Source organism: Variovorax sp. J31P179, assembly GCF_030316985.1.
Lineage (GTDB): Bacteria > Pseudomonadota > Gammaproteobacteria > Burkholderiales > Burkholderiaceae_C > Variovorax > Variovorax ginsengisoli_B.
Map to the genome: position 1 here is coordinate 390,810 of NZ_JASZYL010000004.1, position 198,650 is coordinate 589,459.

The window sequence follows — 198,650 nt, forward strand, 5'->3', positions numbered from 1 at the left end:
GACGCCAGCGCGCTGGCGCGCGACGAGATCGAACTGATGCTGCAGATCAACGGCAAGCTGCGCGGCTCGCTGCGCGTGCCGGCCGCGGCGACCAAGCCGGAGATCGAGAAGATCGCACTCGCCTGCGAGGATTTCATCCAGCACGCCGCGGGCGCGGCTGCCAAGCGCGTCATCGTGGTGCCGGGCCGGCTGGTGAACGTGGTCCTATGAGCGGCCCGTCGCTGCCGCGTCGCGGCTTTCTGGCCGCGGCGGCTTCTGTCGCGCTCGCGGGCTGCGGCTTCGAGTTGCGCAAGGCGCCGGAGTTCGCGTTCAAGAGCATCGCGGTGATGGGGACCTCCGCGTTCTCGAACTACCTGCGGCGGCAGCTGCGGGCCGCCGGCACCCTGGAGGTGTTGCCGGCCGACCAGGCAGACAAGGCCGAGGCGGTGCTGGAGATCCTGGGCGAGAGTCGCAACAACATCGTGCTCTCGACCACGCCCGACGGCCAGGTGCGCGAGCTGCAGCTGATCCTGACGCTGCGCTTCAGGGTGCGGGGCCAGGGCGGCAAGGAATTGCTCGGGCCGACCGAGATCCAGCAGTCGCGCGACATCACCTACAACGAGACGGCGGCGCTGGCCAAGGAAGGCGAGGCCGAACTGCTGTATCGCGACATGCAGAACGACATCGCCCAGCAAGTGCTGCGCCGGCTGGCCGCGATCAAGACCTCCTGATCCGCCGTGCAACTCGCGACTGCCCAGCTCTCGTCCCACCTCGCGAAGCGGGTGGCGCCGCTCTACGTCATCCACGGCGACGAGCCGCTGCTGGCGCAGGAGGCCGCCGATGCGATTCGCGCCGCCGCGCGCACCCAGGGCTACACCGAGCGCAGCGCCTACACCGTCGCCGGTGCCCATTTCGACTGGGGCGCGGTGCTGGCGGCGGGCGGTTCGCTGAGCCTCTTCGCGGACAAGCAGATCGTCGAGATCCGGATCCCGTCGGGCAAGCCCGGCAAGGACGGCAGCGCCGCGCTGCAGCAGATCGCCGAGGCCGCAGCCGGCAATGACAGCACCCTGACGCTGGTGCTGCTGCCCCGGCTCGACAAGGCGACCCGCAGCGGCGCCTGGTTCGCCGCGCTCGAGAACCATGGCGTCAGCCTGCAGGTCGACACCGTCGAGCGCGCCGCGCTGCCGCAGTGGATCGCCCAGCGGCTGGCGCTGCAGGGGCAGCGCGTCAAGGCCGGCGAGGAAGGCCAGCGCACCTTGCAGTTCTTCGCCGACCGGGTCGAGGGCAACCTGCTGGCCGCCCACCAGGAAATCCAGAAACTGGCGCTGCTGCACCCTGAAGGCGAACTCGGCTGGGAGCAGGTCGAGGCCGCGGTCAACAACGTCGCGCGCTACGACGTCTTCAAGCTGTCGGAAGCGGTGCTGGCCGGCAATCCGCAGCGCGTCGCGCGCATGCTCGACGGCCTGCAGGCCGAAGGCGAGGCCGAGGTGCTGGTGCACTACACGCTGGCCGAGGACATCCGGGCCCTGAAGCGGGTCAGGGACGCGATGGCGGCCGGCCGGCCGCTGCCGATGGCGCTGCGCGAGAACCGCATCTGGGGTCCGCGCGAGCGGGCCTTCGAGCGGGTGCTGCCGCGGCTCGACGACCGGGCGCTGGCGCGCATGCTGCGCGCCGCGCACGTGGTCGACGGCATCGTCAAGGGCCTCAAGCAGCCAGACTGGCCGGCCAATGGCTGGCAGGCGCTGCAGCGGCTGGCGCTGATGCTGTGCCGGGCCTGCGGGCCCGCGGCGTCGGCGCCCCGGGCCCGTTGACCGCGCGGGCGATGGGCGGATTGCGCACAGAAATGGTGCATAACTGTCCCTCGGCGCACGCCGCCTTTGGCCGTCGCGGCACAATCCGGGGATGAATACCTTGAATGTCTCCGAGTACGTCCAGACGCTCGGCTTGCAGGCCAAGCTCGCTTCGGCCCTGATGGCACGGGCGGATGCCGCCACCAAGAACAAGGCCCTGAAGGCGCTGGCGCGCCGCCTGCGCGCCGCGGTCGCCCCCTTGGCCGAAGCCAATGCCAAGGACCTGGCCCGGGCCGAAGGCGCCGGCCTGTCGGCGCCGATGGTCGATCGCCTCAAGCTGACGCCCAAGGCCATCGAGACCGTCGCCCAGGGCTGCGAGCAGCTGGCCGCGATGTCCGACGTGATTGGCGAGGTCATCGGCATGCGGCAGCAGCCCAGCGGCATCCGGGTCGGCCAGATGCGGGTGCCGATCGGGGTTTTCGGCATGATCTACGAGAGCCGGCCCAACGTGACCATCGAGGCGGCCAGCCTGGCGATCAAGAGCGGCAACGCGGCGATCCTGCGCGGCGGCTCGGAGGCGATCGAATCGAACAAGGCGCTGGCGCTGCTGGTGGCCGAGTCGCTCGAAGAGGCCGGCCTGCCGGTCGACGCCGTGCAACTGGTGGGCACCACCGACCGCGAGGCCGTGGGGCAGCTGATCGCGATGCCGCAATTCGTCGACGTCATCATCCCGCGCGGCGGCAAGGGCCTGATCGAGCGCATCAGCCGCGACGCCCGGGTGCCGGTGATCAAGCACCTCGACGGCAACTGCCATGTCTATGTCGACCACACGGCCGAGCTCGACATGGCCCTGAAGATCGTCGACAACGCGAAGACCCAGAAGTACAGCCCCTGCAACGCCGCCGAAGGCCTGCTGGTGGCCTCCTCGATCGCCGAGACCTTCCTGCCCGAGATCGGCGCCATCTTCGCCGCCAAGGGCGTCGAGATGCGCTGCGACCCGGTGGCGGCGCAGATCCTGCGCGCCGAGGGCGGGCACCTGCCGGCCGACAAGGTGCTCGACGCGGTCGAATCGGACTGGTCCGAGGAATACCTGGCCGCGGTCATCAGCATCAAGGTGGTCGAGGGCGTGGACGAGGCCATCGCGCACATCAACCACTACTCGAGCCACCACACGGACGCGATCGTCACCCGCGACCACATGAACGCCCAGCGCTTCCTGCGCGAGGTCGATTCGGCCAGCGTGATGGTGAATGCGAGCACCCGTTTCGCCGACGGCTTCGAGTTCGGCCTGGGCGCCGAGATCGGCATCAGCACCGACAAGTTCCACGCCCGCGGGCCGGTCGGGATCGAGGGCCTGACCTCGCTGAAGTACGTGGTTCTGGGTCAAGGAGAAGTCCGGAACTGAGCCCCCGCGTGTTCTCGGTCAGGGGCGGCTCGCTGCCGGGGCTCCGAGTTCTCTAGCCGAGTTTTCCTGTCTCGATGGCGTGCTTCAAATCCCGAATCGATGGCGACGGCTTTAATTCCCTCTTGCGCCGAAAGAGCTTGCGCAATACGAAGGCGAGGTGGCCCTCTTGCGCGAAGTGGGCAGAGAGATCGAATCCGGCAACGTCCACGTGGAACTGCTCGGAAAACCTTGCGAGAAGGTCATAGGCGTCGTCGCCGTAGCAATCCAAGTCTTCTTCGAGACGCCAGTTCGGCGAACCGTCGTTGAATTCTCTCTCCGGGAACCATTCCGCGAGGAAGAGGTAGAGGGTTTCGAAATCCGGAAGCTCGGATTCACCAAGATCCGCTTGCACCGGCACCTCCGAAATCTCCACCATCGGACATGCATCGAGACCCGTCATCGACACTCTTCACAAGCAGTGTTTCGATGACGTCGATGGCGATGATCGTGCCCCCCCACGGCAGGGAACGCTCGGCCGATGGCTCGCCCGAGGACTACTGTCTTGAGAATCCTTACAGGCATCCTCTGGGGAAATGCCCGTGACAGATACTGCGATGCGATCGATGTGCCCGGAGCCGAACCGGGCATCACGAATCGCTTCTTCACCACAGGCTGGCCCAGTGCCCACACGGCGCCACCCGAAAGTTGCGCGGCCAAGTGGCGCCAGCGGTCGTCAGCGACTCGTTCGGGTTTCAAGCTGACGGAATCGACGATGACGGCGCTCTGCTCCAGTCGCCGATTGAGACCCTCGAATTGGCGTTCGAGTCGGTTTTCGAGTTCGTTCTCTGGGTTGTCGCCGCCGCGCAGCCAAAAATTCGCATCGTTCTGGGCATCCCTGATGCACTTCAAAAGCTCGTGCTGAAAAGCCGAGTCGTTCATCGTGTTCCTCCTGAACTGTGTCGAAAAAAGGATAGCTGGCGAGGGGTGGCGCCGCCGCCCGAGGCTTCTGAACTTTGGTGCGATCTTTCCGTCGCGCACGAAGTCGCCGCGATGCCGGCGGTTTCGACGTCCTGGGTATTTCTGGCATGAGAATCCGCAGCAGGAAGCTTGTCATTGGGGCGTCCGCCCCAAAATCTACAATCCCGCTCTCACTCAGGCATAAATCCAACAAGGCCGCCGCATGGTCCCCCATCTCGTCACCGCCCTGACCGGCCCCATCAACGAACTCGAGCAGCGCGTGCTCGACTCGACGCCTGCCATCGAGCGCTGGTTCCGGCTCGAATGGATGGAGCACACGCCGCCGTTCTACAGCTCGGTCGACATCCGCAACGCCGGCTTCAAGCTGGCGCCGGTCGACACCAACCTCTATCCGGGCGGCTGGAACAACCTCACGCCCGAGATGCTGCCGCTGGCGGTGCAGGCGGCGCAGGCGGCGATCGAGAAGATCTGCCCCGAGGCGCGCAACCTGCTGGTGATTCCCGAGAACCATTCGCGCAACACCTTCTACCTGGCCAACGTGGCCCAGCTGGTGCGGATCTTCCACATGGCCGGCCTGAACGTGCGGGTCGGATCGATCGATCCGGCGATCAAGTCGCCGAAGAAGATCGAGCTGCCCAACGGCGACACGGTCTGCCTGGAGCCGGTGGCGCGCAGCAAGCGGCGCCTGGGGCTCAAGCACTTCGACCCCTGCACCATCCTGCTCAACACCGACCTGTCGGCCGGCACGCCGGGCATCCTCGAGGATCTGCACGAGCAGTACCTGCTTCCGCCGCTGCACGCCGGCTGGTCGGTGCGGCGCAAGAGCAACCACTTCCACAGCTACGAAGAGGTTTCCAAGCGCTTCGGCAAGCTGCTGGGCATCGACCCGTGGCTAATCAATCCGATGTACGCCAAGGCGGCCGAGGTCAGCTTCGCGACCGGCCAGGGCATCGACGTCCTGACCAGCCATGTCGACGCCCTGCTCACCAAGGTGCGCCGCAAGTACAAGGAATACGGCATCAACGAGAAGCCTTTCGTGGTGGTCAAGACCGACAATGGCAGCCCCGGCCTGGGCGTCATGACGGTGCGCGACGCCAAGGAGATCGAGGCCCTGGTCCGCCGGCCGCGGGCCAGCAAGGCCGGCGCCGCCAAGGAAGGGCAGGAGCCCTGCGACCTGATCGTCCAGGAGGGCGTGCTGACCAACGAACGGGTCCACAACGGCGTCGCCGAGCCGGTGGTCTACATGATGGACCGCTACGTGGTCGGCGGTTTCTACCGGGTGCACGCCGAGCGCGCGCCGGACGAGAACCTGAACCTGCCGGGCGCCAGCTTCGTGCCGCTGGCGTTCTCTGAAAGTGCGCACTTACCGCAGCCAGGCGCCAAGCCGGGCGCCAGCGCGCCCAACCGCTTCTACATGTACGGCGTGATCGGCCGGCTGGCCATGGTGGCCGCGAGCTACGAGCTGGAGGCGACCGATCCGGACGCCGAGGTCTATGAATGATTTGGCGATGCAACTTGCAGACCGTCGCCGCGGCGGCAAAATAGCCACCCCATAACAACGACGACGAGGGTGGGAGCCGATGCAGCGGCCGCAACGGGCCGCAACAGCGCCTCGTGGTGTGCTGCACGCCGCCGACCCTTTGCAGCCCTTCCGTGTCCGCCCCTAAATCCTCTTCCGCTGCGCTGATCCTCGCGGCCATCGGTGTCGTCTACGGCGACATCGGCACGAGCGTCCTGTATGCGGTCAAGGAGGTGTTCGGCCACGGCCACGTGCCTTTCACGATCGACAACGTCTACGGCATCCTGTCGATGTTCTTCTGGACGCTGACCGTGATCGTCTCGCTGAAGTACGTCGTGCTCGTGCTGCGGGCCGACAACGAAGGCGAGGGCGGCCTGGTCGCGATGCTGGCGCTGGCCTCCCAGGCGGTGGTCGACAAGCCCCGGCTGCGCCAGGTGCTGCTGGTGGTCGGCATCTTCGGCACCTCGCTGTTTTACGGCGACGGCGTGATCACGCCGGCGATCTCGGTGCTGTCCGCGGTCGAGGGTCTGGAGGTGGTGTCGCCGCAGTTCAGGCACTACGTGATCCCGATCACCCTGGTCGTGCTGTTCTGCCTGTTCGCGCTGCAGAAGCACGGCACGGCGGGCATCGGCCGCTTCTTCGGCCCGATCACGCTGGCCTGGTTCTTCGCCATCGCGGTGCTCGGCGTGACGCAGATCCTGACCCATCCCGAGATCCTCAAGGCGCTGAGCCCGTTCTACGCGCTGCGCTTCATGTGGGAGAACCCGGGCACCAGCTTCATCATCCTGGGAGCCACCGTGCTGTGCGTGACCGGTGCCGAGGCGCTCTATGCCGACCTCGGCCACTTCGGCAAGAAGCCGATCCGCATCGCCTGGTTCTCGGTCGTCATGCCGGCCCTGACGCTCAACTACTTCGGCCAGGGCGCGCTGCTGCTCGAGAACCCGCTGGCCGTGAAGAACCCGTTCTTCATGATGGCGCCCGAGTGGGCCCTGCTGCCGCTGGTGCTGCTGGCCACCGCCGCCACCGTGATTGCCTCGCAGGCCCTGATCACCGGCGCCTTCAGCGTCACGCGCCAGGTGATCCAGCTCGGCTTCCTGCCGCGCATGAACATCGAGCACACCAGCGTGCGCACCGCGGGCCAGATCTACATCCCGTTCGTCAACTGGGGCCTGTTCGTGGCGATCGTGCTGGCGGTCGTGATGTTCCGCTCGTCGAGCAACCTGGCGGCCGCCTACGGCATCGCGGTGACCACCGACATGCTGATCACCACGGTGCTGACCTTCTTCGTGATCCGCTATGCCTGGAAGTACCCGCTCATCCTGTGCATCGCGGCCACCGGCGCCTTCTTCGTGGTCGACTTCCTGTTCTTCGCCTCGAACCTGCTCAAGCTGTTCGACGGCGGCTGGTTCCCGCTGCTGATCGGCGGCTCGATCTTCATGCTGATGCTGACCTGGAAGGAAGGGCGCCGGCTGATGGGCGAGACCCAGCTGGCCGAGGCCATCGACCTGCGCGGCTTCCTCGATTCGGTCTTCGTGAGCCCGCCGGCGCGGGTCGACGGCACCGCGGTCTTCATGACGGCCGAGCCGGGCGTGGTGCCGAATGCGCTGCTGCACAACTTGAAGCACAACAAGGTGCTGCACGACCAGAACCTGTTCGTCACGGTGCGCAACCACGAGGTGCCCTGGATCCCGATGGACAAGCGCATCGAGATGGAAGCGCTGGGCCACCACTGCTGGCAGGTGGTGGTGCACTACGGCTTCAAGAACGAAATCGACCTGCCGCGCGCGCTCGAGAACGCGCGGCTGCGCGGCTGCCAGATCGAGCCGATGGCCACCAGCTACTTCCTGTCGCGCGACGTCGTGATTCCTACCCTCGGCAGCGGCATGGCGCCCTGGCGTGAAAAGCTGTTTGCGCAGATGCACCACAACGCGAGCGGGGCGGCGGACTTCCTGGGGCTGCCGAACAACGCGGTGGTGGAGCTCGGCTCCAAGATAGAAATCTAGGATTCTCTTCACGAATCGGCTGAAAGCCGATGAGGGCGTCTTTCGCGTGCTCTGACGCAGCGTAGGATGCCCCCGCTGTTCCATGGAGATTTCTTGAAAGACTGCTCTTTTCGACTCAATGGCCAACCAATGAGTCAGTTGGTCATGGGCGCATCCGCTTATCCTGCTTTTTCAGGGCGAAGCGGTTACGTCAACAAGCCCTCCTACATGTGCGTGCCTAATTTTGGGGCATTGCCCATCGGCAAATACTACATCGTTGACCGAGTGTCAGGCGGCCGGCTGGGTTGGCTTCGGGATTGGGTGAAGGGAGACTGGTTTGGCCTGTACGCGGCTGATGGAAGGATTGACGACGAGACCTTCTGCGATGGTGTGAAAAGAGGTGGATTTCGATTGCATCCGAAGGCAGGTAGAGGGATCAGTGAAGGATGCATCACGCTTGATCGTCCGACGGATTTCGATGTCGTGCGCGGCATCTTGATCGCTACGCCAAAGGCGTTCATTTCGGGCGTTGACATCTTGACCTACGGCGCGGTGAACGTTACGCGATGAATCGAGCCAAAAAAGCCGTGCTGCTGGGCCTTTGGCTGGTGGTGGCGACGCTGGCGTATGCCAAGGTTTGGTATTTGTATTCGGAATATTTCCCCGAATATCCGGAGTGGGTCGGGGTTTGCATTGCCCATTTGAAAGACTTGATCAACAGCGAAGATGACCCAGAATTGACGCACTCGCTGTATATTTTCATATTGTCCTTTATCAACGTGGCCGTGTTCACATGGCTCGCTTGTCTTCTGATGCGCTGGATCAGACATCGCTGACAAAGGGCGCGCAGGGGCTTCACCACGCGCCGGATTGATCCGACGCGGAAGCTTGTCCACCTGCCTGCTGGGCCTCGGATCGCGCCGAGAATCGCGCACTCGGGCCGTCACATAATTCCGGATGCGTTTCTTCAAGGATTTGAGCCTCTCGGCCTTCACCGCCGGCTTCGTCGCCGTGCTGGTGGGCTTCACGAGTTCGGTGGCGATCGTGTTCCAGGCCGCCCAGGCCTTCGGCGCGACGCCCGAGATGGTGTCCTCCTGGATGTGGGCGCTGGGCATCGGCATGGGCCTGGCCTCGGTGCTTCCCTCGCTGTGGTGGCGCCAGCCGGTGATGATCGCCTGGAGCACGCCCGGTGCCGCCGTGCTGGCGGTCGCCGGCGCCGGCTACGGCATGAACGAGGCGGTCGGCGCCTTCATCGTCTGCGCGCTGCTGATGACGCTGGCCGGCGCCACCGGCTGGTTCGAGCGCGTCATGAACAAGATCCCGATGGCACTGGCTTCGGCGCTGCTGGCCGGCGTGCTGGCGCGATTCGGCCTGCAGGCCTTTATTGCCGCCCAGACCGCGCTGCCGCTGGTGCTGCTGATGCTGGGCGCCTATCTGGTGGCCAAGCGGGTGCTGCCGCGCTATGCGGTGCCGCTGACCCTGGGCGTGGGCATCGCCTTTGCCGCGGCGCGCGGCGAACTGGCCTGGGGTGCGGTGCACTTCAGCCTGGCGCTGCCGGTGTTCACGATGCCGGTGTTCAGCTGGCAGGCGGTGGTCAGTCTCGCGCTGCCGCTGTTCGTCGTCACCATGGCTTCGCAGAATCTGCCCGGCGTGGCGGCGATCCGGGCCGCGGGCTACGACATGCCGGTGTCGAAGCTGATCACGATCAGCGGCCTGTTCACGCTGGTGCTGGCGCCTTTCGGTGCCTTCGCGCTGAACCTGAGCGCCATCACCGCCGCGATCTGCATGGGCCGCGAAGCACACGAAGACCCGGCACGGCGCTACACGGCGGCGGTCAGCTGCGGCGCAATCTACATCGTGATCGGCGTGTTCGGGGCTGCCGTCACGGGCCTGCTGACCGCCTTCCCGAAAGAACTCGTCGCCACCATCGCCGGCCTGGCGCTGCTCGGCACCATCGGCGGCGGCCTGGCCGCTGCGGTGCGCGACGAGACGCACCGCGAGGCGGCGCTGATCACCTTCCTGGTCACGCTCTCGGGCGTCACGCTGGCGGGCATCGGCTCGGCCTTCTGGGGCGTGGTGGCCGGTGCGCTGGCGCTGGGCATCCAGCAGCTCGGCCGCAAGAAGGCCGCGCCGGGCAAGGACATCGCGCCTGCGTGCAAGATCAAGCAGGAAGCCAAAGCCGCTATTGGAAAGAACAGCCCGTGAACATCCTCTTCGTCGCCGACCCGCTCGAGCATTTCAAGATCTACAAGGACACCACTTTTTCGATGATGCGCGAGGCCCAGCGCCGCGGCCATGGCATCTCGGCCTGCGAGCCGCGCGACCTGGGCTGGCAGACCGGGCAGCCGGTGACGGCCGGCGTGCGCGACATCACGCTCACCGGCAACGGCGACGACTGGTTCACCGAAACCCCGCGCCGCCAGGCTGCGCTGCACGGCTTCGATGCGGTCCTGATGCGCAAGGACCCGCCCTTCGACGCCGAGTACATCTACGCCACGCACCTGCTGGGCCAGGCCGAGCGCGAAGGCGCGAAGGTCGTCAACAAGCCGGCCGCGCTGCGCGAGCACCCCGAAAAACTCGCGGTGATGGAGTTCCAGCAATTCACCAGCCCGACCCTGGTCACGCGCGACCCGGCGGCCGTGCGGGCCTTCCACGCCGAGCACAAGGACATCATCCTGAAGCCGCTCGACGGCATGGGCGGCATGGGCATCTTCCGCGTCCGCGAAGACGGGCTCAATCTGGGCTCGATCACCGAGACCCTCAACAAGAACGGCGCCGAGACCCTCATGGTGCAGCGCTTCGTGCCCGAGATCGCGGCCGGCGACAAGCGCATCCTGATCATCGGCGGCGAGCCGGTGCCCTTCGTGCTGGCCCGCATCCCGCAGGGCACCGAGGTGCGCGGCAACCTTGCGGCCGGCGGCAAGGGCGTGGCGCAGCCGCTGACGCCGAAGAACCGCGAGATCGCGGAGGCCGTGGGCCGCGCGCTGGCGCCGCGTGGGCTGCTTTTGATCGGCCTCGACGTGATCGGCGACTCCGTGACCGAGATCAACGTCACCAGCCCGACCTGCTTCCAGGAGATCACCGAACAGACCGGCTTCGACGTGCCGGCGATGTTCGTCGATGCGCTGGAGGCCGAGGTCCGGCGATGAAGGTCGAGCGCTTTGCCGCCTTTTCGGATGGACAGGTCGGCGGCAATCCCGCCGGGGTGGTCCTGTGCGACGCGTTGCCTCTCGCCGATGTCATGCAGGCGGTGGCGGCCGAGGTCGGCTATTCGGAGACTGTCTTTGCTGCGCCCACCGAGGACGGCTGGCGAGTCCGGTATTTCGCGCCCGAATCCGAAGTCGCCTTTTGCGGGCACGCGACGATCGCGCTCGGTGCGGCCCTCGCGCAGCGCCTCGGGGACGGGGTTTTCAAGCTGCAGCTCAACGCCGCTGCGATCAGCGTCGAGGGGCACCGCGAGGGGGCGACGGTCGCCGCGGCGCTGCAGTCGCCGCCGACCGCCAGCAGGCCGGCGTCCGATGCGCTGGTCGACACGGCGCTCGCCCTGTTTTCGTACCGGCGCGACGACCTGGATCCGCGGATTCCTCCGGCGATCGCCAATGCCGGGCTGAACCATCTGGTGCTGGCGCTACGCAGCCGAGCACGACTGGCCGCCATGCGCTACGAGCTTGAGGCCGGCCGGACGTTGATGACGGCCGAGGGCATCGGCACGATCAGCCTGGTCCATGCGCAGACCCCTCGGTGCTTCCATGCCCGCAATCCCTTTGCCATTGGCGGTGTCTACGAGGACCCGGCCACCGGCGCGGCGGCCGCGGCCCTGGGCGGCTATTTGCGTGACCTGGGCTGGTCGCACGAAGGCGCCATCGAGATCATCCAGGGCGAGGACATGGGCATGCGCTCGCGTCTTCGCGTGGAAATTTCGCCGGCGGCCGGGGCGAGCGTCCGCGTGTCCGGCAGCGCCCGGGTCATCGTCGACCCCTCGCGCCCGAGCACCTAGAAGTCGACGCTGGCGTTCAGCACGAAGGTGCGCGGCGCTCCCACAACGAGGTAGTTCGAGCCCGGAAAGCCGCCGGCCGAGGCCCAGGACGACTTGTTGAACAGGTTGCCGGGAGGGCGGGCACGCTGGCGCGCGCGACGGGACGCAGGGAGAAAGGACGCCGGCATGGAACGGCCCTTTGAATGCAACCGAGAACCGTTATTTGTCTCCAAAATCCGCGGCAACGCTTTTTTGAGGTCTCAGCTGCAGCGTCGTCCGTCGACGAACACTGCCAGCTCCTGCGGCGCGAACGCCGTCCATTGCTCGTTGGTCGTGAGCGGCGCCGTCACCACCACGGCGACGCGGTCGTTCGGCGTGGTGTGCTGGGCGAAGTCGATGCTCAGGTCTTCGTCGGACAGCTCGGCCGTCAGGAACGGGTGCTGGCGCTCGACGTACCAGAGGTGCGTCGAGGCATGCGCCCACAGCGCCTGGCCGTTCGACAGCATGAAGTTGAAGGTGCCGTGGGCGGCCAGCCGCGGCGCGAGTTCGCGCAAGGTCAAGGTCAGCTCGTCGACGCTCGGCACGCCGGCATGCGACTTGGCCAGCTCCTGCATGATCCAGCAGAACGCGTGTTCACTGTCGGTGCTGCCGACGGGATGGAAGTTGCCGTGCAGACGGGGCCGGAAATCCTTCAGGTCGCCGTTGTGCGCGAACACCCAGTAGCGGCCCCACAGCTCGCGCACGAACGGGTGGCAGTTCTGCAGGTTGACCGCGCCCTGCGTCGCCTTGCGGATATGGGCGATGACGTTGCGGCTCTGGATCGGGTAGCGCCGGATCAGCTCGGCCACCGGCGACTCACAGGCCGGCTGATGGTCGACGAAATGCCGCAGCCCCCGGTCCTCGAAGAAGGCGATGCCCCAGCCGTCGGCGTGGTGATCCGTGCGGCCGCCGCGCTGGGCGAAGCCCGTGAAGCTGAAGGTCACGTCGGTCGGCGTGTTGCAGTTCATTCCGAGCAGCTGGCACATGGCGGCTATTAGAACTGAAGCGGGCTCATGGCTGTGCGGCGGGCGGTTTCACCCGCAGCTGCCAGGCCGCGACGATCGCCAGCGCGCACAGGCCCGCCAGCATCAGGAACACCTCGTCGAAGGCCGCCAGCCGCGCCGGGCTGGTCGCCACGTTGGCGAGCGAATCGCCATGGGCCGCCAGCCGCCACTCGAGCACGATCGCGCACAGGCTGACACCGGCGGCGCCGCCCAGCATGCGCAGGAAATTGATCGCGCTGGCGCCCTGCGGAATCAGCGGCTTGGCCAGCGGGCGCATCGAGCCCAGGTTGAGCGAGGGCAGGATGAAGCCGAGTCCGATGCGCCCGATGACCGCGAAGGCCACCAGCAGCCACAGCGCACTGTCGAGCTTCAGCACCACCATCAGCGCGAAGGAGGCGGCGAGCAGCAGCAGCCCGGTGCACACCAGCAGCCAGGTCGGATGCCGGTCGGCCAGCCGGCCGACGCCGGCGATGGTGATCGCCAGCACGATGCCGGCCGGCAGCAGGATGGTGCCGACGTGCGACGCCGACAGCTGCAGCCCGACCTGCATGTAGACCGGCAGCAGGTAGGTCGAGCCGAACAGCGCCGTGCCGTAGATGAAGGCGACCACGCTGCCCATCGCGAACTGGCGGTACTGGAACAGGGCCAGGTTCATCAACGGCGCGCCGCCGCTCGCGGCCAGGCGCTTCTGCCAGGCAACGAAAGCGCCGAAGGCGATGCCGGCGCCGGCCAGCAGCAAGGTCGCGTGCAGGGCCGACTCGCCGCGCAGCGCGACCAGGCCGTTCAGCAGGCAGAGGGTACCGACCGTGCCGAGCGCCAGGCCGCGCCAGTCGAGGCCTTCGCTGCGTGCCGCGACCACGCCGCCGGGCGCGGTGGTCGGCACGAACTTGTAGGCCAGCCAGATCGACGCCAGGCAGAAAGGCACCACCATGAAGAAGATCGAACGCCAGCCGAACAGGTCGACCAGCACCCCGCCGATGCTCGGTCCGATGGCCGGCGCCAGCACCACGCCCATGCCGAAGATGCCGCTGGCGCGGCCCTGCTCGTGGGGCTGGAAGGCGCGCAGGATGATGATCGCCGGGATCGGCTGCACCACCCCCGCCGCCAGCCCCTCGGCCACGCGTGCGGCCAGCACCAGCGTGAAATCGGTCGCCAGTCCGCCGGCCATCCCGCCAGCCAGCAGCAGCACCATGGTGCCGACGTAGGTGCGCCGGTAGCCGTAGCGCGAGAGCAGCCAGGGCGTGGTCAGCATCGACACCGTCATCGCCACCATGAAGCCCGAGCTGACCCACTGGGCCCGCTCCTGGCCGAGCGAGAAATGGTGGCTCATGCCGGGGATGGCGACGTTGACGATCGTCGACGACATGATCGAGGCCATCACGCCGACCATGACCGAGACGAGCAGGAGCCAGCGGTAGCGCTCGCCGTAGCGGCTGCTCAGGGACTGCGGGGGAGGATTGTTCATCAAGGAGGGAAATTGCCGCGCTCGGCCGTCCTACAAGGATATCGGCGTTTGCACCGCTCCGCGCCCCTATGCGCGCCGCCAAAATCATCCGCTGTTCCGCACGCGATCCAGACCGCCATGCAATCCCAGAACCAGAACAACAGCCCAGACGCCGTCGCCGATTCGCTCGAAGCCGACGGCAGCAGCGCCGACAGCGCCGACACCGGCGGCTCGCTGGCCTCCGAGCTGCAGGTGCCGACACTGAGCCGGGCCTACCAGTGCCAGTGCGGCCGCCCGGTGTTCCTGCGCAACAGCCAGTGCCTGGCCTGCCTGACGCCGCTCGGCTACGTGGTCGAGCGGCTCGGCGTGGTGCCGCTCGCGCCGGCCGGTTTCGAGGGCGCCGAAGCCGACACCTTCACGCTCTTCGGCGACGTCCACGGCAAGGCCTACCGGCGATGCGCCAACCTCATGACGCCGGCAGCCTGCAACTGGATGGTGCCGGCGCCGCGCGAGGGTGACGACCCGGCCTTCAACACCGAGGGCTTGGTGCCCGGCCTGTGCCTGTCGTGCAGCGTGACGCGGACCATTCCCGACCTTTCGGTGGAAAGCAACGGCGCGCTCTGGCTGAGCCTCGAACTGGCCAAACGCCGGCTGATCTCGCAGCTCCTCGCGCTCGGCCTGCCCGTGGTCACGCGCCTGAGCGACCCGGGGCACGGCCTGGCCTTCGACTTCCTGAGCCATGTGCCGGGCGGACCGCACGTCATGACCGGCCACGAGATGGGCGTCATCACGCTGAATGCCGAAGAGGCCGAGGACGCCGTGCGCGAGCGCATCCGGGCCGAGATGCGCGAGCCCTACCGGACCCTGCTGGGCCACTTCCGGCACGAGATCGGCCACTACTACTGGGACCTGCTGGTGGCGCCGACACCGTGGGTCGACGGCTTCCGCCAGCTCTTCGGGGACGAACGCGACGACTACGCCGCGGCCTTGCGCAACCACTACGACAACGGTCCGCCGCTCGACTGGGCCGATCGCTTCGTGACCAGCTACGCGAGCTCGCATCCCTGGGAGGACTGGGCCGAGACCTGGGCCCACTACCTGCACATGGCGGACACCGCCGACACCGCGTTGAGCTTCGGCGTCGATGCGCAGAACGTCGAACTGACCAGCGACTTGTTCGGGCCTTCGGACCTCTGGCAGCCCGAGCACCCCGAGGCCGGCCGCTTCCTTGATTTCCTCAATGGGTGGGTGCGGCTGACCAACGTGCTGAACGAGCTGTCGCGCAGCATGGGCCAGCCCGACTACTACCCCTTCGTGCTGCCGCGGGCGGCGGTCGGCAAGCTTCAGTTCATCCACCAGGTGATCACCGAGCAGCGCGAGCGCGGCGGGTTGCCGGCGATGGCGGTGAAGGAGGAGGCGCCGGCTGCGCCCGAGCCCGAGGTTGTCAAGGTCGATCAGTCTCCGGCTCCAGGCTAGGCGGATTGAGGCATCCCGCCGGGCGGCACGCGGGGTAGCATCCACAAATGAACGAAGTACAGGTGATCGAGCAGGACGGAAAGCCGGCCTTCTACGTTGTTCCTGCAGCTCTGTGGAAGAAGGTGCGCGGAGAAGTCGAAGATGCGGATGACGTGGCCGCCTACGACCGGGCCGTTGCAAACGATGACGGGGTGCGCTTTCCAGCAGCGGTTGCGCACGCGATGGCCGACGGTGTTCATCCCGTGCGGGCCTGGCGAGAACACCGCGCAATGACGCAGGATGCCTTGGCCGCCGCCGCTGGCGTCAGCAAGCTTTTCATCAGCCAGATCGAGGGCGGCAAGCGCGCGGGCTCCACGGCGACGCTGAAAAAGCTGGCGGCGGCCTTGGGGATTTCGCTGGATGCGCTTGGCTGATGGATGGGTGCTTCGCCGCCCTCAGGCTACGGCCATTCGCGGTTGCCTTGTCTGATCTCGAGGCGGAAAAGTCCGCCTCATGCTCCCCTGGTTCAGGATTGCGCACTGCGGCCCGAATAATCGTCGGCGCGATGCGCACCAGGGTCTGAGCGGCGCCTGGCTTCGGCTCGCACTTGTACACGGTCGATGCTCGCCATCCGGATATCGTGGGCATCTCTGCGGGCGCCATCGTCGAACCAATGCACTTGGTGTCGACGGGGCACTACTTCGTGGACGACAAGGCGTCGTGGCACGAGATCTCGGACGGGCTACCGCAGTTCGGCGGTCGGTCAGGGTTCGAGTCGGCCGGTGCTTCTTCCGGTGGCTGCTCCGAGACAATGCGCTCGAACTCTCCCTCTGCCATCGTCCAGGCGCAACTCGATGCCTACAACGCGAAAGACCTGGAGGCACTCCTGCGAACCTATGCAGTCGACGCGGAGCAATTCGCGTTGAACGGAGAGCGCTTGGCGCGTGGGCATTCCGAACTCCGAACGCGATTCGCTGTCAGGCTCGCAGAGGCGGATATTCACGCACGGCTGTTGTCGAGGATCGTCATGGGAAACGTCGTGACCGACCACGAACTCGTGACACGCAACTTTCCGGAAGGCCGAGGCAGCGTGGAGATGCTCTGCATCTACGAGGTGCTGGGTGGCCATATCCAGAAGGCGACTTTTGCCCTGGGAGAGAAGAGGCTCGATGCCGACACACGGACCAAGATTCAGAAAGGTAGCGCATGAACTTTGGTGTCTTGGTATTCGATGAGGTCGAAGAACTCGACTTCATCGGCCCATGGGAGATGCTGACCATGTGGGGCAAGGTGGCGGACGGGCCGGCACGATGCATCGTGGTGGCCGAGTCCTCGCGGCCGGTGACGTGCGCGAAGGGACTGATCGTCCATCCGCACCTCGCTTTTGCCGACTGTCCGCCGCTCGACTATCTGTTGGTCCCCGGAGGGCAAGGCACGCGAAGGGAGGTCGGGAACCAGGCGCTGCTCGACTTCGTTTCGCTGCAGGCAGGAAGCTGCAAGGCCGTGCTGTCCGTTTGCACCGGGGCTTTCGTGCTGCATGCGGCCGGGCTGCTGTCCGGGAAGAGGGCGACGACGCATTGGGCCTCGCTCGAGCGGCTGCGCGCCTTGGGCGACGTCGACGTGGTCGAGGAACGCTATGTGCAGGATGGCAAGGTGTGGTCGTCAGCAGGGGTTTCGGCCGGCATGGACCTGATGCTGGCCTTCATCGCCACCGTGGCCGGCGAGGACGCAGCAGGCAAGGTTCAGTTCTCGGCGGAGTACTACCCTTCCGGCGTCAGATACGGCGGCTACGAAGGCCATGCGCAGGCGCCGGCGTACCTCGCGCCGCCGCTGTAGCCGGTACCCCACGGGGCTCACTCCTGAAGCGCGTCCTGCGCGGCGCAGCGCGCGCAGATGCAGGCCATGCGCCGCTGCCCCTCCGGCACCCGCGCCAGCAGGTCCTCGCTGAAGTCGACCTCCATGCACCAGCAGGCCGGCTGCACCTGGCCGGTCTCGCGCTCGATCTCCAGTGCGCAACGATTGGACTCGCCGCACAGCGGACAGCGCGACGGATCGGGGCGCTGCACCGCGTTCATCCAGCGACCTCGAACGGCGGCAGCTTCTTCGGCACCGCGACGTTGTCCAGCGTCACGTAGACCGGCAGCCCGTCGCGATAAGCCGGATAGTCCTCGCCCTGGATCAGCGGCAGCAGGTAGCGCCGGCATTTCTCTGTGATGCCCCAGCCGTCGTCCGAGATGAAATCGCGCGGCATGAACTTCTCGGCATTGGCCACCGCATCGAGCGATGCCGTGCCGAGCCGGTAGTCGTAGGGGACGTCGGAAATCCGCTCGATGGTCGGCATCACCGCGTTGCGTCCCTCCAGCGCCAGCTCGACTGCGCGCTGGCCCAGTTCATAGGCCTGCTTGACGTCGGTGGCCGACGCGATGTGCCGCGCCGCCCGCTGCAGGTAGTCGGCGACCGCCCAGTGGAACTTGTGGCCCAGCGCCTCCTTGACCATCTGCGCCACAACCGGGGCGGCACCGCCGAGCTGCGCATGGCCGAAGGCATCCTTGGTGCCCTGCTCGGCGAGGAAGCTGCCGTCAGGATGGTGGCAGCCTTCGGACACCACCACCGTGCAGTAGCCGTGGTACTTGACCAACGCGTCGACCCGGGCCAGGAAGGCCGGCTGGTCGAAGGGAATCTCAGGGAACAGGATCACGACCGGGATGCCCTGGTCGGCCACCAGCCCGCCGGCCGCGGCGATCCAGCCGGCGTGGCGGCCCATCACCTCGATCACGAAGACCTTGGTGGAGGTCGCAGCCATCGAACGCACGTCCATCGAGGCTTCGAGCGTCGACACCGCCACGTACTTGGCGACCGAGCCGAAGCCCGGGCAGCAATCCGTCAGGGGCAGGTCGTTGTCGATGGTCTTGGGCACATGGATCGCCTGCAGCGGATAGCCCAGCGACTGCGACAGCTGGCTCAGCTTGAAGCAGGTGTCGGCCGAATCGCCGCCGCCGTTGTAGAAGAAATAGCCGATGCCGTGGGCCTTGAAGACCTCGACCAGGCGCTCGTACTCGCGCCGGTTCTTGTCGAGCGACTTGAGCTTGTAGCGGCAGGACCCGAAGGCGCCGCTGGGCGTGCTGCGCAGCGCCGAAATCGCCTCGGCCGACTCGCGGCCGGTGTCGATCAGGTCCTCGGTGAGCGCACCGAGGATGCCGTTGCGGCCGGCGTAGACGTTGCCGATGCGGTCGGGATGCCGGCGCGCCGTCTCGATCACGCCGCAGGCCGAGGCGTTGATCACGGAGGTGACGCCGCCGGACTGGGCGTAGAAGGCGTTGAGGAGGGGCATGGCGGCATTGTCCCGCAGCCCCTCGCCGGGCGCCAGTGGCGGTTCAGCGGCCCGGCAGGCCCATCGCGCGCGCGATCACTTCCTTCATGATCTCGTTGGTGCCGCCGTAGATGCGCTGCACCCGGGCATCGGCGTAGGCGCGCGTTACCGGGTACTCCCACATGAAGCCGTAGCCGCCGTGCAGCTGCACGCATTCGTCCATCACCTTGCACTGCAGGTCGCTGGTCCAGTACTTGGCCATGCTGGCGGTCGCGGTGTCGAGCTTCTCGGCCATGAGCAGCTCGATGCACTTGTCGACGAAGACCTGCGCCACCTGCACCTCGGTCTGCAGTGCGGCCAGCGTGTAGCGGGTGTTCTGGTAGGCGCCCACCGGCTGGCCGAACACCTTGCGCTCCTTCACGTAGGCCACGGTCTGGTCGATCGCCGCCTGCGACGCCGCCACCGCGCTGATCGCGATCTGCAGCCGTTCCCAGGGCAGCTGCTCCATGAGGCAGACGAAGCCGCGGTTCTCCTGCGCGGCGCCGCCCAGCAGCGCCTCGGCCGGCAGCCGCACGCCGTCGAAGAACAGCTCGGAGGTGTCCTGCGCCTTCAGGCCCAGCTTCTTGAGCCGCTTGCCCTTCTCGAAGCCCGGCATGCCGCGCTCGACCAGGAACAGGCTGGTGCCCTTGGCGCCGCCGGCCGGGTCGGTCTTGGCGACCACGATCACCAGGTCGGCATGCCAGCCGTTGGTGATGAAGGTCTTGCTGCCGTTGAGCAGGTAGCTGCCGTCGGGCTGCTTGAGCGCGGTGCTGCGCACCGCTTGCAGATCGCTGCCGGCGGCCGGCTCGCTCATCGCGATGGCGCCGATCATCTCGCCGCTGGCGAGCCGGGGCAGGTAGTGCGCCTTCTGCGCCTCGGTGCCGTAGCGCAGGATGTAGGGCGCCACGATCTCGCTGTGCAGGCCCCAGCCGATGCCGGTGAAGCCGCGGGCCCAGAGCTCCTCGAACTGGATGACGGAATAGAGCAGGTCGGCGCCCGAGCCGCCGTATTCCTCCGGCAGCGACATGCACAGGAAGCCGTTCTGGCCGGCCTTGTTCCAGACTTCGCGGGCCACGTACCCCTGCTCTTCCCAGGCTTCGTGGAAGGGCGCGATCTCCTTGTCCATGAAGCGTCGGAAGGCGTCGCGGAAGGCCTCGTGGTCGGGACCGAAAAGAGTGCGTTCGATCATGGCGTCGCGCGCGGTGGAAAGACCGGTGCACGCTTCTGCAGGAAGGCCATCACGCCTTCGGCGAAGCTCGGCCGCTCGATCAGCTCGCGCTGGCGCTCGCTCTCGTAGTGCAGCTGCTCGGCCAGCGTGTGGCGCTCCGAGCGCTCGATCGCGTGGCGCGCCTCGTGCACCGCATGGACCGGCAGCTGCGCCAGGCGCTGGGCGATCTTCAGCGCCTCGAGCAGCAGCGGGCCATCGTCGATCGCGGCCCAGATCAGTCCCCACTGCGCCGCCGTTTCGGCATTGAGCTTCTCGTCGAGCAGCGCCATGCCCATCGCCCGCGCCGGGCCGACCCGCCGCGGAACGAACCAGGTGCAGCCGAGGTCCGGCACGATGCCGAGCTTGGGCAGGAAGGGCAGGTAGAAGTAGGCGCTGCGTGCCGCCACCACGATGTCGCAGGCCAGCGCCAGGCCGACGCCGGCGCCGGCGGCCGGGCCGTTGACCGCGCAGACCACCGGCACCGGGAGCTCGCGGAGCTCCTGGATCAGGGGGTTGCTCATGGTCTGCATCCAGTCGGCGGTCTGGTCGCCCAGGGTCTGGCCGTCTTCCGGCGGCCGCATCGCGCTCAGGTCGGCGCCGACGCAGAAGGCCTTGCCGGCACCGGTCAGCAGGACGGCGCGCACCTGGCTGTCGCTGCGCACCCGCGCGAAGCATTCGCGCAGTGCCTGCTGCAGGTCCAGCGCGACCGGATTGAGCTTGGACGGCAGGTTGAGCGTGAGGGTCGCGATGCCTTCGTTGAGCTCGTAGAGAACCGGGCCCATGTCAGAGCCGCTCCACGATCGTGACGTTGGCCATGCCGCCGCCCTCGCACATGGTCTGCAGCCCGTAGCGCTTGCCGCGCTGGCCGAGTGCGTTCACGAGCGTGGTCATCAGCTTGGTGCCCGAGGCGCCGAGCGGATGGCCGAGCGCGATCGCGCCGCCGTTGACGTTGAGCCGGGCCGGGTCGGCGCCCAGCTTCTGCAGCCAGGCCAGCGGAACCGGTGCGAAAGCCTCGTTGACTTCGTAGAGGTCGATGTCGTCGATCTTCATGCCGGCCTTGGCGAGCGCACGCGCGGTGGCGGGGATCGGGGCCTCGAGCATGATCACCGGGTCGTGGCCCATCACGCTCATGTGGTGGATGCGCGCCAGCGGCTTCACGCCCAGTGCCTTCAGGCCGCGCTCGTTGACCACCAGCACGCCGCTGGCGCCGTCGCAGATCTGACTCGCGGTGGCCGCCGTGCAGCGCCCGCCCTCGGCAATGAGCTTGACCCCGGCGATGCCTTCCAGCGTGGCTTCGAAGCGAATCCCCTCGTCGACGGTGTGCATCTCGCCGCTGCCGGAACCATCGGCCAGCCGCACCTCGACCGGAACGATCTCGTCGGCGAACAGCTGCTCGCGCGTGGCAGCGATCGCGCGCTGGTGGCTCTCGAAGGCATAGCGGTCGAGCATGTCCTTGGTCAGGCCGTAGTTCTTCGCGATCATCTCGGCGCCGGTGAACTGGCTGAACTCGACGCCGGGGTAGCGCCGCTGCATCGCCGGGCTCATGTAGGTGCCGAGGCCGGCCTTGGCCGGCAGCGCATTGGGCGTGAACATCGGCACCCGCGTCATGCTCTCGACGCCGGCCGCGATCACCGCGTCCATGCTGCCCGACATCACGGCCTGGGCCGCGAAGTGCAGCGCCTGCTGCGACGAGCCGCACTGGCGGTCGACCGAGGTGCCGGGCACCGATTCGGGCAGCTTCGAGGCCAGTACCGCGTTGCGCGCGACGTTGGTGGCCTGCTCGCCCACCTGGCTCACGCAGCCGAGGATGACGTCCTCCACGGCGGCCGGGTCGATGCCGCTGCGCGCCACCAGCGCGTCGATGACCTGGGCCGCCAGGTCGACCGGGTGCCAGCCCGACAACCTGCCGCCGCGACGGCCGCCCGCGGTGCGCGCGGTGGCCACGATGTATGCCTCTGCCATGGTGTGTCCTTCCTCCGAGAGATGGGGGCCCGGAGCGGACGGCGTCGGGCCGTCGGTTCACGACGGCGACGGAATGCGCCTTTCCTGGCCCGGAGCGTCGATGGTTCAACGCCCGGGGCGCCGGGTCAAGCCGGGGTCATCCCGTGGGCCCACAGTCGCCAAGGCGACCGCTCGGCCGGCGCCGGCCGGGCGGCCACCGACAGCGCGGCGGCGCTGAAGCGCACGCAGGACGGTTCGAGCGCCGCCACCAGTGCGCGGCGGTGCGAGTCGCTGCGGAAGCGCTCGCCGGGTTCCAGCACGATGTCGCGCCGGTCGTGGTCGAGCGTGATCCAGACCGCGCCGCGGGTGCATTCGATGTCGACTTCGTGGGCGTCGGGCAGCGTGAAGACGGCCATCTTCGGCAGGCTGAGGCTCAGGCGTTGGGTGCGGGGGTCCATGAAGAGCTCCTTTGCATTCGCGATGGGAATGAATATAGTGAGCAGGCCCCGCCGTGTCATACGGTGATTCGGAACTCGTTGCATGCTTCCCGAGAATGCGAAAAGCGCCGTATCGTCGGCCGACCTGCCCCCGCTCGAACTGCTGCGCAGCTTCGAGGCCGCGGCCCGCTGCCTGAGCTTCACGCAGGCCGCGGCCGAGCTGTTCCTGACCCAGTCGGCGGTCAGCCGGCAGATCCAGCAGCTCGAGGCAGCGCTCGGCGTGCTGCTGTTCGAGCGCCGCCATCGGGCGCTGGCGCTGACCGAGGCCGGGGCCGTGCTGCAGCGCGCGGTGGTCGAGAGCCTGGAGCGGCTGCGCGATGCCACCGCCCGCGTTCGCAGCGTGCCGCTGCCACGGCATGTGGCGGTCACGACCACGCCGGGATTCGCCTCTTTCTGGCTGATCCCGCGGCTGGCGCGCTTCACGGCCGATCATCCCGAGGTCGACGTAAGGGTGTCGGCCACCCTCGACGTGCTCGACCTCGAGCGCAGCCGGGTCGACGTCGCGGTGCGCTTCGTTCCCATCGCGCGCGGCACCGGGCTGGCGCTGTTCGAGGAAACCGTCCTGCCGCTGTGCGCGCCGGAGATCGCGGCGCGGCTGCACGAACCGGCCGACCTGCTGGGCCAGACCCTGCTCACGATCGACGAGCCCGGCCACGCCAACACGCCCACCGTCGACTGGGAGCCCTGGCTGCAGGTCATGGGCCTGAACGACCTGCGCATGAAGAACACGCTGCGCTTCACGCTCTACACCGACGCGGTCGCCGCGGCGGTAGCGGGCCAGGGCGTGGTGATCGGCCGGCTGCCGCTGGTGGGCGCGCTGGTGCGCAGCGGCCAGCTGGTGTCTCCCTTCGGCGAAGGTGCGGCCTCGCGCCGTGGCTATTTCGTCGACAGCGCGCGTCGTGCGTCGGCCAACCCGGACGCCCAGGATTTCGTGCGCTGGCTGCGGGCCGAGGCCGACGCCGCCCAAGGGCCGCCCTGAGGGCCGCGGGACCTCGGGGTCGCGACACGATTACAGTAGGTGCCATTCCGGGGCTTCCGAGCCCCCTCGCTTCGCTGACCAAGATTCCGATGACCCCGACGACAGAGACCGTTTCCGCACCCGAGGCCGCCGAGGCCCCCGCCGCATCCGCCACACCGGCCGCGCCCGCCGCCCCCAGGGAAGGCCGCCGCGGACGGCGCAAGCCCCGGCCCGAGGGCAGGCCCGACGCCAGGCCCGACGCCACGCCGAAGGCCGGCCCCGAGGCCAAGGGCGGCCAGCGCGCGCCTCGCAAGGCCAACGCGGTGCTGGAGCGCCTGTTCGAGCTCTATCCGAAGATGTTCGGGGCCCGCTTCCGGCCGCTGAAGCTCGGCGTCTACCAGGAGCTGCTGGCCCTGCATCCCGACGTGTTCAAGAAGGAGGACCTCAAGATCGCGCTCGGCCTGCATGCACGCTCGACCCGCTACCTCGATGCGGTGGCCGCCGGCGAGCAGCGCCATGACCTGAACGGCGTGCCGGTCGAGCCCGTGGCCCCCGAGCACGTGCACCACGCCATCCTCGAAGTCTTCAAGCGCCGCCAGGCGCGCACCGCGGAAGACCTGCGGCCGAAGCTGCGCGCCCGCCTGGTCGAGGCCATCGAGGCCTCGGGCCTGTCGCGCGAGGACTACGTGCTGGCCGTGCGCACGCAGGACGAAGTCACCAACGCCGTGCTCGACGAGGCCTTCGTTGAAGTCGGTGCCCGCACCGCCAAGCGCGAGGCCTTGCTGCGTGCCTTCGAGGCCAGCGGCCGCACGGTGGCGGAGTTCGCGGAGATGTACGGCATGGACCCGGCCGAGGTGGGGCGGACCCTGGCGCGCGCCCGGCCGGCGCCTGGCGGCTGACGACGCCGGTCCGTCAGCCGAGCTTGACGGGCAAGGTCGGCCGAGTCCGCCGACGCGGCGTTGTGGAGGTGTCGCCCTTCAGCCACCCCCGTTGCAGGAGTTGTCCATGAAAGCTCGCGTCATCGCCTGGGCCCTGGCTTGCGCGGCCTTCGCCGCCTTGCCCGCGCAAGCGCAGCGCGCCTCGGAGGCCGACGCGCTCCATGTGCTGAATCGCCTCGGCTACGGCCCCGCGCCCGGCGACCTGGCGCATGTGCGGCAGGTCGGCATCGATCGCTACATCGACGAGCAGCTGCACCCCGAGCGCCTGCCGCTGCCGGCCGATCTCGCGCAGCAGCTCGCCGCCCTGCCGACGGCCGCGGCGTCGCAGCGGGAGCTGATCACGCGGTACCGCGAGGCGGCGCAGGCGGTCAAGTACGGCGGCGACGAGGCCCGGGCGGCACGCCGCGAGGCCCTCCGGCAGCTCGACATCGAATCGGGCCAGGCGCGTCTCTGGCGGGCCGCGCGCAGTCCGCGCCAGCTCGAGGAGCGGATGGTGGACTTCTGGTTCAACCACTTCAACGTCTTCGTCGGCAAGGGCCTGGACCGGGTGCTGGTCGGCAACTACGAGCGCGAGGCGATCCGGCCCTACGCGATGGGCCGCTTCCGCGACCTGCTGGGGGCCACGGCCCATCACCCGGCGATGCTGTTCTACCTGGACAACTGGCAGTCCGTGGCCGCGGGCTCGCAGCCGCCAGGCGGCGCCGGCCCGGCCGCCAGGGCCAGCGGCCTGAACGAGAACTACGCCCGCGAGCTGATGGAGCTGCACACGCTGGGCGTCGATGGCGGCTACACCCAGCAGGACGTGACCGAGCTGGCCCGCGTGCTGACCGGATGGACCTTCGCGCCGCGCCTGACCACCGGTGCCTCGGTCTTCGCGTTCGACGCGCGGCGGCACGACCGCGGCGACAAGCTCTGGCTCGGGCAGCGGATCGGCGACCAGGGGCAGGCCGAGGGCGAGCGGGCGCTGGACCTGCTGGCGATGCATCCGGCCACCGCGCGCCACGTCAGCTACCAGCTGGCGCAGTACTTCGTCGCCGACCAGCCGCCCGCAGCGCTGGTCGACCGCCTCGCCCGGCGCTACCTGGCGAGCGGCGGCGACATCCAGGCGCTGCTCGAGACCCTGTTCGCCAGCCCCGAGTTCCGCAGTCCCAAGGTGCAGGGACAGAAGTTCAAGACGCCCTACGACTACGTGGTCTCGACTGTCCGCGCCACCGACTGGCCTTCGACCGACGTCCGGCCCCTGCTCGGCACGCTGCGCCAACTCGGCATGCCGCTCTACGGCTGCCAGACGCCGGACGGCTACAAGAACACCCAGGACGCCTGGCTCAACCCGGACGCGATCACGCGCCGCATCGCCTTTGCGACCGCCCTGGCATCGGGCCGGCTGCCGGCCGCGCCCACGCAGCCGGTCGATGCCCAGGCGCTGCTGGCGACGCTGGGCGGCGGCATCTCGCCCAAGACCCGTGCCGCCCTGGCCGAGGCCGCGCCCGAGCTGCAGGCGCCGATGGCGCTCGGCAGCCCGGATTTCATGCACCGCTGACTTGCCGGGAGCCGCCATGCTGCGTCGCGATCTGCTGAAACTCGCCGTCCAGGGCGGCGCCGTCCTGCTCCCGATCGGCCCCTCTGCGTGGGCCGCGGTGGGCGAGAGCCTTACCGCCGCGCCGCCGCGGCTGGTGGTGATCTTCCTGCGCGGGGCCGTCGATGGCCTGAGCGTCGTCGTGCCCCATGCCGACGACGCCTATTACGCCGCCCGCCCGTCCATCGCCCTGGCGCGTCCGGGCGACGATGGCGGGGTGCTCGACCTCGACGGCCGCTTCGGCCTGCATCCCGCGCTGGCGCCCCTGATGCCGCTGTGGCGGGCCGGCCAGCTCGGCTTCGTGCAGGCCTGCGGCTCACCCGATGCGACGCGCTCGCATTTCGATGCCCAGGACTACATGGAATCCGGCACGCCGGGGCGCAAGTCGACCGCCGACGGCTGGCTCAACCGGCTGCTCGGCGCGCTGCCGCCCGACCCGGCGGGCGGCGCGAGCGCCACCCGGGCCGTCAGCATGGGCCCGGTGCTGCCGCGCATCTACGCGGGCCGCAACAGCGTCGCCAATGTCCCGCTGGGGGCCGCCGCCGGCAAGCCGACGCTGCTCGACCGGCCGCAGGTCGCCGAAGCCTTCGGCCGGCTCTACGGCGGCGACGATGCCTTGTCGCGGGCCTTCCAGGCGTCGCGCCAATCGCACCAGGAGGTGATGCGCTCGATGAACGGCGACAGCCTGGAGCGCGAGATGCAGGCCGCCAGCAACGGCGCTCCGTTGCCGAATGGCTTCCCCGACAACGCGGCCCGGCTCGCGACCCTGATGCGCAACGACCCGCGGGTGCAGCTGGCCTTCATGGACCTGGGCGGCTGGGACACACACGCCAACCAGGGCGCAGCCAGCGGCCAGCTCGCCAACCGGCTCGGGCCGCTGGGGCAGGGCCTGTCGGCCCTTGCGACGCGGCTGGGCCCGGTGTGGAACGACACGGTGGTGGTGGTGATGTCCGAGTTCGGCCGGACGGTGCGCCAGAACGGCAACGGCGGCACCGACCACGGCCATGGCAACGTGATGTGGCTGCTCGGCGGGCGGGTGGCCGGCGGCCGCGTGCACGGACGCTGGCCGGGCCTGGACGATGGCGCGCTGCACGAGGGCCGCGACCTGGCGGTGACCACCGATTTCCGCCAGGTGCTGGCGGAAATCGGCGAGCGGCACCTGCGCCTGCAGGACGCGCGGATGGCCGAGCTGTTTCCGGGTTTCGCCTTCAGGGCGCCGGGTGCGGCGCAGGGCCTGATGCGCGCCTGAACTCAGGCCGTGCCGGCCTTCACCTTGAGGCGCCAGGCGTGCAGCAGCGGCTCGGTGTAGCCGCTCGGCTGCTCGATGCCCTTGAACACCAGGTCCTGCGCCGCCTTGTACGCCGCCGAGGTCGAGAAGTGGCCGGCCATGTTCTTGTAGAGCGGGTCGCCGGCGTTCTGCTGGTCGACCACCGCGGCCATGCGCTCGAAGGTGGCGTTGACCTGCTCCTTCGTGACCACGCCGTGCAGCAGCCAGTTGGCGATGTGCTGGCTGGAGATGCGCAGGGTGGCGCGGTCTTCCATCAGGCCGATGTCGTGGATGTCCGGCACCTTGGAGCAACCCACGCCCTGGTCGATCCAGCGCACCACGTAGCCCAGGATGCCCTGCACGTTGTTGTCGAGCTCCTGCTGGCGCTCGGCGGCGGTCCAGTTCACCGATGGCACCACCGGCACCTTCAGCAGGTCGTTCAGGATGTTGTCGCGCTCGGCATTGGCGTCGATCTTCTCGAGTTCCTTCTGCACCTCGGCCACGCTGACCTGGTGGTAGTGCAGCGCATGCAGCGTGGCGGCGGTGGGCGAGGGCACCCAGGCGGTGTTGGCGCCGGCCTTGGGGTGGGCGATCTTCTGCTCGAGCATCGCGTGCATCAGGTCGGGCATGGCCCACATGCCCTTGCCGATCTGGGCCTTGCCGCGCAGGCCGCACGAGAGGCCCACCAGCACATTGTTCTTCTCGTAGGCCTGGATCCAGGGCGTGGACTTCATGTCGCCCTTGCGCAGCATCGGGCCGGCCTGCATGGCGGTGTGCATCTCGTCGCCGGTGCGGTCGAGGAAGCCGGTGTTGATGAAGGCCACGCGCGCGGCCGCTTCGGCGATGCAGGCCTTGAGGTTGATGCTGGTGCGGCGTTCCTCGTCCATGATGCCGAGCTTGACCGTGTTGGCCGGCAGGCCGAGCAGTTGCTCGACCGCGCCGAACAGCGCGCTCGCGAAGGCCACTTCGGCCGGGCCGTGCATCTTCGGCTTCACGATGTAGACGCTGCCGGTGCGCGAGTTGCCCTTGCGCTTCAGGTCGATGGTGGCGATGGTCGTGGTGATGACCGCGTCCATGATGCCTTCGGGGATCTCCTTGCCGCCGGCGTACAGGATGGCCGGATTGGTCATCAGGTGGCCGACGTTGCGCACGAACATCAGCGAGCGGCCGTGCAGCTTCACCGGCTGGCCGTCGGCGCCGGTGTATTCGCGGTCCGGGTTCAGGCCGCGGGTGAAGGTCTTGCCGCCCTTCGCGACTTCCTCGGTCAGGTCGCCCTTGAGGATGCCGAGCCAGTTCGAGTAGGCCAGCACCTTGTCGGCCGCATCGACCACCGCCACCGAGTCTTCCAGGTCGAGGATGGTCGACAGCGCGGCTTCGAGCACCACGTCGCTGACGCCGGCCGCGTCGCTCTTGCCGATCGCGGTCGAGCGGTCGATCTGGATGTCGAGGTGGATGCCGTTGTGCTTGAGCAGCACCGACTGCGGCGCCGCCGCCTCGCCGGTGTAGCCGATGAACTGCGACGGGTCCTTGAGGCCGGTGCTGCTGCTCTGCAGCGCGATCACCAGCTTGCCGTGCTCGACCTTGTAGCCGGTCGCCATCTTGTGCGAGCCGTTGTCCAGCGGCGCGGCCTGGTCGAGCACGTGGCGCGCGAACTCGATCACCTTGGCGCCGCGTGCCGGGTTGTAGCCCTTGCCCTTCTCGGCGCCGCCGGTCTCGGGAATCGCGTCGGTGCCGTAGAGCGCGTCGTACAGCGAGCCCCAGCGCGCGTTGGCCGCGTTCAGCGCATAGCGCGCATTGAGGATCGGCACCACCAGCTGCGGGCCGGCCTGGAGGGCCAGCTCGGCGTCGACGTTGGCGGTGGTGGTCTGCACGTCCTTGGGCTGCGGCAGCAGGTAGCCGATCGATTCGAGGAAGGCGCGGTAGGCCGGCATGTCGGCGATCGGGCCCGGGTGCGCCTTGTGCCAGGCATCCATCTCGGACTGCAGCCGGTCGCGTTCGGCCAGCAGGGCCAGGTTCTTGGGCGCGAACTCGCTCACGATGGCGTCGAAGCCCTTCCAGAAGACCTCGCTGGCGACGCCGGTCGCGGGCAGCACCTGCTGCTCGATGAACTGGTGCAGTTCGGTGGCGACCTGGAGGCCGTGGACGGTGGTGCGGGCGGTCATGGTTCTGTACTCCTTGAATAGATGCTTGCCAGCACTTTATTCGATACAAGTCTGGCGAGTAATAGCCGAAAACGGGTTTTATCCGTGACCAAAACGAAGGTAATCAACGACGAGGTCCGTGCACCGCAAGCGTACGCGCACCGCCGCGGGAAATCCGCGCTGCAAGCTTCAGACCTGACAGCCGAGCGGCATACAGTGCATGCGGGCGCGGCTTGACAGGAGGCGGAAATGCCGGCTTAATTCTGTTGTATAGAATATTGTTCTATTGGATAGAATTATCAATCCACCACCCCGAAGGAGATGCCCCCCGATGCCCGCCCCCGACGTGCTCATCAGCGAGGTTGGCCCTCGCGACGGCCTGCAATCGGTCAAGGCCACCATGCCGACCGAACACAAGCTGCGCTGGATCGACGCCCTCCACGCCGCCGGCCTGCGCGAGATCGAGGTGGCCTCTTTCGTGCCGGCCCGCCTGCTGCCGCAGATGGCCGACGCCGCCGAGGTGGTCAGGCATGCGATCACCCTGCCCGGCCTCACCGTGATGGCGCTGGTGCCCAATCGCCGCGGCGCCGAAGCCGCGCTCGCTGCCGGCGTCCACAAGCTCACCATGCCGGTGTCCGCCAGCGCTGCCCATTCGCTCGCCAACGTGCGCAAGACGCGCGAAGAGATGGTCGAGGAAGTCCGGGCCATCGCGGCGCTCCGGCGCGAGATGGCGCCGCAGGTCCGGCTCGAGGCCGGCATCTCGACCGCCTTCGGCTGCACCTTGCAGGGCGAGGTGCCCGAGGACGAGGTGATCCGGCTTGCGGTGCAATGCGTCGCCGCGGGCGCCGACGAATCGGGCCTGTCGGACACCGTCGGCTATGCCAATCCGGCGCAGGTGCGCCGCCTGTTCAGGCGCTTGCGCGCGGAACTCGGCGACCGGGCGGGCGCGGCCCACATGCACAACACGCGCGGACTCGGCCTGGCCAACTGCCTGGCCGCCTATGAAGAGGGCGTACGTACCTTCGATGCATCGCTCGGTGGCCTGGGCGGCTGTCCCTATGCGCCGGGAGCGTCGGGCAACGTGGTCACCGAAGACCTGGTCTTCATGTTCGAGGCCATGGGCGTCCGCACCGGCGTCGATCTCGCCAGACTCATCGCGGCCCGCGCGCCGCTCGCAGCCGGCCTGCCGGGCGAACCGGTCTACGGCATGACGCCCGAGGCCGGCCTGCCAAAGGGCTTCACGCAAGGAAAGCAGTCCCATGTCTGAGTCCAAGCCCCCCCTGCCGTATGCCGGCATCCGCGTCGTGGAGTTCACCCACATGGTGATGGGCCCCACCTGCGGCCTCTTGCTGGGCGACCTCGGGGCCGAGGTCATCAAGGTCGAGCCGATCGACGGCGACAACACCCGCCGCCTGCTCGGCTCGGGCGCGGGCTTCTTCCCGACCTTCAACCGCAACAAGAAGAGCATCGCGCTCGACCTCAAGAAACCCGAGGGCGTGGAGGCCGCGCTGCGCCTGATCGCCACCGCCGACATCGTGAGCGAGAACTTCAAGCCCGGCACGATGAAGAAGCTCGGCCTCGACTACGACAGCTTGAAGAAGCTGAACCCGAGGCTGATCTACGTCAGCCACAAGGGCTTCCTGCCCGGCCCCTACGACCACCGCACGGCGCTCGACGAAGTGGTGCAGATGATGGGTGGCCTGGCCTACATGACCGGCCGCGCCGGCGACCCGCTGCGCGCCGGCACCAGCGTCAACGACATCATGGGCGGCATGTTCGGCGCCATCGGCGCGATGGCCGCGCTGCGCCAGCGCGACCAGACCGGCCAAGGCTGCGAGGTGCAGTCGGCGCTGTTCGAGAACAACGTCTTCCTGGTTGCGCAGCACATGATGCAGTTCGCCGCCACCGGCCGCGCCGCCGACCCGATGCCCAGCCGCATCTCGGCCTGGGGCGTGTACGACGTCTTCACCGTCAAGGACGGCGAACAGATCTTCCTGGCGGCGGTCAGCGACAAGCAGTGGGGCATCTTCTGCAAGGCCTTCGGGCTCGAGGAACTGCTGGCGGATCCGCGCCTGGCGACCAACAACGACCGCGTGCTGGCGCGCGACTGGATGATGCCGATGCTGCGTTCGCACCTGGCCGGCCGCAGCGCGGCCGAGCTCAGCGCCGTGTTCGAGCAGAACGAACTGCCCTTCGCGCCCATCACCCGGCCGCAGGCGCTGTTCGACGATCCGCACCTCAATGCCACCGGCGGCCTGGCGCCGATCCGCATGAACGACGGCAGCCTGTCGAAGGTGCCGCTGATGCCGTTCACGCTCGGCGGCGAACGCCCGGGCGTACGGCTGCAGCCGCCGCTGCTCGGGGAGCACACGGACGCGCTGCTCGGCGAAGTCGGCTACAGCGAGGCGCAGATCGCGCAGCTCAAGGCGAAGGGCGCGATCGCCGGCGAATGAAGGCCATGCCCCGCGGGACCGCGCCCGCTCGTGATAATCGCCGGCGATGGACCGCCTGAAGCAACTCGAATCCTTCGTCGCGATCGCCGCCCGCGGCAGCCTCACGGCGGCGGCCAAGGCCGAGGGCGTGGCGCCGGCGATCGTCGGCCGGCGCATCGACGCGCTCGAGGAGCGGCTGGGCGTCAAGCTGCTGGTGCGCACCACGCGCCGGATCGCGCTCACCCACGAAGGCAGCGCCTTCCTGGAAGACTGCCAGCGGCTGCTGGTCGAACTGGCGAACGCCGAGGCCAGCGTCAGCGCCGGCGGCGTCAAGGCCAGCGGCCACCTGCGCGTCACCGCGCCGGCCGGTTTCGGCCGCCGCCACGTGGCACCGCTGGTGCCGCGCTTCCACGAACTGCACCCCGAGGTCACGATCTCGCTGAACCTCAGCGACCGGCTGGTCGACATGGCGGGCGAGAGCTTCGATTGCGCAGTGCGGGTCGGCGACCTGCCCGACTCGTCGCTGGTCAGCCTGCGGCTGGCCGACAACCGTCGGCGCTGCGTTGCTACGCCCGATTTCGTGCGCCGCCACGGGGCCCCGCGCCATCCGGGGGAGCTGGCGCGCTTCGCCTGCCTGAGCCTGTCGAGCGACGCCTCGCAAACCCGCGGCTGGGCCTTCCGGGTGCCGGCGGCCGGCGGCGAGCATGAAGTGATCTACCTGAAGCCGACCGGTCCGCTCGACTGCTCCGACGGCCAGGTGCTGCACGACTGGTGCCTGGCCGGCCACGGCATCGCCTGGCGCAGCACCTGGGAGGTCGAGGCCGAGATCGATGCCGGCCTGCTGGTGCCACTGCTCGACGAGTTCGCCGCGCCGCCCAACGGCATCTACGCCGTGTTCCCGCAGCGCAAGCACCTGCCGCTGCGGGTGCGGCTGTGGCTGGATTTCCTGAAGGCCCAGTACGCCCGGCCGGAGTTCTGGGGCGGCACAATCGCGGCGCCGTAGAACCACAAGAAGGAAACCCCCGATGACCCTCGAAGCCATCCTTGCCTATCTGCACCTGCTGGCCATCCTGACCATGGTGGTCTTCATCGCCAGCGAGGCCGCGCTGTGCCGCGTCGAGTGGCTCAACGCCGCGGTGGTCGAGCGCCTGGCCAAGGTCGACAGGGTCTACGGCACCGCCGCGGTGGCGGTGATCGCCACCGGCGTGGCGCGCACCTGGTGGGGCATGAAGGGCACGGCCTGGTACTGGACCAATCCGCTGCTGCACCTGAAGCTCACGCTGTTCGTCATCGTCGGCGTGATCTCGATCTTTCCGGCGATTCGCTACCTGCGCTGGCGCCAGGCGCTGCGCACCACCGGCGCACTGCCGGCCGAGGCCGAGATCCGCAAGACCCGCAAGCTGGTGATGATCCAGGCGCACATCATCGCGGTCATCCCGCTGGCGGCGGTGTTCCTGGCGCGCGGCTTCGGCAAGTAGCGCTGCGCATCAGGCCAGGGATACCGCGGAACCGGCTTTGCCGGGCCGCTGGTGTTGCCCCCGGTAGGGGGTGGGCGCCCTGACACGAAGTGCAGGGCAACCTGGGGGCGAGCTCAAGCTCCCGCTTCGCACTTCTTCATGAAGCTGGTCTTGGCGGCGCCGGCCAGCGGCTTGCCGTTCTTGTCGATCGCCTTGGCGGCGCAAGCCGGTGCGGCGGCGGCCGCGGTGTCCTTCTCGCACTTCTTGACGAAGCTGGTCTTGGCCGCGCCGCTCAGCTTCTTGTCCGCCGCCTGGGTGTCGCAGGGGGAAGCGTGCGCGATGCCGAACGACAGGGTGGCGCCCAGAGCCAGCAGGGAAAGGAGCTTTTTCATGATGTAGGAGTCCTTGGAAAGTCGGTTGACACGGTGTTCCCCCGCCCCGGGGCTGTTCATCCTAACGGCCGACGTTCACTGTTGGATGACGTTCGTTACGGGTACGCCTTTTGGCCCCGGTAAAATCCCGCGATGCTATTGGTCAAACAGGAGCTGCTCGCGGCGCTCGCGAACACGCTCGAATCCCTCTCGCCCGGCGCCGGCAGCAAAGCCGCGTTCGAGTCGCCCAAGGTGGCGGCCCATGGCGATTTCGCCAGCACCGCCGCCATGCAGTTGGCGAAGCCGCTGCAGCGCAAGCCGCGCGAGCTGGCCGAACAGCTGGCGGCCGCGCTGCAGGCCACGCCCGCCTTCGCCCAATGGGTCGAGGCGGTCGAGATCGCCGGCCCCGGCTTCCTCAACATCCGCCTCAAGACCGCGGCCCGCCAGCAGGTGGTGCGCGAGATCCTCCAGGCCGGCGCCGCCTTCGGCAGCCAGCCCGCGCGCGACGAGCGGGTGCTGGTCGAGTTCGTCTCGGCCAACCCGACCGGCCCGCTGCACGTCGGCCACGGCCGCCAGGCGGCGCTGGGCGACGCCATCTGCAACCTGCTCGCCACGCAGGGCGACAAGGTCTGGCGCGAGTTCTACTACAACGACGCCGGCGTGCAGATCCAGACCCTGGCCACCAGCACGCAGCTGCGCGCCAAGGGCTTCAAGCCGGGCGACCCCGAGTGGCCCGAGCAGGCCTACAACGGCGAGTACATCGCCGACATCGCGGCCGACTTCAAGGCCAGAAAGACCGTGCGCTCGGACGACCGCGAATACACCGCCAGCGGCGACGTCGAGGACATCGACTCGATCCGCCAGTTCGCGGTGGCCTACCTGCGCCACGAGCAGGACCTCGACCTGAAGGCCTTCCAGGTCCGGTTCGACAACTACTACCTGGAGTCCAGCCTCTACACCAGCGGCCGGGTCGCCGCCACGGTGCAGAAGCTGGTCGATGCCGGCAAGACCTACGAGCAGGACGGCGCGCTGTGGCTCAAGTCGACCGACTACGGCGACGACAAGGACCGGGTCATGCGCAAGGGCGATGGCAGCTACACCTATTTCGTGCCCGACGTCGCCTACCACATCGCCAAGTGGGAGCGCGGCTTCCACAAGGTGGTCAACATCCAGGGCACCGACCACCATGGCACGATCGCGCGGGTGCGTGCCGGCCTGCAGGCGGCCGGGGTCGGCATCCCGGCCGGCTATCCCGACTACGTGCTGCACACCATGGTGCGCGTGGTGCGCGGCGGCGAAGAGGTCAAGATCAGCAAGCGCGCCGGCAGCTACGTCACTTTGCGCGACCTGATCGAATGGACCAGCACCGATGCGGTGCGCTTCTTCCTGCTGAGCCGCAAGCCCGACACCGAATACACCTTCGACATCGACCTGGCGCTGGCGCAGAACAACGACAACCCGGTGTACTACGTCCAGTACGCCCACGCGCGCATCTGCTCGGTGCTGGCGGCCTGGGGCGGTGACCCGGCGAGCCTCGAAGGCGCCGACCTGTCGCCGCTCGAAAGCCCGGCGTCGCAGGCGCTGCTGCTGCAACTGGCCAAGTACCCCGCGATGCTGACCGCCGCGGCCAAGGATTTCGCGCCCCACGACGTCACTTTCTACCTGCGCGAACTGGCCGCCAGCTACCACAGCTACTACGACGCCGAGCGCATCCTGGTCGACGACGAGCCGGTCAAGCGGGCTCGGCTGGCGCTGGTCGCCGCGACCGCGCGGGTGCTGCACAATGGCCTCGCTGTTCTGGGCGTCAGTGCGCCGCAGAAGATGTGATTCCTCTCTCCACCATGAAACAAAGACAAAGCGGCAACATCGTCATCGGGTTGATCATCGGCCTGGTGCTCGGCCTGGGCATCGCGCTCGGCATCGCGGTCTACGTGACCAAGGTGCCGATCCCGTTCATGACCAAGACCCAGCGCGGTGGCGCCGAACAGGACGAAGCCGAGGCGCGCAAGAACCGCGACTGGGACCCCAATGCGCCCCTGGCGGGCAAGGCCGGCGCGCCGGGCCGTGGTCCGGCGACCGCGGCCCCGGTTCCGGCCACCGCTCCTGCAACGGCCGCGGCGCCGCCCACGGCCCCGGTGCCGGTGGTGGTGGCCCCCGGCAGCACCGCCACGCCGCGGCCGCCGCGGACCGCGCCGGCGCCGGCGGAAGCCAATGCGCTGCCGCCCTCGAACGACCCGATCGGCGATCTCGCCAAGGCGCGCAGCGGCTCGGGCAGCGGCGCGGCGGCGGCCGGCACCGGGACCGATCCCTTCATGTACTTCGTCCAGGCGGGTGCTTTCCGAACCCAGGAAGATGCCGACGCCCAGCGCGCCAAGCTCTCGCTGATGGGCGTCGAGGCGCGCGTGACCGAGCGCGAGCAGGCGGGCCGCACGGTCTACCGGGTGCGCGCGGGTCCGTTCAACAAGAAGGACGACGCCGACCAGCTCAAGGAGCGCCTGGACAGCGGAGGCCTCGAATCCGCCCTCGTCCGCGTCCAGCGCTAGAAAATGGCCCCCACGCTCCCCCACTTCGTGTGGGTCGCTGCCCCCCCGAAGGGGGCCGCAGGCCGCCTTGGGGCGGCCCGGCGCCGGCCTCTTCACCGATCTTTACTTCGTGCGCCCGGGGAACTCCACCCCGGTTCGCGGGCTCTTTCTGCCGACAGGAGAATTTCCAAATGCAACGTCGTGACTTTTCTTTGGCCGCTGCCTCGCTGGCCCTTCTTCCGCTGGCCAGCCCTTCGCATGCGCAGGGCCGTGCCTTCAAGGCCGGCACCGACTACATCGTGCTCGGCAAGCCGGCACCGGTCGATGCGCCGGCCGGCAAGGTCGAAGTGATCGAGTTCTTCTCGTTCAACTGCCCGCACTGCGCGGCCTTCGAGCCGAAGGTCGAGCCCTGGATCAAGCAGCTGCCGCCGCATGTCGCGTTCCGGCGGGTGCCGGTGCCCTTCGTCGGCAACGACACCGACGCCAAGGCGCGCTTCTACTATGCGCTGGAGGCCATGGGCAAGGCCGACGAATTCGTGCCCAAGGTCTTCCAGGCGATCCACCAGCAGCGCCTGAACCTGACCGGCGACGCCGCGATCCAGGCCTGGGTCGACAAGCAGCCGGGCCTCGATGCGAAGAAGTTCGCCGAGCTTTTCAAGTCCTTCTCGGTGGTCGGCAAGGCCAAGCGCGCCGCCCAGCTGACGACCGACTACCAGGTCGCCGGCGTGCCCGCCCTGGGCGTGGCCGGCCGCTGGTATGTCGACGGCGACACCGCCGGCTCGCTCGACCGCGCCTTGCAGACGGTCGATTTCCTGGTCACGGAAGCCCGCAAGGGCTGAGCGAAGGGCGGCGCCGCCGCCACATTTCCGTTCACGAAGCCCGCATCCGCGGGCTTTTTCGTCAAGGCCGCGCGAGGCGGCGTCCCGCGGACGCTTACAATCGCAGAGCAAGTTTCGTGCCTCTATGACATTTCCCTTACGCTCTTCCCCCCGCCGTCGTCCTGTGCGCGTGCTGATGCTCGCCCTGGCGCTGGCCGGTTTCGCATCGCTGGCCCCGGCCGAGCAGGCCGACCGGAGCAAGCCGATGAACATCGAGGCCGACAACATGCGCTACGACGACCTCAAGCAGACCAGCGTGTTCACCGGCAACGTGGTCGTCAACAAGGGCACGATCCAGATCCGCGGCACCCGGATCGACGTCCGCCAGGATCCCGAGGGCTACCAGTACGGCGTCGTCACGGCCGAACCGGGCAAGCTGGCCTACTTCAAGCAGAAGCGCAACAGCGGCACCGACGAGTGGATCGAGGGCGAGGGCGAGGTGATCGAATACGACAGCCGCGCCGACAACGTGAAGTTCATCCGCCGCGCGGTCATGCGCCGCCTGATCGGCGCCACCCCCAACGACGAGAGCAGCGGACCGCTGATCGTCTACGACCAGAGCAACGACACCTTCACGGTGAATGGTTCGTCGCTGCCGCCGAATGCCGGCGTCTCGACCCAGGCGAGCGGCCGGGTCAAGGCGATCCTCACGCCCAAGGCGGCCGCGGCACCCGCAACCCCCGGCGCCAAGCCGGCGGCGCCGGCCACCACGCCGGCGCCGGGCAACAGCCTGCGTTCCACCACCACGCTGGGCGGAGACTCCAAGCAGTGATCGAAACAGCCGGGATGAGTGTCAGCGACAGCCAGCCGGGCAGCCGGCTGGAAGCGCGCAGCCTGCAGAAGAGCTATGGCAGCCGCACGGTCGTCAAGGACGTGTCGCTGGCGGTGCAGAAGGGCGAAGTGGTCGGACTGCTGGGCCCCAACGGCGCCGGCAAGACCACCTCGTTCTACATGATCGTCGGGCTGGTGCGGGCCGATGCCGGCGAGATTTCGATCGATGGCGAGCCGATCGCCCACATGCCGATCCATCGCCGCGCCCGCATGGGCCTGAGCTACCTGCCCCAGGAGGCCTCGATCTTCCGCAAGCTGACGGTCGAGGAAAACGTCCGCGCGGTGCTCGAGCTGCAGGCCGAGCCCGACGAACGCGGCCGGATGGTGCCGCTCGACAAGGCCCGCATCGAGGAGCGCCTGGGCGAGCTGCTGGCCGACCTCCGGGTCGACCACCTGCGCGATTCGTCGGCGCTGTCGCTGTCCGGCGGCGAGCGCCGCCGGGTCGAGATCGCCCGCGCCCTCGCGACCCAGCCGCGCTTCATCCTGCTGGACGAACCCTTCGCCGGCATCGACCCGATCGCGGTGATCGAGATCCAGCGGATCATCAGTTTCCTGAAGGAGCGCGGCATCGGCGTGCTCATCACCGACCACAACGTGCGTGAAACGCTGGGCATCTGCGATCACGCGTTCATCATCAGCGACGGGCATGTGCTGGCACAAGGCACGCCTTCGGAGATCGTCGACAACGCCGAGGTACGACGCGTGTACCTGGGCGAGCACTTCCGGATGTAGGAGCCCAATCTCGATGAAGCAGGGGCTTTCGCTTCGCGTCTCTCAGCACCTGGCGCTCACGCCGCAGCTGCAGCAGTCGATCCGGCTGCTGCAGCTCTCCACGCTCGAGTTGAGCCAGGAGGTCGAGCAGATGCTCGACGACAACCCGTTCCTCGAACGCACGGCCGAGGAAGCCGCGCGCGAGGAATTCGGCCTCGAGAGCGCCGATACGCCGGTGCGCGACGAAGATCGCCAGGCCGAATTCAACGGCGATGGCGACGGCGACTTCACGCCCGGCCCCTCGGCGCCCGCCGCCGAGGTCGCGGTGTCCGCCGAGGTTGCCGAGCCCGCCACCCTGGACGCGGTCGACGGCGAGCCCGACTGGGAGGGTGACGGCACGGTCGACATGGCGCCCGACGACAGCGAGTGGGGCAGCGATGCGCCCGCGCGCACCAACAACCTGGGCGACGACGAGCGCACCGATGCCACCGAATTGGCGCGCAGCCAGGAGTCGCTGCAGTCCTTCCTGCACCGCCAGGCGCTGGGCCTGCGGCTCAGCGAGACCGACCGTGCGGCGCTGCGCTTCCTGATCGAATCGCTCAACGACGACGGCTACCTCGAGGATTCGCTGCCGGCGCTGGCCTCGGGCCTGGCCGGCGACGACAACGACCAGTTCGACGACCTGGTGCATCACTTCCAGGTCGCGCTCGGCCTGCTGCAGAGCCTGGAGCCGGCCGGTGTCGGCGCGCGCAATCTGGGCGAGTGCCTGACGATCCAGCTGCGCGCCCTGGCGCAGCCCGACGAGGACGCCGACGAGGCGCAGGTGCGCATGACCGCGATCGCGATCTGCAAGCAGCCGATGGAGCTGCTCGCGCGGCGCGACTTCAAGCGGCTGGCGACGCTCACGCGCAGCAACGAGGAAGAGGTCCGCGCGGCGCTGCAGCTGATCGCGCGGCTCGAGCCCAAGCCGGGCCGCCGCTTCGTCGACGTCGAGCGCAATGTGGTGATACCCGACGTGATCGTGACGCGCATCGGCAACGGCACCCACACCAGGTTCCGCGTCATGCTCAACCCCGAGGTCATGCCGCGGCTGCGGGTGCACGACATCTACGCCGGCGCGCTCAAGCAGCACAAGGGCGAAGGCAGCCAGGCGCTGTCGCAGCGGCTGCAGGAGGCGCGCTGGTTCATCAAGAACATCCAGCAGCGCTTCGACACCATCCTGCGGGTGTCGAACGCGATCGTCGAGCGGCAGAAGAGCTTCTTCGTGCACGGCGAGCTCGCGATGCGGCCGCTGGTGCTGCGCGAGATCGCCGACGAGCTCGGCCTGCACGAATCCACCATCAGCCGCGTGACCACCGCCAAGTACATGGCGACGCCCTACGGCACGGTCGAGCTCAAGTACTTCTTCGGCTCGGCGCTCGGCACCGAGACCGGGGGCAACGCCTCCAGCACCGCGGTACGGGCGCTGATCAAGCAGTTCGTGAGCGCCGAAGACCTGAAGAAGCCGCTGTCGGACAGCCAGATCTCAGAGATGCTCAAGGAGCAGGGGATCGAATGCGCGCGCCGCACGGTGGCGAAGTACCGCGAGGCCCTGCGCATCGCGCCGGCCAATCTGCGCAAGGCCCTCTAGGGATGCTTCACCGCCCGGGCCTGCTGGCGCGCTGGTGGCGGCTCGGCCTGGCGCTGGTGGCGACGATGCTGCTGGCCAGCGGCTGCGCGATGCTGCCGGCCGACTTCGAGCGCCAGCCCTCGAGCGCGATCGCGGCCTCCGCGGAGACCACGCTGGGCCGGATCGCCAAGGCCTCCTCGCCCGACCCGGACCTGAGCGGTTTCCGACTCATGCCCGGCGGCGATTTCGCCCTCGACACCCGCTTGCAGCTCGCGCGCCGCGCCGAGCGCACGCTCGACGTCCAGTACTACCAGATCGAGAACGACGAGACCGGCCGCTACTTCCTGCGCGCCCTGCGCGACGCGGCGCTGCGCGGCGTGCGCGTGCGGCTGCTGATGGACGACCTCTACACCTCCGGAGAGGACGAACTGCTGCTCGCGCTGGCCGCGACGCCGAACCTCGAGCTGCGGCTGTTCAACCCGTTTCCGGCCGGCCGCGGCAGCATGCTGCAGCGCTTCTCCAGCTCGCTGTTCGACTTCGATCGGGTGAACCGGCGGATGCACAACAAGCTCTTCATCGCCGACGGCGCGATGGCGGTGGCGGGCGGCCGCAACATCGGGAACCAGTACTTCACGCAGACCGCCGGCGCGAACTTCCTGGATATCGACACCTTCGTTGCCGGCGCCCTCGTGAAGCGCCTCGGCAGCCTGTTCGACCTGTTCTGGAACAGCCCCTACGTGCGGCCGATCGGGACCGTGATCGGCTCCCCGCTGCCGCCGGCGGAACTGCAGCAGCGCTTCGATCAGGCCACGGGCCCCGCCACGACGCCGGCGCCGCGCCCACCGGCACCCAACGACGTGCTGGGCTACGCGCCGCTCGGGCCGGAGCTGAAGGACGGCGCCCGGCTCGACCTGATCTGGACCTTGGCCGAGGCCTATGCCGACGCCCCCGACCGGGTCGTCGGCAAGACCGCGTCGTACGGCGGCGTGCCGCTGCTCGATGTCGACAGCGTGCGCTACAACGTGATCGAGCAGATGCGGCGCTCGCGCTCCGAAGTCACGCTGGTGTCGCCCTACCTGATCCCGGGCAAGGCCGGTCTCGAGGTCATGCGCGAGATCCGCGGGCGCGGGGTGCGCATCAGCGTCGTCACCAATTCGCTCGCCGCCACCGACGAGCCGGTGGTCCACACCGGCTACCGGCGCTACCGGCCCGACATGCTGCGGCTCGGCGTCGAGATCTACGAATTGAGTTCGGCGCGCACCAAGCGCAGCGTGCGGCTCGGGCTGTTCGGCTCGCAGGTCGGCCGGCTGCACGCGAAGGCGGCGATCTTCGATCGGCGCTCGCTGTTCCTGGGCTCGATGAACTTCGATCCGCGCTCGGACACCCACAACACCGAGATCGGGCTTTTCATCGCCAGCCCCGAGCTGGCGCAGCAGGTCCTGAAGCTGCTCGACGTGCTCAAGCAGCAGGGCGCCTACCGGGTGCGCTTCGCCGAGGGCGGCGAAAAGCTCGAATGGGTCACGTCGGAAGACGGGGCCGACCAGGTGCTGACGGTCGAGCCCGACTCGGACCTGTGGGACCGCCTGATGCTGGAGCTGCTCGCGCCGCTGGCGCCGGAGAGCCTGCTGTAGAAGGACGTCCGGCCGGCCGTCGAGCCCAGGTGGAGGCGATGCGGACTTGACTCACTTCGACGATTGTTTGCGCGGGTCGAACGTGGGGAAGCCTGGTTCTCGGGTCTGCGCCAAGCCCCAGTGGTAGCCGTTGATGTCCGCGATGAGGGCGAACCGATCCCCCCAGGCGGCGTCACGGGGCGGCTCGAGCACCGTTCCGCCAGCAGCTCTCGCACGTGCAGCCACCGCATCCACGTCGTCTACGTAGAGGTAGAAGTAGGATGTGTGCTGCCTGGGGTCGGCGAAAGAGATCGGCGCCAATGTCGGGCGGCCACCGACGTTCTCCGGCACGAACATGAGCGCCAGTTCGCCGTGATAGTCCATCTCGACGTGCACGGGAAGGCCATCCTTGAGGTTTTCGTAGCGCAGCTTGAAGCCGAAGGCCTGCGTGTAGAACTGCTTGCTGGCGGCGACGTTCTTGACTGTCAGGTGGGGCGTGATCAGCCGGGAAGACAGCCACGGCGAGCCCGTCGTACTCGCGTGTCGGGTCTGCGCATCGCTCGATGCAATGGCAACGCTTGCACCCGTCAGTGACGCAGCAAGCAAGAAGACGCTGAAGAAATTCACTTGATGATCTCCTGTGGAATAAAAGAACACATGCGGGATCTGCCTCGAGGCGATCCCACCGGACCCGCGGCTCAAAGCTTGGTTCGATCCGCCACGTACTCGCCAAGCCGGTCGATGTCGTTGACCACGATCGTGCGCCCCTCCAGGCTGAGCAGCCCGCGGTCGGCCAGTTCGCGGAAGTGGCGCGACAGGGTCTCCGGCGTGAGGTTGAGCTGCGCCGCGACCACGTTCTTGTGCATCGACAGCTCGATCTTGGCGGGCGTCATGCTGCCCGGTGGCAGCAGGCGCAGCAGGTAGGTCACCAGCCGCGCGGCAGGGGGCTGCAGCGAGAAGCACTCGATGTCGTCGACCACGTTGCGCATCCGCATCGACAGGCTGGCGAGCATGCGCATCGCGAAGCGGCTGTCGCTCTCGATCAACCGCACGATCGCATCGCGCGGAAGGTAGAGCAGCAGGCTGTCTTCGAGCGCCTGCGCAGTGAGGTAGTACGGGCGCTCCAGCAGCATCGTGATGTCTCCGAAGCTGCCGCCGGCAGTGACGATGTCCAAAGGCTTGTCGACGCCCTGCGAAGACACCAGGGACAGCTTGACCTTGCCCGACACCAGCATGTGGAAGCCCTCGCAGGGGTCGCCTCGCTTGAAGAGCACCTTCCGGCGTTCGGCGTGCACGGTTCGAACCGATGGCACGAGCGCATCGAGGTCCGCCTGCCTGACCTCCAGGAACAGAGGCAGGTTGCGGAGAATTTCAAGGTAGCGTTGTGTGGGGGCTGTCACTCGAGCGGGTTCCAGGGACCTGGCGATCATCAGCCGGATGCGCCCAGCACGACACCGGGCGGAAGGCTTCTCTTGCGTTCGCGCCACCAGAGGATGCCGCCACAGGCGAAGACGATCGCCTGCGTACCGATGAGCAGCGCGAAGCCGGCGAAGAATCCGGCGGCCGCGCCGCCCGATCCGTCGGTGTTGGCGGAAACCGAGCCGATCACGATGCCCATCAGCGCCGGCATGAAGCCGGCCACCAGGCTGCCCGTGCCATTGACGACGCCGAAGGCACTGGCAACGTGTTCCGGCCTGGAGAAGTACTGCACCGTGCTCGGAATGGCCGGGCTCAGCAGGCCCCAGCAGAAGCTGGCGGCGATCAGGCAGTAGGTGGCCGAATAGCCGTCTTCGACGTTGATGGCCAGCAGCACCGACAGCGCGACGCCGACGCTGGCGGCCATGAAGACCAGCGGCACCTGCGGGCGGTCGATGCGGTCGAGCAGGATGCCTCCGAGCAGGACCGCCAGCACCGTGGCGTACTGCGGCAGGGAGGCGAGCCAGCCCATTTCCGCGCGGCTGAAGCCGCGTGCCTGCTCCAGGTAGGCAGGCAGCCAGTTGCTGGCGCCCCACAGGTAGGCGAGCGCCGCCGAGGTGAGCACCGTGATCAGCAGCAGGTGGCGCGTCTGGAGGGCGCCCTTGATGATGCCCTGGATCTGGCCGAGGGCGGCGCCGACGGATTCCGGCCGGGCCTGGTTGCCGATGGTCTTGGGCATGTGGATGAAGGCGAAGACGAGCGGAATGCCCAGTGCGACGTTCATCAGGCCCAGCAGGTAGAACGAGGTCTGCCACTGGAAGTGCACCAGCATCAGGCTGATCAGCGGGAAGCCGACGGCCAGGCCGAGGCCGGTGCCCATGTTCACGAAGGCATTCGGCTTGCCGTTCTCGCGGTCTTCGAAATGCGCCTTGATGTAGGCGGAGGCGAGCGAGAAGAGCGGGCCTTCGGAGACGCCGAGCAGGACCCGCGACGCCAGCAGGCTGCCATAGCTGTCGAACGAGGGCGATATCGCCGTCACCCCGCCCCAGATCAGGAGTCCGCCGAGCAGGCTGTTGCGCACCCCGAAGAGCGCGGCGCAGAAGGGCGTGAAGATGAAGGCCGAGATGCCGTAGCCCAGCATGAAGGCGGTGGCCAGGAAGCCCTGTCTGCCCTTGTCGTCGAGCGTCAGCCCGATGTGCTCCAGGAAGTCGGCGTTGTTGAACAGGATGGCGATGTTGATGCGGTCGATGTAGGAGATGGCAACGACGACGAACAGCGTGGTGATGCCGTACCACCGCATGGAACTCTGTGATTTCATGTGTCTCCCCGCCTGAATGGTGGCAGTGGCCTCGGCGGCCTGCTGGATTTGTTCTTGACCCGGATCGGCCGCGTGGGCTCGAAACGAAGATTCGCCGGCGCTTCGGAGCAAGCCGGGCCGGCGAATCGGGACCGCGCTGGCGGGCTCGCCTACTTGGTCAGCCAGATGGCGTCTTCGACGCTCGAGAAGATGCCTTCGGGTGCCACCGGGATCTTGCCGCTGGAGGAGTCCTCGATGACGCGGCGCTTGATGTCCTCGAGTTCCTGGATGCTCTTGTGGTACGACACCATGACCATCTGGCCGATCGGGCCGCCGATGCGGACATGGACCTCGGCATTGGTGCCGTAGGCCTTGTTGACTGCGGCGGCGCGGCCCTTGACGAATTCGAAAGCCTCGGCCTGCTTGCCGGGCAGCGGAGTTCCGATGCGGGTGAATACAACGCTCATGATCAATCCCTTTTTATGGCTGTGTGACGATATCGGCGGGGCGGTGGATCCGTGACCGGATCGCGCCTCTGCCTCCCTGCAGCCGATCCGCTGAGGATCGACTACGGTGTAGCGTACGTTTGCCACTTCTCCGCGTGAACGGGTCGCCTTGATTCAAATCAAGCGATCCGGCGCCTGCGACTAGAGGAAAACCATGGGTGAATGCAACGCGAATGCAAACGTCGATCGCGCTGTCCGCCGACTCACTGAATATTGACCGCCTCGACCTGCACCAGCAGCCGGACCTTGTCCTCGAAGCCGAAGGCCAGGCCCCAGCTGATGCCCCACTGGCTGCGCTCGACGGTGGTCTCGAAGTCGCCGCCGCAGATCTGGCGATTGATCAGCGGGCTCAGGTAGCAGTTGAAGCGGTTGGCCTTGAGCAGCACCGGGCGGGTCTGGCCCATCAGGGTCAGCGTGCCGTTGACCTGCGTGACCTTGTCGCCGCTGAAGTCGATCTGGCCGGCGACGAAGCGGGCGATCGGAAACTCGGCGACGTTGAAGAAGTCCTTGCTCATCAGGTGCCGGTTGAGCAGGTCGACGCCGGTGTTGATGGAGCTGATGTCCATCGTGACGTCGACCTTGCCGGTGCTGCCCGACGGGTCGATCTTGATGCTGCCGTCCTTGGTGCTGAAGCGGCCGCGGTTGGTGGTGGTGCCGTAGTGGCCCATCTCGTAGTTGACGAAGGTGTGGGTCGGGTCGACCACGTAGGTGGCGCCCTTGACCGGGCCGCCTGCCGGCTTGGCGGCGGCTTCGGGGGCCTGCTGGGCGCCGGCCAGTGCCGCCGCGGTCGTCAGGGCGGCGAGAGTGAGCATTTTCTTCATGACGAGCTTTCGGATGGACGTGGCGAAGGTAGCGGGTTCACAGCGGACCGAGTCCGGCCAGCACCAGCTTGAAGCGGACCTGGACGTCGTCGGCCACCACCGACGTGTCGGTCCATTCGCCGTCGCCGATCTTGTAGGCGAGGCGCTGGATCGTAAGGCTTCCGCTCGCGGTCGACTGGCCGGCCGACTGCGTGATCTCGACCGGCACCAGCGCGTCCCGGGTGCTGCCCTTGATCGTCAGCTTGCCGGCGATCTCGAAACGGCCGCCGCCGAGCGCCTTGATCGTGCTGGAGCGGAACTCGGCCTTGGGGAAGTGCTGGCTGTCGAACCAGGCCGCCTTGGGCAGTTCGGCGTCGCTCTGCGGAATGCCCAGGCTGGCGCTGGCGACCTCGATCTGCAGTGCCACGCTGCCGCCTTCGGGCTTGCGCGGATCGAAGGCCACCTGGGCGTCGAATTTCTTGAACGAGCCTTCCACCGGCACGCCCATCTGCCGGCTCACGAAGACGATCTGGCTCTGGGCCGGCAGCAGCTTTGCCGGCGTGACCGGTTCGGCGCCGGCCGCAGCGGCGGCGAGCAGCGCGGCCGCGCACAGCAGGTGGCGGCCCGGGAATGAAAAGGTCATGGCAGGCGATTCCGGTGTGGGAAGGGCGACATGCGATCGAGCAGGCCATCGCGGTCGATGAAATGGTGCTTCAGGGCGGCGGCCGCATGGACCCCGGCCACCGCGGCCAGGCTGAAGGCGCCGAGGGCGTGCAGCGGCTTCAGCACCGCTTCGGCGAAATCCTTGTCGACCGGCACGAAGTCCGGCAGAGGCAGCACGCCGAGCCAGACGATCGGAACACCGAGCGCCGAGCTGTAGGCCCAGCCCAGCAGGGGCACGGCGAAGAACAGCAGGTAGAGCAGGGCGTGCAGCCCGCGGTGGGCGGCCAGCTGCCAGCCGGGCATGGCCGAGCGGATGGGCGCGGGCAGCGGCGGCGGCGGGTGCGACAGGCGCCACAGCAGCCGAACCGCCGACAGCGCCAGGATCGTGATGCCGGCCCACTTGTGCCAGTTGTAGAGCTTGAGGCGCAGCGGCGAGAAGGGCAGGCCGGTCATCGACAGGCCGACGCAGAAAGAGGTCAGGATCATCAGCGCCAGCAGCCAGTGGAGGGCGATCGCCACCGGCCCGTAGCGGGGGGCGTCGCGGGACTTGGCCGGGGAGGACTGCAGCGCGGGGGACATGGCGGCAGCATAGGCGCTTCAGCGCTGCAAGCGCCGCAGCAATGCTTGCAGCGTGGCGGGCTGCACGGGCTTTCGCAGCGCCTGCCAGCCGCGCTCGTGCGCCAGCTGGCGGGTCGCGTCGTCGATGTCGGCCGAGACCAGCGCGATCGGCAGCGATGGGCGGCGGCGCTGGAGCTCGGTCGCCAGCGCGATGCCGTCAAGCTGGCCGGGCAGCCGGATGTCGCACAGCGCGATGTCGAAAGGCGCCAGGTCGGGCAGCGCGAGCGCCTCGGCCGCGCTGCCGCAGAGCTGCGGCCGGGCGCCCCACAGGCGCAGCAGCGCCGCGATGCCGTCCGCCACCACGGCGTTGTCCTCGACCACCAGCACGACCAGGCCGGGACGCGGCGGCTGCGGCGCCTGCGCGGCCTCGGCGTCCGCCACCGGTGTCGGCGCCAGCGGCACCCCCGGCGGGGCCGCGGGCAGCGCGAAGGCGAACACCGAGCCGCGCCCCGGCGCCGAGCGCAGCGACATCTCGACGCCCAGCCTCAGCGCCAGCCGCCGGACGATCGCCAGGCCCAGGCCATGGCCGCGCTGCAGGTTGCGCTCGACGTTGCCCACCTGTTCGAAGTCGCCGAAGACGCGATCCTGGGCCTCCGGCGCGATGCCGATGCCGGCATCCCGGACCTCGATCCGCCAGCTCTCGCCGCGCTGGCGGCAGGCCAGCAGGACCCGCCCCCGGGGCGTGAACTTGAGCGCGTTGTCGACCAGGTTGCCGAGGATCCGGCGCAGAGCGACCAGGTCGGTCCAGACCACGGCCGTGGCCGGGCAGCGCACCCGCACGCGGCCGCTGCCGGCCTGCCGCGCGAACTCGTTCAAGAGCGGCGCCAGCGCGACCGCCACCGGCGCTATCGGGTCGGCGGCGGCCTCGATGCGGCCGATTTCGAGCAGCTGGTTGGTGAGCCCTTCGAGCGCCTGCTGGGCCCGCGACAGGGCGGCGACGGTGTTCATCACGCGGGCCATGTCCTCGCCCGCATGCAGCTGCTGGCGCAGCACCTCGGCTTGCAGGCCCATCGCCATCACCGGCTGGCGCAGGTCGTGGTTGGCGGCCGAGAAGAAGCGCAGCCGCTCGGCCTCGGCCTGCTGCGCTTCCCGCAGCCCGGCCAGCGCCTGCTGGCGCAGCGCGCTTTCGTTGTGGCGCAGGCCGATGTTCTCCTCGAGCTGGCGGGAGCGTTCCGACACCAGTTTCCAGACCATCGCCAGCAGGCCGATGCCGAGCAGCGACAGCACCTTCATGACCGGCGCACCCAGCGCCAGCCCCATGCCGATGACCGGTGCCAGCAGCAGCGCGATCGCGAGCTGCATCGCTGGCGTGTGGTAGGAGACCGAGAAGGCCGAGGACAGCGTCATCGCCATCACCACCAGGCCGATCATCAGCTGCGAGGTCGGATCCTGCGGGTTGAAGAGCAGGATCCCGGCCAGCCCGTGGGCGCCCTCGTGCAGCGCGATGCGCAGCGTGTGCTGGCGCAGCGCCGGCTGCAGGTTGTCGGCGGTCAGCGGCACCGGGAGCCGTTGCGGGAAGAAGCCGCGCCAGGCGGTGGTGGCCGCGATCAGCGCGAGCCAGGCGGCCGCGTGCGGCACCGAGTATTGCCAGGCGAACAGGGCCGCCACGCCGCAGTCGAGCAGGAACTGCACCCACAGCACCGGCCCGCTCGGTTGGGCGCTGAGCCGCAGCACCTCGCAGCGGATGGCGAATCGGTCCGCGCCGGCGGCCTCGGGGTGTGCGGGGGTGGGCGAGAAGCTCATCGGCCGGTCGACTATAGAACAGCCGACGGCTGGCCGGGCCCTGTCGAGGCGACAATCGCGGCGTGAACGATCTCTCGCTTTTTCTCCCTTGCGCCGCCGGCGTCGAGGATTTCCTGGCGCAGGAAGTGCATGCGCTGACCGGGCGCATGGGGCAGGACCTGCTCACCCTGCGCGGCGGCGTGCGGGTGCGCGCCGACTGGCGTGACGCGCTCAATCTCAATCTGCACAGCCGGCTGGCCCAGCGGGTGCTCATCGAACTCGCGCATGCGCCCTACCGCAGCGAGAACGACCTCTACGCGATCGCCAGCGGCGTCGCCTGGGAGATCTGGTTCACGCCGAAGCAGACTTTCAAGATCGAGACCACGGCCCAGCACAGCCCGCTGCAGAGCCTGAACTTCGCCACCCTGCGCATCAAGGACGCGATCGCCGACCGCTTCCGCGCCAAGGCCGGCGGGGTGCGCCCGAGCATCGAGACCCAGTGGCCCGACTGCCGCGTCTTCGCCCACCTCACGACCGACACCTGCACGCTCTACATCGACACCTCGGGCGAGCCGCTGTTCAAGCGCGGCTGGCGCCAGGACAAGGGCGATGCGCCGCTCAAGGAGACCCTGGCGGCGGCGATGCTGGCGGCCAGCGGCTGGTGGAACCCGGAAACCGGCGCGGTGGCCGCGCAGCCGCTCTACGACCCCTGCTGCGGCAGCGGCACGATCGCGATCGAGGCGGCGCAGATCGCCTCGGGCATCGCCGCCGGCTCGCTGCGGCGCTTCGGCTTCGAGAAGCTGCTGCCCTTCCAGCCCCATGTCTGGTCGGCCCTGAAGGCCGCGTCGGTGCCGGCGTCGCCGCCGCAGCCGCCGGCGATCTTCGGCTCCGACGTCTCGCACCGCATGGTCGACTTCGCCGAGCGCAACGCCGAGCGCGCCGGCGTGGCATCGGCGATCCAGTTCCGCGGCGGCGATGCCCTGCAGCGCATGCCGCCGGCCGAATCGGGCGTGATCGTGCTCAACCCGCCCTATGGCGAGCGGATCGAAGTCGGCGGCGTGGCCCGCGGCCGCGAGGATGCGCAGACCGAGGACGGCGGCGAGTTCTTCGTCCAGCTCGCGAGCCACTGGAAAAAGAACTACGCCGGCTGGACCGCCTGGGTGCTGACGCCCGAGCTGCAGCTGCCCAAGCGCATGCGCCTGAAGGAGTCGCGCCGGGTGCCGATGTGGAACGGGCCGATCGAGTGCCGGCTGTTCCGGTTCGACATGGTGGCGGGCTCCGCACGCGGCAAGGCCGCTTGAGACAGAATGCGGCCCACCCCGGGCCGCCGGCGCCCGACACAGGAACCTTCATGACCGATTTGTCCGCCTTCCCGATCACCAGGAAATGGCCCGCCACCCACCCCGACCGCCTGCAGCTCTATTCGCTGCCGACGCCCAACGGCGTCAAGGTGTCGATCATGCTCGAGGAGACCGGGCTCGCCTACGAGCCGCACCTGGTCAGCTTCGAGACCAACGACCAGATGTCGCCGGCCTTCCTCTCGATCAACCCGAACAACAAGATCCCGGCCATCCTCGATCCGAACGGTCCGGGCGGAGAGCCGCTGGCGCTGTTCGAATCGGGCGCGATCCTGGTCTACCTGGCTGACAAGACCGGCCAGCTGATCCCGCAGGATGCGGCCGGACGCTACCAGACCCTGCAGTGGCTGATGTTCCAGATGGGCGGCATCGGCCCGATGTTCGGCCAGCTCGGTTTCTTCAACAAGTTCGCCGGCAAGGCCTACGAGGACAAGCGACCGCGCGACCGCTACGTGGCCGAGTCGCGGCGCCTGCTCGGCGTGCTGGAGCAGCGCCTCGCCGGCCGCGCCTGGCTGATGGGCGATGCCTACACGATCGCCGACATCGCAACCTTCCCGTGGGTGCGCAACCTGATCGGCTTCTATGAGGCCGGCGATCTGGTCGGCTTTGCCGATTTCCCGAACGTGGGCCGCGTGCTGGAGGCCTTCCTGAAGCGCCCCGCGGTGGTGGCCGGGCTCAATATCCCCAAGCGCGGCTGAGCCTCCGGTGCGGGTCGTCATCGACACCAACATCGCGCTCGACCTGCTGGTGTTCGAAGACCCGGCCCAGGCGCCGCTGGTGGAAGCGCTGGCGGCCGGCGCGCTCGAATGGATCGCGACCGCCGCGATGCGCGACGAACTGGCGCGGGTGCTCGGCTATCCGCTGATCGCCCGCCGGCTGCAGGCCAGCGGGCGGCAGGCCGACGCGGTGCTGGCGGCCTTCGATGCCCGCACGCGCCGGATCGAGGGCGCGCCGCCGCGCGCACCCTGCGTGTGCAGCGATCCCGACGACCAGGTCTTCATCGATCTCGCCGTGGCGCATGGCGCGCGGCTGCTGAGCAAGGACCGCGCGGTGCTGTCGATGCGCAAGCGGCTGGCGGCCCGCGGCGTCGCGGTGTCGCCTGCGTTCTAGCTCCCGTACCAGCGCGCCAGCAGGCGCGCCACGGCCCGCACCCGCTGCGTGTCGCGGCCCCAGCGCCGGCCCGCGGGCAGGTGCCGCAGCCAGCGCATGCGCCCCGCCGCGATCGCCAGCCGGTCGCGCACGTCCTCGCTGGCCTGGTCCAGCACCTCGTGCCATTGCGCGGCGGCCGCATGCGGCGAGGCGGCGTCGACCAGCATCGCGGTGGAGTGCAGGTAGCTGAGCCAGTCGCGCGCCTGGCATTCGGCCAGCGGCAGCGTCTCGCCGGGATCGTCCTCGAAATCGATGTAGCCGATGGTGCCGTCGGGGCACTGCACGAGGTTGCGGTCGAAGGCCTGGCTCAGGTAGGTCTGGCGCGCATGCACGAGCGCGATCGCGGCCAGGCCTTCGCGCCAGGTCGCCAGCAGCGCCGCCGGCCCGGCGGCCGCCGCCTGGTCGAGCCGCTCCTGCAGCACCACAGGCGGGCGCCCGCTTTGCCCGAGGTCGGAGATCAGCAGCCCGTCGGCCTGCTGCGCCAGCACCGCCGGCACCCGCAGCCCGGCGGCGCCGAGCTCGCGCAGCCGCTCGGCCTCGATCGCGATCGCCGCCTCGCCGCCCGGATTCGGCACCGGCTTGAGCACGTCGAGCCGCAGCGCACCGGCGATCGCCGCCAGCAGGTGGTAGCGCAGCTTGCCGTGGCGCGGTCCGGCCTTCTTGAGCCAGACGCGCTCGCTGCCGAAACGGTGGCTGGCCACGGCTTTCTCCTGCTGCGGCAAGGTGAGGCGCAGGAATTCGGCGTAGTCCTCGGGCAGCGGCGGTGCGCCGGCTTCGAGCGGCGCCGGCGCGGAGGCCATGCTCTTGCGCATCTGTACGCGCGTGGATGCGCCTCGTCGGACGGGATTCATAGGGCCAGGGGCTGGAAGCTCTGGGCGCTGGCCAGCGGCCAGTAGGTGCGGAACACGTTGTGCTGGCCGTCGAGCGGCCCGAGCAGCGCGCCGGGCCGCACCTGCATCACCAGGTTGCTGAGCAGCCGCACCTCGGTGTCGGAGATGCGCCGCACGATGTGGTGGGCCGTGATCTGCTGCGGGTGGTCGAGGCCGGCGGCCTGCACCAGCTCCTGCAGCGCATGCAGCGTGCTGCGGTGGAAGTTGCGCACCCGGTCGGCCTTGGTCGGCACCACCAGCGCCTGCTGGCGCACCGGGTCCTGGGTGGTCACGCCGGTCGGGCAGAAGCCGGTGTGGCAGGCCTGGGCCTGGATGCAGCCCAGCGACATCATGAAGCCGCGCGCCGCGTTGCACCAGTCGGCGCCCAGCGCCATCATGCGTGCCAGGTCGAAGGCGGTGATCACCTTGCCGGCGCAGCCGATCTTGATGCGCTCGCGCAGGCCCACGCCGACCAGCGTGTTGTGCACCAGCAGCAGGCCCTCCTGCAGCGGCGCGCCGACGTGGTCGCTGAACTCGACCGGCGCCGCGCCGGTGCCGCCCTCGGCGCCGTCGACCACGATGAAGTCGGGCGTCAGGCCGGTCTGCTGCATCGCCTTGACGATCGCGAACCATTCCCAGGGGTGGCCGAGGCAGAACTTGAAGCCGGTGGGCTTGCCACCCGACAGCACGCGCAGCCGGGCGATGAAATGCATCATCTCGACCGGCGTCGAGAAGGCGCTGTGGGAGGACGGCGAGATGCAGTCCACGCCCACCGGCACGCCGCGCGCGGCCGCGATCTCTGCCGTGACTTTCGGCGCCGGCAGCACGCCGCCGTGGCCGGGCTTGGCGCCCTGGCTCAGCTTGATCTCGATCAACTTCACCTGCGGGTCGCGCGCGTTGGCGATGAAACGCTCCTCGCTGAAGGAGCCGTCGTCGTTGCGGCAGCCGAAGTAGCCCGAGCCGATCTCCCAGATCAGGTCGCCGCCGTGCACGCGGTGGTGCGAGGAGATCGAGCCCTCGCCGGTGTCGTGCGCGAAGCCGCCGAGGCGGGCGCCCTGGTTCAAGGCCAGGATCGCGTTGGCCGAGAGCGCGCCGAAGCTCATCGCCGAGATGTTGAACACGCTCGCGCTGTAGGGCTGGGTGCAGGTCTCGCCCGCGGGCGAGGCCGGGTTGGGTGTGCCGCCGATGACGATGCGGAAGTCGTGGTCGACCAGCTGGGTCGGCTGCATCGAGTGGTTGATCCACTCGTAGCCCGAGACCGTGACGTCGAGCTGGGTGCCGAAGGGCCGGTTGTCGGGTTCGCCCTTGCTGCGCTGGTAGACCAGCGAGCGCTGGGCGCGCGAGAACGGCGCCGCCTCGGCATCGCTTTCGATGAAGTACTGCCGCATTTCAGGGCGGATGTATTCCAGCAGGAAGCGCAGGTGGCCGATGACGGGATAGTTGCGCAGGATCGCGTGGCGGGACTGGCGCAGGTCGTGCACGCCGGTGCCGGTGAGCAGGCCGAAGACGGCCAGCGCCACCCAGGCAGCCCAGAGCTGCGGGGCCATCAGCACGGCCGCCAGGCTGGCGACCGCGCCGGCCGCGGACAGCGCGAACGCGGTGTAGCGCGCCGGGAACGGCGAAATCATCGGTGTCGAAATAGTGGGTCTCCGCAAGCCTTGCTGCATCATAGAGGGCTGCATTTGTAACGCCATGACAACCCAGCCCGACACCCCGACCCCCGCCACGCCCGATGCCCCCCCGCTCGGCCCCGACGATTTCGACGCCCAGGACCAGGTCCTCGACGCCCTGCGCGAGCAGGACGACGAGACGCCGCAGTGGGAGTTCTGCGAGGGCTTCATGGCCGCGCTGGTCTGCACCCGGCGCCCGATCGAGCCGGCCGAATACTGGCCGGTGCTGCTCGGCGAGGGCTTCGTGCCGGCGCAGCACATGGAATTCGTCTGGCGCTGGAAGCGGCGCTGGCGCGAGATCGAGACCGGCCTCGACGCCGACGTGGAGTCGCTCGACGACGAACGCACCTGGCAGCCGGAGGTGCTCGACACCCGCGGCGCGATCGCCGCCCTGCCGGAAGAGGAGCGCGCCGAGATGGCCGGCGAGGCGATCCCGTCCTTCGCCCAGGTCTGGGCGCTGGGCTTCATGTACGCGGTCGAGAACTGGCCCGACGACTGGGCGCCGCCGCGCGACAAGGAGGCGGCCGGGATGCTCGACGAGGCGCTCGACGCCATCGTCACGCTGACCGAGGACGACACCGGCAAGCCGGCGCTCTCGATGTACGCCGAGGACGGCCCGCCCAGCGTCAGCCAGCAGCGCGTGGACGACTTCGGCGCTGCGATCTGGGCCGTGTACGACCTGCGCCAGCTGTGGCGCAGCATGGGGCCGCGCGTCGAGACGATCCGCAAGGAGGCGACGCCGGGTCGCAACGACCCCTGCCCCTGCGGCAGCGGAAAAAAATATAAGAAGTGCCACGGTGCCGGCTGAGACGGCCGCCGCAGGACTGGCGCCGCCGGCGTTGACGCTGCGCGCCGCCTGGGCCATGGTGCTGGCCCTGTGCACCGCCTTTGCGCTGAGCCAGGCCTACCGCACCGTCGGCGCGATCATGGCCAGCCAGCTGCAGGCCGAGTTCAGGCTGTCGGCCCAGGCGCTCGGCATCTTCTCGGCCGCCTTCCATTTCTCCTTCGGCGCGATGCAGCTGTTCATGGGCATCGGCATCGACCTGCACGGCGTGCGCCGCACCGTGCTGACCGCCTTTCCGCTCGCGATCGTGGGCGCCCTGCTGTCTGCGGTCTCGAAGGACTACGCGCTGCTGGTGGCCGGCCAGGTGCTGATCGGCGTCGGCTGCGCGCCGGCCTTCCTGGTCTGCACGGTGTTCATCGCGCGCCATTTCCCGGCCGCGCGCTTCGCTTCGGTGTCGGGCCTGGTGCTGGGCATCGGCGGCGTCGGCATGCTGATCACCGGCACGCCGCTCGCGTGGCTGGTGCAGGAGCACTCCTGGCGCATGGGCTTCGTCGTGCTCGCCGCGGTCTCGGTGCTGGCCTGGCTGGCGATCTGGCACTGGGTGCGCGAACCGGCGCGCCCGGGCGGCCAGCCGCGGGAGTCGGCGCTCGCGGCGCTGCGCCAGTTCGGTGCGCTGTTCGCGCTGCCGCACACGCTCGGCATCCTCGTGCTGGGGGCCGTGACCTACGCGGCCTTCATCTCGCTGCGCGGCCTCTGGCTCGGTCCGCTGCTGATCGAGCGCCACGGCTACACGCTGGTGCAGAGCGGCAACGTCGCGCTGATCGTCTCGGTCATCTCGCTGGTCGGCCCGCCGCTGTTCGGCCGGCTCGACCGCGAGGGCCCGGTGCGGCGGCGCCGCATCATTGGCTGCAGCCTGGCCTATGCGGCGTTGTTCGCCGCGATCGGTTTCTTCACCGAAGCCTGGGTCGACGTCGGCGGCACGATCGCGATCGGGCTGCTTTCGGGCTTCATCGTCTGGCAGTACGCCGACGTGCGGGCCGCGTACCCGGCGGCGATCACCGGCCGCGCGATGGCGGTCTTCACGATGGCGATGTTCCTCGGCGTGGCGCTGATGCAGTGGATCACGGGCGTCGCGGCATCGATCGCGGTGGCGCACGGCATGGAACCCTTCACCGCGGTGCTGGCGACCATCGCCGCCCTGTTGCTGGCCGCGACCCTCGGCTTTGCGATGCTGCCGGCACCCGCGCCGCGGCCGGGCCGGGTGTCTTCGTAGCGGTGTCATCGATTGGAGGCAGGGATGAAGATTGCAGTCATGGGCGCCGGCGCGGTCGGCTGCTATTACGGCGCGATGCTCGCGCGGCAGGGCCACGAAGTCGTGCTGATCGGGCGTGCGCTGCATGTCGACGCCGTGCGGGCCCTGGGGCTGCGACTCGAGACCGCGGACTTCGACCAACGCATCAAGCTGGCGGCCAGCACCGAGGCCAGCGCCGCGAAGGGCGCGGAACTGGTGCTGTTCTGCGTCAAGTCGACCGACACCGAGGCCGCCGGTGCACTGCTCGCGCCGTGGCTCGAGCCGCAGGCGCTGGTGCTGTGCCTGCAGAACGGGGTCGACAACGCCGACCGCCTGCGCGGCGTGCTGCCGCAGGAGGTGGCCGCGGCGGTGGTCTACGTCGCCACCGAGATGGCCGGGCCGGGCCACGTGAAGCACCACGGGCGCGGCGAACTCGTGATCGAGCCGTCGTCCGGCAGCGGCGCGCTGGTGCAGGCGCTGGCCGAGGCCGGGGTCCCGGTCGAGATCTCTGACAACGTGCGCGGCGCGCTGTGGGCCAAGCTGATCCTCAATTGCGCCTACAACGCCCTGTCGGCCATCACTCAGCTGCCCTACGGCAGGATCGTCGCCGGGGTCGGCGTGGCCGAGGTGCTGCGCGACATCGTGGCCGAGTGCGTCGCGGTCGCCCAGGCCGACGGCGTGCGGCTGCCGGCCGGCCTGGACCTCGCGGTGCGCCGCATCGCCGAGACCATGCCGACGCAGTATTCGTCCACGGCGCAGGACCTGGCGCGCGGCCGGGCGAGCGAGATCGACCACCTGAACGGCTACATCCTCCAGCGCGGCGCGCTGCTGGGCGTGGCGACGCCGGTCAACCGCGTGCTGCACACGCTGGTCAGGCTGCTGGAGCGAAAGAACGACGAGGCAAAATTCAAGACATGACCGAAAACACGCCCCTTCCCCCGCTGCCCGACCACCTGTCGATCGATCCGAGCAGCCCGCACCACGTCGCCGCCGTCTTCGAGCGCGACATCGGCATCCGCTTCAACGGCAAGGACCGTTCCGACGTCGAGGAGTACTGCATCAGCGAAGGCTGGATCAAGGTGCCCGCGGGCCGTACGCTGGACCGCAAGGGCAAGCCGCTGCTGATCAAGCTCAAGGGCAAGGTCGAGGTGTTCTATCAAGACTGAGCTCTGCGCCCTGGCCGTGGCGGCGGTGCTCGCCGCCGGCTGTGCGTCGCGCCCGGTGCCGCGCGTGACCCGGCTCGGCGATGGCGTCTTCAAGTCGCCCACCGCGCAGGATGCCGAGGCCTATTGCCGCAACTTCGGCGCCCCGACCCGCTTCCTGGACGGCGCGGCAGCGCGCGTTCAGGCGGCCGAGGTCAGCTACCGCTGCGACTGACGCCCGGCCTCAGATCTTGAAGGCCCGCTGCACGTCGGGGCGCACCAGGTCCGCGTAGTCGCGGTGCTTGCGGATGTAGCCGGCGATGAACTGGCAGACCGGGATCACGTGCTTGCCGTCGGCCCGGGCCTGGTCGAGCACGTGCCTGGCGAGCGCCGAGCCGACGCCCTTGCCTTCGAAGGCCTCCAGCACTTCCGTGTGGGTGAACATGATGGCTTCGCTCAGCAGGTTGTATTCGCAGTAGCCGGCGAGTTCGCCGCCGATGCGGGCTTCGTAACGGTGCTCGGCGGGGTGGTCGGCGATCGTGATGTCGGTCATGGACGGGTCCGTGGTGGGGTCAGGGGTTGCGGGCCAGGAAGGCCTGGAGGTTCGCCGCCGCGGTGGCGCGCACCTTCTTCTTCAGCATCGGCGACCAGCCCAGCAGCAGGCCGGGTGCGCCCAGCGCCTGCCGCGACCAGCGCCAGAAGTCGAAGCGGTCGCGCTGGGTGGCGATCAGGCCCTCGGGCGTGAAGGTGAAGCGCGAGTCGATCGCGTTGTCGACGATGCGGCCCGTAGCGCTGAAGAGATAGTGCGCGTCCCAGTGCGCCTTGCCGCCGGCGGCATCGGCCTCGACGTCTCGGTAGTTGAGCTTCCAGACCGAGGCGCCCTTGGCCTGGGTGCCGCTGCAGAGCATCTTCCACATGCCGCCGACTTCGCGCGCGCCGCGCAGCGAGAAGGCCTCGTCGTCGAAGCGCGCGTCCGGCGCGTAGCAGGCCGCCATGGTGTCGGCGTCGAGCCGGGCGAAGGCGTCGTAGAAGCGGCGAAGGGTCTGTTCGGTGGGCGACATGCGGCATCGTATCAAGGGGGCGCCCGCAGCAGCTCGACCAGCGTCTGCAGCGCGTAGTGCACCGTGGCCGCGCGCACCGCCGCACGGTCGCCATCGAAGCGGCGGCGCTCGGTGCGCGTGCGGCCATCGACCGACCAGCCGAACCAGACGGTGCCGACCGGCTTGTCGGCCGAGCCGCCGCTGGGTCCGGCGACGCCGGTGACGGCGACCGAGACCTGGGCCCGCGAGCGGGCGACCGCGCCTTCGGCCATCGCCCGGGCCACCGGCTCGCTGACCGCGCCATGGGCCTCGATCAGCGCGGCGTCGACGCCCAGCAGCTCGTTCTTGGCTTCGTTCGAATAGGTCACGAAGCCGCGCTCGAACCAGACGCTGGAGCCGGCGAGGTCGGTGCAGGCGCCGGCGATCAGGCCACCGGTGCAGCTTTCGGCCGTGGCCATCATCCAGCCCTTCTGCGGCAGCAAATCGGCGAGCTGGAGCACCAGGGCGGAAACGTCGAGATCGGACAAGGGGGTCGGGTGGTCGTTCATCGGATTCACCATGCGCGCAAGGCGGCGATCACCAGCAGCGTGCAGAAGGCCGCCACCAGGTCGTCGAACAGGATGCCGAAGCCCGCGGCGCCCCAGCCGGTCGTGCCCGTGCCATCGGCCGACGCCCGCGGCTTGAAGAGCCGGTCGGCCCAGCCCACCGGGCCCGGCTTCACGGCATCGAAGAAGCGGAACAGCCCGAAGGCGATGAGCTGGGCCAGCAGCCCGCCGGGCAGCACCAGCCAGAGGATGATCCAGAAGGCGACCACCTCGTCCCAGACGATGCAGCCGGGGTCGGCGATGTTCATGTGGCGGGCGGTCACGGTGCAGGCCCACCAGCCGATCGGCAGCGACGCCAGGATCACCCAGCCGATGGCGGCGCTCGACAGCCAGCGCTCCATCACGAGGAACGCGACCCAGGCCCAGAGCGTGCCGACGGTGCCGGGCGCCCGGTGCGGCAGCCCGGAGCCGAAGCCCAGGGCGATCAGGTGCGCCGGATGCGCGAACAGGAAGCGCAAAGTCGGGCGGAACGGGGGCGCGGCGGCAGGGGAATCGGAAGCGGTTGGCATCAACCCGCAGTGTCGCCCATCTTTGGCTGCGCACCGGTGACCGGCGTGATCCGGTAGACGCAGCGGCGCGCGCCGGCGATCAGGTGCTCCTCGCGGCGCAGCTGGCCCTGGGGCCCGGCCACTTCTCGGAACAGCGCCAGCTCGGAGCGGCAGAAGCCCTGGCAGGCCTCGGCGGCGACGCAGATCGGGCAATGGTCCTCGATCAGCAGCCAGTCGTCGCCATCGGCCTCTAGCCGCGCCATGTAGCCTTCCTGGTCGCGCAGCGCGGCCAGCCGCCGCAGCCTCGGCGCCAGCTCGGGCAGGTCCCGGCAGGCTTCCAGGTAGCTGGCGCGGGAAGCCTCTTCGCGGCGGGCGATGAGTTGCTCCAGCCCGGCTTCGCCGAACACCTCGCGCACCGTGTCGACCAGCTGGCGCGTGAGTTCGGCGTGCCGGTCCGGAAAGCGGGCGTGGCCGCGGGCGCTCAGCGACCAGGCCTGGCCCGGGCGTCCGACGCCTGAGGGCGCTTCGGCGACGCCACGCACCAGGCCGGCCTCCGCCAGCTTGTGCACCTGCTGCCGCACCGCCTCGGTGGTGGTCTGCAGCGCGGCCGCCAGCGCGGCCGTCGACATCGGGCCGCGGCTTTTGAGCAGCAGCAGGATGCGATCGGCGGTGGTGGCGCTCGGCGTCATGTTATCCAAGAGTTTACTTGCTTAATTGAGGTGTGCTGCTAATATGAAAGTCATTACTTTGATAATTGCCGCCAGGGAGCCGATTGCATGTCCTCGTCGTTCACCGCCGCCCTCCCGCCCCCGACCGCCTCGTGGGCCGAGCTTTTCTCGGGCCGCAACGCGTGGCGCGCGGTCGCCGTCACCGGCGGCGTCGCGCTGCATGCTGTCAACGTCCACATCGTGACCACCGTCCTGCCCTCGGTGGTGCGGGAGATCGGCGGGGTCGAATGGTATGCCTGGAACACCACGCTGTTCGTGGCGGCGTCGATCCTCGGGGCCACGCTCTCGGTGCGACTGCTGCAGCAGTTCGGGCCGCGTCGCAGCTACCTCGCGGCCCTGGCCGTATTCGTGCTGGGCAGCATCGGCTGCGCCACGGCCCCGGACATGGCCTGGATGCTGGCCGGACGCACGGTGCAGGGGCTTGGCGGCGGCGTACTGGCGGCCTTGGGCTATGCCTTGATCCGCCTGATGTTCGAGGCCCGGCTGTGGCCGCGCGCCGTGGCGCTGGTGTCGGGCATGTGGGGCGTCGCGACCCTGTGCGGGCCGGCGGTCGGCGGCATCTTCGCCGAACTGGGGCATTGGCGCTGGGCCTTCTGGGCCCTGCTGCCGGTGGCGCTGGGGCAGGCACTGATCGCCGGCCTGCAGCTGCCGGCGCGCAGCCCGGGCGAGACGGGCGCGCCACGCGTCGCCCTGCCGATCGGCCAGATCCTGCTGCTGATCGCTTCGGCCTTGAGCGTGGCGACCGCCAGCCTGTTCGACACGCTGTACGCGCAGGTGGGCATGGTGATCTTCGGGTTGGCGCTGGGCCTGGCCCTGGTGCGGATCGACCGGCGAGCGAAGGTCCGCCTGCTGCCGACCGGCGCCTGTGCCCCCTTCACCGCCTTCGGTGCGATCTACGCCAGCGTGGCGCTGCTCCTGATCGGCACCGACACCGAGATCTTCGTGCCGTATTTCCTGCAGACGCTGCACGGCCATTCGCCGCTCGCCGCCGGCTACCTGACGGCCGCGATGGCCGGCGGCTGGAGCGCGGCCTCGCTGCTGTCCGCCGGCCGCAGCGGCCCGCGGGCCGACAGCATGCTGCGCTTCGGCCCGCTGGTCAGCATGGCCGGCCTGATCGGACTGCTGCTGCTGGTGCCGGTGGCGCGATGGGCGCCGGCGACCCAGACCCTGGGCATGGCGCTCGCGCTGGGCGCCACCGGCTTCGGCGTCGGCATGGGGTGGCCGCATCTGCTGACGCGGGTGTTGACGCTGGCGCCGCGCGGCGAAGAGAACCTGGCCTCGGCGTCGATCACCACCGTGCAGCTCTACGGCATGGCGATCGGTGCCGCGGTGGCCGGGCTGGTGGCGAACGCAGCGGGGCTGACCACGCCCGGCGGCAGTGCGGGCGCGCAATCGGCCGCCGGCTGGCTGTTCGGGAGTTTTGCGCTGGCGCCCGCGCTCGCGGCCCTGCTGGCCTGGCGCTTCGTCGCCGGGCCGACCGTCAGGCCGGCTGGAAGTGCTGGCTGATGCGGCGCGCCACGGCCAGCGGGGTGTTGCGCAGCGCGTCGACGGCGCAGGCGCCCAGGAACAGGCCGTCGAACTTGAGTTCCACCTGCTGGAAGTAGCGGCCCAGCGATTCGCCGGCGTCGCGCAGGCAGTGCTCCAGCGCGGCGAAGCTGCGGCTCTCTTCCTGAACCGCGCCGCCCTGGGCGCTGATGCGGTGGCGGAAGGCATCCGGTCCGATGCGTTGGATGTCGATCAGGGGCTTCATTCGGCGTGGCGGCAGGCGGGGGTTCGTCAACGGAGAGAGCTTCGGCACATCGATGGTCGCTCCTGGGGCGCCGCTGGTAAATAGTCCATTTGGACCGGTCCGACTTCGCGCAGAATCGGCGCCTCATGCTCCCGGCCCGCATCCTCCTCATCGACGACCACGCCCTGTTCCGCTGCGGCCTTCGCATGGTGCTCGCCTCCGGCATTCCCGAGCTCGAAGTCGCCGAGGCGAGCTCGCTCGAAGAGGGGCTGCGCGCCGGCATGGACGACCCGGCCCTGGTGCTGCTCGACATCCAGCTGCACGGGCTCAATGGCCTGGAGGGCATCGCGCTGGTGAAGCGCAAGTGGCCCGAGGCGGTGGTGGTCATCCTGTCGTCCGACGCCGGCCCGCACAACGTGCGCATGGCGCTGGAGCGCGGCGCCGCCGCCTTCGTCTCCAAGGCCGACACCGCCGACAACATCCTGGCCGTGATCGAGCAGCTGCGCCGCGGCGAGCCTGCCGGCGCCGCCGCACAAGCGACGGCCGGCGAGGGCGGCGGGTCGCCCCAGTTGCTGACGCCGCGGCAGTTCGAGGTGCTGGACCTGCTGTGCCAGGGCCTGCCGAACAAGGTCATCGGCCGCCGCCTCGGGCTGTCGGAGAACACGGTGCGCGGCCACGTGCAGGCGGTGCTGGCGGCGCTGCAGGTGTCGAGCCGCTCCGAGGCCGGCTTCGCGGCGCGCCGCCGGGGATTGGTCGGCTGATGACGGGGTTCCTGCGCCTGGCCGACGGGCGCACGCTGGTCGAGCAGCTGCGGCTGCAGCTCGGCAACATCGGCAGTTCGGTGGGCCCGACGATCGGGGTCGCGCTGCTGCTGGTCTGGGTGCTGGCCAACGACACCAATGCGCTGGCGCTGCGGCTGTGGGCCGGCGTCGTGATCCTGATCAAGCTGTATTGCGCCCGCGATGCCCGCCGCACGCTGGCCCGCGAGATCTCGTTCGAGCGCGCGCCCCGGCTGGTCTGGCGGCAGATGGTGCTCAACGGCATCGACGCCGCCGCCTGGGGCGCCCTGGGCTGGGTCACGCTGGGCAGCACCTCGACGGCCGGCAGCATCCTGGTCATCGCGGTGCTGGCGGGCGTGGCCGGCAGCTCGATGTCTTCGCTCTCGCCGGTGCTGCCGGTGTTCGTGGTCTTCGGCACGATCGAGCTGGCCGTGCTGGCGGCCAAGCTGGTGCTGCTGGGCGACCCGGCCTTCAATGCGCTCGGGGCGGCCGGGGTGCTGTACGTGGCGACCCTGCTCGGCCAGGCGCGCAACGGCGCCCGGGCGGCGCGGGCGGCGATCGACCTGCGCTTCGAGAACCTCGAGCTGATCGAGCGGCTGCGGATCGAGACCGGCCATGCGCAGGCGGCCCAGCTCAAGGCCGACGAGGCCAACCTGGCGAAGTCCAAGTTCCTGGCCGCCGCCAGCCACGACCTGCGCCAGCCGATCCACGCCCAGGGGCTGTTCCTCGAGGTGCTGGCGCGCAGCAAGCTGTCGGCCGCGCAGTACGACGCGCTGGCCAACGCCCGGGCCACCTGGCACGCCTCGGCCGAGATGCTCGACACCCTGCTCGACTTCTCGCGCATCGAGGCCGGGGTGGTCGAGCCGCAGATGCAGGACTTCCAGCTGCAGCCGCTGCTCAACCGCATCGAGAACGAACTGGCGCCGCAGGCCGACGCCAAGGGCATCGTCTACCGTTCGCGCGAGACCCATGCGGCGGTGCGCTCCGATCCGGCGCTGGTGGCGCTGATCCTGCGCAACCTGGTGTCGAACGCGATCCGCTACACCGACAGCGGCGGTGTGCTGGTGGCCTGCCGCTCGCGCCGCCGCGAGCTGCTGCTCGAAGTCTGGGACACCGGCATCGGCATCGCGCCGACCCAGCAGAGCGAGATCTTCCGCGAGTTCCATCAGCTCGGAAACGCCGAGCGCGATCGGCGCAAGGGCCTGGGGCTGGGCTTGGCGATCGCCCAGGGCCTGGCACGCGCGCTCGGCCACTCGCTGTCGCTGGTGTCGGTGCCGTTGCGCGGCAGCGTGTTCAGGCTGGCACTGCCGATGGCGCAGGCGGGCGTGACCAGCGGCGGCCTGGAGGCGGCGGCCGGGCATGCGCGCGTGTTCGACGTGCGGGTGCTGGTGATCGACGACGACGAAGCGGTGCGCGCCGGCATGAAGCAGCTGCTGACCGCCTGGGGCTGCGAATGCGACGTAGCCGATTCGATCGAGGACGCCCAGGCGCTCGCCCGGACTCATCCGCCGGGACTGGTCATCAGCGACTACCGGCTGCGCGAGCTGCGCACCGGCGCCGAGGCCATCGCGGCGCTGCGCGCCGAGTTCGGCGAGCAGCTGCCGGCGCTGCTGATCACCGGCGACACGGCGCCGCAGCGCCTGCGCGAAGCCCGTGCCAGCGGCGTGCCGCTGCTGCACAAGCCGGTGTCGCCGAACGAGCTGTACCGGGGCCTGACCTGCGTGCTGAACGATCTCGAGATCGATTCCGCGTTCGCGGTTTTGGAGGCAGTGCCGGTGCAGGCCCGGCGCCGCGCCTGACCGTGCTTCAGGCGAAGTGGTCGAACGACGCGAAGCGTTGCGTCACGGCTGCGCCTTGCGCATCGACCAGCCGCAGGCCCGCTTCGGCCTCGATGGCGCCGATGCGTGCGACCGGCGTCGCGCTGGCGCGGCCCGCCTGCTCGACCGCGGCGCGCGCCGCCGGCGGCGCGGTGAACGCGAGCTCGTAGTCGTCGCCGCCGGCCAGTGCGCAGGCGCGCCGCAGGTCGACATCCAGGCCTGCCGAATCGACGGTCGCCAGCAGCTTCGCGGCGGCATCGGCGTCGAGCCGCGCACCGACGCCGCTGGCCTTCAGAATGTGCCCGAGGTCGCCGGCCAGGCCGTCGCTGATGTCGACCGCCGCGGTGGCGATGCCGCGCAGCGCCATGCCGAGCGCGACCCGCGGCGTCGGCTGCTCCATGCGGCCGCGCGCCAACGCGAACGATTCTGCCGGCAGCGCCAGGGTGCCGCGGAAGACTTCGAGCGCCAGGCGCGCATCGCCCAGCGTGCCGCTGACCCAGACATCGTCGCCGGCGTGCGCGCCCGAGCGCAGCAGCGCCGCGCCGGCCGGCACTTCGCCGAACACCGTGATGCAGAGGTTGAGCGGGCCGCGCGTGGTGTCGCCGCCGACCAGCTCGCAGCCGTGCGCATCGGCCAGCGCGAACAGGCCGCGCGAGAAGCCCTCCAGCCAGGCCGCGTCGACCGCCGGCAGCGAGAGCGCCAGCGTGAAGGCCAGCGGCCTGGCGCCGCAGGCCGCCAGGTCGCTGAGGTTGACCGCCAGCGCCTTGTGGCCGAGACGCGCCGGGTCGACCGTCGGCAGGAAGTGCCGCCCCTCGACCAGCATGTCGGTGGACACCGCGAGCTGCATGCCCGCGGCCGGCGCCAGCAGGGCGCAGTCGTCGCCCACGCCCAGCGGCGAGCGCCGCGCGGGGCGCGTGAAGTAGCGCGCGATGAGATCGAATTCGCCGGTGCCGCTCATGCCGTGCTCACACCGTCGCGCTGCGGAAGCGCAGCGCGGCCTGCCGCACCACCTCGGCCAGCAGGCGTTCCTTGCCCTGCTTCTCGCGCAGCCAGCGGGCGTCGTTGCGGTTGGCCTCGACGCTGGTGCGCAGCTCGCCCAGCGCCTGCGTGGCGTTGAGGGCTTCGCTGTGCCATTCGAGCTGCGTCATGGTCATGAGGATATGGTCGCGCAGCGGCATGTGCTCGCCGCTGGCCGGGTCGACATACAGCGCATCGAGGCCGAAGCGGCAGGCCTGGAAGCGGTTGTAGGTGTAGACCAGGTAGTCGTCCTCGGTCGGCGTGAAGGGCTGCTCCTGCAGGAACCAGGCGGCCAGCGACTGCACGTAGCCCGCCAGCGCGGCGGCCCGCTCCACCGTGAGCGGGGTGTCGAAGACGCGGATCTCGATGGTGCCGAACTCGGGCTTGGGCCGGATGTCCCAGTAGAAGTCCTTCATGCTGCGGACCACGCCGGTGCGGGTCATGCGCTTGAAGTAGTTCTCGAATTCGCGCCACGACAGGGTGAAGGGCGCGCGGCCCGACAGCGGGAACGCGAACACGGAATTGAGCCGGGCCGAATCGAACTGCGTGTCCTGCCCCTGGACGAAGGGCGACGACGCCGACAGCGCGATGAAGTGCGGGATGTAGCGCGACATGCGGTGCAGCATCAGCAGCGCCGCGTCGGCATCGGGGCAGCCGATGTGCACGTGCTGGCCGAAGATCGTGAACTGCTTCGACAGGTAGCCGTACAGCTCGGACAGCTCGCGGAAGCGCGGCTTGTCGTAGATGCGCCGCTCGTGCCACTGCTGGAAGGCATGGGTGCCGCCGCCGACCACCGCGATGTTGAGCTTGTCGGCGTTGCGCACCAGCGCGTCGCGGATCGGCGTCAGCTGGGCGATCACGTCCTGCGCCGAATGGCAGACGTCGGTCGAGATCTCGATCATGCTCGAGGTCATCTCGGGCACCACGCTGCCCGGCAGCGGCGTCTGCGCCATCAGCCGCAGCATGTCCTCGGCATAGGGCGCGAGGTCGTAGTCGTGGGTGTTGACCAGCTGCAGCTCGAGCTCGACGCCGAGCGACAGCGCCACCGACTTGTTGAAGGGCTCGAGCGGCACCACCCGGCTGGCGGGCGTGTTGGCCGGCGAGCCGGTGGCGGGATCGATCGTGCGATGACTCATCTTTGCGTGTCCTCCACGGTGCCGAAGGCTTCGGGGGTCCACGGCGTGGAACTCTCGCCGGCGGCGTGGATGGCGACCGTCGCGAGCACCGCGCCGAGCACCTCCATCAGCAGGATCGCAGGCAATGCGACCTGGGTGATCATCGCGCCCAGCAGCGGCGAGGCGGTGACGAAGGCCGAGGTGATCAGCAGCGCGATCGAGGACAGCGGCGACATCGCGCAGCCGACCCAGAAAGCCTGCTTCCAGCTCGCGCCGCTGCCCGGGTTGGCGATCGCGACGCCGGCGATCTTGGCGACCGCGCGCACGCCGATCACGCTCAGCACCACGCTGGCCACCGGCAGGCTCCAGTCGGCCTGGGCGGCGACGATCGAGACCAGCACGAACATCAGCATCGTGAGCAGCGAGGCCGCGGTGCCGAGCTGCCGCGGCCAGGCCCAGGGCTTGGGGTTCAGCGCCTTCAGCAGCACGCCGCCGATCAGGGCCGCCAGCGGCGCCGAACCGCCGAAGTGCGCCGCCAGCGCGGCCCCGGCGGCGATGATCGCCAGCAGCAGGATCGAGGTGTTCTCGCTGGTCGGGCTCATGACGCGCAGCGCCGAGCGCAGCGACAGCGCCATCAGCGCGCCGACCACGAAGGACAGGCCGAGCACCACGCCGACCGGGTTGAGCTTCTCGAGCAGTCCGGTGGGCGCGTGCTCGATCAGCCCGGCCTGCGCATAGCCGAGCGCCAGCGCGTAGAAGGTGTTGAGGGTGGCGAGCGTCATCGCGCGCTCGGTCACGGGGCCCGAGGCCCGGGTATCGATCACGACCCGGCTCAGCACCGCCGGCGAGGCGACGATCGCCATCAGCGCGATCGGATTGGCCACCGGGTCGGGGATGCCGAGCCAGTGCAGGGTCCAGAAGACGCCGAAGTAGGTCAAGGTCGACTCGAGCAGGCTCTGCACCAGCACCATCGGGTTGTGACGGAACCAGCGCAGCGGCAGGCGGCCGCCGGCCTCGAACAGCACGATCGCCACGCCGAGCTCGAGCAGGAACAGGCTGATGCCCTGCAGCGGCCAGATCGCGCCCTCGAAGCCGGCGAAGCCGACCACGGTGCCGACGATCGAATAGCCGACCACCTTGGGCAGGCCCATGTAGCGTTGCACCAGGTGGCCGGCCGCGGCCGCGGTGGCCAGCAGCAACGACCACAGCACGGTCGGCAGGCCGGCCGAGGGCCGCACCCACTCCGACCAGAAACCCAGCAGATCATTGGGCAGGAAAGACGTCATCGGTTCAGCTTGAGGGGGGCATCGCCCCCCGCGGAAGATCCAGAGCGCGCAAGGCGTTCATGGCGCGAAAGAGAAAAGCGTGCTCAGTGCAGCACGCGCGAAGTGGGCATGTCGCCCGCGTCGGCTTCCAGCACCAGCGTGGGGATCGGAACGTCGAAGCGTTCGCCGCGCTCGGTGACGAAGAAGAAGCTGCCGTGCATGGTACCGCTGGGGGCCTGCAGCCGGCAGCCGCTGGTGTAGCGGAACGATTCCCCTGGCGCCAGCAGGGGCTGCTGGCCGATGACGCCGAGGCCGTCGACCTCCTGCGTGTGGCCGGAGGCGTCGGCGAAGATCCAGTGGCGCGCGATCAGCTGCGCCGCCACCGGGCCGTTGTTGGTGACCGTCACGGCGTAGGCGAAGGTGTGGACCCGGTCCTCGGGCGAGGACTGGTCTGGCAGGTAGCGTGGCTCGACCTGGACACTGATCGGTAGCGTGGACATCGCAGGGATAGTAACGGAAGGCTCCTGTGGCGCTGCAAGCCGCCGCCCCTGCTGCGACAATCCGGACCCATGAGCAGCCCCTTCAGAATCGCCCCATCCATCCTCTCGGCCGACTTCGCCCGCCTTGGCGACGAGGTGCGCGACGTCATCGCCGCTGGCGCCGACTGGATCCATTTCGACGTGATGGACAACCACTATGTGCCGAACCTGACCTTCGGGCCGATGGTCTGCCAGGCGCTCAAGCCGCATGCGAAGACGCCCGACGGCCAGCCGGTGCCGATCGACGTCCACCTGATGATCCAGCCGGTGGACGCCCTGGCCGCGGCCTTCGCGCAGGCCGGCGCCGACTACATCAGCTTCCATCCCGACGCCTCGCCGCACGTGCACCGCAGCATCCAGGCGATCAAGGCGGCGGGCTGCAAGGCCGGTCTGGTGTTCAACCCGGGCCTGGGCCTGGAAGCGCTCGACTGGGTGATCGACGACATCGACCTGATCCTGATCATGAGCGTGAACCCCGGCTTCGGCGGCCAGAGCTTCATCGATTCCGCCCTGCGGAAGATCGAGCACGCGCGCAAGCGCATCGACGCGACCGGTCGCGACATCCGGCTCGAAGTCGATGGCGGCATCAAGGCCGACAACATCGCGCAGGTGGCGAGCGCGGGCGCCGACACTTTCGTGGCGGGCAGCGCGATCTTCAATGCCAAGGACTATGCGGGCGTGGTGCGGGCGATGCGCGATCAACTCGCCACCGCCGTCAAGGCTTGAGCTTGTCGTTGTAGACCCGGTCGGTCACCGGGCCCTTGTCGGTGTCGACCAGGCCGCGCTCGAGGTCCTCGTGCGCCTGGCGGCCGACGCGCGGCGGGGCGCCGTCGGCGCTTTTCTGGCTGTCGGACGACTGGTCGTGCTCGTGCGGCAGGCGCGGCGCCGATTCGCCCTCCTGCTCGACCTGGGTATTGCCTCCTCCCGCATCCTTCGAACCCTGGGCATCGGTCTTCGCGGGATTGTTCTTCGTGGCCATCGCTTGCTCCTGTGGTGCCTTCGTTTGTCTCACGGTACCGGGGAGAACGCGGTAGGACCGGCTTTCGCGGGCCTGTAGGATGGACAGCGAAATGACCGCCTCCACCGACCTCCTTCGCATCCATGGCTACGCCAGCCTGCAGCCGGGGCCGCGGCTGATCGTCCTCGGCGGGGTGCACGGCGACGAGACCTGCGGCACCGCCGGCATCGAGCGCGTCGTGGCCGCGCTGGATGACGGTTCGCTCCAGCTTCTGCGCGGCCAGCTGACCCTGGTGCCGGTCGCCAATCCGCTGGCGCGGCGGCTGCTCCGGCGCGAGGGCGAGCGCAATCTCAACCGGCTGTTCCGCCCGACCGCGCCAGGCGCCGAGCCGGCCGACTACGAGGCCCGCATCACCGACCTGCTGTGCCCGCTGCTCGATCGCCACGAAGTGCTGCTCGACCTGCATTCGTTCCAGAGCGAGGGCGAGGCCTTCGCAATGATCGGGCCGCGCGACAACCAAGGGCCGCTCGAGCCGTTCGCGCGCGCCTTCGAGGAAGGGCAGCTGGCGCTGCACCTCGGCACGCCCCGGGTGGTCGAGGGCTGGCTCGACATCTATGCGGCCGGGCTGGCGCAGCGCGGGCAGGCCGCCGACGAGGCGGCGCTGGCCTTCGGCTGGGGCACCAACGAATACATGCGCAGCCGCGGCGGCTACGGCGTGACGCTCGAATGCGGCCAGCACCAGGACCCGGCGGCGCCCGACGTGGCCCGGCGGGCGATCCTTTCGACCTTGCGGCTGCTGGGCATGATCGAGCCCGACCCGGCGGCGGCGCCTCCGCGGGCGCCTTCGCTGCTGCGGCTGGTCAGCGTGGTCGACCGGCTGCACGCCGAAGACCAGTTCGTCCGCGAGTGGGCCACCTTCGACCCCGTGGCGCGGGGCGAGCCGATCGGCGTGCGCGAGGACGGCAGCATGCTGCACGCCGAACGCGACGGGTTCATCGTGTTCCCGAATGCCGAGGCCTTGCCGGGGACCGAGTGGTTCTATTTCGCGGTCGAGAGCGACCGCGACCTGACCCGGCCCGCGCCAGCCCTCAGCCGCGCTTCGTCGCGATGAGCGGCTTGACGTCCGGCGCCGCCACGCGCGGCCGCTCGGGCTCGACCGCGGTCAGGGCCGCCACTTCCTGCATGCTGGCCAGGCTGCGCAAGGTCAGCGCCTGGTAGGTGCGGGTGCCTTCGAGCTTCCAGGCCACTTCCTGGTCGCTGAGGGCGCGCATCACCTTGGCCGGCATGCCGGCGGCCAGCGAGCGCGGCGGGATCTTGCGGCCGGCCGGCACGAAGGCGCAGGCGGCGACGATCGAGGCCTCGCCGATCTCCGCCTCGTCCATCACCACCGCGTTCATGCCCACCAGCGCATCGCGCCGCACGATGCAGCTGTGCAGCACCGCGCCGTGGCCGATGTGGCCGTTTTCCTCGACCACCGTGTCGTGCGCCGGGAAGCCGTGGACCACGCAGGTGTCCTGCACGTTCGAGCCGCGCTCCAGGACGATGCGGCCGAAATCGCCGCGCAGCACGGCGCAGGGCCCGACATAGCAGTCGGGGCCGACGATCACGTCGCCGATCAGGACCGCGGTGGGGTGCACGTAGGCGCTCGGGTCGATGACCGGCACCACGCCTTCGATGGAATAACAAGGCATCGCGAATCTCCGTTGTTTGAATGAGGGACAGGCCCTAAGGGTTATCCCTTGGCACTTTTGACTTGCGTCAATCTTTTTCCGATCCTATGATTAACCGACCGGTCGGTCAACGATACTTTTGAGACCGGTCAAGACCCCCAGCCCCACGCCAAGAACCCAGACAGGAGACACAGCTTGTCCGACTCCCTCGTCCTCGCGACCCAGCAGGGTCCGGTCCTGACGCTGACCTTGAACCGGCCCGCCGCCCTCAACAGCTTCACCGAAGGCATGCACCAGGCACTGCGCGCGGGGCTCGACGCCGCTGCCGCCAACCCCGAAGTGCGCTGCGTGGTGCTGACCGGCGCCGGCCGCGGCTTCTGTGCCGGCCAGGACCTGGCCGACCCGATGGTCGCGCCCGCAGCGCCGGGCGAGCCGCCCAAGGACCTCGCGGTGGCGATCAACACGCTCTACAAGCCGCTGGTGCAGCGCCTCAAATCGATGCCGGTGCCGGTGATCGCCGCGGTCAACGGCGTGGCGGCAGGCGCGGGCGCCAACCTGGCGCTGAACTGCGACTTCGTGCTGGCCGGGCAGTCGGCCAGCTTCATCCAGGCTTTCGCCAAGATCGGGCTGGTGCCCGACACCGGCGGCACTTGGCTGCTGCCGCGCATCGTCGGCCGCGCCCGTGCGCTGGGCCTGGCGATGCTGGGCGACAAGCTGCCCGCGGCCGAGGCCGAGCGCATCGGCCTGATCTGGAAATGCGTCGACGACGCAGCCCTGGCCGACGAATGCGCCAAGCTCGCCCAGCGGCTGGCCGCGATGCCCGCGAAGGCGCTGGCCGCGACCCGCGCCGCGATCGACGGCGCGCAGGCGCTCACGCTCGACCAGGCGCTCGACATGGAAGCCGCGCTGCAGTCGCAGCTTGGCAGCGCCCACGACTACCTCGAGGGCGTGGCCGCCTTCGGCGCCAAGCGCGCCCCCGTCTTCACCGACCGATGAACGCAAGCCCCACAGACATGCCCGACACCTCCGACCGCACCCCCCAGCAGACCGCCGAACGGGTCCGCGAGCGCATGTACGCCAACGATCCCGCCGTGCGCGGCCTGGGCATCGACGTGACCGAGGTCGCGCCGGGCCAGGCCACGGTCACGATGACGGTGCAGGGCCACATGCTCAACGGCCACGCCACCTGCCACGGCGGCTTCCTGGCGGCGCTGGCCGACACCGCCTTTGCCTACGCCTGCAACTCGTACAACGAACTGACGGTGGCTTCGGGCTTCTCGATCGACCTGGTGGCGCCGGCGCGCGAGGGCGACGTGCTCACGGCCCGCAGCTTCGAGCTGTCGAAGGCCGGCCGCACCGGCGTCTACGACAGCGAGATCACCAACCAGCACGGCGAGCGCATCGCGATGTTCCGCGGCCGCTCCTACACCATCAAGGGCAAGCCGGCGGTCGCTGACTGACACGCCGCCGACCGAACCGCCAGAGGAGACACCACATGCCCGTCAAGCAACCCCAGCCCGGCGACCTCGACGCCATCGAGACCGCCAGCCGCGACGAGATCCAGGCGCTGCAGCTCCAGCGCCTGCGCTGGACCCTGCAGCACGCCTACGACAACGTGCCGCACTACCGCCAGGCCTTCGATGCCAAGGGCGTTCATCCGTCCGACCTGAAGCAGCTGAGCGACCTCGCGAAGTTTCCGTTCACGGCCAAGAAGGACCTGCGCGACAACTACCCCTTCGGCATGTTCGCGGTGCCGCGCGAGCAGGTGGCGCGCATCCATGCCTCGTCGGGCACCACCGGCAAGCCGACCGTGGTCGGCTACACGCAGGGCGACATCGACCGCTGGGCCGACCTGGTGGCGCGCTCGATCCGCGCCGCGGGCGGGCGCCGTGGCGACATCATCCACGTGGCCTATGGCTACGGACTGTTCACCGGCGGCCTCGGGGCCCACTACGGCGCCGAGCGCGCGGGCTGCACCGTGATCCCGATGTCGGGCGGCCAGACCGAGAAGCAGGTGCAGCTGATCCGCGATTTCCGGCCCGACCTGATCATGGTCACGCCGAGCTACATGCAGGTGATCATCGAGGAGTTCGTGCGCCAGGGGCTGGACCCGCGCGAGAGTTCGCTCAAGGTCGGCATCTTCGGTGCCGAGCCCTGGACCGAGGCCATGCGGCGCGAGATCGAAGGCAAGGCCGGCATCGATGCGGTCGACATCTACGGCCTGTCGGAGGTCATGGGCCCGGGTGTCGCCAGCGAATGCATCGAGAGCAAGGACGGTCCGGTGGTCTGGGAAGACCACTTCTACCCCGAGATCGTCGACCCCGAGACCGGCGAAGTGCTGCCCGACGGCTCGGAGGGCGAGCTGGTCTTCACCTCGCTCACCAAGGAGGCGCTGCCGATCATCCGCTACCGCACGCGCGACCTCACGCGCCTGCTGGCGCCGACCTCGCGCAGCTTCCGCCGCATGGGCAAGATCGTCGGCCGCTCCGACGACATGCTGATCATCCGCGGCGTCAACGTGTTCCCGACCCAGATCGAGGAGATCGTGCTGCAGCACGCCAAGCTCTCGGGCCAGTACCAGATCAACGTGGCGCGCGACGGCCTGCTCGACACGGTCGTGGTGCAGTGCGAGCTGCAGCCGCAGGCCGCGGCGGGCACCGATGCCGCCGAGCTGCGCGAGATCACGCAATGGCTGCAGCAGCGCATCAAGACCCTGGTGGGCATCTCGACCACGGTCAACGTGCTCACCCCCGACACCATCGAACGCACGCTGACCGGCAAGGCCCGGCGCGTCGTCGACCAGCGACCGAAATAAGGCCCCGCGCCTGAAAGGATCACCATGTACACCCAAGCGATGGATACGATGGGCAAGGAGCCCGGCGACGCCAAGAAGCCGATCCGCTCCGCCGAAGAGATGCAGCTCGAGCAGCGCTTCGACGCCCGCATCGACGAAGGCGGCTTCATCGAAGCCAAGGACTGGATGCCCGAGCACTACCGCAAGACGCTGGTGCGGCAGATCAGCCAGCACGCGCACTCCGAGATCGTCGGCATGCTGCCCGAAGGCAACTGGATCACGCGCGCGCCGACCCTCAAGCGCAAGGCGATCCTGCTGGCCAAGGTGCAGGACGAGGCCGGCCACGGGCTCTACCTCTACTCGGCCGCCGAGACCCTGGGCACCTCGCGCGACCAGATGGTCGACGCGCTGCACAGCGGCCGCGCCAAGTACAGCTCGATCTTCAACTACCCGACCCTGACCTGGGCCGACATGGGCACCATCGGCTGGCTGGTCGACGGCGCCGCGATCATGAACCAGGTGCCGATCTGCCGCTGCTCCTACGCGCCCTATGCGCGCGCCATGATCCGCATCTGCCGCGAGGAGAGCTTCCACCAGCGCCAGGGCTTCGAGGCGCTGCTGACGATGATGCAGAACGGCACCGAGGCGCAGAAGGCGATGGTGCAGGACGCGGTCGACCGCTGGTGGTGGCCGTCGATCATGATGTTCGGCCCGCCGGACGACCAGTCGCCCAACTCGGCGCAGTCGATGCGCTGGGGCATCAAGCGCTTCACCAACGACGACCTGCGTGCCAAGTTCATCGACGCCGCGGTCGAGCAGGCCAAGGTGCTCGGCGTGACCCTGCCCGACCCCGACCTGAAGTGGAACGAGGAGCGCCAGCACCACGACCATGGCCCGATCGACTGGAGCGAGTTCTGGCGCGTGATCGGCGGCGACGGCCCCTGCAACCGCGAGCGCCTGGGCGCCCGGGTCAAGGCCTGGGAAGACGGCGCCTGGGTGCGCGAGGCCGCGCTCGCCCATGCCGCCAAGCGCGCCGAACCCACCTCACTGGCGGCCTGAGCGCCCCATCTGCAAGGAAAAGACGACATGACGAACCCCACCCCCGCCTCCGCCGCCGAATGGCCCCTCTGGGAGGTCTTCGTGCGCAGCCGCTCGGGCCTCGACCACAAGCATTGCGGCAGCCTGCACGCGGCCGACCCCAAGATGGCGATCCAGATGGCGCGCGATGTCTACACCCGCCGCCAGGAAGGCACCAGCGTCTGGGTGGTGCGCTCCGACCAGATCGTCGCCAGCGACCCGGCCGACAAGGACATGTACTTCGACCCGATGGAAGACAAGGTCTACCGCCACCCGACCTTCTACAAGCTGCCGGGTTCCGTGGACCACATGTGAGCGCCTGACCATGCAAGCTTCCATCGCCATCGAATCCACGCCCGCCGTGCAGTACCTGCTGCGCCTCGGCGACACCTGCCTGATCCTCGGCCAGCGGATCGCCGAATGGTCCGGCCACGCGCCGATCCTCGAGGAGGACATCGCCCTGTCGAACATGGCGCTCGACCTGATCGGCCAGGCCCGCGCCGTGCTGACGCACGCCGGCCGCATCGAGGGCCTCGGCCATGACGAGGACCAGCTGGCCTTCCTGCGCGACGAGAAGGACTACCGAAACCTGACGCTGGTCGAGCTGCCGCGAGGCGACTTCGCCTTCACGGTGCTGCGCAATGCCATGGTCGCGACGCTGATGAAGCTGCTGTGGGAGCGCCTGCGCGACTCTTCCGATGCCGAGCTCGCCGGCATCGCCGGCAAGGCGGTCAAGGAGGCGCGCTACCACCAGCAGCATGCGGCCGACTGGGTGGTGCGCCTGGGCGACGGCACCGAGGAATCGCGCCGGCGCATCGAAGCGGCGCTGGCCGACCTGTGGCGCTACACGCCCGAGATGTTCGAGTCCGACGCGGTCGACGAGGACGCGGCCGCCGCCGGCCTGGGGCCGCGCTGGTCCGAGCTGGAGGCGCCCTGGCGTGCGGAGATGCGCACGATCCTCGGCGAAGCCGCGCTGGTCGAGCCCAAGGAAGCAGCCTTCCGCAGCACCGGCAAGAAGGGCGTCCACACCGAGCACATGGGCTACATCCTGGCCGAGATGCAGCACCTGCAACGCAGCTTCCCCGGAGGCGTGTGGTGACTGCGCCCGCCGCGGCCGACACGCGCTGCGCCCAGGCCTGGGACGTGCTCGGCACCGTGCTCGACCCCGAGGTGCCGGCGCTGTCGGTGCGCGACCTCGGCATCGTGCGCGACGTGATCGAGCACGACGACCGGCTCGAGGTCGTGCTGACGCCGACCTACTCGGGCTGCCCGGCGACCGAGGTGATCGAGCACGACGTGCTGGCCGCCATCGACCAGGCCGGCCTCGGCCCGGCCTATGTCACCTTGCAGCGCGCACCGGCCTGGACCACCGACTGGATCAGCGCCGACGGCCGCCGCAAGCTGTCCGAGTACGGCATCGCACCGCCCGGACCGGCCTCGGCCGACGGCACGGTGCCGATCCGCTTCTTCGGCCGCCGGGTCGATGCGGTGGCCTGCCCGCGCTGCGGCAGCAGCAACACCGAGCGGCTGTCGGCCTTCGGCTCCACCGCCTGCAAGGCGATGTACCGCTGCGTGAGCTGCCGCGAACCTTTCGAACATTTCAAACCGATCTGACGGGCCTCCCATGAGCGTCATCTTCCATCCGCTTCGCGTGCGCGCCGTCGAGCCCGACACCGACGAAGCCGTCATCGTCTCCTTCGACGTGCCGACCGACTTGCGCGAGGCCTTCGGCTTCACCCAGGGCCAGTACCTCACCTTGCGCAAGGACATTGAGGGCCAGGACCTGCGCCGGTCCTACTCGATCTGCGCCGGCGTCGACGACGGCGAACTGCGCGTCGGCGTGCGCAAGGTCAAGGGCGGCACCTTCTCGAACTGGATCAACGAGAAGCTGCAGCCCGGCGACACCATCAGCGTGATGGCGCCGCAGGGCCGCTTCTTCGTGCCGATCGAGCCGCAGTCGAAGCGCCAGCACGTGGGCATCGTCGGCGGCAGCGGCATCACGCCGATCCTGTCGATCATGAAGACGGTGCTGGCGCGCGAGCCGCAGTCGCGCTTCACCCTCATCTACGGCAACCGCAAGCTGCAGTCCACGATGTTCAAGGAAGAACTCGAGGACCTGAAGAACCGCTACATGTCGCGCCTGGTGCTGCACCACGTGTTCTCGGGCGAGCCGACCGACGCGCCGCTCAACATGGGCCGCATGGACCGCGCCAAGCTCGGCGAATTCCTGTCGAGCGTGGTGCCGGCGGGCAGCATCGACCATGCCTACATCTGCGGCCCGTTCCAGATGAACGACGAGGCCGAGGCCGCGCTGCTCGCGGCCGGCGTGCCCGAGGAGCGCATCCACATCGAGCGCTTCGGGGTTGCCGCGCCCGAAGGCGCACCGGTCGGCGCAGTGATCCACGAGGCGAAACCGGGCGACGCCGAAGTGGCGAAGATCGTCATCGTGCGCGACGGCCTGCAGCGCGAGATCGAATTCCGCAAGGACCAGCCGAGTATCCTCGACTGCGCCTCGGCGGCCGGCATGGAAGTGCCTTTCTCGTGCACCTCGGGCGTCTGCGGCACCTGCCGCGCCAAGGTGATCGAAGGCAAGGTCCGCATGGAGCGAAACTTCGCCCTCGACAAGAATGAAGTGGCGGCCGGCTTCGTGCTGACCTGCCAGGCCCACCCGCTGACCGAGCGCGTGGTGCTGTCATTTGACGAACGCTGAACCAACACCCCCGAAGGAAGCCATGGCCCGAGGACGAGCTGCCGGATACGACGACCAACGCGACATGATCCTGGAGCATGCCGCGCTGCTGTTCGCCAACCGCGGCTATTCGGCGACCTCGATGAACCAGGTGGCGGAGGCCTGCGGCTTCTCGAAGGCGCTGCTCTATCACTACTACCGCGACAAATACAGCCTGCTCGTGAGCATCGCCGAGAACCACGTCTCGCGCCTCGAGGACCTGGTGAGCGACGTCGAGCGGCAGGGCCTGGCGCCGGCCGCGCGGCTGCGCGAACTGATCCGCCGCTTCGTCGAGGAATACGCCGGCGCCAAGCACGCGCATCGGGTGCTGACCGAGGACGTCAAGTTCCTCGAGGAAGACGACCGCGAGCGCGTGCTCGGCACGCAGCGCACCGTGGTGGCGGGCTTCGCGCGCGTGGTCGCCGAACTGCGGCCCGACCTGCAGCAGGCCGCGCTGGCCAAGCCGCTGACCATGCTGCTGTTCGGCATGATCAACTGGATGTTCATCTGGATGCGCCCCGGCGGCGAGCTCGACTACGACGCGATGGCGCCGGTGGTGGCCGACCTTTTTCTCGGCGGCCTGCCCGCCGTGCAAACGCCTGTTCGCGTGACGGCCATCGACGACTGACGCCCACGCTTCCCGCTTATCCTCAACCCCCTCGAAAAACCGGAGACAACCCGAATGAAACTACTCAAACCGATCGCCCTTGCCGCGATGCTGCTGGCCTCGGCGCTGGCCCAGGCCGACATCAATGTCGGCGTCACCGTGTCGGCCACCGGCCCGGCCGCCTCCCTCGGCATCCCCGAGAAGAACACGATCGCGCTGATGCCCAAGACCATCGGCGGCCAGAAGATCAACTACATCGTGCTCGACGACGCCAGCGACACCACGGCCGCGGTCAACAACACGCGCAAGCTGATCTCCGAGAACAAGGTCGACATCATCCTGGGCTCGACCACCACGCCGAACTCGCTGGCGATGATCGACGTCGCGGCCGAGAGCCAGACGCCGGTGATCTCGATGGCCGCCTCGGCCCGCATCATCGAGCCGATGGATGCCAAGAAGCGCTGGGTCTTCAAGACGCCGCAGAACGACATCATGATGTCGCTCGCGATCGCCGAGCACATGGCCGCCAACGGCGTGAAGACGGTCGGCTTCGTCGGCTTCTCCGACGCCTACGGCGAAGGCTGGTACCAGGAATTCGCCAAGGCCGCCGAGCTCAAGAAGCTGCAGATCGTCGCCAACGAGCGCTATTCGCGCACCGACACCTCGGTCACCGGTCAGACGCTCAAGCTGATGTCGGCCAAGCCCGATGCGGTGCTGGTCGCGGGCTCCGGCACGCCGGCCGCGCTGCCGCAGAAGAGCCTCAAGGAACGCGGCTACGCCGGCAAGATCTACCAGACCCACGGCGTGGCCAACGCCGACTTCCTGCGTGTCGGCGGCAAGGACGTCGAAGGCACGCTGCTGCCGGCCGGCCCCGTGCTGGTGGCCGAGCAGCTGCCCGCGGGCAACCCGGTGAAGAAGTCGGCGCTGGCCTATGTCGCCGCCTACGAAGCCGCCAACGGCAAGGGCTCGGTGTCGACCTTCGGCGCCCACGCCTGGGACACCGGCCTGCTGATGGCCGCCGCGGTGCCGGTGGCGCTCAAGAAGGCGCAGCCGGGCACGCCCGAGTTCCGCGCGGCGCTGCGCGATGCGCTCGAGCAGGTCAAGGAGCTGCCGGGTGCGCACGGCGTGTTCAACATGACGCCGAACGATCACCTGGGCCTCGACCAGCGCGCACGCGTCATGGTCAAGGTCGAGAACGGCACCTGGAAATACATCCCTCCCGCGAATTGACGCTCGCCCCCAGGTTGGCTCACTTCGTGTAGCCGCCCACCCCCTGCCGGGGGCAACACCAGCGGCCCGGCAAAGCCGGTTCCGCGGTGTTCCACCAACGGGCCTCGCTTCGCTGGCCTCGAGGTTGCCAGCTGAGAAACGGCATCTCGACACTGGAAAGACTTGAATGGACTTGCAGATTGCCCTGTTGCTGGGGCAGGACGGCATCGTCAACGGCGCGGTCTACGGACTGATGGCCTTGGCCCTGGTGCTGGTGTTTTCAGTCACGCGGGTGATCTTCATCCCGCAGGGCGAACTGGTCGCGTTCGGCGCGCTGTCGATGGCGGCGCTGACCGCCGGGCGCGTGCCGGCCACGCTGTGGCTGCTGGTCGCGCTGGCCGCGATGACGCTGGTGGTCGAGGCCTGGCGCTGGAAGCGCGGGGCGACGGTCGACTGGAAGTCGACGCTGGTCTGGACGGTGCTGTTTCCCGTGCTCGCGGCCGGCCTGGTGCTGGGCCTGCGCCCCTCGTCGCTGGCGCTGCAGGCGGTGACCACGCTGTTCCTCATCACGCCGCTGGGGCCGCTGCTCTACCGGCTGGCCTACCGTCCGCTGGCCCACGCGACGGTGCTGATCCTGCTGATCGTCTCGGTGGCGCTGCATGGCGTGCTGGTCGGCCTCGGCCTGCTGTTCTTCGGCGCCGAGGGTTCGCGCACCCCGGCGTTCTCGGAAGCGCGCTTCGATATCGGCGGCGTGCCGATCAGCGGCCAGTCGCTGGTGGTGGTCGGCGTCGCCTTCGTGCTGGTGGTGCTGATGTTCCTGTTCTTCGAGCGTTCGATCGTCGGCAAGGCGCTGCGTGCCACCGCGATGAACCGGGTCGGCGCACGCCTGATGGGCATTCCGACCGACCTCTCGGGCGACCTGAGCTTCGCGCTCTCGGCGCTGATCGGCGCGGTCTCGGGCCTGCTGATCGCGCCGCTGACCACGGTCTACTACGACACCGGCTTCCTGATCGGCCTCAAGGGTTTCGTGGCCGCCATCGTCGGTGGCCTCGGCAGCTACCCGATCGCGCTGCTGGGTGCGCTGCTGGTCGGGCAGCTCGAAGCCTTCTCCTCTTTCTGGGCCAGCGCCTTCAAGGAAGTGCTGGTGTTCACCTTGATCATCCCTGTGCTCTGGTGGCGATCGCTGCGCAGCCGCCATGTGGAGGACGAGGAATGACCCGTCGCCACCTCACCCTCCTCTGCATCGCCGCGCTGGCGCTCAGCTGGCCCTGGCTGCCCGAGTTCACGGTCACGCTGTTCAGCTACATCGCGCTCTATTCGCTGGTCGCGGCCGGCCTCGTGATGCTCACCGGCGTCGGCGGCATGACCTCCTTCGGCCAGGCCGCCTTCGTCGCGGTCGGGGCCTATGCCACCGCCTGGGTCTGCACCTCGCCGACCGCCGCCGCCGCGCTCGGCGGCATCTTGCCGGCGCCACTGCTGCCATGGGTCGGACTGCTGTTCGGCCTGCTGCTGACCTTCCTGGTCGCCTGGGGGCTCGGCGCGATCACGCTCAAGCTCTCGGGCCACTACCTGCCGCTGTGCACCATCGCCTGGGGCCTGAGCCTCTACTTCCTGTTCGGCAACCTCGAGTTCCTCGGCGGCCAGACCGGCATCACGGGCGTCCCGGCACTGACCGTCTTCGGCGTCTCGCTGGCGTCGCCGCGGGCGCTCGGCCCGCTGATCTGGGCGGTGCTGCTGCTGGCGCTGTGGGCGCTGCACAACCTGCTCGACTCGCGCGAGGGCCGCGCCGTGCGGGCGCTCAAGTCGGGCCGCGTGATGGCCGAGTCGATGGGTGTCGACACGGCGCGCTACCGGGTCAAGGTGTTCGTGCTCGCTGCACTGCTGGCGGCCCTGTCGGGCTGGCTCTACGCGCACCTGCAACGCTTCGTGAACCCGACGCCGTTCAACATCAACATCGGCATCGAATACCTGTTCATGGCGGTGGTCGGCGGCTCGGGCCACCTGTGGGGCGCAGTGCTGGGCGCGACCTTGATCACGCTGGTCAAGGAGCAGCTGCAGGACATCCTGCCGAAGCTGCTGGGCGCCAGCGGCAACTTCGAGGTGATCGTCTTCGGCCTCTTGATGCTGTTCGTCTTGCAGCGTTTCGCCGACGGTCTCTGGCCGACGCTGGCGCGCGTGAGCGGCCGCTTCCTGAAGCCGGAGCCGGTGAAGCCGGCGAAGGCGATCGCGGCGCTGGACGCCCGCACGCTGCCGGCCGCCGGCGAACTGCTGCTCGAGGCCGACCGCGTGACCAAGCGCTTCGGCGGCCTGGTCGCCAACAACGCGGTCGCGATGACGCTCAAGGCCGGCGAGGTGCATGCGCTGATCGGCCCCAATGGCGCCGGCAAGAGCACCTTCTTCAACATGATCTCGGGTGTCGACGACCCGACCGAAGGCGAAGTGCGCCTGCTCGGCGCGGCCATGACCGGCAAGCCCTCGCGCGACTTCGCGGCGCGCGGCCTGGGCCGGACCTTCCAGCACGTGCGGCTGCTCGGCAACCGCAGCGTGCTCGAGAACGTCGCGCTCGGCGCCCACCGGCGCGGCCATCGCGGCTGGATCGCCTCGATGCTGCGCCTCGACCGCGCCGAAGAGGCCGCGCTGCTGGCCGAAGCCCGCCGCCAGATCGAACGCTGCGGACTCGGCGCCCATGCCGACGCGCCGGCCGCCTCGCTGGCGCTGGGCCAGCAGCGGGTGGTCGAGATCGCGCGCGCGCTCGCCGGCCAGCCGGCCGCGCTGCTGCTCGACGAGCCGGCCGCGGGCCTGCGCCACCTCGAGAAGCAGGCGCTGGCCGAACTGCTGTCGCAACTGCGCGCGGAAGGCCTCGGCATCCTGGTGGTCGAGCACGACATGGAGTTCGTCATGAACCTGGCCGACCGCATCACGGTGCTCGAGTTCGGTGCCGTCATCGCCGAGGGCACGCCGGCCCAGGTGCAATCCAATCCCCGTGTGCTGGACGCCTATCTGGGCGGCAGCGACGAAGAAACGATGGCGGTGACTGCATGACAGCGCTTTTTGAACTCCGGGACTTCAGCGTCGCCTACGGCGCGGTGGAGGCCGTGCACCAGGTCGCGCTGCAGGTGAACGAAGGCGAGATCGTCACCGTCATCGGACCCAACGGCGCCGGCAAGACCACGCTGCTGTGCGCCGCGATGGGCCTGCTGCCATCCAGCGGCAGCCTGAGCCTGGCGGGCGAGCGCATCGCGCGGCCGAGCGTCGAGGCGATGGTCGCGCGCGGCGTGGCGCTGGTGCCCGAGCGGCGTGAGCTGTTCGGAGAGATGCCGGTCGAGGACAACCTGCTGCTCGGCGGCTTCTACCGCTGGCGCACCGGCAAGCGCGACCAGAAGGAGCGCATGGAGGAGGTCTTCGCGATCTTCCCGCGCCTCAAGGAACGACGCGCCCAGCTCGCCAGCACGCTGTCGGGCGGCGAGCGCCAGATGCTCGCCATCGGCCGGGCGCTGATGGCGCGGCCGCGCCTGCTGATGCTCGACGAGCCCTCGCTGGGACTGGCGCCGCTGATCGTGCGCGAGGTGCTGCACGTGGTGTCGTCGCTGCGCGCGCATGGCGTCTCGGTGCTGCTGGTCGAGCAGAACGCGCGCGCCGCGCTGCAGGTCGCCGACCGCGGCTATGTGCTGGAGACCGGCGCCGTGGCGCTGACCGGCCCGGCGCAGGACCTGCTCCACGACCGGCGAATCATCGACACCTACCTCGGCCTCGGCAACAAGAGCGCCGTGACATGACCCCCACGCTCCCGGCGCCGGCCTCGTCTCTTCCTTCCTGGAGAACCCTATGACCCAAATCCTTCAAAGCTTCATTGGCGGCCGCTGGCTCGGCACGCAGGCAGCGCAAGCGCTGCGCAGCGCGGTCAACGGCCGGCCGGTCGCCAGCACGCATGCCGAGGCCATCGACTTCGGCGAGGCGCTCCAGCATGCCCGCACGGTCGGCCTCGCCAACCTGCTGGCGATGGACTTCCAGCAGCGGGCCCAGCGCCTGCGCGCGCTCGCCAAGTACCTGGCCGAGCACAAGGAAGAGCTCTACGCGGTCTCGGCCCACACCGGTGCCACCCGCGCCGACAGCTGGGTCGACATCGAGGGCGGCGCCGGCACGCTGGCCGCCTATGCCGGCATCGGCGGCAACGAGCTGCCCTCGGGCAACCTGGTGCACGAAGGCCCGGCGATGCCCCTGGGCAAGAAGGGCGGCTTCGCGGGCACTCACATCCTGGTGCCGCGGCGCGGCGTGGCGGTCCACATCAACGCCTTCAACTTCCCGGTCTGGGGCCTGCTCGAGAAATGGGCGCCGAGCTTCCTGGCGGGCATGCCCTGCATCGGCAAGCCGGCCACTTCGACCAGCTACCTCACCGAAGCGCTGGTGCGCCTGATGCACCGCTCGGGCCTCTTGCCCGAAGGCAGCCTGCAGCTGGTGATCGGCAGCACCGGCGACCTGCTCGACCGGCTCGACGGCATGGACGTCGTGACCTTCACCGGCTCGGCCGACACCGCGGCCAAGCTGCGCGTGCATCCGAACATCGTGCGCCAGTCGATCCCGTTCAATGCCGAGGCCGACTCGCTCAACTGCGCGATCCTTGCACCGGACGTGACGCCCGACGACGAGGAGTTCGACCTCTTCGTCAAGGAAGTGGCGCGCGAGATGACGGTCAAGTCGGGCCAGAAGTGCACCGCGATCCGCCGTGCCATCGTGCCGCGCCAGCACATCGACGCGGTGGCCGAGAAGCTGCGCGCGCGGCTGGCCAAGACCGTGGTCGGCGACCCGGCGCGCGAGGACGTGCGCATGGGCGCCCTGGCCTCGCATGCGCAGCAGGCCGACGTCGCCGAGCGCGTGCGCCTGCTGATGCAGGGCGCCGAACTGGTCTACGGCGAGCGCGACGGCTTCGCGCCGCAGGGCGAGGGCGTGGCCGAAGGCGCGTTCTTCTCGCCCACGCTGCTGCTGGCCCGCGACCCGATGGGCAACGATGCGGTGCACGACATCGAGGCTTTCGGCCCGGTCAGCACGCTGATGGCCTACGACGGCCTCGACGAAGCACTGGCGCTGGCCGCGCGCGGCCGCGGCAGCCTGGTCGGCACCTTGGTCACCAAGGACCCGGCGACCGCGGCCAAGGCGATCCCGATCGCCGCCGCCCACCATGGCCGCATGCTGGTGCTCGACCGCGAGGCCGCGGCCGAATCGACCGGCCATGGCTCGCCGCTGCCCTTCCTGAAGCACGGCGGCCCGGGCCGCGCCGGCGGCGGCGAGGAGCTCGGCGGCCTGCGCGCCGTCAAGCACTACCTGCAGCGCGCCGCGCTGCAGGGCTCGCCGAGCATGATCGCCGCCGTGACCGGCGAATACATGCGCGGCGCGAAGCTCAACGAATCCGAACTGCATCCGTTCCGCAAGCACTTCGAGGACCTGGCCATCGGCGACTCGCTGCTGACCCACCGCCGCACCGTCGGCGAGGCCGACATCGTGGCCTTCGGCGGCATCTCGGGCGACTACTTCTACATGCACTTCGACGAGATCGCGGCCAAGGAAAGCCCGTTCGGCAAGCGCATCGCGCATGGCTACTTCGTGCTGTCGGCGGCGGCCGGGCTGTTCGTCTCGCCGGCGCCCGGCCCGGTGCTGGCGAACTACGGCCTCGACACGCTGCGCTTCGTCAAGCCGGTGGGCATCGGCGACACCATCCGCGCGCGCCTCACCTGCAAGCGCAAGATCGATCGGCAGAAGAAGGACGCCAACGGCGTCGGCCAAGGCGTCGTCGCCTGGGATGTCGAGGTGACCAACCAGGATGGCGACCTGGTCGCGAGCTACGACATCCTGACGCTGGTGGCCAAGCGGGGCTGAGGCCCGGGCTCCGACTCGGGGCGCGTTCCTACAGGCGGGTTCTCCAGTGCACACTAACGTGCCAGACTGGAGAACCCCCATGCCTGCAGCCACTCGTGCGAGCGATGCCCTGGCGCCCTACCACGGCAAGCGCGATTTCAAGAAGACGCCCGAACCGCGCACCGGCGGCAAGTCGGCGCGGGGCATGCTCTCCTTCGTCGTTCAGAAGCACCATGCAAGCCATCTGCACTACGACTTCCGCCTCGAACTCGACGGCACGCTGAAGAGCTGGGCGGTGCCCAAGGGGCCTTGCCTCGATCCGACGGTCAAGCGCATGGCGGTGCAGGTCGAGGACCACCCGATTTCCTACGCGAGCTTCGAAGGCACGATCCCGCCCAAGCAGTACGGCGCCGGCAGCGTGATCGTCTGGGACCGCGGCCAGTGGGCGGCCGAGGGCGATGCGCGCGCGGCGCTGGCCGAAGGCAAGCTCAAGTTCGAACTGCGCGGCGACAAGCTGCGCGGCCACTGGACCCTGGTGCGGATGCGCGGCGAGGGCGAGAAGCAGGTGCCCTGGCTGCTCATCAAGGAGCGCGATGGCGAGGCGCGCCCGCTGGCCGACTACGACGTTGTCGAGGCCGAGCCCGACAGCGTGCTGAGCGGCCGCGGCGTGGACGACCCGGTGCGGCGCGAGGCGCCGGCCGCGAAGAAGGGCGTCGCAAAGAAGAGCGCCGCGAAGAGCGAGGGCCGCAAGGCGGCCCTGCCCGAAGCGCTGGCCCCGCAGCTCGCGACTCTCGCCTCGGCGCCACCCGCCACGCCCGGCGACTGGCTCTACGAGCTCAAGTTCGATGGCTATCGCCTGCTGGCCCGCATCGACGGCGACAAGGTCCGGTGCTTCACGCGCAACGGCCACGACTGGACCTCGAAGCTGCCCACGCTCGCCAAGTCGCTGGCCAGGCTGAAGACGACTTCGGCCTGGCTCGACGGCGAGATCGTGGTCGCCGGCGAGCATGGCGCTCCCGACTTCCAGGCGCTGCAGAACGCCTTCGACAGCGGCGCCACGTCGGACATCGTCTACTGGCTGTTCGACGCCCCCTTCCTCGACGGCGTCGACCTGCGCGCGGTGCCGCTCGAAGAGCGCCGCGCCCGGCTGGCGCGACTGCTCGGCAGCCGGCCGCCGGCGCAGCTGCGTCTCAGCGAGGTCTTCGACGCCGCGCCGCGCGACCTGCTCGCCTCGTCGGCGCAGCTGGGCTTCGAAGGCATCGTCGGCAAGCGCAAGGGATCGATCTATGTCTCGCGCCGCTCGCCCGACTGGATCAAGCTCAAGAACCAGCGCCGCCAGGAGTTCGTGATCGGCGGCTACACGGCGCCCAAGGGATCGCGTTCGGGCTTCGGCGCGCTGCTGCTCGGCGTGCGCGACGATGCCGGCACGCTGGTCTACTGCGGCAACGTCGGCACCGGCTTCGACGAGAGCCGGCTGGCAGACATCAAGGCGCGGCTCGACCGCCAGGCCAGCGACACCTGCCCGTTCGGCGAGAAGCCCGCCGGAGTGAGGGCGCAGTGGGTGAAGCCGGTGCTGGTGTGCGAGGTGTCCTTCGGCGAGTGGACCCGCGAGGGCCGGATCCGCCACCCGGTGTTCCAGGGGCTGCGCAGCGACAAGCCGGCGGCGCAGATCCGGCGCGAGCGCGCCGAGCCGCCCGAGGCCGCCCCCGCGGGCGCCGACGGCCACGAAAGAGGAGCGAAGGAGTCCATGGCGATGCGCATCACCCACGCCGAGCGCGTGATCGACACCGAGAGCGGCACCACCAAGGGCGAGCTGGTGGCGTTCTACGAGCAGGTGGCCGAACTCATGCTGCCGCACCTGAAGGGGCGGCCGGTGTCGCTGGTGCGGGCGCCCGAGGGGATCGGCGGCGAGCTGTTCTTCCAGAAGCATGCGCAGCACAGCGAGCTGCCGGGCGTGAAGTTGCTCGACCCGTCGCTCGACCGCGATCACGATCCGCTGCTGCAGATCGACACCGCGCGCGGGCTGCTGTCGGCGGCGCAGATGAACGTGATCGAGTTCCATACCTGGAACGCGACGTCGAAGGCGATCGACACGCCCGACCGCATGACCTTCGACCTCGATCCGGGCGAGGGCGTTCCGTGGGCGCGCATGCAGGAGGCGGCGATGCTGGTGCAGACGCTGCTGGCCGAGCTCGGCCTGCCGGCCTTTCTCAAGACCAGCGGCGGCAAGGGGCTGCACGTGCTGGTGCCGGTCAAGCGGCAGCACGGCTGGGATGCGGTCAAGGGCTTCTCGCAGGCCGTCGTGCAGCACCTGGCGACCACCATCCCGGAGCGCTTCGTCGCCAAGAGCGGGCCGCGCAATCGCGTCGGCAAGATCTTCGTCGACTACCTGCGCAACGGTTTCGGCGCGACCACCGCCAGCGCCTGGTCGGCGCGCTCGCGTCCGGGGCTCGGCGTGTCGGTGCCGCTGGCATGGGACGAACTGCCCGATCTGCGCAGCGCATCGCAATGGACGGTGCGCAACATCGCCGAACGGCTGGCGGTCGGCAATGGTCCCTGGGACGGCATGGAGAAGAGCCGCAAGGCGCTGGGGCCGGCGATGAAGAAGCTGGGCTACGTGCCGGCCTGATGCGAGCTCTTCGACCGCCTTGCGCAATCGGCGCGGGGATGCAATATTGCGCGGCATGAACAAGGTGATCCCGACCCTGCTCCTGGCCATGGCCGGGTTCCTGACCGCGGGGCCCGCCTCGGCCCAGTGGCACAACAGCCCGCAGTTCGACCGCGACCTCAGGGCGTGCGACCGGCGGGGCGTGAACTTCGAGCGCTGCATGTGGGAGCGTGGCTGGCAGCGCGGCGGCGGCCAGCGCTGGAATCACAACCAGAACTGGCACCGGCCACCGCACCAGCAGAACTGGCACCGGCCGCCCCCGAATCAATGGCACCAGCCGCCGCCGCCACGGCGCAACCAGCCCCGGCTGAGCGACATGCAGCAGCGCGCCCTGGACAACTGCCGCCTGCTGCAGCCATCCGAGCAGCCCCGCTGCCGCGCCACCGTGATGTCGACGGTGCGCTGACGGCCCACGACTTCGCGGGATGGACCCGGCCCCCTTCGTCTACTTTGCCTACGGCTCCAACATGAGCGGGGAGCGCCTCCGCGCCGCGGACCGGGCGCCGTCCGCCGAGCGGAAGGGCTCGGGCAGCGTGGCGGGCTATCGCCTGGTTTTCGACAAGGTCGGCAGGGATGGCTCGGGCAAGGCCGACTGCGAGCGCACCGATGCGCCGCTCGACGCGGTCCATGGCGCCTTGTTCCAGATCGCCGGTCGCGACCGCCAGGCGCTCGACAAGGCGGAAGGCCTCGGAAACGGCTACGACGCCGTCCAGATCAGCGTCCGGACGGATTCGGGGGAGGTCCTGGCGCTGACCTACCTGGCGACCCGAAAGAATTCGGCGCTGAGGCCCTACACCTGGTACCTGCGGCACGTGCTTGCCGGGGCCAGGCAAAGCGGGCTTCCCGCGCGCTACATCGAGGCCATCGAGCGAGTCCAGGCGGTGAGGGACACGGACGCCGAACGGGAGGCAAGGGAACTCGCCATCCATGGGTGATGCGGCATACTGCCAACCCCCCCAACTCGCCACAAGCCTACTGAATGGACAAGGAAGTCGACCCCCAGGTACTCGCTGTCATCGATGAGAAGCGACTGTCAGGACCACGGCTCACCCCGGTCGAGATCGTCGCCAAGATGGGCGTGTTCGATGCCCGCGACAAGCCCTACGAGTACGCCTGGATGGCGACCGGCGACAACGTCATCGCCACCATCTGGGCCGAATATGTCAGCGTCGGCGCCGGTGGACGCTGGTTCTACCTCGAGTCGCTGGACACCCAGCACCGCGCGAGCGGCGGCGCGCGCACGGCCAACCAGGTCCAGCGCGCCAAGGACCGGCTGGCCTTGCTCAAGCGAACCCTCGACGCCGGCCAGGGCTTCAGGGCGGTCGTGCAGACCAACCGGGTGCCGATCGCCGAACTCGAGACCAACAAGAGCGCCAAGGTGTCGACCCGGGTGCGCGACGACGACGAATGGCACGTCGCCTCCTGGGAGCCCGACCAGCTGCTGGCGGTGCTGGTCCGCGGCCCGCGCGGCTGGCTGCCCACCGAGGCCGAAGTGCAGGCCGCCAAGGCGCGTGGCGGTGTTCCGGCTCCGGCCGAGGCGGCCCCTGCGGCGGCGCAGGCCGCTTCGCCGGAGCAGCTCCAGGCCGCCGCGCTCGACTACGTGAAGCGTCACTTCGGCGGCTACGGCTACAAGGCCGAGGACGTCAGCGCCCAGCAGATCGGCTTCGACCTCGAGGTGTCGAACGCCAAGGGCGTGACCTTGCTGAAGGTCGCGGTGAAAGGCACCGCCTCGGGCCTGCCGGGTTTCAAGCTCACCGGCGAAGAGCGCACGGCCTCGGCGCGCGATCCCCTCTGGCGCCTGCTGGTGGTCACGGACGCCGGCGGCCCGGCGGCGCAGCACAAGATCTACAAGCCTTCCGAGATGAGCCAGGCACCCGGCTTCGACCCGCTGGGCTGAGGCCCCTCAGCGGTTCTCGCGCAGCTGCTCCGCCTGCTGCGCGAGCCGCGCGGCCTCGACGATCTGCGCGATCGACAGCCCGCCCGTGGGCTCGATGTCGCCGGTGAGGAGGCTCTCGAGCGCTGCCTGCCCCGCCGGCCCGGCCAGCCACGCGAATGCGGACGTGATCGATCCGCCGCCGAACTTGGCTTGCAACGCCTTCGACGCCGCCCGACCGACCTGGGCGAAGGCCTGCTGGTCCGGTGCGGCCGAGGCGGCACGCACGATCATGCAGAACGCATCGAGCTTCTCGGCTTCGGTGCGCAGGCGTCGGGCCTTGGCCTCGCTGTGGGCGGCGGGCCCCAGCAGCGCCGCCTCGAAGGCATCGTCGAACAGCTGGATGTCGCTGCCTTCGACCGCGTCGGCATCCGCTCGCGCCAGCACGGCGACGGCGCGGCCGCGCGCCGCGGACGCGCGCTCGGCCGCCGCCTGCGCGGCAGGCGCCTCGGTCGCGGGCCACGCCAGCAGGGGGGATCGCGCACTGCCCTGCCGGGCCCATCGGCCCGCGGCATTCAGCACGCGCGCAGGGCCGCCCGACGACGCAGGGTCCGCAAGGCTGAGGAACAGGTACTGTGGGGGCGGCATCTTGGCGGTGATTTCGAACGACGCGCCGATTGTCGCCCCAGGCTGCCGCGTCGCCGCGAAGCCTTCGGCTTGCAGGATTCTGGAGGATGTTTGCACGATGGTCCGGCAGACGCGCCCGGGCCGAGACAAGCGGGCGCGAGATGCCTAAGCTTCGCTCCATGTTCACTTCCACCCCTCGATCGCTGCATGGCGAGCGCCCCGTCGAGCAACTTCAGACCACCGTGATGCGGGCCGAACTCGCCGCGCTGATCGACCGGATGACCGTCGTCGACGGCGCCCATCAGACCGCCATACCGCGCCTCCTGCTGGCCCGGGCTTCGCAGATGCAGCATCCGGTGCATGCGATCCACGAGCCGGCGTTCTGCGTGCTGGCGCAGGGCAGCAAGCGGGTCCTGCTCGGCGAAGACGTCTACATCTACGACAGCAGCCAGTACCTGGTCGTGGCGCAGAACCTGCCGGTGTCGGGCCAGGTGGTCGACGCCTCGCCGGAGGCGCCGTACCTCGGCCTGCGGCTGAGTTTCGACGTCAAGGACATCGCGGCGCTCGGCCTGGACCTGCAGCTCGACGCCGCGCTCCCGAACCGGCGCTCGCCGCGCGGCATCTTCACGGGCGACCTGTCGACCACCCTGCTGGACCCGCTGCTGCGCCTGACCCGGCTGCTGGACACGCCCGAGGACGTGCCGGCGCTGGCGCCGCTGATCACGCGCGAGATCCTGTACCGGCTCCTGAAGGCGCCCGACGGCTGGCGGCTGGCCCAGATGGCGATGGTCGACAGCCACAGCCAGCGCATCGCCCAGGCCATCAGCGTGCTCTCGCAGCGCTTCCAGCAGGCGCTGCGGGTCGAGGACCTGGCGGACGAGGTCCACATGAGCGTGTCGTCGCTGCACCAGCACTTCAAGGCGGTCACGGCGATGAGTCCGCTGCAGTTCCAGAAGCAGCTGCGGCTGCAGGAGTCGCGGCGCATCATGATCAGCGAGAACGTCGACGCCGCCACGGCGGGGCATCGGGTCGGCTACGAGAGCCAGTCGCAGTTCAATCGCGAATACAGCCGCTTCTTCGGCTCGCCCCCCGCGCGCGACGTGAAGCGCCTGCGCGAGCTCCAGCTGGGCCGGGGAGGCCAGACATGAAGATCCATCTGAAGCTGAATGGCCAGGTGATCCCGGCCACCCTGGCGGACAACCGGGCGGCGCAGGAGTTCGTCGCCATGCTGCCGCTGACGCTCACGCTGCACGACCTGTTCAGGCGCGAGAAATTCGGCCCGCTGCCCTCGGCCGTCTCGGCGAGCGGCACGCGGACCCAGGCCTACGAGGTCGGCGACATGATCTGCTGGGCGCCCGGCCCCGACCTGGCGATCCTCTATCGCCAGGACGGGCAGGCCATCAGCGGCGGCTTCCACGTCCTCGGCCGGATCGATGCCGGGGTCGAGGCCTTCGCTGCGCCGGGTCCGATCGAGGTGACGATCGAAGTGCCGGCGGGCGAAGTCGACGAGGCTGCGCTCGCCGTCGGTGCCCGTGGCCTGCGCTCGCGGGGCGGGCCTTGCGTCATCGGCGGGCGTTGTTCTTGACGAGGAAGAAGGTCAGGGCGCCGATCACCAGGGCCATGCCGGCGCCGAACGCGGCGATGGCGCTGGTGCCGTCCCAGGCCACGACCTCGCGCAGGAACAGCACGGCGAGCACCGCGATGACCACGCTGACCAGGTTGCCCTTGAGGTCCTCGAGGTTGTGGACCTCGAGCCACTTGGGCAGCGGCAGCTTGTCGTCGATGAACAGCGAATAGAGGCCGATGCTGATGATGTAGACCGCGATGGCGATCAGGAAGACGTCGACCGCCTCGACGATGCCGACTGCGAAGATCTTGACCGCCTTGGCCGAGACGGTGCCGTCGCGGATGGTGTCGATGAAGCTCGCGTACAGCGCCATGGCCTCGTACAGGATCAGCGCCATCGACCCCAGGAAGGTGCCGATCACGGGGACGATCATGATGTAGCGGCTCGAAGCCAGGATTGTTCGCAGCATCCGGCACCTTCCTCTGCAGTGGGGTTCGCCGGATCTTAGCCTTGGGCAGAATGCGGCAACGGATCACCAGAAAGAGGCTCCATGACGCCCGACGCCCCCCTCCTCGTCAGCCAGGTCATCGTGCGTGCCTGCCTGTTCCTCGTGGCCGCCATCGCCCTGTTCGGCGGCACCGTGCAGATGGTGCTCGGCCAACCGGACACCAGTCCGCGCCTGGACAACGTTCACCGCTTCATGGCGGGCGTCTATTTCTCGATGGGGCTGATCTGCCTTTGGGCCGGCGTCACGGTCCGCCAGCAGGGCTTCCTGGTCTACCTGATCGCCCTGGGCGTGCTGCTCGCGGGCCTGGGCCGACTGTTGTCGATCTCGAAGGTGGGCCTGCCCGAGCCGCGCCGGGTCTGGCTCGCGTACCTGGTTCCCGAACTGGTGATTCCGTTTGTGATGGCCGGGGCGCACTTCAGTGCGAGTTAGGCAATCACCTCGTCGGTCGTGACCTCGAAGCGCTGCAGCGTGTTGACGCCGAACACCATCGTGATCGGCACGTCGGCCGCGTCGCGGCCCCGCGCGATCACCACCCTTCCGATGCGCGGCGTGTTGTGCCGGGCATCGAAGGTGTGCCAGCGGTCGCCCAGGTAGACCTCGAACCAGGCACTGAAGTCCATCGGATACGGCACCGGTGGAATGCCGATGTCACCCAGGTAGCCCGTGACGTAGCGCGCCGGGATGTTCATGCAGCGGCACAGCGTGATCGCCAGGTGCGTGAAGTCGCGGCAGACGCCGACACGCTCCCGGAAGCCCTCCAGCGCGGTGCGCGTGGCGCGGGCGCATTGGTAGTCGAATCGCAGGTGCCTGTGCACGAAGTCGCAGATCGCCTGCACCCGCTGCCAGCCCTGCGGCACGCCGCCGAACTGGGCCCAGGCGAACTGCAGCAGTTCGCTGTCGACCTCGCAATAGCGGCTCGGCAGCAGGAACTGCAGCGTCTCCAGCGGCAGGTCGGCGGGCGCATGTTCGATCGCGCCGAGGCACACCGGGTCCGGCCAGCCGGTGTCGAACACCACCGCTTCGTTGCGCAGTCGCACGCGGCTCACGCCGGCGGGCACCGCCACGCGGGCGCAGTGGTTGTTGAAGCTGTCGGTGTAGTGGTCGGTGCGCAGCGGCGGGCTGATCGTGAGCTGCTCGCTGCCTTGGAGGTCGGCTGCGCGCGAAGGATGGAGCTGCAGCATGTAGATGAGGGCCGTCGGCGCCGTGACCCCGAGCTCGATGTCGAATCCGATTCTGATGAGCATGGTGCGCGGACCTTTGGTGGAGAAAAACTGGTAAAGCAGGTTTGATGCCGGCCGGGACGTACTTCATCGTAAGGAAGTGCACCGCGGCGTCGCGTGGGCAGGGCCGCCCGAAACCGCGTAGGCCATCGCGAGGGATCGTCGGTGCGGTCCTACCGTGATCGCCTCGCAGCGCCGACAGCCGGGAGCGCGCGCCCACTACGTGCTGCGCGCCGGCCCGACTTTAAGCTGAGGCATCACCCGCAGTATGGACCGCGGCCCGGTCGCCGGCCCTCGTTCTGCGAAAACCCGAGGACACCCCGATGACGCAACAGAACAAGGCGGCCGCCGGCCGTCGCCCGAAGCCGGGCGACGGCAGCCAGGCCAAGCAGGACCAACTGGCTGCCTTCACCAGCGACAACGTCGCCCGGCTGACCACCAACCAGGGCCTGCAGGTGCCGGACAACCACAACTCGCTGAAGGCGGGGCCGCGCGGGCCGACCCTGCTCGAGGACTTCATCCTGCGGGAAAAGATCACGCACTTCGACCACGAGCGCATTCCCGAGCGTGCGGTGCATGCCCGGGGGTCCGCAGCGCACGGCTATTTCGAGGTCTACAAGTCGATGTCGCAATTCACGGCGGCCGAGTTCCTGCAGGATCCGGCGGTGAAGACGCCCGTTTTCGTGCGCTTTTCGACCGTGGCGGGATCGAAAGGCTCGGCCGACACGGTGCGCGACGTGCGCGGCTTCGCGGTCAAGTTCTACACCCAGCAAGGCAACTACGACCTGGTGGGCAACAACATCCCGGTGTTCTTCATCCAGGACGCGATGAAGTTCCCCGACCTGGTCCACGCCGTCAAGCCGGAGCCGCACCATGGCATGCCGCAGGCGGCGAGCGCGCACGACACCTTCTGGGACTTCGCCTCGCTGATGCCCGAGACCACCCACATGCTGATGTGGGCCATGTCGGACCGCGCCATTCCGCGCAGCCTGCGCATGATGGAGGGCTTCGGCGTCCATACCTTCCGCTTCGTCAACGCACGCGGCGAGAGCCACTTCGTCAAGTTCCACTGGAAACCCAAGCTGGGCATCCACGGCCTCGCCTGGGACGAGGCGCAGAAGATCGCCGGCAAGGACGCCGATTTCCATCGGCGCGACCTGTGGGAGGCGATCGAGGCCGGCGATTTCCCGGAATGGGAACTCGGCGTGCAGATGATCCCGCAGGACAAGGAACATGCCTTCGGCTTCGACCTGCTCGATCCGACCAAGCTGATTCCGGAGGAGATGGTGCCGGTGCAGCGCATCGGCCGCATGGTGCTGAACCGCAACCCGGACAACTTCTTCGCCGAGACCGAGCAGGTCGCGTTCCATCCGGGCCACGTGGTGCCGGGCATCGATTTCTCGAACGACCCGCTGCTCCAGGGGCGCTTGTTTTCCTACACCGACACGCAGATCTCGCGCCTGGGCGGCGCCAACTTCCACGAGTTGCCGATCAACAAGGGCGTCTGCCCCTTCCACAACTTCCAGCGCGACGGCATGCACCGGCAGACCATCGCGCGCGGCCAGGTGGCGTATGAGCCGAATTCGCTGGGCGACGGCAAGGAGTTCCGGGTCGATGGCGCCAGCGCCGGCTTCCAGTCCTTCCCGGAGGAACTGGAGCCGCCCAAGCTGCGCCGGCGCAGTCCGTCCTTCGACGATCACTTCACGCAGGCCCGGCTCTTCTTCAACAGCCAGAGTGCGCCCGAGAAGGAGCACATCATCGCGGCCTTCCGCTTCGAGTTGTCCAAGGTCGAGGTGCCGGCCGTGCGCCAGCGCATGGTCGACAACCTGGCGCACGTGGACGAGAAGCTGGCGCGGCGCGTGGCAGAGGTGCTGGGCATCAACGCGCCCGACGCCAAGGCCGCGGCCGGGCGCGCGGGCTTCCGGGCCCACCGCTTCACGATGCCGATCGACGAATCGCGGGCGCTCAGCATGGCAGACACCGGCAACGGCTCGATCAAGACCCGCAAGGTCGCCATCCTGGTCGCCGACGGGGTCGACTCGGCGTCGCTGAAGGCGATCCGCGAGGGCATCGAGCAGGCCGGCGCGCAGTGCAAGCTGGTCGGACCGCGGCTCGGCACGGTCGCCAGCGCCTCGAAGCGCCAGCTGGATGTCGATGCGACCTTCGTCAACATGCCATCGGTGATGTTCGACGCCGTGCTGGTGCCGGCCGGGGCCGAGGGCGCCCGAACGCTGGCAGCCAACGGCGACGCGGTGCACTTCGTGCTCGAGGCCTACAAGCACTGCAAGGCGATCTGCACCGTGGGCGAGGGGGTCGAACTGCTGGCCACGCTGGGCATCGGCGCCGACCCGAAGGCGGCGCCGTCGGGCGTGGTCGTGGCGGCGACCCCGGTCACCAACCTGGGCGATGCCAGCGCCGCGCAGCAGGTGGCGCAGGACTTCGTCGCCGCGATCGCGAAGCACCGGCACTGGGACCGGGCCAACGTCGACGCGGTGCCGGCCTGAACCTTATTTGTGGCCGTCGGCCGGCTGCAGCAGCTTGCCCTTGAGCGTGACCGCCTTGCCGACCGGCGGCGCGGTGGCGGTCTCGACGGTGCGCAGCGATCCGTCCTGCATCCGCACTCCGACCTCGTAGACGGTGGCGGTGTGGTAGCGCTTCTCGACCTCGTTGCCCGCGAAGCCGCCGCCCACCGCGCCGATCACCGTCGCGGCGGTGCGGCCGTTGCCATTGCCGATCTGGTGGCCCAGGACGCCGCCCAGCACACCGCCGGCGACTGCGCCGACGCCCGTGGCCGGAACCTGGCGCTGCACGGGGCGGACCGACTCGACGTGGCCGCAGGTGGCGCAGACCGGCACCGGGCGCGGCGCCGGGGGGGCTGCTGCCGGCGCGGCAGGTGGCGGCAGCACGTCGGGCGCGCGAACGGGGGCGGGCGCCTGCGCCACGACCGGCGGTGGCGGCGCGGCCGGCACCAGTCCGGGCTTGCCGTCATCGGGCGCGGGCGCCAGCATCGGCGGCGCCGCGGCCACCGGTGAAGTCGGCGCCGAGTCCGCGTTGCGGGCCTGCTGGTACAGCAGGACGCCACCCAGCGCCGCGACCGCCACGGCGAGGGCGCCGATGGTGGCCCACATCGCCTTGAGCGAGCGGCCCGGGGGAGAGTGGAGGGGTGTGGGGTCCATGGCGGTTCCTTTCCAGCGCCGCGCGACTCAGTCGGTCCATCCCAGAAGCCGTCGGGGCGTTTCCCAGAACAGCTTCCGGCGCTCGCCGGCATCCGGGAAGAGCTGCTCCATCAGTTTCAGCTGTAGGCCATAGTCGATTCGTTCGGTCGCCCTCAGGTAGGGCCAGTCGGAGCCCCACAGGCAGCGCTCGAGCGTGAACGCCTCGGCCAGGGCCCGCACGAAGGGCCAGACATCCTGGTGCGGATGCGGCTGGCCCGAGAACTTCGCGAAGCCGGACAGCTTGACGCAGGCCTTGCCCGATCGTCCCAGGCCGAGCAGCGCCTGGAAGCCGGGCTGCCGCAGGCCTGCCGCGATATCGGGCTTGCCGCAATGGTCGATCAGGATCGGCACGCCGGCGTCCGCCAGCAGCGGCAGCAGGGCGGGCAGCTGGTCCCGCTCGACCTGCACCTGCAGCAGCAGGCCGAGCTCGCGCAGCTTGCCGATCAGCGCGCCGGCACCGAGGTAGTAATCGACGCCGAGGAAGGAGGGGTTGAAGGCCACGCCCACGATGCCCTGCGCCTTCAGCTCGGCCAGTGCGTCGAGCGCGATCCCGTTGTCGACCACCGCAATCCCCTTCATGCGGCCCTGGCTGCGCGCGATGGCGTCGAGCAGGCAGGCGTTGTTGCCGGTGCCGTAGCCGGAGTTGGGGCCGACGACCAGGGCCCGCTGCACGCCATGGGCCGCCATCACGGCCAGGAAGAGATCGGCCGAGCCCGTCTCCTGGCCCGCCGGCGCGTAGTGCGTGTCGCTCGCATAGGGGAAGCGCCTGGGGTCGAGGATGTGGTTGTGGCAGTCGATCTTGGGTTCGTCGAAGATGTCCATGGGGCAAGGGTAGCGCGGCGCTGCCGCATCGCAAGGCGCGGCGGCCCAGTTCGCGGCCTTATCCGACAGGGCTCGGCCGCCGGGTCTGGCACGCTTCTCGGGTTTTGCTTCGTCCATCTCCGACTCCATGAAAACTCCCTCCGCGATCGACCCCGAGGAATTCCAGCGCCTGCTCAGCCGCAACCTGAAGCTGCCGCTGATCGGCGGCGTGGTCGGGGCCGTGGTCTTCGTCGGGCTGATCCTCTACCTGCTGTCGGTGATCGGCTGGGTCGAGCACACCGACCGCGTCACCGGCAGCGCGACCGAGCTGCAGCGCCGCAGCATCGACATGGAGACCGGCATGCGGGGCTTCCTGATCACCGGCGACGAGAGTTTCCTGGAGCCCTACGACAGCGCCCTGGCGCGCGTGAAAGACGACTTCGGCGCCTTGAAGGCCCTGGTGTCCGACAACCCCGCGCAGGCGGCGCGGGTCGACCGCATCGCTGCGCTGCAGGCCTCGTGGAACGACTTCGCCCGCGAGACCATCGCCCTGCGGCGCAACGGCGGCGACTACCAGCAGGCGGTGAGCCTGGGCCGCGGCAAGCGCCTGACCGACGACATGCGCGCCGAGTTCGCGGCCTTCGTCGACACCGAGCGCAACCTGCGCTTTCAGCGCAACAACGAGGTCACGAGCACCAGCATCGCGATCGTCGCGCTGTTCGTGCTGTTCACCCTGGCCTCCACCGGGCTGCTGGCCTATTTCGGCCGGCGCCAGCTGCTGCGCCTGTCGGACAGCTACGACGCGGCGCTGGGCGAGCAGGCCGCGCATGCCGAGACGCTGCGGCAGCAGGCCTGGCTGCGCAGCGCCCAGACCGAGCTGGGTGCCGAACTGGTGGGCGAGCCCGGCGCCCAGGAGATGGGGCGCAAGGTGCTGGCCTTCTTCTCGCGCCATGTCGGCAGCCTGGTCGGCGCGATGTACCTGCGCGAGCGCCATGGCGCGCTGCACCGGATCGCGAGCTATGGCTTCTCGACCGCGGCCGAGGCCTCGCCACAGGTGTTCGCTCCCAACGAGGGCCTGGTCGGGCAGGCGGCGTCGGAGCGGCGATTGCTGCGGGTCGAGCCGGTGCAGGCCGACTACCTGAAGGTCAATTCGGGGCTTGGCGAGATGGCGCCGGCGGCCGCGGTGCTGCTGCCGGTCCAGAACGACGGCGTCGTCAACGGCGTGATCGAGCTCGGCCTGCCGCGCCCGCCGAACGAGCGCGACCTGCAGCTGCTCGACCTGGTGGCCGCCACCATCGGCAGCGCGGTCGGCGCGGTGCGCTATCGCCAGCAACTGCAGGACGCGCTGGCCGAGACCCAGCAGCTCAACGAGGAACTCCAGGTCCAGCAGGAAGAGCTGCGCACCGCCAACGAGGAGCTCGAGGAGCAGTCGCGCGCATTGCGGGCCTCGCAGGCCACGCTGGAGAACCAGCAGGCCGAACTTGAACAGACCAACAGCCAGCTCTCGGAGCGCACGGAGGCGCTGGACCAGCGCAATGCCGCGCTGCGCCGGGTCCAGCGCGACCTCGAGGAGCGGGCCGACGAACTGCAGCGCGCGAGCCGCTACAAGTCCGAGTTCCTGGCCAACATGTCGCACGAGCTGCGCACGCCGCTCAACAGCGCGCTGATCCTGGCCAAGCTGCTGGGTGACAACCCGCGGGGCAACCTCGACGCCGAGCAGGTGAAGTTCGCCGAATCGATCTACGCCTCGGGCAACGACCTGCTGGTGCTGATCAACGACATCCTCGACATCGCCAAGGTCGAGGCCGGCAAGCTCGACGTGGTGGCCGAGCATGTGCCGCTCGCCAGGCTCGGCGAGAGCCTGCGCATGAACTTCGCCCCGCTGGCGGGGCAGAAGCAGCTCGGCTTCCGGCTCGACATCCGTCCCGACGCGCCGGCTTCGCTGGTCACCGACCGGCAGCGGGTCGAGCAGATCCTCAAGAACCTGCTGTCGAACGCGCTCAAGTTCACCGACCGTGGCGAGGTCGCAATGACCGTGTCGGGCACGGCCGATGGGGGAGCCGCCTTCGCGGTGTCCGATTCGGGCATCGGCATCCCGGCCGACCAGCAGGAGGTGATCTTCGAAGCCTTCCGCCAGGCCGACGGCACCACCAGCCGGCGCTACGGCGGCACCGGCCTGGGCCTGTCGATCTCGCGCGACCTGACCCGCCTGCTCGGCGGCACGCTGAACGTGCACAGCGTGCCCGGCGCCGGCAGCACCTTCACGCTGCAATTGCCGGCGCGGTCGCCGCAGGCCGAAGCGACGGCGGCGCCCAAGGCGCCCCCTGCGCCGGCCCGCGCCGATCTGCCGCCGGCGCCGCCGGCCCCTGCGGCCCCGGTCGCGGCGGCGATCCCCGCGCCCCAGTTCGCCGACGATCGCGCCCTGCCGCGCGACCAGGCCCGGCGGGTGCTCGTGATCGAGGACGAACCGCAGTTCGCCCACATCCTCTACGACCTCGCGCACGAGCTCGGCTACCGCTGCCTGATCGCCCATGGCGCGGCCGACGGCTTCAGCCTGGCGACCCAGTTCCTGCCCGACGCGATCCTGCTCGACATGGGGCTGCCCGACAGCCCCGGCCTCGGCGTGCTGCAGCGCCTCAAGGACGATCCGCTGACCCGCCACATCCCGGTCCACGTGGTGTCGGCCCAGGACAGCGCCGAGGCGGCGCTGCACATGGGCGCGATCGGCTATGCGCTGAAGCCGACCACGCGCGACCAGCTGAAGGCCGTGTTCCGCAAGTTCGAGGACAAGTTGACGCAGAAGGTCAAGGCGGTGCTGCTGGTCGAGGACGACGCGCTGCAGCGCGACAGCGTGGTGAAGCTGATCGCCGATGACGACGTCGTGATCACCGCGGTGGCGTCGGGCGGGGAGGCGCTGGCGCTGCTGCGCAGCCGCGTCTTCGACTGCATGATCACCGACCTGCGGCTGCCCGACATGCAGGGCAGCGAGCTGCTCAAGCGGATGGCGACCGAGGAGATCGTGTCGTTCCCGCCGGTGATCGTTTACACCGGGCGCAACCTGACCCGCGACGAGGAAGCCGAGCTGCTGCGCTATTCGCGCTCGATCATCATCAAGGGCGCGCGCTCGCCCGAGCGCCTGCTCGACGAGGTCACGCTGTTCCTGCACAAGGTCGAGGCCGACCTGTCGAGCGAACGCCAGAGCATGCTGAAGACCTCGCGCGGCCGCGACCGGGTGTTCGAGGGCCGCCGCATCCTGCTGGTGGACGACGACGTACGCAACATCTTCGCCCTCACCAGCGCTCTGGAGCAGCGCGGCGCCACGGTCGAGATCGGCCGCAACGGCCGCGAGGCGCTCGAAAAGCTCGACCAGGTCGAGGACATCGACCTGGTGCTGATGGACGTCATGATGCCGGAGATGGACGGCCTCGAGGCCACGCGCCGGCTGCGCCAGGACCCGCGTTTCGAGAAACTGCCGGTGATCGCGGTCACCGCCAAGGCCATGAAGGACGACCAGGAGCAGTGCCTGGCGGCCGGCGCCAACGACTACCTGGCGAAGCCGGTCGACCTCGACCGGCTGTTCTCGCTGCTGCGCGTGTGGATGCCGAAGATGGAGCGGCTGTGAAGACGGACCCGGTGCAACGCGCGCTGCATCCGCCGAGCGCCACGGAGATCGAGCTGCGCCTGCTGATGGAGGCGATCTACCTCAAGTACAGCTACGACTTCCGCGACTACACCGGCGCCTCGCAAAAGCGGCGCGTGCTGTATGCGCTGGGCCAGCTCGGCCTGCCGAACATCTCGGCGCTGCAGGAGCGCGTGCTGCGGGACCCGACGCTGTTCGCGCAGCTGCTGCAATACCTCACGATCCCGGTCAGCGAGATGTTCCGCGACCCGGCCTACTTCCTGGCGCTCAGGCGCCAGGTGGTGCCGGTGCTCCACACCTATCCGTCGCTGACGGTCTGGGTGGCGGGCTGCAGCACCGGCGAGGAGGTGTTCTCGCTGGCCATCCTGCTGCGCGAGGAAGGCCTGCTCGAGCGCACCCGCATCTATGCGACCGACATCAATCCGGCTTCGCTCGAGAAGGCCCGCCAGGGCATCTTTCCGCTCGAGTCGGTGCGCAACTACACCGCCAACTACCAGCGCGCCGGCGGCCAGCGCGCCTTCTCGGACTACTACACCGCGGCCTACGACGCCGCCCGCTTCGATCCCTCGCTGTGCGCCGACGTGACCTTCGCCGACCACAGCCTGGCGACCGACAGCGTGTTCGCCGAGACCCACCTGGTGTCCTGCCGCAACGTGCTGATCTACTTCAACCGGGCCCTGCAGGACCGCGCGCTGGGCTTGTTCCACGAGTCGCTGTGCCACCGCGGCTTTCTCGGCCTCGGCGCCAAGGAGAGCATCGACTTCTCCGGCTATGCCGAGCGCTTCGGGGTGCTGGCGCGCGCCGAGCGCATCTACCGGAAGGCCTCATGAGCCCCCGCCCGGCCGCTCCGAAGGGGGCTCGCACCGCAGTGCGAAGCACGGAGGTTGCCGCATGACCGCCAGTCCGCTGCCGCCGCGTCGGATCGAGGCCGTGGTCGTCGGTGCCTCGGCCGGTGGCGTCGACGCGCTGATCGCGCTGCTCGGCGACCTGCCGGCCAGCTGGCGGCTGCCGACCGCGGTCGTGATCCACTTGCCCGAAGCCCATGAAAGCAGGCTGGCCGAGATCTTCCGCCACCGGCTGCCGTTCCCGGTCCTGGAGGCCGAGGACAAGGCGCCGGTGGCGCAGGGCACGCTGTACTTCGCGCCGCCCGGCTATCACCTGTCGATCGAGCGCGACCGCTGCTTCTCGCTGAGCTGCGAGCCGCCTGTGCTGTTCTCGCGGCCGGCCATCGACGTGCTGATGGCTTCGGCGGCCGATGCCTATGGCCCGGCGCTGGCCGGCGTGCTGCTCACCGGAGCCAACGAAGACGGCGCCGAGGGCCTGCTGCGCATCCACCAGGCCGGCGGACTGACGGTGGTCCAGGACCCGGCCGAGGCCCTGGTGCCGACCATGCCGCGCGCGGCCATCGCCGCCCACGCGCCCGATTTCGTGCTACCCCTGCGCGAGATCCGCGCGCTTCTGCTGGAACTGGATGCTGCCCATGCCCATTGATGTCGAAAGCAAGCTGCTGATTGTCGACGACCTGCCGGAAAACCTGCTGGCGCTCGAGGCGCTGATCCGCGGCCCGGGGCGGCCGGTGTACCAGGCGTCGTCGGCCGAGCAGGCGCTGGCGCTGCTGCTGGAGCACGAGTTCGCGCTCGCCATCCTCGACGTCCAGATGCCGGGCATGAACGGCTTCGAACTGGCCGAGATGATGCGCGGCACCGAGCGCACGCGCCACATCCCGATCATCTTCGTGAGCGCCGCCGGGCGCGAGATGAACTACGCCTTCAAGGGCTACGAGAGCGGCGCGGTCGACTTCCTGCAGAAACCGCTCGATGCCCAGACGGTGAGCAGCAAGGTCAGCGTCTTCGTCGACCTGTACCGGCATCGCAAGGCGCTCAAGCACGAGATCGACGCACTGGCCGTGTCGCACCGCCGGCAGGAGGCGCTGGTGCAGCAGCTGCAGTGCACCCAGCGCGAGCTGGAGCGCGCGGTGCGCATGCGCGACGACTTCATGTCGATGGTCTCTCACGAGCTGCGCACGCCGCTCAACACGCTCTACCTCGAGACCCAGGTGCGCAAGCTGCACCTGTCGAAGAACAACATGGCGCCCTTCGCGCCTGACCGCCTGCCGGCGATGATCGAGCGCGACCAGCGCCAGATCCAGAACATGGTTCGGCTGATCGACGACATGCTCGACGTCACCCGCATGCGCAGCGGCGCCCTGTCGATCCAGCCCCGGCCGGTGGACCTCGCGCAGCTGGCGCGCGGCGTGGTCGAGAGCCTGGCACAGCAGGCCGAGGCGGTGGGCCCACCGATCCGCCTCGAAGCGCCGGCCGGCGTGCCGGGCGTGTGGGACGAGTTCCGCATCGAGCAGGTGCTGACCAACCTGATCACCAACGCCCTGCGCTACGGTGCCGGCAAGCAGGTCGAGGTCAGCGTGCGCCAGGAGGGGGGCCGCGCGCGGATGAGCGTCAGCGACCAGGGCCCGGGCATCGCGGCCGAGGACCATGCGCGGATCTTCGAGCAGTTCGAGCGCACCGACGACAGCCGCCGGCAGGCCCCGGGCCTGGGGCTGGGCCTCTATATCGCGCGCCAGATCGTGCGCTCGCACGGCGGCGAGATCGAACTGGCGAGTGCGCCGGGGCAGGGCGCCACCTTCAGCGTGATTCTGCCGCTGAGCGCCGACACGCCGGCGGCCTGAACGGTGCGGGGCGGCGTCCTACACCGCCATTGCGCTTGCCAGCCCGATACTCTGGAACTTTGCTTTGGTGGAGATTTGCAAGTGAACGTCCTGATCGTCGACGACAACCACGCCGCGGCGGACCTGCTGCAGGAGCTGCTGGTGCTGCAGGACCACACGGCATGCTGCACCTACACCGGCCAGCAGGCGCTCGATGTGGCCGCCCAGCAGCGCTTCGACGCCGCGCTGGTCGACCTCACCCTTCCCGATTTTCCCGGCACCGAGGTGGCGCGCCAGTTGCGCGCCAGCGCCCGCGGCGAGCCGCCGCTCCTGGTCGCGATCTCGGGCTACGCCGCCGACGAGGCCGGCGACGCCGCGGGGCTGTTCGACCACCACCTGCAGAAGCCGATCGATTTCGACGTCCTCGATCGCATCCTGGCGCGGCCGCTGGCGGGATGACGGCTCGATGAAGTCTTCGCCCGGAGCGCGCAGCTGGATGGCGGCAGGGGTGCGCCACGAGCTGCTGACCCGCGCCTTGCCGGCGCTGCGCCACGAGATGGCGGCCCCGGTGTCGGTGATCCGGATGGGCGTGCTGCTGCTCAAGCGCCAGCTCGCCAACGTGGCCGAGGTCGCCCCCGATGCCGCCGCCATGGCCGAGCGCGTGGCGCTGATCGAGGACCAGGTGGCGGCGCTGGCCAGCGGCGTGCGCTCGCTGCGCGACTGGGAGCTGGCCACCCATGACGACGGCATCACGCGCAGCGCACTGGTGGCCCAGTGCACGACCTTGATGCGGGTGGCGTTCGAGCTCAACGGCATCGGGCTGAGGCTCGGCGAGGGGCTCGCGCCGGTCGAAGGCGAGCCGCGCTTTCCGGCCGCCGCGGCGCTGCGCTACATGGCGCTGGGCGCCCTCGGCCACCTGCACGACAGCGTGCCCAACCTGGGCGAGATCCGGGTCGAGGCCGTGGGCGGCGACGGGCTGCGCTTCGTGGCCAGCCATGGCGCCGCGGCGCCGGTCGAGCCCATCGCCGGCGCCCACCGGGCGCCGCGCGCGCTCGCGATCGACGCCATCGCGCTGCAGGCACTGGCCGACGGGCTGGGCTGTGCGGTGACGGTGGAGGGCGAGAGCGTGCGTTTCGGGCTCGGAACCGCGATGGACCCGGTCTTGACGGCGCCGGGCCGCGCGCCGGGCTGACGCGCTCAGCGAAGCCGCGAGCCCGTCGGACCGGCCTCGGCGCCGGTGGTCATCGGGTTCATTCGCTCTTCGCACTCGGACATCATTCGGACGCTGCGCTTGACGCGGGCGGTCATCTTGTCGTTGAGGTGGTTCCAGCCACGGTACATCGGCACCACGACCAGCCAGCCGATGCCGATCACGCCGCCCAGCGCGCCCATGTACTCCCAGTGCATCGGTTCCATGTGTCCCAACTCATCCTTTCCGCAGCCTGCGGACCGGGGTAAAGATACAAATGGTATCAATGGCGTGCATTAAACATGGCGAATCGTCGTGCTGGCGCATGCGCTATTCGGGCGCTATGTCACAGCCAACCAACAAGTTGATTCGACAAGGAATGCTTTCGAATTCAAGTCAGGCCATGACAGTGCTGCGCCGGGTCGACAGCAGCGCCCGCAGCTTGGCCGGCGCCACCGGCTTGGTGAGCAGCAGCACGCCGCCCTGCCGCAAACGCTGCAGCGCCTCGGGCCCGGTGGCGCCCGACACCAGCACCGGCAGCGCGTCCGGCTGCAGCCGGTGCGCCGCCGCGAGCACTTCCATGCCGTCCTCGTCGTGGGCCAGTTGCAGGTCGCACAGCACGACGTCGAAGTGCGCGCCGCCGGTGCCGAGCTGCGCCAGGGCCTCGGCCTGGTTGGAGGCGCAATCCACCTGGCAGCCCCATTGCGCGAGCAAGGTCCGGCTGCCCTCGAGGATCGCCGGATCGTCGTCCACCACCAGGCAGTGGAGGCCCGCCAGCGGCGCCGACGCCGGTGCTTCGGGCGCCACCGGCACCACCTCGCGCGGGCTCGCCAGCGGCAATTCGATCGCGAAGGTGCTGCCGGCCTGGAGCGCCGAGCGCACCGAGATGCGGGCGCCGAGCAGGGCCGCGATGCGCGAGCAGATCGCGAGGCCGAGGCCGAAGCCCTGGCGCCGGTCGCGCTCGGTGTTCGCGACCTGGTAGAACTCCTCGAAGATGCGGGTTTGGTGGATCGGCGCGATGCCGACTCCGTTGTCGCGCACCTCGATGCGCACCGCGTCGCCGCGCCGGCGCGCGGTCACCAGCACCGTGCCGTCGGGTGGCGTATGGTGCACCGCGTTGCTCACAAGGTTGCCGACAATCCGCAGCAGCAGCGCGGCATCGCTGCGCACCGCCAGGCCGCGATCGCGCCACAGCAACTGCACCCGGGCGGCGGCCGCGGGCGCGGCGTGCCGGGCCTCGAGCTGGTCGAACAGCGTGGCCAGCGAGACGCCGCTGATCGCCGGCGTCAGCACCTGGGCGTCGAGCCGCGAGATCTCCAGCAGGTCGTCGAGCAGCACGCCCATGAACTCGGTCGCTTCCTGCAGCCGCAGCACAGCCGGCCGCTGGAGCGTCGAGGCGGTCGGCAACAGGCCGTCGATGAACAGGCCCATGGCGTGCAGCGGCTGGCGCAGGTCGTGGCTGGCGGCCGCCAGGAACCGGGCCCGGGACAGTGCCGCCTGCTCGGCCTCGGCCATCCGCTGCAGTGCGACCGCGGTCGCTTCGCGCACCCGCTCCTCGCTCGCCTGGCGGTTGCGCTGCAGCCGCTCGGCCAGGCGATTGATGTCGTGCGCCAGGTTGGCGAACTCGTGCCGGGCGCGACGGTCGCGGGCGCCGGCTTCGCGCTCTCCCTCGTCCTCGGCCACCACGTTGCAGCGGGCGTCGAAGCGGCCCGATTCCAGCGCCGCCACGGTGCGCGAGATCCGCCGCAGCGGCTGGGCGACCGCGCGCGCCGTATGGCGCACCCAGGCCCAGGCGGCCAGCAGCGCGATGATCGCGACGCCGATGCCGGCCATCAGCGAGCGGGTGCGTTCGCGATCGTAGGCGGTGGTGTCGCGGAAGGTCTGGACCAGGCCGATCGGTGTCTCGCCGGAGGCGGTCGACCCGGCCGGCGCGAAGGCGTTGGCGCGCGAGGCCTCGCGCAGCGTGACCGGCGCGGTGAACATGCGCAGCTGGGCCAGCGGCGCGGTCTTCGGCCCGGCCGTGACGTAGATGCCGGCGCTGTTGCTGATCTCGACCCGCGTCACCTGGCCGCCGCGCAGGGCGGCGTTGGCGACGTTCTGCAGCGCCGGCAGGTCGCCGGCATATAAGCTCAAGTCGGACATCGCCGCCACCTGGCGCGCCACCGCCTCGCCCTCGGCATCGAAGGCCGCTTCGAGCGTCGCCAGCCGGCCCTGGGTGAACCATGCGGTCAGCGCCAGCGCCACCGCCACGCACGGCACCACGCCCAGGCGGAACAGGTCGCGCTGCAGGCTGGCGCCGACCACCAGCGCCCGACGCTCCGCAACCGGCGGGTCGCTGGCCCGCACGATCGGCGCGGGGGCGGCGAGGCGGTGGCTCGGGGCGGTCATCGGAGGGCGCTCACCCGCGCGGTCAGTTCGCGTTCGTCGGGCAGGCGCAGGCCGAGGCCGCGCGCCACGGTGGTGTTCACGCGGACCGTGGCCGGCGCGGCGACCTCGACCCGCACGCCGGGGGCCGTGCCGGACGCCTCCAGCTTGCGACCTAGCGATTGCGCCTGCCGGGCCAGCTGTGCCGGCGTCGCCACCATGGCGGCGAGGCCACCCGAGCGCACCAGGCCATCGCTGGTACCGAACACCGGCAGGCCGGCACTGGCGCCGGCGCGCAGCACCGCCAGCGTGGCGGCCTGGCTGTCACCGATCTTGTCGGGCAGCACCAGCAGTGCGTCGCTGCGCGACACCAGCAGGCGCAGCACCACCGCCAGCGACTTGGCGTCCGGCGCGTACTCGACCTGCAGGTCCCAGCCCTGGCCGGCGCGCAGCAATTCGCTCACGATCGGCTCCGACTCGGCGGTGGCGACCACGCCCACCCGGCGCTTCGCCGGCAGCAGTGCATCGATCAGCGCCAGCTGGTCGGCCATCGCGGGTTCGCGCAGCAGCACGCCGATCTGGCGCTCCGGCCGCCGCAGGGCGGGCGTGGCCTTGAGGCTTTCGTAGTCGAGCCGGCTGAGCATCGCGAGCACCAGCGGATCCTGGCCGGGCCGCTCGATCGCCGAGCGCGCCGCGCTCATGCCGACCGCCATCGTGATGCCGGGCGCGTGCTCGTCGAGGCTGCTTTCGCCGGCCGCCAGGTGGATCAGGTCGAACCGGCTGTCGGCCTCCTGGGCGTCGCGCAGCTGGCGCACGAATTCGGCATGGGCGGCGGTCTCGTCGGCCATCAGCACCGTCAGCCCGGCCGCCTGCGCGCCGCCGCACAGCCAGGCTGCACAGAACACGGCGACAAGGGCGCGCTGCGCTCGAAGCAGCGTAGGGAAACGGCAGGCAAACATCGGGACTGCTTCCGCAGGGGTGAGAGGTCCAATGAATGTACGGAGCCGGCTGTTTCGGCGCGATAAGGCAGAGGGCTTATGTCGCCCCGCGGCCTGCCGCATTGTGGGAAACGCAGGTGAAAATCCGCAGCCTGTCGGTCTATGCCGGACGACGTACGGGCGCGTCCGACGGCGGGCGCCTACAGTGCCGCGGCGGCGCTGCGCACCGCGGCCAGCTGGATGTTGATGGCCTGGCGCAGCACCCGTGGCGAGACCGGCTTGTAGAGCACCGCGACGCCGGCGCTGGCGACTTCGCGCAAACGGTCGGGCTTGGTCTCGCCGGTCACCAGCAGCCGCGCGGTCGATGGCCCGATGCCGCGCGGGTGGCGTTCCAGCGCCGCGATCACGTCGAGCCCGTTGTCCCCGCCCTGCAGCAGCAGGTCGCTCACGACGATGTCGGGCGGCCGGTCCCAGGCGTCGGCCAGTGCCAGGGCTTCGGAACGGCTCTGCGCCGCCAGCACCCGCGCGCCCCAGTTCGCCAGCACGACCTGCAGGCCCTCAAGGATGGTGCGCTCGTCGTCGATCACCAGCACCACCATGTCGGCCAGGCCGGCATCGTCATCGGCCGGCGGGCCGAACGGCTGCGCGGGCGGCGCCGGCAGGCTGGGCGCGGGTGCCGTGGCGCGCACCGGCACCCGCACGCAGGTGCCCTTGTTGGGCCGGGAAATGAGTTCGACCCGGGTGTTGAGCAGGGCCGCGAGCCGCTGCACCGTGGCCAGGCCCAGCCCCATCCCGCGCGATTCCCTGCCGCCCTGCCGGCCCTGCGGGTCGACCTGGTAGAACTCCTCGAAGACCCGCGGCTGGTGATGGGCCGCGATGCCGATGCCGGTGTCCCAGACGTCGATGCGGATCGCCTTGCCGCGCCGCCGGGCGCCGACCAGGATTCCGCCCTCGGTGGTGTGGCGCAGCGAGTTCGAGACCAGGTTGTTGAGGATCCGCGACAGCATGACGTAGTCGCAGCGCACCCAGGCCTCGGTCTTGCGCACCACCAGCCGCAGGTTCTTCTGCTCGGCCACCGCCCGGAAGTTGCGGCTGATTTCGTCGAACAGGGTGTCGAGTGCGAAGTCGGTCCACTGCGGCTGCAGCACGCCGGCGTCGAGCTGCGAGAGGTTCAGCAGTTCGGAGAACAGCCGGTCCAGCGACTCGACGCACTCCCGGATGTGGCCGATGCGCTGCAGCCGCACCGGATCGGTCTCGCCCTTGGCGAGGCCGTCCGAAAACAAGGTCAGCGCATGCAGCGGTTGCCGCAGGTCGTGGCTGGCGGCGGCCAGCAAACGGGTCTTGGCCTGGCTCGCGACCTCCAGCTGCTGGTTCTTGCTGGCCAGCTCGGCGGTGGCGTTGACGATGCGGCTCTCCAGCTGGTTGCGGCTGTCCAGCAGCGCCCGGGCCGCCAGGTTGAAGCCGTGCTGCAGCCGCCGCACCTCGGCCGAACCCTCGATCTCGACCTGCGCGTCCTCGCCGGCGCCGAGCCGGTCGACCGCCTCGCCGAGCGCCTGGATCGGCGCGCTGATGCGCCGCGCCGCCCACCAGCCGGCCAGCCCGACCCCGGCCAGGCTGGCGCCCAGGACGATCACGACATTGAGCCAGACCGCCTGCTTGGCGCTCGCGACCGCTTCCAGGCTCATCTCCACCATCACCTTGCCGTTGTGCCTGCCGTCATCGCCGGTGATCGGGGCGACCACCTGCACCCCCTCCCCGCGCTGCCGGTCCATGGTTTCGGCATTGGCGACGATCTCGCCTTCTTCCGACCAGATCTGCACCTGCTGCACGTGCGGCTGGAAGCTGCCGGACAACGCGGTGCGCTGCAGCGCCCGGCGGTCCATGTGCTGCATCTGCGACTGGGCCACGGTCGCGACCTGCAGCGCCACCGTCTGGGCGTTCGCGCGCATCAGCGCGGTCAGGTTCTCCAGGTGCTGGCGCGTCAGCACCGCGATCGCGCCCAGGGTCGCCACGGTGGCCGGCAACAGCGCCAGCAGGACCAGCTGCTGCGCCAGTGTCAGACCGGCCAGCAGGCGCAGGGCGCGGAAGGACCAGCTCATCGAGGAGCTGGAACGGCTGCGGCTGTCAGCCACTGAGCGGCACCCCGTTGCGCATGGATCAATGAAAATGACACGTTTACTGCTTAAGTTGGTTTCTAATTGTGTTGTAGTCAGCACTCGCTTGACCAGCCCATTCGGCTCGTCGGGCCGATGCGGTCCAGAAAAAGATGCAGGCTCCCGTCCTCTGCGCTTCCCCTGTTGTCGCGGTTTCCCGGCCGGATCGGTTCCGGGCCGGTGCGGCGCGCGTGGCGGCCTGGATGCTGCGCGCCGGACTCGCGCTGGCCCTGGGCTGGCAGCTCGGGGCGGCGGCGCAGGCGGCCGGCGGGGCCGAGGCCGGCGCCGGCACCCCCGTGCGCTTCGGCATCCTGCCGCTGGGCGGGGCCTTCGAGTCGCGCAACGACTGGGAACCGCTGCTGGCGGACCTGCAGCGCGCCATCGGTCGGCCGGTCACCATGCTGTCGGTCACCTCGTACGAGGCCCTGGAGCAGGCGATCCAGCGCGACCAGGTCGACATGGCTTTCCTGTCAGGCAAGATGGCGCTCGACGCCGTGACCTTGCGGCGCATGAAGGTGGTGGCGCAGGTGACGCGCCATGACGGCCTGCCGGGCTATCGCGCGCTGCTGCTGACGCGCAAGTCGGGCCCCCGCACCACCCTCAAGGAGCTGCTGGCCGAGCCCGAAGGCTGGCGCCTGGCGCGCGGCGAGAGCCGGTCGGTGTCGGGCTTCATCGTGCCGCAGCTGCAGCTTTTCCTGCCCAACCACATCGCGATGGAGACCCGCTTCCGCAGCGAGGTGGTGGGCACCCACCAGGTGACCGCGCTGGCGGTGGCCAACGGCGAGGCCGACGTCGCCACCAACAACACGGCCGACTTCGAACGCTTCCGGCTGCAGTTCCCGGCCGAAGCCGATCGGCTGCAGGTGATCTGGGAGTCGGAACTGATTCCGCATGCGCAGATCGTGATCCGGCGCGGCTACGGGCCCGAGTTCGAGAAGAAGGTGCAGCTCTTCCTGGTCGAGTACGCGCGGGGCAAGGGCCCGCGCGGCGACAGCGAGCGCGCGGTGCTGAAGTCGCTGCACGACCTGGCCGGCTTCGTGGCGGCCGACAACAGCTCGCTGCTGCCGGCCGCCAAGCTGGCCTACCAGCTGGCGCGGCAAAGCACCATGACCTCGCAGTGGGTCAACGAGGCGGCGCGCCAGGCGCGGCTGCAGCGCATCGAAGCCACCTATGCCGAGCAGGTGGCGGCGTTGCGTTCGGGGGCACCGTGACGGCATGCTGAGACGAGGCGCCCTGGCGATCGCGGGCGTGGCGCTGGCCGCTGCGCTCGGCTGGCACGCCGCTGCCGCGGCGCAGGCCGCGCCGGCCGAGTTGCGCTTCGGCGTGCTGCCGGTCGGCGGCGTGGTCGAGTCGCGCGAAAGCTGGACCCCGCTGCTGGCCGAGCTCAGCCGTGCGCTGGGCCGGCCCGTGACGGTGCACTCGGCCACCACCTACGAGGCGCTCGGCGAGGCCATCCGGCAGCGCCAGGTCGACTTGAGCCTGCTGTCGGCGCAGCTCGCGCTCGATGCCGTGACCCAGCGCCGCATGGTGGTGCTGGCCCAGGTCGAGCGGCATGGCGGCACGCCGGACCACCGCGCCGTGCTGCTGGTGCGCAAGGGCGGGCCGCCCGACCCGCTCGCCGACCTGCTGGCCCGGCCCGAGCAATGGCGCCTGGCGCGCGGCGACAGCCGGTCGGTGTCGGGCTTCATCCTGCCGCAGGTCCAGCTCTTCCTGCCGAACCGGATCGCGATGGAGACCCGCTTCAAGAGCGAGATCGTCGGCACCCACCAGACCACGGCGTTGGCAGTGGCCAACGGCGACGCCGACGTGGCGACCAACAACACCACCGATTTCGAGCGCTTCCGCGCGCAGTTCCCGGCCGAGGCCGGGCGCCTGCAGGTGATCTGGCAGTCGGAGCCGACGCCGCCGGCCCAGGTGCTGGTGCGCAGCGACGTGCCGCCGGAACTCCAGAAGAAGCTGCGCGCCTTCCTGGTGGGCTACGGGCGCGGGCGGGGTCCGCGCGCCGAGGCCCAGCGCGAGGTCCTCAAGTCGCTGCGGGCGTCGCTGGGCTATGTCGCCGCCGACAACAAGGCGCTGCTGCCGGCGGCCCGGCTGCAATACCAGCTCGCCCGGCAGAGCGCTTTGAACGCGCAGTGGGTCAGCGAGGCCGCGCGCCAGGCCCGGCTGCAGCGCATCGAGACCGCCTACGCCGAGCAGGTCGCCGCCCTGCAGGACTAGTCGGCCTGCGGGACTAGTCCTGCGGGCGCTCCAGCAGCCATTCGGGCGGCGCGTAGATGTCGGCGAAGCGGACCCGGGCGATCGAGTAGTGGATCTCGGTGCCCGGCGGCACGCCGATCGCCGGCAGCGCCGCCTGCAGCAGGGCCCGTCCGGCGGCGATGTCCGAGATGTCGATGTCGACCCGGGTGAACGCGACGCGGCGCCGGCCGCGCCGCGTCGGCTCCCCGAGCGAGTCGCCCCAGCCGAGCACCGAGCCCAGCCCGTCGGCGCGCAGTGCCTGGTCGATGCGTTCCTCGCGCTGGTGCCAGCGGTCGTCCACGTCCTCGACGACCGGGATCTTGACGACCATGAATTCGCGGCGTTGGTAGCCCGTGCTGTCGGGGGTGGAGGCGATCGGCGGTCCCATGGCCGACATTGTCCGGCAAGCGGCGGCTGGCGCGTCCGGCTTGCATCGGAGCGGCCGATCCCGTACGCTGGGCCGCCGCCCAGGCGCCGAGGAGACAGCCCATGCCAAGCCGAACGAACGGCCAGACGGCCGAAATGGAAGCGGTGCGAACCCTGGCGCTCGTCGGCGCCTCCGCCGCCGGCAAGACCTCGCTCGCCGAGGCCCTGCTGCACAAGGCGGGTGCCATCGGCGCCCGCGGCAGCGTCGAGCGCGGCAGCACCGTGAGCGACCACGATCCCCTCGAGCGCCGCATGCAGCATTCGCTCAATGCCTCGGTCATGCACCTGACGCATGCCGGCACCCGGGTCCACTTCATCGACACGCCCGGCGGCGCCGACTTCCTCGGCCAGAGCCTGCCGGCCCTGGAAGCCGTCGAGACCGCGGCGGTGGTCGTCAATGCGGCCACCGGGATCGAGCCGATGACCCTGCGCATGATGGCCTATGCCGCCGAGCGGCACCTGGCGCGGATGGTGATCGTCAACAAGATCGACACCCAGGGCGTCGACCTGCACGGCCTGCTGGCGCAGATCCAGTCGACCTTCGGGCGCGAATGCCTGCCGCTCAACCTGCCGGCCGCGGGTGGCACGCAGGTCGTCGACTGCTTCTTCAACCGCGAGGGGCAGTCCGACATCGGCAGCGTCGAGGACGCGCACCGGGCGCTGGTCGAGCAGGTGGTCGAGGTCGATGCGGCCTTCGTCGACCGCTACCTGTCCGAGGGCGACGTCGATGCCGCCGAGCTGCACGCGCCGCTCGAGCAGGCGCTGCGCGAAGGCCACCTGATCCCGGTCTGCTTCGTCTCGGCGCGCAACGGTGCCGGCCTGACGGAGCTGCTCGACGTCGTCGTCAAGCTGCTGCCCGATCCGACCGAAGCCAATCCGCCGGACTTCCTGCTCGGAGAGGGCGCTGCGGCCGAGCCGATGCAGGCCCGGCCCGACCCGTCGCTGCACGTGCTGGCGCATGTCTTCAAGGTCACGGTCGACCCCTACGTGGGCAAGCTCGGGATCTTCCGCGTCCACCAGGGCACGGTCACGCGCGACAGCCAGCTCTATGTGGGCGACGGCCGCAAGCCCTTCAAGGTCGGCCACCTGTTCATGCTGCAGGGCAAGGACTACGTCGAGGTGGGGCGGGCGCTGCCGGGCGACATCGTGGCGGTGGCCAAGGTCGACGAGATCCACTTCGACGCCGTGCTGCACGACGCCGCCGAGGACGACCACGTGCACCTGGCGCCGCTGGCCTTCCCGGTGCCGGTGCACGGCCTGGCGGTCGAGCCCAAGCGCCACGGCGACGAACAGCGGGCCTGGGAAATCCTCGGCAAGCTGGTCGCCGAGGACCCCTGCCTGCGGGTCGAGCACGTGGTGGCCACCAACGAGACCATCATCTACGGCCTCGGCGAGCTGCACCTGCGGGTGATGCTCGAGCGGCTGCGCGAGGTCTACCGCTTCGAGGTCGAGACCCGGCCGCCGCGCATCGCCTACCGCGAAACCGTGACCGCGCCGGCCGAAGGCCACCACCGCCACAAGAAGCAGACCGGCGGCGCCGGCCAGTTCGGCGAGGTCTTCCTGCGCATCGAGCCGCTGGCGCGCGGCGCCGGCTTCGAGTTCGCCGACGAGGTCAAGGGCGGCGCGATCCCGGGCCAGTTCATCCCGGCGGTCGAGAAGGGCGTGCGCGAGGTGCTGGCGACGGGCGCGATCGCCGGCTACCCGGTGGTCGACGTCCGGGTGGTGGTGCATGACGGCAAGCACCACAGCGTCGACAGCAAGGACATCGCCTTCGCGACCGCCGGACGCAAGGCCTTCATGGCCGCCATCCGGGCGGCGCGGCCGATCGTGCTGGAGCCGATCGTGCAGATCGAGATCGCCGCGCCCGACCACGCCATCGGCGACGTCACCGGCGACCTGTCCTCGCGCCGCGGGCTGGTCACGGGCACCGCGAACGGCGGCGCCGGGACGGTTGTGGTCCGGGGCCAGGTGCCGATGTCGGAGCTGGCCAGCTACCAGTCGCGGCTCAACGCCATGACCAGCGGCCAGGGCCGCTACACCATCGTGCTGTCGCACTACGAGGCGGTGCCGCCGGGCACCCAGCAGACCTTGACCGCGCAGCATCGCGTGCGCGACGACGACTGAGCTGGTTCAGAACCTCAGCGCGGCACCGTTTCGAGGAACACCATCTCGGCCACGGCGCGGGCGCCGAATTCGCCCACCGCCAGCGATTCGCGCAGCCGCTGCAGGTAGGCCGAGGCCAGCTCGAAGGGCGGCCGCTCCGACGCCTGGGCGAAGGGCATCGGAGAGGACAGCGCGGTCACCAGCACCGTGCCGAAGGGCGGCGCCGCGAGCCAGCTCGACGGGATGTCGCGTCCGAGCTCGATGGTCTCTCCGGCGGTCAGGCGCAGCTGCACCGGCCCCGCGTTCAGGTGCAGCACGGCGCCGTCGGCCGTGTAGTAGTCGACCCACAGGTAGCCGTCGCGCCGCGCGTTCGTGACCTCGATCAGGACCCGGTCGCCTTCCCGCAGGCGGCCCGTCGGTGCCGTCGGCGTGGCGATCGCCAGCCCGAGGGCCAGCTCGCGGTTGCGCGCCTGGTAGGGCTTGAGCAGGGCCAGCACCTCGCAGTGCGGCCAGATCCGCAGCTGGAGGTCGAACTCTGCGGCGCTGACCCCCGGCAGGGCGCGCACGTCCTGCTGCACCTGCGCCATCTCCTCGGCGTTCGAGACGAAGCCCTGCACCCGCGCCTGGCCATCGGGCGCCACCGTGGCCGACAGGTCCGCGCAGGCATAGGACTGGAGTTGCAGGTCGATGCGCTGGCCCAGCGTCAGCGGCGCTTCGCTCAGCCCCGCGAACATGAACCAGAGCGCGTAGGCCAGCGGGACCAGCAGCGCCAGCGCCGCGCAGGTTCGCAGCAGCGCGCGCCGGCGCCACAGCGGATCGCGCGGGCCGGGCGGGTCCGGGAGGCCATCGGGTTGCGGCGTGATGGGGGCCTGGGCCAGGCCGTCGATCGGCGCCGGCTGCAGCGCGAGCTGCTCGGCGTGCAGCGCCTTGAGCTTGCCCAGCTCGCCGCTGTCGTCGTTCTCGAAGTAGTACTGGCCCTTGAAGCCGAGTGCCAGCACGCGCCAGTAGACCTCGCGCACCTCGTCGTCGTCGACCGTGAGCGTCGACAGGTGATGGAAGAACTCGCTGGCGGCATTGCTGGAATTGAACAGCCGCAGCTGCAGCGGCGAGCCGCCCGCGTTCTTGCAGCCGGGGTGCCGCGCCAGGATCTCGTCGATCCAGGCGACCATCGCGAAGCGGGCCGACTCGACCGCCGCGGCCGGGCGGCCGAGCGCCAGGGCCGCCGTCCGGGCCTCTTCCAGCAGGTTCAGCGCCTGCTGCCGGGCGCTCTCGCAGCCGGGCTCGGCACGGTCCGCCGCGATCGACGCATCGAGGCCCAGCCCGAACGACACGAAGCTGGAAAAAGTGTCGAGCAGGCGAGCCATTCAGCCCTCGCGGCCAGGCTTGTTCACGCCGGGGCGTGGCTGCCGATCGGAGCCCTGCGGTTGCGCCTGCATCGTTGGCACATGACCTTGTCTCCGCTCGTTCTTGGATGCGAAATATTCCGTCATCGCCGCGCGCCGGCGCCATATCGCTTGGGAGCTATGTCGTTCGGGGAACGAAATCCGCCTTGATGCGCGCCTCGTTCACCGTTATCGTCGGCGGGCCCGTATCCATCCAAGTCGCTGGGGAAAGCCATGAAAATCCTGATCGCCGACGACCACCGGCTCGTCATCGAGGCGGTCAAGGCCAAGCTGTCGGAACTAGAGCCCGGCATCGACTTCGTCCTGGCCATGAGCGTCGACGAGTTGCTCGCCAGCGCCAGCGACGACCTCGACCTGGCCGTGATCGACCTGAACATGCCCGGTGCCGAGGGCCAGGCCCACATCGACGAGGTCCGCCGCCGCCTGCCGGCCGTGCCGGTCATCGTGCTGTCGGGCTACGAAGACCCGGCCGTGATGCGCAGCGTGCTCGAGCGCGGCGTGCTCGGCTTCATTCCCAAGGCCTATTCGCCGGAGGTCATGCTGTCGGCGGTGCGGCTGGTGCTGGCCGGCGGCGTCTACGTGCCGCCGATGATGCTGTCGTCGCTGCCGCCCGGCGTGGTCGCCGGCATCCCCGGCGTCGGCGCCGCCGACGGTGTCCAGCGCGGATCGGGTGCCGCGACGGCCCAGACGCTCGAGCACCTGCGCAACGTGCTCACCGAACGCCAGGTCGAGGTGCTGCAGCTGCTGTCGCAGGGCAAGCCCAACAAGCTCATCGGCCGCGCCCTCGGCATCAGCGAGGGCACGGTCAAGATCCACCTGGCGGCGATCTTCCGCGCGCTCAATGTGCGCAATCGCACCGAGGCGGTGGTCGCGGCCCAGACTGTCACCGAGGCTTGAATCGGGGCGCGTGCGGCTTTCCCGCATCGCTGCTGCTGTCGCCGGACCCCTATGATCCGGCGCGTGAAACCTCAACCCATCGACCTTTCCCGCTTCGACGCCGCGATCGTCGACCTCGACGGCACCCTGGTCGACACCCTCGGCGATTTCGTCGTCGCCCTGAACCTCATGCTGCGCGACCTGTCGCTGGCGGCGGTCGAGGCGCCGGCCGTCGAGGCCATGGTCGGCAAGGGCTCCGAGCACCTGATCGCGTCCGTGCTGCGCCATGTCGGCGCCGCCGCGGCGCTCTACGAACGCGCCTGGGACCGCTATCAGCACCACTACCTCGCGATCAACGGGGCGCATGCCCGGGTCTACGAAGGCGTGGCCGCCGGGCTGTCGGCGCTGCGGGCGCGGGGCCTGCGCCTGGCCTGCCTGACCAACAAGCCGACCGCCTTTGCGCTGCCGCTGCTGGCCGCCAAGGGCCTCGACGGCTACTTCGTGCAGGTCTTTGGCGGCGATGCCTTCGAGCGCAAGAAGCCCGACCCGCTGCCTTTGCTGAAGACCTGCGAGGCGCTGGGCACGCTGCCGGCGCGCACCCTGATGGTGGGCGACTCGAGCAACGACGCCCGGGCCGCGCGCGCGGCCGGCTGCCCGGTGGTGCTGGTCAGCTACGGGTACAACCATGGCGAGCCGGTGCGCGGCGTGGACGCCGACGGGTTCGTCGACTCGCTGCTCGAATTGAGCGCTCAGGATGATTTGCCCAGCAGCGCGTCCTTCAGCTTGTAGTCGGCCGGGGACGGCCCGATCCAGATGCGCAGCAGCGCATTGAAGAAGGCCTGCTCCTTGATCGGCTCGCCCTGCGGCACGCCGCGCACCGTGACCAGGCTGCCGCTGCCCGGGATCCAGTCGACCGTGAAGCCGTCACCGGCCTTCAGCATCTTCTGGTCCGCGAACATCTGCCCCATGCGCAGCAGGCCGGGGATCAGCTGCGACATCTCGCTCTTGGGCGAGTTGTCCTCGACGCCGCGCGTGAACAGCTTGCCGAGCTCGTTGGCATCGATGTCGCGCAGCATGGTGATGGTCACGCGCTTCGGCCCCGGTGCGGCCAGCACTTCTTCGACGGTGTCGGCCTTCTTGCCGAGGTAGAGCCCGGCGGTGTAGACCTTGAAGACGGCCTTGTAGCGCACGCCGGCGCCGTTCAGCAGCAGCTTGCTGCCGCGCAGGTCGAGGGTGTCGTCGAGCTTGACCCCCGCCACGTCGACCTGGGCGGCCGATGCCGCGAAGGACGCGAGCGCAAGGGTGGACAGCGCGAGCAGGCGCCGCAGGTGGAAGAAGGGCATCAGGGTCTCCGTAGGCCGCACGAATTATTTAAAGAACCCCAATGTATCTTTTTGTATGTGGCTTGTCCCTGGGCTAAACTCCCGATTCACATGTTCATTCATCACGTCATTCAGACAGGTCAAGGCAGCCGGGGAGCCTGGCCTTGGCGCACGCCATCGTCGTTGCCTGTCTGATTGCACGGCGCACGCCGTGCGCCCGCGGCCTTCAGTTCACCTGAACCGGCCAACCAGAATGACCCCGCCAGCGACCATCGAAGCGTCAGCTGGCCGACGGAGACCCCACCCGTGATCACCGAACTCGAATTCAAGAGCCTCAGCGCGCAGGGCTACAACCGCATCCCGCTGATGGTCGAGGCTTTTGCCGACCTCGAAACGCCTCTTTCCCTCTATCTCAAGCTGGCCTACACCAAGGACAGTGGCAAGCACAGCTTCCTGCTCGAATCGGTGGTGGGCGGCGAGCGCTTCGGCCGCTACAGCTTCATCGGCCTGCCGGCGCGCACGCTGCTGCGGGCCAGCGGCTTCGGCGCCGACGCCCTGACCGAGGTTGTAACGGACGGCAAAGTCGTGGAAAAAGCCCATGGCAACCCGCTCGATTTCGTTGCGGCCTACCAACAGCGTTTCAAGGTGGCGCTGCGTCCGGGCCTGCCGCGCTTCTGCGGCGGCCTGGCCGGCTACTTCGGCTACGACACCGTGCGCCACATCGAGAAGAAGCTCGAGAAGAGCTGCCCCCCCGACACCCTGGGCTGCCCCGACATCCTGCTGCTGCAGTGCGAGGAGCTGGCGGTCATCGACAACCTCTCGGGCAAGCTCTACCTGATCGTCTATGCCGACCCGGCCCAGCCCGAGGCCTATGCCAACGCCAAGCGCCGGCTGCGCGAACTGCGCGACCAGCTCAAATACTCGGTCAGCGCGCCGCAGGTGAAGGCCAGCCAGGCGCACCCGGCGCAGCGCAGCTTTGCCAAGGCCGACTACCTGGCGGCGGTCGAGCGCGCCAAGGAGCTGATCGCGGCCGGCGACTTCATGCAGGTGCAGGTCGGCCAGCGCATCAGCAAGCGCTACACCGAGTCGCCGCTGTCGCTGTACCGGGCGCTGCGTTCGCTCAACCCGTCGCCCTACATGTACTACTACCACCTGGGAGATTTCCACGTGGTCGGCGCCTCGCCCGAGATCCTGGTGCGGCAGGAGCACACCGGCGAAGGCGAGCAGAAGATCACGATCCGCCCGCTCGCCGGCACCCGGCCGCGCGGCGCCTCGCCCGAACTCGACAAGGCGGCCGAGGTCGAGCTCATCAACGACCCCAAGGAGCGCGCCGAGCACGTGATGCTGATCGACCTGGCGCGCAACGACATCGGCCGCATCGCCAAGACCGGCACGGTGAAGGTGACCGAGGCCTTCGCGGTCGAGCGCTACAGCCACGTGATGCACATCGTCAGCAATGTCGAAGGCACGCTCAAGGACGGCATGACCGCGATCGACGTGCTCAAGGCCACCTTCCCCGCCGGCACCCTCACGGGCGCGCCCAAGGTGCACGCGATGGAGCTGATCGACCAGCTCGAACCGACCAAGCGCGGCCTCTACGGCGGCGCCTGCGGCTACATCAGCTATGCCGGCGACATGGACGTCGCGATCGCGATCCGCACCGGCATCGTCAAGGACCAGATGCTGCACGTGCAGGCCGCGGCCGGCGTGGTGGCCGACTCGGTGCCCGAACTCGAATGGAAAGAGACCGAGGCCAAGGCGCGGGCCTTGTTGCGGGCTGCCGAACTGGTCGAAGAAGGGTTGGAATGATGAGCGACGAGAACAACAACAACGACTTCTCCCACGAGATCATCGGCGCCGCGGTCGAGGTACAGCGGGTGCTGGGCACCGGCCTGCCCGAAGCGGTCTACGCCGCCGCGCTCGAGATCGAGCTCGCCGAGCGCGAGATCGGTTTCCAGCGCGACGTGCCGGTGGCGGCCAGCTACAAGGGCCGTTCGCTGGGCGAAGTCTGCCGCGCCGCCTTCGTGGTCGAGCAGTCGGTGGTGGTCGAGCTCAAGGCGGTCGACGCGCTGACCGACCTGCACCGCGCGCAGGCCCAGGCGGCCGTGCGGCTGTCGGGGCTGCGGCTGGGCCTGCTGATCAACTTCAACGTGTTCCCGGTGGTCAAGGGCGTGCACCGGATCGGAGTCAAGCCATGAAGCTCCTGATGATCGACAACTACGACAGCTTCACCTACAACCTGGTGCAGTATTTCGGCGAGCTCGGCGCCGATGTCGAGGTGCATCGCAACGACGAGATCACGCTCGAGGGCCTGCAGGAGCGCATCGCCGGCGGTGTCGACCGGCTGGTGGTCTCTCCGGGGCCGTGCTCGCCGGCCGAGGCCGGCGTCTCGGTGGCGGCGATCCAGGCCTTCGCGGGCAAGTTGCCGATTCTGGGCGTCTGCCTCGGGCACCAGGCGATCGGCGCCGCCTTCGGCGGCAAGATCATCCGCGCCCAGCAGCTGATGCACGGCAAGGTCAGCGAGATCACGACCACCCGCGAGGGCGTCTTCGCCGGCCTGCCCGAGAAGTTCAGCGTCAACCGCTATCACTCGCTGGCGATCGAGCGCCAAAGCTGCCCCGAGACGCTCGCGCTCACCGCCTGGACCGACGACGGCGAGATCATGGGCGTGCGCCACACCGGCTTCGCCCATGCGGTGCGCGTCGAAGGCGTGCAGTTCCACCCCGAATCGATCCTCACCGAGCATGGCCACGCGATGCTCAAGAACTTCCTGGAGTGACGCCAATGAGCCATCCCTCGTCCAAGGTCGTCGACCTGCGCAGCGACACCGTGACCCAGCCGACCGAGGCCATGCGCGCAGCCATGCTCGCGGCGCCGCTCGGCGACGACGTCTTCGCCGACGACCCCAGCGTCAATGCGCTGCAGCGCCAGATCGCCGAGATGCTCGGCTTCGAGGCGGCGCTGTTCGTGCCCACCGGCACGCAGAGCAACCTCTGCGCGATCCTCTCGCACTGTCAGCGCGGCGACGAATACATCGTCGGCCAGCAGGCGCACTGCTACCGCTGGGAAGGCGGCGGCGCGGCGGTGTTCGGCAGCGTGCAGCCGCAGCCGCTCGACCACCAGCCCGACGGCACGCTGGCGCTGGAGGCGATCGAGGCCGCGATCAAGCCCGACGACGCCCACTTCGCCCGCACCCGGCTGCTGGCGCTCGAGAACACGCTCGGCGGCAAGCTGCTGCCTTTCTCGTATGTGGAGCAGGCCACGCAACTCGCGCAGCGCAAGGGACTGGCGCGCCACCTCGATGGCGCCCGGCTCTTCAACGCGGCCACCGCCCAGGCGGCCGCGCTCGGCACCGAGGTGCGCGCCGAGGCGCGCCGCATCGCCGGCTGCTTCGACAGCGTGTCGGTCTGCTTCAGCAAGGGCCTGGGCGCGCCGGTCGGCTCGGCGCTGTGCGGTTCGCGCGAGTTCATCGCGCGCGCCCACCGCATCCGCAAGATGGCCGGCGGCGGCATGCGCCAGGCCGGGCTGCTGGCCGCGGCGGCTTCCCATGCGCTCGAACGCCACGTCGATCGCCTGGCCGACGACCATGCGCTGGCACAGCGGCTGGCGCAAGGCCTGCAAGGCATCGACGGCCTGCAGGTCGAGGCGCCGCAGACCAACCTGCTGTTCGTCGACCTGACGGGGGCGGCGCGCTCGCGCTCCGGCGAGCTGCTGGCCCACCTGAAGGAACACGGCGTGCTCGCCACCGGCCTCTACCGGCTGCGCTTCGCCACCCACCTGGACGTCGACGCTGCCGGCATCGACCGCGCGATCGGCGCGATCCGGAGCTTCTTCCGTGCCTGACGCCCATTCCCTGCTGCTGTTCGTCGCCGCCGGACTGCTGCTGAACCTCACGCCGGGGCCCGACGTGCTCTACATCGTGAGCCATTCGCTGCGCTCGGGCGCGCGAGCCGGCATCCTCGCGGGCTTCGGCATCACGGCGGGCTGCTTCGTCCACATCGTTGCCGCGGCGCTGGGCCTGAGCGCCCTGATGGCCGCCTCCAACACTGCCTTCGCCGTCCTCAAGTGGGTTGGCGCGGCCTACCTGCTGTGGGTCGGCGTGCGGATGCTGTTCTCGCGCGCTTCCGAGGCCGCACCGGCGTTGGAAGCGGCCGCCCCGGCGAGCGCGAGGAGCGTGTTCCTCGGCGGCTTCTGGACCAACGCCCTGAACCCCAAGGTGGCGCTGTTCTTCCTGGCCTTCGTGCCGCAGTTCATCGCGCCGGGCACCGACGACAAGGCGCTCGCCTTCTTCCTGCTGGGCGTGCTGTTCAATTTCAATGCGATCTTCGTCAACGTGGCGTGGGCGCTCGCGGCCGGCTGGACCGCGCGCCGCGTCGGCCTGGTGCAGCGCGGCATGCACTGGCTGCAGCGCGGCGCCGGCGCGCTGTTCGTCGGCTTCGGTCTTCGCCTCGCGCTTTCCGATTCACCGCTGGCGCCGCCAGCCACCCACTAGAGAGACAAGCACCATGCCCATCACTCCCCAGGAAGCCCTGCAGCGCACCGTCGAGCACCGCGAGGTGTTCCACGACGAGATGCTGCACATCGTGCGCCTCATCATGAGCGGCGAATGCTCGCCCGTGATGATGGCGGCGCTGATCACCGGTCTGCGGGTCAAGAAGGAGACCATCGGCGAGATCACCGCTGCCGCGCAGGTGATGCGCGAAGTCGCGACCAAGGTGCCGGTGGCGGACACCACGAACCTGGTCGACATCGTCGGCACCGGCGGCGACGGCTCCCACACCTTCAACATCTCGACCTGCACGATGTTCGTCGCCGCCGCGGCCGGCGCCAAGGTCAGCAAGCATGGCGGGCGCAGCGTCAGCAGCAAGTCCGGCAGCGCCGACGTGCTCGAGTCGCTGGGCATCAACATCAACCTGAAGCCCGAGCAGATCGCCAAGTGCATCGCCGATGTCGGCATCGGCTTCATGTTCGCGCCGAACCACCATCCGGCGATGAAGAACGTGGCCCCGGTGCGCAAGGAGCTCGGCATCAAGACCATCTTCAACATCCTCGGCCCGCTGACCAATCCGGCCGGCGCGCCCAACATCCTGATGGGCGTGTTCCACCCCGACCTGGTCGGCATCCAGGTGCGGGCGCTGCAGCGCCTCGGCGCCGAGCATGCGCTGGTGGTCTACGGCCGCGACGGCATGGACGAGGTCTCGCTTGGCGCCGCCACCATGGTCGGCGAACTGAAGGACGGCGAGGTCCGCGAATACGAGTTGCACCCCGAGGACTTCGGCTTCTCGATGTCGAGCAACCGCAGCCTGCGCGTCGAGACCCCCGAGCAGTCGAAGGCGATGCTGCTCGACGTGCTCGACAACCAGCCGGGCCCGGCGCGCGACATCGTCGTGCTGAACGCCGCCGCCGCGCTGTACGCGGCCAATGTCAGCGATTCGATCGCCGCCGGCGTCGAGCGCGCCCGGGCCGCGCTCGACAGCGGCGCGGCCAAGGCCAAGCTGGCCGAATTCGCTGCCGCCACCGCGGCCGCCTGAGGAGGACACGGAACATGTCGAACACCCTGGACAAGATCGTCGCCGTCAAGCGCGAGGAGATCGCCGCCGCCAAGAAGAAAAGCCCGCTGGAAGCCGTGCGCTTCGATGCCGAGAGCCGTGTGCTGACGCGCGACTTCGTCGGCGCGCTGCGCGCCAAGATCGCCGCCGGCGCGGCCGCCGTCATCGCCGAGGTCAAGAAGGCCAGCCCGAGCAAGGGCGTGCTGCGCGCCGACTTCATCCCGGCCGACATCGCCCAGAGCTACGCCGAAGGCGACGGCGAGGTGAGCGCAGCCTGCCTGTCGGTGCTCACCGACCGCCAGTTCTTCCAGGGCGGCGTCGACTATCTGAAGCAGGCCCGGGCGTCCTGCGAGCTGCCGGTGCTGCGCAAGGACTTCATCGTCGACCCCTACCAGGTCTACGAGTCGCGCGCGATGGGTGCCGACGCCATCCTGCTGATCGTCGCCTGCCTCGACGATGCCCAGATGCGCGACTACGAAGCCATCGCGGCCGGGCTCGGCATGGCGGTGCTGGTGGAAGCGCACGATGGCGCCGAGCTCGAGCGCGCCCTCAAGCTGCGCACGCCGCTGATCGGCATCAACAACCGCAACCTGCGCACCTTCGAGGTGTCGGTGCAGACCACGCTCGACCTGCGGGCCCAGGTGCCGGCCGATCGCCTGCTGGTGACCGAGTCGGGCATCGCGACCCGCGACGAGGTGGCCCGGCTGCGCGCCGCTGGCGTCCACGCCTTCCTGGTCGGTGAGACCTTCATGCGGGCGGACGAGCCGGGCGAGGCGCTGGCCGAGCTTTTCAGATGAGGTTGCACGGCCAACTCGCCACGGCCGATCCGGCCGATTGGCCGGTCGCGCCGGGCTGGCAGCCGCTGGTCGACGGGTTCTTCGCCGGCCCGGTCGGCGTCAAGCTGCTGGCCTACCTGCGCGAGCGGCTCGACGCCGGCGCCGTGATCTTCCCGCCGCAGCCGCTGCGGGCGCTCGAACTGACACCGCCCGAGGAAGTCCGGGTCGTCATCCTCGGCCAGGACCCGTACCACGGCCGCGGCCAGGCCGAGGGGCTGGCGTTCTCGGTGGCGCCCGGCGTGCCGCTGCCGCCGTCGCTGCGCAACATCTTCAAGGAATTGCAGCGCGACCTCGGCACGCCGCCGCCGGCCTTCCCGAACCCGGGCGGCAGCCTGGCGAAATGGGCCACGCACGGCGTCCTGCTGCTCAACACCTGCCTCACGGTGGAGGAGGGCCAGGCCGCCAGCCATTCGGGACGCGGCTGGGAGGCGCTGACCGATGCGGTGATCCGCCACGTGGCCGAGCGCGACCGGCCTGTGGTCTTCATGCTGTGGGGCGCGCATGCCCAGACCAAGCGGGCCCTGATCGATACAAGTCGTCACAAAATATTGGTGGCCAACCATCCTTCGCCTCTGTCGGCCCTGCGGCCCCCGCTGCCTTTCATCGGCTGCGGCCATTTCGGGCAGGCGCGCGCCTGGCGCGAAGCAGAAACCTTGGGGTCGGGGCAAGAAGGGGCCTGATTTCGTGCGAAAATCTAAGGCTCTCGGGAAATGAGCCCCGGTAGAAGGCCTGCGATCGACCAGCCCTGCTACTCGTGCTATATTCCGAGGTTCGCCGGAGAGGTGGCCGAGTGGTTAATGGCAGCAGACTGTAAATCTGCCCTCTTACGAGTACGCTGGTTCGAATCCAGCCCTCTCCACCAGCGAAAAATGGATTTTGCAGAGCGCTTGACTGTGACCGTTGCGGCACCCGGTGGGTGTCACGATGCGGGAGTAGTTCAATGGTAGAACCCTAGCCTTCCAAGCTAATGACGCGGGTTCGATTCCCGTCTCCCGCTCCAGAGGTCCAGGTCAGCGCGAAGCGCAGGTTTTTTGATATCGCCCATTTGGCTCAGTGGTAGAGCACTCCCTTGGTAAGGGAGAGGTCGCGGGTCCGATTCCCGCAATGGGCACCAGTTTTGGGGTTGCAGCCGGCCGGTTGCAACCCCATGTCAGTGTGTTGATCTAGTTATTTTTCGGAGTCGAGAAAATGGCAAAAGGAAAATTCACCCGCACGAAGCCGCACGTCAACGTGGGCACGATCGGTCACGTGGACCATGGCAAGACGACGCTGACGGCGGCGATCGCCACCGTGCTGTCGGCCAAGTTCGGCGGCGAAGCGAAGGCCTACGACCAGATCGACGCGGCTCCTGAAGAAAAGGCGCGCGGCATCACGATCAACACCGCGCACGTCGAATACGAAACGGCCAACCGCCACTACGCGCACGTCGACTGCCCGGGCCACGCCGACTACGTGAAGAACATGATCACCGGCGCCGCCCAGATGGACGGCGCGATCCTGGTGTGCTCGGCCGCCGACGGCCCGATGCCCCAGACCCGCGAGCACATCCTGCTGGCACGCCAGGTGGGCGTGGGCTACATCATCGTGTTCCTGAACAAGTGCGACATGGTCGACGACAAGGAACTGCTGGAGCTGGTCGAGATGGAAGTCCGCGAACTCCTCGACAAGTACGAGTTCCCCGGCGACGACACCCCGATCATCCACGGCTCGGCCAAGCTGGCGCTGGAAGGCGACAAGGGCGAGCTGGGCGAAGGCGCCATCATGAAGCTGGCCGAAGCGCTGGACACCTACATCCCGACGCCCGAGCGCGCCGTGGACGGTACCTTCCTGATGCCGGTCGAAGACGTGTTCTCGATCTCGGGCCGCGGCACGGTGGTGACGGGCGCGGTCGAACGCGGCGTGATCAAGGTCGGTGAAGAAATCGAAATCGTGGGCATTCGCCCGACGGTCAAGACCACCTGCACCGGCGTGGAAATGTTCCGCAAGCTGCTGGACCAAGGTCAAGCGGGCGACAACGTGGGCGTGCTGCTGCGCGGCACGAAGCGCGAAGAAGTCGAGCGTGGCCAAGTCCTGTGCAAGCCGGGCTCGATCAAGCCGCACACGCACTTCACCGCCGAGGTGTACGTTCTGTCGAAGGACGAAGGCGGCCGTCACACGCCGTTCTTCAACAACTACCGTCCGCAGTTCTACTTCCGCACGACCGACGTCACGGGCGCGATCGAGCTGCCGAAGGACAAGGAAATGGTCATGCCGGGCGACAACGTGTCGATCACGGTCAAGCTGATCAACCCGATCGCGATGGAAGAAGGCCTGCGCTTCGCCATCCGTGAAGGCGGCCGCACCGTGGGCTCGGGCGTCGTGGCGAAGATCCTCGACATCTGATCAAGGATTCCACAGGGGTATAGCTCAATTGGCAGAGCGTCGGTCTCCAAAACCGAAGGTTGTAGGTTCGATTCCTACTGCCCCTGCCACCTAGGTGGCTCCGCAAACAAGCCCGTCACGTCCTGACGGGCTTCGGCGTCTGAAATGACGCATTGAATTTGAAGGCCGCAAGGCCGCAGGAACATAGCCCAAGATGGCCACTTCTCAAATCGAAACCGTGAGCACCAATGCGGACAAGGCCAAGCTGGCCGCGGCCGTCGTGCTGGCGGTGGGCGCCATCGTGGCGTTCTATCTGCTCGCGCGCCAGGGTGCCGTGGTGCAGTGGGTCGCTTTGCTGGTGGGCCTGGCTGCTGCCGTGGGCGCTTTCGGAAGCTCCGAGAGCGGCCGCCAACTGTGGGCCTTCGGCCGCGATTCGTGGCGCGAGGTCAAGAAGGTCGTCTGGCCGACCCGCAAGGAAACGATCCAGATGACGGCTTACGTGTTCGCCTTCGTGGCGATCATGTCCATCTTCCTTTGGCTCACCGACAAGACGCTCGAATGGGTGTTTTTCGACCTCATTCTGGGCTGGAGAAAATAATGACTGACGAAGCCGTCGAAGCAGAAGCCACGCCGGAAATCAATCCGCTGCTGGCGCCCGCCGCCAACCCGGACCTGCGCTGGTACGTGGTGCACGCCTATTCCGGCATGGAAAAGGCCGTCGAACGCAACATCCTCGAGCGCATCAACCGCGCCGGCATGCAAAGCAAGTTCGGCCGCATCCTGGTGCCGACCGAAGAAGTGGTCGAGATCAAGAACGGCCAGAAGCGCACCACCGAGCGCCGCTTCTTCCCGGGCTACGTGCTGGTCGAGATGATCATGGACGACGAGAGCTGGCACCTGGTGAAGCACACCAACAAGGTGACCGGTTTCGTCGGCGGCGCCAAGAACCGCCCGGCCCCGATCTCGCAAAAGGAAGTCGAGGACATCGTCGGCCAGATGCAGCAGGGCACCGAGAAGCCCCGCCACAAGGTCGAGTTCATCGTCGGCGAGTTCGTCCGCGTCAAGGAAGGCCCGTTCACGGACTTCAACGGCACGGTCGAGGAAGTCAACTACGAGAAGAGCAAGGTGCGCGTGTCGGTCATGATCTTCGGCCGCGCGACGCCTGTCGAACTCGAATTCGCTCAGGTCGAAAAAACCTAGCGCCCGTTTTTGGTCTTGCGCTTTTTCGACTCGGCGCAGGGTCTTGATTCCAGAGTCGTTTAACCCCCGGGGAGCCCAGGCCAACAAGCCCAGGCGTCATCACCCGCAAGGAGAAAAGCATGGCGAAAAAAATCGTCGGCTTCATCAAGCTGCAAGTCCCAGCTGGTAAAGCCAATCCCTCACCGCCGATCGGTCCCGCACTGGGCCAGCGCGGTTTGAACATCATGGAATTCTGCAAGGCGTTCAACGCGCAGACCCAAGGCGTCGAGCCGGGCCTGCCGCTGCCGGTGGTCATCACCGCGTTCGCCGACAAGAGCTTCACCTTCATCATCAAGACGCCGCCGGCGATCACCTTGATCAAGAAGGCCATCAAGCTCGAGAAGGGTTCCGCACGTCCGCACACGGACAAGGTCGGCAAGATCACTCGCGCACAGCTCGAGGAAATCGCCAAGGCCAAGATGAAGGACCTGACGGCCGCCGATCTGGACGCCGCGGTTCGTACCATCGCCGGCTCGGCCCGCTCGATGGGCGTGAATGTGGAGGGCGTGTAAGTGGCCAAGATCACCAAGAAGCAAAAGACCCTCGTGGGCAAGGTCGACAGCAACAAGCTGTACCCGCTGGCCGATGCGATCGTGCTCGTGAAGGACGCCGCCACCGCCAAGTTCGATGAGTCCATCGACGTCGCGGTGCAGCTCGGCATCGACGCCAAGAAGTCGGATCAGGTCGTTCGCGGCGCCGTCGTGCTGCCCAACGGCACCGGCAAGACCAAGCGCGTGGCCGTGTTCGCCCAGGGCGCCAAGGCTGAAGAAGCCAAGGCCGCCGGCGCCGACATCGTCGGCATGGACGACCTGGCTGCGATGGTGAAGGCTGGCGACATGCCCTTCGACGTCGTGATCGCCGCACCGGACGCGATGCGCGTGGTCGGTACGCTGGGCCAGATCCTCGGCCCGCGCGGCCTGATGCCCAACCCGAAGGTCGGCACCGTGACGCCCGACGTCGCGACCGCCGTCAAGAACGCCAAGGCTGGCCAGGTCCAGTTCCGCGTCGACAAGGCCGGCATCGTGCACGGCACGATCGGCCGCCGTTCGTTCGACAACGAAAAGCTGCAAGGCAACCTCGCCGCGCTGATCGACGCCCTGGTCAAGGCCAAGCCGGCGACCAGCAAGGGTGTCTACCTGCGCAAGGTGGCCGTGTCGTCGACGATGGGTCTGGGTGTCCGCGTGGACACGCAAACCATCGCCGCGAGCTGAGCGTTGATATGAGATTTGCCTCGCCCGTCGAAAGGTGAGGCGGATGTGGTGGGTCGGGGCAGCTCTTCAGGTTGCCCCGGGCCATCCAAGACCGCTGGTGTGCAGGCCGCCTGCACTTAATCACCCGGCCTTTGCCGGGCAGCCAGCGCAGATGGCGACCCCACTGCAAGGAATTTGTGTTTTTGTTCCGAACAGTTGGTCGCTGCATGAAGCGCGATCCGAGGCTCCCGCCGAGGATCGCATTGAAAAGGAGTAGACCTTGAGTCTGAATCGCAGTGAGAAAGAAGCGGTCATCAGTGATGTGACCAGCCTCGCCGCAAAAGCTCAAACGCTCGTGATGGCGGAATACCGTGGCATCACGGTGGCCGATATGACCAAACTGCGTACCGATGCACGCAGCAAAGGTGTGACCCTCAGCGTGTTGAAGAACACGCTGGCACGCCGTGCTGTCGCTGGTAGCGCGTTTGAGATCATCGGCGACCAGATGACCGGTCCGCTGATCTATGGCTTCTCCGAAGACGCCGTGGCCGCCGCGAAAGTGGTGGCTGACTTCGCGAAGACCAACGACAAGTTGGTGATTCGCGGCGGTGCATTCGGTGGCAAGGCCCTGGACGTCGAAGGCGTGAAGCAACTGGCCAACATCCCTTCCAAGGAAGTGCTGCTGGCGCAATTGCTGGGCTTGATGCAATCCCCGATCTCTCGTACCGCCCGCGTGCTCGCGGCGCTGGCCGAGAAGCGTGGTGGTGGCGAAGCACAGGCGGAAGCTCCCGCCGCAGAAGCGCAGGCTGCCTGAGCCTTGCGTTTGACAAATTCAACCCAATTGTTAGGAAACAAAAATGGCATTCGATAAAGACGCATTTCTGACCGCGCTCGACGCAATGACGGTCCTGGAACTCAACGACCTGGTCAAGGCCATCGAAGAGAAGTTCGGCGTGAGCGCCGCTGCAATGTCGGCTCCCGCAGCCGGCGGCGGCGCCGTGGCCGCCGTGGCTGAAGAGCAGACCGAATTCAACGTCATGCTGATGGAAGCTGGCGCGAACAAGGTGTCGGCGATCAAGGCCGTGCGCGAAATCACCGGCCTGGGCCTCAAGGAAGCCAAGGACCTGGTGGAAGCCGCTCCCAAGGCCGTCAAGGAAGGCCTGTCGAAGGCTGACGCCGAAGCCGCCAAGAAGAAGCTGGAAGAAGCTGGCGCCAAGGTGGAACTGAAGTAATTCAGTCTCCCCAGAGGGCTGGAGGTGCTGCAAGGCCCTCCAGCCTTTGCCGCTTTCAGAGCGCACCCAAAAGTCGGCTTGTTGACGCGAAAACAAGACGATTTTTGAGTGTCTTCTGACCCCGACTGCAGAAGACCCCCTTGGTTCGGGCGATGTGCAACGCATCGCCGTCCGCCAGGGCTGGTAGTGGCCAGCCGCCAAGGAGAGTGGTGCTCGCGCACCTCACCACGTCGCTGAAGATCTCAAGCTCCGGAGCTCTCATGGCCCAAACGTCCACGTACAGTTACACCGAACGCAAGCGCATCCGAAAGAATTTCGGCAACCGCGACAGCGTCGTCGAAATCCCCTACCTGCTGCAAATGCAGAAAGACGCGTACACCGCGTTCCTGCAAGCCGGCATCGCGCCCCAGAAACGGACCGTGGAAGGCCTCCAGGCTGCCTTCGACGCAGCGTTCCCGATCGTCTCGCACAACGGTTTCGTCGAGATGAAGTTTCTCGAGTACAACCTCGCGAAGCCCGCTTTCGACGTCCGCGAGTGCCAGACCCGTGGCCTCACCTTCGCCTCGGCCGTGCGTGCCAAGGTCCAGCTGATCATCTATGACCGTGAGTCGTCGACCTCGCAGTCGAAGGTGGTCAAGGAAGTCAAGGAGCAAGAGGTCTACATGGGCGAAGTGCCGCTCATGACCGACAAGGGCTCGTTCATCATCAACGGCACCGAGCGCGTCATCGTGTCGCAGCTCCACCGTTCGCCCGGCGTGTTCTTCGAGCACGACAAGGGCAAGACCCACAGCTCGGGCAAGCTGCTGTTCTCGGCGCGCGTGATTCCCTACCGCGGCTCGTGGCTCGACTTCGAGTTCGACCCGAAGGACATGCTGTACTTCCGCGTCGACCGCCGCCGCAAGATGCCGGTCACGATCCTGCTGAAGGCGATCGGCCTGAACCCGGAATCGATCCTCGCGAACTTCTTCGTCAACGACAACTTCCGCCTGATGGACAGCGGCGCGCAGATGGAGTTCGTCGCCGAACGCCTGCGCGGCGAAGTGGCCCGTTTCGACATCACGGACAAGGCCGGCAAGGTCGTGGTCGCCAAGGACAAGCGCGTCACGGCCCGCCACACGCGCGAACTCGAGCAGTCTGAAACCACGCACATCAGCGTGCCGGAAGACTTCCTGGTCGGCCGCGTCGTGGCCCGCAACATCGTCGACCCCGACACCGGCGAGATCCTGGCCAAGGCCAACGACGAGCTGACCGAAGCGCTGCTGAAGAAGCTGCGCACGGCCGGCGTGCAGGACGTGCAAGCGATCTACACCAACGAACTCGACCAGGGCGCCTACATCTCGCAGACGCTCCGCATCGACGAGACGGTGGACGAATTCGCCGCCCGCGTCGCGATCTACCGCATGATGCGCCCCGGCGAGCCGCCGACCGAAGACGCAGTGCAGGCCCTGTTCCAGCGCCTGTTCTACAACCCGGACACGTACGACCTGTCGCGCGTCGGCCGCATGAAGTTCAACGCCAAGGTCGGCCGCGACGAATCGACCGGCCCGATGGTGCTGACCAACGAGGACATCCTGGCCGTGGTCAAGATCCTTGTCGACCTGCGCAACGGCCGCGGCGAAGTCGACGACATCGACCACCTGGGCAACCGCCGCGTGCGTTGCGTCGGCGAACTGGCCGAGAACCAGTACCGCACCGGCCTGGCCCGTATCGAGAAGGCCGTGAAGGAACGTCTGGGTCAAGCGGAGCAAGAGCCGCTGATGCCGCACGACCTGATCAACAGCAAGCCGATCTCGGCCGCCCTGAAGGAATTCTTCGGCGCCTCGCAGCTGTCGCAGTTCATGGACCAGACCAACCCGTTGTCCGAGATCACGCACAAGCGTCGCGTCTCGGCCCTGGGCCCGGGCGGTCTGACCCGCGAACGCGCCGGCTTCGAAGTGCGCGACGTGCACGTCACCCACTACGGCCGCGTGTGCCCGATCGAAACGCCCGAAGGCCCGAACATCGGCCTGATCAACTCGCTGGCCCTGTACGCCCGCCTGAACGAATACGGCTTCATCGAGACGCCGTACCGCCGCGTGGTCGACAGCAAGGTCACGATGGACATCGACTACCTGTCGGCCATCGAAGAAGGCAAGTACGTCATCGCCCAGGCCAATGCGGCCCTGGACAAGGACGGCCGCCTGACCGGCGACCTGGTGTCGGCGCGTGAAACCGGCGAATCGATCCTGGTGAGCGCCGAGCGCGTTCAGTACATGGACGTGTCGCCGGCGCAGATCGTGTCGGTGGCTGCTTCGCTCGTTCCGTTCCTGGAGCACGACGATGCGAACCGTGCGTTGATGGGCGCCAACATGCAGCGTCAGGCCGTGCCTGTGCTGCGCCCCGAAAAGCCGTTCGTCGGTACCGGCATCGAGCGCGTCTCCGCGGTCGACTCGGGCACCGTGGTCACGGCCACCCGCGGCGGTATCGTCGACTACGTCGATGCGACCCGCATCGTGGTTCGCGTCAACGACGCCGAAGCCACGGCCGGTGAAGTCGGCGTCGACATCTACAACCTGATCAAGTATCAGCGTTCGAACCAGAACACGAACATCCATCAGCGTCCGATCGTCAAGCGCGGCGACAAGATCGCCAAGGGCGACGTCGTGGCCGACGGTGCGTCGACCGACCTGGGCGAGCTCGCGCTCGGCCAGAACATGCTGATCGGCTTCATGCCCTGGAACGGCTACAACTTCGAAGACTCGATCCTGATCTCCGAACGCGTGGTCGCCGAAGACCGCTACACCTCGATCCACATCGAGGAACTGGTCGTGATGGCCCGCGACACCAAGCTGGGTGCCGAGGAAATCACGCGCGACATCCCGAACCTGGCCGAGCAGCAGCTCAACCGCCTGGACGAATCCGGGATCATCTACGTCGGCGCCGAAGTGCAGCCGGGCGACACGCTGGTGGGCAAGGTCACGCCGAAGGGCGAGACCACGCTGACGCCTGAAGAGAAGCTGCTGCGCGCGATCTTCGGCGAGAAGGCTTCCGACGTGAAGGACACCTCGCTGCGCGTCGACCAGGGCTCGCAGGGCACCGTGATCGACGTCCAGGTGTTCACCCGCGAAGGCATCACGCGCGACAAGCGCGCCCAGCAGATCATCGACGACGAGCTCAAGCGCTTCCGCCTCGACCTGAACGACCAGCTGCGCATCGTCGAGGCCGACGCCTTCGACCGGATCGAGAAGCTGCTGACCGGCCGCGTCGCCAATGGCGGCCCGAACAAGCTGGCCAAGGGCACCAAGCTCGACAAGGCGTACCTGACGTCGATCGAGAAGTTCCACTGGTTCGACATCCGCCCGGCGGAAGACGAAGTGGCGACCCAGCTCGAATCGATCAAGAACTCGCTCGAGCAGACCCGCCACAGCTTCGACCTCGCGTTCGAAGAAAAGCGCAAGAAGCTCACGCAGGGCGACGAGCTGCCCGCGGGCGTGCTGAAGATGGTCAAGGTCTACCTGGCCGTCAAGCGCCGCCTGCAGCCCGGCGACAAGATGGCCGGCCGCCACGGCAACAAGGGTGTGGTGTCGAAGATCGTTCCGGTCGAAGACATGCCCCACATGGCCGACGGCACGCCGTGCGACATCTGCCTGAACCCGCTGGGCGTGCCCTCGCGGATGAACGTCGGGCAGGTGCTCGAAGTGCATCTGGGCTGGGCCGGCAAGGGCATCGGCCAGCGCATCGGCGACCTGCTGCAGCAAGAGGCCAAGGTGGCCGAGCTGCGCAAGTTCCTGGAAGAGATGTACAACGGCTCGGGCCGCAAGGAAGACCTCGGCAAGCTGAGCGACTCCGACGTGCTCGAGATGGCGGCCAACCTGTCGAGCGGCGCGACCTTCGCCACGCCGGTGTTCGACGGTGCCTCGGAAGACGAGATCCGCGGCATGCTGAAGCTCGCCTACCCGGACGAGATCGCCAAGCTCAAGGGCCTGACCGATACCCGCACCCAGGCCTACCTGTACGACGGCCGCACCGGCGACCAGTTCGAGCGTCCGGTCACCGTCGGCTACATGCACTTCTTGAAGCTGCACCACCTGGTGGACGACAAGATGCACGCCCGCTCGACCGGCCCGTACTCGCTGGTCACGCAGCAACCGCTGGGCGGCAAGGCCCAGTTCGGTGGCCAGCGCTTCGGTGAAATGGAAGTGTGGGCCCTGGAAGCCTACGGCGCCGCCTACGTGCTGCAGGAAATGCTCACGGTGAAGTCCGACGACGTGGTGGGCCGTACCAAGGTCTACGAAAGCATCGTCAAGGGCGAACACTCGATCGAAGCCGGCATGCCGGAATCGTTCAATGTGCTGGTCAAGGAAATTCGTTCCTTGGGCCTGGACATCGAACTCGAACGCTCATAAGCCAACAAGGAAAGAGTCACATGAAGTCATTACTCGACCTGTTCAAGCAATTCACGCCGGACGAGCATTTCGATGCCATCCGCATCGGCATGGCCTCGCCCGAGAAGATCCGTTCGTGGTCCTTCGGCGAGGTGAAGAAGCCCGAGACGATCAACTACCGGACCTTCAAGCCCGAGCGCGACGGTCTCTTCTGCGCCAAGATCTTCGGCCCGATCAAGGACTACGAGTGCCTGTGCGGCAAGTACAAGCGCCTGAAGCACCGCGGCGTGATCTGCGAGAAGTGCGGCGTCGAAGTCACGCAGACCAAGGTGCGTCGCGAGCGCATGGGTCACATCGACCTGGCCGCACCCTGCGCCCACATCTGGTTCCTGAAGTCGCTGCCGTCGCGTCTGGGCCTGGTGCTCGACATGACCCTGCGCGACATCGAACGCGTGCTGTACTTCGAAGCCTACGTGATCACCGACCCCGGCATGACCCCGCTGAAGAAGTTCGGCATCATGTCCGAGGACGACTACGACGCGAAGCGCAAGGAATACGGCGATGAATTCGTCGCCAAGATGGGCGCCGAAGGCATCAAGGACCTGCTCGAAGGCATCGAGATCGACAGCGAGATCGAGAAGCTTCGCGGCGACCTGACCGGCTCCGAAGTCAAGGTCAAGAAGAACTCCAAGCGCCTCAAGGTGCTGGAAGCCTTCCGCAAGTCGGGCATCAAGCCCAACTGGATGGTGCTCGAAGTGCTGCCCGTGCTGCCGCCGGACCTGCGTCCGCTGGTGCCGCTGGACGGCGGCCGCTTCGCCACGTCGGACCTGAACGACCTGTACCGCCGCGTCATCAACCGCAACTCGCGCCTGCGCCGCCTGCTCGAACTGAAGGCGCCGGAGATCATCGCGCGCAACGAGAAGCGGATGCTGCAAGAGGCGGTCGACTCGCTGCTGGACAACGGCCGTCGCGGCAAGGCCATGACGGGCGCCAACAAGCGCGCGCTGAAGTCGCTGGCCGACATGATCAAGGGCAAGAGCGGCCGCTTCCGCCAGAATCTGCTGGGCAAGCGCGTCGACTACTCGGGCCGTTCGGTCATCGTGGTGGGCCCGACGCTCAAGCTGCACCAGTGCGGCCTGCCGAAGCTGATGGCGCTCGAGCTGTTCAAGCCCTTCATCTTCTCGCGCCTCGAAGCCATGGGCATCGCGACCACCATCAAGGCGGCCAAGAAGGAAGTGGAATCCGGCACGCCGGTGGTCTGGGACATCCTTGAAGAAGTCATCAAGGAACACCCGGTGATGCTGAACCGTGCGCCTACGCTGCACCGTCTGGGCATCCAGGCCTTCGAGCCGATCCTGATCGAAGGCAAGGCGATCCAGCTGCACCCGCTGGTCTGCGCGGCCTTCAACGCCGACTTCGACGGTGACCAGATGGCCGTCCACGTGCCGCTGTCGGTCGAAGCGCAGATGGAAGCCCGCACCCTGATGCTGGCCTCCAACAACGTGCTGTTCCCGGCTTCCGGCGAACCGTCGATCGTTCCTTCGCAAGACGTGGTGCTGGGTCTGTACTACACGACCCGCGACCGCATCAACGCCAAGGGCGAGGGCCTGGTCTTCTCCGACATCGGCGAAGTCCAGCGCGCGCTCGACGCCAACGTGGTCGAGCTCACCGCCAAGGTCGCGGTCCGCATCACCGAGTACACCAAGGACAAGGAAACGGGCGAGTTCGTGCCGTCGACCTCGCTGGTGGACACGACCGTGGGCCGTGCGCTGCTGTCCGAGATCCTGCCCAAGGGCCTGCCGTTCTCGAACATCAACAAGGCGCTGAAGAAGAAGGAGATCTCCAAGCTCATCAACGTCTCGTTCCGCAAGTGCGGTTTGAAAGAGACCGTCGTCTTCGCCGACAAGCTGCTGCAGAACGGCTTCCGCCTGGCGACCAAGGCCGGTATCTCGATCGCGATCGACGACATGCTGGTGCCCGCTGAAAAGCACGGCATCATCGACCGCTCGGCCAAGGAAGTGAAGGAGATCGAGCAGCAGTACGTCTCCGGTCTCGTGACCTCCGGCGAGCGCTACAACAAGGTGGTCGACATCTGGGGCAAGGCCGGCGACGAAGTGTCGAAGGTCATGATGGCCAAGCTGTCGAAGCAGACCGTCACCGACCGCCACGGCAAGGAAGTCGAGCAGGAGTCGTTCAACTCGATCTACATGATGGCCGACTCGGGCGCTCGCGGTTCCGCCGCGCAGATCCGCCAGGTGGCCGGCATGCGGGGCCTGATGGCCAAGCCGGACGGCTCGATCATCGAGACGCCCATCACGGCGAACTTCCGCGAAGGCCTGAACGTGCTGGAGTACTTCATCTCCACCCACGGTGCCCGAAAGGGTCTGGCCGACACGGCGCTGAAGACCGCTAACTCGGGTTACCTGACGCGCCGCCTGGTCGACGTGACGCAGGACCTGGTCGTGATCGAGCAGGATTGCGGCACCCACGAAGGTGCCGTGATGCGCGCGATCGTCGAAGGCGGTGAAGTCATCGAATCGCTGCGCGACCGCATCCTGGGCCGCACCGCGGCCGAGGACGTGCTGCACCCGGAAACGCGTGCGGTGCTGGCCAACGCCGGCGACATGCTCGACGAAGACCTGATCGAAGCGCTCGAAGCCGACGGCGTCGACGAAGTCAAGGTGCGCACGGCGCTGACCTGCGCCACGCGCTTCGGCATCTGCGCCAAGTGCTACGGCCGCGACCTCGGCCGCGGCGGCCTGGTCAACAACGGCGAAGCGGTCGGCGTGATCGCCGCCCAGTCGATCGGCGAACCCGGCACGCAGCTGACGATGCGGACCTTCCACATCGGTGGTGCGGCGTCGCGTGCGGCGGTGGCCTCGAGCGTCGAAGCCAAGTCGAACGGTTCGATCGGCTTCAACGCCACGATGCGCTACGTGACCAACAGCAAGGGCGAGCTGGTCGTGATCTCGCGTTCGGGCGAAATCGTCATCCATGACGAGCACGGCCGCGAGCGCGAACGCCACAAGGTGCCGTACGGCGCCATCCTGGCAGTGAAGGCCGACCAGACCATCAAGGCCGGCCACGTGCTGGCCAACTGGGACCCGCTGACCCGCCCGATCATCACGGAATTCGCCGGCAAGACGAAGTTCGAGAACGTCGAGGAAGGCCTCACGGTCGCCAAGCAGGTGGACGAAGTCACCGGCCTGTCGACCCTGGTCGTGATCGACCCGAAGCGCCGCGGCGCTGCCAAGGTCGTGCGTCCGCAAGTGAAGCTGATCGACGCCTCGGGCGCCGAGGTCAAGATCCCCGGCACCGACCACTCGGTGACGATCGGCTTCCCGATCGGCGCGCTGGTGCAGGTGCGTGACGGCCAGGACGTGGGCCCCGGCGAAGTGCTGGCGCGGATACCGGTCGAAGGCCAGAAGACCCGCGACATCACCGGCGGTCTGCCGCGCGTGGCCGAGCTGTTCGAAGCCCGTTCGCCGAAGGACAAGGGCATGCTGGCCGAGATGACCGGTACCGTGTCGTTCGGCAAGGAGACCAAGGGCAAGATCCGCCTGCAGATCACCGATCCCGAAGGCACCGTCTGGGAAGACCTCGTGCCGAAGGAAAAGAACATCCTGGTGCACGAAGGCCAGGTGGTGAACAAGGGCGAGAGCGTGGTCGACGGCCCGGCGGACCCGCAGGACATCCTGCGCCTGCTGGGTTCGGAAGAACTGGCGCGCTACATCGTGGACGAAGTGCAGGACGTGTACCGCTTGCAAGGCGTGAAGATCAACGACAAGCACATCGAGGTGATCGTTCGCCAGATGCTGCGCCGGGTCGTGGTCGAGAACGTCGGCGACACCAACTACATCGCCGGTGAACAGGTCGAACGCAGCGAGATGCTCAACACCAACGACGCCCTGCGCGCCGCTGGCAAGATCCCCGCGACGTTCACCAACCTGCTGCTGGGTATCACGAAGGCATCGCTGTCGACCGACAGCTTCATCAGCGCCGCATCGTTCCAGGAAACGACGCGCGTGCTGACCGAAGCCGCGATCATGGGCAAGCGCGACGAACTGCGCGGCCTGAAGGAAAACGTCATCGTCGGCCGCCTGATCCCCGCGGGCACCGGCATGGCGTACCACCAGGCACGCAAGGTCAAGGACGCGATGGACGAGGCCGAGCGCCGCGCGATCGCCGAGTCGGAAGCGGCCGAACTGGCCGGCGCCGGCAGCGCGACCGAAGAGGCGATCACCACGGTCGATGCCAGCGAAGGCACCGCGACCGAATAACTGGTTAGCATCTCCGGCCATGACCGGAATCCGAAGCCCCCTTTCCGCCCGCGGATCGGGGGCTTTTTCTTTGGCACGGAAGCCCGCGCCATGAACGGCATGCCGGACTCCCTGCCGTTCTGGATCGGCGGCGCGTTGGCGCTGTTCTGGTTCGTCGGCGCCTACAACCGGCTGATGCGGCTGCGTTCGGGCGCCCTGCAGGCCTATGCGACGCTCGACGCCGCGCTGGTGCGGCAGGTCGAGTTCGTGCAGGCGCGTGCGGCCGAGGCCGATACGACCGATGCAGCGGGAGCCGAACCGCCATCCGATGCTTCGCTGCAGGCGGCCTCGGGCCAGCTCGCCACCTTGCTGGCCGCCACCCGCCTGCGGGCGCTCGACCCGGCCGGAATCGCCGCGCTGGGCACCGCCCTGCACGTGATGGTGGCGGCCTGGCAGCGCCTGCATCCGGAGGCGGTCGTCAGCTTCGAGGCCGACGGCACACTGTCGCGTCCCGCGCCGCTGAACGGCAAGGACGAGCTGCTGCCCGACAGCGCACCGATCGCCTGGCCCGAGCCTTCCGCCGCGGCGGAAATCGCCCGCGGCCAGTTCAACCTGGCGGTGGCGCAGTACAACGCGGCGATCGGCCAGTTTCCAGCGCTCATGGTGGCGTGGATCATGCAGCTGCGGCCTGCGGCCCCGTTGCGCTGAGCCGCTCGGCCGGCGACGCCGCCCTCCTTGTCCCCAGCGCCCTTACCATCGACCCAAGTTGCCAGATCATTCAGACCCCATTTCCGATTCGCCACAGGCTTCCCCGCCGCTGTGGCGCCAGTTGCAGCTGACCGCCGCGGCGCTCGCCTCGATCCGCGCCGGCGTGTCGGGCTCGGTCGCCTTCGAGGCCGTCGAGCCGGGCCTGCGTCCGGGCGTCCAGGCGCTGGGTTTCCAGGTGCTGCGCTGGCTCGGCCGGGCCGAGGCGCTGCGGCGCCAGCTGGCCAAGCGGACCCCGCCGCCGGCGGCCGACGCCCTGCTGTGCACGGCGCTGGCCCTGGCCTGGGACGGCGAGCGTTCGCCCTACGAGCCCTTCACGCTGGTCGACCAGGCGGTCGAGGCCGCCAAGCGCAATCCGGGAACCCGGGCCCAGGCCAGCTTCGTCAACGCCTGCCTGCGGCGCTTCCTGCGCGAGCGCGACGAGCTGGTGTCGATCACCGACCGCGAACCGGTCGCGCAGTGGAACCACCCGCGCTGGTGGATCGAGCGGCTGAAGCGCCAGCATCCGCGCGACTGGCAGCGCGTGCTGGCGGCCGACAACAACCAGGCGCCGATGACCTTGCGCGTCAACCTGCGCAAGACCAGCGTCGCCGCCTTCCGCCAGGGCCTGGCGGCCGCGCAGCTGGCGTCGGTGCCGGTCGCCGCCAGCGGCTTGCAGCTCGCGCGGGCCCGGCCGGTGAGCCAGATTCCCGGATTCGCCGAGGGCGAATGCTCGGTGCAGGATGCGGCGGCCCAGGTCGCCGCCCCCTTGCTGCTGTCCGGCCTCGACCTGCGCCGCGATGCGCCGCTGCGGGTGCTGGACGCCTGCGCGGCACCGGGCGGCAAGACGGCGCACCTGCTCGAGGCGGCCGGCAGTGCGGCCATCGAGGTCACGGCGCTGGAAGTCGATCCGGTCCGCGCCCGGCGCATCGACGAGACCCTGGCGCGGCTCGGCCTCGGCGCCAAGGTCGTGGTCGCCGACGCCTCGCGCCCGGCCGACTGGTGGGACGGCCGGGCTTTCGATGCCATCTTGCTCGACGCCCCATGCACCGCTTCGGGCATCGTCCGCCGCCACCCCGACGTGCGCTGGCTGCGGCGCGAAAGCGACATCGAGCAGCTGGCGCTCCAGCAGGCGATGCTGCTGGCCGGCCTGTGGCCGCTGGTCCGGCCGGGCGGGCGCCTGCTGTATTGCACCTGTTCGGTGTTTTTCGAGGAAGGTGCGCACCAGATCGAGGCGTTCCTTGCACACAACACCGATGCCCGTTTGCTGCCTTCGCCGGGCCATTTGCTGCCCCAAAGCGGCGGGAATGCGCGTGGCGTCCCGGACAATGCCTTGGGTGACCACGACGGTTTCTTCTACGCGCTGCTTGAAAAGCTGCCCCGCTGAAAGGCGCTGGCCGGTGCGGCTGGCTGCGCTCCTGATCCTCGTCGTTGCCTTGTCGGCCTGGCTGACCGGCACCGCACGGGCCGACTCGCGCAACGCGGCGATCACGCAGCTGCGGCTGGAGCAGGCCGACGACGGCGTCTACCTCACGGCCCAGGTCCAGTTCGACCTGGCGCCGGTGGTCGAGGAGGTGCTCGAGAAGGGCATCGCGATCTATTTCGTGGCCGAAGCCGAGCTGTACCGGGAACGTTGGTACTGGACCGATCTCAAAGTGGCTCAGGCGGCGCGCTACATGCGGCTGGCCTACCAGCCCCTGACCCGCCGATGGCGCCTCAACGTGTCCCCTGTTCCCATCACCAATTCCGGCTTCGGCGTCTCGCTGAACCAGAACTTCGACACCCTGGCCGATGCGCTCGAGGTCATCAGCCGGGTCGGCCGGCTGCGGCTCGGCGACCTGGCCGAGATCGGCGACGACCCCTCGCATGCCGTGAGCTTCCGCTTCCGGCTCGACACCTCCCAGCTGCCGCGGCCGTTCCAGATCGGCGCGGTCGGCCAGAGCGACTGGAACATCTCGGTCGAGAAGAACGCCCGGCTGCCGCTGGAGAAGTCGAAGTGAGCACCGACCCGCGGGTCGCGCCGCGGGCGTCGCCGGCGGCGCGGCGATCGCGTGCCATCCGCTGGGCCATCGGGGTGGTGGCCGCGCTGGTCACGGCGATCGGCCTGGTGCTGATGTTCCTGCTGGCGCAGGCCACCAACAACCGGGCCCTCTACGAGCGCAACTACACCCGCCTGTTCGGCATCAACGTGGTGGTGGCGGCGGTGCTGGTCATCGTCATCGGCTGGGTCGCGTTCCGGCTGCTGCGCCGGCTTCGGCAGGGCAAGTTCGGCAGCCGGCTGCTGATCAACCTGGCCATGATCTTCGCGCTGGTCGGCGTGGTGCCGGGCCTGCTGGTGTACGTCGTCTCCTACCAGTTCGTCGCCCGCTCGATCGAGAGCTGGTTCGACGTCAAGGTCGAAGGGGCGCTCGACGCCGGCCTGAACCTGGGGCGCGCCACGCTCGACTCGCTGGCCGACGACCTCGCGAACAAGACACGCACCGCCAGCGCGCAGCTGGCCAACGTGCCGGACGCCCGCGCCGGGCTGGTGCTCGAGCGCATCCGCGACCAATTGGGCGCCACCGACGTCATCCTCTGGACCGGCAGCGGCCAGCTGGTGGCCAGCGCGGGCGCCTCGCGCTTCCAGCTGAGCCCCGAGCGGCCGAACCAGCAGCAGCTGCGGCAGGTCCGCGGCGATCGCGCCGTCGCCCACATCGAGGGACTCGACGAGACGCCGATGCCGGGTGCGCCGGCACCGGTCGCCAGCGTCAGGGCGCTGGCGCTGGTGCAGAGCCAGGGCTTCGAGTTCAACACCGAGCCGCGCTTTTTGCAGGTCACCCAGCCGCTGCCGCCGGCGGTCGTGAGCAATGCCCTGGCGGTGCAGGAGGCCAACCGCGAGTACCAGGAGCGGGCGCTGGCGCGCGAGGGCCTGCGCCGGATGTACATCGGCACGCTGACCCTGACGTTGTTCCTGGCGGTCTTCGGTGCCGTGCTGCTGGCCGTGCTGTTCGGCACCCAGCTGGCCCGGCCGCTGCTGGTGCTGGCCGATGGCGTGCGCCAGGTGGCCGCCGGCGACCTGCGGCCCACCGCGGTGCTCCAGGGCCGCGACGAGCTCGGCGGGCTCACGCGTTCCTTCGCGGTCATGACGCAGCAGCTGGCCGATGCGCGCAGCGTGGTCGAGAAGACCATGGGCGAGCTCGATGCCGCCCGCTCGAACCTGCAGACCATCCTGGACAACCTGACCTCGGGCGTGATCGTGCTCGACGCCCGCGGCTTCATCCGCTCGACCAACCCGGGCGCGACCCGCGTCCTGCGGGCGCCGCTGGCGGCCTTCGAAGGCCAGCAGCTGGCCGAGGTCCCGGGCCTGGCGGAATTCGCGCAGAACGTGCAGCAGCAGTTCGACGATTTCGAGGTCGAGCGGCTGCAGCATGGCCTCGACCACTGGCAGCACGCCTTCGAACTGCATGCCGGCGGCGACGCCATGGGGCAGGACACGATCAACATCGTGGCCCGCGGCGCCGAGCTGCCGGGCGCCGAGCGGCTGCTGGTGTTCGACGACATCTCCGAAATCGTCTCGGCCCAGCGCGCGCAGGCCTGGGGCGAAGTGGCGCGGCGGCTGGCGCACGAGATCAAGAACCCGCTGACGCCGATCCAGCTCTCGGCCGAACGGCTCGAGATGAAGCTCTCGGGCAAGGTCGCCCAGCCCGAGCAGGCGATCCTCACCAAGTCGGTCAAGACCATCGTCGACCAGGTCGATGCCATGAAGAGGCTGGTCAACGAGTTTCGCGACTATGCGCGGTTGCCTGCCGCCGACCTCCGGCCGGTCGACCTGAACGCGCTGGTTCTGGACGTGCTGCATCTCTATCCGCACGAGAACGCGACGGTGGCGCTGCGCCCCGAGCTCGACGAGCGCTGCCCGCCGATCCGTGCCGACGAGCAGCAGATCCGGCAGGTGATTCACAACCTGTTGCAAAACGCCCAGGACGCGGCCGAGGCGAATGCCGGGCGGACCGGGCAGGCCGCCGAGGTCGTGATCCGCACCCGGCTTGGTGAATCCGGCCAGCGGGTGCGCCTCACGGTGCAGGACAGCGGTGCCGGTTTCGCCGAGCACATCCTCAAGCGGGCCTTCGAGCCCTACGTCACGACCAAGGCCAAGGGCACCGGGCTGGGCCTGGCGGTGGTCAAGAAGATCGCGGACGAGCACGGCGCCCGGATCGAACTTTCGAACCGCATGGTCGAGGGGGCTGTGGCGGGTGCGCAAGTCTCGTTATCATTCGCGCTTGCAGCACAGCCGCAGGGAGCGGTCGCTCACACCGAAGATTCGAAGTCATCCACCCTTCTCTGAGCGCGGGCGGCGCCGGGCGGGCATGGATCCGCAAACGAACTGATTACTCTAACTACAACGCGCACAACTCAAGCACACATGGCAAACATCCTCGTGGTCGACGACGAGCTGGGCATCCGGGACCTGCTCTTCGAAATTCTCAATGACGAAGGCCATAACGTGGAGCTCGCCGAGAACGCGGCCGAAGCGCGCGCCGCGCGACAGCGGGCCCGTCCCGACCTGGTCCTGCTCGACATCTGGATGCCGGACACCGATGGCGTGACCTTGCTCAAGGAGTGGTCGGCGGCCGGGTTGCTGAGCATGCCGGTGGTCATGATGAGCGGCCATGCGACGATCGACACCGCGGTCGATGCCACGCGCATCGGCGCCTTTGCCTTCCTCGAGAAACCGATCACCCTGCAGAAGCTGCTGAAGGCGGTCGAGCAGGGCCTGGCGCGCGAAAGCGCCCGCCGCGCCGCGGCCAGCGTGGTGCCGCCCGCGAGCAGCTTCGCCGCCGTCGTCACGACGGTGGGCGACAGCGCGCTGGTGCCGGCCGCACCCATGCAGCCGGCTGCCGACCTGGGTCCGCAGTCGACCCAGAGCTTCGACCTCGACCGCCCGCTGCGCGATGCGCGCGACGGCTTCGAGAAGGCGTACTTCGAATTCCACCTCGCGATGGAGAACGGCTCGATGACCCGCGTGGCCGAGAAGACCGGGCTCGAGCGCACCCATCTGTACAGAAAACTCAAGCAACTTGGCGTCGATCTTTCGCGAGGGCGCAGAAGCGCTGTATAATCGCGGGCTGCACACCAAGGCCCGGTAGCTCAGTTGGTAGAGCAGCGGATTGAAAATCCGCGTGTCGGTGGTTCGATTCCGCCCCAGGCCACCAAATTCCACAAGGCGCTACAACTTTCAAAGTTGTAGCGCCTTTGTCGTTTTATTCCCGTGGTGGGAATTCATGGCGAATGTTGCGGTGGTAACCTCGTTGGCACACGAGGAAGTTCCGAGGAGTAACGATGGCAACTGAGGGAGCTCAGGACCGTTTTGAGCCACTGCACGACGCGCATGCGATCGAGCAGTTGGTGGCCACTATCCAGTTTGAACAGCCGCTGTCTGACGAGGCGATTCGCGCAGGCATCGGTGCTATGGCGAGCTTTCAGTCGAAGCTGAAGGGGTTTCACGATATCCGAGGCGTCGGGTTTCAGTTTGGGCCCGGGGGTGTCATTCCCATGGCCCAAACGCAGAACGCTCCGGCCGACGGACATGTGCGTTTTGCCACCGATGAAGCTGGGGTTGTGCTGCGCGAGTTGAGACTAGACAGGCAGTCTTTGGTGTTTCGCACTCAGGCCTACACGCGGTGGGACGCCATCTGGACAGAGGCTCAAACCTACATATCTGAGATCCTTCCCGTCTTGGGCGAAGCGTCTGTATCCGCGTTCGCGCTGCACTATATCGACAAATTTCTTTGGACTGGTCGCCCCGACAAGTGTCGCCCCGGCCCGCTTTTCAGACCAGGTTCACCGTACCTAGCTCCTCGCAGTTTGGAATCAGATGATCTTTGGCACTGTCATTCGGGCCAGTTCCGCACAGCCTCTCCGGAGGCGAAGCGGTTGGAGGTTGTCGACATCGATTGCATCGACGAGGCAATGCATCGGCCGCCGAGCACCCTTGATACTCATCGTGTTGTGCGGATAAGCACCGTCATCACAGATCGCTTCAACCAGCCAGGCTACAAGCCGCGAAAAGTTGACTGCAAGAGTGCGATGGGTGTCGCGAGTGAATCATTTCCGGCGTTGCACACTGAGCTAAAACGTGTATTCTCTGAAATACTTAGTGACGAATACGCTGTTCGCGTAGGCATGAACGCAAATGCAGGCTAGCACCACCTCCGACTACAGGACGAAAGCACTCGCGGCGATCGCAGCGAGTTGCTTCGTCACGGCTGTGCCATCGCATGCAGAAGCGACCGCCAACATGCGCACTGGGACTGACCAATTTCGCTCCCAGTTTGGAAGTTCCTCGTACTGGCAGGACGCCACGACCGACGGACACCTGTTCCTCTATGTCGAGGATGTCTTGCCCGAAGAGAAGCAGGCGTATTCGCGAGCGACGACCGAACAGGAGCATCTGATTGCTTCTATTCGCGGCTTGGAGCAGTACAAGGCGAATTGGGATGGTGAAGGAGCAGCAGCGCCTGTCATCAGTTCATTGCGTGCTGCGGGCAACTTCGTCTGCCTCTTGCCCGAAAATGTTGAGATGCCTGAGCCGCTTCTTCACGCCAGTGGCCGTGCAGGACTTGCCTGGTCCGGCGAGGGGTCCTATGGCGAGTTGGAGTTTCTTGCCAACGGCGTTGTCGCCTATTACTTTGCCGTGGGCGCCAACAAACACAAGGGCGTCGTCGCTTTGGATGGAGCGTCGATCCCCGCGGCGCTCGGAGTGCTGCTGCCCTCGGCATGAGTACGCAAGCGCAGACCTGCGCTGAGCTGAACGTGGCAACTGAAAGCGATCTAGACCGCGTAGGGTTGATCGTGGACAGCAAGCCCGACTGCGCGTGCGAGTCAGAATCCTTGTCGCCGCACTCCCCCGGCATCGTGCAGTCGAGTGAAACCATCGTTCGCATGGTGTGTGTGCCAATGCACGTGCATCTCAAACGACTTGAGCTGAAGACCAGTTTCTTCTCACACATAGCCACCCGCGGCGCGTCGGTGCAGCGCCTTGAAGTCGCGTCAGACGCGGAACTGGTCAAGTGTGTCGAAGACCTGACTGGTGCCGATGACCGTGTTTGGCTAGGGGTGGTTGAAGCCGCCACAAGCGACATACGTGAACTTCTTCCGCGAGAAGGGAAGCAGAGCTACTGCGTAGCGGATGCTGCCCTTGAGGGCAATCCTGCGCATGCGGAGATTCACAGCGCTTGGCGGATCCCGGAGGCCGATCAAATCGAATATCGAGTTGCCCTGCGAGATCTGTTCGTTCGAGGCGGAGTGCAGGGTCGACGGACGCTCCGAAACGGTTCCATCTGGGAAGCTTTCGGCGGACCCAGCAAGGAGCGGCCGCTACCAGCAGCGTGGTCAGGGCTAGCCTAGCGCGGCCTGTGAGTTGAGGCCTTACCGCGACGACACGCGAGAGCGATCACAGATATTTGCGGTCGTCTTCGTGTCGGCGTGCAACTCCGGCAGGACCCCATACTGCGCCTTGTGCTGGGTCGTGTAGTAGGCCCGAAGGTCGTGGCGTGAACCTGTGAGGAATCACCTTGACTTCCAGCACTTTGGCCATCGCACGCTGCCATGTCGACGCGAAGCCGGTCGGTGTACGGGTGTACGGGTTGCCGTCGCGCGTGGTGAAGACGTGCAGGCAGCCATCCGGCTGTGCTAACGCCCGCAGCCTGCGCACCAGATCATGCATCTTTGGCGGATGCTGATGCTCTCAACGCGCGTGTTTCCGCCGTGCTGCTAACCCCACATGGTCCGGTTCTCGCCGGCGATGCTGTCGATCTGTGGCAGGGTGAGGTGCCGGAACTCGATGCGGCGCGATCCTGCCATTGCGGCGAATTCCGCCATCAGTGCGATCACCTGGCGCTTCGCCCCTTGCGCCGTCAGCCATGCGACGAAAGCCGCGAAGCTCGCAGGCTCGGTGCTTCGGTGCGTGGCCGCTCGAGGTTGCGCTTGACCTGTTTGCACGGATTTCCGCCCCTTTGATCGATCCGATGTCGAACATGATGCCGTCGTCAACTGCGATCCGGCAGATCTCGCGAAACGCTCCAACAGCGGAGTCGATGTCGGCCGGACCGAAGCCCAGAAGATCGACGTCTCGCGTCGGCCGGTGCGGATGGTCGTACCAGAGCGAGAACAGCAGCGCACCTTTGAGCAGGAAGTTCGGCGCATGGGGAGACATGGACAGCCGGTACAGCAACCGTTCCAGCCCATAGCGCGTGAGGACGAGGTTGAAATCCTGCTTCGAGAAGTCCGAGATTTGCTTGAGGCGCGCTCGAACAGACGCGGCGACATTGCGACTCATAGGGTGACGCTTTCGAGATAGGGGCGCATCACATTGGCGACCCGATCGACGCTCGCGTAGTGCCAGAGCGCGTCCATGGTCAGCTTGCGCTGCGCCCAGCCGTCATGCAGTGCCTCGAGGGCCACGTCCAAGCCGATCTTGTTGCGGTACTTGAAGCAGTCGGCAACGGTCTTCGCCGCGTTGAAGACTGGAACCTGCACGCCGTCGATCAGCAGATGCTCCATGCCTTCGGTGAGCGCCGGACCGGACATGCGGATCGCGCGCAGGGCCGGCTGGTCGATGCGTGGGGCGGGCACGTTGGATGGAAGGGCCAGCCAAACCGCGGAGGGGGCTTGCGTACCGATCCCGTGCACCCGCAGCGCCGACAGCAGGCACACCACACCGCGCGGGACGCGCAGCGCAATCTCGGCCAACGAGCGATGCTCGCTGATTGCGCGCCCCGGCCGGCTGTAGACGCCGCGAGCGACGCGTTCGAGCTTGCCGGCGCCCACCAGTCGGCTGAGTGCGATCGTCGGCAGCCCGCGCTCGCGCAGTTCGCGTGCCCGCAGCAGCGGGTGCTCAGCTGCCAGCGCGAGGATGGCGTCTTCCTGGGTGCTTTGGGAGTGGCTGGCCATGTCGCAGTATGTTGCTTTTTTTATATAAAAATCAACAACTGCATAAATAACGGAACGCCACGTCTTGGGTCAACCGGAGGAAGTGCCTGTCAGGCACCGCTCTTCAAGGCGTCGCGCACCGACTGCAGCGCGGCATCGACAGACTCGAGACGCTGCTTCAATTCCCCGTTGAGCAGCCTCAAAAGGGCGCTGAACTGACTGCGCGTGGCGTGGATCTGGATCTCCTCGTCGTCACTCGAGCGGTCCGGATCGAGCAGCTGTTCGATGCAGGCGTAGGCGAGTTGGACGTCGCACAAGTGGTCCAGTTCGGCTTGCGCCTTGAAGGCGAGCGATGCTGCGCTGTGCGGGCGCGGTGCGATTGCCTCGGTGGCGACTGGATCGCGAATGGTGCGAGCCGAGGAGCGGCTGGAGGATTGAGCGAACGCGGGGGTGGAAACAGCCATGAATGGGCCTCCAAGGGTTTCGGTCTGTCTAAAACCGACGCCCTCGAGTCCAAGCGGGGGCGGCGGCTCGACGGGTTTGGACTACCGGGAAACCACTTGCATGAAAACCGGCCAAGCTTGCGCTTGCCCATCGAGCCGCCAAAACTGGAGACACGAACGACAAAGCCGCAGACCTGCGGGGTGACTGCGGCTTTCGTCGCAGTGATTTCAAACGGGAGTCCAAGCCCGATCACGCCTTTTTTGACATGACGGGCGCAGTATAGGATGCGGCCCGAATTTGCGCGAGCGCCAAGACAGACACGCGGGGCCGTCACTCTCGTTGCGGCAAAGGCGCTTGTCCGAGCGTGATCGTTCGGAGCGACCGACTCAGCTCCCGCTTCCCCTTCGCGTTGGCCCTTCGCCAAGCCCGCCGCGCAGCGGCGATGAAGCGCTCCTCCGCGGGATCCGGCGCATCGGCGACCAGGTCCTCCTTGTCGAGCCAACCGGCATCGACATCGCAGTGCCGCTCGATCTGCCGCGCAAGGATGTCGCCGATGGGCCGCGAACTCTTGATCTGGCTCCACATGCTGGGCGAGATCTCGAGCTTCTTCGCGAAGGCCTGGTCGAGGCCCTTGGCTGGCAGGCCGGCGGCGATCGCCTGTTCGAGAAAGCGCCGATGGAGCAGCAGCGCATTGCGGCGACGGATGACGGTGAGAGGGAGCACTGTTCAAAAACAACAACAACGAGACAGGAAAAGATTGTCGAGCCTGTTGACGCCGCAGTAAAGACTATTTACAGTCCACTTCCTTCGCGGCCCAAGCCGCACGAATTTCATCAACGCAAGCAGGAACCAACGTGAACGCAGCTCTGAGCCACACCAGCATTCGACCCGCATCGGGCCGGACGTTCGTGTGCGTCTCGTCGTGCCACGACCTCGGCAACCTGCCGTCGAAATTCGATCTGCGCCTGAACCCCATGCACGCCACGCAAGCCAGCTTGTGGGCCAAGGCGTATGAGGATCAAGTGCCACCGGGTGGAGGGAGCGCGTAGGCGCGTACCTCCAAGCTCTCTATTGCAGAGGCCCGGACACCGAAAGGTTCCGGGCCTTTTTGTTTTTCTGCAGTGATCGCGCTGCACGCACCGTGGTCTGAATCCGGTGGATGCTCCTTAAGAATTTGCCGCGAGGCGCGACCGGACACTGGACCGGATCGCCGCTTCGCACGATGCGGACCCCGGGACTTGCGCCCGGTGCCCGCTCCATTTCGGGTGTGACTTCACCCCACCGCCAGGGATCAGCCGCGTGGACGGCCTGGCGGGATGTGCAGGGGCTTGATCACCCCTGTGCAGCGATGTCGACGGGGCCGCGCGCGCAACGCGTGGCTCATCGCGTGAGGCCACAACCGAAATGGATCGTTCAAGGCCCCGGTGACGGAACCGGCAGACGTGTCCGCCTCAGAAGCGGAATCCTGGGAGTTCGACTCTCCCCTGGGGCACCAACTTTCTCTTCTTGTCTCGTTCGTCTAGTGGCCAAGGACATCGGGCTTTCATCCCGAAGATCGCGGGTTCGACCCCCGCACGAGACGCCATCTTCAGTTTTGCCGTGTGTGGCGCAGCAGGCAGCGCGCGTGCTTTGGGAGCACGAGGCCGCAGGTTCGAAACCTGCCGCACGGACCAGACCTTGTTCCGCTAACTCAGTGGCCAGAGTGCCTCCCTGTCCAGGAGGAAGTCAGGGGTTCGACTCCCCTGCGGAACGCCAACTCAACTTCATCACAGGAGCCGCCATGCGCACATGCAACACCCCCATTCGCACGATCGTCGTGCGGCCAGCCAAGCCACGCGATCCGCTGGCTCTCGCCGTGGCAAGGCGTCTCGGCGCCCTGATTTTCCGCCGGCAGGCGCCGGATCGCCTCGGGCGCATGGATCTCGACCAACGCGTGAGAGAACTGGGCGAGTGGTGATCATGGTGCGCGTAGCTCAATGGCAGAGCCGCTGGTCGTGATCCCGCTGACGACGGTTCGATTCCGTTCGTGCACCCCATTCTCCCAACCATTTCCCCCGACCCGGCCATGAAAGGAGGCCACCCATGCACCCACACCACAGCCACGTGCTGCAACTCGACATCCAGGGCACGCCGCAGGCGTGGATCTCGCTCGAGCACGCGGCGCTGCATGTGGCCACGGGCTCGGTCGCATGGGTCGATGGCGATGGTCCGCTGGCCACGCTGCGCGGCGGCTTCAGTGTCGCGCGTGGCCGCCAGTCGGTCATCGACGTGCATCCCATCATCGCGTTGGCTGGCGCCTCGCGCGTCAACCTGTTCGACGTCGCACCGGCCTTCAGCAAGCGCAAGCTCTTGCGCCGCGACCGCATGACCTGCGCCTACTGCGCCCAGCGCTTCACGGAGCGCGATCTGCAGTGCGAGCACATCGTGCCCGAATCGCGCGGCGGCGGCTGGACCTGGATGAACCTCGTCGCCGCTTGCGGCGCGTGCAACGGCCGCAAGGCCGACCGCACGCCGGAAGAGGCGCGCATGCCGCTGGTCTACCTGCCCTACGTGCCGAGCCGTTTCGAGGGCTTCCTGCTCGAGGGCCGGCAGATCCGCGCCGACGTGCACGAGTGGCTGGCCGCGCGCCTGCCGAAGGGATCGCGGCTGAGCTGACGCTGGCGCGGCTCGGGCGCCACGGCGTCCGAGGCTGCGCTGAGCAGCCCCATCAACTGAAAGAGAACAACATGAAGAACGAACAACTCCCGGCCATCGAGATGCCGGTCAAGATCAAGCAGCCTCCGGTGCTGTTCGGCAAGACGCAGGCGCTGATCGCCCAGCTGGCCGAGCAGCTCGGTGCGCCGCTCATCGCCTACTGGAACGGCCCGCGCGGCTCGGTGTGCCACAGCGACGTGGTCGCGATGTACCACGTGCTGCAGCGGCTCGGAGAACACGAGGTGATCTACCTGTTCCTGAAGTCGAGCGGCGGCAGCGGCCAGGTGTCGCTGCGGCTGGTGAACCTGCTGCGGCAGCACTGCCGCCGGCTGGTCGCGCTGGTGCCGCTCGAGTGCGCGTCGGCCGCCACCATGGTGGCGCTTGGCGCGGACCAGATCCTGATGGGCCCGACAGCCTATCTCACCGCGGTCGACACCTCGCTGAACCACTCGCTGTCGCCGGTCGACCGGGACAACGACCGCGTCGGCGTCAGCCTCGACGAGCTGCAGCGCGTGATCCGCCTGTGGCGCGATCAGCAAGGCGAGGTGCCCGAGAACGCCTACAAGTCGCTGTTCCAGTACGTGCATCCGCTGGTGATCGGCGCGGTCGACCGGGCCGAGTCGCTGTCGATCATGCTGTGCCGCGAACTGCTGGCCTACCACGTCGCCGACGAGGCCAAGGCCGAGGCGATTGCGGGCGCACTCAACGGCAAGTACCCTTCGCACAACTATCCGATCCTGCTGGACGAGGCGGTGAAGATCGGCCTGGCCGCCGAGCGCATGCCGGCCGAGGTCGCCGCGCTGCTGCTGCAGCTCAACGCGCTCTACAGCGAGATGGGCCAGAAGGCCACCACCGACTTCGACGAGCAGCGCGCGCACAGCAACGAGATCGCCAACATCTGGGAAGCCAGCGGCGCACAGGTGTACTACCAGCAGGACAAGGACTGGTTCTACCGTTCCGAGGAGCGGCGCTGGATCACCCTCAACGACAACAGCGGCTGGCGCCGCATCGAGCGCATCGGCTCGCGCCTGCGGCGCGGCGAGCTGCACGTGGCGTGATGCGCGACGGCCGCACAAGGAGAAGCACCATGAACGACAAGAACTACATCGAGGAAGAAGTCGGTGGCGGCGTACCCATCAAGATGTGGACGCGCGGCGTGCCGGTCGAAGACGAGGCCCGACGCCAGCTGAGCCATGCGGCGCGCCTGCCGATCGTCTTCAGGCACATCGCGGCCATGCCCGACGTGCACGTCGGCATCGGCGCCACCGTGGGCTCGGTGATCCCGACCCTGCGCGCCATCATCCCGGCCGCGGTGGGCGTGGACATCGGCTGCGGAATGATCGCCTGCAAGACCACGCTGGTGGCCACTGACCTGCCTGACAACTTGGGCCCGCTGCGCTCGGCCATCGAGCGTGCCGTGCCGCACGGCCGCAAGCCGGGCGCGCGCGATCCCGGGGCGTGGCAGAAGACGCCGGGGTCGGTCGACACCGCATGGGCGCCGCTCGAACCCGAGTTCACGGCCCTGTGCCGCGACTACCCGAAGCTGGCCAAGACCAACCACATCCAGCACCTGGGCACGCTGGGCTCCGGCAACCACTTCATCGAGGTCTGCCTCGACCAAGCGGGCTTCGTGTGGTTCATGCTGCACTCGGGTTCGCGCGGCGTCGGCAACTTCATCGGCACGATGTTCATCGAACTGGCCAAGCAGGATGCGATGCGCCAGCAGGTGAACTTGCCCGACCGCGACCTGGCCTATTTCGAGGAAGGGAGCCGCTACTTCGGCGACTACGTGCGCGCGGTGGGCTGGGCGCAGAAGTTCGCGGCCGTCAACCGCGAAGTGATGATGCGGCGCGTGATCGAGGCCGCGAAGACGGTGATCCGCAAGAGCTTCCAGAGCCACGTCGAGGCGGTCAATTGCCATCACAACTACGTGCAGAAGGAGCACCACTTCGGCGAGGACGTCTACGTGACCCGCAAGGGCGCGGTCAGCGCGAAGGCCGGGCAGCTGGGCATCATCCCCGGCAGCATGGGCGCGCGCAGCTACATCGTGCGCGGCAAGGGCCATGCCGACAGCTTCGACAGCTGCTCGCACGGCGCCGGCCGCGTGATGAGCCGCGGCGAGGCCAAGCGCCGCTTCACGCTGGCCGACCACCGCGCCGCGACCGAAGGCGTCGAATGCCGCAAGGACCGCGACGTGATCGACGAAACGCCGGCCGCGTACAAGGACATCGATGCGGTGATGGCGGCGCAGCAGGACCTGGTCGAGGTCGTCCACACCCTGAAGCAGGTGGTGTGCGTGAAGGGCTGAGCGCCGCGCGGCGCCCCCGCCACCTCAGCCGTCGATGCCGAGCTCCGAGCAGATGCGCGCGACCAGCGCCTTCAGTCCCGCGACCTCGGCCTCGAGCCGCGCCACGTTGGCCTTCAGCGCCGCCACCTCGCCGAGCGACACATCGGTGCTGCCACCCGCGACAGCCGACGGACTCGCCGCATCTTCCGCCGGCGTCCCGCTCAGCAGGTGCGCCCAGCGGCTCTCGCGCGCCCCGGGCAGCCGCGCCAGCTTCACGACCAGCGCGCCGGCCGGGCGTTCCGCCATCTCGTCGAGGAAGCCTTCCACCGCCGAGATGTCGGCGAAGTTGTGCATCCGGTCGCAGGCGATGCGCAGTTCGCCCGCGGTCTGCGGCCCGCGCAGCATCAGCACGGTCAGCAGGATGATCGACTGCGAAGGAATCCGCAGCACGCCGTCGATGTTGTGGGCATAGCGGAAGGTCCGCCCGCCGCTGCTCTCCGACACCAGGCTGTAGCCCCGCAGGCTGTCCAGCGCCGCCGTGGCCTCGGCGTCCGTCACCTCCAGGATCGGATTGCGGCTGGTCTTCTGGTTGCAGCCCGCGACCAGCGCGTTGAGCGTCAGCGGATAGCTGTCGGGCACGGTGCGCTGCTTCTCGGCCAGCACGCCGAGGACGCGGGTTTCGAGCAGCGAGAGAGTGGGCAGGGAGGAGGTCATCGCCGGATTGTCGCGCTGGACGGGCTGCACGAACTGCTAAGCCTATTTATAATAAGTCCCCTTATGAAAAGAGACTTCAGCCAGCGCTTCGGCTTCCTCGTGAACGATGTCGCCAAGCTCTACGGCGAGCAGTTCGACCGGCTGGCGCGCGAACGCATCGGCCTGTCGCGGGCCCAGTGCCGGGTGCTCGGCGCGCTGGCGATGCATGGCGACGAGGCGCCGATGTCGCAGGTCGAGCTGGCGCAGCGGCTGGACCTGAGCGCCATGGCGGTCGGCAGCCTGTGCGACCGGCTCGAGGCGGCCGGCTGGATCCATCGCCAGGACAGCCCGAGCGACCGGCGCGTGCGCCTGGTCCGCGCGGCGGCCAGCGCTGAACAGGCGCTCGACACCGCGCTCGGCCTCAGCGACGGCCTGCAGGCGCGCGCGCTGGCGCAGTTCACGCCGGCCGAACGGGCCCAGCTGGTCGCCCTGCTCGCCAAGGCCCGCGAGGGCCTGCTGTCGCTGCAGACCGAGGAGCTGCGATGAACCCCGCTCCGGGCGTCGCCCATCGCGGGCTGATCACGGTGTCGATCATGCTCGCCACCATCATGCAGGCGCTGGACACCACCATCGCCAACGTCGCGCTGCCCCACATGCAGGGCAGCCTGCAAGCCTCGCAGGACCAGATCACCTGGGTCCTGACCTCCTACATCGTGGCCTCGGCGATCGCGCTGCCGTTGACCGGCTGGCTGTGCGGCCACTGGGGACGGCGCAAGGTCTTCATGGTCTCGGTGATCGGCTTCACGATCGCCTCGGCGCTCTGCGGGCTGGCGAACTCGCTGGTCGAGATCGTCGCCGCCCGGCTGCTGCAGGGGGTGTTCGGCGCCGCGCTGGTGCCGCTGTCGCAGGCCGTGCTGCTCGACATCAATCCGCGCGAGAAGGTCGGCCAGGCGATGGCGATCTGGGGCGCCGGGATCATGGTCGGGCCGATCCTCGGGCCGCTGCTGGGCGGCTGGCTGACCGAGAACTTCGACTGGCGCTGGGTCTTCTTCATCAACCTGCCGGTGGGCATCTTCGCGCTCTGGGGCATCATGCGCTTCCTGCCCGAGAGCCGGCCGCAGGGCGAGCGGCTCGACATCTTCGGCTTCGTCACGCTGAGCCTCGCGATCGGCATGCTGCAGCTGTTCCTCGACCGCGGCGAGCAGCTCGACTGGTTCGATTCCTGGGAGATCCGGCTGGAGGCCGCGGCGGCGCTGATCGCCTTCGCCTTCTTTGTGGTCCACACCTGGACCGTGCAGGGCGTGTCCTTCTTCAACCGCGACCTGCTCAAGGACCGCAACTTCGTCACCGGCCTGCTGTTCGCCTTCATCGTCGGCATGATCCTGTACGGCACGATGGCGCTGCTACCGAGCTTCCTGCAGGGGCTGATGGGCTACCCGGTGGTCTACACCGGGGCCGTGACCGCGCCGCGCGGCATCGGCACCATGATCGCGATGATCGTGGTCGGCCGGCTGGTGCAGCGGGTCGACGTCCGCGCCATCATGGCCGTGGGCTTCGGCCTGACCGCGTTCTCGCTCTGGCAGATGACGCGCCTGACGCTCGAGATGGACAGCTCGCTGATCATCGTCTCGGGCTTCATCCAGGGCCTGGGCATCGGCTTCACCTTCGTGCCGCTGTCGACCGCGGCCTTCGCGACCCTGGCGCCGCGGCTGCGCAACCAGGGCACGCCGGTCTTCAGCCTGTTGCGCAACATCGGCAGCAGCGTCGGGATCTCGATCGTGCAGGCCCTCTTGACCGAAAACTCGGGTCGGGCCCATGCGACGCTCGCCGCCACGGTGGGGCCGGGCAACCACGGCCTCGCCGGACTGCCCCAGCTGTTGAACCCGTCCAGCCCGGCCGGCCTCGCGATGCTGAACGGCGAGGTCACGCGCCAGGGCGTGCTGATCGGCTACCTGTCCGACTTCGGCATCATGATGGCGGTCACGCTGGCCGCGATCCCGCTGCTGCTGCTGATCCGCAGCCCGGGCCGCGCCGCCTCAAGCGCGGCGGCCGAGGTGCCGCACTGAAGAGCCCCCACGCTCCCCCACTGCGTGTGGGTCGCTGCCCCCCGAGGGGGCCGCAGGCCGCCTTGGGGCGGCCCGGCGCCGGCCTGAGCCTCGCGGGCGCTCAGAAGTCGACCAGCGCCAGCCCGATGGTGAACACCGTGCGCTTGCGGTTGTAGTCGACCAGGGTGTCGCCGTAGCCGTAGAAGAGCTGGGTCTGCAGGCGCAGGTTGCTCCTCACCGGGTCGCCGATGACCTTCAGCCATTCGAGCTTCACCGCGCCCTTGCCGCCATGCGCATAGGCCACGACCTGGTTCAAGCGGTCGATCTGCCAGGTGAGCCGGATGTCGGCGTTGCCCAGGTACTTGGTGATGTCGGGGTTGTCGTCGTTGGCGGCGTTCTCGGAGACGCGCGACCAGATCCGGCCGGTGATCGTGAACTGGTCGCCGAGCTCGGCGCCGCCCATCAGGTAGACCCGGTTCCAGCTGCGCGAATAGGGCAGGTCCTGGCCGTTCGACTGGTGCACCAGCCCCACGCCGGTGTAGCGCAGCCGCCAGCCGCCCGGCAGCTTGTAGTCGAGCGGGTAGCTGTACATCACCTCGGGCTCGTGGTCGGTGGTGCGGAACGGGCGCGACAGATCTTCGTTGAACACCTGCCAGGTCGAGAGCTGCGAGTAGGCGAACCAGAGGCCGTCCTTCTTGACCGGATCGTCGCCGGTGAGCAGCCCCTGCGCGAGCTTGGTGCGCAGCGACAGGCCGATGCGCATGTCCTGCGCCTGGTAGGGCCGGTCGACACCGGTGTGGTTGGGCGCCGGCGAGGTCGCCGTTTCGGGCTCCCGTGCGGCCACGCCGAGGCCGACGCTGAGCGGTCGGTAGCCGCGGAAGCCCAGCGTGCCGCAGCTGCTGCCGGCCTCCAGCTCCCAGAAGCGCGACAGCAGCGAGTATTGGCGGTCGCGGCAGCCGTCCTCGGTCGTGATCGTGACCACCCGCGTGGCCGGCACGGTGGCGTCCACCGGCGGCATCGTCTCGACCAGCACCGACGGCGCCGTCGGCACCGCGGCCGCGGGCAGGGTCTGCTGCTGGGCCCAGCGGTCGAAGCAGGCGAGCCGCGCCTCGTTGTTGCCGCTGCCGGCGAGGCGCTGGCACTGTTGCCAGGTCAGTTCGGATTCGGCCAGAGGACTCGGCGGCTTGTCCACCGCCTGGGCCAGGGCGCCGGTGGCGCCGAGGCCGGTGAAAAGAGCGGTGAATAGAAGGGTGCGTTGATTCATCGATCAGTTGCCGAATTGCCAATCTTGTTCAGGACGAACGGATGCGTGCTGTCGTTCGCGGCGTCGCGCCAGACGCCCTTGAACTCCCGACCGCACGACCCCGGCTGCAGCGCGCCGAGCCAGACGCCACTGATGGCGTGGCCGTCCAGCGATTCGTCGAGGCTCAGCATGCCGTCGTCGTCGATGTCGCCAGCCAGCTGCGACACCTTGGCGGGCGCACCGTCGCCGTCCCGCGTGATTGTGCCGCGCACCCCGGCGTAGTCGGGATGTTGGTTGAGCTTGACTTTTGCCACGCCCTGGGTGCCGTCGATGCGCGCTTCCCAATCGCCGAACAGCGCCTGGAGCGGCAGCTCGGAGGCGCTGGCGGGGCAGGCCGCGGGGCCGCCTTGCGCCGCGGCGCCGGCGGCGAAGGTGGCGAAGGCGATGCAGGCCGCGGCCAGCCAGGCCCTGCGCAAGCCCTTCATGGCGCCGAGGCGGCCGCCGCGGCGGCGGCGGCGGCGTTGTCCTGCACCTTGCGCGCGAATTCGGCGCGCAGCGCCTTGAGCTTCTCGCGCGGGTCTTCCTTGGCGGTCTTCTTGTCGAGCGCCATCTCGGCGATGAAGCGGCTCGGCTGGGCGGCGACCATCTCGCGGCCCTTCTTGCGTCGCTTGGTCCAGCTCACCGCGAGGCTGCGCTGGGCCCGCGTGATGCCCACGTACATCAGCCGGCGCTCTTCCTGCAGCCGCGTCAGCGTGTCGTCGCTGATCTTTTCCTGCCGGCCGCCGTCGTCGTCCAGCTTGAAGGGCAGCAGGCCCTCGGTCACGCCGACCAGCATCACGTGCGGCCATTCGAGGCCCTTGGAGGCGTGCAGCGTCGACAGCGTGACCACGTTCTGGTCCTGCTCGCGCTCGCTGATGGTCGACAGCAGCGAGATCGTCTGCGCGACTTCGAGCAGGCTCTTGCGCTCGCTCTCGACCGTGGCGCCGGAGGCGTCGTCGATGGTGCCGCCGCAGCGCTGCGACATCCAGTCGCAGAACTCCATCACGTTGGTCCATCGGCTGGCCGCGGCCTGCTCGCTGTCCTCGCCGTCGTAGAGATGCTTCTCGTAGTCGATCTCCTTGAGCCATTCGGCCAGGAAGGCGCGCGCGTCCTCGGCGCCCATGGTGCGGCGGGCCCGGTACTCGAGATCGTTGATGTAGCGGCCGAATTCATGCAGGCCCTCTTGCGCCCGCTTGGGCATCACGCTCGGCAGCGAGGGGCTGAACAGGGCCTCGAACAGGCTCAGCTTGTACTGGCTCGCGAAGGTGCCGAGCGCGGCCAGCGTGGTGTGGCCGATGCCGCGCTTGGGCGTGGTCACGGCGCGCAGGAAGGCCGGGTCGTCGTCGTTGTTGACCCACAGCCGGAACCAGCCGCACAGGTCCTTGATCTCGGCCCGGTCGAAGAAGCTCTGGCCGCCCGACACCTTGTAGGGGATCTGCGCCTTGCGCAGCGCCTGCTCGAACACCCGCGCCTGGTGGTTGGCGCGGTAGAGGATCGCGAAGTCGCGGAACTCCTTGTGCTGCGGGCCTTGCGTGGTGGCGTCGCCGGCGCGCAGGCTCTGGATCCGCGCCACGGTGCGCTCGGCCTCGTGGGCCTCGCTGTCGGCATCGACGATGCGCACCGGCTCGCCCTCGCCGAGTTCGCTGAACAGCGTCTTCGGGAACAGCTTGGGATTCGGGCCGATCACGTTGTTGGCGGCGCGCAGGATCGCGCTGGTGCTGCGGTAGTTCTGCTCCAGCTTGACGACCTTGAGGTTCGGGTAGTCGACCGGCAGCTTCTTGAGGTTGTCGAGCGTGGCGCCGCGCCAGCCGTAGATCGACTGGTCGTCGTCGCCGACCGCGGTGAAGCGTCCGCGCTCGCCGACCAGCGCCTTCAGCACCTCGTACTGGGTCGCGTTGGTGTCCTGGTATTCGTCGACCAGCACGTGGCCGAGCGCCGCCTGCCACTTGGCCCGCACTTCGTCGTGCTGCTGCAGCAGCTTCAGCGGCATGCCGATCAGGTCGTCGAAGTCGACGCTCTGGTAGGCCGCCAGCCGTTCTTCGTAGCGCGCCATGATGCGGGCCGTGATGCGCTCGTTGTCGTCGGCCGCCTGGGCCTCGGCCTGGGCCGCGTTGAGGCCCATGTTCTTCCACTTGCTGATGGTCCACTGCCAGATCCGCGCGGTGGCGGCATCGGTGGTGCCGCCGGCGTCCTTGAGGATCTTGGTGACGTCGTCGCTGTCCAGGATGCTGAAGGCCGGCTTCAGGCCCAGCACCGCGCCGTCTTCGCGCATCATGCGCACGCCTAAAGCGTGGAAGGTGCAGACCACCACCTGCTTGGCATCGCGCCCGATCAGCCCCTTGGCGCGTTCGCGCATCTCGGAGGCGGCCTTGTTGGTGAAGGTGATGGCGGCGATCCGCTTGGGTTCGAGGCCGGCCTGGATCAGGCGCGCGATCTTGTGCGTGATCACGCGGGTCTTGCCCGAGCCCGCGCCCGCAAGGACCAGGCAGGGGCCGTGCATGTAGTTGACGGCTTCTTGTTGCGCGAGATTGAGACCGGAAGACATGGGGAGTTCGGAGGCGGGAACCGGGAATGATACGGGGGCCTCTTGGCCGCCCGGGCCGCCCGACTGTGGTAGGCGCGCCGCGCATGGACAATCGCCGCGTGCTGCAGATCTTCCTCGTCACCGTTCCCTTCTTCGCCTTGATAGCCGCCGGCTATGCCGCGGCCCGCGGCGGCCTGCTGCCGCTGGCGGCGATTCCGGGGCTGAACGCCTTCGTGCTCTATTTCGCGCTGCCCTGCATGTTGTTTCGCTTCGGCGCCCGTGCACCGATCGGCCAGTTGCTGGACGGCGGCGTGGCGCTGGTCTGGTGCCTGAGCGCGCTGATCGTGGTCGGCGCCACGGTCGCGCTCAGCCGCAATGGGCGCATCGGCTGGAACGATGCGGCCTTCGGGGCCCTGGTGGCCGCTTTTCCGAACACCGGCTTCATGGGCGTGCCGCTGCTGGTGGCGATCCTCGGCGCCCAGGCGGCATCGACCACGATCATCACGATGGCCTTCGACATGGTGGTCACCTCGTCGCTGTGCATCGCGCTGTCGCGGCTCGATGGCGCCGACGGGCATGGCGCCGCCAAGGCCCTGCGGCAGGCGCTGCGCGGCATCTTCCAGAACCCGATGCCCTGGTCGATCCTGCTGGGCGTGCTGGCGTCGGCGACCCGCTTCACGTTCCCGGGCCCGATCGAGCGCACGGTCGCGATGCTGGCCGAGGCGGCCTCGCCGGTGGCCCTGTTCACGATCGGCGCGGTCCTGGCCCGGTCGGCGGTGCTGGCGCGCGAGCACCGGGCCAGCGCGGCGGTCGCGCAGGCCCTGGGCAGTGCGGCCGGCCGCTCGCAGCCGCCGGCCCAGGCGGCGCTGGCGGACGTGCTGCCCGTGGTCGCGATCAAGCTGCTGGCGCATCCGCTGCTGGTGTGGGCCCTGGCGCATGGCGTGCGGGCGCTCGGCGTGCCGCTCGGCGGGCCGGCGCTGGTCGCGATGGTGCTGGCGGCCGCACTGCCCAGCGCCAGCAATGTCTCGATGCTGGCCGAGCGCTTCGGCGCCGACGACGGGCGCATCGCCCGCATCATCCTGTGGACCACCGTGGCCGCGTTCTTCAGCTTTCCGCTGGCGGCCGGCTGGCTGGGTCAGGGCGTGAGCACGCCGAGCTTGTAGGGATCGGCGTCGGGCAGCAGCTCGCAGCGTGAGAGGTCGCGCCCCTGCGTGCCGTCGCAATAGAAGGTGTTGCGGACCCGCCCGAACAGCGTCGGCGAGGAGGTGAACAGCACGCCCTGGTTGGGCTGCCACCGGTCCTTGGCGCCGTCCTCGGGCGCGCTCGTCGGCGCGGCCGCCGGATCGGGCGCACTGTGGGCGGCGGTCCCGCCGGCCGGGGTCGTGAACTCGGCCAGCGTGTGCTGGGCCTCGTCGCCGCGCCAGCGGGTGACGAGTTCGGCGGGCTGCGGGCGTCCGACCACCGGGATCAGCAGTGCGTGGACCTGGAAGCCGTGTCCGAAGCGGTGCTCCTTGCCCGCCAGGAAGGCATAGGCGCAGGCGGCCTGGCACTGGCCCTTGACCTCGGTATTGACGCCTGCCGCCTGGATCGCGCGGGCGTAGTCGCCGGCCACCTCGGCGGAGCCGCCCAAGGCGTTCTCGAACACCACGGTGCGAACCTGGCCGCCGGCCAGTTGGGTTTCGAAATCCTTCACCGCGCTGCCGTCGAGCGTCCCGCTGACCAGCAGGCGGTTGCCCTCGAGCTCCAGATCCGCCGCTGGCGCGCCGGCGGTCAGGCCAGCCAGTACAAGGCCCCACAAAGTCCCTGATAGCGTCTTCACGAAGTGACCCTTTCGCAAGACCCCGCAGTAGGTCCCGCTGCGACCATAGCTTGGACAGCGCGTCGGCGCTTCGTCAACTGTTGTTGCAGAGTATTTCCTACAACGGGGCTTCGCAGAAGCAGATAGTGTGAAGTATTCCGTTTGACTAATGCTTAGGTATTCCTTAGCGCTGCTACAGTGGGCGCATGGATCGGGAGAGTGGCATGACGACTTGGACGCGCACGGTGCTGTGGATGGTGTGGCTGGCCGCTGTCGGCTGGCTTTGGTTCGGCGGTTCGCTCGGAACCGGTGCCGCCTTGGCGGCGGCGTTGCTGAGCCTGCTGATGTTCGCCCTGCCGGGGGCGGTCAGACGCCGCCGATCGGGTCTGCAGTATGTGGAGATGGGGAAGGAGCCGGTCGGGTTGCTCTGATTCTTCTAGTCTGGGGACAGAGACCTAGCCAGTTGGGGACAGAGCAAAAACCGCTGCGCGGTTTCTTGGTCTGTCCCGCAAAGTTCTCGGATCGAGGACAGAGCAAAAACTGCTGCGCAGTTTCTTGGTCTGTCCCGCAAGGTCTCAGATACTCTGCGGATCCACGTCCACGAGCCAGCGGATGACGCCCTTCCCCTCAGGTTGCCTGCGCAGCCCGTGCAGCAGCGGCTGCCACCCGGCCAGCAGCTTCTGCAAGGCGGCCCGTGAGCCGCTCTCGATCAGCATCTGCGCCCGCTCCACGTTCGCCACCCGCTGGATCGTCAACGGCACCGCCGGATAGCGCGTGACCCGGTCGGCGCCGGGCAGGGCCTCGGCGGCCTCACTGGCGGCGTTCAGGAAGGCCTGCGCGGCCTCCTGGCTGCGGGCGTCGGCGCGCAGCAGGGCCTGGAAGGCGAAGGGCGGCATGCCGGCGGCGGCGCGGTCCGCCAGTTCGCCTTGGGCGAAGGCCGCATAGTCATGGCGACGCAGCGCCGCGAACAGCGGATGCTGCGGATGATGGGTCTGGATCCACATCTCGGCGCTGCTTTGCTGCGCCGTCAGATAGGCGGCGTCGCGGCCGGCCCGGCCGGCCGACTGCATCAGCAGGCCGAACAGCCGCTCGGGCGCCCGAAAATCGCTGGAGAACAGCGCGCCGTCCGGGTTGATCGCCGACACCAGCGTGATGCGGCGGAAGTCGTGGCCCTTGGCGATCATCTGCGTCCCCACCAGGACGTCGACCTCACCGGCATGGACCGCCGCCAGCTGCGATTCGAGCGCCCCCTGCTTGCGCGTGCTGTCGGCATCGATGCGGGCGATGCGCACCGCGCTGCCGTCGGGGCGCCGGACCGGCGCGAACAGCTCGCCGAGATGCTCCTCGAGCCGTTCGGTGCCCCGGCCGACCGGGGCGATGTCCGGGTTGCCGCAGGCCGGGCAGGCGCGCGGCACGCGCTCGGTGAAGCCGCAGTGGTGGCAGCGCAGCGTGCGGTCGATCTTGTGGAAGACCCGGAAGGCGCTGCAGTGCGGGCATTCGCTCTTCCAGCCGCAGTCGCCGCAGGCCAGCACCGGCGCGTAGCCGCGCCGGTTCAGGAACACCATGCTCTGTTCGCCGCGCGCGATCCGCTGGCCGATGGCGTCGAGCAGCGCGCCCGACAGCACGGTTTTGGGCGGCTGCAGGTTCATGTCGACCAGCCGGACCGCGGGCAGCGCGCCGGCGCCGACCCGCGAGGGCATCGCCAGCCGCCGGTAGCTGCCGCCGGCATCCTCGCCCTCGGCCGGCCGGCTGCGGTGCCAGCTTTCGAGCGAGGGCGTGGCCGAGCCGAGGATCACCTTGGCGCCTTCGCGGCGGCCGCGCCAGACCGCCAGGTCGCGGGCCGAGTAGCGCGCCCCCTCCTGCTGCTTGTAGCTGGGGTCGTGCTCCTCGTCGACCACGATCAGGCGCAGGGCCGGCATCGAGGCGAACACCGCCATCCGGGTGCCGAGCACGATGCGCGCCGCGCCGCCGTGCGCCGCCAGCCAGCTCGCCAGCCGCTGGGGATTGGTCATGCCGCTGTGCAGGGAGACCACCGCGTCGGCGCCGAAGCGCGCCTTGAAACGCGCCTCGAGCTGCGGCGTCAGGTTGATCTCCGGCACCATCACCAGCGCCTGCGCCGCCGGCTCGCGGGCCAGCAGCGTCGCCACGCTGCGCAGGTAGACCTCGGTCTTGCCGCTGCCGGTGCTGCCGAACAGCAGGAAGGGGCCGGGCTCGGCCTCGAAGCGGGCCAGTGCCTCGGTCTGCTCGGGCGTGAGGGCCACCACGGCGGCGGCCGCTTCGCCGCCGCCGGCGGCCGCCGCCGGCGGCGCCTGGCGCTTGAGTCGCCGCTCCAGCTGGACCGCGCTCAGGTCGCGCAGCTGCGGCGGCAGGGCGGCCAGCGCGATTTCGCCGAGCGAGCGCTGGTAGTAGCGGGCGGCGAAGGCGACCAGGTCGCGCCAGCCGTCGCCGAGCGGCGGCAGCGCGTCGAGCACGCCGGTCACCGGCTTGAGTTCGATCTCCGAGCCCGGGTCCTCGTCGGCGCTGCGCACCGCCCAGGCCACGCCCAGCACCTCGCGGCGGCCCAGCGACACCCGCACCAGTGCCCCCGGCGCCACAGCCACAGGGCTTTTGTAGCTAAGTACATCCCCTAGTGCACTGTGCGCCGGAGTTTGTACGGCGACGTCGATGCACCAATTCAAGGCAGCTTCCGGCTAGGCACGTTTGTTAAAGCGAAGTTGAGCAAAACAGCATAAGTCGTTGATTTTCCAGTGCTTTGCGGGACATCCAGAGTTTCTGTGGATAACTTTGTTGATATCAGGGCTCGACACCGCGCGAACCCTTGAGAATCAAGGCTCCGGCTGGAATGCCCGGAAAAAAAGCAAAGTTCAAACCCTATATGAATCAATGACTTAGCTTCGCTATCGCTTTAGGAGCAGGCCAGATCGCGGCTCGGCGGATTTTGCGCACCGCAACAGCCGTTTTGTGCATAAGTCAGTCCCTCCTTACGCTTTTGGCGCTTGACAAATGCCGGACAGCCGTTCTCAGGTACTTACAAGTCATAACAAAACGCTCAAGCACGAAGCATCCGCGACTGCGCATGCACCGCCGCCACCAGGGCCGCGACATGCTCGGGCGGCGTGAACTGGCTGATGCCGTGGCCGAGGTTGAAGATGTGGGTCGGGCCGGTGCTGTCGGGATCGCTGTGCGGGCGGCCGAAGCTGTTCAGCACCTTGGCCACTTCTTCCTCGATCTGGCGCGGCTGCGCGAACAGGACGTTGGGGTCGATGTTGCCCTGCAGCGCCTTGCCGCCGGGCCCTTCGCCGACCCGCGCGCGGGCCTGCCCGAGGCTCACGGTCCAGTCCAGGCCCAGCACCTCGCAGGCCAGCGGCTGCATGTCCTCGAGCCAGAGCCCGCCGCCCTTGGTGAACACGATCCGCGGCACCGGCCGGCCGTCGGCGCCGTCACGGCGCAGCTGCGACAGCACGCGCTGCGTGTAGGCCAGGCTGAAGGCCTGGAAGGCGCCGTCGGCCAGCACGCCGCCCCAGCTGTCGAACACCATCACGGCCTGGGCGCCGGCGTCGATCTGGGCGTTGAGGTAGGCGGCCACGGCATCGGCATTGACCGCGAGCAGCCGGTGCATCAGGTCGGGGCGGCTGTAGAGCAGCGTCTTGACCTGCCGGTAGTCGCTCGATCCCGCGCCTTCGACCATGTAGCAGGCCAAGGTCCAGGGGCTGCCCGAGAAACCGATCAGCGGCACCCGGCCGTCGAGCGCGCGGCGGATCGAGGCGACGGCGTCGAAGACGTAGCGCAGCTTGTCCATGTCGGGGACGGCCAGGGCCCCGATGCCGGCCTCGTCGCGCACCGGCCGCGCAAAGCGCGGGCCTTCGCCGGCCTCGAAAGAGAGGCCCAGCCCCATTGCGTCGGGCACCGTCAGGATGTCGGAAAAAAGGATCGCGGCATCGAGCGGAAAGCGCTCGAGCGGCTGCAGCGTGACCTCGGTTGCGTAGTCGACGTTGGTGGCCAGGCCCATGAAGCTGCCGGCCTTGGACCGGGTCGCCAGGTACTCGGGCAGGTAGCGTCCGGCTTGGCGCATCAACCAGACCGGCGTGTGGTCGGTGGCCTGGCGCCAGCAGGCGCGCAGGAAGGTGTCGTTCTTCAGGGGGGCGAAAGGCATCCCCCGATTGTCGCAGGGGAGTCCGGGCGGGGGCCGGGCCGGCCCGCGGGCTCAGGTCTTGTACTTGATCGAGCAGCCGTAGGGGCGGGTCGCGGCGGCGCTGATCGCCTTGCCTCCGAAGGCCTCGCCCAAGGCCTGGTTGACGTAGTTGGTGGCGGTCTTGATGTCTTCGGTGCGGGCCGAGGGAATGCTGTCGATGCCCCCGGCATAGACCAGGGTCCCCTTGGGGTCGACGATGAAGATGTGGGGCGTGGTGCGCGCGCCGTAGGTGCGGCCGATGACGCCGTCCTCGTCCATCAGCAGCGCGGTGGGGGCGCCCGATTGCGCCTTCATCCAGGCGGCCAGCGCCTCCGGTTTCAGGTAGTCGCCGTGGCCGCGCTCGGTCGAGTTGATGGACAGCCAGACCACGCCCTTGGCGGTGGCGGCCTTCTGGGTGGCGGGCATGTTGCCGCTGCCGTAGTGCTTGCCGACGAAGGGGCAGCCCGGGTTGGTCCATTCGAGGACCACGAACTTGCCGGCGAAATCCGACAGGCGGTGCGAGGTGCCGGCGGTGTCGACGGCGACGAAATCGGGTGCCGGCTGGCCGACCGCGGGCGCCGCGGCGGCCTGGGCGTTGAGCATGAAGGTGGCGCCGAGCGCCACCGCGGCGGTCATGATGGCGCGCCGCGAAGCCCGGCTGAGGGCCGCGCGGGCATCGCGCGCGGCGCGGTAGGAACGAGAGCCGGAGGTGGACGATGTGGACATGTCGGCTGGGACTCCTGAATAAATACTCAATAACTGCGACAGCTTAGAACGGATTCTTCATGTCCATGTGACAACCCGTTAGGGCCCGGGGTCAAAGCCGGGCGAGTGCTTCGCGCAGTTCATTCTTGCCCAGGATCTCGGTCAGCACCACGGGCGGCCGGCCAGGCGCCTGCAGCACGTAGACCGGCACGCCGCTGCGGCCCAACGCCGTCAGGGCCTCGGTGATGGCCGGGTCGCGCCGGGTCCAGTCGGCGCGCAGCAGCGCCACCCGGCGGGCATCGAAGTCGGCCAGCACCTCGGCGTCGGCCAGGGTGCTGCGCTTGTTGTACTGGCAGGTCACGCACCAGGCCGCCGTGAAGTCGATGAACACCGGCTGCCCGGCCGCCGCCAGGGCGCTGGCGCGCTCGGCCGACCAGGGCTGCCAGCGCTGGCCCGCCGCCGTCGCGACCGGTTCGAGTGGCCGCACGACGTGACCGCCGATGGCGCCCGCCAGCACGGCCGTGAGGGCGACGGTCAGGCTGGCAAGCACCAGGCGGGTGCGGCCGCGCAGGGTCAGGCTCCAGGCGATCGCCGCCAGGCAGACGAGCAGGCCCAGCAGGGCGCCGGCGCCGTCGATGCCGCTCTGCTGGCCCAGCACCCAGACCAGCCAGGCGACGGTGGCGAACATCGGGAACGCGAGCAGGCGGCGCAGCGTGTTCATCCAGGCGCCCGGCCGGGGCAGCAGCCGGGCCACGGCGGGCACGAAGCCGGCCGCCAGGTAGGGCAGCGCCAGGCCGAGCCCGAGCACCGCGAACATCAGCAGCGCCTGGCCGGCGGGGAGGGCGATCGCGAACCCCAGCGAGGCGCCCATGAAGGGCGCGGTGCAGGGCGATGCGACCACCACCGCCAGCGCGCCCGACAGGAAGTCGTTGGCCACCGGATGGCGGGCCTGCACGGCCCCGATCGATGCCGGCGCCATGCGGCCGAACTCGAAGAGGCCGGCCAGGTTGAGCCCGATCAGCGTGAACAGCGCGGCCAGGGCCGCCACCACCGCGGGCGACTGCAGCTGGAAGCCCCAGCCGAGCTGGGCGCCGGCGGCCCGCAACGCGAGCATCGCGCCACCCAGGGCCAGGAAGGACAGGATCACGCCGCCGGTGTAGGCCAGGGCAGCCAGCCGGTGGGCGCGGCGGTCGTCGGCATGGCGCGTGAAACCCAGCACCTTGATCGCCAGCACCGGGAAGACGCAGGGCATCAGGTTCAGCAGCAGGCCGCCGATCAACGCGCCGAGCAGGGCGGCGACGAAGCCGGCCGAGGGCGGTGCCGGTCGCGGCGCGGGCGGCGCGGCGTTGGCCGCGAGCGCGGCCGTCAGGGCCGGCGACACCTGGGCCGGCGCCGCGACGCTCGGCCAGCTGCCGGCCACCGGCGCCTCGGCGCGCCAGGCGGCCGGTTGGCCGGGCTGGCGATCGGCTTCGGCGAGCGCCACCACCACCGGCATGACGGCGGGGCTGGCGCTGCGCTGGTCGGCCAGCGGCACGGTGGCGGTCCAGGCATCGCCCTGCCAGGCCTGGGTCCAGTCCTTTCCCAGCACGGCGCCGGTGCGGATCACCTCGGCGGTTTCGGGGAAGAACTCCAGGGTCTTGCCTCGGGCGGCGGCGGGCAGGCCGTCGAGGCGCACCTGCAGCTTGTCGCCGTCGATGGCGATCCGGCCCGGCTGCGCCAGCGCGGCGGGCCGGGCGGCGAGCGCGGCATCGAAATCGGCCTTGTGCAGCGCCGTCGAGCCCTGCAGCGGCAGCTTGAGCAGGAATTCCCCGTCTTCGGGAATGCACTCCTTGCTGCACACCAGCCAGGAGGCCTTGAGCCGGACTTCCATCTCGGCGGCGCCGGTGAGCGCCGGCTGCGGCTTGAAGTCGGCGCCGACGCTGAGCGGCACCGGCAGCAGCACGGTGTTCTCGTAGCCGTAGTTGGCCAGGTTGCCGATCGGGATCTTGCGCGGCACGGGCCAGTCGATGTCGCCGCTGGAAACGCCCGCCGGCAGGGACCAGGCCAGCTCGGTCGGCAGGCCGGAGTCGCCCGCGTTCTTCCAGTAGGTGTGCCAGCCGGGCTGGTGCGCGATCTGCAGGCCGACCCAGAGCGGCGCCCCGGGCGACACGCCCTCGGGGGCATGGGCGACGAGCTCGGCCCGCACGTGCGGGGTGGTGACGACCGGGCCGGTCCTGGCGGACAGCTGGGCCACGGCCGGCAGGCAGGCCGCGAGGCTGGCGCAGAGGAATGCCGCGAGGCGGAATCGGGAAAGGAGGGACATGCCGTCAGTCGGAGCGGGCGCGCGAGGCGAAGTTCCGGCTCATCCCCCCCACCCCAGCACCACGCGCCGGCTGTTGGCGCTCTTCTTCTCGATCTTGGTGACCAGCACGGCGCCGATCTCGCCGGTGTTCGCCACGTGGGTGCCGCCGCAGGGCTGGAAATCGATGGCCTGGTCGTCGCTGCCGATGCGGATCGTGCGGACCGTGCCGGTGCCGCGCGGCGGCTGCACGCTCATGCTCTTGACCAGGGCCGGGTTGGCGTCGAGCTCGGCATCGCTGATGGCGCCGACCACCAGCGGATGGGCGGCCGCCACCAGCCGCGCGAGGCCGGCCGTCAGGGCCTCCTTGTCGAGCGGGTCGGTCATGTGGAAATCGAGCCGCGCGTAGTCGGGCGTGATGGAGCAGCCGTTGACCGGCTGCGGCACCAGGTGGCACAGCAGGTGGGTGGCGGTATGGAAGCGCATCAGCTTGTGGCGGCGCTCCCAGTCGATCGCGGCGGTGACGCGCACGCCGGGCTGCAGCGCGGCGACCAGGGCCTCCTGGCCCGCGGCCGGGACATGGACGATCTGGTCGGTGGGCTTGCCGTCGGCATCCTTGGCCTTGCGGGTATCGACGATCACGATCTCGCGGCCGTCGGTCAGCAGCAGCCGGCCGCTGTCGCCGGCCTGGCCGCCGCCCATCGGATAGAACACGGTGCGGTCGAGCACGATGCCGCCTTCGTCGGCGGCGACCACGAGGGCCTCGCAGTCGCGCAGATAGGCATCGGAGCGGAACAGGTCGTCGGTCATGGCCCGATGGTAGCGGCGCGGCTGCGGGGCAGCCGGCCCACGCCCGAAAGCGCCCACAGCCGACACCCGCGGCGCTGCGGGGCGGGCAGGATGGCACCAGAATGAACCTGCCCATCACCCCATCTCTCTTCGTGCGGCGCTCGCTGCTCGCCCCGGCCGCGGCGGCGCTGTTGCTGGCCGCCTGCGGCGACGCCGCCAAGCTGGCGCCGGAAGCCGAGACCGGGCCGACACCGACCCTGCCGGCACCGCGCCAGGCCCTGCTGCCGACCGTCAATGTCGCGCCGGTCGTGGGTTGGACCGACACCGCCGGCCCGACCGCGCCCGACGGCTTCGCGGTGACGGCGCTGGCCCGCGGGCTGGACCATCCGCGCACCGTCTACACGCTGCCCAACGGCGACGTGCTGGTGGTCGAGAGCAACAAGCCGCCGAAGCCCGAAGGCAGCCACGACGGCGGCAGCGGGCTGGTCGCACGGACCAAGCAGTGGGTCACGGGCCTGTTCATGAAGCGCGCCGGCGCCGGGGTGCCGAGCGCCAACCGCATCACCTTGCTGCGCGATGCCGACCACGATGGGGTCGCCGAACTGAAGCAGGTATTCATGCAGAACCTGAACTCGCCCTTCGGCGTCGTGCTGGTCGGCAACGAACTGTTCATCGCCAATGCCGACGCGCTGGTCAAGGTGCCGTATGCCGACGGCCAGACCCAGGTCACGGCGGCGCCGGTCAAGGTGACCGACCTGCCCGCGGGCATCAACCACCACTGGACCAAGCACGTGGTCGCCAACCGCGAGGGCACCAAGCTCTATGTCACGGTCGGGTCCAACAGCAACGTGGGCGAGAACGGCATGGAGGCCGAGGAGGGGCGCGCCGCCGTCTGGGAGGTCGACCTGAAGAGCGGCGAGAAGCGGCTGTTCGCCAGCGGCCTGCGCAACCCCACGGCGCTCGCCTGGGAGCCCGACACCAATGTGCTGTGGGCGGTGGTCAACGAACGCGACGAGCTCGGCAGCGACCTGGTGCCCGACTACCTGACCTCGATCAAGGACGGTGCCTTCTACGGCTGGCCGTGGAGCTACTACGGCGGCTATGTCGATGCCCGCGTGAACCCGCAGCGGCCGGACCGGGTCGCCGCCGCGGTGGTGCCCGACTACGCGCTGGGTTCGCACCGGGCGCCGCTCGGCATCGCCTTCTCGCGCCCGGGGGCCATGCCCGTGGAGTTCGCCAACGGCGCCTTCATCGGCGAGCACGGGTCCTGGAACCGCAAGCCGCTGGCCGGCTACAAGGTGGTCTTCGTGCCCTTCATCGGCGGCCGGCCCAGCGGTCCGCCGGTTGATTTCCTGACCGGCTTCCTGACCGCCGACGACAAGGCGCAGGGCCGCCCGGTCGGCGTGGCCTTCGACAACAGCGGTGCCCTGCTGGTCGCCGACGATGTCGGCAACGCGGTCTGGCGGGTCAGGAAGAAGTAGCTAGAACCCCGCCAGCACCACCTTCCCCTGCGCCTTGCCGCTCTCGATCAGCGCGTGGGCCCGGCGCAGGTTGGCGGCGTTGATGGCGCCGAAGCTCGCGTTGGCCGTGGTGCGGATGCGGCCGGCATCGACCAGCTGCGCCACCTCGGCCAGCAATTCGCCTTGGCGCGCCATGTCGGCGGTCTCGAAGCGCGAACGGGCGAACATCATTTCCCAGTGCAGCGAGATGCACTTGGTCTTGAGCGGCATGGCGTCGAGAACGGGCATGTCGTCGATCACCGCCATCCGGCCCTGCGGCTGGAGGCTTTCGATGATCTGCGTGTAGTGCTGGCCGGTCTGCGTCAGGCTGGCCACCATCTCGACCTCGCCGAAGCCGGCTGCCTTCAGTTCCCCGGCCAGCGGCTTCGAATGATCGATCACGGCATGGGCGCCGAGTTCGAGGCACCAGGCCCGGGTCTCGGGGCGCGAGGCGGTGGCGATCACGCGCAGCTGGGTCAGCTGGCGCGCCAGCTGGATCAGGATCGAGCCGACGCCGCCGGCGCCGCCGACGATCAACAGGGTCTGGCCGGCGCCGCCGCCCTGGGGCACGCCCAGGCGATCGAACAGCAGCTCATAGGCCGTGAGGGTGGTCAGCGGCAGCGCCGCAGCCTGGGCGTCGTCGAGGCTGCGGGGCGCCAGCGCCGCGATCCGCTCGTCGACCGTGTGCAGCTCGCTGTTGGCGCCGGGACGGACGATCGAGCCGGCGTAGTAGACCCGGTCGCCGGGCTTGAACCGGGTGACGGCACCGCCCACCGCCTCGACCGTGCCGACCGCGTCCCAGCCCAGCACCTTGGCCTGGCCGGCTTCGGGGGCCGCGTTGCGGCGCACCTTGGTGTCGACCGGATTGACCGAGATCGCCTTCACCCGCACCAGCAGGTCGCGGGGGCCGGGCGTCGGGGCCGGCAGCTCGAGGTCCTCGAGCGCCGCGGGGTTGTCGATGGGGAGGGATTGGCGGTAGCCGACGGCTTTCATGGGAGTTCCTTGATCGTTGCGACAGGCTCAATGTAGAGTGGCAATCGGAAATTGATAAGGGCCTTGGAGAAAGCTTCACTTTCAAATGAGGATTGAAAATATCGCCGACCTGCAGGTGCTGGTCCATACGGCGCGCGGCGGCACGCTCACGGCGGCCGCCGCGGCGCTCGGCATCACGCCGGCGGCGGCCAGCGCGACGCTCAAGCGGCTCGAGTCGCAACTCGGTGCACGGCTGTTCGAGCGCTCGACCCGGGCCATGCGGCTGACGCCGCAAGGCCAGACCCTGCTCGATTACGCGGTGCGCGCCTTCGAGCTGCTGGCCGAGGGCGAATCCCTGGTGCAGGCCGATCGGGGCGCGCTGGTCGGCACGGTGCGGGTGGCGGCCCCTTCCGACCTGACCCGGGTCACGCTGCTGCCCTGGTTCGATGACTTCCTGGCGCTGCACCCGGGCCTCCAGCTGGCGCTGTCGGTCGGCGACCGGCCGCTCGACGTCATGCGCGACGAGGTCGACCTGGCGCTCCGCTACGGGCCACTGGCCGACTCGCGGCTGGTGGCGAGGCGGCTGGCCGACTCCCGTCCGGCGCTGTGCGCCTCGCCCGCCTATCTGCGCCGCCATCCGGCGCCGCAGACGCCGCACGACCTGCTGCAGCACAACTGCCTCACCTTTCATCGCGGCGGCCGTCGCCAGCGGCTGTGGCGCTTCGCCCGCCAAGGCCACTGGACCGAGGTCCGGGTCGATGGAGACCGGGTGGTCGACGATGCCTCGCTGGCGCGCGAATGGGTCCTGGCCGGGCACGGCATCACCCTGAAGTCCGAACTCGACCTGCAGCGCGACGTGGCCTCGGGCGCCCTGGTGCGCCTGCTGCCCGACTGGGACACCGAGCCCTATCCGCTGCATGCGCTGTTGCCGAGCGGCCGCTTCGTGCCGGCGCGGGTGCGGGCGCTGGTCGACTTCCTGGCGCTGAAGTTCACGTCGAACCCGACGCCGGAAACTGGCCCTAAGATCACTGCATGACAGCCCCTGCCAGCCGCTTCTGGTCCCAGCTCACGACGCGCGATTTCGCCGCCCTCGATCCGGCGACCACGGTCGCGGTGCTGCCGCTGGGCGCCACCGAACAGCACGGCCCGCACCTGCCGCTGGGCGTCGATTCGGCGCTGGTCGACGGCATCGTCGCCGCCACCCTGCCGCTGCTGCCGGCCGAGCTGCCGGTGCTGTTCCTGCCGACCCAGCAGATCGGCCTGAGCCCCGAGCACGCGCGCTTTCCCGGCACGCTGACCCTGTCCTCCACCACGCTGATCCAGCTCTGGAGCGAGATCGGCGCCGGCGTCGCGCGGGCCGGCCTGCGCAAGCTGGTGCTCTTCAACGCCCACGGCGGGCATTCGGGCGCCATGGACATCGTGGCGCGCGAGCTGCGGGCGGCGCATGGGCTCATCGTCTACAGCAGCAGCTGGTTCAACCTGCCGCTGGGCGACGCCGGTGCGCAGTTCAGCGCCGACGAGCACCGCTTCGGCGTCCATGCCGGCGAGATGGAGACCTCGATGATGCTGGCGCTGGCACCCGGCCAGGTGGCGATGGGCGCGGCGCGAGACTTCGGCTCGACCTCGCGCCAGCGCGCCGCCGACTACCCGATCCTCGGCAACGGCCGCAGCGCGAAGCTCGGCTGGGCGATGGAAGACTACAACCCCGCGGGCGCGGCCGGAAACGCCGCAGCCGCGAGCGCGGACAAGGGCCGGGCGCTGGTCGACGCCAGCGCCGCCCAGCTGGCGGCGCTGCTGGGCGAGGTCTCGCGGCTGCCGCTGGCGACGGCCTACACGCAGCCGCTGCCCTGAACGTTGCTCCGCTGCCGATCAGCCGGCGACCAGCGGCCCCGCGGGTGCGGATTCCGGCAGCTTGATCGACCCGTCGGGCCGTTCGCAGGTGCCGATCAGCAGGCCGCTGGCAATGGCATGCGCACGCAGCGCCTCGAACACCTCGTCGCGCCCCGGATGGGACGAGAACGACGGCGCCGTGCCGAGCGCGAAAACCTGGAACGCATAGCGATGCACGCCATGGCCGGGCGGCGGGTCGGGCGGCAGCCAGGCCGCCTGGAGGTAGGAGTTGAGGCCGGCATGGCTGCCGTCGCCTTCGTTGTCGACGCTGGGCAGGGCGCCTTCGTGCAGGCTGCCGTCCGCGGGCGGCAGATCGACCACGAGGGCGTGCACCAGCGGGTGAGGCGTCGGCGAATCGGCGTCCTCGACCACCACCACCAGCGCGGCCGCATCGGCCGGCACGCCGACCCATTCGAGCGGCGGCGAGCGGCCGACGCCATCGGCCGTGTAGCGATCGGGAAGCGGCGCATGGTCGACGAAGGCCAGGCTGGTGACCCGGATCGAGGCCATGCCGGCACGCAGGCCGATGGTGTTGAAGGCGATCTCGTCCAGGCCGGCGCGCACGCCGTGCAGGGCGTGGCCAATCACGTCAGGGAGCTTCTCGAGCATTTGCCGGTTATATAGCAGCGCCGGCGGTTGGATGCGGGCGCTGGACGACAGGCGATGTCGGCCGCGGCCCGCTATCATCGATTCGAACGCCGCCGGCCGGGCTGGGGCGTCCACTCCCACAACTCCAAGGACTCGTATGAGCATCGTCTGGACCATTCTGATCGGCTTCGTCGCGGGCCTGGTGGCTCGGGCGATCAAACCGGGTGACGACTCGGCCGGCTTCATCATCACCACGCTGATCGGCATCGCCGGCTCGCTGATCGCGACCTACGTCGGCCAGGCCATGGGCTGGTACACGGCGGGCCAGGGCGCGGGCTTCATCGCCTCGGTGGTCGGGGCGATCGTGCTCTTGTTCCTGTACGGACTTGTCAAGCGCAAGACCTGAACCCGCGCCGGGCCCCGCGAAGCCGGCCCGCAAGGCGCGCAGCCGCCATCACCACCACGTCTACGTGGTCGAACTCGACGACCGGGTCTGGAACGTGGCGCGCTTCCGGCGCGCCAATCCCGACTACCGGCTGGGCATGCCCTTCGTCTATGTCGGCATGACCGGGCTCGATCCGGACGTGCGCTTCGACAAGCACAAGGCCGGCATCCAGGCCAACGGCTTCGTGCGCGACCACGGCCTGCGCCTGCTGCCGGCGCTGTACGCGATGTACAACCCGATGCCCTACGAAGCGGCGCGCGAGATGGAGGTCGAGCTCGGCATCGCGCTGCGCGAAGCCGGCTACGGCGTCTGGCAGGCCTGACCCCTCACTTCGGTTCGCGTGCGTCCGCGGCGGCCTCGCCGATGCGGCGCAGGGTCTTGAGGGCGCGGTAGAGCACCACCCGGTCGTCCGCGCTCAGCTGGCGGATCACGGCGGCCTGGCGCTGGCGTGCCAGTGGAATGATCTGCTCGTAGAGCGCCTGGCCGAGCGGGCTGATCCGGCAGGTCTGCCACTTGCGCGCGCCCAACTGCTCGGCGTGCAGCGACAGCAGTCCCCGGCTCTCGAGCAGTCGCAGCGTGCGGCTCACCTGCGCCTTGTCGGCCGCGGCGCGCGTCACCAGCTCCATGAAAGGCAGCTGCCGCGCCTCGGCCAGCACCGACAGCATGCGCCACTCCGACACCGTCAGGCCGGCCTGCTCGGCGTAGGGCACGGTGATGGCGCGGCGCAGCGCGTTGCTGGCGTGACTCATCATGGTGGTCAGGAAATCGTCGATCGCCAGGCTGGCGCCGCCTTCCTCCAGACCGGCCCAGGGCGATGCGTCATGCCCGCATTCGCCCTCGGCAGCCGTCCGTGGCAGGGGGGCTTCTTGTTCTTCGTTGGGGTCCATGGTCAGGGCGGGTGCGTGCGCTCGCGGCAGGGGCAATGGGCGAATCGTCTCATTGAACGCAGGAAAAGACCTGTTCAGAGCATTTCGGTTGATTTGTCAATACGCTATTGTGCCTAGTTGATCGATCAACCAGAAAAGCGAAGAATACGGCTGTGCGTTTCTCTGATGGGCGATTGATCCATATGTGAAACAAACAGTTTGACCCCTGGCTGACCCCCCATGCCCTTGCTGGAGCCCCCTCGATGAAATCCGCCCGCCGACTCTTCGTCACCGCCGCCATCGCAGGCGCGCTCACCGCCACGCTGGGTGCCGCACAGGCCCAGACGGCCGCTGCCTACCCGACCAAGCCGATCACCGTCGTGGTGTCCTATCCGCCGGGCGGCGACACCGACGCCATCGCGCGGCTGTTCGCCGACAAGCTGTCGCAGCGCCTCAAGCAGCCGGTGGTGATCGACAACAAGCCGGGCGCGGGCGGCGCGCTCGGCAACAACTTCGTCGGCCGGGCGCCCGCGGACGGCTACACGCTGCTGTTCACGCCGAACCCGTTCACCACCGCGCCGCTGGTCATGAAGCTGTCGCCGAGCGCGGGCTACGACGTGCTGCACGGCTTCGAGCCGATCATCAAGACGGCGGTGCAGCCGCTGGTGCTGGTCGCCAACCCGGCCGCCGGGGTCAAGTCGGTGCCCGACATGATCAAGAGCGTGAAGGGCGGCAAGCCGCTGAGCTATGCCAGCCCCGGCGCCGGCTCGCCGATGCACATCCTCGGCGAGTGGCTCAACCGCGAGGCCGGCGTCAAGATCACCCATGTGCCCTACCGCGGCGTGGGCCCCTCGGTGACCGACGTGGTCGCAGGCCATGTCGACACCGCCTGGGTCACTTTCGGCCCGGTCACGCAGTACATCCAGCAGGGCCGGCTGGTGCCGCTGGCGATCGGCGACGCCCAGCGCTCGAAGCTCGCGCCCAGCGTGCCGACCGTGGCCGAGGCCGGCTACAAGGACGTGGTGGTCGGCGCCTGGAACGGCTTCTTCGCGCCCAAGGGAACGCCGGCCGAAGTGGTCAAGCTGCTCAACACCCAGCTCAACGAGATCCTGAAGTCGCCCGAGGTGGTCGAGAAGCTCGCCACCTTCGGTGCCCTGCCGGTGGGCGGCGCGCCCGAATTGCTGGGCAAGACCAACGCCTCCGACTACGAGGTGATGGGCAAGGTGATCCGCGACCTGGGCGTGCAGGCCGACTAGAAGCTGCGCCATGACGTCGGGAACCAACCAGTCCACGCTCGGGCGGGACGTGCCGCAAGTGAATGCGCGCGCCAAGGTGCTGGGGCGCGCCCAGTACGCGGGCGATCTCAAGGTCGCCGGCATGCTGCACGGCGCGGTGCTGCGCAGCCCCTATCCGCATGCGCGCATCGTCGCGATCGACACCTCGGCGGCGCTGGCGCTGCCGGGCGTCAAGGCGGTGCTGACCGGGGCCGACGCACCGCGCGCGATGTGGGGCGTGCATCACAAGGAGCGCCGCATCCTGGCCGAGGGCGTGGTCCGGTTCGCCGGCGAAGAAGTCGCCGCGGTGGCAGCGGCCAGCGAAGAGATCGCACGCGACGCGCTCGACCACATCCAGGTCGAGTACGAGGAGCTGCCGGCGATCCTGACGCCGGAGGAGGCGCTCGACGAGGAGGCGCCCGGCGTTCATCCGGGCCGCAACAACGTCTCGCACGAGATCCGCTTCGAACGCGGCGACGCCGACGCCGGCTTCGCCTCGGCCGACCTGGTGCACGAGGCCACCTACACCACGCACGCGCAGTACCCGGGCTACCTCGAGCCGATGGCGACGGTCGCCGCGCTCGAGCCCGATGGCCGGCTGGTGGTCTGGACATCGACCCAGTCGGTGACGCAGGCGCGGCTGCGGCTGGCGGCGGCGCTGGAGATGCCGATCTCGCGCATCCGGGTGCACCAGGCGACCACCGGCGGCGGCTTCGGCGGCAAGCTGGTCGAAGACGCCAACAACCTGATCGCCGGCCTGCTGGCGCGCAAGACCGGCAAGCCGGTGCGGCTGGTCAACAACCGGCTCGAGGACTTTCTGGCGGCGCCCTCGAGCGTGCCCGAGCGCATCACGCTCAAGCTCGGGATGACCCGCGCCGGCCTGATCGTCGCCAAGGAGGTGCGCATCGTGGCCGACTGCGGCGCCTACAGCGGTCTCGCGGCCGAGGTGATGCACGTGAGCGCGATGCGCAGCGACAACATGCACCGCAACCCGAACGTGCGCTCGCACGCCACGCTGGTCTACACCCACACGCCGCCGCACGGCGCCTTCCGCGGCTTCGGCGGCTCGCAGATGCTGTTCGCGCTCAACAGCCACATCCACACTATGGCCGAGCAGCTCGGCCTCGATCCGGTCGCGATCCACAAGCTCAATGCGATAAGCGCCGGCGAGACCTCGATCCACGGCTGGCAGATCGGCAGCACCGGCCTGAAGGAGTGCATCGATCAGGCGATCGACGCCATCGGCTGGCAAGCCAGGCGCGCCGCGCCGAAGGGCACTGGCGCCCGCCGCCGCGGCGTGGGCATGGCGGCGGCGATGCACGTCAGCGGCAACCGCACGATCGGCAACTGGGACGGCTCGACCGTGGTTGTCAAGGTCAACGAAGATGGCCGCGTCTTCATCCACAGCGGCGAAGCCGACATGGGTCAGGGCGCGATGACGATGCTGAGCCAGGTGGTGGCGCACGAGCTCGACATCCCCCTGGACCACACGCACGTGGTGCCGCCCGACACCGACAGCTCGCCGATCGCGATCGGCTCGCTGGCCTCGCGCGTGACCATCGCAGGCGGCAACGCGGCGATCGTGGCCGCGCGCATGGCCCGCGACAAACTGATCGCGCTGGCCGCGACCCAGCTCGAACGGCCGGTCGAGCAGCTCGAATGCGCCGACGGCACGGTGCGGGTCATCGCCGACCCCGAGCGCAGCTGCACGCTGGCCATGCTGGCGCGCCTGCACGTCTGGCGCCACGGCGGCGAAGGTCTGCAGGTCAGCGGCAGCTGGGACGCGCGCACGCAGATGCACGACGACCAGGTCTACGGCAACATCGCGCCGGCCTATTCGTTCGCGGCCCAGGCGGTCGAGGTCGAGGTCGACACCGAGACCGGCCAGGTCACGCTCGTCGACAGCTTCGTCTCGGACGACTGCGGCAAGGCGCTGAATCCGCTGGCGATCCACGGCCAGACCAACGGCGCCACCGTGCAGGCGATCGGCTGGGCGCTCTACGAGCAGCTGCAGCTCGAAGGCGGCCGCATGGCCAACGGCAACTTCGCCGACTACACGATGGCCACCAGCGACGCGGTGCCGATGCTGCGCGGCGGCATCGTCGAGTCGAACGATCCGAACGGCCCCTACGGCGCCAAGGGCGCCAGCGAGACCGCCATCCTGCCCGGCGCGCCGGCGATCGCCAACGCGGTCTACGACGCCATCGGCGTGCGCATCCGCGACCTGCCGATCACGCCCGAGAAGGTGCTGGCGGGCCTGCGCGAACTGCAAGGAGCGCGTAATGCGTGATTTCGATTTCCTGCAACCGACCTCGATCGACGAGGCCAGCCGCATGCTCGCCGAGCTCGGCGACGACTGCCGCGTGATGGCCGGCGGCAGCGCCCTGATGCTGGCGATGCGCCAGCGCATGCTGACGCCGACCCACATCGTGTCGATCGCGCGGCTCGACGCATTGCGCGGCATCTCCTTCGACGCCCGCGACGGCTTGCGCATCGGCGCGCTCTCACGCCACTGCGACGTGGCGCGTTCGCCGCTGGTGCAGCAGCACTACCCGATGCTGGCCGCGATGGCGGCGCAGGTGGCGAACCCGCAGGTGCGCCACCAGGGCACGATCGGCGGCAACCTCTGCTATGCCGATCCGGCCACCGACCCGCCCAGCTGCCTGATGGCGCTCGACGCCCGCGTCACGCTGGCCAGCTCGCGCGGCGAGCGGGTGCTGGGCATGGAGGAGTTCCTGGTCGACTACTACGTGACGGCCATCGAGCCCGACGAAGTGGTGCTCGACATCCGCGTGCCGGCGCCCTCGGCCGACGCCGCCGGCCGCTACACCCGCTTCCGGCGCACCGCGGCCGAGCACCGGCCGCTGGTCAACGTCGCGCTGTCGGTGCGCCGCAGCGGCGCGCGCTGCCACGAGGCCCGGCTGGTGGTCGGCGCATCGACCCCGATCCCGGCCCGCGTGGCACGCGCCGAGGCCTTCCTGGCCGGCAAGGCCGTCACCGCCGAGGTGGCGGCCGAGGCGGCCGACATCGCGAGCGCGGACATCCTCGCGGTCTCGGATTCGCGCGGCAGCGAGGACTATCGCCGCGACATGGTGCGGGTGGTGGCCCGGCGCACCATTGCCCAGCTGTTCGATCTGGCCATCGATGGAGACAAGCAATGAGCAAGCACCTGATCGCGATCACCGTCAACGGCGAAGCGCAATCGATGGAGGTGCCGGCGCGGCGCATGCTGTCGGATTTCCTGCGCGACGACCTGCACCTGTCCGGGACCAAGCGCGGCTGCGAGACCGGCACCTGCGGCGCCTGCTCGGTGATCGTCGACGGCGAGGTGGTCAAGTCCTGCCTGTCGCTGGCGGTGCAGGCCGACGGCTGCCGCATCACGACGGTCGAGGGCCTCGGCAGCGGCGATGCGCTGCATCCGCTGCAGCAGAGCTTCATGCAATGCGGCGGCCTGCAATGCGGCTACTGCACCCCCGGTTTCCTGATGGCGTCGTGCGCGCTGCTGGCCCACAACCCGAACCCGACGGTCGACGAAGTGCGCCACGGCCTGAGCGGCAACCTGTGCCGCTGCACCGGCTACACGCAGATCGTCGAATCCGTCATGAACGCTGCGGAGAAGATGCGTGGAAATTGAAAAGACGATGACGGTCGCCGCGCCCGCGGCGCAGGTCTGGCAGATGCTGCTCGACCCCCAGGTGATGGGCAGCTGCGTGCCCGGCATGAAGTCGATCGAGGTGGTCAGCGACGTCGAGTACATCGCCCAGATCCACGTCAAGATCTCCTTCATCAGTGCCAGGTTCAAGCTGCGCACGACCATCGTGGAGCAGCGGGCGCCGCACTACCTGCGCTGCGAAGGCACCGGCGAGGACGCCTCGGTCGCCAGCTCGCTGAAGCAGCAGAGCGAGCTGTTCCTGGCCGAGCTGCCGGACGGCCGCACCGAGCTGCGCATGAAAGTCAAGGTCGACGTGCTCGGGCGGCTCGGCACCTTCGGGCTCAGCGTCATGAAGACCAAGGCCGACCGGATGTGGGAGGAGTTCGGCCAGAACCTGGTGGCGCGGCTGGAAGGCGGGCCTTCACTGGCGGCCACCGCGCCGGCAAGGGCTGCGGCGGCGCCGATCCAGGCTGCGGCACCGGCCAGAGTGGCACCGGCCAGCTTGGCGGCTGCTGCGCGGCCCGTGGCGGCTGTCGTGGCGCCGGCTTCCGTGCCGGTTGCAACGACACCCGCGGCCGTCCCGGCTGCCCCCGCGCCAGCGGGCCGCGGCTGGTGGTCGCGGCTCGTCCATGGCGGCACGGCGGACGGCCGTCACATCCGCATCGAACTGCAGCGTGGCGACACCCTGCTCAAGATCGACTGGCCGGTCGAAGCAGCGGCCGATTGCGCGGCCTGGCTGCGCGAAGTGACCAGGTAGTCCTCAGGAATACGTGACCCAGCCTTCGTAGGCCGGGCCGTCGAGGTGCGGCAGCGTGTTGTAGGTCAGCAGCATGTGGCGCTTCGGCGTGAAGGCGAATTCGGTCACCGCGGTGTTGCGGATCCGCAGGTTCAGCTCGACCGTGGTCTCGGGGCTGGTGCCCAGCACATGGCCCACGGCCGTGCTGATCGGACCGCCGCTGGACACCACCAGCACCTTGGCGCCGTGGTGCTTGTCGCGCACATGGTCGAGCGCGGTCGTCACGCCCGCCAGGAAATCAACGTAACTCGGCATGCCGACCGGCTCGGTGCGGCCTTGCATCCAGGCGCCCAGCCCGTCGCGCAGCAGGCGGAAATGGTGGCGGTACATCTCCGGCGAATCGGGCTTCTCGAGTTTGCCGGAATGGACCGTCGCAATGATCGCCTCGCTGTCGTACTCGTTGAGACCGGGCCAGGGCAACACGTCCTCGGGCCCGATGCCCAAGCCCTCGGCGATGCCTTCCCAAGTCTGGCGATGGCGCTTCAGCGTGCCGGTGATCACGGCGTCGAAGCGCATGCCGCGCTCGCGCCAGTACTCGCCCAGCCGCACCGACTGCTTGCGGCCCAGCTCGCTGAGTTGGTCGTAGTCGGCGGCGCCGAAGCTGGCCTGCCCGTGGCGCACGAGGTAGAGGGTTCCCATGCCGGGATTCTGCCAATCGGGGGCGCTGGCCGCGGTCGCGGTGGTGACCAAGGGCTTCTTGGATGCCTCGATCGGTGCTCGAAGCGCGACGCCGTCCGCCCGATCGTCAGCCTCAAAGCAATGGATTGACGGCGGTCGAGGTCGGCGGGCCTTCGCGTTCGGTCAATGGCCGAAATTGAATTGACGGCAAGAATTTTCAGGATTTTTAAAAGTTCATATATCGATGATTTCGTTGCATGGCTTCCATTTGCAATGAGACGATTCTCATATGCGCTGCAAGGGCTCGTCAATATCATGGATTCCGAGTCCTTGGCAAGCCGATCGGCAGGGAAATATCGAGAGGCGGAAATAAATCACGTCATTTGGGAGCTTCAATTCAATTTCAGAATTTTCTCAATCCCCGCGTGAAACCCTTTGGGGCGAGATCGGTTTAAGAACTTTCTTATATGTTGTTGCAGTAATTTCTTACAGAATAAACCCATGACGGCAGATCAATAAGGCAATTGAATCGAGCTGATCTCGGCGGCAATTCTTTAGAAAGAAGAAATGCGGTGCAGAGCATTTATTTCAACTTCAACTGGGGTGTTAATTTCCATGAACAAGTCATTCAAGAGCGTTTGGTGCGAGAAGACGGGAACTTTTGTTGCGGCGAGTGAAGTCGCCAAGGGGCGAGGGAAGAAGTCGAGCAGCCGGAAGGCTCTTGTGGCGATCATGATGGCCGGTGCGGCCTTTGGGGCGATGGCGGGCTCGACTGATGGTGGCAACGCCTCAGCCACGAACGCTGTCTCCGTTGGCCCCTCGTCGACCGCTACGGCCCAAGATGGCACGGCGGTTGGCTTTGAGACCAAGGCCTCGGGGGTCAATTCCACGGCAATCGGCAACCAGGTCGAGGCGGCGGGTGCCGGCTCGATAGCGATTCAGGGCAACGGCGTAACGACTGTGGCTACCGACGCTGCGTCGACAAACGCTATCGCCATCGGCCAATCATCCCAAGTTCGAACGTCCGCTTCCGCGATTGTGCTCGGCGCCAACGCAACCGCGACTGGCGCGGCTGACGCCGTAGTCATGGGCCGTGCTGCGAATGCGGCCGCAGCCAGCGCCATTGCGATCGGCGCGTCGGCCAACGCGACGGCCGCCAACTCCGTGGCCCTCGGCGCGGGTTCGACCACGACCGCCAATCTGGGCGCCGCGGGCTACAACCCCGGTTCGACGGGCCTGTCGGGCACGGCATCGGCTGCCAACGACACCTACCACGTCGACCAAGCAGCCGATTCGATCGTTGAGAACGCCAATGAAGGTGTGGATACCGTCAACACCTCGATCAACTACACCCTAGGCAGCAACCTCGAGAACCTGAACCTGCTTGGCACCGCGGCCCTCAATGGGACGGGCAACAACGTGCTCGATGGCGGGGCCGGGGCGGACACACTGCGCGGCGGCGCGGGCGACGACACCTACTACGTCGACCAGGCAGGCGACTCTATCGTCGAGAACGCCAACGAAGGGGTGGACACCGTCAATACTCAGGCCAGCTACACCCTGGGCAGCAACCTCGAGAACCTGACGCTGGGGGGCAGTGCCGCCATCAACGGCACGGGCAATGCGCTGAACAACACGATCCACGGCAACAGCGCGAACAACGTCCTTGATGGTGGTGCGGGTGCCGACACGCTTCGTGGCGGTGCGGGCAATGACACCTACTACGTGGATCAGACCGGTGATCTCGTGGTCGAGAACGCCAGCGAAGGCATGGACACGGTCATCTCGACCATCAGCTACGCCCTGAATGCCAACGTGGAGAACCTGACGCTTGGCGGTACGACCGCCATCAATGGCACCGGCAACGAGTTGAACAACGCGATCTTGGGCAACGCAGCCAACAACGTGTTGGATGGTGGCGCAGGGGCCGACACGCTTGATGGCGGCGCAGGCGCCGATACGCTGCGCGGCGGGACGGGTAATGACGTGTATTACGTCGATCAGACGGCGGACGTCGTTGTTGAAAACGCGAATGAAGGAACCGATACCGTCAACTCTGCAGTCACCTACGTGCTCGGAGCAAATATCGAGAATCTGACATTGCAGGGGGGGCGGCGATCAATGGAACGGGTAATGATCTGAGTAACACGATCCGAGGAAATGACGGAGGCAATCTGATCTATGGCGGCCTGGGAAATGACGTCATGTATGGCGGCGCTGGCGATGATCGCTTCGATGGCGGCTGGGCTACAGGGTCTAGAGTAACTACTTTCAATTTCGACGAAGTACAGAGGGCGGAAGGCGCTGGAGGCGCCGACACAATGTCTGGCGGCGAAGGTGACGATTGGTATTTCGTGGACAATAAAAATGATGTCGTAATCGAATATGTCGGAAAAGGCGGTTGGAGCTATGACCGGGTCAGTGCAAGTGTCGACTATACATTGCCGGAATATGTTGAAAACCTGAATTTGGTGAGCGGTTCTGGTGCAAAAAACGGCACGGGCAATTCGAGTGACAATGTTCTCTTTGGCAATGAGTTGGACAATTTGCTGCTGGGTGGTGCCGGAAACGATCTGCTGCAAGGAGGCTATGGTATTGATACCTTGATGGGTGGCACTGGGAACGATATTTACAGTCTCAACAAGTCGCCAGAAGACATTATTGTTGAGTATGCCAATGAAGGTCGCGATCAGGTGCAGTCGTACGACTACAGCTATACATTGGGCGCCAATCTGGAGGATCTCCGTCTCATTGGTCAAAAGGACGTGAATGGCACTGGGAATGAGTTGGATAATGTGATTTCTGGGGCAGGGGGTGACAATGTGCTTAGTGGACTCGCTGGCGATGATACTTTGAATGGAGGAAATGGTGCTGACACTCTGATCGGCGGTGCGGGGCGAGATACATTTCTCTTCGGTCTTAATGGTGATTGGGGCAAAGATCTAATTCTTGACTTCAAAATCTCCGAAGACCAAATTGCCTTCAGCATATATAACCCAGGTCTTTTTTCTTCTGGAAAATTGTCGTCGAGTAAATTTAAATCTGGTGCTGGCCTGACTGGTGGTCAGGATGCCGATGACTATATTGTCTACAACACCACGACAGGTGATTTGTACTTCGACATGGACGGGTCTGGCTCCGGCGCCGCGATTTGTCTGGCTCAATGCACGACAACACCCCTCTTGACCTATGAGAATTTCATATTGATGTAAATGGCCTCAAGAGGATCTTGAGTGAAAAGGGCGTCATGGCCGGAGAGGTGATTGCAGGTGCCGGGGATTTACGCAAGGTGCGCTGGAAACGCCCCGGCATGGGCAAGCGCGGCGGCGCGCGGGTGATCTACTTCAACCGCCTTGTCGATGGCGAGGTGGTGCTGATCGCCGCCTACGCCAAAGCCAAGTTCGACAACCTGCCATTGGCCGTTTTGAAGATGTGGAAGGAAGCCTGCGATGCCTAAGACCGCAACCCCGAAGATGGATGCCGAAATGCTGGCGTTTGCCAACGACGTGGCATTGTCGATCCGCCAGGCCAAGGCCGGGCAGTACGCACGAGTGACCACCGGAGAGCAACTGGCGGCGGGCAAGCGAGGCCGCCCGGTGGGTAGCGTGCAGGCGGTGACCAAGGAGCCGGTCAAACTTCGGATTGACGCGGATGTGCTCGCCGCCTTGCGTGCCACGGGCGACGGCTGGCAAACGCGCATCAACGACACGCTGCGCGCCTCGCTGCACTTGGCTGGAAAGGTGTAGCCAACCCGGTTGGACTTGGCGTCGGGTGTCGGGCGGGTGCCTTCAAACGCCCCCGGACCATAGCGTCACCGGCCCTCGCGGCGTGTCGAACATCGCCCGCAGGCCCGGTGACCCCGAAGCCAGCGACAGCGCCGACAACCCGATCGTCCCCAACGCCGCCCCCAGGTCGCCGGCCCGCGGATGCGACAGCGCCAGCGCACGCAGCACGACGCCGGATTCGTCCATGCTGTCGGTCGGATGCACGGCCCCCCATTCGATCAGCGTCGGCAGCGCGCCATAGAAAAGCCGCTGGCCGTCATTGCGTACCGTGATGCGCCACGAGAGCCGGCCCGCCGGCGTGTCGCGCGAGGCCTCGATGATGTGGCCCCGGTCGATGCGCAGCGCGGCCAGCCGATGCACCGCCGCCTCGATGTCCGGCACCTCGGCCACGAAGTGCACCAGCCGCGGGCCGTGGCGCGCCAGCGCGGCCTGCAGCGCGCCGTCGTCGAGATCGAACCAGCGGTGGCGGACGCCGCCGGCGCGCGCTTGCTTCGCATGCGGGTCGATCGCGATGATCTCGAAGTAGGCGCGCGGGAACGCGGCCGATCCGATCTTCAGCAGGCGGTTGTGCGTGCCCATCAGCGGATGAATGCCGCCGGGGCCGGGCGTCACCCCGAAAGTCGCTTCGCACCAGCGCACCCCCTCGTCGAGGCTGCGGGCGGCCAGCACGAGGTGGTCGATGCGCGTCGGCATGGTGCGGGCCGTTTCAGCGCAGCGTGGTCGTCAGAGCATGACGCTGCCGTCGACGCAGGTCACCGAGTCGCCGCCGACCCACACCTGGCCGTCGGCATCGCGCTGGATGTGAACACGGCCCGCGCGCCCCAGGGTCTGGCCTTGCGCCGCGACATAGCTTTCAGGCAGATGCCCGTCAGCGATCAGCCATTGCGCCAGGCTGGCGTTGAAGCTGCCCGTGACCGGGTCTTCCTCGATGCCGACCGGTGCCGCGAAGGCGCGCACCTCGATGTCGGCCGGCGCTTCTTCGGTGCGCGCGAAGGCGCGCGCCTCGCGGTTCGAGCGCGCGATCAGCACCGGCGAGGCGGCCGACGACGGCAGGCCCGCGACGCCGACCTTCTGCCCCAGTTCGCGCAGCGCGCGGTGGTCGGGCTTGAGCGTGAGCACCGTGTCGGCATCGGCGAGCAGCAGCCCGAGCCAGGCGGGCCCGTTGTCGAGCAGCTGGGCGGTGACGATCTGTTGCGCCTTCAGCCCCAGCGCGGCCGCGACCTTGGCCAGCAAGGTCGGGCTCGGCGCGATGCGCTTCACCGGCGGCGCGGCGAAGGCCAGGCGCTCTCCCTCGCGCCGGATCGGCACCAGGCCCACCGCGCTCTGCTGCACGATGTGGCCGGCCGCCTTCGGCTTGCCGCCGGCCTGCAGCCACGCGTGGCAGCTGCCGAGCGTCGGATGGCCCGCGAAGGGCAGTTCGCCGCCCGGCGTGAAGATGCGCACCCGGTAGTCGGCGGTCGGCTCGGTCGGCGGCAGCACGAACGTGGTCTCCGACAGGTTGGTCCAGGCGGCGAAGCGCTGCATCGCGGCGTCGTCGATGCCGCTGCCGTCGAGAACGACCGCGAGGGGATTGCCGAAATAGGGCGTCGACGTGAAGACGTCGACCTGCTTGAAGGGGCGGGAGATCATGGTGGTGGTCATTCGAGGGCCAGGTCGAGCACGCCGCGGGCGGCGGCGCGGGTGCGCAGGTCGGCGAACCAGCGCTCGACATGCGGCCAGGCCGGCCGCGTGTATTCGGTCTGGGGCAGCCCGAACCAGCGGTGCGCCTCGCAGCCGACCGGGATGTCGGCCATCGTGAAATGGTCGCCGCACATGAACGCGCGGCTGGCGAGATGGGCGTCGAGCAGTGCGAACAGCGGCTCGGTGGCGCGCACCGAATAGGCGATCGCCTCGGGCTGCCGCTGCTCGGGCGGCGTCCGGATCCATTGCCTGAAGGCGCCGCCGCTGACCGGGTTCAAGGTGGTCTGCTGCCAGTCCATCCAGCGTTCGGCGTCGAAGCGTGCGGCCAGCGGCTCGGGATAGAGCTTGCCGGGCGAGTGCTTGGCGCACAGGTAGCGCACGATCACGTTCGACTCCCACAGCGTGACCCGGTCGGCGCCCTCGCCGTCGTCGATGGTCGGCACCATGGCGTTCGGGTTGAGCTGCAGGTATTCGGGCGTCTGCACCACGCCGAAGCGGCCGCCCGCCTCGGTGCGCTGGAAATCGAGCCCGAGTTCCTGGGCGCACCAGACCACTTTGCGCACGTTGATGGAGCTGATGCGCCCCCAGATATTGAGCATGTCGGAGATCCTTCGATGGACGAGGCGAGCGTGAGCCGTAGCGCCGGCCCGCCATCATCGCAGCGAGCAGAGCGCGCTGGAAGCCGTTGCTGCGGCCTTTTCTTTTGTCAGGCGGGGCTGGCGGCCAGCTGCCGCTGCACCTCGGCCGCCATGTGGTGGGCCAGCTGTTCGCGCACGACCTCGGCCAGGGCGGCGATCGCGGTGTCGATCTCGTCGACGCTGGCGGTCACGAAGGACAGGCGCAAGGTGCGCGGATCGCCCTGGCCGGCATAGAAAGGCGCGCCCGGCACGAAGGCCACGCCGCGCTCGACCGCCTTCGGCAGCAGCGCCACGGTATCGATGCCCTCGGGCAGCCGCACCCACAGGAACATGCCGCCGGCCGGCTTGACGAACTCGACCGACAGGCCTTTCATCTCGCGCTGCAGCGCCGCCACCATGGCCTCGCACTGGCGCTTGTAGAGGGCGCGGATGGTCGGCACGTGGCGCGACAGGAAGCCGTCCTTCATGACCTCGTGGACCATGCGCTGGTTGAAGCTCGGCGAATGCAGGTCGGCCGCCTGCTTGGCCTGCAGCAGCTTGGGGAAGATCGCCTTGGGCGCCACCATGAAGCCCAGGCGCAGGCCCGGTGCCAGCACCTTCGAGAACGAGCCCAGGTAGATGCAGCCTTCGGGGTTGCGGGCCGTGAGCGGCAGCGCCGGCGCGCTGTCGAACCAGAGCTCGCCGTAGGGGTTGTCCTCGACGATCGGCAGGCCGGCCTTGGCGGCGGCGGCCGACACCGCGGCGCGGCGCTCCTCGGTCATGGTGCGGCCGGTCGGGTTCTGGAAGTTGGGCAGCAGGTAGATGAAGCGCGCGTCCTGCGCCTTGGCAACCATGTCGTCGACCACCACGCCCTCGTTGTCGCTGGCGACGCTGACCGGCTCCGGCTCCATCGGCGAGAAGGCCTGTAGCGCGCCGAGGTAGGTCGGCGTCTCGACCAGCACCCGGCTGCCGGGGTCCAGCAGCACCTTGGCGACAAGGTCCAGGCCCTGCTGCGAGCCGGTGGTGATCAGCACCTGCGCCGGGTCGACCGGCCAGGGCAGCATCGCGGCCACCGCTTCGCGCAGCGGGGTGTAGCCTTCGCTCGCGCCGTACTGCAGGGCGGCCTGGCCGTCCTTGTGCAGCACTTCGGCGCAGGCTTCGGCGAAGGCGTTGATCGGGAAGGCCTTGGGCGAGGGCAGGCCGCCGGCCAGGCTGATGATGCCGGGGCGTTCGGTGACCTTGAGGATTTCACGCAGCACCGAAGGATTCATCTTTTCGGCGCGGGCGGCGAGTTTCCAGTTCATGTTGTTTCCTTTGGAGTGCGAGAGACTAACGGGAGGCCGCGGCGGCGACCAGCGGCGCGCGCGGCTGGGACAGCTTCTTGCCTGCGACCACGGTGGCCACCACGGCCGCGGCGAAGCCGAGGGTGACGACATCGAGCGGCTCGCCGAGCAGCGGCACGGCCGCCAGGATCGAGAGGAACGGCTGCAGCAGCTGGGTCTGGCTGACGCGCAGGGCGCCGCCCATGGCCAGTCCGCGGTACCAGGCGAAGAAGCCCATCCACATCGAGAATACGCCGACGTAGACGAAGCCGACCCAGGCCGAAGCCGCCACCGGCTGTGCGGGCCACAGCACCAGGGTGCCGGGCAAGGTCACCGGGAGCGCCATCGCGCAGACCCAGCAGATCACGCGCTCGGCGCCGAGCGCCGGCGTCACCTGGGCGCCGTAGATGTAGCCCAGCGATGCCGCCACGACCGCGCCCACCAGCAGCACGTCGGCCCACTCGAAGCCGAAACCGCCGCCGTGCGACTGGGCCCGCAGCACCGAGAACGCGACCACCAGCGCACTGCCGGCGATGGCGCAGAGCCAGAAGCCCAGGCGCGCGCGCTGGTGCAGCACCCAGGCGGCGCAGGCCGCGGTCACCAGCGGCAGCAGCGCGGTGATCACCGCGGCATGGCTGGCACTGACCACGCGCAGCGCATAGGCGAGCAGCAAGGGGTAGCCGATCGCGTTGCCGAGCACCGCCATGCCGAGCGGCTTCCAGTGCACGCGCTGCGGTCGCGGCGAGCGGGTGACGAGCAGAAATATCACCGACAGGACGCCGGCCAGCGCCGCCCGCCCGAGCGTCACGAACCAGGGCGAGAGCTGCGGGGCGGCCTGCGTCCCGGTCGCCAGCCGGGTCATCGGCAGCGTCACCGCGAAGATGGCGACGCCGAGCACGCCCAGCCACATGCCGAGGGTTTCGTCCCTGGTCTTCATGCGCCCGCCATCCACCAGGCCGTGAGTGCCAGCAGGGCCGCCATCGCGCGGTTGAACCACAGCAGGCGCTGTCCCTGGGCCAGCCAGTGGCGCAGCACGGCGCCGGCCAGCGCATAGAGGAAGTTGCTGGCGAAGGCATAGACCAGCATCACCGGCGCCACGATCGCGTAGCGCTGCAAGGCATCGGGCTGGCCGGCGATGAAGTTGGCGACCAGGGTCAGAGCCAGCAGCCAGGCCTTGATGTTGAGGAACTGGAGCATCACGCCCTGCTTGAAGCCGACCCGCAGCTGCGCGCCGTCGGCCTGGCCGAGGGCCCGGCTGCCGCTGAGCTTCCAGGCCAGCCAGAGCAGGTAGGCGATGCCGAAGGCCTTGATGAACCAGCGCAGCGAAGGCGCCGCGACCACCAGGGCGCCGATGCCGGCCGCACACAGGGCGAGCAGCAGGCTCCAGCCGACCGGCACCGCCCAGACGAAGCGCATGGCGCGGGGCAGGCCGCCGTTGGCGGCGAGCGCGGTCGACAGCGTGGTGTTGGGGCCCGGCGAGAAACTCATCGCCGTGGCCAACACCAGCAGCGCAGTGAATTCTTGCCAGTTCATGGGACACACTTTAAACTGATGACCATTACAGTACCGGTACAGATAAACGAACATAGGCGCTGTCTGTATCGGTCGGCTCATTGACACAGAACAATACGCGTCATGCTGACACGAACCTCCGCCCAGTCACTGACCGGGCAGCTCGCCGACCGCTTTTCCGAGCGGATCCGCAACCGCTTGCTGCCGCCCGGCGCGCGGCTCCCCTCGGTGCGAGAGTGTGCGCGCCAGCAGGGCGTGAGCCCGCACACCGTGGTTGCCGCCTACGATCAATTGCTCGCCCAGGGCCTGGTCGAGGCGCGCCGCCAGCGCGGCTTCTACGTGCGCGATTCGGGCCCCGTCGCGGGTCCGCCGCCGGACAGCGCCGGCCCGGCGCCGGCCCTGGCACCCGCGCCCCTGGTGGCGGCCGATGCCAGCACGCTCATCCGCGGCATGTTCCATCGCCCGAGCGACAAGCCGCAGCCCGGCATGGGCGTCTTTCCGCCCGACTGGCTCGAATCGACCTTCATGCCGGCGGCGGTGCGCCGGGTGACCAGCGGCAAGGCGCTGCAGGAACTGTCGCTGCAATATGGCGAGCCGGCGGGCGACGGCAGCCTGCGGCGCAGCCTGTCGACCCGGCTGGCCGCCATCAGCGTGCCGGCCGCGCCCGAGCAGATCGTGACCACCATCGGCGCCACCCATGCGCTCGACATCGTGAGCCGCACCCTGCTGCGGCCCGGCGATCCCGTGATGGTCGAGGAGCCGGGCTGGGCGCTCGAGTTCGCGCGACTCGAGGCGCTGGGCATGCGCATCCTGCCGGTGCCGCGCAAGGCCGACGGCCCCGACCTGGAGGTGATGGAGCGCTACTGCACGGCGGGCGACGCCCACAAGCCCAAGCTCTTCGTCAGCGTGAGCGTGCTGCACAACCCGACCGGCTACAGCCTGACGCCGGGCAGCGCGCATCGGGTGCTGCAGCTCGCCAACCGGCACGACTTCCACATCGTCGAGGACGACACCTACAGCCACCTGGCGCCCGAACACGCGACCCGCCTCTGCGCGATGGACGGGCTGCAGCGCACCATCTATGTCGGCGGCTTCGCCAAGATCCTGGCGCCCAACTGGCGCATCGGCTTCGTCGCCGCCTCGCCGGCGCTGATCGGCCGCCTGCTCGAGACCAAGCTGCTCGCGACCCTGACCTCGCCCGCGCTGTTCGAGCGCGCGTTGGCCTGGTGCATCGACCAGGGCCAGCTGCGCCGGCATGCCGAGCGGGTGCGCGTCAGGCTCGACGGCGCCCGCGGCCGCACGGTCAAGCTGGCGCTGGCCGCCGGCTGCACGCTGGCCTCGGAGCCGGCCGGCCTGTTCGGCTGGGTCGACACCGGTGTCGACACCGACGCGCTGACCCAGCGCATGCTCGACGAGGGTTATCTGCTGGCGCCCGGCTCGTTGTTCCATGCCCGGCGGCCGCCGACCACGCTGATGCGGATCAACTTCGCGACCGCGCAGGACGCGGCCTTCTGGAAGGTGTTCGCGAGGGTCCGCGACCAGATCTGACCGGGGCTGCGCCCAGCGCTCAGAGCAGGGCGTCCGGTGCCAGGGGGCCGAAGAGCTTCACCATCGCCCGCAGGCCCGCGCTGGTGTCGGGCTCGGCGGTGGCGTCCTCGAGGCCGCTGCCTTCGGGCGCCTTCCACACCATGCGCCCGTCGCTGCGCACCACGTGCCAGGCGCCTTCGCGCATCACCTGGTCGATTTTCTGGGCGGCCGTCCGCGACAGCGTGTCGCTGCGCACCAGCACTGCGATCTCGGTGTTCTGGTGCTGCGAGCGCAGGTCCAGGTTCATCGACCCGACCACCAGCAGCCGGCCGTCGATCACCAGCACCTTCGAATGCAGCATCGAGCGCGATCCGCCCGGCGCGCTGCCGCCGCCGCTGCCTGAACCGAATGCGTTGCCGAGTCCGGCCTGCTCGCTGCGCAGTTCGTAGAGCTCCACGCCCATCGCGAGCAGTTCGTCGCGATGCCGGGCGTAGCCCACATGGGCCACGGGCGCATCGTTCGACGCCAGTGAGTTGGTCAGCACGCGGATTCGCACCCCACGGGCCCGGGCCGCGGCGAAGGCCTGTTTCATGTCGGCGCCGGGCACGAAATAGGGCGAGATCACCAGCAGGTCGCTGCGGGCCTGGCCGATCAGCTGCAGCAGTCCATCGACCACCGTCTCGCCATCGGCCGCGGCGTCGGCTGCGGCAGCAAGCGACGCATCGTTCTTTGCGGCCCCGCCCTGCGGGCGCCGGCCCGTCTGCGTCACCGTGAGTCCGGGTGCCTTGCCGACATCGGCGCTGGCATTGGCGCCGTCCGGCGGGATCTTGCCCGGCTTGTCGGCCAGCACGACCGCCGGGGCCCAGACGAAATCGGCGGTCCGGAGGTCCAATGGCCGTTCGTCCCAGACCTGCGCGCGGACCTCGGCGGCGGACGCGCCGGTGTCCGCTGCGCCATCGGCCGGCGGCGGGTTGCCGGCCTGCCGTTCGCGCTCCGCCTTGGCGTCGGCGCGCGCCTGCTCGCGGATCTGGTCCAGTTCCTTGGCCGTCACCAAGGACTGCACCGGGTAGGCGCGCTCGTTGTTCCAGTAGGCGTCGAAGCTGCGCGACAGGTCCTGCACCAGCGGCCCCGCCACCAGCACGTCGAGATCGATGAAGTTGCCCTTGCGGTCCTTGCCGAAGTAGGCGTCGCCGAGGTTCCGGCCGCCGGCCACCGCCAGCACGTTGTCGGCAATGAACAGCTTGTTGTGCATGCGCTGCTGGATCCGCGCGGCATCGTCGATGGAGCCGAACAGCCGGCCCAGCGTCGAGGCGCGGGCGCCCGCCAGCGGATTGAACATCCGCATCTCTACATTCGGCACCAGCGCCATTCGCATCACGACCGCGTCCCGGCCGGTGCTGTGCAGATCGTCGAGCAGGATTCGAACCCGCACGCCGCGCTCGGCGGCCTCGCGCACCGCCTTCAGCAGCCGGGCCGTGCTGGCGTCGGCGTGGATCGCGTAGTACTGCAGGTCCAGCGTCTTGCGGGCGCCCTCGACCAGCGCCAGCCGACTGCCATACGCGGCCGGTGCCCCGTCGAGCAGGACGAAGCCGGATTCGTAGCGCGTGCCGGCGGCGGCCCGCCGCTGCTGCACCAGCTCGCCCAGCGGTGTCGTTGCGGGAGCGGGCAGCGCGGTCGAGACCGGCCGATCGACGTTCTTGGGCAGTTCCGCGCAGCCCCCGAGGCCCAAGGCCAGGACGAGTGCGAGACAGGCTGCGGTTCGCCCGAGGGCGTTTCTGAAGGGCATGCGGCGAGGAAAAGAGCGAGGACGGCGCTATATATAGAGCGCCGTCGTCCCCCGTCGCGTCGGACAAAGCCTCCGCTAGCCTGCGGACCCGAGCGCTTCCCAGCGTTCCAGTGCGGCCATCAGCTCTTCGTCGATGCGGGCATGGCGCTCGGCCAGCTCGGCCGCGCGCGATGCGTCGGTGGCGTAGATCGCGCCGCCGTCGAGCGCCAGGATTTCGCTGATCCGCTTCTGTTCATCCTCGAGCTCGGCGATCCGCCCCGGCAGCGTCTCGAGTTCGCGCTGTTCCTTGTAGCTGAGCTTCTTGCGGGTCGCCACGGGCTTTGCGGCGGGCGCGGGGGGCGGCGCGGCAGTGACCGGGGCCGCGGCGGGCGGCGGCGCGGCCGCGGCGCGTTGCTGGGCGATCTCGCGGGCACGCTTGGATTGGGTCAGCCAGTCCTGCACGCTGCCCTCGTACTCGCGCCAGCGACCGTCGCCCTCGAAGGCGATGGTGCTGGTCACCACGTTGTCGAGGAAGGTCCGGTCATGGCTCACCAGGAACACGGTGCCGTCGTAGTTCTGCAGCAGGTCCTCGAGCAGTTCCAGCGTGTCGATGTCGAGGTCGTTGGTCGGCTCGTCGAGCACCAGCACGTTGGCCGGCCGCGCGAACAGGCGGGCCAGCAGCAGCCGGTTGCGCTCGCCGCCGCTCAGCGAGCGCACCGGCGAATGGGCGCGCGCCGGCGAGAACAGGAAATCGGCCAGGTAGCTCTTGACGTGCTTGCGCTGGCTGCCGATCTCGATCCATTCGCTCCCCGGGCTGATGAAGTCTTCGAGCGTGGCGTCCAGGTTCAGCGCGTTGCGCATCTGGTCGAAATAGGCCACCTGCAGGTTGGCGCCACGGCGGATCTTGCCGGCATCGGGCTCGAGCTCTCCGAGGATCAGCTTCAGCAGCGTGGTCTTGCCGGCGCCGTTGGGGCCGATCAGGCCGACCTTGTCGCCGCGCAGGATGGTGCCCGTGAAGCCGCGGATCACGGTCTTGTCGCCGAAGGACTTCGTCGCCTCGGTCAGCTCCGCCACGATCTTGCCGCTCGACTGCCCCGAGGCCACGTCCATGTTCACGCTGCCCTGCACCTCGCGCCGCGACGCGCGGTTGGCGCGCAGCTCCTGCAGCCGGCTGATGCGGCTCTGGCTGCGTGTGCGGCGCGCCTCCACGCCTTTGCGGATCCAGATCTCCTCCTGCGCCAGCAGCTTGTCGGCCTTGGCATTGATCACCGCTTCCTGGGCCAGCTGCTCTTCCTTCTGTAGAAGGTACTGCTCGAAATTGCCCGGGTAGGAGCCGAGCTTGCCGCGGTCGAGCTCCACGATCCGGGTGGCGACCCGGTTCAGGAAGCTGCGGTCGTGGGTGATGGTCACCACGCTGCCCTTGAAGTCGATCAGCAGCTGCTCCAGCCACTCGATCGAATCGAGGTCCAGGTGGTTGGTGGGCTCGTCCAGCAGCAGCACGTCGGGGGCGGCCACCAGTGCCTGCGCCAGGGCGACGCGCTTGCGCGTGCCGCCGGACAGCGAGCCGACACGGGCGGCGCCATCGAGATGCAGCCGATGCAGCGTCTCTTCCACGCGCTGTTCCCAGTTCCAGGCATCGAAGGACTCGATCTGGGACTGCAGGGCGTCCAGGTCCAGCCCGGGCGCGCCCGACAGGTACTGGTCGCGGATCGCGATCACCTCGCCCAGTCCCGCGCTGGCGGCCGTGAAGACGTCCGCCTCCATGTCCAGCACGGGCTCCTGGGCGACATAGGTCACGCGCACGTTCTGTTGTATCTGGAGCGTGCCGTCGTCGGGCTTCTCGAGCCCCGCCAGTATCTTGAGCAGCGAGGACTTGCCCGCGCCGTTGCGGCCGATCAGGCCGATGCGCTCCGCTTCGATGAGAGAGAAGTCCGCATGGTCGAGCAGCGGGACGTGGCCGAACGCGAGTTGCGCGTCGAGGAGTGTGATGAGTGCCATGTGGGAGCGATTATCGGAGCGAAGTGCTGGCGAGGCCCCAAAAGTGTCATATACTCGTAGGCTCGGCTAAACGCGAAGGTAACTTCGCCGGGTTCCTGGAAGGAAACTTCAAGGGACCACACAAGAAGAAGATCGAAAGATCGCCGAGAACAAAAAAGGCCCTTCGGTCTTGATCTGGTTCTAAAAACTGTGTCATAATCGAAGGCTCCGCTGAAAACGACGGCGACGAAGCAGCTTCCGGGTTGCGAGTTGATCGAAGTGACTGGCGGGAGAGAAAAAGCCTCTCGAGGTTGACGAAGTCGAAAAAACTGTGTCATAATCGAAGGCTCCGCAGAAAACGCGAACTGCAGCGGCTTCCCAGTGAAGCGGTTGTGAGAAGCGAAAGAAAGCGAAAAAAGTTTGCCGGTTCTTAAAAAACCGTGTCATAATCGAAGGCTCCGCTGATCGCAGCGAAGCAAGCAAAACAAGAGATTGTTTTGACGGATCGTTAAAAATATACAGCCGATAAGCGT

Annotated in this window: 198 protein-coding genes, 10 tRNA genes and 1 pseudogene (1 of these 209 only partly in view); 135 read left to right on the top strand and 74 right to left on the bottom strand. The window is 68.7% G+C overall.

All coding sequences use genetic code 11. The features are described 5' to 3' along the window. The 4 genes from leuS to QTI17_RS12885 all read left to right on the top strand — a co-directional run. On the top strand, positions 1–210 hold the 3' end of the coding sequence (leuS, locus tag QTI17_RS12870) for a leucine--tRNA ligase (RefSeq protein ID WP_286533551.1). 2,430 nt of this gene lie to the left of the window's left edge; 210 of the gene's 2,640 nt are visible here — the last part of the coding sequence; its start codon lies beyond the left edge, outside the window; its stop codon occupies positions 208–210. Then, positions 207–710, top strand: a complete 504-nt coding sequence (locus QTI17_RS12875) for an LPS-assembly lipoprotein LptE (RefSeq protein WP_286533552.1) — start codon at positions 207–209, stop codon at positions 708–710. Before leuS ends, QTI17_RS12875 begins: the two co-directional genes overlap by 4 nt. A gap of 6 nt (positions 711–716) precedes the next feature. Then, positions 717–1,790 (top strand): DNA polymerase III subunit delta, encoded by a 1,074-nt coding sequence (gene holA, locus QTI17_RS12880; RefSeq protein WP_286533553.1) that lies wholly within the window; start codon positions 717–719, stop codon positions 1,788–1,790. Between the two features lie 91 nt (positions 1,791–1,881). Further along, complete coding sequence (locus tag QTI17_RS12885) at positions 1,882–3,174, top strand: glutamate-5-semialdehyde dehydrogenase (protein WP_286533554.1); 1,293 nt, start codon at positions 1,882–1,884, stop codon at positions 3,172–3,174. Positions 3,175–3,226: 52 nt separating this feature from the next. Here QTI17_RS12885 and QTI17_RS12890 read toward each other — a convergent pair whose 3' ends face one another. Both QTI17_RS12890 and QTI17_RS12895 read right to left on the bottom strand, forming a co-directional pair. Next, positions 3,227–3,613 carry a DUF1493 family protein gene (locus tag QTI17_RS12890; RefSeq protein WP_286533555.1) on the bottom strand — a complete coding sequence of 129 codons (387 nt, stop codon included), beginning with the start codon at positions 3,611–3,613 and terminating at the stop codon, positions 3,227–3,229. Beyond that, the gene (locus QTI17_RS12895; protein ID WP_286533556.1) at positions 3,610–4,092 is read right to left on the bottom strand and encodes a hypothetical protein; all 483 of its coding nucleotides are present in this window, start codon (positions 4,090–4,092) and stop codon (positions 3,610–3,612) included. Before QTI17_RS12895 ends, QTI17_RS12890 begins: the two co-directional genes overlap by 4 nt. A gap of 241 nt (positions 4,093–4,333) precedes the next feature. Here QTI17_RS12895 and gshA point away from each other — a divergent pair, with 241 nt between their 5' ends. The 7 genes from gshA (at position 4,334) to QTI17_RS12930 (ending at position 11,629) form a co-directional block, all read left to right on the top strand. Further along, on the top strand, positions 4,334–5,632 hold the full coding sequence (gene gshA, locus QTI17_RS12900) for a glutamate--cysteine ligase (RefSeq protein WP_286533557.1): 1,299 nt from the start codon (positions 4,334–4,336) through the stop codon (positions 5,630–5,632). 152 nt (positions 5,633–5,784) lie between these two features. Next, on the top strand, positions 5,785–7,653 hold the full coding sequence (locus QTI17_RS12905; RefSeq protein WP_286533558.1) for a potassium transporter Kup: 1,869 nt from the start codon (positions 5,785–5,787) through the stop codon (positions 7,651–7,653). 129 nt (positions 7,654–7,782) lie between these two features. Continuing rightward, positions 7,783–8,202 (top strand): DUF2778 domain-containing protein, encoded by a 420-nt coding sequence (locus QTI17_RS12910; protein ID WP_353506703.1) that lies wholly within the window; start codon positions 7,783–7,785, stop codon positions 8,200–8,202. Continuing rightward, the gene (locus QTI17_RS12915; RefSeq protein WP_286533559.1) at positions 8,199–8,468 is read left to right on the top strand and encodes a hypothetical protein; all 270 of its coding nucleotides are present in this window, start codon (positions 8,199–8,201) and stop codon (positions 8,466–8,468) included. Before QTI17_RS12910 ends, QTI17_RS12915 begins: the two co-directional genes overlap by 4 nt. 121 nt (positions 8,469–8,589) lie before the next feature. Next, positions 8,590–9,837, top strand: a complete 1,248-nt coding sequence (locus QTI17_RS12920; RefSeq protein WP_286533560.1) for a benzoate/H(+) symporter BenE family transporter — start codon at positions 8,590–8,592, stop codon at positions 9,835–9,837. Continuing rightward, complete coding sequence (gene gshB, locus QTI17_RS12925) at positions 9,834–10,781, top strand: glutathione synthase (protein ID WP_286533561.1); 948 nt, start codon at positions 9,834–9,836, stop codon at positions 10,779–10,781. Before QTI17_RS12920 ends, gshB begins: the two co-directional genes overlap by 4 nt. After that, positions 10,778–11,629, top strand: coding sequence for a PhzF family phenazine biosynthesis protein (locus tag QTI17_RS12930; protein WP_286533565.1), 852 nt, complete (start codon positions 10,778–10,780; stop codon positions 11,627–11,629). The genes gshB and QTI17_RS12930 overlap by 4 nt, the downstream gene beginning before the upstream one ends. Here the strand turns inward: QTI17_RS12930 and QTI17_RS12935 are convergent. From QTI17_RS12935 to QTI17_RS12945, 3 genes are all read right to left on the bottom strand, one after another. Further along, complete coding sequence (locus QTI17_RS12935; protein WP_286533567.1) at positions 11,626–11,796, bottom strand: hypothetical protein; 171 nt, start codon at positions 11,794–11,796, stop codon at positions 11,626–11,628. The genes QTI17_RS12930 and QTI17_RS12935 overlap by 4 nt on opposite strands. 72 nt (positions 11,797–11,868) lie before the next feature. Next, positions 11,869–12,633 carry a class II glutamine amidotransferase gene (locus tag QTI17_RS12940; protein ID WP_286533568.1) on the bottom strand — a complete coding sequence of 255 codons (765 nt, stop codon included), beginning with the start codon at positions 12,631–12,633 and terminating at the stop codon, positions 11,869–11,871. A gap of 25 nt (positions 12,634–12,658) precedes the next feature. Further along, a complete protein-coding gene (locus QTI17_RS12945) occupies positions 12,659–14,116 on the bottom strand; it encodes an MFS transporter (protein ID WP_286533569.1) in 1,458 nt (485 codons plus the stop codon). A gap of 117 nt (positions 14,117–14,233) precedes the next feature. Here QTI17_RS12945 and QTI17_RS12950 point away from each other — a divergent pair, with 117 nt between their 5' ends. From QTI17_RS12950 to QTI17_RS12965, 4 genes are all read left to right on the top strand, one after another. Then, positions 14,234–15,571 (top strand): zinc-binding metallopeptidase family protein, encoded by a 1,338-nt coding sequence (locus tag QTI17_RS12950; protein ID WP_286533571.1) that lies wholly within the window; start codon positions 14,234–14,236, stop codon positions 15,569–15,571. Positions 15,572–15,618: 47 nt separating this feature from the next. Further along, positions 15,619–15,984: a helix-turn-helix domain-containing protein gene (locus tag QTI17_RS12955; protein ID WP_286533573.1), complete on the top strand. Its 366-nt coding sequence runs from the start codon at positions 15,619–15,621 to the stop codon at positions 15,982–15,984. 173 nt (positions 15,985–16,157) lie between these two features. Beyond that, on the top strand, positions 16,158–16,760 hold the full coding sequence (locus tag QTI17_RS12960) for a nuclear transport factor 2 family protein (RefSeq protein ID WP_286533574.1): 603 nt from the start codon (positions 16,158–16,160) through the stop codon (positions 16,758–16,760). Continuing rightward, the gene (locus QTI17_RS12965; RefSeq protein WP_286533575.1) at positions 16,757–17,386 is read left to right on the top strand and encodes a DJ-1/PfpI family protein; all 630 of its coding nucleotides are present in this window, start codon (positions 16,757–16,759) and stop codon (positions 17,384–17,386) included. The genes QTI17_RS12960 and QTI17_RS12965 overlap by 4 nt, the downstream gene beginning before the upstream one ends. Positions 17,387–17,403: 17 nt before the next feature. Here the strand turns inward: QTI17_RS12965 and QTI17_RS12970 are convergent, their stop codons facing one another. The 6 genes from QTI17_RS12970 to QTI17_RS12995 form a co-directional block, all read right to left on the bottom strand. Then, entirely contained in the window at positions 17,404–17,625 is a 222-nt protein-coding gene (locus QTI17_RS12970; protein ID WP_286533576.1) for a cysteine-rich CWC family protein, read from the bottom strand. Next, positions 17,622–18,881, bottom strand: coding sequence for a 6-phosphofructokinase (locus QTI17_RS12975; RefSeq protein WP_286533577.1), 1,260 nt, complete (start codon positions 18,879–18,881; stop codon positions 17,622–17,624). The genes QTI17_RS12970 and QTI17_RS12975 overlap by 4 nt, the downstream gene beginning before the upstream one ends. 43 nt (positions 18,882–18,924) lie before the next feature. Then, the gene (locus tag QTI17_RS12980; RefSeq protein WP_286533578.1) at positions 18,925–20,088 is read right to left on the bottom strand and encodes an acyl-CoA dehydrogenase family protein; all 1,164 of its coding nucleotides are present in this window, start codon (positions 20,086–20,088) and stop codon (positions 18,925–18,927) included. After that, complete coding sequence (locus QTI17_RS12985; protein ID WP_286533579.1) at positions 20,085–20,888, bottom strand: enoyl-CoA hydratase-related protein; 804 nt, start codon at positions 20,886–20,888, stop codon at positions 20,085–20,087. Before QTI17_RS12985 ends, QTI17_RS12980 begins: the two co-directional genes overlap by 4 nt. Position 20,889: 1 nt before the next feature. Next, entirely contained in the window at positions 20,890–22,068 is a 1,179-nt protein-coding gene (locus tag QTI17_RS12990) for an acetyl-CoA C-acetyltransferase (RefSeq protein WP_286533580.1), read from the bottom strand. Between the two features lie 125 nt (positions 22,069–22,193). Continuing rightward, the gene (locus tag QTI17_RS12995; RefSeq protein ID WP_286519929.1) at positions 22,194–22,505 is read right to left on the bottom strand and encodes a DUF2917 domain-containing protein; all 312 of its coding nucleotides are present in this window, start codon (positions 22,503–22,505) and stop codon (positions 22,194–22,196) included. An 82-nt stretch (positions 22,506–22,587) separates the two neighbouring features. On the opposite strand from QTI17_RS12995, the gene QTI17_RS13000 reads away from it, so the two are divergent. The 4 genes from QTI17_RS13000 to QTI17_RS13015 all read left to right on the top strand — a co-directional run bounded on the left by QTI17_RS13000 (position 22,588) and on the right by QTI17_RS13015 (position 27,265). After that, a complete protein-coding gene (locus QTI17_RS13000; RefSeq protein WP_286533581.1) occupies positions 22,588–23,523 on the top strand; it encodes a LysR substrate-binding domain-containing protein in 936 nt (311 codons plus the stop codon). A gap of 89 nt (positions 23,524–23,612) precedes the next feature. Further along, the gene (locus QTI17_RS13005; RefSeq protein WP_286533582.1) at positions 23,613–24,401 is read left to right on the top strand and encodes a ProQ/FINO family protein; all 789 of its coding nucleotides are present in this window, start codon (positions 23,613–23,615) and stop codon (positions 24,399–24,401) included. Between the two features lie 106 nt (positions 24,402–24,507). Next, a complete protein-coding gene (locus tag QTI17_RS13010) occupies positions 24,508–25,980 on the top strand; it encodes a DUF1800 domain-containing protein (protein WP_286533583.1) in 1,473 nt (490 codons plus the stop codon). Between the two features lie 16 nt (positions 25,981–25,996). After that, positions 25,997–27,265 carry a DUF1501 domain-containing protein gene (locus tag QTI17_RS13015; RefSeq protein WP_286533584.1) on the top strand — a complete coding sequence of 423 codons (1,269 nt, stop codon included), beginning with the start codon at positions 25,997–25,999 and terminating at the stop codon, positions 27,263–27,265. Between the two features lie 2 nt (positions 27,266–27,267). Here QTI17_RS13015 and QTI17_RS13020 read toward each other — a convergent pair whose 3' ends face one another. Beyond that, entirely contained in the window at positions 27,268–29,445 is a 2,178-nt protein-coding gene (locus QTI17_RS13020) for a malate synthase G (protein WP_286533585.1), read from the bottom strand. A 310-nt stretch (positions 29,446–29,755) separates the two neighbouring features. On the opposite strand from QTI17_RS13020, the gene QTI17_RS13025 reads away from it, so the two are divergent. The 4 genes from QTI17_RS13025 to QTI17_RS13040 are packed head-to-tail and all read left to right on the top strand — an operon-like array spanning position 29,756 to position 33,334. Next, the gene (locus QTI17_RS13025) at positions 29,756–30,691 is read left to right on the top strand and encodes a hydroxymethylglutaryl-CoA lyase (protein WP_286533586.1); all 936 of its coding nucleotides are present in this window, start codon (positions 29,756–29,758) and stop codon (positions 30,689–30,691) included. Then, complete coding sequence (locus QTI17_RS13030) at positions 30,684–31,877, top strand: CaiB/BaiF CoA transferase family protein (RefSeq protein ID WP_286533587.1); 1,194 nt, start codon at positions 30,684–30,686, stop codon at positions 31,875–31,877. The genes QTI17_RS13025 and QTI17_RS13030 overlap by 8 nt, the downstream gene beginning before the upstream one ends. A 46-nt stretch (positions 31,878–31,923) precedes the next feature. Further along, complete coding sequence (locus tag QTI17_RS13035; protein WP_286533588.1) at positions 31,924–32,859, top strand: LysR family transcriptional regulator; 936 nt, start codon at positions 31,924–31,926, stop codon at positions 32,857–32,859. Between the two features lie 22 nt (positions 32,860–32,881). After that, positions 32,882–33,334: a DUF2214 family protein gene (locus tag QTI17_RS13040; RefSeq protein WP_286533589.1), complete on the top strand. Its 453-nt coding sequence runs from the start codon at positions 32,882–32,884 to the stop codon at positions 33,332–33,334. Positions 33,335–33,447: 113 nt separating this feature from the next. On the opposite strand, the gene QTI17_RS13045 is transcribed toward QTI17_RS13040, so the two are convergent. Further along, positions 33,448–33,705: a hypothetical protein gene (locus QTI17_RS13045; protein WP_286533590.1), complete on the bottom strand. Its 258-nt coding sequence runs from the start codon at positions 33,703–33,705 to the stop codon at positions 33,448–33,450. Between the two features lie 132 nt (positions 33,706–33,837). On the opposite strand from QTI17_RS13045, the gene argS reads away from it, so the two are divergent. The 7 genes from argS to QTI17_RS13080 all read left to right on the top strand — a co-directional run bounded on the left by argS (position 33,838) and on the right by QTI17_RS13080 (position 41,866). Next, positions 33,838–35,511: an arginine--tRNA ligase gene (argS, locus tag QTI17_RS13050; protein WP_286533592.1), complete on the top strand. Its 1,674-nt coding sequence runs from the start codon at positions 33,838–33,840 to the stop codon at positions 35,509–35,511. Between the two features lie 14 nt (positions 35,512–35,525). Next, positions 35,526–36,227 (top strand): SPOR domain-containing protein, encoded by a 702-nt coding sequence (locus tag QTI17_RS13055; RefSeq protein ID WP_286533593.1) that lies wholly within the window; start codon positions 35,526–35,528, stop codon positions 36,225–36,227. 170 nt (positions 36,228–36,397) lie between these two features. After that, a complete protein-coding gene (locus QTI17_RS13060) occupies positions 36,398–37,045 on the top strand; it encodes a thiol:disulfide interchange protein DsbA/DsbL (RefSeq protein ID WP_286533595.1) in 648 nt (215 codons plus the stop codon). 124 nt (positions 37,046–37,169) lie between these two features. Further along, positions 37,170–37,856, top strand: coding sequence for a lipopolysaccharide transport periplasmic protein LptA (gene lptA / locus QTI17_RS13065; protein WP_286533596.1), 687 nt, complete (start codon positions 37,170–37,172; stop codon positions 37,854–37,856). A gap of 14 nt (positions 37,857–37,870) precedes the next feature. After that, on the top strand, positions 37,871–38,647 hold the full coding sequence (gene lptB / locus QTI17_RS13070) for an LPS export ABC transporter ATP-binding protein (protein WP_286533598.1): 777 nt from the start codon (positions 37,871–37,873) through the stop codon (positions 38,645–38,647). Positions 38,648–38,660: 13 nt separating this feature from the next. Next, positions 38,661–40,256, top strand: coding sequence for an RNA polymerase factor sigma-54 (locus tag QTI17_RS13075; RefSeq protein ID WP_286533600.1), 1,596 nt, complete (start codon positions 38,661–38,663; stop codon positions 40,254–40,256). A 65-nt stretch (positions 40,257–40,321) separates the two neighbouring features. After that, complete coding sequence (locus QTI17_RS13080) at positions 40,322–41,866, top strand: phospholipase D family protein (protein ID WP_503011048.1); 1,545 nt, start codon at positions 40,322–40,324, stop codon at positions 41,864–41,866. A 51-nt stretch (positions 41,867–41,917) separates the two neighbouring features. Here QTI17_RS13080 and QTI17_RS13085 read toward each other — a convergent pair whose 3' ends face one another. From QTI17_RS13085 to QTI17_RS13120, 8 genes are all read right to left on the bottom strand, one after another. Next, on the bottom strand, positions 41,918–42,415 hold the full coding sequence (locus tag QTI17_RS13085; RefSeq protein WP_503011049.1) for a VOC family protein: 498 nt from the start codon (positions 42,413–42,415) through the stop codon (positions 41,918–41,920). A gap of 128 nt (positions 42,416–42,543) precedes the next feature. Beyond that, positions 42,544–43,245, bottom strand: coding sequence for a Crp/Fnr family transcriptional regulator (locus QTI17_RS13090; protein ID WP_286533603.1), 702 nt, complete (start codon positions 43,243–43,245; stop codon positions 42,544–42,546). 29 nt (positions 43,246–43,274) lie between these two features. Next, on the bottom strand, positions 43,275–44,579 hold the full coding sequence (locus QTI17_RS13095; protein WP_286533605.1) for an MFS transporter: 1,305 nt from the start codon (positions 44,577–44,579) through the stop codon (positions 43,275–43,277). Positions 44,580–44,728: 149 nt separating this feature from the next. Then, positions 44,729–45,025 (bottom strand): hypothetical protein, encoded by a 297-nt coding sequence (locus tag QTI17_RS13100; RefSeq protein ID WP_286372042.1) that lies wholly within the window; start codon positions 45,023–45,025, stop codon positions 44,729–44,731. A 242-nt stretch (positions 45,026–45,267) separates the two neighbouring features. Further along, on the bottom strand, positions 45,268–45,885 hold the full coding sequence (locus tag QTI17_RS13105) for a YceI family protein (RefSeq protein ID WP_286533607.1): 618 nt from the start codon (positions 45,883–45,885) through the stop codon (positions 45,268–45,270). A 37-nt stretch (positions 45,886–45,922) separates the two neighbouring features. Next, a complete protein-coding gene (locus tag QTI17_RS13110; RefSeq protein WP_286533609.1) occupies positions 45,923–46,507 on the bottom strand; it encodes a YceI family protein in 585 nt (194 codons plus the stop codon). After that, positions 46,504–47,106 (bottom strand): cytochrome b, encoded by a 603-nt coding sequence (locus QTI17_RS13115; RefSeq protein ID WP_286533611.1) that lies wholly within the window; start codon positions 47,104–47,106, stop codon positions 46,504–46,506. The genes QTI17_RS13110 and QTI17_RS13115 overlap by 4 nt, the downstream gene beginning before the upstream one ends. A gap of 18 nt (positions 47,107–47,124) precedes the next feature. Then, positions 47,125–48,888 (bottom strand): ATP-binding response regulator, encoded by a 1,764-nt coding sequence (locus tag QTI17_RS13120; protein WP_286533613.1) that lies wholly within the window; start codon positions 48,886–48,888, stop codon positions 47,125–47,127. 62 nt (positions 48,889–48,950) lie between these two features. Here QTI17_RS13120 and QTI17_RS13125 point away from each other — a divergent pair, with 62 nt between their 5' ends. The 3 genes from QTI17_RS13125 to QTI17_RS13135 are packed head-to-tail and all read left to right on the top strand — an operon-like array spanning position 48,951 to position 51,335. Next, entirely contained in the window at positions 48,951–50,168 is a 1,218-nt protein-coding gene (locus QTI17_RS13125) for a THUMP domain-containing class I SAM-dependent RNA methyltransferase (protein ID WP_286519966.1), read from the top strand. 50 nt (positions 50,169–50,218) lie between these two features. Next, a complete protein-coding gene (locus QTI17_RS13130) occupies positions 50,219–50,923 on the top strand; it encodes a glutathione S-transferase N-terminal domain-containing protein (protein WP_286533615.1) in 705 nt (234 codons plus the stop codon). Positions 50,924–50,930: 7 nt separating this feature from the next. Then, the gene (locus tag QTI17_RS13135) at positions 50,931–51,335 is read left to right on the top strand and encodes a putative toxin-antitoxin system toxin component, PIN family (RefSeq protein WP_286533616.1); all 405 of its coding nucleotides are present in this window, start codon (positions 50,931–50,933) and stop codon (positions 51,333–51,335) included. Here QTI17_RS13135 and QTI17_RS13140 read toward each other — a convergent pair. Both QTI17_RS13140 and QTI17_RS13145 read right to left on the bottom strand, forming a co-directional pair. Further along, positions 51,332–52,225 carry a BUD32 family EKC/KEOPS complex subunit gene (locus QTI17_RS13140; RefSeq protein ID WP_286533617.1) on the bottom strand — a complete coding sequence of 298 codons (894 nt, stop codon included), beginning with the start codon at positions 52,223–52,225 and terminating at the stop codon, positions 51,332–51,334. The two genes, QTI17_RS13135 and QTI17_RS13140, sit on opposite strands and share 4 nt — an antisense overlap. Then, positions 52,222–53,871 (bottom strand): FMN-binding glutamate synthase family protein, encoded by a 1,650-nt coding sequence (locus QTI17_RS13145; protein ID WP_286533619.1) that lies wholly within the window; start codon positions 53,869–53,871, stop codon positions 52,222–52,224. Before QTI17_RS13145 ends, QTI17_RS13140 begins: the two co-directional genes overlap by 4 nt. Positions 53,872–53,935: 64 nt before the next feature. Between QTI17_RS13145 and QTI17_RS13150 the strand changes: the two genes are divergently transcribed. The 5 genes from QTI17_RS13150 to QTI17_RS13170 are packed head-to-tail and all read left to right on the top strand — an operon-like array spanning position 53,936 to position 57,365. Next, a complete protein-coding gene (locus QTI17_RS13150) occupies positions 53,936–54,721 on the top strand; it encodes a UPF0149 family protein (protein WP_286533621.1) in 786 nt (261 codons plus the stop codon). A 55-nt stretch (positions 54,722–54,776) separates the two neighbouring features. After that, positions 54,777–55,970: an MFS transporter gene (locus QTI17_RS13155; protein ID WP_286533827.1), complete on the top strand. Its 1,194-nt coding sequence runs from the start codon at positions 54,777–54,779 to the stop codon at positions 55,968–55,970. Positions 55,971–55,994: 24 nt separating this feature from the next. Then, on the top strand, positions 55,995–56,906 hold the full coding sequence (locus QTI17_RS13160) for a ketopantoate reductase family protein (protein ID WP_286533624.1): 912 nt from the start codon (positions 55,995–55,997) through the stop codon (positions 56,904–56,906). Next, positions 56,903–57,154, top strand: a complete 252-nt coding sequence (locus QTI17_RS13165; protein ID WP_286533626.1) for a DUF3297 family protein — start codon at positions 56,903–56,905, stop codon at positions 57,152–57,154. Before QTI17_RS13160 ends, QTI17_RS13165 begins: the two co-directional genes overlap by 4 nt. Before the next feature lie 16 nt (positions 57,155–57,170). Continuing rightward, entirely contained in the window at positions 57,171–57,365 is a 195-nt protein-coding gene (locus QTI17_RS13170; RefSeq protein ID WP_286533628.1) for a hypothetical protein, read from the top strand. Between the two features lie 9 nt (positions 57,366–57,374). On the opposite strand, the gene QTI17_RS13175 is transcribed toward QTI17_RS13170, so the two are convergent. Genes QTI17_RS13175 through QTI17_RS13195 form a run of 5 tightly spaced genes read right to left on the bottom strand, consistent with a single transcriptional unit; the run spans position 57,375 to position 59,952 of the window. Beyond that, positions 57,375–57,683 (bottom strand): GNAT family N-acetyltransferase, encoded by a 309-nt coding sequence (locus QTI17_RS13175; RefSeq protein WP_353506398.1) that lies wholly within the window; start codon positions 57,681–57,683, stop codon positions 57,375–57,377. A 19-nt stretch (positions 57,684–57,702) separates the two neighbouring features. Then, complete coding sequence (locus QTI17_RS13180; RefSeq protein ID WP_286533630.1) at positions 57,703–58,191, bottom strand: nuclear transport factor 2 family protein; 489 nt, start codon at positions 58,189–58,191, stop codon at positions 57,703–57,705. Between the two features lie 11 nt (positions 58,192–58,202). After that, on the bottom strand, positions 58,203–58,730 hold the full coding sequence (locus QTI17_RS13185) for a CinA family protein (protein ID WP_503011045.1): 528 nt from the start codon (positions 58,728–58,730) through the stop codon (positions 58,203–58,205). Then, on the bottom strand, positions 58,724–59,284 hold the full coding sequence (locus tag QTI17_RS13190) for a phosphatidylglycerophosphatase A family protein (RefSeq protein ID WP_286533632.1): 561 nt from the start codon (positions 59,282–59,284) through the stop codon (positions 58,724–58,726). Before QTI17_RS13190 ends, QTI17_RS13185 begins: the two co-directional genes overlap by 7 nt. Further along, a complete protein-coding gene (locus QTI17_RS13195; RefSeq protein WP_286533633.1) occupies positions 59,284–59,952 on the bottom strand; it encodes a helix-turn-helix transcriptional regulator in 669 nt (222 codons plus the stop codon). The genes QTI17_RS13190 and QTI17_RS13195 overlap by 1 nt, the downstream gene beginning before the upstream one ends. Positions 59,953–60,039: 87 nt before the next feature. Between QTI17_RS13195 and QTI17_RS13200 the strand changes: the two genes are divergently transcribed. Continuing rightward, positions 60,040–61,497, top strand: a complete 1,458-nt coding sequence (locus QTI17_RS13200; RefSeq protein ID WP_286533634.1) for an MFS transporter — start codon at positions 60,040–60,042, stop codon at positions 61,495–61,497. On the opposite strand, the gene QTI17_RS13205 is transcribed toward QTI17_RS13200, so the two are convergent. Next, positions 61,472–61,741 carry a hypothetical protein gene (locus tag QTI17_RS13205; RefSeq protein WP_286519984.1) on the bottom strand — a complete coding sequence of 90 codons (270 nt, stop codon included), beginning with the start codon at positions 61,739–61,741 and terminating at the stop codon, positions 61,472–61,474. The genes QTI17_RS13200 and QTI17_RS13205 overlap by 26 nt on opposite strands. A 125-nt stretch (positions 61,742–61,866) precedes the next feature. Between QTI17_RS13205 and QTI17_RS13210 the strand changes: the two genes are divergently transcribed. Both QTI17_RS13210 and QTI17_RS13215 read left to right on the top strand, forming a co-directional pair. Further along, on the top strand, positions 61,867–62,481 hold the full coding sequence (locus QTI17_RS13210) for a response regulator (RefSeq protein WP_286533636.1): 615 nt from the start codon (positions 61,867–61,869) through the stop codon (positions 62,479–62,481). Further along, positions 62,481–64,298, top strand: coding sequence for an ATP-binding response regulator (locus QTI17_RS13215; protein ID WP_286533638.1), 1,818 nt, complete (start codon positions 62,481–62,483; stop codon positions 64,296–64,298). Before QTI17_RS13210 ends, QTI17_RS13215 begins: the two co-directional genes overlap by 1 nt. A 7-nt stretch (positions 64,299–64,305) precedes the next feature. Here QTI17_RS13215 and thiL read toward each other — a convergent pair whose 3' ends face one another. The 4 genes from thiL to apaG form a co-directional block, all read right to left on the bottom strand. Then, positions 64,306–65,274, bottom strand: coding sequence for a thiamine-phosphate kinase (gene thiL / locus QTI17_RS13220; RefSeq protein ID WP_286533640.1), 969 nt, complete (start codon positions 65,272–65,274; stop codon positions 64,306–64,308). A gap of 7 nt (positions 65,275–65,281) precedes the next feature. Continuing rightward, on the bottom strand, positions 65,282–66,406 hold the full coding sequence (locus QTI17_RS13225) for a YbdK family carboxylate-amine ligase (RefSeq protein ID WP_286533828.1): 1,125 nt from the start codon (positions 66,404–66,406) through the stop codon (positions 65,282–65,284). 59 nt (positions 66,407–66,465) lie between these two features. Continuing rightward, positions 66,466–67,734 (bottom strand): cation:proton antiporter, encoded by a 1,269-nt coding sequence (locus QTI17_RS13230; protein ID WP_286533643.1) that lies wholly within the window; start codon positions 67,732–67,734, stop codon positions 66,466–66,468. Between the two features lie 83 nt (positions 67,735–67,817). Further along, positions 67,818–68,213, bottom strand: coding sequence for a Co2+/Mg2+ efflux facilitator ApaG/CorD (gene apaG, locus QTI17_RS13235; RefSeq protein ID WP_286519991.1), 396 nt, complete (start codon positions 68,211–68,213; stop codon positions 67,818–67,820). A gap of 69 nt (positions 68,214–68,282) precedes the next feature. Here apaG and rpe point away from each other — a divergent pair, with 69 nt between their 5' ends. Then, positions 68,283–68,978: a ribulose-phosphate 3-epimerase gene (gene rpe, locus QTI17_RS13240; protein WP_286533645.1), complete on the top strand. Its 696-nt coding sequence runs from the start codon at positions 68,283–68,285 to the stop codon at positions 68,976–68,978. On the opposite strand, the gene QTI17_RS13245 is transcribed toward rpe, so the two are convergent. Continuing rightward, positions 68,968–69,231 carry a hypothetical protein gene (locus QTI17_RS13245; RefSeq protein ID WP_286533647.1) on the bottom strand — a complete coding sequence of 88 codons (264 nt, stop codon included), beginning with the start codon at positions 69,229–69,231 and terminating at the stop codon, positions 68,968–68,970. The genes rpe and QTI17_RS13245 overlap by 11 nt on opposite strands. A 79-nt stretch (positions 69,232–69,310) precedes the next feature. Between QTI17_RS13245 and QTI17_RS13250 the strand changes: the two genes are divergently transcribed. Then, positions 69,311–70,321, top strand: coding sequence for a succinylglutamate desuccinylase/aspartoacylase family protein (locus QTI17_RS13250; RefSeq protein ID WP_286533649.1), 1,011 nt, complete (start codon positions 69,311–69,313; stop codon positions 70,319–70,321). Here QTI17_RS13250 and QTI17_RS13255 read toward each other — a convergent pair. Further along, the gene (locus QTI17_RS13255; protein WP_286533651.1) at positions 70,299–70,901 is read right to left on the bottom strand and encodes a phenylacetic acid degradation protein PaaY; all 603 of its coding nucleotides are present in this window, start codon (positions 70,899–70,901) and stop codon (positions 70,299–70,301) included. The two genes, QTI17_RS13250 and QTI17_RS13255, sit on opposite strands and share 23 nt — an antisense overlap. Positions 70,902–71,075: 174 nt before the next feature. On the opposite strand from QTI17_RS13255, the gene QTI17_RS13260 reads away from it, so the two are divergent. The 18 genes from QTI17_RS13260 (at position 71,076) to QTI17_RS13345 (ending at position 89,710) form a co-directional block, all read left to right on the top strand. Continuing rightward, positions 71,076–71,876 carry an enoyl-CoA hydratase-related protein gene (locus tag QTI17_RS13260; protein ID WP_286533653.1) on the top strand — a complete coding sequence of 267 codons (801 nt, stop codon included), beginning with the start codon at positions 71,076–71,078 and terminating at the stop codon, positions 71,874–71,876. Between the two features lie 17 nt (positions 71,877–71,893). Continuing rightward, entirely contained in the window at positions 71,894–72,340 is a 447-nt protein-coding gene (gene paaI / locus QTI17_RS13265) for a hydroxyphenylacetyl-CoA thioesterase PaaI (RefSeq protein ID WP_286533655.1), read from the top strand. Positions 72,341–72,375: 35 nt separating this feature from the next. After that, positions 72,376–73,695 carry a phenylacetate--CoA ligase PaaK gene (paaK, locus tag QTI17_RS13270; RefSeq protein ID WP_286533657.1) on the top strand — a complete coding sequence of 440 codons (1,320 nt, stop codon included), beginning with the start codon at positions 72,376–72,378 and terminating at the stop codon, positions 73,693–73,695. Positions 73,696–73,719: 24 nt separating this feature from the next. Beyond that, on the top strand, positions 73,720–74,733 hold the full coding sequence (gene paaA / locus QTI17_RS13275) for a 1,2-phenylacetyl-CoA epoxidase subunit PaaA (protein WP_286533658.1): 1,014 nt from the start codon (positions 73,720–73,722) through the stop codon (positions 74,731–74,733). Between the two features lie 27 nt (positions 74,734–74,760). Then, positions 74,761–75,066: a 1,2-phenylacetyl-CoA epoxidase subunit PaaB gene (gene paaB / locus QTI17_RS13280; RefSeq protein WP_286372007.1), complete on the top strand. Its 306-nt coding sequence runs from the start codon at positions 74,761–74,763 to the stop codon at positions 75,064–75,066. Between the two features lie 10 nt (positions 75,067–75,076). Next, a complete protein-coding gene (paaC, locus tag QTI17_RS13285; RefSeq protein ID WP_286533660.1) occupies positions 75,077–75,850 on the top strand; it encodes a 1,2-phenylacetyl-CoA epoxidase subunit PaaC in 774 nt (257 codons plus the stop codon). Next, positions 75,844–76,365 carry a 1,2-phenylacetyl-CoA epoxidase subunit PaaD gene (gene paaD / locus QTI17_RS13290; RefSeq protein ID WP_478139784.1) on the top strand — a complete coding sequence of 174 codons (522 nt, stop codon included), beginning with the start codon at positions 75,844–75,846 and terminating at the stop codon, positions 76,363–76,365. The genes paaC and paaD overlap by 7 nt, the downstream gene beginning before the upstream one ends. 10 nt (positions 76,366–76,375) lie before the next feature. Further along, positions 76,376–77,461, top strand: a complete 1,086-nt coding sequence (paaE, locus tag QTI17_RS13295; RefSeq protein ID WP_286520009.1) for a 1,2-phenylacetyl-CoA epoxidase subunit PaaE — start codon at positions 76,376–76,378, stop codon at positions 77,459–77,461. A gap of 22 nt (positions 77,462–77,483) precedes the next feature. Next, on the top strand, positions 77,484–78,107 hold the full coding sequence (locus QTI17_RS13300) for a TetR/AcrR family transcriptional regulator (protein WP_286533664.1): 624 nt from the start codon (positions 77,484–77,486) through the stop codon (positions 78,105–78,107). A 54-nt stretch (positions 78,108–78,161) separates the two neighbouring features. Then, complete coding sequence (locus tag QTI17_RS13305) at positions 78,162–79,316, top strand: ABC transporter substrate-binding protein (RefSeq protein WP_286533666.1); 1,155 nt, start codon at positions 78,162–78,164, stop codon at positions 79,314–79,316. A gap of 166 nt (positions 79,317–79,482) precedes the next feature. After that, positions 79,483–80,511: a branched-chain amino acid ABC transporter permease gene (locus QTI17_RS13310; protein ID WP_286533667.1), complete on the top strand. Its 1,029-nt coding sequence runs from the start codon at positions 79,483–79,485 to the stop codon at positions 80,509–80,511. Further along, the gene (locus tag QTI17_RS13315) at positions 80,508–82,337 is read left to right on the top strand and encodes a branched-chain amino acid ABC transporter ATP-binding protein/permease (RefSeq protein ID WP_286533668.1); all 1,830 of its coding nucleotides are present in this window, start codon (positions 80,508–80,510) and stop codon (positions 82,335–82,337) included. Before QTI17_RS13310 ends, QTI17_RS13315 begins: the two co-directional genes overlap by 4 nt. Beyond that, positions 82,334–83,071: an ABC transporter ATP-binding protein gene (locus QTI17_RS13320; protein ID WP_286533669.1), complete on the top strand. Its 738-nt coding sequence runs from the start codon at positions 82,334–82,336 to the stop codon at positions 83,069–83,071. The genes QTI17_RS13315 and QTI17_RS13320 overlap by 4 nt, the downstream gene beginning before the upstream one ends. A 49-nt stretch (positions 83,072–83,120) precedes the next feature. Next, a complete protein-coding gene (gene paaZ / locus QTI17_RS13325) occupies positions 83,121–85,166 on the top strand; it encodes a phenylacetic acid degradation bifunctional protein PaaZ (RefSeq protein WP_286533670.1) in 2,046 nt (681 codons plus the stop codon). A 79-nt stretch (positions 85,167–85,245) separates the two neighbouring features. Next, on the top strand, positions 85,246–87,774 hold the full coding sequence (gene ligD / locus QTI17_RS13330; protein WP_286533671.1) for a DNA ligase D: 2,529 nt from the start codon (positions 85,246–85,248) through the stop codon (positions 87,772–87,774). Positions 87,775–87,829: 55 nt separating this feature from the next. Continuing rightward, positions 87,830–88,219 carry a hypothetical protein gene (locus QTI17_RS13335; protein ID WP_286533673.1) on the top strand — a complete coding sequence of 130 codons (390 nt, stop codon included), beginning with the start codon at positions 87,830–87,832 and terminating at the stop codon, positions 88,217–88,219. 19 nt (positions 88,220–88,238) lie between these two features. After that, positions 88,239–88,748, top strand: coding sequence for a gamma-glutamylcyclotransferase family protein (locus QTI17_RS13340; RefSeq protein ID WP_286533674.1), 510 nt, complete (start codon positions 88,239–88,241; stop codon positions 88,746–88,748). 44 nt (positions 88,749–88,792) lie between these two features. Continuing rightward, entirely contained in the window at positions 88,793–89,710 is a 918-nt protein-coding gene (locus tag QTI17_RS13345; protein ID WP_286533676.1) for a hypothetical protein, read from the top strand. A 6-nt stretch (positions 89,711–89,716) separates the two neighbouring features. Here the strand turns inward: QTI17_RS13345 and QTI17_RS13350 are convergent, their stop codons facing one another. Continuing rightward, a complete protein-coding gene (locus QTI17_RS13350; protein ID WP_286533677.1) occupies positions 89,717–90,334 on the bottom strand; it encodes a hypothetical protein in 618 nt (205 codons plus the stop codon). Positions 90,335–90,492: 158 nt separating this feature from the next. On the opposite strand from QTI17_RS13350, the gene QTI17_RS13355 reads away from it, so the two are divergent. After that, the gene (locus tag QTI17_RS13355; protein WP_286533679.1) at positions 90,493–91,461 is read left to right on the top strand and encodes an AraC family transcriptional regulator; all 969 of its coding nucleotides are present in this window, start codon (positions 90,493–90,495) and stop codon (positions 91,459–91,461) included. Continuing rightward, positions 91,458–91,898 (top strand): cyclophilin-like fold protein, encoded by a 441-nt coding sequence (locus QTI17_RS13360; RefSeq protein ID WP_286533680.1) that lies wholly within the window; start codon positions 91,458–91,460, stop codon positions 91,896–91,898. Before QTI17_RS13355 ends, QTI17_RS13360 begins: the two co-directional genes overlap by 4 nt. Here the strand turns inward: QTI17_RS13360 and QTI17_RS13365 are convergent. After that, positions 91,876–92,349, bottom strand: a complete 474-nt coding sequence (locus QTI17_RS13365) for a YqhA family protein (RefSeq protein WP_286520025.1) — start codon at positions 92,347–92,349, stop codon at positions 91,876–91,878. The two genes, QTI17_RS13360 and QTI17_RS13365, sit on opposite strands and share 23 nt — an antisense overlap. Positions 92,350–92,430: 81 nt before the next feature. Between QTI17_RS13365 and QTI17_RS13370 the strand changes: the two genes are divergently transcribed. Further along, on the top strand, positions 92,431–92,817 hold the full coding sequence (locus tag QTI17_RS13370; protein ID WP_286533682.1) for a DUF4345 family protein: 387 nt from the start codon (positions 92,431–92,433) through the stop codon (positions 92,815–92,817). Here the strand turns inward: QTI17_RS13370 and QTI17_RS13375 are convergent. After that, positions 92,814–93,632 (bottom strand): transglutaminase-like domain-containing protein, encoded by an 819-nt coding sequence (locus QTI17_RS13375; RefSeq protein ID WP_286533684.1) that lies wholly within the window; start codon positions 93,630–93,632, stop codon positions 92,814–92,816. The genes QTI17_RS13370 and QTI17_RS13375 overlap by 4 nt on opposite strands. A 275-nt stretch (positions 93,633–93,907) precedes the next feature. Between QTI17_RS13375 and katE the strand changes: the two genes are divergently transcribed. Continuing rightward, complete coding sequence (katE, locus tag QTI17_RS13380) at positions 93,908–96,112, top strand: catalase HPII (RefSeq protein WP_286533829.1); 2,205 nt, start codon at positions 93,908–93,910, stop codon at positions 96,110–96,112. A 3-nt stretch (positions 96,113–96,115) separates the two neighbouring features. On the opposite strand, the gene QTI17_RS13385 is transcribed toward katE, so the two are convergent. Together QTI17_RS13385 and QTI17_RS13390 are read right to left on the bottom strand one after the other, a co-directional pair. After that, on the bottom strand, positions 96,116–96,784 hold the full coding sequence (locus QTI17_RS13385) for an outer membrane lipoprotein (protein WP_286533686.1): 669 nt from the start codon (positions 96,782–96,784) through the stop codon (positions 96,116–96,118). Positions 96,785–96,811: 27 nt separating this feature from the next. Beyond that, positions 96,812–97,645, bottom strand: coding sequence for an amidohydrolase family protein (locus tag QTI17_RS13390; RefSeq protein ID WP_286533688.1), 834 nt, complete (start codon positions 97,643–97,645; stop codon positions 96,812–96,814). Positions 97,646–97,772: 127 nt separating this feature from the next. Here QTI17_RS13390 and QTI17_RS13395 point away from each other — a divergent pair, with 127 nt between their 5' ends. From QTI17_RS13395 to QTI17_RS13420, 6 genes are all read left to right on the top strand, one after another. Further along, positions 97,773–101,246 carry a response regulator gene (locus tag QTI17_RS13395; protein ID WP_286533690.1) on the top strand — a complete coding sequence of 1,158 codons (3,474 nt, stop codon included), beginning with the start codon at positions 97,773–97,775 and terminating at the stop codon, positions 101,244–101,246. Continuing rightward, positions 101,243–102,094 carry a CheR family methyltransferase gene (locus tag QTI17_RS13400; protein WP_286533691.1) on the top strand — a complete coding sequence of 284 codons (852 nt, stop codon included), beginning with the start codon at positions 101,243–101,245 and terminating at the stop codon, positions 102,092–102,094. The genes QTI17_RS13395 and QTI17_RS13400 overlap by 4 nt, the downstream gene beginning before the upstream one ends. A gap of 61 nt (positions 102,095–102,155) precedes the next feature. Further along, positions 102,156–102,755, top strand: a complete 600-nt coding sequence (locus QTI17_RS13405; protein ID WP_286533692.1) for a chemotaxis protein CheB — start codon at positions 102,156–102,158, stop codon at positions 102,753–102,755. Next, positions 102,745–103,950, top strand: a complete 1,206-nt coding sequence (locus tag QTI17_RS13410) for a hybrid sensor histidine kinase/response regulator (protein WP_286533694.1) — start codon at positions 102,745–102,747, stop codon at positions 103,948–103,950. The genes QTI17_RS13405 and QTI17_RS13410 overlap by 11 nt, the downstream gene beginning before the upstream one ends. 81 nt (positions 103,951–104,031) lie before the next feature. Beyond that, on the top strand, positions 104,032–104,388 hold the full coding sequence (locus QTI17_RS13415) for a response regulator (RefSeq protein WP_286533696.1): 357 nt from the start codon (positions 104,032–104,034) through the stop codon (positions 104,386–104,388). A 7-nt stretch (positions 104,389–104,395) separates the two neighbouring features. Then, on the top strand, positions 104,396–105,121 hold the full coding sequence (locus QTI17_RS13420) for a hypothetical protein (RefSeq protein ID WP_286533697.1): 726 nt from the start codon (positions 104,396–104,398) through the stop codon (positions 105,119–105,121). A gap of 5 nt (positions 105,122–105,126) precedes the next feature. Here the strand turns inward: QTI17_RS13420 and QTI17_RS13425 are convergent, their stop codons facing one another. From QTI17_RS13425 to QTI17_RS13440, 4 genes are all read right to left on the bottom strand, one after another. Continuing rightward, positions 105,127–105,345: a hypothetical protein gene (locus QTI17_RS13425; RefSeq protein WP_286520044.1), complete on the bottom strand. Its 219-nt coding sequence runs from the start codon at positions 105,343–105,345 to the stop codon at positions 105,127–105,129. A gap of 169 nt (positions 105,346–105,514) precedes the next feature. After that, on the bottom strand, positions 105,515–107,506 hold the full coding sequence (locus tag QTI17_RS13430) for an ATP-binding protein (protein WP_286533699.1): 1,992 nt from the start codon (positions 107,504–107,506) through the stop codon (positions 105,515–105,517). Next, positions 107,503–108,441 carry an ABC transporter substrate-binding protein gene (locus QTI17_RS13435; protein ID WP_286533701.1) on the bottom strand — a complete coding sequence of 313 codons (939 nt, stop codon included), beginning with the start codon at positions 108,439–108,441 and terminating at the stop codon, positions 107,503–107,505. Before QTI17_RS13435 ends, QTI17_RS13430 begins: the two co-directional genes overlap by 4 nt. 179 nt (positions 108,442–108,620) lie before the next feature. Then, positions 108,621–110,519, bottom strand: a complete 1,899-nt coding sequence (locus QTI17_RS13440; protein ID WP_286533703.1) for an ATP-binding response regulator — start codon at positions 110,517–110,519, stop codon at positions 108,621–108,623. 257 nt (positions 110,520–110,776) lie between these two features. Here QTI17_RS13440 and phnD point away from each other — a divergent pair, with 257 nt between their 5' ends. Next, positions 110,777–111,784: a phosphate/phosphite/phosphonate ABC transporter substrate-binding protein gene (gene phnD, locus QTI17_RS13445; protein WP_478139807.1), complete on the top strand. Its 1,008-nt coding sequence runs from the start codon at positions 110,777–110,779 to the stop codon at positions 111,782–111,784. Positions 111,785–111,788: 4 nt separating this feature from the next. Continuing rightward, positions 111,789–112,790, top strand: coding sequence for a phosphate/phosphite/phosphonate ABC transporter substrate-binding protein (locus QTI17_RS13450; protein WP_286533707.1), 1,002 nt, complete (start codon positions 111,789–111,791; stop codon positions 112,788–112,790). A gap of 13 nt (positions 112,791–112,803) precedes the next feature. On the opposite strand, the gene QTI17_RS13455 is transcribed toward QTI17_RS13450, so the two are convergent. After that, positions 112,804–113,196, bottom strand: coding sequence for a hypothetical protein (locus tag QTI17_RS13455; RefSeq protein WP_286533709.1), 393 nt, complete (start codon positions 113,194–113,196; stop codon positions 112,804–112,806). A 101-nt stretch (positions 113,197–113,297) separates the two neighbouring features. Between QTI17_RS13455 and fusA the strand changes: the two genes are divergently transcribed. Continuing rightward, a complete protein-coding gene (gene fusA / locus QTI17_RS13460) occupies positions 113,298–115,358 on the top strand; it encodes an elongation factor G (RefSeq protein WP_286533711.1) in 2,061 nt (686 codons plus the stop codon). Between the two features lie 14 nt (positions 115,359–115,372). Here fusA and QTI17_RS13465 read toward each other — a convergent pair whose 3' ends face one another. Beyond that, complete coding sequence (locus QTI17_RS13465) at positions 115,373–116,701, bottom strand: DotU family type IV/VI secretion system protein (protein ID WP_286533712.1); 1,329 nt, start codon at positions 116,699–116,701, stop codon at positions 115,373–115,375. 252 nt (positions 116,702–116,953) lie between these two features. On the opposite strand from QTI17_RS13465, the gene QTI17_RS13470 reads away from it, so the two are divergent. Next, positions 116,954–117,637 carry a LuxR C-terminal-related transcriptional regulator gene (locus QTI17_RS13470; RefSeq protein ID WP_286533714.1) on the top strand — a complete coding sequence of 228 codons (684 nt, stop codon included), beginning with the start codon at positions 116,954–116,956 and terminating at the stop codon, positions 117,635–117,637. 63 nt (positions 117,638–117,700) lie between these two features. Next, positions 117,701–118,405: a phosphoglycolate phosphatase gene (gene gph, locus QTI17_RS13475; RefSeq protein ID WP_503011047.1), complete on the top strand. Its 705-nt coding sequence runs from the start codon at positions 117,701–117,703 to the stop codon at positions 118,403–118,405. Here gph and QTI17_RS13480 read toward each other — a convergent pair. Then, on the bottom strand, positions 118,366–118,959 hold the full coding sequence (locus QTI17_RS13480; protein WP_286533717.1) for a chalcone isomerase family protein: 594 nt from the start codon (positions 118,957–118,959) through the stop codon (positions 118,366–118,368). The two genes, gph and QTI17_RS13480, sit on opposite strands and share 40 nt — an antisense overlap. A gap of 285 nt (positions 118,960–119,244) precedes the next feature. Here QTI17_RS13480 and trpE point away from each other — a divergent pair, with 285 nt between their 5' ends. From trpE to QTI17_RS13630, 30 genes are all read left to right on the top strand, one after another. Continuing rightward, entirely contained in the window at positions 119,245–120,747 is a 1,503-nt protein-coding gene (gene trpE / locus QTI17_RS13485; protein WP_286533719.1) for an anthranilate synthase component I, read from the top strand. After that, on the top strand, positions 120,747–121,136 hold the full coding sequence (locus QTI17_RS13490; RefSeq protein WP_286533720.1) for a GxxExxY protein: 390 nt from the start codon (positions 120,747–120,749) through the stop codon (positions 121,134–121,136). The genes trpE and QTI17_RS13490 overlap by 1 nt, the downstream gene beginning before the upstream one ends. Further along, on the top strand, positions 121,133–121,717 hold the full coding sequence (locus tag QTI17_RS13495) for an anthranilate synthase component II (protein WP_286533722.1): 585 nt from the start codon (positions 121,133–121,135) through the stop codon (positions 121,715–121,717). The genes QTI17_RS13490 and QTI17_RS13495 overlap by 4 nt, the downstream gene beginning before the upstream one ends. A 5-nt stretch (positions 121,718–121,722) precedes the next feature. Next, positions 121,723–122,781: a low-specificity L-threonine aldolase gene (gene ltaE, locus QTI17_RS13500; RefSeq protein WP_286533724.1), complete on the top strand. Its 1,059-nt coding sequence runs from the start codon at positions 121,723–121,725 to the stop codon at positions 122,779–122,781. Continuing rightward, positions 122,774–123,430 (top strand): LysE family translocator, encoded by a 657-nt coding sequence (locus QTI17_RS13505; protein WP_286533726.1) that lies wholly within the window; start codon positions 122,774–122,776, stop codon positions 123,428–123,430. The genes ltaE and QTI17_RS13505 overlap by 8 nt, the downstream gene beginning before the upstream one ends. 13 nt (positions 123,431–123,443) lie before the next feature. Further along, complete coding sequence (gene trpD, locus QTI17_RS13510) at positions 123,444–124,469, top strand: anthranilate phosphoribosyltransferase (protein WP_286533727.1); 1,026 nt, start codon at positions 123,444–123,446, stop codon at positions 124,467–124,469. A gap of 14 nt (positions 124,470–124,483) precedes the next feature. Beyond that, positions 124,484–125,284, top strand: a complete 801-nt coding sequence (trpC, locus tag QTI17_RS13515; RefSeq protein ID WP_286533729.1) for an indole-3-glycerol phosphate synthase TrpC — start codon at positions 124,484–124,486, stop codon at positions 125,282–125,284. Further along, complete coding sequence (locus tag QTI17_RS13520) at positions 125,281–126,003, top strand: uracil-DNA glycosylase (RefSeq protein ID WP_286533731.1); 723 nt, start codon at positions 125,281–125,283, stop codon at positions 126,001–126,003. Before trpC ends, QTI17_RS13520 begins: the two co-directional genes overlap by 4 nt. A gap of 96 nt (positions 126,004–126,099) precedes the next feature. Next, positions 126,100–126,185: transfer RNA gene (locus tag QTI17_RS13525), tRNA-Tyr, on the top strand. A gap of 64 nt (positions 126,186–126,249) precedes the next feature. Beyond that, a tRNA-Gly gene (locus QTI17_RS13530) sits at positions 126,250–126,323 on the top strand. A 39-nt stretch (positions 126,324–126,362) separates the two neighbouring features. After that, positions 126,363–126,437, top strand: a tRNA-Thr gene (locus tag QTI17_RS13535). 74 nt (positions 126,438–126,511) lie between these two features. Continuing rightward, positions 126,512–127,705: an elongation factor Tu gene (gene tuf, locus QTI17_RS13540; RefSeq protein ID WP_093060175.1), complete on the top strand. Its 1,194-nt coding sequence runs from the start codon at positions 126,512–126,514 to the stop codon at positions 127,703–127,705. 13 nt (positions 127,706–127,718) lie between these two features. Further along, positions 127,719–127,794 (top strand) — tRNA-Trp (locus QTI17_RS13545). A gap of 104 nt (positions 127,795–127,898) precedes the next feature. Then, complete coding sequence (gene secE, locus QTI17_RS13550) at positions 127,899–128,282, top strand: preprotein translocase subunit SecE (protein ID WP_286510936.1); 384 nt, start codon at positions 127,899–127,901, stop codon at positions 128,280–128,282. Continuing rightward, a complete protein-coding gene (nusG, locus tag QTI17_RS13555) occupies positions 128,282–128,884 on the top strand; it encodes a transcription termination/antitermination protein NusG (RefSeq protein ID WP_286520073.1) in 603 nt (200 codons plus the stop codon). Before secE ends, nusG begins: the two co-directional genes overlap by 1 nt. Positions 128,885–129,003: 119 nt before the next feature. Next, positions 129,004–129,435: a 50S ribosomal protein L11 gene (gene rplK, locus QTI17_RS13560; RefSeq protein WP_007831051.1), complete on the top strand. Its 432-nt coding sequence runs from the start codon at positions 129,004–129,006 to the stop codon at positions 129,433–129,435. Then, entirely contained in the window at positions 129,436–130,134 is a 699-nt protein-coding gene (gene rplA, locus QTI17_RS13565; protein WP_286520074.1) for a 50S ribosomal protein L1, read from the top strand. A gap of 259 nt (positions 130,135–130,393) precedes the next feature. Beyond that, positions 130,394–130,927, top strand: coding sequence for a 50S ribosomal protein L10 (gene rplJ / locus QTI17_RS13570; RefSeq protein ID WP_286520075.1), 534 nt, complete (start codon positions 130,394–130,396; stop codon positions 130,925–130,927). Positions 130,928–130,970: 43 nt separating this feature from the next. Next, positions 130,971–131,345 (top strand): 50S ribosomal protein L7/L12, encoded by a 375-nt coding sequence (gene rplL, locus QTI17_RS13575; protein WP_286520076.1) that lies wholly within the window; start codon positions 130,971–130,973, stop codon positions 131,343–131,345. A 260-nt stretch (positions 131,346–131,605) separates the two neighbouring features. Continuing rightward, positions 131,606–135,730: a DNA-directed RNA polymerase subunit beta gene (rpoB, locus tag QTI17_RS13580; RefSeq protein ID WP_286533733.1), complete on the top strand. Its 4,125-nt coding sequence runs from the start codon at positions 131,606–131,608 to the stop codon at positions 135,728–135,730. A 20-nt stretch (positions 135,731–135,750) separates the two neighbouring features. Further along, positions 135,751–139,989, top strand: coding sequence for a DNA-directed RNA polymerase subunit beta' (rpoC, locus tag QTI17_RS13585; protein WP_286533735.1), 4,239 nt, complete (start codon positions 135,751–135,753; stop codon positions 139,987–139,989). A 90-nt stretch (positions 139,990–140,079) separates the two neighbouring features. Beyond that, positions 140,080–140,676: a LemA family protein gene (locus QTI17_RS13590; protein ID WP_286533736.1), complete on the top strand. Its 597-nt coding sequence runs from the start codon at positions 140,080–140,082 to the stop codon at positions 140,674–140,676. A 58-nt stretch (positions 140,677–140,734) separates the two neighbouring features. After that, entirely contained in the window at positions 140,735–142,099 is a 1,365-nt protein-coding gene (rsmB, locus tag QTI17_RS13595; RefSeq protein WP_286533738.1) for a 16S rRNA (cytosine(967)-C(5))-methyltransferase RsmB, read from the top strand. 13 nt (positions 142,100–142,112) lie between these two features. After that, positions 142,113–142,712 carry a DUF4390 domain-containing protein gene (locus QTI17_RS13600; RefSeq protein WP_286533740.1) on the top strand — a complete coding sequence of 200 codons (600 nt, stop codon included), beginning with the start codon at positions 142,113–142,115 and terminating at the stop codon, positions 142,710–142,712. Then, entirely contained in the window at positions 142,709–145,036 is a 2,328-nt protein-coding gene (locus QTI17_RS13605; RefSeq protein ID WP_286533742.1) for a sensor histidine kinase, read from the top strand. Before QTI17_RS13600 ends, QTI17_RS13605 begins: the two co-directional genes overlap by 4 nt. A 78-nt stretch (positions 145,037–145,114) precedes the next feature. Further along, positions 145,115–145,810, top strand: coding sequence for a response regulator (locus QTI17_RS13610; RefSeq protein ID WP_286520082.1), 696 nt, complete (start codon positions 145,115–145,117; stop codon positions 145,808–145,810). Between the two features lie 18 nt (positions 145,811–145,828). Continuing rightward, positions 145,829–145,904 (top strand) — tRNA-Phe (locus QTI17_RS13615). A gap of 127 nt (positions 145,905–146,031) precedes the next feature. Continuing rightward, positions 146,032–146,895 carry a TIGR04255 family protein gene (locus QTI17_RS13620; RefSeq protein WP_286533743.1) on the top strand — a complete coding sequence of 288 codons (864 nt, stop codon included), beginning with the start codon at positions 146,032–146,034 and terminating at the stop codon, positions 146,893–146,895. Next, on the top strand, positions 146,885–147,472 hold the full coding sequence (locus tag QTI17_RS13625) for a hypothetical protein (protein ID WP_286533745.1): 588 nt from the start codon (positions 146,885–146,887) through the stop codon (positions 147,470–147,472). The genes QTI17_RS13620 and QTI17_RS13625 overlap by 11 nt, the downstream gene beginning before the upstream one ends. Beyond that, complete coding sequence (locus tag QTI17_RS13630; protein ID WP_286533749.1) at positions 147,469–148,098, top strand: hypothetical protein; 630 nt, start codon at positions 147,469–147,471, stop codon at positions 148,096–148,098. The genes QTI17_RS13625 and QTI17_RS13630 overlap by 4 nt, the downstream gene beginning before the upstream one ends. A gap of 46 nt (positions 148,099–148,144) precedes the next feature. Here the strand turns inward: QTI17_RS13630 and QTI17_RS13635 are convergent, their stop codons facing one another. From QTI17_RS13635 to QTI17_RS13650, 4 genes and pseudogenes are all read right to left on the bottom strand, one after another. Continuing rightward, positions 148,145–148,417, bottom strand: coding sequence for a site-specific integrase (locus tag QTI17_RS13635; protein WP_286533751.1), 273 nt, complete (start codon positions 148,415–148,417; stop codon positions 148,145–148,147). Positions 148,418–148,690: 273 nt separating this feature from the next. After that, a pseudogene (locus QTI17_RS13640) lies at positions 148,691–149,029 on the bottom strand (nucleotidyl transferase AbiEii/AbiGii toxin family protein); the annotation flags it as partial. Then, the gene (locus QTI17_RS13645; protein ID WP_286533753.1) at positions 149,026–149,643 is read right to left on the bottom strand and encodes a type IV toxin-antitoxin system AbiEi family antitoxin domain-containing protein; all 618 of its coding nucleotides are present in this window, start codon (positions 149,641–149,643) and stop codon (positions 149,026–149,028) included. The pseudogene QTI17_RS13640 and the gene QTI17_RS13645, both read right to left, overlap by 4 nt. 89 nt (positions 149,644–149,732) lie before the next feature. Beyond that, positions 149,733–150,086, bottom strand: a complete 354-nt coding sequence (locus tag QTI17_RS13650; protein WP_286533754.1) for a hypothetical protein — start codon at positions 150,084–150,086, stop codon at positions 149,733–149,735. 499 nt (positions 150,087–150,585) lie between these two features. Between QTI17_RS13650 and QTI17_RS13655 the strand changes: the two genes are divergently transcribed. The 10 genes from QTI17_RS13655 to QTI17_RS13700 all read left to right on the top strand — a co-directional run bounded on the left by QTI17_RS13655 (position 150,586) and on the right by QTI17_RS13700 (position 155,068). After that, positions 150,586–150,924, top strand: coding sequence for a hypothetical protein (locus QTI17_RS13655; protein WP_286533755.1), 339 nt, complete (start codon positions 150,586–150,588; stop codon positions 150,922–150,924). Positions 150,925–151,484: 560 nt separating this feature from the next. Beyond that, a tRNA-Leu gene (locus tag QTI17_RS13660) sits at positions 151,485–151,561 on the top strand. Between the two features lie 13 nt (positions 151,562–151,574). Continuing rightward, positions 151,575–151,651: transfer RNA gene (locus tag QTI17_RS13665), tRNA-Glu, on the top strand. 12 nt (positions 151,652–151,663) lie between these two features. Then, positions 151,664–151,739, top strand: a tRNA-Pro gene (locus QTI17_RS13670). 6 nt (positions 151,740–151,745) lie between these two features. After that, positions 151,746–151,821: transfer RNA gene (locus QTI17_RS13675), tRNA-Asp, on the top strand. A 25-nt stretch (positions 151,822–151,846) separates the two neighbouring features. Then, positions 151,847–152,023 (top strand): short-chain dehydrogenase, encoded by a 177-nt coding sequence (locus QTI17_RS13680; RefSeq protein WP_286533756.1) that lies wholly within the window; start codon positions 151,847–151,849, stop codon positions 152,021–152,023. A 5-nt stretch (positions 152,024–152,028) separates the two neighbouring features. Next, a tRNA-His gene (locus tag QTI17_RS13685) sits at positions 152,029–152,102 on the top strand. Between the two features lie 46 nt (positions 152,103–152,148). Further along, entirely contained in the window at positions 152,149–152,721 is a 573-nt protein-coding gene (locus QTI17_RS13690; RefSeq protein WP_286533757.1) for an HNH endonuclease, read from the top strand. Positions 152,722–152,792: 71 nt separating this feature from the next. Then, positions 152,793–153,818, top strand: a complete 1,026-nt coding sequence (locus tag QTI17_RS13695) for an SDH family Clp fold serine proteinase (RefSeq protein ID WP_286533758.1) — start codon at positions 152,793–152,795, stop codon at positions 153,816–153,818. A 29-nt stretch (positions 153,819–153,847) separates the two neighbouring features. Then, positions 153,848–155,068 carry an RtcB family protein gene (locus QTI17_RS13700; RefSeq protein WP_286533759.1) on the top strand — a complete coding sequence of 407 codons (1,221 nt, stop codon included), beginning with the start codon at positions 153,848–153,850 and terminating at the stop codon, positions 155,066–155,068. 24 nt (positions 155,069–155,092) lie between these two features. On the opposite strand, the gene QTI17_RS13705 is transcribed toward QTI17_RS13700, so the two are convergent. After that, on the bottom strand, positions 155,093–155,761 hold the full coding sequence (locus tag QTI17_RS13705) for a YceH family protein (RefSeq protein ID WP_286533760.1): 669 nt from the start codon (positions 155,759–155,761) through the stop codon (positions 155,093–155,095). Between the two features lie 63 nt (positions 155,762–155,824). Here QTI17_RS13705 and QTI17_RS13710 point away from each other — a divergent pair, with 63 nt between their 5' ends. Both QTI17_RS13710 and QTI17_RS13715 read left to right on the top strand, forming a co-directional pair. Next, positions 155,825–156,286, top strand: coding sequence for a MarR family winged helix-turn-helix transcriptional regulator (locus QTI17_RS13710; protein ID WP_286533762.1), 462 nt, complete (start codon positions 155,825–155,827; stop codon positions 156,284–156,286). Next, entirely contained in the window at positions 156,283–157,806 is a 1,524-nt protein-coding gene (locus QTI17_RS13715) for a DHA2 family efflux MFS transporter permease subunit (protein WP_286533764.1), read from the top strand. Before QTI17_RS13710 ends, QTI17_RS13715 begins: the two co-directional genes overlap by 4 nt. A gap of 100 nt (positions 157,807–157,906) precedes the next feature. Here QTI17_RS13715 and QTI17_RS13720 read toward each other — a convergent pair whose 3' ends face one another. The 3 genes from QTI17_RS13720 to QTI17_RS13730 are packed head-to-tail and all read right to left on the bottom strand — an operon-like array spanning position 157,907 to position 161,612. Further along, positions 157,907–159,049, bottom strand: coding sequence for a phospholipase A (locus QTI17_RS13720; RefSeq protein WP_286533765.1), 1,143 nt, complete (start codon positions 159,047–159,049; stop codon positions 157,907–157,909). Continuing rightward, positions 159,046–159,513, bottom strand: coding sequence for a hypothetical protein (locus QTI17_RS13725; RefSeq protein ID WP_286533767.1), 468 nt, complete (start codon positions 159,511–159,513; stop codon positions 159,046–159,048). The genes QTI17_RS13720 and QTI17_RS13725 overlap by 4 nt, the downstream gene beginning before the upstream one ends. Next, complete coding sequence (locus QTI17_RS13730; RefSeq protein WP_286533769.1) at positions 159,510–161,612, bottom strand: ATP-dependent helicase; 2,103 nt, start codon at positions 161,610–161,612, stop codon at positions 159,510–159,512. The genes QTI17_RS13725 and QTI17_RS13730 overlap by 4 nt, the downstream gene beginning before the upstream one ends. An 83-nt stretch (positions 161,613–161,695) precedes the next feature. Between QTI17_RS13730 and QTI17_RS13735 the strand changes: the two genes are divergently transcribed. After that, complete coding sequence (locus QTI17_RS13735; protein ID WP_478141857.1) at positions 161,696–162,754, top strand: AEC family transporter; 1,059 nt, start codon at positions 161,696–161,698, stop codon at positions 162,752–162,754. On the opposite strand, the gene QTI17_RS13740 is transcribed toward QTI17_RS13735, so the two are convergent. Then, positions 162,727–163,410, bottom strand: coding sequence for a hypothetical protein (locus QTI17_RS13740; protein WP_286533771.1), 684 nt, complete (start codon positions 163,408–163,410; stop codon positions 162,727–162,729). The two genes, QTI17_RS13735 and QTI17_RS13740, sit on opposite strands and share 28 nt — an antisense overlap. 203 nt (positions 163,411–163,613) lie before the next feature. Here QTI17_RS13740 and QTI17_RS13745 point away from each other — a divergent pair, with 203 nt between their 5' ends. Continuing rightward, positions 163,614–163,820 (top strand): hypothetical protein, encoded by a 207-nt coding sequence (locus QTI17_RS13745; RefSeq protein WP_286533772.1) that lies wholly within the window; start codon positions 163,614–163,616, stop codon positions 163,818–163,820. 144 nt (positions 163,821–163,964) lie between these two features. Here QTI17_RS13745 and priA read toward each other — a convergent pair whose 3' ends face one another. The 5 genes from priA to QTI17_RS13770 form a co-directional block, all read right to left on the bottom strand. After that, entirely contained in the window at positions 163,965–166,067 is a 2,103-nt protein-coding gene (gene priA / locus QTI17_RS13750; protein ID WP_286533774.1) for a replication restart helicase PriA, read from the bottom strand. A gap of 371 nt (positions 166,068–166,438) precedes the next feature. Continuing rightward, positions 166,439–167,542, bottom strand: a complete 1,104-nt coding sequence (gene hemE, locus QTI17_RS13755; protein ID WP_286533776.1) for a uroporphyrinogen decarboxylase — start codon at positions 167,540–167,542, stop codon at positions 166,439–166,441. A 51-nt stretch (positions 167,543–167,593) separates the two neighbouring features. Further along, positions 167,594–168,286 carry a redoxin domain-containing protein gene (locus tag QTI17_RS13760; RefSeq protein ID WP_286533777.1) on the bottom strand — a complete coding sequence of 231 codons (693 nt, stop codon included), beginning with the start codon at positions 168,284–168,286 and terminating at the stop codon, positions 167,594–167,596. Positions 168,287–168,377: 91 nt separating this feature from the next. Next, on the bottom strand, positions 168,378–170,567 hold the full coding sequence (locus QTI17_RS13765) for a protein-disulfide reductase DsbD family protein (RefSeq protein WP_286533778.1): 2,190 nt from the start codon (positions 170,565–170,567) through the stop codon (positions 168,378–168,380). 39 nt (positions 170,568–170,606) lie between these two features. Beyond that, positions 170,607–171,353 carry an alanyl-tRNA editing protein gene (locus tag QTI17_RS13770; protein ID WP_286533779.1) on the bottom strand — a complete coding sequence of 249 codons (747 nt, stop codon included), beginning with the start codon at positions 171,351–171,353 and terminating at the stop codon, positions 170,607–170,609. A gap of 101 nt (positions 171,354–171,454) precedes the next feature. Here QTI17_RS13770 and QTI17_RS13775 point away from each other — a divergent pair, with 101 nt between their 5' ends. Further along, complete coding sequence (locus QTI17_RS13775; RefSeq protein ID WP_286533780.1) at positions 171,455–172,813, top strand: PQQ-dependent sugar dehydrogenase; 1,359 nt, start codon at positions 171,455–171,457, stop codon at positions 172,811–172,813. Here the strand turns inward: QTI17_RS13775 and QTI17_RS13780 are convergent, their stop codons facing one another. Next, positions 172,814–173,824, bottom strand: a complete 1,011-nt coding sequence (locus QTI17_RS13780) for a zinc-binding alcohol dehydrogenase family protein (protein ID WP_286533781.1) — start codon at positions 173,822–173,824, stop codon at positions 172,814–172,816. A gap of 85 nt (positions 173,825–173,909) precedes the next feature. On the opposite strand from QTI17_RS13780, the gene QTI17_RS13785 reads away from it, so the two are divergent. Both QTI17_RS13785 and QTI17_RS13790 read left to right on the top strand, forming a co-directional pair. Beyond that, positions 173,910–174,839: a LysR family transcriptional regulator gene (locus tag QTI17_RS13785; RefSeq protein ID WP_286533782.1), complete on the top strand. Its 930-nt coding sequence runs from the start codon at positions 173,910–173,912 to the stop codon at positions 174,837–174,839. Continuing rightward, positions 174,836–175,654, top strand: coding sequence for a creatininase family protein (locus tag QTI17_RS13790; RefSeq protein ID WP_286533783.1), 819 nt, complete (start codon positions 174,836–174,838; stop codon positions 175,652–175,654). Before QTI17_RS13785 ends, QTI17_RS13790 begins: the two co-directional genes overlap by 4 nt. 18 nt (positions 175,655–175,672) lie before the next feature. On the opposite strand, the gene QTI17_RS13795 is transcribed toward QTI17_RS13790, so the two are convergent. After that, positions 175,673–176,302, bottom strand: a complete 630-nt coding sequence (locus QTI17_RS13795) for a YbhB/YbcL family Raf kinase inhibitor-like protein (RefSeq protein WP_286533784.1) — start codon at positions 176,300–176,302, stop codon at positions 175,673–175,675. A gap of 136 nt (positions 176,303–176,438) precedes the next feature. Here QTI17_RS13795 and QTI17_RS13800 point away from each other — a divergent pair, with 136 nt between their 5' ends. After that, the gene (locus QTI17_RS13800; protein WP_286533785.1) at positions 176,439–176,687 is read left to right on the top strand and encodes a GlsB/YeaQ/YmgE family stress response membrane protein; all 249 of its coding nucleotides are present in this window, start codon (positions 176,439–176,441) and stop codon (positions 176,685–176,687) included. A gap of 64 nt (positions 176,688–176,751) precedes the next feature. Continuing rightward, positions 176,752–177,048 carry a hypothetical protein gene (locus tag QTI17_RS13805; protein ID WP_286533831.1) on the top strand — a complete coding sequence of 99 codons (297 nt, stop codon included), beginning with the start codon at positions 176,752–176,754 and terminating at the stop codon, positions 177,046–177,048. A 4-nt stretch (positions 177,049–177,052) separates the two neighbouring features. On the opposite strand, the gene QTI17_RS13810 is transcribed toward QTI17_RS13805, so the two are convergent. Then, on the bottom strand, positions 177,053–177,613 hold the full coding sequence (locus tag QTI17_RS13810; RefSeq protein ID WP_286533786.1) for a MarR family winged helix-turn-helix transcriptional regulator: 561 nt from the start codon (positions 177,611–177,613) through the stop codon (positions 177,053–177,055). A 242-nt stretch (positions 177,614–177,855) separates the two neighbouring features. Here QTI17_RS13810 and QTI17_RS13815 point away from each other — a divergent pair, with 242 nt between their 5' ends. Genes QTI17_RS13815 through QTI17_RS13835 form a run of 5 tightly spaced genes read left to right on the top strand, consistent with a single transcriptional unit; the run spans position 177,856 to position 183,275 of the window. Further along, complete coding sequence (locus tag QTI17_RS13815) at positions 177,856–178,848, top strand: Bug family tripartite tricarboxylate transporter substrate binding protein (RefSeq protein WP_286533787.1); 993 nt, start codon at positions 177,856–177,858, stop codon at positions 178,846–178,848. Positions 178,849–178,858: 10 nt separating this feature from the next. Continuing rightward, positions 178,859–181,156: a xanthine dehydrogenase family protein molybdopterin-binding subunit gene (locus QTI17_RS13820; RefSeq protein ID WP_286533789.1), complete on the top strand. Its 2,298-nt coding sequence runs from the start codon at positions 178,859–178,861 to the stop codon at positions 181,154–181,156. Further along, complete coding sequence (locus QTI17_RS13825; RefSeq protein WP_286533790.1) at positions 181,149–182,027, top strand: FAD binding domain-containing protein; 879 nt, start codon at positions 181,149–181,151, stop codon at positions 182,025–182,027. The genes QTI17_RS13820 and QTI17_RS13825 overlap by 8 nt, the downstream gene beginning before the upstream one ends. Next, positions 182,024–182,500, top strand: coding sequence for a (2Fe-2S)-binding protein (locus tag QTI17_RS13830; protein WP_286533791.1), 477 nt, complete (start codon positions 182,024–182,026; stop codon positions 182,498–182,500). The genes QTI17_RS13825 and QTI17_RS13830 overlap by 4 nt, the downstream gene beginning before the upstream one ends. After that, positions 182,490–183,275, top strand: a complete 786-nt coding sequence (locus tag QTI17_RS13835; RefSeq protein WP_286533792.1) for an SRPBCC family protein — start codon at positions 182,490–182,492, stop codon at positions 183,273–183,275. The genes QTI17_RS13830 and QTI17_RS13835 overlap by 11 nt, the downstream gene beginning before the upstream one ends. Positions 183,276–183,278: 3 nt before the next feature. Here the strand turns inward: QTI17_RS13835 and QTI17_RS13840 are convergent, their stop codons facing one another. Beyond that, entirely contained in the window at positions 183,279–183,953 is a 675-nt protein-coding gene (locus QTI17_RS13840; protein WP_286533793.1) for a histidine phosphatase family protein, read from the bottom strand. Between the two features lie 594 nt (positions 183,954–184,547). Between QTI17_RS13840 and QTI17_RS13845 the strand changes: the two genes are divergently transcribed. From QTI17_RS13845 to QTI17_RS13860, 4 genes are all read left to right on the top strand, one after another. Continuing rightward, entirely contained in the window at positions 184,548–186,074 is a 1,527-nt protein-coding gene (locus QTI17_RS13845) for an ESPR-type extended signal peptide-containing protein (protein ID WP_286533794.1), read from the top strand. 62 nt (positions 186,075–186,136) lie between these two features. Then, the gene (locus QTI17_RS13850; protein WP_286533795.1) at positions 186,137–187,144 is read left to right on the top strand and encodes a calcium-binding protein; all 1,008 of its coding nucleotides are present in this window, start codon (positions 186,137–186,139) and stop codon (positions 187,142–187,144) included. Between the two features lie 17 nt (positions 187,145–187,161). Beyond that, positions 187,162–187,389 (top strand): hypothetical protein, encoded by a 228-nt coding sequence (locus QTI17_RS13855; protein ID WP_353506704.1) that lies wholly within the window; start codon positions 187,162–187,164, stop codon positions 187,387–187,389. Then, positions 187,382–187,678 (top strand): BrnA antitoxin family protein, encoded by a 297-nt coding sequence (locus tag QTI17_RS13860; protein ID WP_286533796.1) that lies wholly within the window; start codon positions 187,382–187,384, stop codon positions 187,676–187,678. Before QTI17_RS13855 ends, QTI17_RS13860 begins: the two co-directional genes overlap by 8 nt. Before the next feature lie 42 nt (positions 187,679–187,720). Here QTI17_RS13860 and QTI17_RS13865 read toward each other — a convergent pair whose 3' ends face one another. The 6 genes from QTI17_RS13865 to QTI17_RS13890 form a co-directional block, all read right to left on the bottom strand. Next, positions 187,721–188,410 (bottom strand): VOC family protein, encoded by a 690-nt coding sequence (locus QTI17_RS13865; protein ID WP_286533797.1) that lies wholly within the window; start codon positions 188,408–188,410, stop codon positions 187,721–187,723. Positions 188,411–188,440: 30 nt separating this feature from the next. Continuing rightward, positions 188,441–189,346: a PhzF family phenazine biosynthesis protein gene (locus QTI17_RS13870; protein WP_286533798.1), complete on the bottom strand. Its 906-nt coding sequence runs from the start codon at positions 189,344–189,346 to the stop codon at positions 188,441–188,443. An 8-nt stretch (positions 189,347–189,354) separates the two neighbouring features. Next, the gene (locus QTI17_RS13875; RefSeq protein ID WP_286533799.1) at positions 189,355–189,996 is read right to left on the bottom strand and encodes a glutathione S-transferase; all 642 of its coding nucleotides are present in this window, start codon (positions 189,994–189,996) and stop codon (positions 189,355–189,357) included. Positions 189,997–190,103: 107 nt separating this feature from the next. Beyond that, positions 190,104–191,318 carry an aminotransferase-like domain-containing protein gene (locus QTI17_RS13880; protein WP_286533801.1) on the bottom strand — a complete coding sequence of 405 codons (1,215 nt, stop codon included), beginning with the start codon at positions 191,316–191,318 and terminating at the stop codon, positions 190,104–190,106. 25 nt (positions 191,319–191,343) lie between these two features. Further along, positions 191,344–192,273: a DMT family transporter gene (locus QTI17_RS13885; protein WP_286533803.1), complete on the bottom strand. Its 930-nt coding sequence runs from the start codon at positions 192,271–192,273 to the stop codon at positions 191,344–191,346. Continuing rightward, on the bottom strand, positions 192,270–192,869 hold the full coding sequence (locus tag QTI17_RS13890; RefSeq protein WP_286533804.1) for a LysE family translocator: 600 nt from the start codon (positions 192,867–192,869) through the stop codon (positions 192,270–192,272). The genes QTI17_RS13885 and QTI17_RS13890 overlap by 4 nt, the downstream gene beginning before the upstream one ends. Before the next feature lie 102 nt (positions 192,870–192,971). Here QTI17_RS13890 and QTI17_RS13895 point away from each other — a divergent pair, with 102 nt between their 5' ends. Next, entirely contained in the window at positions 192,972–194,396 is a 1,425-nt protein-coding gene (locus QTI17_RS13895) for an aminotransferase-like domain-containing protein (protein WP_286533805.1), read from the top strand. Positions 194,397–194,415: 19 nt separating this feature from the next. Here QTI17_RS13895 and QTI17_RS13900 read toward each other — a convergent pair whose 3' ends face one another. The 3 genes from QTI17_RS13900 to QTI17_RS13910 all read right to left on the bottom strand — a co-directional run. Beyond that, complete coding sequence (locus tag QTI17_RS13900; protein WP_286533806.1) at positions 194,416–196,161, bottom strand: phospholipase D family protein; 1,746 nt, start codon at positions 196,159–196,161, stop codon at positions 194,416–194,418. Between the two features lie 75 nt (positions 196,162–196,236). After that, a complete protein-coding gene (locus tag QTI17_RS13905) occupies positions 196,237–198,138 on the bottom strand; it encodes an ATP-binding cassette domain-containing protein (protein WP_286533808.1) in 1,902 nt (633 codons plus the stop codon). Positions 198,139–198,330: 192 nt separating this feature from the next. Continuing rightward, a partial coding sequence (locus tag QTI17_RS13910; RefSeq protein WP_286533809.1) for a hypothetical protein occupies positions 198,331–198,650 on the bottom strand: 320 nt, incomplete at its 5' end.

Coding starts and splice junctions, on each gene's coding strand:
- QTI17_RS12875 (WP_286533552.1), top strand. CDS start 207: ATGAGCGGCCCGTCGCTGCCGCGTCGCGGCTTTCTGGCCGCGGCGGCT.
- QTI17_RS12885 (WP_286533554.1), top strand. CDS start 1,882: ATGAATACCTTGAATGTCTCCGAGTACGTCCAGACGCTCGGCTTGCAG.
- QTI17_RS12890 (WP_286533555.1), bottom strand. CDS start 3,613: ATGACGGGTCTCGATGCATGTCCGATGGTGGAGATTTCGGAGGTGCCG.
- QTI17_RS12895 (WP_286533556.1), bottom strand. CDS start 4,092: ATGAACGACTCGGCTTTTCAGCACGAGCTTTTGAAGTGCATCAGGGAT.
- gshA (WP_286533557.1), top strand. CDS start 4,334: ATGGTCCCCCATCTCGTCACCGCCCTGACCGGCCCCATCAACGAACTC.
- QTI17_RS12910 (WP_353506703.1), top strand. CDS start 7,783: ATGAGTCAGTTGGTCATGGGCGCATCCGCTTATCCTGCTTTTTCAGGG.
- QTI17_RS12915 (WP_286533559.1), top strand. CDS start 8,199: ATGAATCGAGCCAAAAAAGCCGTGCTGCTGGGCCTTTGGCTGGTGGTG.
- QTI17_RS12920 (WP_286533560.1), top strand. CDS start 8,590: ATGCGTTTCTTCAAGGATTTGAGCCTCTCGGCCTTCACCGCCGGCTTC.
- QTI17_RS12930 (WP_286533565.1), top strand. CDS start 10,778: ATGAAGGTCGAGCGCTTTGCCGCCTTTTCGGATGGACAGGTCGGCGGC.
- QTI17_RS12935 (WP_286533567.1), bottom strand. CDS start 11,796: ATGCCGGCGTCCTTTCTCCCTGCGTCCCGTCGCGCGCGCCAGCGTGCC.
- QTI17_RS12940 (WP_286533568.1), bottom strand. CDS start 12,633: ATGTGCCAGCTGCTCGGAATGAACTGCAACACGCCGACCGACGTGACC.
- QTI17_RS12945 (WP_286533569.1), bottom strand. CDS start 14,116: ATGAACAATCCTCCCCCGCAGTCCCTGAGCAGCCGCTACGGCGAGCGC.
- QTI17_RS12950 (WP_286533571.1), top strand. CDS start 14,234: ATGCAATCCCAGAACCAGAACAACAGCCCAGACGCCGTCGCCGATTCG.
- QTI17_RS12955 (WP_286533573.1), top strand. CDS start 15,619: ATGAACGAAGTACAGGTGATCGAGCAGGACGGAAAGCCGGCCTTCTAC.
- QTI17_RS12965 (WP_286533575.1), top strand. CDS start 16,757: ATGAACTTTGGTGTCTTGGTATTCGATGAGGTCGAAGAACTCGACTTC.
- QTI17_RS12970 (WP_286533576.1), bottom strand. CDS start 17,625: ATGAACGCGGTGCAGCGCCCCGATCCGTCGCGCTGTCCGCTGTGCGGC.
- QTI17_RS12975 (WP_286533577.1), bottom strand. CDS start 18,881: ATGCCCCTCCTCAACGCCTTCTACGCCCAGTCCGGCGGCGTCACCTCC.
- QTI17_RS12980 (WP_286533578.1), bottom strand. CDS start 20,088: ATGATCGAACGCACTCTTTTCGGTCCCGACCACGAGGCCTTCCGCGAC.
- QTI17_RS12985 (WP_286533579.1), bottom strand. CDS start 20,888: ATGGGCCCGGTTCTCTACGAGCTCAACGAAGGCATCGCGACCCTCACG.
- QTI17_RS12990 (WP_286533580.1), bottom strand. CDS start 22,068: ATGGCAGAGGCATACATCGTGGCCACCGCGCGCACCGCGGGCGGCCGT.
- QTI17_RS12995 (WP_286519929.1), bottom strand. CDS start 22,505: ATGGACCCCCGCACCCAACGCCTGAGCCTCAGCCTGCCGAAGATGGCC.
- QTI17_RS13000 (WP_286533581.1), top strand. CDS start 22,588: ATGCTTCCCGAGAATGCGAAAAGCGCCGTATCGTCGGCCGACCTGCCC.
- QTI17_RS13005 (WP_286533582.1), top strand. CDS start 23,613: ATGACCCCGACGACAGAGACCGTTTCCGCACCCGAGGCCGCCGAGGCC.
- QTI17_RS13010 (WP_286533583.1), top strand. CDS start 24,508: ATGAAAGCTCGCGTCATCGCCTGGGCCCTGGCTTGCGCGGCCTTCGCC.
- QTI17_RS13015 (WP_286533584.1), top strand. CDS start 25,997: ATGCTGCGTCGCGATCTGCTGAAACTCGCCGTCCAGGGCGGCGCCGTC.
- QTI17_RS13020 (WP_286533585.1), bottom strand. CDS start 29,445: ATGACCGCCCGCACCACCGTCCACGGCCTCCAGGTCGCCACCGAACTG.
- QTI17_RS13025 (WP_286533586.1), top strand. CDS start 29,756: ATGCCCGCCCCCGACGTGCTCATCAGCGAGGTTGGCCCTCGCGACGGC.
- QTI17_RS13030 (WP_286533587.1), top strand. CDS start 30,684: ATGTCTGAGTCCAAGCCCCCCCTGCCGTATGCCGGCATCCGCGTCGTG.
- QTI17_RS13035 (WP_286533588.1), top strand. CDS start 31,924: ATGGACCGCCTGAAGCAACTCGAATCCTTCGTCGCGATCGCCGCCCGC.
- QTI17_RS13040 (WP_286533589.1), top strand. CDS start 32,882: ATGACCCTCGAAGCCATCCTTGCCTATCTGCACCTGCTGGCCATCCTG.
- QTI17_RS13045 (WP_286533590.1), bottom strand. CDS start 33,705: ATGAAAAAGCTCCTTTCCCTGCTGGCTCTGGGCGCCACCCTGTCGTTC.
- argS (WP_286533592.1), top strand. CDS start 33,838: ATGCTATTGGTCAAACAGGAGCTGCTCGCGGCGCTCGCGAACACGCTC.
- QTI17_RS13055 (WP_286533593.1), top strand. CDS start 35,526: ATGAAACAAAGACAAAGCGGCAACATCGTCATCGGGTTGATCATCGGC.
- QTI17_RS13060 (WP_286533595.1), top strand. CDS start 36,398: ATGCAACGTCGTGACTTTTCTTTGGCCGCTGCCTCGCTGGCCCTTCTT.
- lptA (WP_286533596.1), top strand. CDS start 37,170: ATGACATTTCCCTTACGCTCTTCCCCCCGCCGTCGTCCTGTGCGCGTG.
- lptB (WP_286533598.1), top strand. CDS start 37,871: ATGAGTGTCAGCGACAGCCAGCCGGGCAGCCGGCTGGAAGCGCGCAGC.
- QTI17_RS13075 (WP_286533600.1), top strand. CDS start 38,661: ATGAAGCAGGGGCTTTCGCTTCGCGTCTCTCAGCACCTGGCGCTCACG.
- QTI17_RS13080 (WP_503011048.1), top strand. CDS start 40,322: ATGCTGCTGGCCAGCGGCTGCGCGATGCTGCCGGCCGACTTCGAGCGC.
- QTI17_RS13095 (WP_286533605.1), bottom strand. CDS start 44,579: ATGAAATCACAGAGTTCCATGCGGTGGTACGGCATCACCACGCTGTTC.
- QTI17_RS13100 (WP_286372042.1), bottom strand. CDS start 45,025: ATGAGCGTTGTATTCACCCGCATCGGAACTCCGCTGCCCGGCAAGCAG.
- QTI17_RS13105 (WP_286533607.1), bottom strand. CDS start 45,885: ATGAAGAAAATGCTCACTCTCGCCGCCCTGACGACCGCGGCGGCACTG.
- QTI17_RS13110 (WP_286533609.1), bottom strand. CDS start 46,507: ATGACCTTTTCATTCCCGGGCCGCCACCTGCTGTGCGCGGCCGCGCTG.
- QTI17_RS13115 (WP_286533611.1), bottom strand. CDS start 47,106: ATGTCCCCCGCGCTGCAGTCCTCCCCGGCCAAGTCCCGCGACGCCCCC.
- QTI17_RS13120 (WP_286533613.1), bottom strand. CDS start 48,888: ATGAGCTTCTCGCCCACCCCCGCACACCCCGAGGCCGCCGGCGCGGAC.
- QTI17_RS13130 (WP_286533615.1), top strand. CDS start 50,219: ATGACCGATTTGTCCGCCTTCCCGATCACCAGGAAATGGCCCGCCACC.
- QTI17_RS13140 (WP_286533617.1), bottom strand. CDS start 52,225: ATGAATCCCGTCCGACGAGGCGCATCCACGCGCGTACAGATGCGCAAG.
- QTI17_RS13145 (WP_286533619.1), bottom strand. CDS start 53,871: ATGATTTCGCCGTTCCCGGCGCGCTACACCGCGTTCGCGCTGTCCGCG.
- QTI17_RS13150 (WP_286533621.1), top strand. CDS start 53,936: ATGACAACCCAGCCCGACACCCCGACCCCCGCCACGCCCGATGCCCCC.
- QTI17_RS13155 (WP_286533827.1), top strand. CDS start 54,777: ATGGTGCTGGCCCTGTGCACCGCCTTTGCGCTGAGCCAGGCCTACCGC.
- QTI17_RS13160 (WP_286533624.1), top strand. CDS start 55,995: ATGAAGATTGCAGTCATGGGCGCCGGCGCGGTCGGCTGCTATTACGGC.
- QTI17_RS13165 (WP_286533626.1), top strand. CDS start 56,903: ATGACCGAAAACACGCCCCTTCCCCCGCTGCCCGACCACCTGTCGATC.
- QTI17_RS13175 (WP_353506398.1), bottom strand. CDS start 57,683: ATGACCGACATCACGATCGCCGACCACCCCGCCGAGCACCGTTACGAA.
- QTI17_RS13180 (WP_286533630.1), bottom strand. CDS start 58,191: ATGTCGCCCACCGAACAGACCCTTCGCCGCTTCTACGACGCCTTCGCC.
- QTI17_RS13185 (WP_503011045.1), bottom strand. CDS start 58,730: ATGGTGAATCCGATGAACGACCACCCGACCCCCTTGTCCGATCTCGAC.
- QTI17_RS13190 (WP_286533632.1), bottom strand. CDS start 59,284: ATGCCAACCGCTTCCGATTCCCCTGCCGCCGCGCCCCCGTTCCGCCCG.
- QTI17_RS13195 (WP_286533633.1), bottom strand. CDS start 59,952: ATGACGCCGAGCGCCACCACCGCCGATCGCATCCTGCTGCTGCTCAAA.
- QTI17_RS13200 (WP_286533634.1), top strand. CDS start 60,040: ATGTCCTCGTCGTTCACCGCCGCCCTCCCGCCCCCGACCGCCTCGTGG.
- QTI17_RS13205 (WP_286519984.1), bottom strand. CDS start 61,741: ATGAAGCCCCTGATCGACATCCAACGCATCGGACCGGATGCCTTCCGC.
- QTI17_RS13210 (WP_286533636.1), top strand. CDS start 61,867: ATGCTCCCGGCCCGCATCCTCCTCATCGACGACCACGCCCTGTTCCGC.
- QTI17_RS13215 (WP_286533638.1), top strand. CDS start 62,481: ATGACGGGGTTCCTGCGCCTGGCCGACGGGCGCACGCTGGTCGAGCAG.
- thiL (WP_286533640.1), bottom strand. CDS start 65,274: ATGAGCGGCACCGGCGAATTCGATCTCATCGCGCGCTACTTCACGCGC.
- QTI17_RS13230 (WP_286533643.1), bottom strand. CDS start 67,734: ATGACGTCTTTCCTGCCCAATGATCTGCTGGGTTTCTGGTCGGAGTGG.
- apaG (WP_286519991.1), bottom strand. CDS start 68,213: ATGTCCACGCTACCGATCAGTGTCCAGGTCGAGCCACGCTACCTGCCA.
- rpe (WP_286533645.1), top strand. CDS start 68,283: ATGAGCAGCCCCTTCAGAATCGCCCCATCCATCCTCTCGGCCGACTTC.
- QTI17_RS13245 (WP_286533647.1), bottom strand. CDS start 69,231: ATGGCCACGAAGAACAATCCCGCGAAGACCGATGCCCAGGGTTCGAAG.
- QTI17_RS13250 (WP_286533649.1), top strand. CDS start 69,311: ATGGACAGCGAAATGACCGCCTCCACCGACCTCCTTCGCATCCATGGC.
- QTI17_RS13255 (WP_286533651.1), bottom strand. CDS start 70,901: ATGCCTTGTTATTCCATCGAAGGCGTGGTGCCGGTCATCGACCCGAGC.
- paaI (WP_286533655.1), top strand. CDS start 71,894: ATGCCCGACACCTCCGACCGCACCCCCCAGCAGACCGCCGAACGGGTC.
- paaK (WP_286533657.1), top strand. CDS start 72,376: ATGCCCGTCAAGCAACCCCAGCCCGGCGACCTCGACGCCATCGAGACC.
- paaA (WP_286533658.1), top strand. CDS start 73,720: ATGTACACCCAAGCGATGGATACGATGGGCAAGGAGCCCGGCGACGCC.
- paaB (WP_286372007.1), top strand. CDS start 74,761: ATGACGAACCCCACCCCCGCCTCCGCCGCCGAATGGCCCCTCTGGGAG.
- paaC (WP_286533660.1), top strand. CDS start 75,077: ATGCAAGCTTCCATCGCCATCGAATCCACGCCCGCCGTGCAGTACCTG.
- paaE (WP_286520009.1), top strand. CDS start 76,376: ATGAGCGTCATCTTCCATCCGCTTCGCGTGCGCGCCGTCGAGCCCGAC.
- QTI17_RS13300 (WP_286533664.1), top strand. CDS start 77,484: ATGGCCCGAGGACGAGCTGCCGGATACGACGACCAACGCGACATGATC.
- QTI17_RS13305 (WP_286533666.1), top strand. CDS start 78,162: ATGAAACTACTCAAACCGATCGCCCTTGCCGCGATGCTGCTGGCCTCG.
- QTI17_RS13310 (WP_286533667.1), top strand. CDS start 79,483: ATGGACTTGCAGATTGCCCTGTTGCTGGGGCAGGACGGCATCGTCAAC.
- QTI17_RS13315 (WP_286533668.1), top strand. CDS start 80,508: ATGACCCGTCGCCACCTCACCCTCCTCTGCATCGCCGCGCTGGCGCTC.
- QTI17_RS13320 (WP_286533669.1), top strand. CDS start 82,334: ATGACAGCGCTTTTTGAACTCCGGGACTTCAGCGTCGCCTACGGCGCG.
- paaZ (WP_286533670.1), top strand. CDS start 83,121: ATGACCCAAATCCTTCAAAGCTTCATTGGCGGCCGCTGGCTCGGCACG.
- ligD (WP_286533671.1), top strand. CDS start 85,246: ATGCCTGCAGCCACTCGTGCGAGCGATGCCCTGGCGCCCTACCACGGC.
- QTI17_RS13335 (WP_286533673.1), top strand. CDS start 87,830: ATGAACAAGGTGATCCCGACCCTGCTCCTGGCCATGGCCGGGTTCCTG.
- QTI17_RS13340 (WP_286533674.1), top strand. CDS start 88,239: ATGGACCCGGCCCCCTTCGTCTACTTTGCCTACGGCTCCAACATGAGC.
- QTI17_RS13345 (WP_286533676.1), top strand. CDS start 88,793: ATGGACAAGGAAGTCGACCCCCAGGTACTCGCTGTCATCGATGAGAAG.
- QTI17_RS13350 (WP_286533677.1), bottom strand. CDS start 90,334: ATGCCGCCCCCACAGTACCTGTTCCTCAGCCTTGCGGACCCTGCGTCG.
- QTI17_RS13355 (WP_286533679.1), top strand. CDS start 90,493: ATGTTCACTTCCACCCCTCGATCGCTGCATGGCGAGCGCCCCGTCGAG.
- QTI17_RS13360 (WP_286533680.1), top strand. CDS start 91,458: ATGAAGATCCATCTGAAGCTGAATGGCCAGGTGATCCCGGCCACCCTG.
- QTI17_RS13365 (WP_286520025.1), bottom strand. CDS start 92,349: ATGCTGCGAACAATCCTGGCTTCGAGCCGCTACATCATGATCGTCCCC.
- QTI17_RS13370 (WP_286533682.1), top strand. CDS start 92,431: ATGACGCCCGACGCCCCCCTCCTCGTCAGCCAGGTCATCGTGCGTGCC.
- QTI17_RS13375 (WP_286533684.1), bottom strand. CDS start 93,632: ATGCTCATCAGAATCGGATTCGACATCGAGCTCGGGGTCACGGCGCCG.
- QTI17_RS13385 (WP_286533686.1), bottom strand. CDS start 96,784: ATGGACCCCACACCCCTCCACTCTCCCCCGGGCCGCTCGCTCAAGGCG.
- QTI17_RS13390 (WP_286533688.1), bottom strand. CDS start 97,645: ATGGACATCTTCGACGAACCCAAGATCGACTGCCACAACCACATCCTC.
- QTI17_RS13395 (WP_286533690.1), top strand. CDS start 97,773: ATGAAAACTCCCTCCGCGATCGACCCCGAGGAATTCCAGCGCCTGCTC.
- QTI17_RS13405 (WP_286533692.1), top strand. CDS start 102,156: ATGACCGCCAGTCCGCTGCCGCCGCGTCGGATCGAGGCCGTGGTCGTC.
- QTI17_RS13410 (WP_286533694.1), top strand. CDS start 102,745: ATGCCCATTGATGTCGAAAGCAAGCTGCTGATTGTCGACGACCTGCCG.
- QTI17_RS13420 (WP_286533697.1), top strand. CDS start 104,396: ATGAAGTCTTCGCCCGGAGCGCGCAGCTGGATGGCGGCAGGGGTGCGC.
- QTI17_RS13425 (WP_286520044.1), bottom strand. CDS start 105,345: ATGGAACCGATGCACTGGGAGTACATGGGCGCGCTGGGCGGCGTGATC.
- QTI17_RS13430 (WP_286533699.1), bottom strand. CDS start 107,506: ATGACCGCCCCGAGCCACCGCCTCGCCGCCCCCGCGCCGATCGTGCGG.
- QTI17_RS13435 (WP_286533701.1), bottom strand. CDS start 108,441: ATGTTTGCCTGCCGTTTCCCTACGCTGCTTCGAGCGCAGCGCGCCCTT.
- QTI17_RS13440 (WP_286533703.1), bottom strand. CDS start 110,519: ATGAGCTGGTCCTTCCGCGCCCTGCGCCTGCTGGCCGGTCTGACACTG.
- phnD (WP_478139807.1), top strand. CDS start 110,777: ATGCTGCGCGCCGGACTCGCGCTGGCCCTGGGCTGGCAGCTCGGGGCG.
- QTI17_RS13450 (WP_286533707.1), top strand. CDS start 111,789: ATGCTGAGACGAGGCGCCCTGGCGATCGCGGGCGTGGCGCTGGCCGCT.
- QTI17_RS13455 (WP_286533709.1), bottom strand. CDS start 113,196: ATGGGACCGCCGATCGCCTCCACCCCCGACAGCACGGGCTACCAACGC.
- fusA (WP_286533711.1), top strand. CDS start 113,298: ATGCCAAGCCGAACGAACGGCCAGACGGCCGAAATGGAAGCGGTGCGA.
- QTI17_RS13465 (WP_286533712.1), bottom strand. CDS start 116,701: ATGGCTCGCCTGCTCGACACTTTTTCCAGCTTCGTGTCGTTCGGGCTG.
- QTI17_RS13470 (WP_286533714.1), top strand. CDS start 116,954: ATGAAAATCCTGATCGCCGACGACCACCGGCTCGTCATCGAGGCGGTC.
- QTI17_RS13480 (WP_286533717.1), bottom strand. CDS start 118,959: ATGCCCTTCTTCCACCTGCGGCGCCTGCTCGCGCTGTCCACCCTTGCG.
- QTI17_RS13490 (WP_286533720.1), top strand. CDS start 120,747: ATGAGCGACGAGAACAACAACAACGACTTCTCCCACGAGATCATCGGC.
- QTI17_RS13495 (WP_286533722.1), top strand. CDS start 121,133: ATGAAGCTCCTGATGATCGACAACTACGACAGCTTCACCTACAACCTG.
- ltaE (WP_286533724.1), top strand. CDS start 121,723: ATGAGCCATCCCTCGTCCAAGGTCGTCGACCTGCGCAGCGACACCGTG.
- trpD (WP_286533727.1), top strand. CDS start 123,444: ATGCCCATCACTCCCCAGGAAGCCCTGCAGCGCACCGTCGAGCACCGC.
- trpC (WP_286533729.1), top strand. CDS start 124,484: ATGTCGAACACCCTGGACAAGATCGTCGCCGTCAAGCGCGAGGAGATC.
- QTI17_RS13520 (WP_286533731.1), top strand. CDS start 125,281: ATGAGGTTGCACGGCCAACTCGCCACGGCCGATCCGGCCGATTGGCCG.
- tuf (WP_093060175.1), top strand. CDS start 126,512: ATGGCAAAAGGAAAATTCACCCGCACGAAGCCGCACGTCAACGTGGGC.
- secE (WP_286510936.1), top strand. CDS start 127,899: ATGGCCACTTCTCAAATCGAAACCGTGAGCACCAATGCGGACAAGGCC.
- nusG (WP_286520073.1), top strand. CDS start 128,282: ATGACTGACGAAGCCGTCGAAGCAGAAGCCACGCCGGAAATCAATCCG.
- rplK (WP_007831051.1), top strand. CDS start 129,004: ATGGCGAAAAAAATCGTCGGCTTCATCAAGCTGCAAGTCCCAGCTGGT.
- rplL (WP_286520076.1), top strand. CDS start 130,971: ATGGCATTCGATAAAGACGCATTTCTGACCGCGCTCGACGCAATGACG.
- rpoB (WP_286533733.1), top strand. CDS start 131,606: ATGGCCCAAACGTCCACGTACAGTTACACCGAACGCAAGCGCATCCGA.
- rpoC (WP_286533735.1), top strand. CDS start 135,751: ATGAAGTCATTACTCGACCTGTTCAAGCAATTCACGCCGGACGAGCAT.
- QTI17_RS13590 (WP_286533736.1), top strand. CDS start 140,080: ATGAACGGCATGCCGGACTCCCTGCCGTTCTGGATCGGCGGCGCGTTG.
- QTI17_RS13610 (WP_286520082.1), top strand. CDS start 145,115: ATGGCAAACATCCTCGTGGTCGACGACGAGCTGGGCATCCGGGACCTG.
- QTI17_RS13620 (WP_286533743.1), top strand. CDS start 146,032: ATGGCAACTGAGGGAGCTCAGGACCGTTTTGAGCCACTGCACGACGCG.
- QTI17_RS13625 (WP_286533745.1), top strand. CDS start 146,885: ATGCAGGCTAGCACCACCTCCGACTACAGGACGAAAGCACTCGCGGCG.
- QTI17_RS13630 (WP_286533749.1), top strand. CDS start 147,469: ATGAGTACGCAAGCGCAGACCTGCGCTGAGCTGAACGTGGCAACTGAA.
- QTI17_RS13635 (WP_286533751.1), bottom strand. CDS start 148,417: ATGCATGATCTGGTGCGCAGGCTGCGGGCGTTAGCACAGCCGGATGGC.
- QTI17_RS13645 (WP_286533753.1), bottom strand. CDS start 149,643: ATGGCCAGCCACTCCCAAAGCACCCAGGAAGACGCCATCCTCGCGCTG.
- QTI17_RS13650 (WP_286533754.1), bottom strand. CDS start 150,086: ATGGCTGTTTCCACCCCCGCGTTCGCTCAATCCTCCAGCCGCTCCTCG.
- QTI17_RS13680 (WP_286533756.1), top strand. CDS start 151,847: ATGCGCACATGCAACACCCCCATTCGCACGATCGTCGTGCGGCCAGCC.
- QTI17_RS13690 (WP_286533757.1), top strand. CDS start 152,149: ATGCACCCACACCACAGCCACGTGCTGCAACTCGACATCCAGGGCACG.
- QTI17_RS13695 (WP_286533758.1), top strand. CDS start 152,793: ATGAAGAACGAACAACTCCCGGCCATCGAGATGCCGGTCAAGATCAAG.
- QTI17_RS13700 (WP_286533759.1), top strand. CDS start 153,848: ATGAACGACAAGAACTACATCGAGGAAGAAGTCGGTGGCGGCGTACCC.
- QTI17_RS13705 (WP_286533760.1), bottom strand. CDS start 155,761: ATGACCTCCTCCCTGCCCACTCTCTCGCTGCTCGAAACCCGCGTCCTC.
- QTI17_RS13710 (WP_286533762.1), top strand. CDS start 155,825: ATGAAAAGAGACTTCAGCCAGCGCTTCGGCTTCCTCGTGAACGATGTC.
- QTI17_RS13715 (WP_286533764.1), top strand. CDS start 156,283: ATGAACCCCGCTCCGGGCGTCGCCCATCGCGGGCTGATCACGGTGTCG.
- QTI17_RS13720 (WP_286533765.1), bottom strand. CDS start 159,049: ATGAATCAACGCACCCTTCTATTCACCGCTCTTTTCACCGGCCTCGGC.
- QTI17_RS13725 (WP_286533767.1), bottom strand. CDS start 159,513: ATGAAGGGCTTGCGCAGGGCCTGGCTGGCCGCGGCCTGCATCGCCTTC.
- QTI17_RS13730 (WP_286533769.1), bottom strand. CDS start 161,612: ATGTCTTCCGGTCTCAATCTCGCGCAACAAGAAGCCGTCAACTACATG.
- QTI17_RS13735 (WP_478141857.1), top strand. CDS start 161,696: ATGGACAATCGCCGCGTGCTGCAGATCTTCCTCGTCACCGTTCCCTTC.
- QTI17_RS13745 (WP_286533772.1), top strand. CDS start 163,614: ATGACGACTTGGACGCGCACGGTGCTGTGGATGGTGTGGCTGGCCGCT.
- hemE (WP_286533776.1), bottom strand. CDS start 167,542: ATGCCTTTCGCCCCCCTGAAGAACGACACCTTCCTGCGCGCCTGCTGG.
- QTI17_RS13760 (WP_286533777.1), bottom strand. CDS start 168,286: ATGTCCACATCGTCCACCTCCGGCTCTCGTTCCTACCGCGCCGCGCGC.
- QTI17_RS13765 (WP_286533778.1), bottom strand. CDS start 170,567: ATGTCCCTCCTTTCCCGATTCCGCCTCGCGGCATTCCTCTGCGCCAGC.
- QTI17_RS13770 (WP_286533779.1), bottom strand. CDS start 171,353: ATGACCGACGACCTGTTCCGCTCCGATGCCTATCTGCGCGACTGCGAG.
- QTI17_RS13775 (WP_286533780.1), top strand. CDS start 171,455: ATGAACCTGCCCATCACCCCATCTCTCTTCGTGCGGCGCTCGCTGCTC.
- QTI17_RS13780 (WP_286533781.1), bottom strand. CDS start 173,824: ATGAAAGCCGTCGGCTACCGCCAATCCCTCCCCATCGACAACCCCGCG.
- QTI17_RS13785 (WP_286533782.1), top strand. CDS start 173,910: ATGAGGATTGAAAATATCGCCGACCTGCAGGTGCTGGTCCATACGGCG.
- QTI17_RS13790 (WP_286533783.1), top strand. CDS start 174,836: ATGACAGCCCCTGCCAGCCGCTTCTGGTCCCAGCTCACGACGCGCGAT.
- QTI17_RS13795 (WP_286533784.1), bottom strand. CDS start 176,302: ATGCTCGAGAAGCTCCCTGACGTGATTGGCCACGCCCTGCACGGCGTG.
- QTI17_RS13800 (WP_286533785.1), top strand. CDS start 176,439: ATGAGCATCGTCTGGACCATTCTGATCGGCTTCGTCGCGGGCCTGGTG.
- QTI17_RS13810 (WP_286533786.1), bottom strand. CDS start 177,613: ATGGACCCCAACGAAGAACAAGAAGCCCCCCTGCCACGGACGGCTGCC.
- QTI17_RS13815 (WP_286533787.1), top strand. CDS start 177,856: ATGAAATCCGCCCGCCGACTCTTCGTCACCGCCGCCATCGCAGGCGCG.
- QTI17_RS13820 (WP_286533789.1), top strand. CDS start 178,859: ATGACGTCGGGAACCAACCAGTCCACGCTCGGGCGGGACGTGCCGCAA.
- QTI17_RS13825 (WP_286533790.1), top strand. CDS start 181,149: ATGCGTGATTTCGATTTCCTGCAACCGACCTCGATCGACGAGGCCAGC.
- QTI17_RS13830 (WP_286533791.1), top strand. CDS start 182,024: ATGAGCAAGCACCTGATCGCGATCACCGTCAACGGCGAAGCGCAATCG.
- QTI17_RS13840 (WP_286533793.1), bottom strand. CDS start 183,953: ATGGGAACCCTCTACCTCGTGCGCCACGGGCAGGCCAGCTTCGGCGCC.
- QTI17_RS13845 (WP_286533794.1), top strand. CDS start 184,548: ATGAACAAGTCATTCAAGAGCGTTTGGTGCGAGAAGACGGGAACTTTT.
- QTI17_RS13850 (WP_286533795.1), top strand. CDS start 186,137: ATGTATGGCGGCGCTGGCGATGATCGCTTCGATGGCGGCTGGGCTACA.
- QTI17_RS13860 (WP_286533796.1), top strand. CDS start 187,382: ATGCCTAAGACCGCAACCCCGAAGATGGATGCCGAAATGCTGGCGTTT.
- QTI17_RS13865 (WP_286533797.1), bottom strand. CDS start 188,410: ATGCCGACGCGCATCGACCACCTCGTGCTGGCCGCCCGCAGCCTCGAC.
- QTI17_RS13870 (WP_286533798.1), bottom strand. CDS start 189,346: ATGATCTCCCGCCCCTTCAAGCAGGTCGACGTCTTCACGTCGACGCCC.
- QTI17_RS13875 (WP_286533799.1), bottom strand. CDS start 189,996: ATGCTCAATATCTGGGGGCGCATCAGCTCCATCAACGTGCGCAAAGTG.
- QTI17_RS13880 (WP_286533801.1), bottom strand. CDS start 191,318: ATGAACTGGAAACTCGCCGCCCGCGCCGAAAAGATGAATCCTTCGGTG.
- QTI17_RS13885 (WP_286533803.1), bottom strand. CDS start 192,273: ATGAAGACCAGGGACGAAACCCTCGGCATGTGGCTGGGCGTGCTCGGC.
- QTI17_RS13890 (WP_286533804.1), bottom strand. CDS start 192,869: ATGAACTGGCAAGAATTCACTGCGCTGCTGGTGTTGGCCACGGCGATG.
- QTI17_RS13895 (WP_286533805.1), top strand. CDS start 192,972: ATGCTGACACGAACCTCCGCCCAGTCACTGACCGGGCAGCTCGCCGAC.
- QTI17_RS13900 (WP_286533806.1), bottom strand. CDS start 196,161: ATGCCCTTCAGAAACGCCCTCGGGCGAACCGCAGCCTGTCTCGCACTC.
- QTI17_RS13905 (WP_286533808.1), bottom strand. CDS start 198,138: ATGGCACTCATCACACTCCTCGACGCGCAACTCGCGTTCGGCCACGTC.